Raw genomic sequence first — 230,686 nt, forward strand, 5'->3', positions numbered from 1 at the left:
GCATGCCAATGCCGGACTGCCTGGCCTGCGGACCCGCACGCCGCCCGGATAATCCAAGGCCTTGAATCAGAACAACGGCAACGTCGTGCCTGCAGGTATGGCATCGGGCTTGTCGACGGCACGAGCCCAGCTGCTGGCACCGTAAGGAGCAGCGGGTTGTCGCGGTTTATAGCCGGGCTTGCGCTGGACTTCGCGGTGGGCATGTTCGGCCAGCACCTTGAACTGACGCTCACGCAGCCGGTAGAGCTCGTGGGCGTCATCGGAGACCGCGTCATCGCCTCCGGCGTGTTTGTGCGTGACCACGTCTTCTTCGAGGCCGATTTCCGGGATCTTCGAGAAGGGGATGCGCATCGGCGCGGCATCGTGTGACAGTGCCTGTTGCATCGCGCCAAAGTACAGGGTGTTGTTGCCGTAGCGTTGGTTGATCGAGTCCAGCGTCGTGCTGACGGCCTTGGCGCGTCCGCGTGAGTCGATGAGTTCGTGACTGACGCTGCCGACCGGCTCGAGGCCGGTCAGGGTCACGGCCACCGACAGCGGCGGGTGACGGCGCGGCTGCCAGCGGCCACGCCGCATCGCCCGCTCCAGGGCAGCAAGCTGCTCGCCCAACAGGTCGAGCAGGGTCGGGGTGTCGTCCAGCGGCGCGAACGCCAGGTCGCGCTCGAAGCGTTTCTCCAGGCCGACGAAGCGGATACGCAGCGACAAACCGGCGGCGAGAAACTGCTCGTGCCGCAAGCGCATCGCGGCTTTGGCCAGCAGCTTGAACAGTACCGCGCGGGCGCCTTCGAAACTGCGCAACTCCGGACCGAGCACGTGCGAGTGGCCGATCGAACTGCGCCGTGTGGCGCGGACCGGCACGTCGAGCCCACGCAGCTGCAGCCAGTAGCGCTCGCCTTCGATGCTGCCCCAGGCGGTGTGCAACTGCTGTCGCGACGCGGCGCACAGCTGCTGCACAGTGTGGAGGCCGGCAGCCCGCAGGCGTTGCTCCATCGATGGCCCGATGCCGCAGAAATCGCGCAACTCCAGGCTGTGCAGCTTGTGCGGCAGGTCGCTCAACTCGATCACGGTGAGGCCGTCGGGCTTGAGCATGTCCGATGCGGTCTTGGCCAGGAATTTATTCGGCGCGATGCCGATCGAGCAGCGGATGGCCGGGCTGAGTTCGGCGAGCTTCTGCTTGATCCGGTGCGCGATGGCTTCGGCATTGCTGCGCTCGCGTTCGCGGCCGATCAGCCAGCACGGCACCTCATCGATCGATTCGGGGTGGCCATGGGGGATGCAGTCCTCGATCGCGGCCATCAGGCGATGGTGCATCGCGACGTAACGCGCGGGACGGGCCTCGCGCACGATCAGCTCGGGACACAGCTTACGAGCTTCCCACACCGGCGTGCCGGTCTTCACCCCGAAGGCCTTGGCCTCGTAGCTGGCGGCGATGCAGCAGGTGCTGTCGGCCATCACCGGCGCCACCGCGACCGGACGGTCACGCAGCCGTTCGTCGTCGTGCTGCTCGACCGATGCGAAGTAGGAATTGAAATCGACGAACAGGCAGCGCAGGGTCATCGGCAGGAACGGCGCTCGGGCGAACAGTATCGCGCCCACGGGTCGCAGATGGTGCGAAATATCGGGTTCTTCACGGGTAACCGGGGCGACTTTGGCGTCGGTGCGCCCCAGGGCGCTGCCACCGTCATCAGCGACGGGCTGGCGGCCAGCATCTCCTCCAGCGGGCGAGGCGTCAGAAATCGGAGTGCGGTTATTTCCCGGTCTCGAACACGCCGCTGCCGACCAGTTGCCGGACGATCATCGCCATCGCCTTCTGGCCCTTGACCGAGTTGCCGGCGGCATCCAGCGGCGGGGCATAGGTCGCGATCGCGAACTTGCCCGGCACCACGGCAACGATGCCGCCGCCCACGCCCGACTTCGCCGGCAGGCCGACGTTGAAGCTCCACGTGCCGGTGGTTTCGTACAGACCGGTGGTCAGCATCAGCGACAGGGTCTTTTCGGCGCTGTCGGCGCTGACGACCTTCTTGCCGGTGGCCGGATTGGTGCCGCCGTTGGCCAGGGTGGCGCCCATGGTGGCCAGGTCGCGCACGTCCAGTTCGACCGAGCACTGGCGCGTGTACAGGTCCAGCGCCACCTGCGGATCGCTCTCGATCACGCCGTAGCCTTTGAGCAGGCGCGAGATCGCGCGGTTGTGTTCGTAGTTGCTCGACTCGGACTTGTAGACCGTCTCGTTGACGCCGAGGTGGCGGCCGGCGTAGGCGTCGAGAATGCCGTTGATGACGTTCCAGCGCTGCTTCGGCTCATCGGCTGGCGCGATCCAGCTGGTGGTGGCGATCGCGCCGGCATTGACCAGCGGGTTCATCGCCGGGGTGGTGGCGGCATGGTCCTCGATGGCGATGATCGAGTTGAAGGGCAGGCCGGTCTGGTTGGTGCCGATCTTCTGCGCGACCCAGTCCGCGCCCTTGTGCTCGATCAGCCACGAGGCGGTGAACGGCTTGGACACCGACTCGATCGCGAAGCGGGCGTCGGTGTCGCCGACCGAGTACACCTTGCCGTCGACCGTCATCACCGCGATCGCGAACAACTGCGGCGGCACCTGCGCCAGCACCGGGATGTAGTCGGCGTTCTTGCCGCCGGTGTCGCCCTTGACCGCGGCATAGGCCGCGTCGACCGCGGCCTTGATTGCGGCCTGGTCCACCGCAGGCGCGCTGGGGCGCGCATGGACGATGCCCGGCGACAGCCAGGGCAGGACCGTCACCGCGCAAAGCAGGCCGATGGATTGCACAAAGCGTCGGCGTCGGCGTCGGGGCTGAGGGCCTGGGACAGTCATGGATGCTTTTCCTCGAATCGGTATGTAAGGGGGCGTGCCGGCGGCGTTGCGCGTCAGGGCTGGCCCGGGAACAAGTACTTGAAGGACACCTGCAGGCGGGTGTCGTCGCCGGTCGCGCCGTCGTTGTCGGTGCGCTGGCCCCACAGGAACTCGCCGCCGACCATCGTGTTGGCGCTCGGGTAATGCAACAGGTTGATCGAGGCGTACTCGCCCTTCTTGAATGCACCGGCGTCCTGGTTGTTGCTGTTGTCGACCTGGGTGAAGCTGTAGCCGATCGACGAGCTCCAGCGTTCGTTCCACCAGCGGTCGTAGTAGACCAGCCCGGCCCACAGCGGCATCGCCGTGGCCCTGGGGATCTCGCCGGGACGGGTGTCGCTGGGGACCAGGTCGTTGCCGCCGTCGTTCATGTAGCTGGCGATGCCTTCGCCGCCGACCGCGGAGAGGACCAGGCGGTCCTTCTGGTCAAACTTGAGGTGGCCGCTCAGCGCCAGGCCCCAGCCGGTGTCCTCGCCGTTGGGGCGGTTGCCGGGGGTGTCGGCGGTTTCGAAGGCGACCCGGCGCACGATGCCGGAGGCCTGGAAGTGGCCCCAATCGCGGCTCATGCGGAATTGCGCGGACAGGTCCGGCAATTCGTCGCGGCCCTCGGCCTGCGCGCCAAACTCGGGGAACTGGCGGCCGAAGCGGCCGGTGTCGATGTCCGAGCTGGCATCCTCGATCGCGATGGCGAAGCTGTTGGCGCCGGCCAGCGGCGTCCAGCGGACCTGCGGGTTGCGCAGGAACACCTGGCCGGCGGGGCCCCAGTAGTCGATGGTGTTGGGAAACACGTCGACGTCCATGAACAAGGTGTTGGTCTGGCCGGCGAGCCATTGGCCGTACTGGCCGTAGGCCTGGCGCAGGCGTGGCGTGACCTTGCCCTGGTCGTCGCCGACGCCGAACAGGTCGGCTTCGAGCTTGAGGTGGAAGTCACCGCTGCCGCCCTCCAGGCCGACCCGGCTCTGACGGATGCTGCCGATGAACTTGCCGTCGCCGCCGTACTGGCCGTCGCGGGTGGGAATGCGCGTGGCGCGCAGGGTGTCCTCCCAGTCGGGGTCGACCCGGCCGAAGTCCTGGATCGCGTCGAACTGGACGAAGCCGTACAACTTCAGCGGGCTGTCGGCGTGGGGCTGCGGTGCGGGCGGTGGTGGCACAGCCGGAGCCTGCGCGGTCGGCGCCGCGATCAGGGCTGGCGCAGGCGATCCCTGCGGCTCTGCGGGGGGCGGGGCGATGGACATGACCGAAGGAGGCGTGCCCTCGACCGCACGCAGGCGTGCTTCCAGCGCCTGCACGGTGCTGCCCAGTGCCTGCACCGTGTGATTGAGCCGGTCGATTTCGGCCTGCATCTGCGCGGGAGTGCGGGACTCCTGAGCCGCAACCGCGCTGGTGCACAGAAGCAGCAATAATCCTGCCCCAGCCAGCAGCGGCCGGCCTCCTGTGTTTCGATGCATGTACCGCTCCTTGTCCCCTGCTGCGACAACGCGCAAGGGGAGGATCGTACTGCCTTCGAACGTGCAGGTTGCGTCAATGGCACTCCCGGTCGAGCGGGGTGCTCGCGGCAGATGATTGCGTTACAGCACGATCGGCGGTTCGCCACCGACGATCACCACATCGGCCGGGCGGCGTGCGAACAGGCCGACGCTGACCACGCCCGGGATCTGGTTGATCGCCGATTCCAGCGCCACCGGATCGGTGATGGCCAGGCCGTGGATGTCGAGGAGCGCATTGCCGTTGTCGGTGACCACGCCGTTGCCGCTGGCGTCCTGCCGCCACACCGGCTGGGCGCGGGTCATGGCGAGGATCTCGCGCGCGATCAGACTGCGCGCCATCGGGATCACCTCGACCGGCAGCGGGAATTTGCCGAGCACATCGACACGCTTGGCCGGATCGACGATGCAGACGAACTTGGCGCTGGCCTCGGCAATGATCTTCTCACGCGTCAGCGCCGCGCCGCCGCCCTTGATCAGGCGCTTGTGCGGGTCGCATTCGTCGGCGCCGTCGACATACAGCGACAACGGGCCGGTGGCGTTGAGGTCGAGCACCTCGATGCCGTGCGCGCGCAGGCGCTGCGTGCTCTGCTCGGAGCTCGATACCGCGCCCTTGATGCGGTGCTGGATACGGGCAAGCGCGTCGATGAAGTAAGCGACGGTCGAGCCGGTGCCGACGCCAACGATCATGCCGTCTTCCACGTAGTCGATGGCTTTTTCGCCGGCCAGGCGCTTGGCTTCGCTCATGTCGTTTGCATCCGGGTCATTCCAGGGAGAGGAGGTATTTCCATTGCGCGGCGGCGACCGGAAAGACCGAGAGGCGATTGCCGCGACGGATCAGCGCGAATTCCTCGCCGAGCTTGTCGGCGTGCTGCTTGATCTCGTCGAGTGAAATCGTGCGGGCGAGCTTGCGTTCGAACGCGATGTCGACCAGCTGCCAGCGCGGTTCCTCGCGCGTGCTCTTGGGGTCGTAGTAGTCCGATTTCGGATTGAACTGGGTCTCGTCCGGGTAGGCCTTGCTGGCCACCGTGGCGGTGCCGACGATGCCGGGCACGGCGCAGTTGGAGTGGTAGAACAGCACGCCATCGCCGACCTGCATGCCGTCGCGCATGAAGTTGCGTGCCTGGTAGTTGCGCACCCCGTTCCATGGCTCGGTGCCGACGCGCTTCAGATCATCGATCGAGAATGCGTCGGGTTCGGACTTCATCAGCCAGTAGCGGCGGCGTGCGGTCATGCGGGATTCGCGTCGATGGGATTCGCGGTGATGGAAGCGGGGCGGCAGTCGTGGGTGGTCGATTCGGTGCAGACCGCGTCGAGTGCGACGTCCCAGTCGGCACGATCAAGTGCGTCGATGCGCTGCACGTCGAACGCGGCGCCAACCAGCCACGGCGGGGCGGGTTGGCGGTGGCGGAAGGCGAAGCTGCGGTCGTACCAGCCACCTCCCATGCCGAGCCGGTGACCATTGCCGTCGAAACCGACCAGCGGCGTGACCACCAGGGTCATCTGCTCGGGGTCGAGCAGCGAACTGGGGGCGATATCGGGTTCGGGGATGCCGTGCTGGTTGCTGACCAGGCCGTCGCCAGGACGCCAGGGCGCAAAGCGCAGGCGCTGGTCGTGGTGCAACACCGGCAGGCAGTACACGCACTCGCGCGGCAGTTTCAGCTGCCAGGCGTGCAGTGCGATCTCGCCATCCATTGCCCAGTAGCCGGCGACGTAGCCCGACGCCGGCGCGAATGGCAGCGCCAGCAGGTGCGCGGCGAGGCGGTCGGCGGCGGCGATGCGCTCGCTGGCGGGCAGGGCGCGGCGGCGGGCGCGAAGTTCGCGGCGAAGCGCCACGCGATCAACCGTCATGCGACGCGGATTCCTTGGTTGAAAGTGGCAGGGGCGCCATAGAAGAACGGGCGCGAACACGCGCCCGTCCGGGAATGAAGTAGTCCTCCGCCGATGGCGATGCGTGCGAAACGACCTTGAACCCGGGGTTCAAGTGGGAACGCTTGGAGGCCTTCGGGCTTCCCGCTACAAGGCGGACCTGCACGCCGGGCTTCCGTCGCATCCCCGTGGTCGCAATTAAGGGGCAAGGCGTATGTTTGCGCACGCCGTCGCACACAGCAGAGGACGTGGTGGAAGTATAGCCTGCGGGTTGCCGCTGGCGTACCCGCTCGTCGGCGGCCGATGCGGTTGCGATTCAGCGGTATGCGCGAATCGTGGCGCGAAGCGTTGCGGACTCAGCGCGCCGGCGTGTCGAACAGGTCGTCGAGTCGGCGGTGCAGGTCGCCGAGGGTGCGCGCGAGCTCGCGGTCGCGGCCTTCGCTCTCGCTGCGCAGCAGCTGCAATTCGTGGGCGAGATTGAGCGCCGCCAGCACGGCGACGCGGTCGAGCGCGGCCATGCGGTTGTTGCCGCGGATCTCGCGCATCTTGTTGTCGAGCAGGCGCGCGGCAGCGAGCAGGCTGTCGCGCTCGTCGGGCTCGCAGCCCACGGTGTATTCGCGGTCGAGCAGGCGGATGCTGACCGGTTCGCTCGAAGTGCTCATCGTGACGGGTTCACCGGGGCGTGCTCATGCAAAGGTGGGCTCACGTGTGCTGCTCCAGCGACTTCAGTCGCGCGATCATCGCCTCGACGCGGGTGCGCGCCTGTTCGTTCTTGGCCAGCAGGGCCGAGCGTTCGCCGATCAGTTGTTCCTGTTGCTGGCGCAGGCTGCGGTTCTCCTCGCCAAGGCGGCGCGTGCGTTCGGCCAGCGCCTCGACGCGGGCGGTCAGCGACTGCAGTTGGGCGAGGAGTTCGGCGCGGTCCATGTCGGCACGATAGGCAGCGCCCCACACCGGGTCAAGGCGTGGTGTCCAGCGGCGCGCCGGCGATGACCGGGTGCGGTGTCCAGGCGCGGATGAAAGCCAGGCAGTGCGCCGCTTCCAGCGGCCGCGCCAGCCAGTAGCCCTGGATCTCGTCGCAGCCGTGGCCGCGCAGGAACTGCATCTGTGCCTGCGTCTCCACGCCTTCGGCGATCACGTTCAGGCCGAGCGAGTGCGCCATCGCGATCACCGTGGTGGTGATCGCCTCGTCGTCGGCGTCGCGGGTGAGGTCGCCGATGAACTCCTTGTCGATCTTGAGGGTGTTGATCGGTAGGCGCTTGAGGTAGGCCAGCGAGGAATAGCCGGTGCCGAAGTCGTCGATGGCCAGGCCGACGCCGAGCGCGCGCAGCGCGTGCAGGGTCGCCGAGGTCTGCCCGGCGTTGGCCATGATCACGCTTTCGGTCAGTTCCAGCTGCAGCATTTCCGGCGGCACGCCGCTCTCGACCAGGGCGCGAGCGACCTGCTTGGGCAGGTTGCCGCGCAGCAACTGCAGCGAGGACACGTTGACGGCCATGCTGAGCTGGTCGAGGCCGTTGAGGCGCCAGCGCTTGAGCACGCCGCAGGCCTCGCGCAGCGCCCATTCGCCGATGTCGAGGATCATCCCGCTTTCTTCGGCCAGCGGGATGAACTGCGCCGGCGATATCTCGCCGAGCTCGGGGCTGTGCCAGCGCAGCAGCGCCTCGACGCCGGTGATGCGCGACTGCGACAGCGACAGCTTGGGCTGGAACACCAGGCGCAGCTCGTTGCGGTCGAGCACCGTGCGCAGCGCCGCGGAGATCGTCGCGCGGCCGCGGATCTCCAGGTCCATCGCTTCGGTGTAGCGCATGAAGGTACGCCGGCCGGCGGCCTTGGCCTGGTACATCGCAGTGTCGGCGTGCTTGAGCAGGTCGGTCGGCACCAGCGCGTGGTCCGGGTACAGGCTGATGCCGATCGAGGGCGAGATCACCACGTCGTGGCGCTGCTCGAAGTCGAGTGGGGTCTCGAACGCGACCAGCACGTCGCGCGCGACCTGCTCGGCCTGCTCGACGCCGTCGAGGTTCTCCAGCACCACGGTGAACTCGTCGCCGCCGAGGCGGGCGACGGTGTGCTGGGTACCGACCGCCTGCTGCAGGCGGTTGGCGGCGGCGCGCAGGATGCGGTCGCCGGCGGCGTGGCCGAGCGAGTCGTTGATGTCCTTGAAGCGGTCCAGGTCGAGGAACAGCATCGCGATCCGGCTGCCCTGGCGCCGCGCCCGCACGATCGCGCGCGACAGCCGCTCCGACAGCAGGGCGCGGTTGGGCAGGCCGGTCAGGGTGTCGTAGTTGGCCAGGTAGCGCAGCTCCTGCTCGGCGCGCTTCTGGTCGGTGATGTCGCCCAGCACGGCAACGTAGTGGCCGCGCTGGCCGTAGGCGTCGAGCACCGCGCTGCACTGGAACCAGCACAGGAACTCGTCGCCGTCCTTGCGTTGCTGCCAGATCTCGCCGGACCAGCGGCCGTTGCGCTGCAGTTCGGTGCGCACGTGCTGGTAGAACGCCGCGTCGTGCTGGTCGCTGTCGAGCAGGTTGGTCGGGCGGCCGATCACCTCGTCGTCGCTGTAGCCGGTCATGCGGGTGAAGGCCGGGTTGACCGAGACGAAGGCGAAGTCGCGGTCGAACACCGTGACCGCCTCGATCATGCTGCTGAGCACCTCGCTGGCGATCAGGCGGTCGCGCTCGGCGCTGCGGTTGGCGCTGATGTCGCGGGCGGTGCCGGCCACGCGCAGGGCGCGACCGTCGGCGCCGCGCTCGACCACGCGGCCGCGGGCGCGGATCCAGGTCCAGTGGCCGCCGTGGTCGCGGACGCGGTGTTCGGACAGGAACAGCGGGCTGTCGCCGCGCAGGTGCCGGCGCAGCAGGTCGAGCATGCGCGGCCGGTCTTCATGGTGGATCTCGAGGTCGGCCTCCATCAGGGTCTGCACGCCGACGTCCGGGGCCCGGCCGTTCTGGTCCTCGACCTGCATCCGGTGCAGCACGCGGCGGCCCAGGTCGTAGTCCCAGAACTGCTCGCCGGACGCCCACAGGGCCAGCTTCAGGCGCTCCTCGCGTTCGCGGATCTGGGCGAAGTAGCCGCGTTCGCGCTGGCGGCTGAGGCGCCGGCGCCGGACCAGCACGAGGGCCAGCACCAGCACGGCCAGGGCGGCGGCGGCGACAACCAGCGGGTGCCGCCACCAGGGCGGCGCCACGTGCACCGGGAGCTGCAGCGCCTGCGCGAGCCACAGGCCGTCGCGGTTGGTGGCCTGGGCGCGGAAGGTGTAGTTGCCGGGCGGCAGGCGCGTGTAGGCGATGTCCTGCTGCGTGCCGTTGTCGATCCAGCCCTTGTCGAAGCCGTCCATGCGGTAGCGGTAGCGGATGCCGGCGGCCGGGGCGAAGTCGAGCGCGCCGATGCGCAGGCGCAGCAGGCCGGCCGCAGCAGGCACTTGCAGCCCGCTCGGCTGCCACAGCGCGCCCGGGTCGGCCTGGCCGTCGGCACCGATCCAGGCGCCGAGCAGGCGCACCGGCGGGGTATTGGCGGAGTCGACGATGCGCGTCGGATCGAACAGGTTGAGGCCGCGGATGCCACCGAAGGCCAGCCGGCCGTCGCCGAGGGCGGCCACCGAGGCGCCGTTGAACTCCAGGTCCTGCAGGCCGTCGGCGAGGCCGTAGCTGCGCGCCTGGTCGGTGCGGGTGTCGAAGCTGACGATGCCGGCCTGGGTGCCAAGCCAGAGCCGGCCCGCGGGCGCCTCGGCGATCGAGAACACCACCGGCACCTGGCGTCCGTTCAGCGTCTGCGCCAGCGGGTGGACGAAGCGGATGCCGCCGTCGCGGTGCTCGACCACGCGGCTGAGACCGGCGTGGGTGCCGACCCAGAGCGTGCCGTCGGCCGCCAGGTGCAGGGCGCGCACGCGGTTGCCGGGCAGGCTGTCGGCAGCGTTGCTGTCGTGGCGGAAGTGGCGCAGCTGGCCGCTGGCCGGATCGAGCAGGTCGAGACCGTCGCCGGTGCCGAACCAGACGTGGCCGTGGCGGTCCTCGGCGATGGCGTGGACGACCGGGTAGCTGAGCCCGCCGGCTTCGCCCTTGGTGTAGGCGTAATGCGTCAACTCGCCGTTGTCGGGGCGGTAGCGGAACGCACCTTGGCCGTGGCTGCCCAGCCACAACGCGCCGCTGCGGTCCTGCGCGAGCGAGCGCAGGCCGACGGCGTCGAGGCCGGGGATGGCCACGGGTTCGACGCGCCGGTGCTGCGGATCGAACCGCAGCAGGCCGTGGCTGCTGGCCAGCCACAGGCGGTCACCGTCGGCGCGGGCGAAAGCGGTGATCTGGCGCGGTCGCGGCGTCGGCGGCAGGGTCGCGGTGAGGTCGTCGAAGCGATCCTGCGACGGCTCGTAGCGCAGCAGGCGCGCGTTGTCGGTGCCCAGCCACAGCGCACCGTCCCCGCCCTGGATCACGGTACGGATGCTGTCGTCGGCGGAGGGATTGTTGGCGCCCGGGCCGTACGGGTCGAAGACGTAGCGGAAGCGGCTGCCGCGCGGGTCGGTCACGGCCACACCGCGGAACTGGCCTCCGACCCAGAGCAGGCCGCCCTGGTCGACCAGCAGGCTGTTGACCGAGTCGTCGGGCAGGCCGGCCTCGATGCCGGGCTCCTCGTTGACCGCCTGGACCGCACCGGTTGCCGGATCGAGGCGGCGCAGGCCGTGGCCGTAGGCCGAGAACCACAGGCGGCCGTCCGCCGCTTCGGCGATGGCGCGCACCTCCCGGCCCTCGCCGGGCTTGGCTGCGTCGTTCGGCCAGACCCGGGTCAGCTCGCGGTGGTTGCTGTGCAGGCGGTACAGGCCGTCGCGCCGACCGAGCCAGAGCTGGCCGTTGCGGTCCTCGACCAGCGAGAGCACCGGTTCGGCCGGGCCGACCGGTTCGAGCTCGTCGCGCGGGCCGATCCGGAACAGGCCGGTCGGTCCCGCATACCAGGCTGTGCCGTCGCGGCTGGCCAGCAGGGCCTGCCGGGGCGCGGCACCGGCGGGCTGCCTGTCGAACGGCAGCTGCATGTCGCTGCGACCGCTGGCCGGATCGAGCCGCTCCAGCCCGGCCACGGTGCCGACCCAGAGCCGGCCGCGGTGCGGCAGCAACGCCATCACCTGGCGGTGCGGGTGGTCGCTGGCGGAAGCGGAGAAGCGCTGGATGCGGCCGTTGCGCAGGTCCAGCCGGACCAGGTACTCCGAGTAGGTGCCGACCCACAGCGCCTGCTCGCCCTCCAGCGCGAGCGCGGTGATGTTGCTGTCGGGCAGGCTGGCCGGATCGCGCGGGTCGTGGCGGTACGGCAGGTAACGCTGGCCGTCGTAGCGGTGCAGGCCGCCCTGGGTACCGACCCACACGAAGCCCTGCCGGTCCTGCGCCAGCGCCGTCACCGTGTTCTGGGTGAGGCCGCGCTCGCTGCCCAGCCGCGAGAAGTAGAAGTCGCGCGTCGCCGCCTGGGCCTGCAGTGTCAGGCCCAGCAATAACGCGAGCGCCGGGGCAAACAGCCTGGCGAGGGGAGCGGCGGTGAGGAAGTGCGAGGGCACGACACCGGGGCATTGGCCGGAGCAGCGTGCAGTGTAGGCAAGCGTTTGCATCGGCAACAAGCGCGCCATGCATTGCTAAACTGCAGGCACTCCCCCGTAGTGATGCCCGTGTCCGCGATCGAACTGCCTGATTTGCCCGCGATCGAAGCGCAGAGCCGCCACCTGGCGCTCGCCGCTTCGCCCTTCGAATTGCACGGCGGCCTGTGTGGCTGGCTTGCCGGCGGCGGTGCCCCGGTGCGCGAATGGCCGGCCAAGGTGCTGGCCGACGACGCGCTGGCGGCGCCGGCCGAAGGCAGCGCGCTCGACGAGCTGCGTGTGGCCAGTGCCGCACAGCTGGCCGACCGCAGTTTTGATTTCGCCTTGCTGCTGCCCAATGCCGATGCGCCCCTGGTCGAGCGCAGTGGCGCGTTGTTCGAATGGTGCCGCGGCTTCCTCGGCGGATTCGGCCTCGCCGCCGGCGCCAAGCCGCCGTTGTCGGACGAGGGCAGCGAGGCTTTGGTCGACCTGGCCAAGCTGGCCGCCGCGCAGGCGCAGGACGAGGGCGACGAAGACGACGAGGCGGCGCTGGTCGAGATCGAGGAGTTCGTCCGCGTCGCGGTGCTGCTGCTGCACGGCGATTGCGTGCTGGCCGCGCAGCACCGGCAACGGCTGAACTGACGCATCAGTTCGTCATTCCCGCGTAGGCGGGGTCGTTTGGGCCGCCGCATGGCGGCACCATCCAAGGACGTTGGTGTCTGCCAACACCACGAGGCCAAAAGCTAGAGTCCATAGATTTCCGCCTGCGCGGGAATGACGAGCGAAAGCCGATGATCAAACCTCTCACCATCCCCGCCAAAGCCTATGCGCGCCGTCGCCGGCAGTTGATGCGCATGGCCGGCAACGACGCGATCCTGGTGCTGCCGGCCGCACTCGAGCGCATCCGCAGCCGCGACACGCACTACCCGTACCGGCAGGATTCCGACCTGCTGTACCTGACCGGCTTCCCCGAGCCGGAGGCGGTGCTGGTGCTGGTGCCCGGCCGCAAGCATGGCGAGGTGCTGCTGTTCTGCCGCGAACGCGATCGCGAACGCGAGGGCTGGGACGGCCCGCGTTTCGGTCCCGAAGGCGCGGTGGAGGCGTTCGGTCTCGACGATGCCTATCCGATCAGCGACCTCGACGACATCCTGCCCGGCCTGCTCGAAGGCCGCTCGCGCGTCTACTACCACTTCGGCCGCGACCAGGAGTTCGACCTCAAGCTGATCGGCTGGCTCAACCGCGTGCGCGCGATGGTGCGCCAGGGCGCGCAGCCGCCACACGAGTTTCTCGAGCTCGGCCACCTGCTCGACGAGTTGCGCCTGTTCAAGGACCGCGACGAACTCAAACTGATGCAACGCGCCTCCGACATCAGCGTGCTTGCCCATGAGGCGGCGATGCGTGCCGCGCGCCCGGGCGTGCGCGAGTACGAATTGCAGGCCGAACTGGAGCGCGTGTTCCGCATGCACGATGCAGAACCGGCCTACAGCAGCATCGTCGGCACCGGCAGCAACGCCTGCGTGCTGCACTACCGCGCCAACAGCGCGCAGAGCCAGGACGGCGAGCTGGTGCTGATCGACGCCGGTGCCGAGTACCGCGGCTATGCCAGCGACATCACCCGCACGTTTCCGGTCAACGGCCGTTTCAGCAAGGCGCAGCGTGCGCTGCACGACCTGGTCGGCGCCGCCCAGGCCGCCGCGCTGGCGCAGGCGCGGCCGGGCGTACCGTACGAGGCCGGTCATGTCGCCGCGATCGAAACCCTGACCGAAGGCCTGCTCAAGCTCGGCCTGCTCAAGGGCAAGCTGGAGAAAAACCTCGCCGACGGCAGCTACAAGCGCTTCTACCGGCACAAGACCGGGCACTGGCTCGGCCTCGACGTGCACGACGTCGGCGAATACCGCATCGACGGTGAATCGCGTCTGCTCGAACCGGGCATGGTGTTCACCATCGAGCCGGGCCTGTATGTATCACCTGATGACACCACGGTCGAAGCGAAGTGGCGCGGCATCGGCATCCGCACCGAGGACGACGTGCTGGTCACCAAGGGCGGTGGTCAGGTGCTGACCGGCAAGCTGGCACGCAGTGCCGACGAGATCGAGGTGCTGATGGCGGCGCGTTGATGCGTTGCTGAGCGGCCGATGGGTTCGCTGCGCCCGACCCATCCTACGGGTTGTACGACATCATCAACGACGACTACTGCTCGTGATGACAGCGATCACCGGGTCAACAGTGATCGCTGTTCGGCGAAACGTCAGAAGTGATCTCCTGCCATGATCTTTTGACGGTCCTGATGGTTGCCGGTTGATGGCTTCAGGCGGCGGCTGCAAAGCCTTCGCGCGTCAGGTTGATCGGCGCCGCCTCGGTGCAGGCCACGTCGTCCTCGATGCGGATGCCGCCGAACGGCTTGAACGCATCGACGCGCGCCCAGTCTACGCTGTCGGCGTAGCCGTTCTTCTTGACCTCGTCGAGCAGCATGTCGATGAAGTACAGGCCCGGCTCGATGGTCACGACCATGCCCGGTTCCAGCACGCGGGTCAGGCGCAGGTACGGGTGGCCGTCGGGCTTGGCGATGGTGCCGCCGGCGTCGGAGGCGGCGAAACCGGCGACGTCGTGCACCTGCAGGCCGATGCCGTGACCGATGCCGTGTGGGAAGAACGCGCTGCTGACGCCGGTGGCGAGCGCGGCCTCCGGCGACACCTTGATCACGCCGAAGTCCTTGAGGATGCCGGCCAGTGCCAGGTGCGCGTCGAGGTGGATCTGCTTGTAATCGGTGCTGGCGCGGACCTGGTCGCACATCGTCTGCTGCGCGGCGTCGACCGCGTCGACCATCGCCTGGAACTCGCTGCCGGCATCGAATGCGTAGGTGCGGGTGATGTCGGACGCGTAGCCGTGGTGGCTGGCACCGGCGTCGATCAGGAAGCTGTGCAGGTGCTTGGGCGGAACGCGGTCGCGGTCGGTGTAGTGCAGCACCGCGCCGTGCTCGTTGAGGGCGATGATGTTGCTGTAGGGCAGGTCGTTGGCGTCCTGGCCGGCGGCCTGGCAGTAGACCAGGTGGATGCCGAACTCGCTGGCGCCGGCGCGGAATGCGCGTTCCGCGGCGCGGTGCGCGCGGACGCCGATCCGGGTGGCCTCGCGCATCATCGCGATCTCGTACGGTGTCTTGTAGCCGCGGTGGTACTCGAGGTAGTTGACCACCGCCGGCGGATTGTTGGGTGCGTAGTCCTTCAATGCGCTCTGGACTTCGCCGAGGACCGCGCTGCGTGCGACGCCGGGCAGGTGTTGCAGGGCTTCTTCGGGCTGGCGGATCACGACGATGTCGAAATGCTCGACCCAGTAGCCACTCGGCGCCGAGGGCACCACGTGCCAGTAGTCGAACGGTTGCAGGAAGATCAGCTTCGGCTTCTGCCCCGGCGTGATGACCAGCCAGCTGCCCGGTGTGCGCGTCAGCGGCAGCCAGGCCTTGAACTGCGGGTTCACTGCGTACGGGTAATCGCGGTCGTCGAACGCCTGGTAGTGCAGCGTGCCGCTGGGCACGACCAGGTGGTCAAAGCCACCGCGCGCCAGCGCGTCGGCGGTGCGGCGTTGCAGTTCGGCGAGGTGTTGCGGGTACAACTGGGCGGCGTTGGACATGGCGGGCGGCAAAAGGGACGGGTTCCCGCGCATTTTGCCGCATTGCCCCGGCGGGTTGTTTGCGCAGCCGGTCGCCGCGCTCAGGCGTAGCTGCCGCCGGGCGAGTCCAGCCACTGCCGCAGCTGCAGCAGCTCGCTCTCGAGCATGGTGATGAAACGGAAGCCGGTCCAGGTCTGGCCGGGCACGCTGGTCTTGTCCTGCCACAGCAGGTGCGCGCCGACCTCGATCGGCGAGACCCGGTGCGGGGCGTCGAGCAGGCTGAAACGCAGCTGGTACAGCGCATCGTCGGCCAGCGGCGCGCTGGCGATCAGCAGCATGCCGGTTTCGGACAGGTTGCTGAGATGGCCGATCACGGCGTCGGTCATGGTGTCGACGACCTGCACGGTGTCGACGATGCGGCGTCGGCGGGTGCGGCGGAACTCCTCGATCATGTCTCGTCCTCGCGCGGTCCGGTGGCGCCGCCGACCAGGCTGCGCAGGGTGTTGAGTGCGGCGTTCCAGGCGCGATCGACCAGGCGGCCCTTCTCGCTGGTGACCACGCGCGCCTGGCCGTGGGCCATCATCCGCGCCAGGCTGTCCAGTGTCTGCTCGCCGACGCGTTGGCCGCGCTGGTTGACGAACAGGGCGTTGTCGGTGACCGGGCTGAACCACGACAGCCGCCGCCGCACCACGTCGCCCTGCTGGTTGATGACGAATTCGAACCAGGTGCCGAACGGCAGCGTGCGCACGTGCTGCCAGTACGACTGCTCCTGCCCGTTGCGCGGCGGCAGGTCGGTGCGCGCCGTGCTGCCACCTTCGCCGAGGCGGGCGCGTGCCTTGAGCTTCAGCGCCAGTTCGGTGCGCGAGGCCGCATCGTCGTTGGCCGCGGCGACGCCGGAGGTGAGCTGGCGCGAGATCGCGCTGGCCTCGTCGCCGTGGTAGCCGACCTGGGCCAGCGCCTGCTCGATGTCGTCGCCGAGCCCGCCCGGCGCCGGCTCGCGGGTGCCAAGGACGTTGGCGGCGACGATCTGCCGCGTCGCCTCCAGTTGCCGGCGCCACTCTTCCGAACCCTCGCCGTGGCGCAGCAGGGTCAGGGTCAGCACGTCGGACCAGGCCTGGTTGAGCAGGGTGTGGACGAACTTCGGCAGCTTGTGCTCGTGCAGCACCCCCGAGATCGCCGCGCTGGTCTGCTGCTTGGCCAGGGTGAGCTTCTCCTTGCCGCGCGCCGCTTCGACGTGGCGGCGTTCGGCGACTTCGGCCTTGCGGGCCATCAGCCGCAGGTGTTCCTGCAGGTTCTGGTTGGCGGCCTCGAACACGGCGTTGTCGTCGTCGTAGTGCTCGACGACGTGGTCGACCGCGCGCCGCAGCTGCTCGTTGAGCTGCGGGTCGGCCTCGTCCTTGGGCAGCCAGTGGGCGCCGGCTTCGGCGACGGCGTTCAGCAGTTGCCGCGCCGGATGCTCGTTGCGGACGAAGAAGGCGCGATCGCGCAGTGCCAATCGCAGCAGCGGCACCTGCAGGCGGCTGAGCAGGCCGGCGGTGCCCGGATCGCCGCGCAGCTCGCGGGCGATCTCGCCATAGAACAGCTCGAGCAACTCGAAGGTATCGCTGTCGTCGCGCGACAGCGCGGTGGCCACGCCGCGTTGCTGGCGGGCCTGCGCCAGCAGGGCCTGGCGCACGTCGGTGAGGTTGCGGGGGGCGGCGGCGCCGTGCGCTGGCGCGGACTGCAGGGCGGCGAGGGCGGTGACCACGTCGCCGGTGGCCATGGGCTGTCGGACCGGGCCCGGCGTCGCGTCCGGTCGCAGCTTGTCGACCAGCTCGCGGCGTCCGGACAGCAATTGCTGCAGCACGGTGAAGGTGCCGTTCTCGTCGATGCCGGCGGCTGCAGCGTCGGGCTCGGGTTGTCCCGGCCAGGCGGTGAGCGGGCCGTGGGTGGCTGGACCCGCCATCTCGTGGCCGTGGCGCGGCGGCGATGCCTCGTGCGACGACTGCGCCGTCGGGCGTGCCCGGATCGGCACGAACGACAGGCTCGGCAGCACGTTCTCGCGCGCGAGCAGGGCGTTCATCGTCTCGACCAGTTGCGCATAGCCGGCCATGACGTGCTGGTCGTAGACGCGATACAGGTGCAGGCGCGCCTCCTGGCCAATCTGCAGCGACTGCGCGGCCTCGGCGAGGATCGCGCCGAGCCGGTGCGGCCCGACCGGCAGACGTTCGGCGTCGAACGCCGGCGCGCCGGACAGCACGCCGAAGCGCTGGCCGAGCAGCAGCAACGGCAGGCCGGCGCGGGCCTCGTGTTTACCGGCGATGCTGCGCAGTGCGTTGGCTTCATCGGCCTCGTGGTGATCGACCAGGCGCAGGTCGCGGAACGCGGGCAGCAAGGCGATCTCATCGATCAATGGCGCCGGCTCGCGGATCGCGGTGAGCGCGCTTTCCAGCGCGGCCAGGTAACGCGGCACGAGATCGGCGCGGTTGAGCCGGGCCGTGCGCAGGGTTTCCAGATGGCCCGATTGCTGGGTCGGGTTGCGGGCCTGGTCGGCGAGGCGGAACAGCTGCTGCTCGAACTCGCCCAGCATGTGCTCGAGCTGGCGTGCCATCTCGTCGGAGACCAGGGCGTAGAGGTGCTCCAGCACGCGCCGCACGCGCCGCGGCAGCGCCGCCGACGCGAGCGTAGGACGAGAGAGCGAACTGCCGAGGGGTTCGAACGTGGCGGACATGCGGGGTTCACCGTGTCGAGCGGGACGATCAGACCATGTCCCTTCGGCACTCCGCTAGCCCCTGTCGCTCCAGCGGCCGATTGGGAGCGACCGATTGATCCAACGGCGCGGGGGGGCGGCCGCGGCCAGCGACGCGGAGCGCCAGGCCGGGCACGGGGTCGCGCGTTGTCGGGGCAGTGCCTACTCGGGGAGGAACAACGCGACGACGTCGTTGGTGAAGCGGCGGCCGAGCTCGGTCGGGCGCACGCGGTCACCGTCACGTTCGAGCCAGCCCTGCGCGATGGCTGCCTGCAACTGTGCGGTGATCGCGCTGCGGTCCAGGCCGGTGCGCGCCTCGAACTCGCCCAGGCCGAAACCGTCGACCAGGCGCAGCAGGTTGAGCATGTACTCGAACGGGCGTCGTGCCGGTTCGATGCGGTCGTCGCCACCGATCGCGGCCGCGCTGCCGGCCTGGGCCAGGTAGGCGGTCGGGTGCTTGTTCTTCCAGCGCCGCAGCACGGTCTGTTCGGCGCCCAGGGTGATCTTGCCGTGCGCGCCGGCGCCGATGCCGAGGTAGTCGCCGTAGCGCCAGTAGTTGAGGTTGTGCGCGCACTGGCGGCCGGGCCGGGCGTAGGCGCTGACCTCATACTGGGCGTAGCCGGCGTCGGCGAGTAGGGCCTGGCAGTGCTCCTGCATGTCCCAGCTGCCGTCGTCGTCGGGGATGCCCTGCGGCGGCCGCGCCGCGAACACGGTGTTCGGTTCCAGCGTGAGCTGGTAGTGCGAGACGTGCGCCGGCTGCAGCGCGAACGCGCGTTCCAGATCGCGCTGCGCCATCGCCAGGGTCTGTTGTGGCAGCGCATACATCAGGTCGAGGTTGACGTTGTCGAAGCCGGCGTCCTGCGCCAGCTTGACCGCGGCTTCGGCCTCGGCGCTGTCGTGGATGCGGCCCAGGCGCTGCAGGCAGCCGTCGTCGAAGCTCTGGATGCCGAAGCTGAGCCGGTTCACGCCGGCGCTGCGGTACAGCTCGAAGCGGCCGTACTCGGCGGTGCCGGGGTTGGTCTCCAGGGTGATCTCGGCACCCGGCGCGAAGCGCAGCCGGGCGCTGGCGCCCTGCAGGAAGCGGTCGATGAACTCCGGCGGAAACAGGCTCGGCGTGCCACCGCCGAAGAACACCGTGTGCACGGTACGGCCCCACACCAGCGGCAGGTCGTGGTCGAGGTCGGCCAGCAAGGCGTCGACGTAGGCGTCGAACGGCAACGCGCCGCGGCCTTCGTGCGAGTTGAAGTCGCAGTACGGGCATTTGCGCACGCACCAGGGCAGGTGGACGTACAGCGACAACGGTGGGCACAGCAACGCGCCTTCGAACCGCCCTATCGGCGGTTCGTGCGTTGCTGTGCGCCCGGCCATGGATGGCCGGGCAGGGTGTTCCGGAGACGACATAGGCAGCGCCAAGGATGGCAGATTGGACGTTAAGCGAAGCGATCCAGGCCAGCCAATTGCTCGCGCAGCGCCGCCAGGGCGCGGCCGCGGTGGCTGATGCGGTTCTTCAGCGCGGGGGCGAGTTCGGCCGCCGACAGGCCGTGTTCGGGGTCGAAGAACACCGGGTCGTAGCCGAAGCCGCCGTCGCCACGCCGCGCGTCCAGGATCCGCCCCGGCCACACGCCCTCGGCGATGACCGGTTGCGGGTCATCGGCGTGGCGCAGCAGCACGATCACCGCGTAGAAGTGTGCGTTGCGCTGCGCCGCCGGCACGTCGTGCAAGGCGGACAGCAACTTGTCGATATTGGCGTTGGCGTTGCCGTGCTCGCCGGCATAGCGCGCCGAGTACAGACCGGGCGCGCCGCCGAGCGCGTCGACGCAGATGCCGGAGTCGTCGGCGAGTGCCGGCAGGCCGGTGAGGCGTGCGGCATGGCGCGCTTTCAGCAGCGCGTTCTCGACGAAGGTGAGGCCGGTCTCGTCGGCATCGCCGACGCCGATCTCGCCCTGGGTGACGAACTCGATGCCGCTGCCGTCGAGCAGTTCACGGAATTCAGCGAGCTTGCCGCGGTTGCTGCTGGCGATCACCCACTTCATGCCTTCAACTCCAGCAGGTCCCAGCGATTGCCGTACAGGTCCTCGAACACCGCCACGATGCCGTAGGGCTCCTCGCGCGGTTCCTCCACGAACTGGACGCCGCGTGCACGCATCGCCGCATGGTCGCGGTGGAAATCGTCGGTGTGCAGGAAGAAGCCGACGCGGCCGCCGGTCTGGTCGCCGATGCGCGCGCGCTGCGCGTCGTTGGCGGCCCGCGCCAGCAGCAGTGCCGTCCCGTGCCCGCCCGCCGGCGCCACGCGCACCCAGCGCTTGCCGGCGCCGCGGTCGCTGTCTTCCAGCAGTTCGAAGCCGAGCGCGCGGGTGTAGTAGGCGATGGCCTCGTCATAGTCCGCCACGACGAGAGTGAAACCGGCGATGGACTGCGTCATGTGTGCTTTCGCGATCGCGGCTCAGCGCGCCAGTGCTTCGCGCTGCTTGGCGATCAGCTCGGCGATGCCGGCTTCGGCCAACCCGGTCAGCGCATCGAGCTCGTCGCGGCGGAAGGCGTGGCCCTCGGCCGTGCCCTGCAGTTCGATGAAACCGCCGCCGTCGTTCATCACCACGTTCATGTCGGTGTCGCAGTCGCTGTCCTCGGCGTAGTCGAGGTCGAGCACCGGCACGCCGCGGTAGATGCCGACCGACACCGCGGCGACCGCGCCGAAGATCGGGTCGCGGCTGATCTCCTTGCGCGCCTGCAGCCAGCGCACCGCATCGACCAGGGCGACGTAGGCGCCGGTGATCGCGGCGGTGCGGGTGCCGCCGTCGGCCTGCAGCACGTCGCAGTCGAGGGTGATGGTGCGCTCGCCGAGCAGCTTGCGGTCGACGCAGGCGCGCAGGGCGCGGCCGATCAGGCGCTGGATCTCGAGCGTGCGCCCGCCCTGCTTGCCGCGCGCGGCCTCGCGGTCGTTACGGGTGTTGGTCGAGCGCGGCAGCATGCCGTACTCGGCGGTGACCCAGCCCTCGCCCTTGCCGCGCAGGAACGCCGGCACCTTGTTGTCGACGCTGGCGGTGCACAGCACGCGGGTGTCGCCGAAGCTGACCAGCACCGAGCCCTCGGCGTGGCGGGTGTAGCCGCGCTCGATGCGGACCTCGCGCAGTTGCTCGGGGGTTCGGCCGCTGGGGCGTGAGATCGCGGGGGTGCCGGCGGCTGCCATCGGGAATTACCGTGAAATGGGCGCGCGAGTTTACCATTCGCCCCTTGCCGCCTCGGCTGCCTTATCGGAATGTCCACATGATCCGCAGCATGACCGCCTTCGCCGGCGGCGAAAGCGCCACGCCCTGGGGCTCGCTCGGCTGCGAGCTGCGCTCGGTCAATCACCGTTTCCTCGAGCTGGGCGTGCGCCTGCCCGACGAGCTGCGCGCGCTGGAGCCGGCGCTGCGCGAGCGCGTCGCCGCCCGCATCGCCCGCGGCAAGCTCGACCTGACCCTGCGCCTGCGTGCGCCGGAAGGCGAGGGTGGCCTGCAACTCAACGCGGCCCGGCTGCGCGAACTGAGCGAACTCGCGCTCGATCTCGACGCGCGCTTCCCGCGGCTGCGCACCGAGCTGACCGAGCTGCTGCAGTTCCCCGGCGTGCTGCAGACGCAGTCGACCGATCCGGCAGCGTTGCAGGCGGCGGCACTGGAGCTGCTCGACCGCGTGCTCGACGAGTTCGTCCGGGCGCGCGAGCGCGAGGGCGCCAAGCTGGCCGCGGTGATCACCGAGCGTGTCGACGGCATCGCCGCCATCGCCGGCGAGGTGCGTACGCTGATGCCGGTCATCCGCGCCGGTCAGCGCAGCAAGCTGGAAGGGCGTCTGGCCGACCTGGCTCAGCCGGTCGATCCGGGCCGGCTCGAGCAGGAACTGGTGCTGTGGCTGCAGAAGCTCGACGTCGACGAGGAGCTCGACCGCCTCGACGCCCATGTCAGCGAGGCGCGGCGCGTGCTCAAGCTGAAGGAAGCGGTCGGCCGCCGCCTCGATTTCCTGCTGCAGGAGTTCAACCGCGAGGCCAACACGCTCGGCTCCAAGTCGGTCGACGCGCGCAGCTCGGCCGCCGCCGTGGAGCTCAAGGTCCTGATCGACCAGGTCCGCGAACAGATCCAGAACATTGAATAACCCGGCCAGCCCATGACCATGCGCGGAACCCTCTTCATCGTCGCTGCGCCGTCGGGTGCCGGCAAATCCAGCATCGTCAACGCAGTACTCGCGCGCGATCCCAACATCTGCCTGTCGATCTCGTTCACCTCGCGCCAGCCGCGGCCGGGCGAGCGCCATGCCGAGCACTACCACTTCGTCAGTGCCGAAGAGTTTGAACGCATGGTCGCGGCCGGTGATTTCTTCGAATCCGCGCGCGTGCACGGCGACTGGAAGGGCACGGCGCGGCAGTCGGTCGAGCCGCAACTCGCGGCCGGCAAGGACGTGCTGCTCGAGATCGACTGGCAGGGCGCGCGCCAGGTCCGGGCCAAGGTACCCAACGCGGTCAGCGTGTTCATCCTGCCGCCGTCGCGGCCGGCGCTGGAGCAGCGCATGCGCAGCCGTGGCCAGGACAGCGATGAGGTCATCGCCCAGCGCCTGGCCGCCGCACGCGAGGAGATGTCGCATTACGGCGAGTTCGACTACGTGATCGTCAACGAGCACTTCCCGGTGGCGGTCAGCGAGATGTGCGCGATCTTCACCGCCAGCCGCGTGCGCCGCGAGCAGCAGGTGGCGCGCCATTCGCGGCTGATTACCGCGTTGTTGGCCGATGATTGAATGCCGCGGATTTGCGTAACTGGCTGATTCATAAGGTGGGCGGCGGGCCCAAGGTTGCTTTGGCCGGGTGCGGCCCGCTACAATCCACGCCCCCTCAAAGCCTGCATGGACGGCCGCCCGGCCGCCAGGAGCCCCATGGCCCGCATTACCGTTGAAGATTGCCTGGAAGTGGTCGACAACCGCTTCGAACTCGTCATGTTGGCCGCCAAGCGCGCCCGCCAGCTCGCCAATGGCGTCGAGCCGCAGCTGGACAACAGCGAGGCCAACGACAAGCCGACCGTGCTGGCCCTGCGCGAGATCGCCGCGCGCCAGATCAACCCGGACTACATCGACGCCGTCGAGAAGGCCGAGCGCGAGCGCAAGGAGCGCGAGGCGCTGGAATGGGCCGCCGCGGAAGTGGTCGCCGACGACGACCTGTCCAAGGGCGACGACTGATCGCATCCGGCCCCGGGCCGTACTCGCGATAGAGCGGCTCCGCCACGGCGGGGCCGTTTTCGTTTCTGCGCCGGGCTTTTCTTGCGCTTGTTCAGCGCCATATAGGCCCTGGAACTCCTTGCATTGCGCCGCGCGCCGCCGCGCGCGTAGATTCCCCCTATGACCCCCGCCGAATCCGCGCTCAGCACCTATCCCGCGCCCGCCTATGACGATGCGGACCTGCCGGATTATGTGCGCGAGCTGGAGCAGGCCGCCGATTACCTGCCGCCACCCCAGCACCAGCTGTTGCGTCGCGCCTGGGCGATCGGCGCCGCCGCCCATGCCGGGCAGACCCGCAAGTCCGGCGAGCCTTACATCACCCATCCGGTGGCGGTGGCCAAGGTGCTGGCCGAGCAGGGCCTGGACGTCGAGACGCTGATCGCGGCGATCCTGCACGACACCATCGAGGACACCCCGCTCACCCGCGACGGCCTGGCCAGCGAGTTCGGCGAGACCGTGGCCGAGCTGGTCGACGGGGTCACCAAGCTCGACAAGCTGCAGTTCCGCGATCGCCAGGAAGCGGCGGCGGAGAGCTTCCGCAAGATGCTGCTGGCGATGTCGCGCGACCTGCGCGTGATCCTGATCAAGCTCGCCGACCGCCTGCACAACATGCGCACCCTCGGCGCGCAGAGCATGGAAGCGCGCGAGCGCATCGCCCGCGAGACCCTGGAAATCTACGCCCCGATCGCGCAGCGCCTGGGCATGAACCTGATCAAGGCCGAGTTGCAGGATCTGGGTTTCCGCGCGCTGCACCCGTGGCGGCACGCGGTGATCGAAAAGCGCATCCGCACCCAGCCGGTGGTGCGGCGCGAGTCGCTGGTGCAGATCGAGGCGCACCTGGCGCAGCGCCTGGCCAAGGAGAAGCTGGCGCACCGGCTGGTCAGCCGGGTCAAGTCGCCGTGGAGCATCTACACCAAGATGCGCGCCGAGCACAAAAGCTTTGCCCAGGTGATGGACGTGTTCGGCTTCCGCGTCGTCGTGCGCACGGTGCCGGACTGCTACCACGCGCTCGGCGTGGTCCACGCCGCCTACAAGCCGCTGGATTCGCGCTTCCGCGACTTCATCGCCATTCCCAAGGCCAACGGCTACCAGTCGCTGCACACGGTGCTGTTCGGCCCCTACGGTTCGCCGATCGAGGTGCAGATCCGCACCGAGGAGATGGACCTGATCGCCGAGCGCGGCATCGCCGCGCACTGGTCGTACAAGCACGGCGGCGAGGGCCCCAACAGCGCGCAGACCCGCGCCCACAGCTGGATCGCCAACCTGGTCGAGTCGCAACGCGCGACCGGCTCGTCGCTGGAGTTCCTCGAGAACGTCAAGGTCGACCTGTTCCCGGACGAGGTCTACCTGTTCACGCCCAAGGGCGACATCCTGTCATTGCCGCGCAATTCCACCGCGCTCGATTTCGCCTACGCCGTGCACACCGGCGTCGGCAACCAGGCCGTGGCCGCGCGCGTCGACGGCAAGCTGGTGCCGTTGCGCACCAAGCTGGCCAGCGGCCAGCGCGTGGAGATCATCACCGCCAAGTCGTCGACGCCGAAGCCGCAGTGGCTGGAGTTCGTGGTGTCGGGCAAGGCGCGCACCTCGATCCGCCAGCAGCTCAAGCAGCTCGAGCACGAGGACGCGGTGCAGCTTGGCCATCGCATGCTCGACCGCGCGCTGGAAGCGCTCGGCATCTCGCTCGACCGGGTGCCGCCGGTGCGGCTGGAAGCCTACCTGGGCGAGCACCGCTACCCGCGCCTGGAAGCCTTGCTGGCCGACATCGCGCTCGGCAACCGCATGCCGCAGCAGGTGGCGCTGGCACTGGCGCGCGAGGCGCCGGGCAAGCCGCAGCAGCGGCGCGCCACCGATCACCTGGTGCTGTCGCAGGAGAAGATCCTGATCACCGGCGCCGAGCGCGGCGTGATCAGCTTCGCCAACTGCTGCCTGCCGCTGCCGGGCGACGAGATCATGGGCTACCACACCACCGGCAAGGGCATCGTGGTGCACCGGCTGGACTGCCCGAACGTCGCCGATTACCGCAAGTCGCCGGACCGCTGGGTGCCGATCGGCTGGGACCGCCAGGTGTCCGGTGATTTCGCCGCGGCGCTGCGCATCGAGGTCGACAACCGGCCCGGTTCGCTGGCGCAGGTCGCCGCCGCGATTGCCGAGGCCGAGTCCAACATCGATCGCGTCGAGTACCTCGACCGCGACGCCAGCATCGCGGTGATGCGTTTCGCGATCGAGGTCAGCGACCGTCGTCACCTCGCCGACGTGATGCGACGCGTGCGCAGGCTCGCCGTCGTGCTCGGCGTGCAGCGGATGTGAGGGGCCGGGAATCGGCAACAGAACAGGCAATCGTAGGAGCAAGGCGTTGTTGCCTTTACGATTCTCCACTCCCGATTCCCCATTTACGGATTCAAGCATGTCCCGTCATGTCATCCACACCGACAAAGCCCCGGCCGCGATCGGCCCGTACTCGCAGGCCGTGCGGGCCGGCGACACCGTCTACCTGTCCGGCCAGATCCCGCTCGACCCGGGCACCGGCCTGCTGGTCGAGGGCGACATCGGTGCGCAGGCGCGGCGCGCCTTCGACAACCTCAAGGCGGTGTGCGAGGCCGGCGGCGGCTCGCTCGACGACATCGTTCGTCTCGGCCTGTACCTGACCGACCTGGGCGACTTCGCCGCGGTCAATGCGGTGATGGGCGAGTACTTCCAGGCGCCGTACCCGGCGCGCTCGACCATCGAAGTGGCTGGCCTGCCGCGCGGGGCCGGGTTCGAGGTCGATGCGGTGATGGTGCTGGGGTGATTGCGGGCTGTGCCTGAAGGTAACTCTGCTTTTGCTCGTCATCCCCGCCTTCGCGGGGATGACGGCAATTATTCAGACCTTCCCTAAGGGGTGAAAGCCGCGTTCGTTTTTAGCCGTGCGGCCGCATCGCGCGCGGTGCGACTCCGGTCCAGCGCTTGAATGCGCGGCGGAACTCGCGCGCGTCGCGGAAGCCGACCGCCGCCCCGACGCGGGCGATGCTCAGGCGCTGGTCGCTCAGCAAGGCACGCGCCGACTCGCTGCGCACGCGGTCGTGGATATCGGAGAAGCTGGTCTGCGCGGCCTGCAGCTGGCGGCGCAGGGTGCGCTCGGTGAGGTGCAGCTCGGCGGCAATGTCGACCAGGCGCGGGTTGTCGGCCAGGCGCAGGCGCAGCAGGCGCTCGACCACGGCCACGATCTCGCTTTTCGGCTGCCCGGCCGGCATCTGCTCGTCGCACAGGGCCAGGATCTGCTGCGCGCTGGCGGCGTTGTAGGCCGGCATCGTCGCCTGCAGCCACGCACGGTCGATCACGACCCGGTTGCGGGCCTGGCCGAAGCGCACCTCGCAATCGAACACCGCGGCGTAGTCGGCGGCGTAGTCCGGCGCCGGGTAGGCCAGCTCGGCCCAGCGTGGGCGGAAGCCAGGCCCAAGCAGGCCCCGGCACAGCATCAGCGAGCTGGCGAACAGTTCCTCACACAGGAACGGTTCGATTTCCGGGTCGGCGCTGCGCATGCGTGCAATGACGCCGACCCCGTCGGCGGCGTCCTCGTCGAGGGCCAACTCCATCATCGCCCCGGTGATCGGGGCATAGCGCACGCCGATGCGCAGCGCCTCGACGAAGCCCGGCGCGGTCATCATCGCCAGGCCGAGCAGGCCGAAGTGACCGATGTTCTGGCGCTCGCCCAGCACCAGGCCGTGGCCGCAGCCGGGCAGGCCGCGCAGCGCGCGGCGGATGATCTGGCCGGCCTGGCGGTAGGACAGGTAGGTCGGAGTTTCGCCGTCGAATTGCGCCGGCCCCAGGCGCAGGCCGGCGAACCAGCCGTCGCAGGGCGCGCTCAGTTCAGCGGCCCGCGCCACCAGTCCGGCGACGATCCCGCTTTTGATGTTGGCGATGGAAAAACGCGGGTCGTCGCTGTCAATGCCCTGCATACGCTGCCGTAGCTTGTCCGGTTTGCCCCCCAGAGTATGCCGGCTTTGCCCTCCACCGGAGTCATCGCGCCGTCACAGACTGGCGGCAGGGGTCGAGGGGTGCAGCACGGGCGCGCAAGGCGCGGCCGGCGGCACCGCTTGGCGGGGGAGGCGCGACCTTGCGCCGGCCAGAACAGGACGGAGTCGGATGAAGCGGATCATTCTCGGTGTGGCAATCACGGTGGCCGTGTCGGCGTGCCAGCAGCAGAGCAGTGCGCCGGCCCCGGCCGCGGATGGCAACTACCAGAAGGTACTGATCGAGCGCCTGCTCGACGCCAAGCCCGGCGACGTGATCGAGATCCCGGCCGGGCGCTTCGCCTTTGACCGCAGTCTCACCCTGCGCGTGGACGGCGTGACCATCCGCGGCGCCGGCATGGACAAGACCGTGCTCAGCTTCAAGGGGCAGAAAGCCGGTGCCGAAGGGCTGCTGGTCAACGCCGGCAACTTCACCCTCGAGAACCTCGCCATCGAGGACAGCAAGGGCGATGGCCTCAAGGTCAACGAGGGCGACAACATCACCATCCGCGGCGTGCGCGTGGAATGGACCGGCGGACCCAAGACGACCAACGGCGCCTACGGCATCTACCCGGTGCAGACCACCAACGTGCTGATCGAGGACTCGGTGGCGATCGGCGCCTCCGACGCCGGCATCTACGTCGGTCAGTCGAAGAACGTGGTGGTGCGTCGCAACCGCGCCGAACGCAACGTCGCCGGCATCGAGATCGAGAACACCGTCAGCGCCGACGTCTACGACAACATCGCCACCGACAACACCGGCGGCATCCTCGTGTTCAACATGCCCAACCTGCCGCAGCCGGGCCACAGCACCCGCATCTACCGCAACAAGGTGGTCGCCAACAACACCGACAACTTCGCCGCCAAGGGCGCGGCGGTGGCGAGCGTCCCGGCCGGTTCGGGAGTGGTGATCAACTCCAACGACAAGGTCGAGATCTTCGACAACGACATCGCCGACAACCAGACCGCCAATGTCATCGTGTCCAGCTACTGGTCGACCGGTTACATGAACAAGTACGGCGTGGCCAAGAGCTACGACCCGTACCCGGAGGAGATCTATATCCACGGCAACCGCTTCAGCGGCGGTGGCGACTCGCCCGACGGGCTAGATTTCAAGGCATTGAAGGTGGCGATGTTCGGCCTCAACGGCCGCCTGCCCGATGTGCTGTGGGACGGCTACGTCAATGCCAAGCGAGCCGGCGGCCCGCAGGTCTGCATCGACAACGGCGCGGCCACCACGCTCAACGCCGACGGCCCGAACAAGTACAAGAGCCCGAGCCTGGTCACCGACGCGGTGCGCTGCCAACTGCAGCCGCTGCCGGTGGTGAGCCTGCCTGGCGACAGCGCGGCGACCGCCGTGAAGGCGGCACCGGCGGCATGAAGTACGGGTATGTGATGGCGGCCGTGCTGGCCGCGTTGTCGATGGTGGGGTGCAAGCGTTCGGCCGAGCCGGTGAGCTTCCATGCGCAGGGCCAGCCGGCGAAGTTGAGCGACTGGCACGTGTTCAATGTCGAGGATGGCCACCTGCGCTGGAACGACGGCGTCGAGCCGTACGCGCTCAACACCGCGCTGTTCAGCGATTACGCGCACAAGCTGCGCACGATCTGGATGCCGCCGGGGACGAAAGCGACCTACCAGGCAGAGGCGGCGCTCGACTTCCCGGTCGGCACCATCATCAGCAAGACCTTCTACTACCCGCGCGCCAGTGGTGGCGCCGGCGCGGTGCTGCGCGTGGCCGAGCGCGTCGGCGAAAGCCGCGATGGCCTCGACCTGAAGGACGTCCGCCTGATCGAAACGCGCCTGCTGGTGCGCCGCGAGAGCGGTTGGGTCGCGCTGCCGTACGTGTGGAACGCGCAGCAGACCGAGGCCGAACTGGCGCGCGCCGGCGACACGGTGTCGCTGGAGATGCACCTGCCCGAGGGTGGCGAGCCGCAGCGCTTCACCTACCTGGTGCCGGACGAGAACCAGTGCGCCGGCTGCCATGCGACCAACAACACCACGCGTGAATTGCAGCCGATCGGGCCGAAGGCGCGTCACCTCAATCGCGATGATCCTTGGCATCCGGGTGAAGGGCATGCCGGCGAAAACCAGCTCGCGCGGATGGCCCGGCTCGGCCGCCTCGAAGGCCTGCCGGCCGCCGACATACCGCGCAACGCACGTTTCGACGACGCCCGCGCCAAGCTCGAAGACCGCGCCCGCGCCTACCTCGACGTCAACTGCGGCCACTGCCACAACCCGAAGGGGCCGGCCGACACCTCCGGCCTGTGGCTCGATGCCGCCACCGACGAGCCGCGCCGGCTCGGCCTGTGCAAGCCGCCGGTCGCGGCCGGGCAGGGCACCGGTGATCACCTGTTCGACATCGTGCCGGGCCAGCCCGATGCCTCGATCCTGGTCTACCGCATGGACAGCCTCGATCCGGGCGCGATGATGCCCGAGCTCGGCCGCAGCACCGTGCACGAAGAAGGCGTGGCCGTGATCCGCGACTGGATCAAGGCCTGGCTGGGCAGTTGCAGCAGCGAGGGCGAGCCGAGCGAAAGCGCGCCCGCCGAAAATGCGCAAGTAGCGATGAAGTGAGAGCAGTGCATCCGCACCGGTGACATCGTCGGTGCTCAACAACAAGAACAAGTCATTGGGAGAGGGGAGTTTCCGAATGTCACCACGTAAAAACAGGCTCGCTATCTGTCTTGCTCAGGCCCTGTCAGGTTGCCTGGTCCTCACCGCTGCCACAGCGCAGGCTCGCGCCCAGGAGGTGGCCACCGCAGCCCCGGCCGCGAGTGCCGCCGTCGACGCCAAGCAGCTCGACACCATCACCGTTACCGCACAGAGCCGTGAGCAGGAACTTCAGGACGTTCCGATCGCGCTGCAGGTGGTGACCGAGGAACTGATCGACGACGTCGCAGCCGAGGACTTGAGTGACATCGACAACTTCGTGCCGGGCCTGGTGATCCACAGCCAGCAGCCGACCCAGCCCAGCTTCCAGTTGCGCGGCATCCAGACCGACGACTTCGGCATCGGCACCGATCCGGCCGTGGGCGTCTACGTCGACGGCGTCTATGCCGGGCGCGGCGGCGGCGTGCTGCTGCCGTTCACCGACGTGCAGCGCATCGAGGTGCTGAAGGGGCCGCAGGGCACCCTGTTCGGCCGCAACACCGCCGCCGGCGCCATCTCCATCGTCACCAACCGCCCCGGCAACGAGACCGAGGCGCGCGGCAAGCTGCGTTTGGGCAACTACGGCAAGCAGTATTTCGAGGGCATGGCCAACGTGCCGGTGAGCGACCGCGCCGCGTTCCGCATCAACGGCGTGTTCAACCACAGCGACGGCTGGATCAAGGACGCCGTCACCGGCGAGGATCTCAACCCCGAGAACAACTGGGCCACGCGCCTGGGGTTCCGCACCGAACTGGGCGAGAACACCAGTGCCTGGATCAGCTGGGACCACGAAAGCCTCGACCAGAAGGGCCAGGCCACCACCGGCATTGTGCCGTTGCCGCCCGCGCCGGGCCTGCCGCCGTTTCCGGTGGACGAGACCGCGTACCTCGATCCGCGCGAAGTCCCGACCGCGGTCGATGCCGTGGGCAACGCGGAAACGCGCACCTTCGACGGCGTCACCCTGATCGTCGACCACGCCACCACGTGGGGCAACCTCACCTCCACCACCGCCTGGCACAAGTACGACTCGCTCAACCGCGTCGAGGAGGATGGCACCAACCGCTCCTACCTCTACATCGACACCGCAAACACCGAGCACAACGAGAACTTCTACCAGGAGTTCAAGTTCAGTGGCAGCACTGACCGACTCGACTGGGTGGCCGGCGCCAGCTACTTCCAGGAGGACGCCGACCAGACCAGCGAGGTCAACTTGCTGACCGATTCGGTGGACACGATGCTGGGCAACACCGGCCTGGGGCCCCCGGGCGGACTGTTCGGCCCGATCAGCGACCTCGCCAACCAGTTCGGCATCCCGGTCAACCTGCACGATCTGCCGTGGAACGAGAAGTTCGTCAACACCCTCGACACCAAGGCCTACGCCGCGTTCGGCGACGTGATCTGGCACGCCAACGACAAGCTCAACCTCACCTTCGGCCTGCGCTACACCCGCGACGAGAAGGACTTCACCTGGTTCAACGACCACCGCAGCGCGCCGGCGCTGGACGCGCAGCTCGACATGCTCGACGCGGTCGGCTTCTTCGATGCGATCGGCATGAGCAAGGACATGTTCATCTTCGACGTCGCCTTCATCGATGTGCCGGCGATGCTGAACAAGGGCGTGCTCAACCGCGACAAGAAGTCGTGGGACGACTGGAGCCCGCGCTTCGTCGCCGACTACCACTTCAACGACCACACCATGGGCTACGCCTCGCTGGCCAAGGGTTACAAGGCCGGCGGTTTCAACGCCCTGCAGATCGACAGCGAGTTCGACAACGAGGATGTCTGGAACTTCGAGACGGGCCTCAAGCAGACCCTGGCGGACTATCGTCTGCAGTACGGCGTGTCCGCGTACTACTACGCCTACGACAACCGCCAGTCGATCCGGCTGGACACGACGCCGGACATCCCGCGCTATGTGGTCGACACCTCGGACCTGGAAGCCTGGGGTGTGGATTTCGACACGCGCTGGCAAGCCACGGACGGACTCGGCCTGACCTTCAACGCCGCCTACATCGACTCGACCTACAAGGACTACGTCACGCCCGAGGGGATCGACGTCAGCGGCCAGGCCACCGGCATCCCGTACTGGTCGGCCGCGGTTGGCATCGACTACCGCTGGTACCTGGACAACGCCGGCGACGTGCGCTTCGCGCTGTGGCATTCCTACCGCGGCAAGACCCGCTGCAGTGACGAATCGCAGTCGCAGGGCACTTGCGGCGTCAGCCCGGCGCTGGACCTGGGCGAGGAACGCAACCTCACCGACGCGCGCATCGCCTGGAACGCGCCCGGCGGAAACTGGAGCGTGGCCGTGTACGGCAAGAACCTGCTCGACAACCAGTACGTCAGCGGCCTGGGCACCTACGGCAAGACCGTGCTCGGCACCGTCGGCGCGCGCGTGACCGAGCCGCGCACCTACGGGCTGGAGCTCGGCGTCAAGTACTGACGCGGCATTCGGAAAGCCCTGACCCCGGCGCCACCGCGCCGGGGTTTTGGTTTGCGCGCGATCCCGGCATGCTGTGCCGATGCCGACGCGCAAGGACGGGGCCACCGTCGAACTCCCATCGCCGCCGATCAGCGCCCTGCGCGGGGTCGGCCCGCGCGTGGCCGAGAAGCTGGCAGCGCGCGGCCTGCTGACGCTGCAGGACCTGTGGCTGCAGCTGCCGCGGCAGTACGAGGACCGCACCGCGCTGACGCCGATCCGACTGCTGCAGCCGGGCGTGGCGGCACAGGTCGAGGGCACCGTCGAGGCGGTCGAGCGCGGCTTCCGCTACCGGCCGATGCTGCGCGTGGCGATCAGCGACGGCTCGCACGCGACGCTGGTGCTGCGCTTCTTCCACTTCCGCGCGGCGCAGGTCGCGCAGTTCCAGGTCGGCGCGCGCGTGCTCTGCTACGGCACGCCCAAGCCGGGCCAGCACGGGCTGGAGATAGTTCACCCCAGTTATCGCCTGTTGGCTGACGCTGACGCCGCCGCACTGGGCGATTCGCTCGACCCGGTTTACCCGACCATCGAAGGCATCGGCCCGGTGTCGCTGCGTCGCCTGATCGGACAGGCGCTGGACCGTTTGCCCGACGAAGCGGCGCTGGAGCTGTTGCCGCGCGAACTGCGTGACGGGCTCCAGTTGCCGTCATTGCGCGAAGCGCTGCTGACCGTGCATCGGCCCGCGCAGGACGCCGACGTCGCCGCGCTGCTGGCCGGCCGTCATCCGGCGCAGCGGCGGCTGGCGCTGGAGGAACTGCTGGCGCACCACCTCAGCCTGCGCCGACAGCGGCTGGCGCAGCAGGCGCATGCGGCGCCGGCGCTGAAAAAAGCCGCGCTGGCGCAGCGCCTGCGCAAGGCGTTGCCGTTCGCGCTGACCGGCGCGCAGCAGCGCGTGTTCGAGCGGATCCGCGTTGACCTGGCCAACCCGCATCCGATGCTGCGGCTGGTGCAGGGCGATGTCGGCTCCGGCAAGACCGTGGTCGCGGCGATGACGGCGATGCTCGCGGTCGAGGCCGGCAAGCAGGCGGCGCTGATGGCGCCGACCGAGCTGCTCGCCGAGCAGCACCTCACCAACCTGCGCGGCTGGCTGGAACCACTCGGCGTGCGCGTGGCCTGGCTGGCCGGCAAGGTCACCGGCAAGGCGCGCGCGAAGGTGCTGGAGGAGGTCGCGTCCGGCGAAGCGCAAATGGTGGTCGGCACGCATGCGCTGATGCAGGAAGGCGTCGCCTTCCGCGACCTGGCGCTGGCGATCGTCGACGAGCAGCACCGCTTCGGCGTGCACCAGCGTCTGGCGCTGCGCGACAAGGGCACCGGCAGCGTCGGCAACGGCGATGCGATCGTCCCGCACCAGTTGGTGATGACCGCCACGCCCATTCCGCGCACGCTGGCCATGGCCGCCTACGCCGACCTCGATGTGTCGGCGATCGACGAACTGCCGCCGGGGCGCACGCCGGTGCAGACGGTGGCATTGAGTGCCGAGCGCCGCCCGGAGCTGGTCGAGCGCATCCGCAAGGCCTGCGCCGAAGGCCGTCAGGCGTACTGGGTGTGCACGCTGATCGACGACAGCGACGAGGTCATCGCCCAGGCCGCGCAATCGACCTTCGAGGACTTGTCCAAGCGCCTGCCGGAACTGCGCGTCGGCCTGGTGCACGGACGCATGAAGGCGGCGGAGAAGCAGGCGACGATGCGCGCGTTCAAAGGTGGCGACATCGACCTGCTGGTGGCGACCACGGTGATCGAGGTCGGCGTCGACGTGCCCAACGCCTCGCTGATGATCGTCGAGAACGCCGAGCGCCTGGGCCTGGCGCAGCTGCACCAGTTGCGTGGGCGCGTCGGCCGCGGCAGTGCCGCATCGAGCTGCGTGCTGTTGTACCAGTCGCCGTTGTCGCAGATGGCGCGGCAGCGGCTGGAGACGATGCGCGAGACCAACGACGGCTTCGTCATCGCCGAGAAGGACCTGCAACTGCGCGGCCCCGGCGAACTGCTCGGCACCCGCCAGACCGGCCTGGCCAGCTTCCGCGTCGCCGACCTCGCCCGCGATGCCGACCTGCTGCCGCAGGTGCAACGCATCGGCGAGCAACTGCTGGCGCAGTCGCCACAGCTGGCCGATCGCATCGTCGCGCGCTGGGTCGGCAGCGCGGTGCGGTTCGCCGGCGCTTGAGTGGATCGCTCGCGGCGGTGTGTTTGGTCGATAATTGCAGGTTCCACGCTGCTGCGTCGCTGTCCATGCATGCCGTTCGTGATGGCCGGACGCAGTGCATGACCGGTTCGCCCAGGCCCAGCCCGTTGTCGGGGTCGGGCGGGATGCGCAGCCCGCCGCCGCTCCGTCGAGACTTGCCGTGACCGAAGTGATTGCCGATTCGCCCGCCTCCACCATCGGCCTGTGTCCGGCGCAGCCATTCATCGCCGCCGACGTCGGCGGCACGCACGCGCGTCTGGGGTTGGTGCAGGTGAGCGGCGATGGCAAGGTCGCGGTGCTGGACTACCGTCGCTACGCTTGCGCCGAGCATCCGAGTCTGGCGGCGATCCTGCGCGACTTCGCCACGAGCGTGCAGGCGCCGGCCCGGCACGCGGTGGTAGCGATCGCCGGTCGGCTCGAAGACGATACGCTGATCAACGCCAACCTGCCGTGGCCGGTGTCGCTAGAGCGCACCCGGGTCGAGGCCGGCATCGACCACGTTGGGCTGCTCAATGATTTCGAGGCGGTGGCCTGTGCGATGGGCTACATCGACGCGGCCACGATGACCCGCATCTGCGGTCCCGAGCGCGCCGGCGACGGCCCGGCGCTGGTGCTGGGGCCGGGCACCGGTTTCGGCGCCGCGCTGTGCCTGCCCGATGCCGCGCGTCCTGGCGCGGCCCGGCGCGTGCTCGCCAGCGAGGCGGGCCATGCCGCGCTCGCCGCCGGCAACGCCCGCGAACTGGCGCTGCTCGGCCAACTGCTGCAGCGCTGGCCGCACGTCGACAACGAGCGCGTGCTGTCCGGGCCGGGCCTGCTCAATACCTACACGGCACTGTGCGAGCTCGCCAGCGTCGCTGCGCGCCTGCCCACGCCGGAGGCAATCACCGCTGCGGCGCAGGACGGCAGCGATGCACAGGCGATCGAGACACTGTCGTTGTTCTGCGCGATGCTCGGCAGCCTTGCCGGTGATCTCGCCGTGACCTTCGGTGCCGACGCGGTGTACCTGGCTGGCGGCATCCCGGCGCAGATCAAGCCGTTCCTGCTTGCCAGTGAGTTCGCCGCGCGCTTCCGCAACAAGGGCGTGCTCGGCGAAGTGTTGGCGCGGGTGCCGGTGCGGTTGGTAGAACACGGCCAGCTTGGCCTCGTCGGGGCGGCGGCATGGTACTTCGAGCGACACGCGCAGCGCTGAGCGTCACGCGTCCATGGATGCCGGTGCATGCGGCACCGGTCTTGTGTGTTTTCCTTTCACGGATACCTCCTCATGACCAGCCGCCGCCATTTCCTGCAGACCTCGCTGCTCGCCGCCGGTGCACTGGCCTTGCCGCGCGGCGGTAGCGCCGCGACTGCCAGCGGTGCGCGCGTGGTGTCGACCTGGGACTTCGGCGTCGGCGCCAACGCCGCGGCCTGGCAGGTGCTCGGCGCCGGCGGCAGCGCGCTCGACGCGGTCGAGGCCGGCGCGCGCTGGGCCGAGGCCGACCTGTGCAATCCCACGGTCGGCCGCTGCGGCAATCCCGACCGCGACGGCGTGCTGACGCTCGACGCCAGCATCATGGACGGCGACGGTCGCTGCGGTGCGGTCGCGGCGCTGGAGGACATCGACCATCCGGTGTCGGTCGCGCGCGCGGTGATGGAGAAGACCCCGCACGTGATGCTGGTCGGGCAGGGCGCGCAGCAGTTCGCGGTGTCGCAGGGCTTCGAGAAGAAACCGTTGTTGACCGAGGGTGCGAAGCAGGCCTGGCGCGAGTGGCTCAAGACCGCGCAGTACCAGCCGCAGATCAACGCCGAGCGCGAGCAGCGCTTCAAGGATCGGCGCCCTGGCGACAAGAGCAATCACGACACGCTCGGCATCCTTGCCCTCGACGCCAGCGGCAAGCTGGCCGGCGCCTGCACCACCAGCGGCATGGCGTGGAAGCTGCACGGCCGCGTCGGCGACAGCCCGATCATCGGGGCGGGCCTCTACGTCGACAACGAAGTCGGTGCGGCCACCGCCTCGGGCGTGGGCGAGGAGATGGTGCGCAACGCCGCGAGCTTCCTCGTGGTCGAACTGATGCGCCAGGGCCGCTCGCCGATGGAGGCCTGCCGCGAGGCGATCGAGCGCGTGGTGCGAAAACGCCCGGAGGCAAGCAAGCGCCTGCAGGTGTGCTTCCTTGCGCTCAACAAGCACGGCGAGGCCGGTGCGTTCGCGCTGCACAAGGGCTTTGTCTACGCGCTGCGCGACGACGGTTCCGGGCCACACGACCGCCTGCACGACTCCGCGTCGGTCTACACGACGGAACAGACGTGAGCGCGCTACGGCTGGAGATCGCCGCCAACTCGCTGGCCTCGGCGTTGGCGGCGCAAGCAGGTGGCGCCGACCGGGTCGAGCTGTGCGAGAACCTGGGTGAGGGCGGTTGCACGCCATCCTGCGGCACGCTGGCGCTCGCACGTGAACGCCTGCGTGTCCCGCTGTACGTATTGATCCGGCCACGCGCCGGGGATTTCCTGTACGACGCGCTTGAGCGCGAGGTGATGCTGCGTGACATCGAGCACTGCGTGCGGCTCGGGGCCGATGGCGTGGTGATCGGAGCGCTCGATGCCGACGGAGATGTCGACGTTGCCGTTTGCCGCGAGCTGGTCGCCGCGGCTGGGCCGCTGGGTGTCACCTTCCACCGCGCCTTCGATGCCGCGCGCGATCAGACGCGGGCATTGGAGGCGATCATTGCCCTGGGCTGCGAACGCGTGCTGACCTCGGGCGGAAGTGCGAATGCACTTGATGGCAGGCAGGCGATCGCGGGGCTGGTGCAGCAGGCGCGCGGACGGCTGGGCATCATGGCCGGCGTGGGCATCGACGCCGACCATCTGCGCGAGTTGGCGACCCGCACCGGCGCGCAGGAATTCCATGCCTCGGCCAAGGCGTTACGGGCGTCGGCCATGCGCCATCGCAACGAGCGCCTGGTCGGGCTCGATCCGGACTGGGTGCAGACTGACCTCGACCGCGTGCGCGCGCTGACGGCGGCACTGCACTGCTGAATCAGGAGGTGGGCAGTGTGTGCATCGGCGTGGTAACGATGAGCGTCACCTCGCGCGCAACTCGCGCATAATCGGGCGATGACGAAAATCCCCTTGTTGATTGATACCGACCCGGGCGTTGACGACGCCTTGGCCCTGTTGATGGCATTCAACGATCCACGTCACGAGGTCGTCGGCCTGACCATCGCCGCCGGCAATGTCGGCTTGAACCACACCGTCGCCAACGCGCTGAAGTTGTGCGAGGTGGCCGGCGTCGACGTGCCGGTGTTCGCCGGCTGTGCCGGCCCGCTGCTGCATCCGGCGCCCGACGCCGGCTACGTGCACGGCCGCGACGGTTTCGGCGATGTCGGTTACGAGCCGGCCGCGCGTCGCGCCGAGGCCGAGCACGCCGCGCAGGCGATCATCCGCCTTTCGCACGAGCACGCCGGTCGCTTGTTGCTGGTCGCGCTCGGGCCGCTCACCAATATCGCGCTGGCGCTCAAGCTCGACCCGAGCCTGCCCGAGCGCGTCGCCCGCTTCGTCGTCATGGGCGGCGCGGTGACCGGCCACGGCAACATCACGCCAGCGGCCGAGTTCAACATCTACTTCGACCCCGAGGCCGCGCACATCGTGTTCGAGGCCTTCCCGCGGATCGAGCTGGCCGACTGGGAGGCCACCATCGCCCACGGCCTGCTGCACGATCGCGTGGTCGACTGGCTGCAGGCCGACAGTAATCGCGCCCGCTTCTACGAGTGCATCTCGAAGAAAACCCGCGAGTGGTCGGCTGACCGCCGTGGCGACCACTGGCACTCGGCCGATGGCCTGGCCATGGCGTTCGTACTGGAGCCGGACGGCGCGCAGGAGATCGTGGAGCGGTCGCTCGCGATCCAGCTCGAAGGCCCGCACAGCCGCGGTGCCACCGTGGTCGACTGGCAGCGCCAACTGGGCCTGCCTGATCGGGTCGCAATCCTGCTGCGTTACGACCAGGCCCGGTTCGAGGGCCTGGTCCGGGCGGCCCTTGCCGCCGGGTGAATCACCGGCGCAGCGGCCAGTTGAAATCCGATGCTCTGCGGGCTTGCTTCGGGGTGGGGTGGGCCGCTATACTGCCGCGCTTTCCCCGTATGAATTGGTGAGTGCCATGAAGGCAGGCATCCATCCCGAGTACCGCGCGGTCGTCTTCCAGGACGTCACCACGGACTTCCAGATCCTGACCCGCTCCACCCTTTCCAGCAAGGAAACGGTGAAGTTCGAAGGCGCCGAATACCCGCTGATCAAGGTGGATATCTCGTCGGCTTCGCACCCGTTCTACACGGGCAAGCACAAGATCATGGATACCAGCGGTCGAGTGGACAAGTTCCGCAAGCGCTACGCGCAGAAGTAATCGCGTTGCCATGAGTTCCGCACGACGGCTGCCGCAAGGCGGCCGTCGTCGTTTCGGGTGTTCGCGGCCGACCCTGGCTGGTCACACGGGTACAACGCACCGGTGCGGTGCTGCCGGTGCCCGCGACCAAAGTCCGAGCTTGGGCTCCAGGGCCGTTGTGCGATAATTCAGCATCGCGGCGTGTCCGCGACCCCCGTCCCCACCTCATGCCGCGACTCCCAGCGGCGTGCAGACTTGAGGAGTGCTTCGTGTCCGATTCCACCCGCTCTGGTTTCGACCAGGTCACCCTGACCGCCGGCGACAAAACCGTCACCCTGCCGGTCCAGCACCCGGTGCTCGGCGCCCCGTGCATCGATATCGCCAAGCTGCCGAAGGAAACCGGCGCTTTCACCTACGACCCGGGCTTCACCGCCACCGCCAGTTGCAAGTCGGCCATCACCTACATCGACGGCGATGCCGGTGTGCTGCTGTACCGCGGTTACCCGATCGAGCAGCTGGCTGAGAAGTCCAACTTCCTCGAAGTGGCCTACCTGCTGATGCATGGCGAGCTGCCGGGCAAGGCGCAGTTCTCCGCGTTCGAGCACGAGGTCACGCATCACACGATGATGCACGAGGCCTTCCGCACCTTCCTGTACGGCTTCCGCCACGACGCCCATCCGATGGCGATGCTGACCGGCATGCTCGGTTCGCTGGCGAGCTTCTACCACAATGATCTCGACCTCGAAGATCCGGAGCAGCGCCGCCTGGCCGCGATCCGCCTGATCGCCAAGGTGCCGACGATCGCCGCCGCCTGCCACCGCTATTCTATCGGCTGGCCGATCCGCTACCCGCGCAATAATCTCGACTACACCACGCGCTTCCTGCACATGATGAAGGAAGTGCCGAGCGAGCCGCTGGAGCTCAATCCGGTCGCCGCCAAGGCGATGGACCTGTTGTTCATCCTGCACGCCGATCACGAGCAGAACGCTTCGACCTCGACGGTGCGTCTGGTCGGCTCGACCGGCGCCAACCCCTACGTCAGTGTCGCCGCCGGCGTCGCCGCGCTTTGGGGGCCCGCGCACGGCGGCGCCAACGAGGCCGTGCTCAAGATGCTCGAGGAGATCGGTCGCCCCGAAAACGTCGGTGCCGCCGTCGCCAAGGCCAAGGACAAGGAGTCGGGTTTCCGCCTGATGGGTTTCGGCCACCGCGTCTACAAGAACTACGACCCGCGCGCGGCGCTGGTGCGCAAGATGACCCACGAAGTGCTGGGTCAACTGGGCGTCAACGATCCATTGCTGGACGTTGCGATGAAGCTGGAAGAAGCGGCCCTGAAGGACGACTACTTCGTCCAGCGCAAGCTCTACCCGAACGTCGATTTCTATTCCGGCATCATCTACAAGGCGCTGGGCATCCCGGTGGAGATGTTCACTGTGATGTTCGCCATCGCCCGCACCGCCGGCTGGGTCTCGCACTGGCTGGAGCAGCAGGAGGATCCGGAGAACAAGATCGGCCGCCCGCGGCAGATCTACACCGGCTCGGCCGCGCGCGACTACGTCGGGATCGGCCAGCGCTAAGGCGCACGCTCCGACACCAGCGCCGACGCAACGAAGAAAGCCACGGCCTTGCCCGTGGCTTTCTTCGTTTCCGATGATGTCTTCGTATGATGGGCGCTATTTTCTTGCTATTACCCCGGCTGGCGGTCAGGCGATGCAGCAAGCTGCGCTGCCCATCGATGCCGCTGTGGTCGCAGCAAGTTTTGGAGCCTCAGCCGCTGGACGAATTGCACCCCACGGGCTTGAAGGCATCAGGCTTGTCGATTATCGGCGCGAGGTCGTGGGCTTCGGCAACGTGTTCGCTCACGAGCCTGCGGGGCTGACCGTCGTCCGTTTCTCTGAGGATAAGATCACCGTGCAGCTAAGGGCAAAAAGATCCTCATGCTCTGCACGATTCGCATCCTGAAAGCGCAGGGTGTATTTCCCCGGTGCATCGAACACTTTGACTTGGGTGACTGACTCACCATCGATCTTCATCCCCCTGAGGGTGGACGTGTCCAGCTTCAGCGTATCCCGTCGATACTCGTCGCCCAGGACGTCGATACCCCGTGGCGGGTATCGCAGATAAATGAACTGGTCCCGGGGAGTCTGTACTCCGACATAGGTCGGATGCCGCGTGGATCCGAAATCGATGACGATGTTGCCTTCGGACTCGTGGCAGGAAATGCCGTGATTCCGTAATGGGCTGTCGGCTCCCATCAGGAAGGGCACGCCGAGTAACAGGGCTAGGACGCATGATCGAATCATCACGTTCTCCAACCGCTTCGGTGAAGTTGTCTGCCCCTCATGGGGCTGGCATGGAACTCCCGCTGGCCGACTCATAGCCGGCGATTTCCTCGTCGGTCAGCAGTTGTCGCAGCTGCGTCGCCGAGGCGCGCTTCATCGGTTTTTCGTCTGTGCTCGACAGCGGCGCCTGGCGCAGCACGTCGAGCGGCAGCACGGTGACATCGAAAGTCAGCTCTTCGGCGCCGAACAGCCAGACCGGGAAATCCTCGCTGCGCTCGCGGTCCAGGCGCAGCCGGCGGCTGCGCGCCTCGGCGGGAATGCCGTGCTGCTCCAGGAACCGCGGTGCCGCATCGGGATCATCACTGTGCAGATGCAGGCTGACCGGGCTGCGCGTGTCGGCGGTGCCGTCGAGCACCGGGCCGATCAGGCGCGGCTCGAAATCCCTGAAGAATTCGAGTGCGCGCAAGGCCGCTTCGCGGCGTTGCCGCAATGCCACCACGTTGTCGCGCTGGAACAGGCGCTGGTATTCGCGCAAGGCGTCCTCGATCTCGCGATTGCGTGGCAGCGAGGCGTCGTCAAAGATGCCCAGGCGTTCGGCGGCCTTGAGCTTGGCCTGGTGGTAGTCACGGATGCCGCTTTCGGCCATCAGCCGCGCCGCTTCGTGGGCGAGGCGATGGCGACGTTCGCGGGTGCGGGTCTGCGCGTGCTGGTGGGCGTGCTGTCGGGCGTGGTGCATGGCGACCTCCGCGGCTGGCACACGACGGCGAGGGCGCTCGCCGCGGCCGGCCCGAGGGTCGACAGGGGCCAACCTAGCATGTTCCGGTTAAATGCCGGCTTGCGCGAGCGGGCGTAACGGCCACCTGGCCCCGGGCGCGACGGCTTCCGGGGCCGATGCGCGCGCTAGAAGATGTCGAACGCTTCTTCCGCCGGTACCGACTCGTCCGGGCCGTAATCGACGTAGGTCTGCATGCGGTCGAGGTCCTCGGCCTTGACCCATTCGGCCACGCCGCCGCTGCCTTCCGGCAGCAGGCTGCCGTTGGCCGCGACCGACACCTTGATCATGCCCTCGGGCGGGTCGTTCGCGGCGAGCGGTTGGTCCTTGAGTGCGACGCGCATGTAGTCGATCCAGATCGGCAGCGCCGCCTTGCCGCCGTATTCGCGGTAGCCCAGCGACTTGTAGTTGTCGCGGCCGACCCAGACCGTGGTCGCGTACGGGCCGCCGACACCGGAGAACCAGGCGTCGCGGTGGTCGTTGGTGGAGCCGGTCTTGCCGCCGATGTCCTCGCGTTCCAGCACCTTGGCCGCGGTGCCGGTGCCGCGCTGCACGACGTCGCGCAGCATCGACACGATCTGGTAGGCGATGCGCCCGTCGATCGCGCGCGGCGCCAGAACCAGGTTGCTGGTGTCGACCGGCTTGGCTTCCGGCTCGGGCTTGGCTTCGGGTTTGGCGGTTGCCGCCTGCGCCGACGGTGCCGGCCCCAGGTCGAAGCCGTCGACCACGGTCGAGGTGCGCACGGCCTGGCCGCTGCCGTTGCTGCTGACGCCGCACTGTGGGCAGGCGGTGGCCGGCTTTTCCTTGAACACGACGGCGCCTTCGCGGTCCTTGACCTCGTCGATGAACCACGGCGTGATGCGGAAGCCGCCGTTGGCGAAGGTGGCGAAGCCGCGCGCGACCGACAGCGGCGTCAGCGAAGCGGTGCCGAGCGACATCGACAGATTCGGCGGCAATTGCTCGATGTCGAAGCCGAAGTGGCTGATGTACTTGCGTGCATAGTCGACGCCGATGGCGTCGAGCAGGCGTACCGAGACCAGGTTGCGTGACTGCACCATCGCCTCGCGCAGGCGCATCGGCCCGGCAAAGTTGCCGCTGTCGTTCTGCGGCCGCCACAGGTGGCCGCGACGGTCCTTGAACACCACCGGGGCGTCGAGCACGATCGAGGCGGGGTTGTAGCCGCGTTCGAACGACGCTGCGTACACGAACGGCTTGAAACTCGAGCCGGGCTGGCGTCGCGCCTGGGTGGCGCGGTTGAATTTGGCGCCGGCAAAGCTGTAGCCGCCGGACAGCGCGCGCAGCGCGCCATTGGACGGCTCCAGCGAGACCAGCGCGGCCTGGGCCTGCGGCAACTGGTCGAGCTTGTAGCTGACCGTGGTCGCCACAGCCGTCGAGCCAGTCTTGGCGGCTGCTTCAATGCGCCGCACGCGCACCAGGTCGCCGCGCTTGAGCAGGCTGCCCGGACTGCGGCCGCCCCAGCCCTGGCTGGCGCCGAGCGCAATCTCGCTGCCGTCGGCGAGCACCAGGCGCACCTGGCTCGCCTCGTTGCCGAGCACGATCGCCGGCAGCAGTTCGGCTTGCGCCGGAATGCTGCGCAGGCGCTGGCGCGCGGTGATGGCGTCTTCGTCGGCGACGAGGTCGAAATGCTGCTCGACACCGTGCCAGCCGTGGCGGCGGTCGTAGACCGACAGGCCATCGCGGATCGCCTGGTCGGCGGCGGCCTGCAGCACCGGGTCGATGGTGGTGGTGACGTGGTAGCCCTTGGTCAGCGCCTCAGCGCCATAACGGGCCACCATTTCCTGGCGCACCATCTCGGCGACGTAGGGCGCGGACACCTCGACCGGGCGCTCATGCGGCGCGGCGTGCATCGGCACGGCCTGGGCCTGCGTGGCTTCGGCGCGGGTGATGTAGCGCAGCTCGGCCATGCGGTCGAGGATGTAATCGCGACGTTGCTTGGCGCGCTCGGGGTTGCTGAGCGGGTTGCCACTGGACGGGAACTTGGGGATGCCGGCGAGCGAGGCCATCTCGTCCAGGCTCAGCTCGTTCATCTTCTTGCCGTAGTAGAACTCGGCCGCGGCACCGACGCCGTAGGCGCGATTGCCGAAGAAACTCTTGTTGAGGTACAGCTCGAAAATCTCGTCCTTGCTCAGCTCCTTCTCCATGCGCATCGCCAGCAGCATCTCGGCGAGCTTGCGGGTGTAGCTGTATTCGGAGCTCAGGAAGAACTGACGCGCGACCTGCTGGGTGATGGTCGAGCCACCGGGCACGCGCTTGTCGTCGGTGGTGGCCAGCAGCCAGACCGCGCGCGCGATGCCCTTGTAGTCGACGCCATGGTGTTTGTAGAAGCGCGAGTCCTCGATGGAGATGAAGGCCTGCTTGAGGCGCTCGGGCACCTCCTGGATGGCGACGGGGTAGCGGCGCGTTTCGCCGAACAATGCCATCAGGCGGCCGTCGCGCGCATACACGTACATCGGCTCCTGCATCTCGACGGTGCGCAGCGTCTCGACGTCGGGAAGTTTCGGTGCAACCAGGTAGTACAGGGCGCCGAGCGCGATCGCGCCCAGCAGGGCCAGGCCGGCAAACGCGAACAGCGCCCAGCGCAGCAAGCGACGTAAACGGGGCATCAAAGCGGGATTCCTGAAAGAGGCGATGATTGCGGGTGCCAAGAGTGAGGAGTATAGAGGAGGCGGGGAAAGGGACTGGATCGGACGGGGGTGCCCGGGCGGATCGGCCACAGCCGGCCGTAACGGGGTGGAAAGTGACGCAGTAAGGCAAACGCGTACGAAGTGGTTGCCAGTCTGTGCAAAGTTCGTTATTTAAAGCGGGGCCACACGAAGCGCACGTAAGCGCCTGTGGCATGGGGAGAAAACCGTGGGGATTGTCACAAAAAGCCAGCCGGCTCTCGTCGGCGTGGATATCAGTTCGACTGCCGTCAAGTTGCTGCAGCTCTCACGGGCCGGCAACCGCTACCGCGTCGAACACTATGCGGTCGAACCGTTGCCGCCCAACGCCGTGGTCGAGAAGAACATCGTCGAGGTCGAGGCGGTGGGCGAGGCGATCAAGCGTGCGTTGGCGCGCTCGGGCACCCGCGCCAAGCACGCCGCGGCAGCAGTCGCCGGCTCCTCGGTGATCACAAAGGTGATCCCGATGCCGGGCGACCTCGATGACGACGAGCTCGAGTCGCAGGTCGAACTCGAGGCGGTCAATTACGTGCCGTACCCGATCGAGGAAGTCAGCCACGACTTCGAGGTGCTCGGGCCGATGCCGGGCAGCCCGGACATGCTGCAAGTGCTGCTGGCTGCCTCGCGCTCGGAGAACGTCGAAGTTCGCGCCTCGGCGCTGGAGCTCGGCGGGCTGACCCCGAGGGTGATGGACGTCGAGGCATTCGCGATCGAGAACGCCTTCGCCTTGGTTGCTGACCATCTCGGTGGCCCCCGTGACGGCCTGATCGCGCTGATCGACTCGGGCGCGACCATGACCACGCTCAACGTATTGCGCAGCGGCCGCAGCCTGTACTCGCGCGAGCAGGTGTTCGGCGGCAAGCAGCTCACCGATGAGGTGATGCGCCGCTATGGCCTGAGCTACGAGGAAGCCGGCCTGGCCAAGCGCCAGGGTGGCCTGCCCGAGAGTTACGAGGCCGAAGTGCTGGAGCCGTTCAAGGAGGCGATGGTGCAACAGGTCAGTCGCCTGCTGCAGTTCTTCTATGCCGGCAGCGAGTTCAACCGCGTCGACCAGATCGTGCTGGCCGGCGGCTGTGCCTCGATCGCCGGCATTGCCGCGATGGTCGAAGAGCAGCTCGGCGTACCGACCACGATCGCCAACCCGCTCGCCCACATGACGCTGGGGCCGCGCGTGCAGGCGCATGCGCTGGCCCAGGACGCGCCGGCCTTGATGATCGCCTGCGGCCTCGCCCTGAGGAGCTTCGACTGATGGCACGCATCAACCTCCTCCCGTGGCGCGCCGAGCGCCGCAAGCAACGGCAGAAGCAGTTCGCGACGATGCTTGGTCTGTCGGCGTTGGCCGCAGTACTCGTGTCGTTTTTGATCATCAGCTACTACAACGGCCAGATCGACGGCCAGAACGAGCGCAACACCTACCTGCGTGACCAGATCACCCAGGTCGACAAGGCGATCAAGGAGATCGAGGAGCTCGACAAGAAGAAGGCCAAGCTGCTCGCGCGCAAGGAAGTCATCGAGCAACTGCAGGCCAACCGCTCGCAGATGGTGCATCTGTTCGACTCGCTGGTGCGCACCATCCCCGATGGCGCGGTGCTGACCTCGATCAAGCAGGACAGCGAGACCCTCACCCTGGAAGGCCGTGCCCAGTCCAACGCCCGCGTCAGTACCTACATGCGCAACCTCGAAGGCTCGGGCTGGATGACCAATCCTGACCTGTCGATCATCGAAGCCAAGGGTGGCGACAAGGGCCTGCCGTACGAATTCAAGCTGCAGGTCAAGCTGGCCAATCCGAACGCGCCCAAGGACGAGGACGGCGACGGCGTTCCCGACGCACCGGTACCGACCACCACGGCCGAGGCCGCGCCCGCGGCAGACGGTAGTGCGCCGGCGGCCACGGCGCCTGCCACTCCCGGCGCTGCGCCCGCGCAACCGGCAACCCCAGCGACGGCCGTGCCGGCCAAGGCGCCTGCCGCGCCGAGCACCGCCCCGGCCACAGGAGCGGCGTCATGAGCCAGAAGAAGCTCAAGCTCAATGAGCTCGATTTCAACAACATCGGCGCCTGGCCGCAGCAGGCCAAGATCGGCTTCTGCGTGATCATCGGTGCGGTCATCGTAGGCTTGGCCTGGTACCTGTTCGTCAGCGACAAGCGCGTTGAGCTGGAAGGCCTGGAGCGCCAGGAGGCAGACCTGCGCAGCGAGTTCGAGACCAAGCAGGGCCGTGCCTCCAATCTCGAGCCGCTCAAGCAGCAGCTTGCGCAGATGGAACAGCAGCTGCAGCAGATGCTGCGCCAGCTGCCGAGCAAGACCGAAATGCCCGACCTGATCGTCGACATCTCGCAGACCGCGCTCGCCACCGGCATCACCAACGAACTGTTCCAGCCGGGTGCGGAGCAGCCGAAGGAGTTCTACGCCGAGAAGCCGATCGCACTGCGCATGGTGGGTACCTATCACCAGTTCGGTGGCTTTGTCAGCGGGGTGGCCTCATTGCCGCGCGTGGTGATCATGACCATGCACGACATCTCGCTGAAGCCCCGCGGCAAGGACAAGAACGGCGTGATTACGCCAAACAGCGCGCTCGAACTCGCCGGCACGGTCAAGACCTACCGCTACCTCGACGAAGAAGAAGTCGCCAAGCAGGAGCAGGCCAGCAAGGCCGCGGCCGGCAAGAAGGGAGGGGCCTGATATGCGTGCAATCTCCATCCGCAATGGCGCCTTGCCTTTCCGCTCACTGTTGACGTTGTCGCTGATGTTGGCCCTTGCTGGCTGCTCGCGTGGTGTCACCAGCACGCCGGGCGAGGCGCCCAACCTCGAGAAGTGGATCGCCGAGGTCAAGGCGCGACCGGCGCCGCCGCTGGACCCGCTGCCGGTGATGCAGCAGTTCGAGACCTTCGAGTACGCCGCGCACGCGCTGCGCGAACCGTTCAGCACCGCCTTCACCGACGAAGGCGGCAGCGGCGGTCCGCGCCCGGATTCGGTGCGGCGCAAGCAGACGCTGGAACAGTTCCCGCTCGACAGCCTCGACATGGTCGGTACGCTCGGCCAGGGCGGTGGGGTGGTGGCGCTGGTGATGGCACCCGACAAGGTGACCTATCGGGTGCAATCCGGTGTGTACATGGGGCAGAGCGACGGTCGCGTGACCGCCGTGTTCGAGGACCGCATCGAGTTGGTGGAACTGGTGCCGGACGGCGCGGGCGGTTGGCTGGAACGTCCAGCCACGGTCGCGTTGGAAGATCAATAGGGATTGGGGGATAGCACGATGACCGTTTTCAACACACGTACGCGGCCGGCCCGGCGCCCCTTGCTCCTGCGCACCGGGACGATCGGACTGATGGTGGGCACGATCGCCGCCTTCAGCGCCGTGCACGCGGCCGCACCGACCGCCGCGGCTGCACCAACCGCAGTCGCACCGGCGGCCAGCCCGGACCCGGGCAAGCAGCTGCCGGGAGCGATCTCGGTGTCCAACATCGACTTCAAACGCGGTACCGACGGCTCCGGCCGCCTGACACTCAAGTTCAGCGGCGATGGTGCCGCGCCGGACCTGCGCAACCAGGGCTCGAGCGTCATCATCAACGTCGGCAACGCGCAACTGCCCGAGTCGTTGCAGAAGCCGCTCAACGTGGTCGATTTCGCCACGCCGGTGCAGCGCATCGACGCACGGGCCAGCGGCACCGGCACTCAGCTGGTGCTGAACACCAACGGTGCCTTCGAGTCGATGGCCTACCAGACCGGTCGCGACTACATCGTCGAGATCCTGCCGCGCGCAGCGGCCCCGACCGGCCGTGCCGTCGGCGCACCTACGGCGGCCAAGTCGGCTTCGGCCAGCGGCGGTCGTTACAACGGTCGTCCGGTAACGTTCAACTTCCAGGACATCCCGGTGCGTACCGTCCTGCAGCTGATCGCCGAGGAGTCCGGGCTCAACATCGTTGCCGCGGACACCGTGTCAGGCAACGTCACCTTGCGCCTGATCAACGTGCCCTGGGACCAGGCGCTGGACATTGCCCTGCAGGCCAAGGGCCTGGACAAGCGCCGCAGCGGCAACGTGGTCTGGGTGGCGCCGCAGGCGGAGATCGCCAAGTACGAGCAGGACAAGGAGGACGCGCGCATCGCGCTGGACAACCGTGTCGATACTGTCACCGAGTACGTGCAGATCAACTACCACAATGCCGCACAGATCTTCAAAGCGCTGACCGAGGCGAAGGGGATCGGCGGTGGCTCGGGCGGCGGACAAGGCAGTTCCAGCAACGACGGTGGCTTCCTGTCTCCGCGCGGCCGCCTGGTCGCCGACGAGCGCACCAACACGCTGATGATCAGTGACATCCCGAAAAAGATCGCGCAGATGAAGGAGCTGATCCACGTGATCGACCGTCCGGTCGACCAGGTGCTGATCGAGGCGCGCGTGGTCGTCGCCTCCGATACCTTCGCTCGCGAACTGGGCGCCCGCTTCGGTATCGCCGGGACCAAGGATGGCAAGTACTACTTCAACAACAACATCGAGAACAACGACAAGACCCGCGACTCCGTGGTCGAGGCGGGCGCCTCCGGTGACAATCCGACCCTGTTCAAGGGGGCGATGAGCAACCTGGCCGTGCTCAATCCGGCCGGTTCAGTGGCGCTGCAGATCCTCAATGCCGGCTATGCACTGGACGTCGAGTTGTCGGCGATGCAGAAGGAAGGGCGTGGCGAGGTGATCTCCAACCCGCGCGTCGTCACCAGCAACCAGCGCGAGGCGGTGATCAGTCAGGGCCAGGAGGTCGGCTACGTGACCATCGCCCCGCAGTCCGGTGGCGGTGATGTGCCGATCCCGAACGTGCAGTTCAAGGACGTGCTGTTGCAGCTGAAGGTCACCCCGACCATCACCAGCGACAACCGCGTCTTCCTCAACATGCACGTCAAGAAGGACGAGGTATTGGAGTACGTCCGGACCGACATCGGCGCGGTGCCGCTGATCAGCAAGCGCGAGGTCAACACCGCGGTACTGGTCGATGACGGTCAGACGGTGGTGATCGGTGGCGTGTACGAGTTCGCCGACCGCAACGACGTCAGCAAGGTGCCGTTCCTGGGTGATGTGCCGTTCCTGGGGGCGCTGTTCAAGAAGAAGGGGCGCAACAAGAACAAGGCCGAGTTGCTGATCATGGTCACGCCGAAAGTCATGCGTGTCGCGCAACGCGGTTGAATAGGAATGCAAATTTCAACAGGAGGTTGATATGTTTGCCAAGAAAATAGCCGTGGGTCTTGGACTGTCGATTTGTTTGGTTGGTCCTGCGCTCGCGCAAGAGGGATGGAACTTCACTGAAGAGCAGGTCAATGAGGCCGCGTTAACGGGCAGCGTCAATATCTGCTGGAATCAAAGTGTGCCTGCAGGTTATGTCATTGTTGGGCATACGGTGACAACCGCATGTAACGGCACTAACTATCCTGGATCCCCGAATACAAAGGTTGTGAAGGAGCCGGCTCCTTCAGGTGAGATTGTCTGTGGTTTTCCTCTGCCCGCAGGCTATGTAATTACGATGGACAAGTTGACCTCCAGTGCGTGTGCTTCATTGCCTGGCGGACATAACGTGATGAGTGTAAAGTTGGCTGGGAGTAGGGAGTTTATTTGCTCGAACTCTCCGATCCCATCTGGGTACCAATACGACACTAATTCCTCTCCTTCCGGGGTTTGCCGTATTGGTTTCGCCTTCAACATCTGGCGATGAGTTGGACGATGCAAGCTATTTAAACAAAGGGGGCTTCGGCCCCCTTTTGTTTGCTCGAATGTGAACAAATTGCGGGTCTGTAGGTCGTAGCGATCAAAGTTCGGTCAAACTGGTTTCGTTTCCAGCGAGACACACTATGGACCGCAGCGACGACCTGCCCCGTCTGCACGATGCCTTTCGCGCCCTGCGCGAGGCGCTTTCTGCCGAGATCGTCGGCCAGTCGGCGCTGATCGAGCGGCTGCTGATCGCCCTGCTCGCCGACGGCCACCTGCTGGTCGAGGGCGCGCCGGGGCTAGCCAAGACCAGCGCGATCCGCGCGCTGGCGGCGCGGCTGGAGGCCGATTTCGCCCGCGTCCAGTTCACCCCCGACCTGCTGCCGGCCGATCTCACCGGCACTGAAGTGTGGCGGCCGCAGGACGGCCGTTTCGAGTTCCAGCCCGGGCCGATCTTCCACCCGATCCTGCTCGCCGACGAGATCAACCGCGCGCCGGCCAAGGTGCAGTCGGCGCTGTTGGAGGCGATGGGCGAGCGCCAGGTCACGGTCGGACGGGCGACCTACGCGCTGCCGCCGCTGTTCCTGGTGATGGCGACGCAGAATCCGATCGAGCAGGAGGGTACGTTTCCGCTGCCCGAGGCGCAGCTCGACCGCTTCCTGATGTACGTGCGCATCGGCTACCCCGAGGCTGCCGCCGAGGCCGAGATCCTGCGCCTGGCACGTGATCGCGCCCGCGAGACGCTGCACACCGTGGCGGTGCCGGTCACGCGGATGCCGATGGCCGACGTGTTCGCGGCGCGCGCGGCGGTGCTCGACCTGCACGTCGCGCCGGTGGTGGAACGCTACGTGATCGAACTGGTCCTGGCCTCGCGCGATGCCAGCCGCTACGACGCTGCGCTGGCCCGGCGCATCGCCTGGGGCGCGAGCCCGCGTGGCTCGATCGCACTGGAGCGTTGCGCGCGCGCGCATGCCTGGCTGGCCGGCCGCGATTTCGTCACGCCCGACGACGTACGCGCGATCGCCCCGGACGTGCTGCGGCACCGCATCCTGCCCAGTTACGAAGCCACGGCCGAAGGCTGGGACGGCGATCGCCTGGTCGGCGAGCTGTTGCAGCGGGTGCCGCTGCCCTGACGCCCATGCGCGTGCAAGATCCACCACTCGAATCGACAGCGATCGGCAACGGGGTGACGCCCACTCTGGCCGAGCTGATCGCCCTGCGCGCGGCGGTGGCTGGACGCCGCTCCGCACGGCTGGGCCGCCACGGCGTCAGCGGCCATGCCCTGTCGCCGTTGCGTGGCCGCGGCATGGAGTACGCCGAGTCGCGCGAGTACTCGATCGGCGACGACGCACGCCACATCGACTGGCGCCTGACCGCGCGCACCGGCCGCGCCCATACCAAACTGTTCCAGGCCGAGCGCGAGCGCCTGAGCCTGATCGTCGCCGACACCGCGCCGTCGCTGTACTTCGGCACGCGCGTGCGCTTCAAGTCGGTGCAGGCCGCGCGTGTCGGTGCGGTTGCGGCATGGGCGGCCGTGCGCGATGGCGACCGCATCGCCGCGCTGCGCGGCAGCCTGCGCGAGGCGCCGATTGCACCGGCGGCCGGGTCACGTGGAGCCTTGCGCGTGCTCGATGCGCTGGTGCGCTGGTACACGCAGGCGCCGGCCGAGGATGCCGGGCTCGCGGTCGCGCTCGACCACGCCGAGCGCTTGCTGCGCCCTGGCTCGCGGCTGGTGCTGTTGGCCGATCCACACAGCCTGGCCGCGATTCCCGAGCGGCGCTGGCCGGCGCTGGCGCAGCACCATGAAGTGATCGTGCTGCTGCTGACCGATCCGCTCGAAAGCGCTCCGCCGAAGGCGATGCTGCCGTTCCGCGGTGATAGCGGGCGCGTCGAACTCGATCTCGCTGTCGCCGCACAACGGCAACGCTGGCGCAACGAATTCAGCGCGCCGGTCGAAGCGGCGTTGGCGCGGCTGCCGGCGCGTGGCGTGCGCGTGCAGGCCTTGTCGACCGACGCGGCCAGCGAATCGTGGTTGCCCCTGCTCGGCCGCAACCGGCCGTTGGTGGCGTGATGGATGCGGCCACGCTTGCCCTGCGCGACATCCACCAGCCTCCGGCCCCGTCCTGGTGGCCGCCGGCCCCGGGATGGTGGTTGCTGGCGGCCGTGGTGCTCGTGGTGATTGCCGTGCTGTGGTTCTGGCGTGCACGGCGACAACGCAAGCGCCGCGCCATTGCGGCGCTGTTCGATCAAACGCTGGCTGCGGCCGACACGCCGGCCGCACAGGTCGCGGCAATGTCGGAGCTGTTGCGGCGCGCGGCGCGGCGCCGCGACGCGCAGGCCGACCGCCTGCACGGCGACGCTTGGCTGGCCTTCCTCGATCACGATGACAAGCCGGGATCGCCGGCATTCGCGCAGGGGGCGGGGCGGTTGTTGCTCGACGGCGGCTTCCGGCGCGAGGTCGATGCCGCGCAGGTCGAGGCGTTGCGCGTGCTGGCGCGGGCACGCTTCCTGCAATGGATGGGGGCGACGTGATCGACGTGCTGCTCGCCCCGTTCATCGCGTTGCGCGACCTGTTCGCATGGCCGTGGTGGCTGCTGGCCTTGCCACTGCCGTGGCTGGCGCGCTGGCTGCTGCCGGCGGCGCGCAACCCAGCGGCGGCGTTGAAGGTGCCGTTCGGCGAACGCCTGGTGGCGGTCGCGCGCAGCGGCGGTCGCCGCGCACTCGGCGGCGGCGCCGGGTGGCTGGCCTGGTTGGCCTGGGTCCTGTTGTGCGTGGCGGCGGCGCGACCACAGCAACTGGGCGAGGCCGTGCAGCCGCCGCAGGCCGGGCGCGACCTGATGCTCGCGCTCGACCTGTCGGGCAGCATGCGCGAACCCGACATGGACCTGGGCGGTCGTCCGGTCGATCGCTTGACCGCGGCCAAGGCGGTGATCGCCGATTTCCTCGACCGCCGCGGCGGCGATCGCGTTGGCCTGATCGTGTTCGGCCGTCGTGCCTACGCGCTGACCCCGCTGACCCACGACCTGGCGTCGGTGCGCGAGCAGTTGAACGACAGCGTGATCGGTCTGGCCGGGCAGGAGACCGCGATCGGCGACGCCATCGCGCTCGCGGTCAAGCGCCTGCGTGCGCAGCCGGTCGGGCAGCGGGTGCTGGTGTTGCTGACCGACGGCGTCAACACCGCCGGTGCGCTGGAGCCGGCCAAGGCCGCCGAGCTCGCCCGCGATGACGGCGTGCGCGTGCATGCCATCGCGTTCGGCGGTGACGGTTCGTTGTCGCTGTTCGGCCTGCAGCTGCCGATGCCGGGCGCCGGCGACGAGATCGACGAGGCCACGCTGCGCGCGATCGCGCAGCAGACCGGCGGCCGTTTCTTCCGCGCCCGCGACACCGCGCAACTGGTCGGCATCTACGGTGAGATCGATCGCCTGGAGCCGATCGAGCGCCCCGGCCAGGCGGTGCGTCCGCGCATCGAGCGCTATGTCTGGCCACTGGCGGCGGCGTTCGCCTGCGCGTTGCTCGCGTTTGCGTGGCCGCGCCGGAGGTGGGCATGAGCTTCAGCGCATTGATCGACAGCCTGGCCGCGCTGCACCTGCTGCGACCGCACTGGCTGTGGGCGTTGCTGGCCTTGCCGGTGCTGGTCGGGTGGTCGCGCGCGCAGCGGCGCCGCGCCAGTGTCTGGCGCGAGACGGTCGACGCGCACCTGCTGCCGCACCTGCTCGACACGCAGGCCGATGCGCGCACGCGCTGGGCCGGTGGGCTGGGCCTGCTCGGTTACGTCCTGGCGGTGCTGGCGCTGGCCGGCCCGAGCTGGCGTCAGATCGAGCAGCCGCTGTGGCAAAGCCGCACGCCGCTGGTGATCGCGCTGGACCTGTCGAGTGCGGCGCTGGCCGCCGACCTGCCGCCGTCGCGGTTGGCGCAGGCGCGCGCCAAGATCGCCACCTTGCTGCGCGAACGCGCCGACGGCCAGGTTGGCCTGGTCGCGTACGCGGGTGAAGCGTTCACCGTGGCGCCACTGACCGACGATGCCGGCAACGTCGCGTTGTATCTGGATGCCTTGAGCCCGGACGTGATGCCGGTGGATGGCCAGCGCATTGATCGCGCGATCGCGTGGTCGGCGCGGCTGTTGCGTCAGGCCGGGTTCGACCGCGGCGACATCCTGCTGTTGAGCGACCATGCCGATGCGGCCGCACGCGAGGCCGCGGGTCACGCCGCCAGCGAGGGCTACCGCGTATCGGTGCTTGGGCTGGGCAGCGCCGCCGGCGCAGCGTACCGACGTGGCGACGGCAGCTTCGTCACCGCACGGCTGGATCCGTCGTCCCTGCGTGGTCTCGCCCGTGCCGGCGGTGGTCGTTACGCCGCACTGGGCGTGGGTGATGACGACCTGCGCGCGCTCGGGGTGATGGAGGCCTCGACGCAAGGCGCGGCGCAGGTGCAGGGCGAGGAAGGACGCACCTGGCAGGACGAAGGCTATTGGCTGTTGCCGCCGCTGATGCTGCTGGCGCTGTTGGCGTTCCGTCGTCGCGGCATCACCGCCGCGCTGCTGCTGTGCGCGGTGCTGCCCATGGCGCCGGTGCAGGCGGCCGACTGGTGGCGGCGTGCCGACCAGACGGCGCATGCCCGGTTGCAACAGGGCACGCAGGCGTACCGGCAAGGCGATTACGCGCGTGCGGCGCAGCTTTACCAGGGCAGCGACAACGCCGACGGCCACTACAACCGCGGCAACGCGCTGGCCAAGGCCGGGCAGTACCCGCAGGCGATCGCCGCTTACGACCAGGCCTTGAAACGGCAGCCGGGCATGGCCGACGCCGCGGCCAACAAGCAGGCGGTGGAAGCGGCGATGAAACGCCAACCGCCATCCGGCGGGCAGGGACAGCCCAAGCCCCAGTCTTCAGCGGGCGGGAAGGGCAGCGGCCAAGGCGGTGGCCAGTCCAATGCCAGTAGCGGACAGGGTCAGCCGCCGTCTTCACCGCAAGCAACGCCCCCGCAACCGCCGCAATCGCAGCCACCATCCGACGCCCGGCCGGCCGACGCCCAGGCCCAGCAGGCTGCCGACGCGGCGCAGCGCGAGCGCATGCAGCGTGCGTTGCAGCAGGGTCAGCCGGCCGCTCCAGGCAAGAACAACGCATCGCCGGCGGCCGAAACCCCGGCGCAACGCGAGCGTCGCCTGGCCAACGAGGCCTGGCTCAAGCGTGTACCCGACGATCCGGGCGGATTGCTGCGCGAGAAATTCCGCATCGAGCACGAGCGTCGCCAGTTGCAAGGACCATGGGACCAATGACCGGGAGAACGAGCGCGATGTCTGGCCTGCTGCTGCGCGTGTGCGCAGGACTGCTGTTGACGGTAGCCAGCTTGGGCGCATCGGCGCAGACCCGCGCCTGGCTCGATCGCGATCGCATCGCGGCCGGCGAAACCGTCACCCTCAACATCGAGACCACCTCGGCCGCTTCCGCCACGCCGGACTACACGCCGCTGCAGGCCGAATTCACGCTCAGCGGCCACACCAGTCGCCGCGAGTTCGAGTTGGTCAACGGCCGCAGCCTCACGCGCACCTTGTTCGCGGTGGCGTTGAAGCCGCGCCGCGACGGCGTGCTGACGGTGCCTGCGCTCGCGGTCGGCAACACCAGCACCCAGCCGCTGCCGCTGGTGGTGACACCGGGCAGCGCCAGCGCGCCGGCCCGGGCCGGCGCCGACGTGTTCATCGAGAGCGAGGCCGATGATCCCTCGCCGTACGTGCAGCAGGCGGTGGGCTGGGTGGTGCGCCTGTACTCGGCGGTGCCGCTGGTGTCGGGGCAACTCGACCAGCCGGCGCCGCAGGGCGCGTCGCTGCAGCGTGTCGGCGACGACGCCCAGTACACGCGCGAGCTCGGTGGCCGCCGCTACAGCGTGATCGAGCGCCGCTACCAGCTGGTGCCCGAGCGCAGCGGCGCCTTGCCGGTGCCCGCGGCCTCGTTTGAAGGCCGCGGTGCGGCCGGTTTCTTCGATGATTTCTTCGGCAGCCGTGGCGATGCCCTGCAGGCGCAGGCGCCGCCGCGCGTGCTGCAGGTGCGGCCGGCGCCGGCCAACGCGCCGCAGCCGTGGTTGCCGCTGCAGGACCTGCAACTGCGCTACCAGTCGACGCCACAGGAGTTGCGCACCGGCAACGCGGCGACCCTGACCATCGAGGCGGTGGCCGATGGCGCCACCGCCGCGCAGATGCCCGAGCTGCAACTGCCCGCGATCGACGGCGTGCAGGTGTTCGCCGATCCGGTCCAGGTCGACGAGCGCTTCGTCGACGGCCGGCCGCGGGTGAAGCTGACGCGCAAGTTCTCGCTGGTGCCCGCGCGCAGCGGCGCGGTGCGCCTGAGCGGTGTGCGTCTGGGCTGGTGGGACGTGCGCGCGGGCACGGCGCGCACGGCGAGCCTGCCGCCGTTGGCGTGGACCGTAGCCACGGGCAGCACCACCGCCGGCACGACCGCGCCGTCGTCGGCGATCGTGGCCAGCGGCCGCACGCCCGCGCTGCCGACCGCCGCGCTGCCGGCGCTGCAGGGCGCCGACCGCGGCTGGGTGCTGGCGACGCTGCTGTTCGCGGCCTTGTGGTTGTTCACCCTGGTCTGGGGCCTGCACCGCGGCGGAGCGGCGGGCGAACCGCCGGCGACAGCCACCGTCAAGCCCACTGGAAAGCACGGCCAGGCCGAGTCGAAACGCGCATCGTTGAAACGCGCGCTCGACCGTGGCGATCTCGGCGAGGTCGCCGAGGCGTTGTGCGCGATGGCGCAGCCGCCGGCGCGCGACATCGACGCGTTGCTCGTGCGCCTCGACGATGCGCGTCAGCGCGAGGCCGTCGAGGCCCTGCAACGCGCGCGCTGGGGGAGCGGCGACGGCGTGGTCGCCCGCGCGCTGCTGCGCAAGGCCTTTGCCTCCGGGCCGCAGTGGCGCGAAGCCGTCGCCACGTCGGTGTCACCGCTGCCGCCGCTGTATCCCCCGGGCTGAGCGGGGTCGGGAAGCGGTCCGGTCCGGCAAAAAAGCCGGTTTTGCTAAGCTCGCGCGGTTTACTGCGGAGTACAGCGATGACCGAAACGAGTACTGGCGCCGGCAAAGGCGCCGGCAAGGCCAAGTTGCCGCTGCACTGGAAGATGGCGATCGGCTTCGTTGCCGGCCTGCTGTTGGGTCTGGCCGCGCACTACGGCGCCGGCGCCCACGCCGGCTGGGTGCAGTGGTTCACGACTTACGTCACCCAGCCCGCGGGCACGCTGTTCCTGCGCCTGATCTTCATGCTGGTGATCCCGCTGCTGTTCTCGGCGCTGGTGATCGGCGTGGCCGAGATGGGCGATGTGCGCTCGCTCGGCCGCATCGGCTGGAAGACCCTGGGCTACACCGTGGTCGTGTCCGGGATAGCGGTCGTGCTCGGCCTGGTGCTGGTGAACTGGCTCAAACCCGGCGCCGGCATCGACCCCGCAGTGGCACAGCAGATGCTCAGCGAGGGCTCCGAGCGTGCCAGTGCCATCGTCAGCAGTACCCAGACCCAGCCCAAGGGCCTGGACATGCTGCTGTCGATCGTGCCCGACAACGTGGTCAAGGCCGCCGCCGACAACACCATCCTGGCGGTGATGTTCTTCGCGCTGATGCTCGGCATCGGCCTGGTGCTGACCCGCAGCAAGGCCACCGAGGTCCTGCAGCGCGGCATCGAAGGCCTGTTCGAGGTGTCGATGACGCTGATCGGGCTGGTCATCCGCCTGGCGCCGTACGCGGTGTTCTGCTTCATGTTCAACCTGGCCGCGCTGTTTGGCTGGGGCCTGCTCAAGAGCCTGGGCGCCTATGTCGGCGTGGTCGTGCTGGCGCTGGCGCTGCACATGTTCGTGGTCTATTCGCTGACGCTGAAGTTCGTCGGCGGCTATTCGCCGGCGAAGTTCTTCAAGGGCGTGCAGGAGGCGATGGTGATGGCGTTCTCGACCGCCTCGTCCAACGCGACCCTGCCGACCGCGCTGCGCGTGGCCGACGAGAAGCTTGGCCTGCCCAACCGCGTGTCGCGCTTCGTGCTGACCGTTGGCGCCACCGCCAACCAGAACGGCACGGCGCTGTTCGAGGGCGTGACCGTGCTGTTCCTGGCCCAGTTCTTCGGCGTCGAGCTGACCCTGGTGCAGCAGGTCACGGTGATGTTCGTCTGCATCCTCGGCGGCATTGGCACCGCCGGCGTGCCGGCCGGCTCGCTGCCGGTGGTGGCGCTGATCTGCGGCATGGTCGGGGTGCCACCGGAAGGCATCGGCCTGATCCTCGGCGTCGACCGTTTCCTCGACATGTGCCGGACCACGCTCAACGTCACCGGCGACCTGATGCTGGCGACGGTGGTCTCGCGCGGCGAAAGCGACCCGCCGGCCGAGCGCCTGGCCGACTGAGCACTGCCCGGAAAGCTTGCTGTAGCAGTCTTTTCGGCCGTCAGACAGGTTCCGGGGCGACAGCGCCGCCCCCGGATGGGACAATGGCGCGCCCGCTCGGCCCGGCTTCTCCGTTGGCCCCGCCGCTCGCGCGCCTTCCGCCGCCCTCCAGAAGACCCGCCCCGACGCCATGACGACGCCCAGCCGCCGCGACCTTGCCAACGCCATCCGTTTCCTCGCCATCGACGCGGTGCAGGCCGCCAACTCCGGCCATCCGGGCATGCCGATGGGCATGGCCGACATCGCCGAGGTGCTCTGGAACGACTACCTCAACCACAATCCGAACAACCCGAACTGGTTCAACCGCGACCGCTTCGTGTTGTCCAACGGCCACGGCTCGATGCTGCAGTACGCGCTGCTGCACCTGTCCGGCTACGACCTGTCGATCGACGAGCTGAAGAAGTTCCGCCAGTTCGATTCCAAGACCCCGGGCCACCCCGAGAACTTCATGACGCCGGGCGTGGAGACCACCACCGGCCCGCTCGGCCAGGGCTTCGCCAATGCCGTCGGCATGGCGCTGGCCGAAAAGCTGCTGGCCCAGCGCTTCAACAAGCCCGAGCTGCAGATCGTCGACAACCGCACCTGGGTATTCATGGGCGACGGCTGCCTGATGGAAGGCATCTCGCACGAGGCCGCCTCGCTGGCCGGCACCTGGGGCCTGCACAAGCTGGTCGCGTTCTGGGACGACAACAAGATCTCGATCGACGGCAACACCGACGGCTGGTTCACCGACGACACCCCGGCGCGTTTCGAGGCCTACGGCTGGAACGTGGTGCGCGGCGTCAACGGCCACGACGCCGACGAGATCAAGACCGCGATCGAGACCGCGCTGCAGTCCGACAAGCCGACCCTGATCTGCTGCCGCACCACGATTGGTTTCGGCTCGCCCGCCAAGGCCGGCAAGGAGTCCTCGCACGGCGCGCCGCTGGGCAAGGACGAAGTCGTCGCCACGCGCGCCGCGCTGGGCTGGGAACACGGCGCGTTCGAGATCCCGGAAGCGATCTACGACGGCTGGCGTTCGCGCAGCACCGGCCTGGTGCGCGAGGAGCAGTGGAACCGCCTGTTCGACGCCTACGCCGCGCAGTACCCGGAGCTGGCCGCCGAGCTGACCCGCCGTTCCCACGGTGAGCTGCCGGAAGGTTTCGTGGCCGCCGCCGATGCCTACATCGCCAAGCTCCAGGCCGAAGGTCCGGTCGTGGCTTCGCGCAAGGCCTCGCAGATGGCGATCGAAGCGTTCGCGCCGCTGCTGCCGGAACTGGTTGGTGGCTCGGCCGACCTGGCCCATTCCAACCTGACCCTGTGGAAGGGCAGCAAGTCGGTCGCGACCGACGACCCGGATGCCAACTACATCCATTACGGCGTGCGCGAGTTCGCGATGACCGCGATCAGTAATGGTCTTGGCCTGCACGAGTGCTTCATCCCGTACGACGCGACGTTCCTCGTGTTCAGCGACTACGCGCGCAACGCCGTGCGCATGAGCGCGCTGATGGGCGCGCACGCGATCCACGTCTACACGCATGACTCGATTGGCCTGGGCGAAGACGGCCCGACCCACCAGCCGATCGAGCACGTTGCATCCTTGCGTTACATCCCGCACAACGACGTCTGGCGCCCGTGCGATGCGGTCGAGTCGGCGGTGTGCTGGAAGGCCGCGATCGTGCGCAACGACGGCCCGAGCTGCCTGATCTTCTCGCGCCAGAACCTCGCCCACCAGGCGCGCGACGAGGCGCAGGTCGCCAACATCGCGCGCGGCGGTTATGTGCTCAAGGATTCGGTCGGCGCACCGGAACTGATCCTGATCGCGACCGGTTCCGAAGTCGATCTGGCGATCAAGGCCGCCGCGCAGCTCGGCGACAAGGTGCGCGTGGTGTCGATGCCGTCGACCGACGTGTTCGACCGCCAGGACGCGCAGTACCGCGAGTCGGTGCTGCCCAACGCCTGCCGCAAGCGCGTGGCGATCGAGGCCGGCGTGTCCGACTTCTGGCGCAAGTACGTCGGCCTCGACGGCGCGGTGATCGGCATCGACAGCTTCGGCGCCTCGGCCCCGATCGAGGCGCTGATGCCGAACTTCGGTTTCACCGTCGAGCACGTGGTCGCGGCGGCGAAGTCGCTGGGCTGATCCGCTCGCGCCGGATCGAATGGAAAACGGCGCCTCCGGGCGCCGTTTTCGTTTGTCAGCTTCGGGGGTAGAACCGTAACTCGGGTAAGCGCAGCGCATCCGGGAGCATTCGTGAAGAGCCCCGGATGCGCTGCGCTTACCCTGGCTACTTGTTCCTGGTTGGACTGAAACCCCTCTCCCTGGCGCTCCGCGCCTGTCCTCTCAGCCTTGCACACCCTTCGGGCGCCACAAGGGGAGAGGGCTTCAATCCCTGGGTTTTGCGGCACCTGATCCAACCCTCTCCCCTCGTGGGAGAGGGTGGCCCGAAGGGCCGGGAGAGGGGGCCGCGAAGCGGCAAGGAATTCAGCCCGCCGTTTCGCGCAACCCCAGCGCCAGTAAGCGTGCTTCCAGCCGCTCACCGAAGCCGCGCGGCGCCGTCAGCTGCATCCGCGCCAATGCTTCGCGGTCATCACTGGCGCCAGTACCCAACGCCCGCAGTACCGTGCCCAGCTTGCCGCCGCGCGTCGCAGTATTGGTCTTCAACCAGCCCAGCGCCTTGGCCAGGCGCTGCTCGGCCGGCGTGAAATCGCTGCCCAGCGGATAGTCGGGCAGCACGCCATCGCGACGTAGTGGCGCCAACGCTGCGCGCAAGCGTTCCGTCGTGTTGCTGCTTGCATCCGAAGGCAGGGCGAAATCCTGGCGCAGCTTGCCGTTGCGCTTCGCGGTTTCGATCAATCCGGCCTGGAAGCGCGCATCGGCGATCGCGGCCATCGCCGCGATGCAGTCCTCGTCGGTGCGGCCACGCACGTCGGCAATTCCATATTCGCTGATATAGAGGTCGCGCAGGTGGCGCGGAATGGTGGTGTGGCCGTAGTTCCAGACCACGTTGGAGTTGGTGTGGCCGTGCGCGTCGCGGCTCGCACGCAGCATCAGCACCGAACGTGCATCCGGCAATGCGTGCGCCATCGCCACGAAGTTGTACTGGCCGCCGACGCCCGACACCACGCGGCCGTCGTCGAGCCCGTCCGACACCGCCGCGCCCAGCGCGGTCGCCATCATGCAGCTGTTGAAGAAACGCGCGTCGCGACGCTGCAGGCGTTCCAGCGATTCCTGGCCGCCGTAGAGTTCGTTGACCTCGCTGACGCGTTTCATGCCGATGCCACGGCGGTCGGCGTCGTTGAGATTCCGCAACCAGTCGTAGAACTCCGGCGACCCCAGGTAGAACGCACCGTGCAGGAACTCGCCGTCGCGTTCGAGCACGGCGCGATCCTCGTCACTGGCGTTGTCATAGGCGATGCGCTGCATCAGCGCGGCATCGTCGACCACCTTGCGTTTGATCACGCCGACTTCGACCAGGCGTTTGAAGCCCTCGTTGAGCATCTCGCTGCAGCCATACAGGCCCTGCGCGAACGGCATCAGGTCGCGTGGGTCGGTGTGGAGCGGATCGACCAGCGCGGGGTCGAGCGATGCCAGCACGTGCCGGTACGCGGCGTTGTCGGTATGGCGCAGCGCCAGCGCATGACACAGCGCATCGGCCAATGCGCCGATACCGATCTGCAGCGTGCCGCCGTCGCACACCAGCGTGCTGGCGTGGAAGCCGATCGCGTAGTCGGCGTCCGACACCGGCTGCCGCGGCAGCCCGAACAACTTCGGGTACGGCCCCGGCGGCGTGACCACCGCATCGAAGTACGCCGCATCGACCGCGGCCGTGCCGCCGAGCCACGGCAGTTCGGGGTCGACCTCGGCGATCAGCAACGGCCGCGGCAGGCCGCGCGCGGCGAGTGCATCGACCGCGTCCAAGGTGAGGTCGGTGTTGCACGACAACGACAATTGCGTGCCATCGGCCGATCGCGCGACCTTCTGCACGATCGCATTGAGCCCGCGATCGGCCAGTGCGCGCGCGACGTGGGTGTAGTTGAGGCTGGCGTAGCGCTGCTGCGCCTGCGGCGCATTGAGCATCGCGCCTGACTGCAGGTAGAACTCCTCGACCTCGACATGCGCCGGCAGCGCATTGCGCTTGAGCGCCTGCACATAGGCCAGGCGCGGGAAGTCGTCACCGAAGTGGCGCTGCAGGAACGGGCCGAGGAAACGCGCCTCCAACCCCTTGCCCGCACCCGGCGGGTCCAGCGACAAGGCGGTGTACAGGTGCAGGCGCCGCGACGGGTCCGGCGCCATCCGTGCGTACAGCGCATTCAACAACCGGTGCGGCTTGCCCAGCCCGAGCGGCGCGCCCAGGTGCAGCGGGCCGTCGATGCGGGCCAGCAGGAACTCGACGGCGGCGTCGAGCGAATCGAAATGGGCGGGGGCAGGGCGGGGCGTCATGGCGCCAAGCCTAACGCTCGGGCATTGGGGTGGGGTGATGGCCTGGTCAAATGCCAGGTTCCAACTAATCGGGCTGTGGGATCTGCGTGCTGCTTGGCTGGCTAACGCCGGAGTCAAGCCGTGCCGCGAAGCGGCTTGGGCTTGTTTGAATTGTCAGGTGCCAATGTGTCCGGGTGGCCCGATTCCATCGAGGCCGCAAAACCGGAGACCAATTCGAGCACCTGATCTTGCTGCTCGCGATGGGGCACGTGACCACACTCCCGAAGGATCGCCAACTGGGAGGCGCCCTGCACACCACTCACGATGCGGTTGGGGAACTCAACAGAGCCGTACTCGTCAAGGTCCCCGTGGATCGCCAGGACGGGACATCTTATGTGGCCCAGATATGGGTCGAGGCTCCAGGAGGCGAATGCTGGTGAGAGCCAGGTTTGCGTCCAGGCATCCAGCACCCACTGCGCCTTGTCCCCATGCCACTTCATCAGCCTGTTGAGTTGCTCAGGGCGCCCAAACTGCTCCTTGGCCGCAAGAATGCCTGTCAACGTACGCGGCTCCACGAATGCCTGGGCCGATTCCGAGGCCACCCACTGGCAGCCGGATACCTGCGTGGCTGCAATCACCAGCGCCATCGCCCCGCCAACGCTATGGCCGAACAGCGAGAATTTGGCGAGGCCCAGTGCGCTGATGATTGCGGGAAAGTAGATTCGTGCTTCCTCGGCGATAAAGTCCGTCGAGGGCAGCCCCTGGCGCGCGGATGACCGACCAAAGCCCAGCCTGTCATATGCAATGACAGGTCGACTCAGACGCTGAGCCAGGGTGCCGGGGAAGTCACGCCAGAGCTCGACGCTGCCAAGTGAGTCGTGCAGAAGAACTACGGGTGAGTTATCAGACTTGTCGGCGGTCCACTTTCGGACAAATACGCTGCCACCCGGTACATCAACAAAAACGTCTTCGATTCTCACGTCGCTCATCGATAGCTGGTTGGCGCCTAAGCCGAGCCGCGGCGGCTTCCGGTTGAATGACTTGTCAGGCCGCGACCAGAAGATGCTGGGCGCTCGCACCGTCAGCGGACGGCCCGCAGAGTGGACCGTCCGCTGCAACCGCTGGTTAGACCGCGTACACAAGGGCCATCGTGTGCATCAGTTCACTGCCCTCGCTTGTACACAGTCTTCCCTTCCTTGATGGTCTCCAGCACAACGATCTTGTTGATGCTCGTCGGGTCAATCGTGAGGGGGTTATCGGAGAGGATTACCATGTCGGCCAGCTTGCCAGGCTCGAATGAGCCCTTGGCCGCCTGTTCACCGAACTGTTCGGCGCCCCAGAGGGTGATCATCTTCATCGCCTCGTAAGGGGTGACGCGCTCGTCGGGACCGATGACTGTCCCGGAGCGTGACGTGCGATTCACGGTTGCCCACACGACCTGCATCAGGTTGGGAAGCGCAACCGGCGCATCAGTGTGACTGGTCGCGTGCAGGCCAGTGTTCAGGATCGAGCGCATGGGCGAGATTCTGGCGGCCTGTTCCGGGCCGACGATCTGCTTGTACCAGTCGCCCCAGTAGAAGGTGTGCATCGGGAACATCGACGGAAAAATGCCGAGTGGCTTGAGCGCCTGCACCTGGTCCGGCCGGATGAACTGGCCGTGGATGAGGATCACCTGGCCCGGCTTCACACCATGTTTGGTGACCACGGGCTTCAGCGCCTCGAACAGCTGGTCGATGGCGGCATCACCATTGGTGTGGACCTTGACCGGCCAACCCTTGGTGTAGGCCTCGTCGAGATAGGCCTCGACCTGACTGGTGTCAGGAATGGCCGGGTATCCCTTGTAGCCGGGTTTCTGGCCATCGGGCGGGATCAGGTAGGCGACGGTGCGCCAAGCCGTGCGGCCTTGGGGCGAGCCGTCGAGCGTGATCTTGAGGCCGGCGAGGCGGTAGCGGTTTTTGTAGGTCGTGGAGAAGCCGCGGTCGATCTCGGCGCGGTTGGTGTAGTCCATCCAGCCGGTGAAGTCGATGTCGACGAGCCCGCGTTCGGCGGCACTCACCATGTCGGTATGCATGGCGCCGAACATGCGGCCCTCGTTGGCGGTGGTATAGCCGTAGCTCTTGGCCATCTCCAACCCGCGCTTCAGAAAAACGTCCTTTCCAGCCTGGGTGGTCGGCGTGAGGAACTTCACCACGTAAGGCATGGCGGCGAGTTCCTCAAGCACCCCATTCGGGGTCTTGCCGTCAGCCTCGCGACGGATGACGCCACCCTCCGGGTTGGGCGTGTCGGCGCCGTAACCGATCATCTTCAAGCCCGGCGTGTTGACCGCCGCGAAATGACCCGAGATATGCGTCGCCATCACGGGAACGGTGCTCGAGACCTTGTCGAGATCTTCGCGGGTCGGGTGCCGGCCGAGCAATGCATCGTCGTAGCCGACGCCGAAGATCCAGCCTGTCAACTCAACGTCTGGCCCGACGGAGAAGGTTTTCAGCCTTGCCACGAGATCGTCCATGGTGTTGACCGTGCCGTCCGGAGGGGCAAGCAGATTTGCGCCGACGGCTTGGGTACCGAACTGCTGGGCGTGAGCATGGCCATCGATAAATCCGGGCATCAGCGCCTTGCCGGCGAGGTCCACGGCCTTCGTCGTCGCCCCCTTATGTGTCTTCTCAATGTCTGCCTTCGCGCCTGCGGCCAGGATCTTCCCGTCCTTGACCGCCAAGGCCTCGGCGTTGGGCTGAGCATCGTTCATGGTGACTATGGGGCCGCCGGCATAGATGACATCGGCCACCACTGTCGGGCCGGACGGTTTGCATCCCGACACGGGCAGCGCAAGGGTGAGAACCACAAATATCGATCTTACGAAGTACATCTGATGGTCTCCTGGATTGGCTCGGCACGGCCTATCGCCTGAATTAAGCCGAGCCGCGAAGCGGCTTCGGCTGAATGAATTGTTAGGCCGCACCAACCACCCCTCATGACTGCGGGTCGAACCCGAAGACGCGCAACTCCTGGTCGCAGCTGCAGGCCTTTGCGATGCGTGCGGCCCATGCGACGGCATCCTCACGCGAGGGTAATTCGAGCACGGTGAAGCCGCCGTTGAGCGGGGGCGCCCACGGGTAGCCGCCCTCAGTAACAGTGCCGTCGGCCGAGACGAGCACAGGCAACACGTCTTCGTCGATACCGCCACCGAAGACGTAGACGCCTGCGGCTTTAGCCTCCTCGATCACGGCATGCGAGTCGCGGACCACCGCCTCCCACTCGTCGTCGAGCACGACCATCGCCGCGCTGGGGAAGGAGATCAGGTACTTGGCCATGGCGCCCCTTCTTTTTTTGGGAATGATGGCGATCGTGAAGCGTGTGTGCGGCCGAACGCCTGAATTAAGCAGACCCGCGTAGCGGGTTCGGCTTGAAAGAATTGTCAAGCAGCAAGCGGTGATCCATCAACTGCATGAGATTTTTACCGTGCTCTGTCCTGCTGGTGGCAAGGTAGAAGATGCGGCGGCCAAGTAAAACTGCCTTGAACCTTTTGTAAGTGTTGAGGTCGTGGGGGCTTGAGCCGAAACGTCTCCGTAACTCCACCGTTCTTTGGGATGGCGCGTAACAAGTAGAAGGCGACGACACCGTCAGGGCCTGCCTCGTACTCTTTGCACTCAAGAAAGTGGGTAGCGGTTACATCAATCATCTGCTGCCTAGCGCCATCTAGACCCCAAATCGGGGCGGCAACGGATCGTCAGCCAATGGCGGCAGGGGCGTCAATCCGATCAGTCGCGTGTTTGTCCGGCCGTATCCGGACCAAGGGGCGGCGAGCGGACATTCGGGTCTGCAATCTGCAACACTTCCCCCGCTCCGGTCGCCGACGTTGTCGGGATCGCAGGTCACGCCACACGGATGCGGCGGAGCGTCACTGTCTGTTTGCGGCGGCCCCTTCGGGCATGCCCGAAACGGACTCTCACACCACATAAGGAAATGCACACGTGAGCCAGAACCTGATTTCGCTGGATATATCCGCCGAAGACCTCGGGGCCATCGACCAGGCCTTGTCCGTCATCGAAACCCGCTTTGCCGGGTTGTTGGCGCTGGAGGCGGACGAGCGCCGCGCGCTGGTCAAGATGGGCGACAAGTCCGAGGCCTTCTGCCGCCAGACGCTGATGGCGCTGGTGCAGAACCCGCAGGTGGTGCCGCCGAGCCTGGACGTCTCGGAGGCCACCGACGACTTGCGCGCGATCGATGCACTGCGACCGCGCCTGGCCCGCCTGGAGCGTCTGGTCGAACGCGTCAACGACACCGCGATTGCCTTGGGCAGCGACGTGATGATGGCGGCGCTGGAAGGCTACGCCCTGCTCAAGGTGTCCGGCCGCGGCCAGGGCCTGGAAGGCCTGCGCTCGAACCTGGGGCAACGCTTCAGCGGCGGCCCGCATCGCCCGGCGCCGGCGCCGCAGGACTGATCGCGCCGCTCGCTTGCCGGAAAAAGCCCCGTTCGCGGGGCTTTTTTCTGGGCGGCCGGGGCTATTTTGCCCGCCGCCGCAGTGCCGCCACTGCGTGCACGGCGCTTTGAGGGTCGGCGCCGGCGTCGCGAGCCCCGAGGATGGACAAATTTTCACCATCGACGGGGCTTTCAGTCCCGTCATCGCAGTTCCCCAGCTCCGCGCACGCGGCTTTTTGCCGCGTCATCGGAGTCCGGTGGGTCGGCGACGGCGAATTTTTCCCTGGCAACGGCGAAGTTTCCTCCGCAGCCGCAGTCTCGAGCTCACGTAGGGCGGGTTTTCAACCCGCCGCCCGACGCGTCGACTCCCTGCGGCGGGTTGAAAACCCGCCCTACGCAAACAGCAGCTTGCCCGCCGCGATCAGCAGCACCACGCCAAGAGCCCGGCGCAGGCCTTTCACCGGCAGCCACTTCAAGCCCAGTTGGGTGCCGATCAGGGCGCCGACGGCGACCGCGCCCAGCCACAGCGGCAGTGCGGTCGGCAGGGTGCCGGTGGCGTGCAGCAGGCCGGCCAGGCCGGTCAGCGAGTTGATCCAGACGAACGCGACCGAGGTGCCGCTGGCTTCGCGCGTCGGCATCCAGTGGGCGAACAGCAGCAGCGGGGTCAGGAAGATCGCGCCGCCGGTGCCGGTCAGGCCGGAGAGCACACCAATGGCCGCACCGATCAGCAGCCCCGGCAGCCACGGCACGCGCCGGCCGGCGGCTTCGGCGTCCTCGCGCTCGCCGCGCGCGGCGTGGCGGAACACGCCGATCGCGGCCACCAGCAGCACCAGGCCGAGCAGCAGCGAATAGCTTTCCTTCGGCAACTTGATCTGCGCGGCAAAGAACGCCGCCGGCGCCGAGGCCAGCACGAATGGCAGCACGTTGCGCCAGCGCACGTAGCCGTTGCGCCAGAAGCGAAACAGGCCGATGCCGCCGACCAGCAGGTTCAGCGCGAGTGCGGTCGGGCGCATCTGTTCCGGGGCGAAATTCAGCAGCGCCATCGCGGCGATGTAACCGCTGGCGCCGGCATGGCCGACCGACGAATACAGCGTGGCGACCGCGAGGAACAGCAGTGCCAGCAGCAGTTCGGTTTCGTTCAAATGCGGCTCGTCACAAGGCGGGCGAGCTGCGAGCCTGCCAGCAGGGCGATGACGAACACAACCGGCTCGACACTGCCGTGGGCGAGATTGGCCAGCGCCGGGCCCGGGCAATAGCCGGCGATGCCCCAGCCGATGCCGAACGCGGCGCTGCCGCCAAGCAGGCGCGCATCGATGCGCGGCGACGGTGCCGGCGGCAAGGCCTGGCCGTCCAGCGTGCGGCCGCGCCGGCGCAGCCAAGCATAACCCGGCAGCGTCACTGCGAGTGCGCCGCCCATCACCAGCGCCAGCGAGGGGTCCCAGCGCCCGGCCAGGTCGAGGAAGTTCAGCACCTTGTCGGGGTTGGTCATGCCCGACACCGCCAAGCCCAGGCCGAACAGTGCGCCGGCAATCAATGCATACGCGAGGCGCTTCATGCCTGCACTCCAAGCACGTGGCGCAGCACGTACACGGTCACGAAGCCGGCGCCCATGAACATCAGCACCGCCACCAGCGAGCGCTTCGACAGCCGCGCCAGGCCGCAGATGCCGTGGCCGCTGGTGCAGCCGTTGCCCAGGCGCGTGCCGAAACCGACCAGCAGGCCGGCCGCGATCAGCCACGGCAGCGGGAAGCCGGTGCGGGGCGCGGCATGGGTGAAGGCGAACCAGATGCCTGCGGCGGCGACCAACCCGAGCAGGAACGCCAGGCGCCAGCCGCGCTCGCTGCGTTGCTCGAGCGCGCTGTTGAGGATGCCGCTGATGCCGGCGATGCGGCCCAATGACCACAGCAGCAACGTGGCGGCCAGGCCGATCAGGGCACCGCCGATCAGCGCGGAGAGCGGAGTGAATTCGGTGGGCATGTCAGGGGCGTTCCAGTGGAAGTCTGTCGAGGGGGATTTTCAGGTAACGCACGCCGTTGTCCTCGGGCTCGGGCAGGGCGCCGGCGCGGATGTTGGTCTGCACCGCCGGCAGGATCAGTGCCGGCATCGCCAGCGTGGCATCGCGCGCTTCGCGCATCGCCACGAACGCGTCTTCGCCCGTGCCCTTGCCGACGTGGATGTTGTCGCGTTTCTGCGCCCCGATCGAGGTCTCGCAGGCGACCTCGCGTTCACTGCCGTCGGGAAGCTTGGCGCCGTAGTCGTGGCAGACAAACACGCGGGTGTCGTCGGGCAAGGTATCGAACAGGCGGTGGATCGAGCGGTACAGCGTGCGTGCATCGCCACCGGGGAAATCGCAGCGGGCCGTACCGCCGTCGGGCATGAACAACGAGTCGCCGGTGAACAGCGCATCGCCGATCAGATAGGCGTTGCTGTCGCTGGTGTGGCCGGGCACCGCGATCACGCGCGCCTCAAGCCGGCCGATACGGAAGCGCTCGCCGTCGGCGAAGAGGTGATCGAACTGCGAACCGTCGACCGGGAAATGCTCGCCGAGGTTGAAGATCGGCTGGAACGTCTTCTGCACGGCGCGGATGCCTTCGCCGATCGCCAGCCGCGCCTGCGGCCAGTGCGACTTGAGCCAGAGGCCGGCGCTGAGGTGGTCGGCGTGGGCGTGGGTTTCCAGGATCCACTGCACCTGCAGGCCATGCCCGCGCACGAAATCGACCAGCCGCTGTGCGGAGTGTGTCGAGGTGCGGCCGGCCTTGGCGTCGAAATCCAGCACCGGATCGATCACCGCGGCCGTGTTGCTCGCCGGATCCTGCACCACGTAGGACCAGGTGTTGCTGTCGGCGTGGAAGAAGGGGTTGACCTCGGGATGCACACGGGCCTCCTGGGCTGGGGCTCCCGGGCATTGTGTCATTGCCAACGGTCCTGTCGAATAATGCCGGTCCGGCCATTGGCGGAAAGACAGCATGAACCCCACATCTTTCCGATCCCTCGCATCGCTGCCGCGCCTGGCTGCGGTGGCCGCGTGGGCCGTGATCCTGGCCGGCCCCGCCAGCATTCCCGCCATGGCCCAGACGGCAACGCCTTCGATGAACCTGCGCGACACCCTCCCGAACCTGCGCCAGCCACGCGCGGCCTTGCTCACCGCCGGCCAACCGCCCGCCAGAGCCTGGAAGGCACTGGCTGCGGACGGTGTTACCACCGTCATCAACCTGCGCCCCACTGACGAGATGGGCGGACGCGACGAAGCCGCCGAAGTCGCGGCCGCCGGCCTGCGCTACCACGCGCTGCCGGTGGCCGGTGCGGGTGATATCACGACCGACAATGCGCGCGGGCTGTGGACGCTGATCGCGCAAGCGCAAGCGCACGGCAAGGTGCTGGTGCATTGCGCCTCGGGCAATCGCGTTGGCGCGTTGCTGGCGATCGCCGCCGCCGGGGAGGGCGGCGTGAGCGCGGAGCAGGCGTTGCAGTTTGGCCGGGCTGCCGGTCTTGCCGGCCTGGAGCCGTTGGTGCGCGAACAGCTGGCGCTGCCGCCTGCGCCGTAGCCCGGCCGCGTAATCGATCGTTGCGATCAGCCGCCGAGCGCGGCGTTCAGCGTGGCAGCCAGCTGCGCGCCGCCGCGGCGCAGTTGGACTTCGGCCACCGGTCGCCAGGTTTGCAGGTAGTCCGGTCCGATCACCGCTTTGGCCGGATACAGGCCGGGGCGGATCGCGATCTGGCACGACGCCTCGGCCCATTCGGCCGACGCCGGCGGCAATGCCTCGCGTGCCATCGGCACGGCCAGCGGCAGCGCGCGCAGGCGCTGCAGCCAGACGGCTTCATCCAGCCCGGCAGCGTTGAGCATGCCGCTGTCCCACAGCGAATGCAGGTTCGAGCCCTTGCCGTTCAAATTGACCTGCACGTCGTTGCCGCCCTTGTCGCTGGCGTAGCCGGCGTGCAGCGGCTGGTGCACGTCGCCGACAAAATGCACGACGAATTTCAACGCCTGCAGTCGTGCCGTCCGCGGCTGGTCGCGGTCGGCGAGGATCGCGGTCTGGGTGCGGATCGCCTCGACGACGCAGTCGCCGCCATTCGGGCAATGCCGCGCCTGCACGTAGACGCAATCGTCCTCGGCGATGTTGACGTAGTGCCACTTGCTGCTGCGCTTGCCCAGGTCGGGGTCGTGCTCGCGCAGCTCGTCGGCCCAGCTGGCGATACCGGGCAGGGTGGGGTCGCTTTCCCCGGCCAGCAGCGCATCGATGGCGCGCCGGGTCTGCGGGGTCAGCTCGTCCCAGGCCAGGGCGGCGACCAGACGGTGGCCGAGGCGGCCCCAAGCCAGGGCATTGCCGGGGACGAGCGCGAGTGCGAGCAACAAGGTGAGAAGCGCGCGGGCGGGGATCGCGTGCGCGCGGGGCGTGATGGGACGGGTCATGCCGATCACTTTAGCCGACACGACCCGCGCCCGGGATGACCGGCTATGGCCGGATCATCGCGCCGATCCAGTCAGAACTCATGACGTAGCTGCGCCGCACACCAGCGGCTCGATGGCGACGGTGCCCGGCCGCCTTGGTCATGGTCAATTCACGCCAGTGCCCGCCTCAGGAGCGGGTCACGCCCGCCTGTTAGAATAGGCTTCCCCTGAAGGGGATCTTACGTGTCGATCATCCGTCCATCCGCCGCGCCGGGCGCGGCCGCAGGAGCTTGCTAGTTATGACCATCAAGGTGGGTATCAACGGCTTCGGCCGCATCGGGCGCAACGTGCTGCGTTCGGCCGTGCAGAACTTTGGCAACGACATCGAGATCGTCGCCATCAACGACCTGCTGGAGCCGGATTACCTGGCCTACATGCTGAGCTACGACTCCGTGCATGGCCGCTTCAAGGGCGATGTGTCGGTCGAAGGCAACACCCTGGTCGTCAACGGCAAGAAGATCCGTCTGACCCAGGAGCGCGACCCGGCCAACCTCAAGTGGGACGAAGTCGGCGCCGACGTCGTCATCGAATCCACCGGTCTGTTCCTCGACAAGGCTACCGCGCAGAAGCACCTCGATGCCGGCGCCAAGAAGGTGATCCTGTCGGCACCGTCGAAGGACGACACGCCGATGTTCGTCTACGGCGTCAATGACAAGACCTACAAGGGCGAGGCGATCATCTCCAACGCCTCGTGCACGACCAACTGCCTGGCGCCGTTGGCCAAGGTGCTCAACGACAAGTGGGGCATCAAGCGCGGCCTGATGACCACCGTGCACGCCGCCACCGCGACCCAGAAGACCGTCGATGGCCCGAGCAACAAGGACTGGCGCGGCGGCCGCGGCATCCTCGAGAACATCATTCCGTCCAGCACCGGCGCGGCCAAGGCCGTCGGCGTGGTGATCCCGGAGCTCAACAAGAAGCTCACCGGCATGTCGTTCCGCGTGCCGACCTCGGACGTGTCGGTGGTCGACCTGACCGTCGAACTGGTCAAGGACGCCACCTACGCCGAGATCTGCGCCGAGATGAAGGCGCAGTCGGAAGGCGCGCTGAAGGGCATCCTCGGCTACACCGAGGACAAGGTGGTCGCCACCGATTTCCGCGGCGATACCCGCACCTCGATCTTCGACGCCGACGCCGGCATCGCGCTGGACGGCACCTTCGTCAAGCTGGTCAGCTGGTACGACAACGAGTGGGGCTACTCCAACAAGTGCCTGGAGATGGTCAAGGTTGTTGCCGGCAAGTAAGCGGCACGTCGCCATCGTTCAAGACAAGGCCGGCGTTCGCCGGCCTTGTTTTTTTGTCTCGCCGGCCACAGCTATCACCCGTCATGAGCGAAACCCCGCCCCTCACCGAGCAGGACCTGGCAACGCTGGTCGACCGCTTCTACGCGCAGGTCCGCATGCACCCGCAGCTCGGTCCGGTGTTCAATGCCGCCATCGACGACTGGCCAGAGCACCAACGCATGCTGACCGCGTTCTGGTCATCGGTGGCGCTGGGAACGAAAAGCTACCGCGGCAATCCGATGTCGGCGCATCGCCCGCACCCGATCCGCGCCGAGCATTTCGACCATTGGCTGGCGCTATGGCGCAGCACCGCGAAGGAAGTGCTGGCACCGGAGCACGCGGAACTCGTCGGCGGCTACGCCGAGAAGATCGGCTACAGCCTGCGCTACGGCCTGGGCCTGCTGCCGCGCGAAGGTTCGCGTGCCCTGGATTTACCGGTCGTTGCCGCTCCGCCGGAGCGCTAGCACTTTCCGTCCTCATGCGGCGTGTCCTGCCGGCACGTGCAGTGAGGGGGCCTGCTTTCCGCAACGCGACGACGCAATAACAGCAGATCCCTCGCTGCGCTCGGGATGGCATTGAATTCAGGGTATGTGTGCTGCTGCGGGCCGGACGCCAGTGCGCGAAAGCCGGGGATTGATCAGAATGCCGCGTCGAAGGCCACCTCGCCCTGCACGCCGACCTGGTAGGCCGAGACGCGACGCTCGAAGAAGTTGGTCACTTCCTGCACGTCCTGCAGGTCCATGAACGCGAACGGGTTGCTCGCACCGAAGTGGCGGGGCATGCCCAGCTGGCTCAGGCGCTGGTCGGCGCAATACTGCAGGTACTGGCGCATGTCCTTGGGCGACAGCCCGGCGACGCCGCCGGACAGCACGTCCTGGGCGAACTGCATCTCGCACTCGACCGCTTCCTCCAGCATCAGCACGACCTGGCGTTGCAACTCGTCGTCAAACAGTTCCGGCTGCTCGCTGCGCGCGGTCTTGATGACCTCGAAGGCGAAGGCCATGTGGCAGCTCTCGTCGCGGAACACCCAGTTGGTGCCCGCGGCCAGCCCGTGCAGCAGCCCGCGCGAGCGCAGGTAGTAGACGTAGGCGAAGGCGGCGAAGAAGAACAGGCCCTCGATGCAGCAGGCGAAGCAGATCAGGTTGAGCAGGAACTGCCGGCGCTGCGCGGCGGTCTCGATGCGCTGCAGGTTCTGGATCGAGTCGATCCACTTGAAGCAGAACTCGGCCTTGGCGCGGATCGAGGGAATGTTCTGCACCGCGTCGAAGGCCTTGGCGCGCGCGACCGGGTCGGGCAGGTAGGTGTCCAGCAATGTGAGGTAGAACTGCACGTGCAGCGCTTCCTCGTACAGCTGCCGCGACAGGTACATGCGCGCTTCGGGCGCGTTGATGTGCTGGTAGAGGTTCAGCACCAGGTTGTTGGCGACGATGGAGTCACCGGTGGCGAAAAACGCGACCAGGCGTTCGATCAGGTGGCGCTCGGCCGGGCCGAGCTTGTGCTTGAGGTCGTTGACGTCGAGCGAGAAGTCAACCTCCTCGACCGTCCAGGTGTTGCGGATCGCGTCGCGGTACATCTCGTAGAACTGCGGGTAGCGCATCGGCCGCAGGGTCAGGTCGAAGCCGGGGTCGAGCAGGCGGGTGTCGGTGGCCATGGGAATCCTTTGCGTGGAAACCCTCTGCCCTTGTGGGAGAGGGTGGCGCGAAGCGCCGGGAGAGGGGGACGCTGTTGTTCTTCCTGGGGGGAGGGCGCGTCCCCTCTCCCTGGCGCCGTTGGCGCCTGTCCCTCTCCCACAAGGGGAGAGGGAGGTGGGACTACTACTACTGGCAGGCCTCGCAGCTTTCCGGGTTCTCCAGCGAGCACGCCATCGCTTCGACTGCGCTGTACTCCGGCTTGGCTGCTTCCACAACGCCGCTGACCGTGGCCTTGGCGATCTTCGTCGCCGGGCGCGAGCGCAGGTAGTAAGTGGTCTTGAGCCCCTTCTTCCACGCGTACATGTACATCGACGACAACTGGCCGATGTTCGGGCTTTCGATGAACAGGTTCAGCGACTGGCTCTGGTCGATGAACGCACCGCGCTCGGCGGCCATGTCGATCAGCGAGCGCATCGGCAGTTCCCACGCGGTGCGATAGACCTGACGCAGCGATTCGGGGATCTGCTCGATGCCCTGGATCGATCCTTCGGCCATCTTGATGCGGTCACGCAGTTCCGGTGTCCACAGGCCCAACGCCTTCAGCTCTTCGGCCAGGTAGCGGTTGACGACGAGGAAGTCGCCCGACAGCGTCTCGCGCTTGAACAGGTTCGACACCTGCGGCTCGATGCACTCGTAGCAGCCGGCGATCGAGGCAATCGTCGCGGTCGGCGCGATCGCGATCAGCAGCGAGTTGCGCAGGCCGTGCTTGGCGATGCGTGCACGCAGGCCGTCCCAACGCTCCGGGTTGCTCGGCATCACGCCCCAGGCCTCGAACTGCAGCTCGCCCTGCGCCGCGCGCGTGTCGGCGAAGCCGGGGTGCTTGCCGCGCTCCAGTGCCAGTTCATTGGAGGCCGACAGCGCGTGGAAATAGATGGCTTCGGCAATCTGCTTCGACAGCGCCCGCGCCGGTTCCGAGTCGAACGGCATCCGCAGCTTGAAGAACACGTCCTGCAGGCCCATCACGCCGAGGCCGACCGGGCGCCACTTCAGATTGGCGCGGCGCGCGGTCTCGATCGGGTAGAAATTCAGATCGATCACGCGATCGAGCTGGCGCATGGCCAGGCGCACGGTCTGCGCCAGCTTGTCGAAGTCGAAGCGACCATCCTCGCCGTGCACCGGGCCCTCGGCGAAAAGTTCGACGTGGTGCGACAGGTTGATCGAGCCGAGGTTGCACACTGCGGTCTCGTCCTGCGAGGTGACTTCCAGGATCTCGGTACACAGGTTCGACAGGTGCACGACATTGCCGGAGAGCAACGTCTGGTTGCAGGCGCGGTTGGACTTGTCCTTGAAGTTCATCCAGCCGTTGCCGGTCTGCGCCAGCGTGCGCATCATCCGCGCGTACAGCTCGCGCGCCTTGACCTGCTTGGTCGCCAGGCCGGCGAGTTCGGCGGCGTGGTAGGCATCGTCGAAGGCCTCGCCCCACAAGTCGGTCAGTTGCGGCACCCTGGCTGGGTCGAACAGCGACCAGTTACCATCGGCCTCGACCCGGCGCATGAATTCGTCGGGGATCCAGTTGGCGAGGTTGAGGTTGTGCGTGCGCCGTGCCTCGTCACCGGTGTTGTCGCGCAGTTCGAGGAACTCCTCGACGTCGGTGTGCCACGGCTCCAGGTACACACAGGCCGCGCCCTTGCGCTTGCCACCCTGGTTGACCGCGGCGACCGAGGCGTCGAGCGTCTTCAGCCACGGCACGATGCCGTTGGACAGGCCGTTGGTGGAACGGATCAGCGAACCGCGCGAACGGATGCGCGAGTACGACAGGCCGATGCCGCCGCTGAACTTGGAGAGCTTGGCCACGTCCATGTAGCGCTTGTAGATGCTTTCCAGCGAGTCTTCCGGCGAGTCGAGCAGGAAGCAGCTCGACAGCTGTTCGTGGGTGGTGCCGGAGTTGAACAGCGTCGGTGAGGACGGGATGTAGTCCAACTGCGCCATGCGCCGGTACAGCGCGAGTGCATCGCCGATGTCCCCGCTCAGCGCGCAGGCGATGCGCAGGAAGAACTGCTGCGGCGTCTCGATCACCGTGCGCGCGGTCGGGTGGCGCAGCAGGTAACGGTCGTACAGCGTGCGCAGGCCGAAGTAGTCGAAGCGCGCGTTGAGCGAGTGGTCGATGGCGTCGTTGAGCTTGCGCGCGTTGGCCTGCACGAAAGTCAGCAGGCACTCGTTGATCAGGCCCAGCTCATGGCCGCGCTGCACCGACTGCGAGAACGCATGGATCTCGATGCCGGCGACTTCCTTCTCGATCACGCCGGCCAGCAGGCGTGCGGCCAGGCGGCCGTACTCGGGTTCCTCGGCGGTCAGCAGCGCGGCGGTGCGGATCGACAGTTCGTCGAGCTCGCGCGTGGTCGCGCCGTCGTACAGGCCGGAAATCGTGCGCGTGGCCACGCGCATCGGGTCGACCGCGAACAGGCCTTCGCCGTTGCGCGTCACCGCGCGCACGATCTTGTTGAGGTCGACCGGTTCGCGGCGGCCGCTGCGCTTGGTCACCGTCATGGTGAGGTTGGCGGCGGGCGGGGTCAGGGCGAAGCCCGGTTCGGCATCGGTGGGTGCACGGTTCGGCGCGGCGGCGGTCGCGGTCGCCGCGTGAGGCGCTTCGGTCAGGGTGGTCATGGCAAGGCTCCAGTGCGTGGCGCACGGCTCGTCGTCCTTTCCCTCGAGGGACGACGCACGAAGACGCGGACGCACCATCGGACGCACCGCGAATGCGGCGCCGACGGCACGGCCACGCCCCCGCGGGCGCGGAGTCAGGAGGATGGAGTGCGGGTGTCGCTCAGCCCGAGACGGGCGAACGCGATGCCGGGCATCGCGGAGCGACACCGACCGTCTTCCCTCCGAAGACTCCCTGGCCGGTCACCGCGCGGTGTGCATCGCGCGGCTGTCGGCAGGTCTTCGGACTTATGGACACGGGATCGGGCTTTGACCCTACAAACCTTCCCACCTACTGGCCGTCGCTTCCCAGGGGCGATGCCCCCAGTGCCATGACGGCGGTCGTTTCCACTTACCGCTGCGGGGCAGTGCCGGCCTTGGACGCTGATGTCCGCACCGGGCTTCCCTTTTCAGCCGACCGCAAAGTCGGCACCGACGGCCACAACATAGTGGGGTCATCATGATCCGTCAACGCAAAATCTTGTGAAGACGCGGCAGGCCTTGCTGCACCGGCGATTTGCCGCGCGGCGTCGCGGACGGGACAATACGCGCCCTTGCGCCGGCCTCTGCGGCCGCGCCAACGCCGTCTCGTCCGGCCTCGAACCACGGAAGCGCCCATGTCCATCCTCCGCATGACCGACCTCGACCTGCGCGGCAAGCGCGTGCTGATCCGCGAAGACCTCAATGTGCCGATCAACGAGAACGGCCGCATCACCTCCGAGCAGCGCATCACCGCGGCGTTGCCGACGATGAAGCTGGCGCTGGCGAAGGGCGCGGCGGTGATGGTGACCTCGCACCTGGGCCGGCCGAAGGAAGGCGTGTGGAGCCAGGCCGATTCGCTGGCGCCGGTGGCCCAGCGCCTGTCCGAGCTGCTCGGCATCGACGTGCCGCTGGTCAAGGATTGGGTCGACGGCGTCGATGTGGCGCCCGGTCAGCTGGTCCTGCTCGAGAACTGCCGCATGAACGTCGGCGAAGGCAAGGACGACGAGGCTTTGTCGAAGAAGTACGCCGCGTTGTGCGACGTGTTCGTGATGGACGCGTTCGGCACCGCGCACCGCGCCCAGGCCTCGACCCACGGTGCGATCAAGCACGCCACGGTCGCCGCCGGCGGCCCGCTGCTGATGGCCGAACTCGACGCGCTGGCCAAGGCGCTCGACAACCCGGCGCGACCGCTGCTGGCGATCGTCGCCGGCTCCAAGGTCAGCACCAAACTGGAACTGCTGGCGTCGCTGGTCGGCAAGGTCGACCAGCTGATCGTCGGAGGCGGCATCGCCAACACCTTCATTGCTGCGATGGGGCATGGCGTCGGCAAATCGCTGGTCGAAACCGACCTGATCGGCACCGCCAAGAAGATCATGGCCGACGCCAAGGCGCGCGGCGCCGACATTCCGCTGCCGGTCGACGTCGTCGTCGCCCCGGCCTTCGCAAGCGACGCGCTGGCGACGATCAAGCCGGTCGACCAGGTTGGTGCCGACGACATGATCCTCGACATCGGGCCGGAGACCGCCACGCGCTACGCGCTGATGATCAAGGATGCCGGCACCGTGGTCTGGAACGGCCCGGTCGGCGTGTTCGAGTTCGAGGCCTTCGGTCGTGGCACCGAGACGGTGGCGCATGCGATCGCCGAGTCGCGCGCGTTCTCGATCGCCGGTGGCGGCGACACGCTGGCCGCCGTGGACAAGTACGGCATTGCCGACGACGTGTCCTACATCTCCACCGGCGGCGGCGCGTTCCTCGAATTCCTCGAAGGCAAGGAGCTGCCGGCGGTCGCCGCGCTCAAGCAACGCGCCTGAAGCCGCTCCTACGCCCGAAGGAAAGTCCCCTTGGGGGACAGAAGCGAAGGAGACGTTCTTGAAGCCCACCCTGTTCTTCGATCTCGACGGCACCCTGATCGACTCCGCCGTCGGCATCACCCGTTGCGTCGCACATGCGCTGACGCAGATGGCGCACCCGGTGCCGCCGCAGGACGAACTGCGGCGCTGGATCGGCCCGTCGCTTCGAACCAGCTTCGCACCGCTGCTGCACGATCCGGCTCGGGTCGAGCAGGCGGTGCTGCATTACCGCGACCGTTTCGAGAGCCACGGCTGGGCCGAGCACCAGTTGTATGCGGGCATTGGCGAGGCGATCGAGGCACTGCACGCCGCCGGCCATCGCCTGGCCGTGGTGACCGCCAAGAATGAGCCACATGCGCGCAAGATCGCCGCGCACCTGCCGTTCGGCCATCGCTTCGAGGACGTGATTGGCGCGACCGAGGACGGTCGCATCAGCGACAAGGACCAGCTGATCGGCGAGGCCCTGCGTCGTCTCGACCTGGCGCCGGACGCGTGCTGGATGATCGGCGACCGCCGCATGGACATCGAGGGCGCACGCCACCACGGCCTGCGCAACATCGGCGTGCTGTGGGGCTTTGGCGGCGAAGCCGAGTTGCGCGCGGCCGGTGCCGATCATCTGGCGGACTCGCCGGCGCAATTGCCGGGCCTGATCGCGGCCTGACGACGGCCGGTGGCTGATGCCGCCGGGGCTGTGAGCGTCATCATGGATTGCCGACAAGGCTGGGCGTAGCGTCCGCGGGCGGCCATGAGGCCGCGTCAGATCCGGGAGGCTGCATCATGCGTCGCACAAAGATCGTGCTCATCGCGATTGCCCTGACCCTGCTGTCGGGCATCGCCCTGGCCCAAAGCGGTGGCGGTTGTCTGGCCGGCTATTACGAGTACCGCAGCGACGACGGCCAGGTGATCGGCGCGTCGTCGGTCGGCTGCGCTGAAAACTGGAGTTGGGGCCTGCGCTCCGACAACTACGTGTTCCATGCCGGTTGTTCGGTTGCCAGTTGACCCCCAAGAGGAAACGGCGGCGGCACGGGCGGACTCGCGGCCTGCGCCGCCGCTGCCGGTCACGCGCAGCGGCGCTCATCATGCCGGCCGTCAATGGCGCCGCGTGACCCTTCGGTAGCGCATGGTTGCGGGATCGGAACGCACGACATGAAATCGTGCAGAACCCATCGCGCGCAATGGTCGAGGAGCACGGTGGCTGTGCTAGCGTGCAGCGGTCTACAGAAACCTGTCTGCCATGCCCGCCAACCCACGTCGCACCAAGATCCTCGCCACCCTCGGCCCGGCCACCGATCCGCCGGGTGTTCTCGACGCCCTGCTCATTGCCGGCGTCGATGTGGTCCGCCTCAATTTCTCGCACGGTGACCCGTCGTCGCAGGTCGCCCGTGCCACGGCCGTGCGCGAAGCCGCAGCGCGCGTGGGGGTCGAGGTCGGCATCCTCGCTGACCTGCCGGGCCCGAAGATCCGCATCGAGCGTTTCGCCGAAGGCCGTGTGCTGCTCAAGGCCGGTGACCGCTTCGACCTGGTCGCCAGCGTCGATGCGCCGCCAGGCAACCTGCGCGAGGTCGGCGTCAGCTACCTCGGCCTGCCCAATGACGTGCGTCCCGGTGACGTGCTGCTGCTCGACGACGGCCTGCTGCAGTTGCGCGTCGGCGCGGTCGAGGGCGAACGCATCATCACCACCGTGCTCAACGACGGCGCGTTGTCGGACCGCAAGGGGCTCAACAAACAAGGCGGCGGCCTGTCGCTGGGCGCGCTGACCGAGCGCGACAAGGAACTGATCGGCGTCGCCGCCGAACTCGGTGCCGACTTCATCGCCGTGAGTTTCTGCCGCAACGCCGCCGACATGGACGAGGCCCGCCGCGTCGCCCGCGCCGCCGGCAGTGACGCCGCGCTGGTGTCGAAGATCGAGCGTGCCGAAGCGATCGAGAACCTGGCCGAGATAGTGGAAGCCAGTGACGTGGTGATGGTCGCGCGCGGCGACCTCGGCGTGGAGATCGGCGACGCCGAGCTGCCGGGCCTGCAGAAGAAGATCATCCGCGAGTCGCTGGCACGCAACCGCGTGGTGATCACCGCCACGCAGATGCTGCAGTCGATGGTCGACAGCCCGATCCCGACCCGCGCCGAAGTGCTCGACGTCGCCAACGCGGTGATCGACGGTACCGATGCGGTGATGCTGTCGCAGGAATCCGCCGCCGGCCGCTACCCGGTCAAGGCGGTCGAGGCGATGGCGCGCATCTGCCTGGGGGCCGAACGCCAGTTCGAGATGGACACCGACTTCGAGGCGGCACCGCGCAACCTCGAGCGTGCCGACCAGGCCATTGCGATGGCGGCGATGTTCCTGTCCGAGCACATCGGCGTGCGCGCGATCGTGGCGATGACCGAATCCGGCGGCACCGCGCGCTTCCTGTCGCGGCACCGCTCGCCGGTGCCGATCTTCGGCCTGTCGCGCCACGACGGCGCGCGCCGGCGCATGGCGATGATGCGCGACGTCATCCCGCACGCATTCGACAGCCGTGGCCTGAGCGCCCGCGACGCGGCGCGTGACGCGATCAAGCAACTGTTCGGCCAGGACCAGCTCAGTGCCGGGGACCGGGTGATCTTCACCAGTGGCGACACCATGCAGCAGCACGGCGCGACCAACACGCTGCGCTTGCTGCAGGTAGGCCCGGAAGGCTGCGCCGAGGGTTTGGGCGAGCTGTAAGCGGACAGCCGGGCAACTGGTATTGGATTCCGGGGTGCCTGCTACGCAAGTGATTGATTTGTGGTTGCCAACAGCAGGCAAGGGTGGGAGTCAGCGGCTATAATCGCGGGCTTCCCACCGCTTCCCGCAGGACGTCCATGAGCATCGAACAGCTTGCCGAAACCGCCCAGGCCATGGTCGCCGCGGGCAAGGGCATCATCGCCATCGATGAGTCCAACAACACCATTGCCAAGCGCTTTGCCGGTGTCGGCATCGAGAACAGCGAAGAGAACCGCCGCGCCTACCGCGAGTTGCTGCTGAGCACGCCGAAGCTGAGCGAGCACATCTCCGGCGCGATCCTCTACGACGAAACCATCCGCCAGGCCACCAAGACCGGCGTGCCGTTCGCCAAGCTGATGGCCGACAACGGCATGATCCCGGGCATCAAGGTCGACAAGGGCACCTTCCCGCTGGCCGGCTGCCCGGGTGAGGTGGTGACCGAAGGCCTCGACGGCCTGCGCGCGCGCCTGGAGGAGTACTACAAGCTCGGTGCCCGCTTCGCCAAGTGGCGCGCGGTCATCAACATCGGCGACGACATCCCGTCGGGCACCTGCATCGAGGCCAACAGCCACGCGCTGGCGCGCTACGCCGCGCTGTGCCAGGAGCAGGGCCTGGTGCCGATGGTGGAGCCCGAGGTGATCATGGACGGCAGCCACGACATCGACACCTGCTTCGAAGTCACCGAAGTCGTGCTGCGTTCGCTGTTCGGCTCGCTGTACGAGCACAACGTGGTGCTCGAGGGCACCATCCTGAAGGCCTCGATGGTGCTGCCGGGCACGACCAGCGGCGAGAAGGCGCCGGTCGAGGAAGTCGCTGCCGCCACGCTGCAGGTGCTGAAGTCGACCGTACCGGCGACGCTGCCGGGCATCGTGTTCCTGTCGGGCGGCCAGTCCGACGAGGACGCCACCGCGCACCTCAATGCCATGAACCTGATGGGCCCGAACCCGTGGCCGCTGTCGTTCTCGTACGGCCGCGCCATGCAGTCGGCCGCGCTCAAGCTGTGGTCGCAGGACCTGGTCGGCAATCTCGCCAAGGCCCAGCAGACCGTGTTCGAACGCGCCCGCGCCAATGGCCTGGCCGCGCTGGGGCAGTGGCAGTCGGCGGCGTAAGTCTGCGCTGCAGGGTTTGAAGAAAAACGCCGGCCTCGTGCCGGCGTTTTTCGTTTGGGTTGCGCGTGCATCGTGATTGATGGCTGCGGGCAGTGGGAACGCTCACACGGCCATGACATCCACCTTGTGAGGGCGGGGTAAGCTCGGCCCGCAGATTCTGGTTCCACCGGGCGTGAGTGCTGGGGAGGGGCAGAGGTATGTCGTCGTCACCATCGGATGCCGGACGCAAGCGCAGGGAGCGCAATGTCTTCCTGCTGCTCGCCGTGGTGCTGTTCCCGGTGCTGGCGGTCGGCACGGTCGCGGCCTTCGGGTTCGCGGTGTGGATCTGGCAGATGTTCAGCGGCCCCCCGACCGGCGGCTAGACGCCATGTCCGCCACGGTCACACCGGACCTCGTTCGTCGCGCCCTGTTGCGCGGCCGGGTACGCGCGGACCCGATCCATCGGCCGCCCTGGGCCTTGGCTGAAGTTGAATTTCTCGATGCCTGCACCGGCTGCCGTGCGTGCATCGAGCGTTGCCCTGAGCAGGTGCTCGTGCGCGGCGCCGGCGGCTACCCCGAATTCGACCCCAAGCGCGGTGAATGCACCTTCTGCGGCGAATGTGCGGATGCCTGCACGGCGCGCGCGCTGGATCGTGCTGTCGGGCAGCCGCCGTGGCACTGGATGGCCAGCGTCGGCGCGGATTGTCTGGCGCGCAACGGCGTGGTCTGTGTCAGTTGCCGTGACCACTGCCCGGAGCAGGCGATCGGCTTTCGCCCGGTCGTGGGCGTGGCCACTCCGCAGATCGACAACGCGCGTTGCACCGGCTGCGGTGCCTGCGTGGGCGTGTGTCCAACGGCGGCGATCGAGCTGCGCGACGCCGCCGCATGCGAGGCCGGGCCATGACCGATGAAGTGCACATCTCCAGCTTGCTGGTGCAGCACAGGCACGAAGCCGGCATCGCGCTGGCGGCATTGATTGCCGCCCATCCCGAGCTGGACCTCGCGGTGCAGGCGCCGTGCCAGTGCGTGGTGCTGTGCGAAACCGACGACCAGTACGCACTGATGCAGCGCATCGATGCCCTGCAGGCGGTGCCGGGCGTGCTCAGCGTGTCGCTGGTCTACCACCACGCCGAACCGCGCGTGGATCTGGACGAACCGATGCTGGACGAACCCATGCCAGGCGAGCCCATGCCACACGATCTTGCGACTTCAGGAGCAGGCACATGACGATCACGCGGCGGGAATTCATCCGCAATACCGCCGTCGCGACGGCGGCCACCGCAGCGGGCCTGACCTTGCCGAGCGACGCGGCCAACGTCCTGCTCGAAGGCGACCTGACCCAGTTGAAGTGGGACAAGGCACCGTGCCGTTTCTGCGGCACCGGTTGCGGCGTCAATGTGGCGGTCAAGGGCGGGCAGGTGGTGGCCACGCACGGCGACGTGCACGCCGAGGTCAACCGTGGCCTGAACTGCATCAAGGGCTATTTCCTCTCCAAGATCCTGTACGGTGCCGATCGCCTGACCCAGCCGCTGCTGCGCAAGAAGAACGGCGCCTACGCCAAGGACGGCGAGTTCACGCCGGTGTCCTGGGACGAGGCTTTCGACGTGATGGCCGCGCAGTTCAAGCGCGTGCTGAAGGAGAAGGGGCCGGGCGCGGTCGGCATGTTCGGCTCCGGCCAGTGGACGGTCTGGGAGGGCTACGCCGCCAACAAGCTGTTCAAGGCCGGCTTCCGCAGCAACAACCTCGACCCGAACGCGCGCCACTGCATGGCCTCGGCGGCGATGGGCTTCATGCGCACCTTTGGAATGGACGAACCGATGGGCTGCTACGACGACATCGAGGCGGCCGATGCGTTCGTGTTGTGGGGTTCGAACATGGCCGAGATGCACCCGATCCTGTGGACCCGGGTGACCGACCGCCGGTTGTCGCATCCGCACGTCAAGGTGGCGGTGCTGTCCACCTTCGAGCACCGCAGCTTCGAACTGGCCGACATCCCGATCGTGTTCACGCCGCAGTCCGACCTGGTGATGCTGAACTACATCGCCAACCACATCATCCAGACCGGTCGCGTCAACAAGGGTTTCATCGACAAGCACACCACGTTCAAGCGCGGCAACGACGACATCGGTTACGGCCTGCGTCCGGACAACCCGCTCGAACTCAAGGCCAAGCACGCCAAGGACCCGAACGGCGGAGAGGCAATTGACTTCGAGCAGTTCGCCGCGTTCGTCGCGCCGTACACGCTGGACAAGGCGGTGGAGATGACCGGCGTCGAGCGCGGCTGGCTGCAGCAGCTGGCCGAGCTGTACGCCGACCCCAAGGTCAAGGTGATGTCGTTCTGGACCATGGGTTTCAACCAGCACACGCGCGGGGTGTGGGCCAATAACATGGTCTACAACCTGCACCTGCTGACCGGCAAGATTTCCACGCCCGGCAACAGCCCGTTCTCGCTGACCGGGCAACCGTCCGCCTGCGGCACCGCGCGCGAGGTCGGAACCTTCAGCCATCGCCTGCCGGCCGACATGGTGGTGACCAATCCCGAGCATCGCAAACACAGCGAGGAGATCTGGAAGATCCCGCACGGGACCATCCACGACCAGCCCGGCTACCACGCGGTCGAGCAGAACCGCGCGCTCAAGGACGGCAAGCTCAACGCTTACTGGGTGCAGGTCAACAACAACATGCAGGCCGCGGCGAACCTGATGCAGGAGACGTACCCGGGTTATCGCAACCCGGCCAACTTCATCGTCGTCTCCGATGCCTACCCGACCGTGACCGCGCAGGCCGCAGACCTGATCCTGCCGGCGGCGATGTGGGTGGAGAAGGAAGGCGCCTACGGCAACGCCGAACGGCGCACCCAGTTCTGGCACCAGCTGGTCAAGGCGCCGGGCGAGGCGCGCTCGGACCTGTGGCAGCTGATGGAGTTCTCCAAGCGTTTCACCACCGACGAGTGCTGGACCGCGCAGACGCTGGCGGCCAACCCGCAGTTCAAGGGCAAGACCTTGTTCGAGGTGCTGTTCAAGAACGGCAAGGTCGACCGCTTCCCGGTGACCGAGATCGAGAAGGGTTACGCCAACGACGAGTCCGCGGCGTTCGGCTTCTACGTGCAGAAGGGCCTGTTCGAGGAGTACGCCGAGTTCGGTCGCGGTCACGGCCACGATCTGGCGCCGTTCGATACCTACCACCGCGAGCGCGGCCTGCGCTGGCCGGTGGTGAAAGGCAAGGAAACGCTGTGGCGTTACCGCGAAGGCACCGACCCCTATGTCAAGCCGGGCAGCGGTTTCCAGTTCTACGGCAACCCCGATGGCCGCGCGGTGATCTGGGCCTTGCCGTACGAGCCGCCGCCGGAAATGCCGGATGCCGATTTCGACCTGTGGCTGGTCACCGGTCGCGTGCTCGAGCACTGGCATTCGGGCTCGATGACGATGCGCGTGCCGGAGCTGTACCGGGCCGTCCCGACCGCGGTGGTGTTCATGCATCCCGACGATGCCAAGAAACGTGGTTTCAAGCGCGGCGATGAGGTCCGCGTGGTGTCGCGCCGCGGCGAAATGCGTTCTCGGATCGAGACCCGTAGTCGCAACCGGATGCCGCCCGGTGTGGTGTTCGTGCCGTGGTTCGATGCCGGGCAGTTGATCAACAAGGTCACGCTGGATGCGACCGATCCGATTTCCAAGCAGACCGACTACAAGAAGTGCGCGGTCAAGGTGCTGGCGGGCTAAGAGAGGGAGAACGACATGCAGATCAACAGCCGCGTCCTCATCCTCGCCCTGGCATCGCTGGCGGCGGTGCTGCTGATCGCCGTCATCGTGTTGTTGCTGCGTCCCCGGCCTGAAGCGTCGGCACCGGCCGCATCGGCGCCGGTGGCGCGCGACCTGCACGATGCGATGCATGTCGGCGGGCAGGTCGATGCCTTGCGCCGTGGCGTGCCGATCGACATGGAGGCCTCGCCGCTGCCGATGGCCCGGGTCGAGAATTTCGACGTCAAGCGCGACCGGGCCTACCCGATGCAGCCGCCAACCATCCCGCACACCATCGACGGTTACCAGGTCGACAAGCACGCCAACCGTTGCATGCTCTGCCATGCGCGCGCCAATGCCGCTTCCTTCCAGGCGCCGCCGGTGAGCGTGACCCACTACATGGACCGCGACGACCAGTTCCTGGCGTCGATCTCTGCGCGCCGCTATTTCTGCAACCAGTGCCACGTCGTCCAGACCGACGCCAAGCCACTGGTGGCCAACACCTTCAAGGACGTGGACGCGATGCTGTCCAGCGAGAAGGTGAACTGAGATGTGGCGCCGGACCAAGCTGTTGCTCGCCGAGTTCTGGCAGACCCTGCGCCGGCCCAGCGTGCACTACAGCCTGGGGTTCCTCACGCTGGGCGGATTCATCGCCGGCGTGGTCTTCTGGGGCGGCTTCAACACCGCGCTGGAGCTGACCAACACCGAAAAGTTCTGCACCGGTTGCCACGAGATGCGCGACAACGTGTTCGCGGAACTGAAGACCACGATCCACTACAGCAACCGTTCCGGCGTCCGCGCGACCTGTCCGGACTGCCACGTACCGCATGACTGGACCGACAAGATCGCGCGCAAGATGCAGGCCTCCAAGGAAGTCTGGGGCAAGCTGTTCGGCACCATCGACACGCGCGAGAAGTTCCTCAACCACCGCCTGGTGCTGGCCCAGCACGAATGGGCACGGCTCAAGGCCAACGACTCGCTGGAGTGTCGCAATTGCCACGACTACGACTCGATGGACCTGACCCGGCAATCGCCGCGCTCGGCGCAGATCCACCAGCGCTGGCTGGGCAGCCGCGAAAAGACCTGCATCGATTGCCACAAGGGCGTGGCCCATCACTTGCCCGACATGGCCGGGGTGCCGCAGGGGTGAGTGACGCTCAGCGCCATCGGGCCAGGCCCCCGATGGCCGGTGATGAAGGTCCAGCGACTTCAACCGGCCGAAATCAACGGTACTGGGGCTTGGCTACCATCGGGGTGAGGTGGTTCTCGCGGAAGCGACGAACAAACACAATTGTTCTGGGCATCATCTGAGAAGGTTCATTCGAACTCGTAGCGCACCCCCACCGTGAAGTACCGCCCGATCGCACCGCTGGAATGCAGCGGGTTGTAGTTCACCGCGCCGTAGGTCAGCGGGTCCAGGGGCGCGATCTTGTCGGTGAGGTTCTGCACCGAACCGAACAGCTGCAGCGACTCGGTCACGTTCCATTGGCCCGACAGGTCGATCGTGTAGAACGACGGCAGTTTGCAACCGCGCGGTGCATCGGAACCGTCGGCGAAGGAGTTCGCGCAGGGCGATGGGTTGCCGTTCTCGTCTTTCTCCTCGGTGATGTTATCGAGGCTGCTGATGTAGTTCACGATCGCGCTCACGCTCCACACGTCCATGTCCCAGGTGGCGCCGAAGTTGATCCGGTCCTCGGGGGTGCCGATGCAGTTGCTCACGTCGCAGTTGCCGTGGGTGCCGGCGTACTGGTGGGTGAAGGCGTCGGTGCGCTCGTAGGAGTTGATGTGACTCCACTGCAGGTCGAAGAGCAGGTCGCCGAAGCGCTCCATCTCCACGCGCTGGCGGATGTCGAGGTCGATGCCGCGCACCCGGGTCTGCGCCGAGTTGATGTAGTCGACTTCCACGGCCAGCAGCGTGCCGCTGTCGGGGACGCCGGGCAGGTTGTTGTCGTCGCGCACGACGCTACCGGCGGCGATGGCTTCCTCGGTGCTGCCCGGATTGATCTCGTTGCTGCGCTTGATCTCCCAGGCGTCGAGGGTCACCGAAGTGGTCGATGTCGGTTCCAGCACGAGCCCGAGGGTGTAGCTCTTCGATTCCTCCGGCAACAGGTCCGGGTTGGGTGAGGTGATGATCGCCACCGGCGTGTTGCAGTCGGAGGGCACGGCACCGGGTGCCGGTGTGCCGCCGGGGCAACGCACCGGATCCTGCGCGGTGGAGAATCCCGCGGCGCCGCCATCACCCGATTCGGCCGGATTCGGCGCACGGAAGCCCTCGGCGTAGGTGCCGCGCAGCGAAATCCACGGCGCCGGCGTCCACTTGATGCCGGCCTTGGGCGTGGTCGAGGTCTCGCCGTCCTTGTAGCTGTCGACGCGGAACGCCGCCGACAATTCGAGCGTCTCGGCGACCGGTGCCAGCAGTTCGGCATAGGCCACGGCGACTTCTTCCTTGCCGCTGTAGGCGGAAAACCCCAGGCCGATGATGTCGCCGACATCGGTGAAGGTCTGCGGCGTCAGCTCGACTTCCTGACGGCGGTACTCGGCCCCCAGGGCCAGGCCCAGCGCGCCACCGGGCAGGTCCATCAGCGAGCGCGAGGCCCGCGCGTCGAGTACGTCCAGCTGGGTGCTGGCGTTGGCGTGGATCGTCGGCGAGATGAACGCGTACAAGGCCGCGGAATTGAGGCCGGCGTCGCCACCGATGCGCCAGTAACCGACCGGGCTGTTGGGGTCGGTGAGGGCGGTGCGGACCGCGCTGTAGCGCAGGAAGCCGGTGCGGGTGTTGACCAGGTCAGTCTCCGAGTGCAGGTAGCCGACGTCGTAGTCCCAGGCCTCGCCGCTGCCCTTGATGCCGATCAAAAAGCGCGAGAACTGGTTGTCGTTGAAGGTGACGCGCGGGCCGACGTCGAAGGCCGCGTAGCGCAGCCGCGCATCGACGCCGAGCGGGTTGTCGGGGTGGCTCGCGCCGAGCACGGTGGCGCCGGGGCCGCTGCTGGCGTTGACCGGGCCGCCGGGGAAGCCCCAGGTGCCAGACACGCCCGAGGGCGTGTTGCGGAACTCGCTCTTCTTCTTCGAGTAGCCGAACTCGGTGTACAGCTCGGCCCGGTCGGACAGGGCGAAGCTGCCGCGCGCGAAGAAGTTCACGTACTCTTCGCTCGGGGTCAGGCTGCGGAAGCGGTGCGTCTCCCACAGGCAGCCGCCGCCCGGGTCGGGCGGGCTGATGGTGGAGAACTGCGCGCAGCCGGGCAGCGACTGGAACAGCGCCGTGGCCGGGTCGCGGAGGTTGCCGACCGGGCTGCCGGCATTGGCCGCGACGGTGCCGCCGCCGGTGATGGCGCCCTGCAGCGGGAAGAACTGGCCGCTGGCGATGCCGTAGCCGTACGGGCGCAGGTCGCCGTTGCCGATCCACTTGCGGTTGCGGCGCTGGGTGAGCTGGATCGCGTCGGTCTTGCTGGCCTCGAGGCTGGTGAAGAAGTTGTAACCGTCCTCCACCAGATCGCCGACGCCGGCGGTGATCGAGGCCTTCTTGGCATCGCCATCGCTGTCGCCGGACAGGCCGTACGAACCCTTGAGCACGACGCCGGTGAAATCCCGGCGCAGGATGATGTTGACCACGCCGGCGATCGCATCGGAGCCGTAGATGGCCGAGGCGCCGTCCTTCAACACCTCGACGCGCTCGACCGCTTCCATCGGGATCGTGCTCAGGTCGGTGAACACCTTCTGGCCGTCGTCGGCCAGGCCGAACGGCGCCATGCGACGACCGTTCAACAGCACCAGCGTCGACCCGGCGCCGAGGCCGCGCAGCGAGATGCCGGTGCCGCCGCCGGCAAAGCCGTTGCCGAAGGTCTTGGGCAGCGAGCCGGCGCCGTCGGAGGTGAGGGTCTGCAGGTAATCGGCGACGGTGGCCTTGCCGGTGCGGTCGATGTCCCGGCGTGTGATCACCTGTACCGGCGACGCGGTCTCGGTGTCGGTGCGGCGGATGTTGGTGCCGGTGACCTCGATGCGATCGAGCGTGGTTGGTGCGTCCTGGGTCGCGGCAGCGTCCTGGGCGAGGACGGTGGGCGCGGCACTGGTGACCAGGGCGGCGAGCAATGCGCGTCGGATGGCGCGGCTCAACGTGGCGTGCGTCATGGCAACTACCTACGGTTCGGGCCTCACGGGCCGACGATTGGAAGTTACAAGGGCGTTAACCGCACCGATGTGCGGGGATTGAGAAAACGATCAGCGGTGATCTGCAGGCCTGTAATCAGCGCTCGTCGCACTGCGGAAACTCGCGGACATCGATCGTCCTGCACTTACGCAAGTTCGTGCTACGCCAGCCCGGCCAGCCATGCGTCGTCGGAGCCCTCGTCGACGCCTTCGAACAGGAAGGTGCTCAGGTAGCGCTCGCCGGTGTCGGGCAGCATCGCCAGGATCACCGCACCGTCGTCGGCGTCCTTGGCGACCTCGAGCGCGGCGGCAACGGTGGCGCCGGCGGAAATGCCGACGAAGAGGCCTTCTTCGGCGGCCAGACGGCGCGCGGTGTCGCGGGCGGTGACGTCGTCGATCGGCACGATCGCGTCGGCGACCTGGCGGTTGAGCACCTCGGGCACGAAGTCCGGGGTCCAGCCCTGGATCTTGTGCGGCTGCCACTCCTTGCCCGACAGCAGCGCGGCACCGGCCGGCTCGCAGGTGGTGATGCGCACGTCCGGGCGCGCGACCTTGAGCACCTCACCGACGCCGGTCAGGGTACCGCCGGTGCCCCAGCCGGTAACGAAATGGTCCAGACGCCGGCCGGCGAAGTCGCGCAGGATCTCCGCCGCCGTGGTCTGGCGGTGGTAGGCCGGGTTGGCAGGATTGGCGAACTGGCGGGCAAGGAACCAGCCGTGCTTCTCAGCGAGTTCTGCGGCCTTGCGCACCATGCCGCTGCCACGTTCGGCGGCGGGTGTCAGGATCACCTTGGCGCCGTAGGCGCGCATCAGCTTGCGCCGCTCGATCGAGAACGTCTCGGTCATGGTCGCCACGAACTTGTAGCCGCGCGCGGCGCAGACCATCGCCAGGGCCACGCCGGTGTTGCCCGAGGTCGCCTCGATCACGGTGTCGCCGGGCTTGAGCAGGCCCTTTTCCTCGGCGTCGAGGATGATCGCGATCGCCAGGCGGTCCTTGACCGAGCCACCGGGGTTGAACGATTCGACCTTGGTATACAACGTGACCCGGGCCGGAGCGAGTCGCTGCAGGCGCACGATCGGAGTGGAACCGATCGTGTCGAGGATGCTGTCGTGGATCATGGGGCGACTCCTTGCGGGGCGGGAAGTCGGTAATACGGCGCCCCGCTGCCGGTGCGGCCATGGCGCCGATGCGGCGGGGCCGGGCATCGCGCGTTCAGGATGCTGGCGTCGACGCGGCTGTCGGCGCAGAGTGCCACAGCCGTGACCGTTGTCCAGTTGCGCCGTGCCCGTCGCGTCACGCGGCTGTGCGCATTGTGCTGTCAACCAATGGCCCAGGCGGGCGTTTACCTGCGACCGCTAGAATCGTCCCGATTTTCAAACTGCTCTGGCTTCAAGCCGTTCCGGCTTCGAGCCACTCGCTTCCCACGTTCAGAGAGACGCATGCGACCCACCATTGGACTCCGCGCGAGTTGCGCCCTGTTTTTTGTCATCGCCCTGGCCGCCTGCGGCCGCGACGGTGCGGCGCAGCAGAACGGCGGCGAGCGGCCGGTGCCGGTCACCACCGCGCAGGTGCGGGTGCAGCCGTGGAGCGACACCGTGCTGGCGCTCGGCAACGTCAAGGCGCGCGAGTCGGTGACGGTCACCGCCAAGGTCAGCGAGACCGTTGAGCAGGTGCATTTCAACAGTGGCGACGTGGTCAAGTCCGGCGCGCCGCTGATCACCTTGAGCGGTCGCCAGCAGCAGGCCGCCCTGAGCCAGTCCGAGGCCGCCGCCAAGGAGGCCGAGGCGCTGTACCAGCGCCAGAGCGAATTGGCCGCGCAACAGCTGGTGGCGCGTTCGGCGCTGGACACCCAGCGCGCGCTGCGCGATGCCACCCGCGCCCGCGTCGCGCAGATGCGCGCCGATCTCGGCGACCGCGTGATCCGCGCGCCGTTTGCCGGCGTGCTCGGCATCCGCCAGGTCAGCCCGGGCTCGCTGGTCACGCCGGGCACGGCGATCGCCACGCTCGACGACACCGAGCGCGTCTACGTCGACTTCCCGGTGCCGGAGGCGATGCTCGCCAGCCTGGCCACCGGTCAGCAGGTCAGCGGCACCAGCGCGGCCTACCCGGGTCGCACGTTCGAAGGCGCGGTCAGCACCATCGATGCGCGCGTCGACGAGGCCACGCGCGCGGTCACCGTGCGCGGCGACTTCGCCAATGGTGACCGCGCGCTGCGCCCGGGCATGCTGCTGCAGATGACGCTGTCGCGGCCACAGCGGCAGGCGCTGCTGGTGCCGGAAATCTCGATCGTGCAGGTCGGCACCGACTCTTACGTGTTCCGGGTCAAGCCCGACGGCAGTGTCGAGCGCGCCGACGTCAAGGTCGGCACGCGCCGTGACGGCCTGGCCGAGGTCACCGAAGGCCTGAACGCCGGCGACCGCATCGTCGTCGATGGCACCGGCAAGCTGCGGGTCGGCAGCAAGATCGTCGAAGGCGGGGCCAAGCCCGGTGACGCCCCGCCTGCAGCAGCCAAGCCCGACCAAGCCCGAGGCTGAGCGCCATGAACATTTCCGACCTGTCGATCCGCCGTCCGGTGTTCGCCACCGTGATGAGCCTGCTGTTGATCGTGCTCGGCGTGATGGCGTTCTCGCGCCTGACCCTGCGCGAATTGCCGGCGATCGACCCGCCGGTGGTGTCGGTCGACGTGACCTATCCGGGCGCGTCGGCGGCGGTGGTCGAGACCCGCGTCACCCAGATCCTCGAGGACGCCCTGGCCGGCATCGAGGGCATCGAGACGATCGAGTCGCGCAGCGTCAACGGCCGCGCCTCGATCAGCATCGAGTTCAGCCTGTCGCGCGAGATCGAAGCCGCCGCCAACGACGTGCGCGACTCGGTCAGCCGCGTGCTCGACCGCATGCCCGAGGAGGCCGACCCGCCCGAGATCGAGAAGGTCGAGAGCGATTCCGACCCGATCCTGTGGCTCAACATGAACTCCAAGCAGATGGACACGCTGCAGCTGTCCGACTACGCGGAGCGTTACGTCGTTGACCGGCTGTCGTCGGTCGACGGCGTGGCCCAGGTGCGCATCGGCGGCCAGCAGCGTTATGCCATGCGCGTGTGGCTCGACCGCGACGCGCTGGCTGCGCGTGGCATTACCGTCAACGATATCGAGGCCGCGTTGCGCGCGGAGAACGTCGAACTGCCGGCCGGTCGCATCGAATCCGACGCGCGTGATTTCACGCTGCGCGTGGCGCGCGGTTATCTGAAGCCCGAAGACTTCGCCCAGATCCCGTTAGCCAAGGGCAGCGACGGCTATGTCGTGCGGCTGGGCGATGTCAGCAAGATCGAGCTCGGCACATCCGAGCGCCGTGCCTACTACCGCAGCAACGGCGAACCCAACATCGGCCTGGGCATCGTCAAGACCTCCACCGCCAACAGCCTCGACGTGACCCGCGCGATCCGCGAGGAAGCCGACCGCATCCGCCCGTCGCTGCCGCAGGGCACCGACATCTTCGTCGCGTTCGACACCACGGTGTTCATCGAGTCGGCGGTGGAGCGCGTCTACCACACGCTGGCCGAGGCGATCGTGCTGGTGTTGATCGTGATCTGGCTGTTCCTCGGCAGTTTCCGCGCCGCGCTGATCCCGGCGGTGACGGTGCCGGTGTGCCTGATCGCCGCGTTCATCCCGCTGTACCTGTTCGGCTTCTCGATCAACCTGCTCACCTTGCTGGCGCTGGTGCTGTGCATCGGCCTGGTCGTCGACGACGCCATCGTCGTGCTCGAGAACATCCAGCGCCGCACCGACTTGGGCGAGCCGAAGCTGGTCGCCGCCGCGCGCGGCACCAAGCAGGTCGCGTTCGCGGTGATCGCGACCACCGCGGTGCTGGTCGCGGTATTCCTGCCGGTCGGCTTCATGGAAGGCAACACCGGCCGCCTGTTCCGCGAGTTGTCGGTGGCGCTGGCCGGTGCGGTGGCCATCTCGGCCTTCGTCGCGCTGACGCTGACGCCGATGATGTCGTCCAAGCTGGTGCGCCCGCACAACGAAGAGAAATCCAACCCGATCAACCGTTGGGTCAATGCGCGCCTGGACGGCCTGGGCGGGCGCTATCGGCGCTTCCTCGACCGCAGTGTCGACCGGCCGTGGTTGTTCGGCCTGCTGATGCTGGCCGCGATCGCGTTGAGCTTCGTGCTGTTCAAGGTGGTGCCATCGGAGCTGGCACCGCCGGAGGACCGCGGCTCGTTCCAGGTGTCCATTCTGGGGCCGGAGGGCGCCGGCTTCGACTACACCGTCAAGCAGGTGCAGCAGGTCGAGAAGATCATCGCCAGCCACACCGGCCCGGATCAGGTCATCCAGCGCTACAACCCGCGCGTGCCCGGCGGCTTTGGCGCCAGCGAGGAAATGCACACCGGTCGCGTTGCCGTGTTCCTGCAGGACTGGCGCGAGCGCGATGTCAGCACCGCCGACGTCGCCGAAGGACTGCGTGCGGAACTGGGCCAACTGACCGGCGTGCGCGCGATGCCGCAGGTCAGCGGCGGCCTGGTGCGCACCCGCGGCCAGCCGATCCAGATCGTGCTCGGCGGCCCCGAGTACACCGAGCTGGCGCAGTGGCGCGACAAATTGCTGGCGCGCATGGAGCAGAACCCGGGCTTCTTCTCGGCCGATTCCGACTACAAGGAAACCCGGCCGCAGATGCGCGTGGAGATCGACCGCCAGCGTGCCGCCGACCTCGGCGTCAGTGTCACCGACATCGGTCACGCGCTGGAAACCATGATGGGCAGTCGCCGCGTCACCACCTTCGTGCAGAACGGCGAGGAGTACGACGTCATCGTCCAGGCCGACCGCGCCCTGCGCGCGTCGCCGGCCGATCTGGCCGCGATCCAGGTGCGCGCGCGCGACGGTGCGTTGATCCCGTTGTCGAACCTGGTGACACTGCGCGAGCTGGCCGAGCCGGGCAGCCTCAACCGCTTCAACCGCCTTCGCGCGATCACCATCAGCGCCGGCCTGACACCGGGTTACCGCTTGGGCGATGCGATCGAGTGGCTGCAGCAGGCGGTGCAGGAAGAATTGCCCGAGCACGCCCAGGTCGACTGGAAGGGCGAGTCGCGCGAGTACCAGAAGGCCGGCGGCGCGGTGCTGCTGACCTTCACCCTGGCGTTGTTGATCGTCTACCTGGTGCTGGCGGCGCAGTTCGAGAGTTTCATCCACCCGTTCGTGATCATGCTGACGGTGCCGCTGGGCGTGCTCGGCGCATTGATCGGCCTGGCCCTGACCGGCGGCACGCTCAACCTGTTCTCGCAGATCGGCATCGTCATGCTGGTCGGCCTGGCGGCCAAGAACGGCATCCTGATCGTCGAGTTCGCCAATCAGCTGCGCGACGAAGGCCGCAGCATCCACCAGGCGATCGTCGAGTCCTCGGCAGTGCGCCTGCGCCCCATCCTGATGACATCGATCGCGACCGTGGTCGGCGCGCTGCCGCTGGTGCTGGCCGGCGGGCCCGGGTCGGCCAGCCGCGCCACGATCGGCATCGTGGTGATCTTTGGCGTGTCGTTCTCGACGCTGCTGTCGTTGTTCATCGTGCCGGCGTTCTATGTGCTGCTGGCCAAGTACACGCGCTCGCCGGAGGCGGTCGGCCAGGAACTGGAGAAGCTGGAGGCGGAGACGCCGCAGGTGGACGGGCACGCTTGAGTTTTTAACGCCCTCTCCCTTATGAGAGAGGGCCGGGGTGGGCATTGCCGCGGTCCGGTCACCCTCACCGTCATTCCCGCGAAGGCGGGCTCTGCTTTACCTCGGCGGTAGCCGAGCATCCAAGGACGTTGTTGTGGCCGTTGCTGTGGTGGCAAGCAACTGCAACCGCTTCCGTCCGCTTCCGCGGCCGGGTCACTTTTCTTTGCTGGCCCAAAGAAAAGTAACCAAAAGAAACGGCCTTCCTCGACAGGGCAAACCTAAGGATTCACTGCTGCGGGGATTTTCCGACTCGCCATCCTGGCTCGGTCGGAAAACGGCGTGCATCCATGCACGCCGCCCTTCGGGTCTAGCGAGATGGCGGGTTGTCGAACTCAAAAGCTCAAAAGCCAGCCCATCCCCCTTCGCCCGGAGTCGAAGGGCGGACGAGCCCGCGCCCCTTCCAAAATATCCGCTCCAGCTCGCAGCGGTTACCCTATCGCCCATGTCAGTAGCGCCACTTACCCGCGATTTTCAGGACGTCCGCCTGCACGGCGATGGCTTCGCGCTGCGGCCGTGGCGGCGTGATGACCTGGCCAGCCTGCTCGTGCACGCCAACGATGCAAAGATCGTGCGCGGGCTCAGCGACCGTTTCCCGCACCCCTACACCCGCGAGGACGGTGAGCGTTTTCTCGCCGGCGAGGTGGTGAACCTGGACGATCCCGTGTTCGCCATCGAGATCGACGGGCGCGCCTGCGGTGGCATCGCGGCCCATCCGGAGCGTGGCGAACGGCGGCATACCGCCCTGCTGGGCTACTGGCTGGGCCAGACCCATTGGGGACGCGGGATGATGACGCGCGTCGTCGCGCGGTACGCGCCGTGGGTGATGCAGGCGCTGGCGCTGTATCGGTTGCAGGCGACGGTGCTCGACAACAACCCGGCCTCGGCGCGGGTGTTGCAGAACAACGGCTTCGAAGAAGAGGGCGCGCAGCGTTGCGCCGTGGTCAAGTTCGGTGAACTGCACGATCTGCGTGTGTTCGCCAAGGTACGAAGGAGTTTGGACGATGCACCGTGACCCACCGGGTAATCCACCCCGCCGACCGCGATCGCCCGGTGCCAGTCCCTGGGGGCAGGCACCGTCGCGTGAGCGCGAAGCACGTCCGATCGAGCGTGCGCCACGCCCGCGCCCGTTGCAGGAACACCTGGATGACGGGCAGCCCGAGCAGGGCGGCGCGGCAGCAGCGCGCGAGCGCCGCAGCGTCGAGCTGCGCCTGTACGGCCTCAACGCGGTGCGTGCGGTGTTTGCGCACCGCCCGCAGGCGATCCGCAAGCTCTATCTCAGCGAGGACCGCATCCCGGCGCTGCAACCGCTGCTGAAATGGTGCGTCGCCAACCGCGTCGGTTATCGCGTGGTCGACGAGGTCGACCTGCACAAGCTTGCCGCCAGTACCCACCACGAAGGCGTGGTCGCCGACGTGCTGCGCGCAGAACCCGAATCGTTGTCCACCTGGCTGCGCGATCTGCCGGCCGGCCCGCAGTGCGCGCTCTGGCTCGACGGTGTCGGCAACCCGCACAACCTCGGCGCCATCCTGCGCTCGGCCGCGCATTTCGGCGTCAATGCCGTGCTGCTGCCGAAGCAATCGACGCTGGCGCTGTCGGGCGCGGCCGCGCGCGTCGCCGAGGGCGGCGCCGAGGTCGTGCCGATGGTGCGCCTGGGCCGTACCGACAACGCCATCGCGCAGTTGCGCAGCGCCGGCTTCACCCTCGCCGCAACGGTGGTGCAGGGCGGCAGCGACCTGTTCGCCACGCCGTTGCCGCAGCGCGTGATCTACGTGCTTGGTGCCGAGAGCGAGGGCATGGACCGCGATCTGGCCGCCGCCTGCGACCTGAGCCTGTCGATTCCAGGCACCGGTGCGGTTGAAAGCCTCAACGTCGCGGCGGCCACCGCGGTGCTGCTGGCTGCCTGGCGCAGCAAGCGCGTAAATGCCTGACTTGCGCGAGCGGGTCCGTGTGTGTTCTGGGCTTGCGCCGTGAAAAACGCCTGGATCGGCGTTATCAACAACCTGCCAGCGCATCAGGACGACGGGTCAGCGGCAAGCGCGCGCAGGCAGGGCGGCCGTTGACACTGCCTGCACGAGAGCCAGAGATACTCTGCTCAGTCCGCAGGGGGCAGGAGCAACACATGCAGCGAAATGGGGGTCTCGCCCGAAAGGGCGCGTTGGTGCTGCAGATCCGTTGGAAGCAGCGGCCTTGCGCTGCAACAGTCACCACATCGAAAGCCCGGTCGACCTGCTCTGCGCGATGGCAGCGTGTTTGTGGCTGACTCGCGGCTGCTCAAGGGCTGCTGCGTGATCATATGCACCACCGCTGGACGCTGCGGGCAACTCCGTCAAGGGGCAGAAGGCGATCGCGATGATCGTCCAGCAACTGGCGGCAGCGGCGTCTTCGAAACGGGTAAATAACCGCGTTCCGGTTTCACGGACGCCAGTGCCGGCCTGAGCATGCAGGCCGGCCTCAACGGAGGATCGACATGGCCCTGCACAAGGTCGGCAAGCGCAACGACACCATTACGGCACCCGCGGTCTATGCCACCGAATTGGCTGAGCGCACCTTGCCCAAGTTCCGGTTGCCCGAGCAGGGCTCGCCGCCGGCGGCTGCACTCGCCCTTGTCCGCGACGAGTTGATCTTCGACGGAAACTCGCGCCAGAACCTGGCGACCTTCTGCACCACGCGCGTCTCGCCGGAAGTGCAGCAGCTGATGTCCGATTGTGTCGACAAGAACATGATCGACAAGGACGAGTACCCGCAGACCGCGGAAATCGAATCACGCTGCGTGCACATCGTGGCCGATCTTTGGAATGCCCCGGACGCGGGTCAAGCGATGGGCTGCTCCACGACCGGATCGAGCGAGGCGGCGATGCTGGGCGGCCTCGCGCTGAAATGGCAGTGGCGCAAGCGCCGCCTGGCCGAGGGAAAACCGGCTGACCGCCCCAACCTGGTGTGCGGGCCGGTGCAGATCTGCTGGCACAAGTTTGCCCGCTATTTTGACGTGGAACTGCGCCAGATCCCGCTGCTGGAAGGCGCCACCGGCATGTTGCCGGAACAGGTCCGCGAACACTGCGACGAGAACACCATCGGCGTGGTGCCGACTCTGGGGGTGACCTTCACCGGCAACTACGAGCCGGTCAAGGAGATCGCCGCCGTACTGGATACGCTGCAAGCGCAGACCGGGCTGGATATCCCGATTCACGTCGATGCGGCCAGTGGCGGTTTCATCGCCCCGTTCCTGCAGCCCGAACTGGAATGGGATTTTCGCCTGCCGAGGGTGAAGTCCATCAACAGCTCCGGCCACAAGTATGGACTGGCCCCGCTGGGCGTTGGCTGGGTCGCCTGGCGTGACGCCGAGGACTTGCCGCCCGAGCTGATCTTCCGGGTGGACTATCTTGGTGGCGACATGCCCACTTTCGCGCTGAATTTCTCGCGCCCCGGCGGCGAAATCATCGCGCAATACTACAACTTCATCCGCTATGGGCGCGATGGCTATCGCCGCATCCAGCAGGCCTGCGTCGATACCGCGCGGTATCTGGCCGAGGAGATCGGCAAGCTCGGGCCGTTCGAGATCCTCTACGACGGCAATGGCGGGCTGCCCGCCGTCGCCTACACCCTGAAAGACCCGTTGGGCGCCGGCTTTTCGTTGTACGACCTGTCCGACCGTATCCGCATGCGTGGTTGGCAGATCGCCTCCTATCCGCTGCCGGCAAACCGGCAGGACACGGTCGTGCAACGCATCATGATCCGAAGCGGCGTAAGCCGTGACATGGCCGCGCAGCTGCTCGACGACCTGCGCCGCGCCATCGACTACCTGCGCAGCCACCCGGCCGCGCAGGACCACGAACATCGCGCCAGCTTCCATCACTGACATGGTCCATACCTTCTTCCAGTTTCTCGCCGACCAGGGCTTCATCACCCTGTTCTTCGTGCTCGGCTTGGGCAACCTGATCGGACGGCTCAAGATCGGCTTCTTCTCGCTCGGCTCCACCGCCGGCTCGATGCTGGTGGCGTTGCTGGTGGGCATCCTCGCCTTCGAGCTGGCGGGGGTGAAGTTCGCGATTCCCGACCTGCTCACCACCTTCTTCCTGGCGCTGTTTACCTATGCCATCGGCTTGCGGGTCGGCCCGCAGTTCGTCGACGGCATGCGCAGGGAAGGTTTGCAGTTGTCCATCCTGGTGATGGTCAGCTGCACCGTGGCTTTCATCATGGCCTTCGGCGGCAGCAAGCTGCTGAGTCTGGCGCCCGGTTATGCCCCGGGCATCCTGGCCGGCAGCAACACCGTCAGCGCGGTGCTGGGCGTGGCTACGGCGGCGGTCGACCAGGGCCTGTACCAGCCCAGCGGCGGCGTCACCGCCGAACAGGTCAAGGCCAACATCGCCGCCGGCTATTCGCTGAGCTACCTGCTGTCGATGCTCGGCATCGTGATGCTGGTGCGCAACCTGCCGGGCATGTTCGGCCACGACCCGGTGCAGGCGGCGAAGAAGGCGGAACAGGAATTCGGCACCCACGGCCATGCCCTGCCCGGCACCGCCGGCGCCTTCGAGCACGGCATGCAGCCGGTGGACGTGCGCGTGTACCGGTTGGACAACGCCGACTTCATCGGCCAGCCGGCCACCGCGGTCGGCCAGCACCTGGGCACGCCGGTACTGCGGGTGACCCGCGACAACGCGGCGCTCGCGCTGGATGCGACCACCACGTTGCGCAAGGGCGACCTGCTGACCGTCGGCGGCCGCATCGGCCAGCTGCTGCACGACCCGGCCGGGCTCGGCCCGGAGGTCGACGACAACGCCGCACGCACCTTCGAGGTGGAGCAGGCGGAGATCATCCTCAGCGGCAAGAACGTCACCGGCAAGACGCTGCAGCAACTGTTGCAGGATCCATCGTTGTACGGCGTGCGCGTGCGGGCCGTGTTCCGCGCCGGCCATGAGCTGCCGGCCAAGCTCGACATGCCGCTGCGTCGGCACGACCTGATCCGCGTCATCGGTCCGGCCGCGGCGGTGAAACGCGCCGCCGCTTTGGGCCACGCGGTGCGCCCGACCAACGTCACCGACGTGATCACCCTGGCCTTTGGCATCGCCAGCGGCTACCTGGTCGGCCTGGCCACGGTCAAGATCGCTGGCATCCCGGTCGGCCTGGGTGCGATGGGCGGCGTGGTGGTGGCCGGCATGCTGGTTTCGATCATGCGCTCGATGAATCCATCGATGGGAGGGCCGATGCCGGAAGGCGCCCGCGCCCTGCTGGAAAGCATCGGCGTGGACCTGTTCGTCTGCGGCCTTGGCCTGAACGTCGCCCCGGCGCTGATCGATGCGGTCTCGCACGGCTGGGACACCGCGTTCGTGCTGCTGCTTGGTCTGGGCGTCGCCATCGTGCCGACCTTCGTCACCTACGTGGTCGGCCTGTACGTGCTGAGGATGGACCCGATCATCCTGGCAGGCGCGGTGGCCGGCGCCCGCAACAGCACCACGGCGATGCGCGCCATCTCCGATCGTGCCCACAGCGACATCCCCTCGTACGGTTATCCGGTCACCTATGCGCTGAGTACCGTGGTGCTGCTGGTCTACGGTTATCTGGCGATGGTGATGTCGTGACCTGGGAGCCCTCGGCATGCGCCGCGCAATGCAGCGCGACGCATGTCCGGGGCGTTGATGGCTGGCAGCTGACCTTGCACCATCAGACGCCAGTGAGTCAGCCCACCATGGCGCCTCGTTACCTCAAACTCCATTGAGCAGAACCGGCATGCCCCAACACATCGGCATCGTGGCCTGCTCCGCCGAAGGCGCCGCGCTTTGTTATCGGACCATCTGTGCCGAGGGCGCGCAGCAGCTTGGTCCGCACGCCCATCCGGAGGTTTCGCTGCACTCGCATTCGCTGGCCGACTACGTGGCCTGCCTGGAGCGTGGCGACTGGGCTGGGGTGGGCGAGTTGATGCTCTCGTCTGCAGAAAAGCTGGCGAAAACCGGTGCCGATTTCCTGATCTGTCCCGACAACACCATCCACACGGCGCTGGCCTGCATCGAGGCGCGGTCGCCACTGCCCTGGCTGCACATCGCCGAGGTCGTGGCCGAGCAGGCCGCCGAGCGTGGATTCCGGCGCCTGGGCCTGACCGGCACCCGCTGGCTGGTCGACAGCGCGGTCTATCCCGAGAAGCTGGCGGCACGAGGGCTGCAGCACCTGCGCCCGACTGCCGGCGAACGCGACGAGATCAGCCGCATCATCATGGACGAGCTGGTCTACGGCAGCTTCAAATCCGAGGCCGTGGCCTACTTCCAGCAGGTCATGGCGCGGATGCAGGCCGAGGGCTGTGATGCGGTCGTGCTCGGTTGCACCGAGATCCCGTTGATCATGGACGACAGCAACTCGCCACTGCCGACGCTCGATTCCACGCGCCTGCTGGCACGGGCCGCGCTGCGGCGCGCGGTGCAGGGCACGGCGTAGTTCGCTAGGTGCGGATCCGTGCCGAGACGTTGGCGGCGTCGCGGCCTTCGATGAACACGCCAACGCGCTCGTCGATGCGCTTGAGCACGAGATGGGCGCGGCGCTCGCCGACGACGACATTGCGCACCACGACCTCGTCGATGCCGTGGGGCAGCAGCGGCCGTTCGATCACCACCTCGCCGCGCAGGCCGTCGATGGTGATGCCCAGGCAAGCCTGCAGCAGCATGAACGCCGAGCCCGCGGCCCAGGCCTGTGGCAGACAGGCCACCGGGTAGGCCACCGGGGCGCCGCCGTAGGCGCGGGCGAAGCCGCAGAACAACTCGGGCAGGCGCATGTCGAAATGCACCGCGGTCTCGAACGCACTGCGCAGCAGCGTCGACGCCCCGGCGCGTCCGCCGTAACGGGCGATGCCGGCCGCGCACAGCGCGGTGTCGTGCGGCCAGACCGAACCGTTGTGGTAGGACATCGGGTTGTAGCGCGCCTCGCCCAGCGCCAGGGTGCGCACGCCCCAGCCGGTGAAGAACGGCGGGCTCAGCAGTTGCGCAGTCACCTGCGCGGCGCGTTCGGCACTGGGCAGGCCGGTGTACAGCAGGTGGCCCGGGTTGCTGCCGCGCACCGCACACAGCGCGCCGGAGCCATCGAGGGCGATGCCGTAGTAGCCGTGCTCGGGCATCCAGTAGTGGCGTTCGACCTGGCTGCGAAGGGTGTCGGCGCGCGCGTGCCAGTGCAGCATCGCGGTGTCGTCGCCGCGGCCGGCGGCCAGCTCCGCCATGGCGCGCAATGCGGCGAACACATAGCCCTGCACCTCGATCAGGGCGATTGGCCCCTCCGGTGAGCGGCCGTCGGCATGGAACACCGAATCGGAGCTGTCCTTCCAGCCCTGGTTGGCCAGTCCCGTGGATTCGCCGCGGGCGTAGTCGAGAAAACCGTACGGGTTGGCATCGCAGACGCGCTCGATCCACGTGGTCGCCGCCAACAGAGCCGGCCACAGCGTATCGATGAAGGCGAGATCACCGGTGCGTTGCGCGTAGGCGCCTGCGAGCATCACGAACAACGGCGTCGTATCGACGCCACCGTAATAGCGGCCGAACGGCAGTTCACGCAACACCGCCATCTCGCCCTTGCGGGTCTCGTGGAGGATCTTGCCGGGTGCGGCGTCCATGAACGACGACTCTTCCTGCGCCTGGTGGCGGGCCAGGAAACTCAGCACGCCATGCGCCAAGCCCGGGTCCAGCCACAGGGTCTGCAGCGCGGTGATCACCGCATCACGGCCGAACGGCGTCGAAAACCAGGGGATGCCGGCGTACGGGTAGGGGCCGGTGTCGAGCTCGCTGGTCAGCAGGGCCAGGTCGGCGCGCGACCGCTCCATCCAGGCATTGAACAGCGGGATCTCGCTGCGCACCTGCGCGCTGCGCCGCTGCCGGATGCGCATGCGCACGCGCGCCTGCGCGGCCGCCATGCGGAAACGGGCCTGCGATGGCAGGTCGTCGACCGGGGCACCGGCTTCGAGGTAGAGCACCTTGCGTGCGCCCACCGGCAACACCAGCTCGAACGCCAGTGTGCCCGCGCGGGTGTGCAGGGGCGCCTGCGAAAACGCGACCGCGGCCGTGCGCAATGCTCCGTCGAGGCCGCGATAGCCGAAGCGCAGGCCGTATTCCTGGGATTCGGGTGGCAACAGTTCGCCGCGCGCCGCGCGCGTGCTGCCACGCACCTCGAACATGTCGCGGAAATCGGCGGACGCCTCGAACTGCAACGGCAGGTGCACCTCATGAGTGCCGTAGTTGACGAAGGCCAGGCGCTCGTACATGCGCTCATCGCAGAGGAAGCGCGTGCGCTTGATGTGGACCAGGCCATGCAACGTGGTCTGCCCGCCCAGTGGTGGCAGCTGGCGGTTGGTGAGATGGGCGACGAAGAAGACGTTGTCGCGGGTCACCATCGAGCTGAGCAGGGCCGGCGCCGAGTCACCCATCTGCAGCTTGAAGCGCGACAGCAGGCGGGTGTCGTTGTGGAACTGGCCGTCGCTGTTGCCTTCGATGTCGCCGTAGCCATTGGCGATCAGGAAGCTGTCGCCGTCCTTCAGCACGAAGTTCGAAAACAGGGCGGCGGTCGCGGCCGGGTCCATAGCCAGCTCAGGCCGTCAGTCGCAGGCCGGAGCCTCCCTGTCGCAACAGCTGCCAGTAAATATCGACGTAGTCGCGCGCCATCGCGGCGGAGGAGAAGCGGCGTTCGAAGGTGGTGCGGATGCGACGGCGATCGAGCTTCCGCACGGTGTCGATGGCCTGCACCGCCTGCTTCTCCGACGTCACGATGCGGCCGGTGATGCCGTCATCCAGTACTTCCGGTACCGAGCCGCAGTTCCAGGCGATCACCGGCGTGCCGCAGGCCATGGCCTCGATCATCACCAGGCCGAACGGTTCCGGCCAGTCGATCGGGAACAGCAGCGCCAAGGCATTGCCGAGAAAGTCGCCCTTGTCGGCATCGGTGATTTCACCGATGTACTCGATCGACGGGTCGTCCAGCAGCGGCACGATCTGCTGCTGGAAATAGGCGCGGTCGACGGCGTCGACCTTGGCTGCGACCTTCAGCGGCAACCCGGCGCGCTGTGCGATCGCGATGGCGCGGTCGAGGCGCTTTTCCGGCGAAATCCGGCCAAGGAACGCGAGGTAACCGCCCTGCGGCGCAGGCGTGAACGGGTACAGTCCAACCGGCAGCCCGTGGTAGACCGTGCCGAGCCAGTTGGCGAATGGCAACGGTTGGCGTTGGTGGTCGGAGATCGAGGCCAGCGGGAACTGCGGCCAACGACGGTAGGCGTCGGGCAGGTCCTTGAGGTCGAGGCGGCCGTGCAGGGTGGTGAGGGTACGGTGGGCCCGACCCTCGAAGAACGGGTAGTGGATCAGGTCGACATGGAAATGCAGGATGTCGAACTCCGCCGCGCGCCGCCGCACTTCGTCGAGCAGTACCAGATGCGCGGCCAGGTCGGACTTCAATGGTGCCGGGTCGAGGCGGATCGCCTGGTCGCGCATCGGTACCAGGCGTGCCTGGGTATGGGTGTCGGCGGAGGCGAACAGGCTCACTTCGTGACCGGCCTCGACCAGGGCGTCGCACAGGTGCGCCACGACCCGTTCGGTGCCGCCATAGAACACGGGTGGCACCGCTTCGTACAGCGGAGAGATTTGCGCGATTCGCATGGGCTTGGACCACGCCCGAGCGGACTACCAGCGTCCGGCCGTAGTGGGCGCGATGGGCGGACGTTACGACCCGGCCCGTGTAGGCCGCGTATGTGTGCTGCGCCGATTCATCGCGGATCGAAACGGACAGGCAACACGCACGGCGCGCAGTTGCGATCCCTCGCGCGCAGGAGCGCTGTTCAGCGGCGAGTGCTTGAACGAGGCGATGCCGGATGAATGCGAGCCGGTGCAGCGCCCGCGTCAGTCCGGGGCCTTGGCCGGTACAAAAGGTGACACCGGATCGCTGGCCGGGAAGGTTTCTTCCAGCGCCTCGTCCTGATTGTCGCTCTCGTGCTGTTTGCGGTCTTCGCGCTCGCGTTCGGTTTCCTTGGGGGCCGGTTTGTCGGTGCGCTCGATCGAGGGATCTTTACGGTCTTGCTTGGTCATGGTGACTCCCAACACGCAGGTCGGTCGTCCTTGATCGTGTGTGACTGTGGCAAACGTGCCGCACGTTGAACATTACGCACGGTGCGCTAAGAATCTGTGAGGTCGGTGGTGGCGTGGATTCACGGATGCAGGCTCCGTGGCGACGTAAGGTCGATGCACACACAATGCGCCGCAGCGGGCAGCACGCATCGAAGGACAGTCCCAGATACGCCGCCTCAACGGGCTTGAGCGCTCCGGTGCGAGGTGGCACGATCGCGTGGATGACCAGCCGACCCACCGCAGCACAGCACCTGCGCGACCTCGCGCGGCTGCGTCGCGTCCGCGACCGGATCGACCGGGAATACGCGCAGCCGCTCGACGTCGAGGCGCTGGCCCGGGACGCGCACATGTCGGCCGGGCACCTCAGCCGCCAGTTCCGGCTCGCCTACGGCGAGTCGCCGTACGCTTATCTGATGACACGGCGCATCGAGCGCGCGATGGCGCTGTTGCGTTGTGGCGACTTCAGTGTCACCGAGGTCTGCTTCGCGGTCGGCTGCTCGTCGCTGGGCACCTTCAGCACTCGCTTCACCGAGCTGGTCGGTGTGTCGCCCAGCGTGTACCGGCGCGAGGCGGCGCTAGCGACCGAGGGGATGCCGTCGTGCGTGGCGAAACAAGTGACCCGACCGATCAGGAATCGAGAAGCGCCGGCCCCCGAGCTGGATCTAGCATGACGGCCCGACCCACACCGAGCTGACCACCATGGACATCGCCATTCACTCCAGCTTTCTTCCGCACAACGACCCGGATGCAGCGCTGGCCTTCTACCGCGACACCCTCGGCTTCGAGGTCCGCAAGGACGTCGGCTACCAGGGGATGCGCTGGATCACGGTCGGTCCCGTCGGCCAGCCCGGCACGTCCATTGTCCTGCATCCACCCGCCGCCAGCCCCGGCCTCACCGATGACGAGCGCCGCACCATTGCCGAGATGATGGCCAAGGGCACCTACGCCATGATCATCCTGGCCACCGCCGACCTCGACGGCGTTTTCGCGAAGCTGCAGGCCAGCGACGCCGAGGTCATCCAGGAGCCGACCGAGCAGCCGTACGGAGTTCGCGATTGCGCCTTCCGCGATCCCGCCGGCAATCACATCCGCATCAACGAGCTGCGCTGAGCCGTCCGGCGAACGAGCTGCGCTGAGCCGTCCGGCGATTGCCACCCACGCCTACAACTGCTGAACATCCCCACCCGGCAGGTCGCCGGGGCCATTGAAGTTGCTGGTCTTCACAGGAGACTCCAATGAATTGGAACAAGTGGATCCGGCAGTTCCATCGCTGGGTGGCCGTCGTCTTTACGCTGACCGTCATCATCACTTTCATCGCCTTGGCGCAGGAGAAGCCTGTCGTCTGGGTGTCGTACGTGCCGCTGTTTCCGCTCGCCTTGCTGCTGTTGACCGGCCTGTACTTGTTTGTGCTGCCGTATGTCAGCAAGTGGCGCGGTGGGCGACGCACGGCTGACGATAAATGACATTGCTCGAAACGGGTCAGATCGAGCCAGAGGGCCTCGCCCAACCAATGGAAACACGATGAGCAAGGCCACGAAGAAGGGCGCGTTGTCGCCTGCGCCGCACGCCGCCGACCGCCACGACCTGATCCGCGTGCACGGCGCGCGCGTCAACAACCTCAAGGACGTCAGCATCGAGATCCCGAAGCGCCGGTTGACGGTGTTCACCGGCGTCTCCGGTTCGGGCAAGAGCTCGCTGGTGTTCGGCACCATCGCCGCCGAGTCGCAGCGGCTGATCAACGAGACCTACAGCGCCTTCGTGCAGGGTTTCATGCCGACGCTGGCGCGCCCCGAGGTCGACGTGCTCGATGGACTGACCACCGCGATCCTCGTCGACCAGGAGCGCCTCGGCGCCAACCCGCGTTCCACGGTCGGCACCGTCACCGACGCCAACGCGATGTTGCGCATCCTGTTCAGCCGGCTCGGCAAGCCGCATGTCGGCCCGCCCAGCGCGTTCGCGTTCAACGTGCCGTCGGTCCGGGCGGCCGGCGCCATCACCGTCGAGCGCGGCAACAAGACCATCACCAAGAAGGAGACCTTCAACCGTCTCGGCGGCATGTGCCCGCGCTGCGAGGGCATGGGCAACGTCAACGACATCGTCCTGACCCAGTTGTACGACGACAGCAAGTCGCTCAACGAGGGTGCGCTCACCATCCCCGGCTACAGCATGGACGGCTGGTACGGCCGCATCTTCCGCGGCTGCGGTTTCTTCGACCCGGACAAGCCGATCCGCAAGTACTCGAAGAAGGAACTGCACGACCTGCTCCACAAGGAGCCGACGAAGATCAAGGTCGACGGCATCAACCTGACCTACGCGGGCCTGATCCCGCAGATCCAGAAGTCGTTCCTGTCCAAGGACATCGATGCGTTGCAGCCGCACATCCGCGCGTTCGTGGAGCGGGCGATGACGTTCCGTACCTGTCCCGACTGCGCCGGCACACGTCTCGCCGAACCGGCGCGGTCCTCCAGGATCAAGGGGATCAACATCGCCGATGCCTGCGCGATGCAGATCAGCGATCTCGCCGGATGGGTCCGTGGCCTCAACGAGAAGTCGGTCGCGCCACTGCTCGCCGCACTGCTGCAGACCCTCGATTCGTTCGTGGAGATCGGGCTGGGTTACCTGTCGCTCGACCGGCCGTCGGGCACCTTGTCGGGCGGTGAAGCGCAGCGCACCAGGATGATCCGCCACCTCGGCTCCTCGCTCACCGATGTCACCTATGTCTTCGACGAACCCACCATCGGCCTGCACCCGCATGACGTGCAGCGGATGAACGACCTGCTGCTGCAATTGCGCGACAAGGGCAACACGGTGCTCGTAGTCGAGCACGAGCCGGAGACGATCGCGATCGCCGACCACGTCGTTGATATCGGCCCCGGCGCAGGTTCCGTGGGCGGCACGATCTGCTACGAAGGCAGCGTCGATGGACTGCGGGCCAGCAAGACCATCACCGGCCGTCATCTCGACGACCGCACCGCCTTGAAGCAAACACTGCGCGCACCGACCGGCCAGCTTTCGATCCGCGGCGCGAAGACGCACAACCTGCAGGGCGTCGACGTCGACATCCCTCTCGGCGTGCTCTGCGTGATCACCGGTGTGGCGGGCTCGGGCAAGAGCTCGCTGGTGCAAGGGTCGATCCCCGCCACGGCAGGCGTGGTGTCGGTCGACCAGGGCGCGATCCGCGGCTCACGACGCAGCAACCCGGCGACGTACACGGATCTGCTCGAACCGATCCGCAAGGCGTTCGCCAAGGCCAACAACGTGAAGCCGGCGCTGTTCAGCGCCAACTCCGAGGGCGCCTGCCCCACCTGCAACGGCGCCGGCGTCATCTACACCGACCTGGCGACGATGGCCGGCGTCGCCACCCCCTGCGAGGACTGCGAGGGCAAGCGCTTCCAGCCGGCGGTGCTGAAATACAAACTCGGCGGGCGCGACATCAGCGAGGTACTGGCGATGTCGGTGGCCGAGGCCGGGACGTTCTTCGGCGCCGGCAAAGCGCACACGCCGGCCGCGCACGCCATCCTCGTACGGCTCGCCGACGTCGGTCTCGGTTACCTCAGCCTCGGCCAGCCGCTCACCACGCTGTCCGGCGGCGAGCGGCAGCGGCTCAAGCTGGCGACGCACATGGCCGAAAAGGGCGGCGTCTACGTGCTCGACGAGCCGACCACCGGCCTGCATCTGGCCGATGTCGAGCAGCTGCTCGGCTTGCTCGACCGGCTGGTCGACGCCGGCAAGTCGGTCATCGTCATCGAGCACCACCAGGCGGTCATGGCGCGCGCCGACTGGCTCATCGACCTCGGCCCCGGTGCCGGCCACGATGGCGGCCGGATTGTCTTCGAGGGCACGCCCGCTGACCTCGTCAAGGCCCGCACCACGCTTACCGGAAAGCACCTCGCGGCCTACGTCGATGACCCACCGCGGCGCTCGCGGACCCGCTGAGTGGACAGGCTGGGGCCGTTCGCGCCGAGACGGTGCGGCCCCGTGATCGGATCTGCCGCGATGTCGCCGTCATCGTCATGACGCCGCGACATCGCAGAGGGTGTCACTCGCTTTTGGGTGCGCTGCCGAAATCGCCTTCGGCCGAAGCGGCCAGGTACGCGAACACCGCATAGGCTGCGACATTCTGCGCCAGCGCCTTCGGATCGATCTTGTCGAAAGTGTCGTCCGGGGTGTGGTGCAGGTCGAAATAGTCGCTGCCGTCCTGCGCCAGGCGCGCCCAGGCCAGGCCCTTTTCCGCGAACGGGCTGATGTCCGGCCCGGGGCCGCCGGTGCCTGGCACGTGCTCGATGCCCAGCGGCGCCAGTGCCTGCGCGATCTGCGCGTCGGCGGCCTTGGCATGGTCCGGCGCCGAGCTGGAATAGGCGTAGATGCGACCGGCGCCGAAATCGCTCTCGGCGGCCAGCTGATGCTTGCCCAGGTCGGGGGCGTGCTTGGCCGCATAGGCCTTGCCGCCGTGCAGGCCCTGTTCCTCGTTGGCGAAGGCGACCACGCGGATGCTGCGCGCCGGGCGCTGCTTGAGGTTGCCGATCAGCTTGCCGGCGGCCATGGTCAGGCCGACGCCGGCACCGTCGTCGATCGCGCCAGTGCCCAGGTCCCAGGAGTCGAGGTGGCCGCCGATCAGCACGACCTCATTTGGCTTCTTGCTGCCGGTGATCTCGCCAATGACATTCTGCGAGGTGTACTGGCCGTCCCAACCGCAATCCAGCGCGACCCGGACCTTGGCCGGGCCGAGTGCGAGCAGGCGCGCGAGCTGGTCGGCGTCGGGCACCGCCAGCGCCGCCGACGGGATCGGCGTCAGGCCTTCGTCGAAGCGGGTGATGCCGGTGTGCGGGTTGCGGTGCGAGTCGGTGCCGGCCGAGCGCATCAGGTAACCGGCGGCGCCGGCGCGGATCGCTGCCGACGGGCCGCGGCTGCGCACCTTGCCACTCGGGCCGTAGCCGCTGCCGTCGCGGGCGCGTTCCATCTTGTAGTCGACGAAGGCGATCTTGCCGGCCAGCGAACCGGCCGCTGCAGCCTCCAGTGCGGCCAGGTCGGCGAAGCGCACGACCTCGCCCTCGACCGTGCCGGCCGGGCTGCCGCCGAGCGCGGTCAGGTGCAGCGGCTGCGCGTGCGCGCCGAGCACCTGTGCGCTTTCGCTGCGGCGCTCCCACTTCGGGAAGGTGACCGGCTCGGTCCAGACCTTGTCGAAGCCCAGTTCCTTGAACTTGGCCACCGCCCAGGCGACCGCGCGCGCGTCGCCTTCGCTGCCGGCCAGGCGCGGGCCGACCTGCGTGGTCAGCGATTCGGTGATGCGGTAGCCCAGGTCGCTGGCCAGTGCGGTCTCGCGCAGCTGGGCGGCGGTGGTCATGGCTTGGTCGGGAATGCGCGTCTCGCGCTGGGCGGCACCGACATCGCCGCTGAACACCGCGGCGGACAGACAGGAGGCGATGGCCACCGGCAGCATTGCGCGCATTACCCGGACTCCCCGACTCGAACAAGACGAAGCCGCCAGCGTAACAACTCGCCGCGATGCGGTGAGGTGCCTGTAGTCACGCGGCGGTGTGCCGCGGTTGGCGGAAAGCCAAGAGAGGACACCTTCCTGCCGCGGAAACCCGTCACCGTTCGCCCTGAGCGTAGACCGTCAAGCCGAAGTTGAAGGGTGAATGGGCGGCAGAACCAACAGGCGCGCTCGTCCTTCGACTTCGGCGCTGCGCGCCTACGCTCAGGCGGAACGGTGCGCGGAGTGAAGCGACGTTTACGCGGGCTTCTTCAGCGAATCGCGGATCTCGCGCAGCAGCAGCACGTCTTCCGGCGTGGCCGGGGCAGGGGCCGGCGTGCGCACCTTGTTGTAGGCCTTGAGGACCACGAAGATCACCAGCGCGATCAGCAGGAAATCGATCGCGGTCTGGATGAACAGGCCGTACTTGAGCGCGACCTCGGCGGCGACTTCCTTGCCGGCCGCGTCGAGCTGGGCCGGGCGCAGCACGTACTTCCAGTCGCTGACGCTGACGCCGCCGCTGATGAAGCCGACCACCGGCATGACGATGCCGTCGACGAGGGCGGTGACGATCTTGCCAAACGCGGCGCCGATCACCACGCCGACCGCGAGGTCGACGACGTTGCCGCGCGATATGAATTCCTTGAACTCGCTGATCATGCCCATGGCTGCTCTCTCTCCGTGTGTTGGCAAGGGCGGCGGTGCCGCCGCAACTATAGCGCCGCGTCCGCGACGCCGGCTTGTTCGACGATCCGGCCCGACAGCTCGCTCACGCCTTCGAGCACGGCATCGAAGCGATCATCCGGCCACAGCGGGCCGACGCCGGCCGGCGTGCCCATGAACACCAGGTCGCCGGCGCGCAGCGCGTAGAGTTTCGACAGCTCGTGCAGGATTTCCGGCACGCTCCAGACCAGATCGGCGAGCGAGCCGCGCTGGCGCGTTTCGCCGTTGACCTGCAGGCTCAGCATGCGGGCGCCGAGTTCGCCGACGTCAGCGACCGGCACGATCGCGCTGATCGGTGCGGAGTGATCGAACGCCTTGCCGGTGTCCCAAGGCAAACCTTTGGCCTTGGCCGCACCCTGCAAGTCGCGACGGGTCAGGTCGAGACCGACCGCGTAGCCGAATACCAGCGCCATCGCGTCGACCGGATCGAGCTCGCCCGCCGGGGCGTCGCGGCCGAGCGCGACCACCAGCTCGACCTCGTGATGCAGCTCGCGGGTGCCGCGCGGGTAGGGCACGGCCTCGTCGAGCACGATCGCGTCGGTTGGCTTGAGGAAGAACACCGGAGTGCCGCGGTCGGCGGCGCAGGTTGGCACCGTCGCGCCCATCTCGCGTGCGTGATCGGCGAAGTTGCGGCCGACGCAGTAGATGCGGTGGACAGGAAAAAATCGATTGGCGCCAGGACCACCACCGCGAACAGGAACCCGGGTTGGCGGCAGCGCCGCGATCACGTCGGTCATGCGCGGTTTACAGGGGGTGCGTGTGCGAGCGTTGCCGGTCGAGCACGGACTGGTCGACGACGCGGTACTCGCCATCGACGACGCGCGGATCGCGGGCGACGGGGCGGCCGCGCTGCTTCAACAGCTTGTAGGCCACGCCGGCGACGATCATCGCCGCGCCAAGCACCACGCTGAACATCACCAGCACCACCAGCACCCCCAGTCCCACCAGGCCGAGCGCGAAGCGCAGCAGCGGGTGCCGCGGCTTGCGCGGTTCGAAGGCTTGGCGGAGGCGGGCGTGGTCGAAGCGGAAGCTCTGGGCGAACATTTCGTACGTCGTGACACAATGCGGCAATACGCCGGGCAGGCGAGTATCGGTGCAGGCATGAACGAGGGTGTGAGAACTTCGTTAAACAATGCGCAAGAGGGGGCCGCTGCGGCGGTGCCGTTGCTGGCGCTGGAACGCTTGCCCGACGGTGCTTTCGCCGAAGTTGAAGCGGTGATCGACGGCGATGCTGAATCGCTGCTGCTCTACCGTGACGGCGATCACGTGCGCGCGTGGCTCAACATCTGCCCGCATGCGGGCCGGCGCCTGGACTGGGCGCCGGGGCAGTTCCTCAAGAGCAAGGACGGGCTGCTGGTGTGCGCGGCACACGGCGCCAGTTTTGAGCTGCGCGGCGGCGAGTGCGTCGCCGGGCCGTGCCGCGGCGAGGCGCTGCGCGCGGTCGAGGTGACGGTGCGTGACGGCGCGGTGTGGTTGGCCTGAGGGTTCAACGGCTTGCGGCCACCGACGCGGGCGATTCCGCAGTCCTGGGAGGAGGCGGCTGACGTGTGAATCAAACGGCGCTGCGGAGCGGCTACGGCTTGAATGAATTGTTAGGTGCCTTGCTGCAGGCGCCGATACATGACATGCGCATCAACAAGGCCATGTTGCCGGTGGCGGAACGCCTTAGGAAGCGTGCCCACGATAGCAAAGCCGAGCTTCTCGTAGAGCCTGACGGCCGGCAGGTTTGTACTCACAACATAATTGAACTGCATGGCGAGAAAACCTTCGCTTTGGGCCTGTGCGATGCTGTGATTGACCAAAGCGCGGCCAATGCCTTTGCCTTGAGCGGATGGAGCGACAAGGTAAGTTGCACTGGCTACATGAGACCCAAGGTCTGGGTAGTTGGGCCCCACCTTGTACATGCCGATTACGTCACCGCCGACTGCGGCAACATACGACGTATGCGGCCCGAACCAATGGGTACGGAATGTGTCGCGGTCTAGAGAGCCAGCGAAGGGCAACGTATCGCCAGTGGAAATGACCGCCTGAAAAATGTCCCACATGGCGGGAAGTTCCGCCTGAGTCGCTCTTGTGATCTGCACGCGAAACTCCGGAAAGACACCTAACAATACGGTGACGGAAAAGCGGGCTGCCCTGCGGGTTCCCTGTCGCGGCGATCAGAACAACAGATTGACCATCAGCACGATCACCAGCGTGTAGACCAGCGACAACGGCCCGCCGATCCGCCACAGCTCCTTGCCGCTGTAGCCGGCCGGTCCGGTGATCATCGAGATCACCGGGTTGGATGCGGTCATGAAGTTGTTGGACGCCGACAGCGCGACGATCAGCGCGAATGCGGTCGGGTTGCCGCCGACGGCCAGCGCCATGTTGATCGCCAGCGGCACCACGACGATGGTGGCTCCGACGTGGCTGATCACCAGCGAGAACACCGTGGTCAACACACCCAGCGCCACCTCCAGCAGCCACACCGGCGTGCCGGTGGGCAAGCGCTCGATGGTGTGGCCGGCGACCCAGGCCGCCGCGCCGCTGGAGTCCATCGCCCAGCCCAGCGGGATCAGGCAGGCCATCAGGAACACGGTCTTCCAGTTGATCGCCGCGTAGGCCTCGTCGATGTTGAGCACACCGGCGACCAGCATGCCGGCCACGCCGGTCATCAGCGCGATCGACACCGGCAGGCGCGAGGACAGCGCCAGCAACATCGCCACGGCGAAGATCGCCATGGCGATCTTGAACTTGTGCGGGCGCTGCTCGCCCTTGGGGTAGTCGGTGACCACCACCAGGTCCTTGCTCGCCGCAGCCTGCGCCAAGTCGGTCCAGATACTGTGGAACACCAGCATGTCGCCGGCGCGCAGCGCCACGTCGCGCACGTTCTCGCGCAGCACGGTCTTGTCGCGGTTGATCGCCAGCAGGCTCAGGCCCATCTGCTTGCGCAGCTGCAGGTCGCGGCCGTTCTTGCCGATGAACTTCGAGGTTGCCGGCACCACCGCCTCGGAGATGCCGGCGCGGCTCGGGTTGAACAGGTCGCCGAAGTTGCGCAGGCGCGCGCTCATGCGCAGGAAGTGGTTCTGGGCGAAGTCGCTGACCTGCTGGCGCGGGCCCATCGCGCCGAGCACGCTGCCGACCCAGATGCGGGTATCGGCCGGCGGCGCCAGCCGCGACTCGCTGTCGCTCTTGAGGGCGAGCAGCAGCGGCGCGTTGTGCAGCGCCTCGGCCTCGCCCAGCGACATGCCGACCAGCGGGCTGTCGGCGCTGACGGTGAGCTCGTAGACGTCGCCGTCGATGCCGTAGGCCTTGGCGAAGTAGCTCTGCGTGCGCGCCGGCGTCGCGCCCTTGCTGTCGTCGTCGCGCAGGCGCTTGTCGCCGAAGAAATGGAAGTAGGCCAGCGACGCGCCGAGCAGGGCCAGGCCGATCGGCAGCGGCGCGAACATCTTCAGCGGCTCAATGGTGGCCGCGCCCGAGGGCAGGTTGCTGTTGGCGGCGAGCAACAGGTCGTTGAGCAGGATCAGCGGCGAATTGCCGACCATGGTCAGGCCGCCGCCCATCACGATCGCGGCGGCGATCGGCAGCAGCAGGCGCGGCAGGGTCAGGCCGGTGCGCGAGGACAGGCGCGCGGCGACGGGCATGTACAGCGCCATCACCGACGGGTTTTGCATGATCGAGGAGTTGAGGCCGGCGACCGCGCTGGTCAGCAGCAGCAATCGTTGCTCGACGCCGTGCGCGCGGCGCAGCAACCAGCCGGCGAGGCGGTTGAGGGCGCCGGTGCGGTCGAGGCCGGCGCCGAGGATCATGGTCGCGATGATGCTGATCACCGCGTTGCCGGAGAAGCCGTTGAACAGCTCCTCGGGCTCGACCAGGCCCGACAGGCCCAGCAGCACCAGCACGACGAGGGCGACGACGTCGGCGCGGATGCGCTCGAACAGGAACATCACCATCGTGAAGCCCACCAGCCCGAGCACGAGCTTCATGTCGGTGGTGAGCGTCAGCGCGGTGTCCATCAGGGCCGTGATTCGTGATTCGGGATTGGGTATTCGCGAAAGCAGGCTCGTGCGCCTGTGCGGGAGCGGGCCTGGATCGGCCTAGGATGACGAGCGGTCTTCAGTCTCGAATCCCGAATCACGAATCACGAATCCCGGCTTTTGTCATAGAGGAGGTCCCACACGCCGTGGCCGAGTTTCTGGCCGCGGGTCTCGAAGTGGGTCTGCGGTCGCCAGTCCGGTCGCGGCACCGCGCCACGCGGGCCGGCGCGGTTGACGAGGCCGGGGGTTGCGTCGAGTACATTCCACATCTGCTCGGCATAGTCCTGCCAATCGGTGGCGAGGTGCAAGCGGCCGTCGCCGGCAAGCTTGCCGACGAGCAACTGGGCGAACTCCGGCTGCACCAGGCGGCGCTTGTTGTGGCGCTTCTTGTGCCAGGGGTCGGGGAAGTAGATGCGGACCTCGTCGAGCGAGCCGTCGGCGATTTCGTTGCGCAGCACTTCCACCGCGTCATGGTGGTAGACGCGGACGTGGTCGCTGCCGTCTTCGGCCAGTGCATTGAGCAGGCGGCCGACGCCGGGCGCGTGTACCTCGATGCCGATCAGGTCGCGTGCATGGTCGTGTTGGGCGGCGAAGCGCAGGGCCTCGCCGTTGCCGAAGCCGATCTCGAGCACGCGTTTGGCGCTGCGGCCAAAGGCGGCGGCGAAGTCGCGCGGGGTACCCGTGTAGTCGAGGCCGAAGCGCGGCCATTGCGTGTCGAACGCGCGCTGCTGCGCCTCGGTGAAGCGGCCCTGACGCAGCACGAAGCTGCGCACCTGGCGGCGGCCTGCCTCGATGGTGAAAGGCTTGGGCGGGGTCTTGGCGCCGTCGCTCGAGAACGGATCAGTCATTAACCGATCAATCCATCGACCGGCGAAGACGCACTGGCAAAGCGCTTGCGCGGAATCCGCCCGGCCTTGAACGCGGCGCGGCCGGCCTCGACCGCGAGCTTCATCGCGTGCGCCATCAGCACCGGATCCTTGGCCCCGGCAATGGCGGTGTTCATCAGCACGCCGTCGCAGCCCAGCTCCATCGCGATGGCGGCATCGGAGGCGGTGCCGACGCCGGCGTCGACGATGATCGGCACGCGCGCGTTCTCGACGATCTCGAGCAGGTTGTACTTGTTCTGCACGCCCAGGCCCGAACCGATCGGTGCGGCCAGCGGCATGACGGCCACGCAGCCGAGCTCCTCCAGGCGCTTGGCCAGGATCGGGTCGTCGGAGGTGTAGACCATCACGTCGAAGCCGTCCTTCACCAGCGTCTCGGCCGCGACCAGGGTCTGCACCACGTCGGGGTACAGGGTCTTCTGGTCGCCGAGCACTTCCAGCTTGACCAGGTTGTGGCCATCGAGCAGCTCGCGCGCGAGGCGGCAGGTGCGCACCGCGTCGTCGGCGGTATAGCAACCGGCGGTGTTGGGCAGGATCGTGTAGCGGTCGGGCGGCAGCACGTCGAGCAGATTCGGCTCGCCCGGGTTCTGGCCGATGTTGCTGCGGCGGATCGCGACGGTAACGATCTGCGCGCCGGCGGCCTGCGTGGCCAGGCGGGTCTGTTCGAGGTCGGTGAACTTGCCGGTGCCGGTGAGCAGGCGCGAGGCGTAGGGCTTGCCGGCGATGACGAGGGGGTCGAGGTGGGTCGGTGCGGTCATCCGGTTAGTTTACCAGCGGGCGATGCCTGCCCTTGCGCATTCGAGGACGTGCCGATGCCGTCCATGGTGTCGCGTTGCGGGCTTCGGACAGCCCTGTCCGGCCCATCCATGGCCGGGCGTTCGGCCCGTGCGCGAGGCAGTGCCTCGCAGGCGTACGGCCTCACCCGCCGCCGAGGGCGTGCACGATCTCGATGTGGTCGCCGTCGGCCAGGGCCTGCTCGCCGTGGCGGCTGCGCGGCACGATCGCGCCGTTGACCTCGACCGCGACGCGGCGTTCGCCCAGGCCCTCGGCCTGCAGCAGTTGCTGCACGGTGGTGTGCGCCGCGACCGCGCGCGGCTCGCCGTTCAAGAGGATGTCCATGCGCCATTGTCCCCTTGCGGACCGGGACTGGCCAGCGTGGGCACGGATTTTGCCGCGCTGCGGCTTGTACGCGGCGGCGGCGCGTGGTTCGATGCCGGCCATCCGCGGGCGTATGCCGCCCGGACGGATCACTTCCATTCAAAGACACTCCAGGGACTTCCATGATGAAACCCGTCCGCACCGTGCTGGCCGCCGCTCTGGCGTTGGCGACCGCACCGGCGTTTGCGCAGACCTACTCGCAGACCGTCTTCTTTGGCGACAGCCTGACCGACTCGGGCTATTTCCGGCCGGCGCTGGTGGCCGTCAACCCTTCGGCAGCGATCCTGGGCCGCTTCACCACCAACCCGGGCCTGGTCTGGTCCGAGCACGTGGCCAACTACTACGGAACCGACGCATCCAGCATCAGTCAGGGCGGCAGCAACTACGCCATCGGTGGTGCCAGGGTGGCGACGGACCGTGCCGGGCCGACTCCAGCGCTGCCGACGTTGTCACTGAAGTCCCAGATCGCCGCCCATCTGGCCGCCAACGGCGGTCGGGCTGATGCCAATGCGCTGTACACGACCTGGGGCGGCGCCAACGACCTCTTCGCGGCCGCGGAGGCGGCCCGGCTCGGGGCCACGCCGCAGCAGGTGCAGGCCATCGTCGGCGCGGCTGTGGCTGCGCAGGTCAGCAATGTCGCCACGCTCGAGGCGGCCGGTGCGCGTTACGTGCTGGTGGCCAACATTCCCGACCTGGGCATCACGCCGCAGTTCGGCGCGAACGCACTCGTCTCGGCGCAGGCCACGGCGCTGGCGACCGGCTACAACGACGCACTTTTCGGCGGCCTGGCGTCGGCGGGTTTGCGGGTGATTCCGCTCGATACCTTCCACCTGCTGCGCGAGATCGTCGCCAACCCGGCGCCGTACGGCATCACCAACACCACCGGCACGGCCTGCCTGATCGAGAGTTCGCTGACCTGCAACCCGGCCACCTACGCCACGCCCAGCGCGCCGGATACCTACGCCTTCGCCGACGGCGTGCACCCCTCGACGAAGGCGCACGCGATCCTTGGTGACTACGCGATCTCGGTGCTGGAAGCGCCGCGCCAGCTGTCGGTGCTGCCGCATTCGGCAGCGACCACCGGCCGCGCTCGCGCCGACCGCGTGGCGGCGCAGGTCGGCGTCCGCCCCGGGGCCGAAGGCGAAGGCATGCGCTGGTGGGCCGACGTGCGCGGTGACTCGCAGCGTTACGGCCACGGCGACAATTACGACGGCATCGTCCCGGCGCTGAGCGCCGGTGTGGACTGGGCCCGCGGCAACCTGGTGTTCGGCGGCTTCGGCGGTTACGGCCAGGGCAAGATCGACTGGGGCAACAGCGGCGGCAATTTCGACCAGACCGATGCCAGCCTGGGCGGCTACCTGGGCTGGAACAGCGGTGCGGCCTGGGTCAACGGTCAGGTCAGCTACACCTGGCTCAGCTACGACGTGGAACGCCAGGTCAAGCTCGGTCCGACCGCGCGCGTGCACAGCGGCTCGCCGGACGGCAGCAACATCACCGCGGCGGTGCAGGGCGGCTGGAACTTCCAGCACGGCGCGCTGACCCACGGCCCGGTGCTGTCGCTGGTCTCGCAGACCATTGATATCGACGGCTACGCCGAGAACAGCACCGAGGCGACCGCACTGGCGTTCTCGGACCAGAAGTTCGACTCGCTGATCGGCAGCGCCGGCTGGCAGGTCGACTACGCCATCAACGAGCACCTCAAGCCCTACGCGCGCCTCACCTACGACCGCGAGTTCGAGGAAACCGACGAGGAGGTCTTCGCCCAGCTGCGCTCGATGCCGGGCACGGCGCCGTACGCGGTGCCGGGCCAGGAGTTCGACCGCAACTACGGCACGCTGACTTTCGGTGCGCGCACGCAGCTGTTCGGCCTGCAGGCCAATCTCGGCACCAGCCTGACCGTGGGCCAGAAGGGCGGCAACGACACGACGGTGTTTGTCAGCGTCGGCAGCGGCTTCTGAGCCGGGCGCGCGACGCCGCTGTGGCGGCGTCGCGTTGCCAAGCCGCAGGCGCGGAGCATAGACTTTGCGGCATGCGGGTGTAGTTCAATGGTAGAACTGCAGCTTCCCAAGCTGCTAGCGTGGGTTCGATTCCCATCACCCGCTCCATACTTACAACGGCGGTCGCCCCTTGCGACCGCCGTTTTTGGTTCATGCGCATCCCAGTGCGCGTCGGTGCGCACTCGGTTTCGGAGACACGATGGCAGGCAGGATCGTGCTCGGTTGGCGGGAGTGGGTGGCCTTGCCCGGCCTCGGGATTGGCGCGGTACGGGCCAAGATCGACAGCGGTGCGCGCAGTTCGGCGTTGCACGTCGACGCGCATTGGCGGTTCAGCGAGGGGGGCGCGCCCTGGGTGGGCTTCCGCCTCAGCCCGGACCTGGTCGGCGGTGAGGTGATCGAGTCGGTCGCACCGATCCACGACGAGCGCAACGTCACCGACTCCGGCGGCCGCCGCACCCGGCGTGTGTTCCTGCGCACGCCGTTGTGCCTGGCCGGGATCGAACGCGAAATTGAAATAAATCTGTCGGATCGTCGTGGCATGCGTTTCCCGATGCTGCTGGGGCGCACCGCGATGGCCCGTGTGTTCACGGTCGATCCGGCACGCTCCTTCCTCCACGGCAGGCATGCGCCCGTCGTGCCTCCCACTTTCAGCCTGACCCCCGGCCGGCCACCCCAATGAAGCTCGCGATCCTCTCGCGCAACACCAAGTTGTATTCGACCCGGCGCCTGGTCGAGGCCGCGCGCGAGCAGGGCCACAGCGTGCGCGTGCTCGACCCGCTGCGTTGCTACATGCGCATCGCCAGTGACGGCTTCGGCATGCACTACAAGGGGCGGCCGATCTCGGGTTACCAGGCGGTGATCCCGCGCGTTGGTGCCTCGGTCACGCGCTACGGCTCGGCGGTGCTGCGCCAGTTCGAGCTGATGGACAGCTTCACCCCGAATTCGTCCGACGCGATCCTGCGCGCGCGCGACAAGCTGCGCTGCCACCAGTTGCTCGCCGCCGAGGGCATCGGCCTGCCGACCACGGTGTTCGGCGACAACCCCGACGACACGATGGACCTGCTGTCGATGCTCGGGCCGCCGCCGCACGTGATCAAGCTCAACGAGGGCACCCAGGGCACTGGCGTGATGCTGACCGAGAAGCCGTCGGCCTCGCGCGGCGTGATCGAGGCGCTGCGCGGGCTGTACGCCAACTTCCTGGTGCAGGAGTTCATCGAGGAGGCGCATGGCGCCGACGTGCGCTGCTTCGTGGTCGGCGGGCGCGTGATCGCGGCGATGAAGCGGCAGGCGCCGAAGGGCGACTTCCGCTCCAACCTGCACCGCGGTGGCTCCGCCAAGGGCGTGCGCGCCAGCGCCGCCGAGCAGGACGTGGCGATCCGTGCCGCGCGCGTGCTGGGACTGGGCGTGGCCGGTGTCGACCTGATCCGATCCAAGCGTGGCCCGCTCGTGCTCGAGGTCAATGCTTCACCTGGATTGGAAGGCATCGAGGAGGCCAGTGGCGTCGACGTGGCTACCGAGATCATCCAGTACGTGGCCGGCCGGCTGAAGCGTCGCACGGCGAAGCGAGTGGCGACTTCACGGTAATTTGCCGACATTCGGCGGTAAATGCCGATATTTTGCGATTTTATTCAAGTGATGGCTTTGTCGGTCGGCCGATTAACATCTATTTAACGCCAACTTTTAACAGCGGTTTAATCGGTTTCGGCGTAGCCTGTCCGGGCCGCAGCACTGCCGCTCTGCCAAGTCAGCGATCTGGTCGATGCAGGTTACGGTAATCGGGGCAATACCCTTTTGGCCCAGGCGCGGCGGCCCCGCGCTTGGGCCTTTGTTTGCCAGCGTGGTTCGTGTGCGGGCAGTGAGCAGTGCACGGCGAGCGCTCTGGCAGAATCGTTAAGCTTGCGATTCAAGCTTGCAATCGATCCTGCACCGGGTCGATTGCCAACTCTTGGAACCTCGCCGGCGACCACAGGTCGAAGGCCATCAATCAGGAAGGTCCAATGCGCATCCTCGTCATCGAAGACAACCAGGACATTGCCGCCAATCTTGGCGACTTTCTCGAAGACCGCGGCCACACCGTGGACTTCGCCGCCGACGGCATCACCGGGCTGCACCTGGCCGTGGTCCACGACTTCGACGCGATCGTGCTCGATCTCAACCTGCCCGGACTCGACGGCCTGGAGGTCTGCCGCAAGCTGCGCAACGAGGCGCGCAAGCAGACCCCGGTGCTGATGCTGACTGCGCGTGACAGCCTCGACAACAAGCTGGCCGGCTTCGACTCCGGTGCCGACGACTACCTGATCAAGCCGTTCGCGCTGCAGGAGGTCGAGGTCCGGCTGAATGCACTGTCGCGGCGCGGTCGCGGCGTGCAGACCCGGGTGCTCAATACCGCCGACCTCGAATACAACCTCGACACGCTGGAAGTGCGCCGCCAGGGCAAGCTGCTGCAGCTCAACCCGACCGCGCTGAAGATCCTGCAGGCGCTGATGGAGGCCTCGCCGGCGGTGGTCACGCGCCAGGAGCTGGAAACGCGGGTGTGGGGCGAGGAGTTGCCGGACTCGGACAGCCTGCGCGTGCACATCCACGGCCTGCGCGCCGTGGTCGACAAGCCCTTCGAGGTGCCGCTGATCCAGACCCGGCACGGCATCGGTTACCGCATCGCGGCCCCGGACAACGGATAAGCCTGCGTGGCGGCGACCGAGGAGCCCGCGCCACGACGGCGCAAGATGCGCTACCGGCGGCAGCTGCGCAGCCGCATCATCCTCGCCTTCGTCCTGCTCGGCTTCGGCCTGACCGCGCTGTTCGCGTGGGCGACCAACTGGACCCGCAACCGCGTGGAGAACCAGCTGGTCGAGGACGTGATGAACCGCAACATCACCGAGGCCGCGCGGCAGTACGAGCAGAACCCGGACAACCCGCAGTTCGCGGTCGACCAGATACGCGCCTACGTCTATACCGCCGACAAGTTCGACTCGGTGCAGGTCAACTGGCCGGAGTGGTACGGGCTGCGCGACGGCATCTACGGCATGACCGGGGTCGGCGAGAACGGCGAGCCGTTCGCCTACAAGCTGGCGGTGCGCAAGACACCGACGGCGTGGTTTTTCCTGGCTTACGACATGTCGCAGGCCACGCGCGGCGAGCAGCAGTTCAACCGCGCGATCTACGCATCGGTGTTCCTGTTCACGCTGCTGTCGCTGGTGGTCGGCTGGTGGGCCGCCTCGCGCGTGATGAGCCCGGTGTCGGAGCTGGCCAACCGGCTCAAGCAGTCCGGGCGCAGTTCCGAGCCGGAAAACCTGGCCTCGCACTTCCCCGACGACGAGGTCGGCCAGCTGGCCGAGGCGCTGGACGACTACGCCGAGCGCCTGACCGACGTGGTCCAGCGCGACCGCGAATTCAACGCCGACGTCAGCCACGAGCTGCGCACGCCGCTGGCGGTGATCAAGGGCGCCTCCGAACTGCTGCTGTCGCGCCCGGACCTTGACGACAAGACCCGCAACCGCCTGCTGCGCATCCAGCGCGCCGAGCAGCAGTGCACCGACCTGATCAGCGCGCTGCTGCTGCTGTCGCGCAACGAGCGCGGGCACGGCGCCACCGACATCGGCAAGGCCGCCGAACAACTGCTCGACGCACACCGCGCCCAGCTCGGCGGCAAGCCGCTGGAGCTGCGCATCGAGGGCGAGCGCGGCCTGGTCGTCGATGCGCCGGAGGCGGCCGTGGCGGTGGCCCTGGGCAACCTGATCGGCAACGCGGTCAAGTACACCACCCAGGGCGAGGTGATCGTGCGGTTGGGGCCGAAGGCGGTGGAGGTGATCGACTCCGGTCCGGGGCTTAGCGCCGAGGACGCCGCCAAGCTATTCCAGCGCGGTTATCGCGGCACCCACGCCGGCCATTCGCAGGGCGGCGGCATCGGCCTGTCGATCGTGCGCCGCCTGTGCGACCTCTACGGCTGGGAGGTGTCGGTGCGGCCCGGCGAGCCGCACGGCGTCATCGCGACGCTGGCCTTCGATGCCACCTCGTTGCGCACCACCTGAGGTGCGGCGGCGCAGGCGTGAAGCCGCGCGCGGTGAGCGCGGCTTCAACGCAAAGCCGCGAAGCCCGGATCGACCGGGCCCCGCTTCAACTCACAGCGGCTCAAGCCAGCCGTACTTGTCCTGGGTGCTGCCGTTGAACAGGCCGAAGAACAGCTCCTGCACCTGTCGCGTCACCGGGCCGACCTTGCCGGTGCCGACCTGACGGCCGTCGACCGAGCGGATCGGGGTGATCTCGGCGGCGGTGCCGCACATGAACAACTCGTCGCACAGGTACAGGTACTCGCGCGGCAGGTCGCGCTCGATCACCTCGATGCCGACATCGCGGGCGAGGGTGATGATGGTGTTGCGGGTGATGCCGTTGAGCAGCGCCGCGCTGACCGGCGTGGTGTGCAGCGCGCCGTCGAACACCAGGAACAGGTTCTCGCCGGCACCTTCCGACAGCAGGCCGGTCGAGGCCAGGGCGATGCCCTCGCCGAAACCGAGGCGGCGCGCCTCACGCGCGACCAGCTGGCCCGACAGGTAATTGCCGCCGGCCTTGGCGCCGGCCGGCAGGGTGTTGGGGGCGAAGCGCTGCCAGCTCGACACACAGGCATCGATGCCCTGTTCAAGCACGCTGGCTCCCAGGTACTGGCCCATCTTCCAGGTCGCCACGGCCATGTCGGTCGGGGTGTCGGCCGACAGGCCGAAACCGCCCAGGCCGCGGTAGGCGACCGGACGCAGGTAATCGGTGGTGTTGTCGTTGGCCTTGAGCACGTCGCGGCAAGCGGCGTTGATCTGCTCCAGCGAGTACGGCATCGCCATGTCGTAGATCTTGGCCGAGGCGAACAGGCGGGTGTTGTGGTCGGTCAGGCGGAAGATCGCCGGGCCGCTCGGCGTCTGGTAGCTGCGGATACCCTCGAACACCGACGAGCCGTAGTGCAGCGCATGCGACATCACGTGCGTGGTGGCGTCGGCCCAGCGCTTGATCGCGCCGTTGTGCCAGATCCATTCGGGGTATTGCATCGCCAGCTTCCATCAGGGGGAAGCCGCTATTGTGCCCTGCGCCGTCGCTCCGTCCCAAGCTGCGGCAGTCAGCCCTTGATCCACCAGCAGCCGAAATGCTTCTGCAGGCCGAATACCGTGCGCGATGGCGTGCTGCCGTTGGCCAGGGTCTGTTCGACCCGCAACGCCACCGGCGATTGCCGGACGCTGGCCTGCGGGTAGTAGTCGCCGTCGATTGCCGGCGCATCGACACCCGCGTCCCCGGCCGCTGCTGCTGCCACATCGGGCAGGACCGGCACGATGTCGACCAGGGGCCGCTGCACCAGGGCGTCGAGCCGCGTCAGCACCGCATAGGCACCGCTGCCCGACATCCCGGTCCAGTGGTAGACGCCGGCCAGCCGGTTCGCGTCGCGCGCGTCGATCGCGCTGGTCATCTCGAACATCAGGTCCTGCAGGTTGCGCGCACAGCCGCCACGCGCGGCGCGTGCGCCAGCGACCGCGGGCGCGCGCGACAACTGCTCGACGCCGCCGATGTCGGTGCATTGGCGATCGGTGAAGACCTCGTTGCCGTCCGCACCGGTACAACGGTGGACTTGGGCGTACCCCGGCGGCGCTCCGGCCAGGGCGAGCGACAGGACGAGGAGGCCGCGGAGTGCATGACGTTGCATCCGCCCAGACTAGCGATGGCCTTGCGGCGTGGACAGTGCGCCGATCGCAGTACGGGAGCGGCCGGTTCAGGGCCTGCGTTCAGAAGCGCACGAAATAGCAGCCGGCGTAACGCGCAACGGTCAGGTCGACCACCTGGTCCTGGAACCGCAGCTGCACGATGCCGGCGTCGTCGCTGGTCGCAGTGGCCGTGGGCGCGAAGGACAGCCCGCTGCTGGCGATGGTGGCCGCGAAATACTGGGCATCGAGCAGCGGGCGACGCGTGAGTTGCTGCAGCCGCTGCAGGATCTGCTGGCCTTGCCGGTGCGGCAGTCCCGCCCAGTGGTAGCTCTCGGCGATGCGGTTGACGTCGCCCAGGGCAAACGCAGCTTGCAGGTCCAGTGACAGCTGGCGGGCGTTGCGGGCACAGCCGCTGGCGGGCGAGCGGCGGCCGATGCCGGCGTTGGCCAGCGTCGGCGTCGTGACCCCTGCAGTGGAGTACATTCCGGCCTGCTCGCGCGCCAAACGGTTGAGCAGGTCGGCCGGCAACGGCAGCGGCTGGGCGCCGTAGGACGCGCAGGCGCGGTCGGTGTAGATGCGGCTGCCGTCGCGTGCCTGGCAGCGCTGGAGGCCGCCGGCGGCAGGGGCCGGTGCGCTGGCCAGGGCCACGATCAACCAGACCAGTGCCGCAAGAAAATGCGGCCGCGTATTCATGACCAGGCGGGCCGGGCGGGGACCTCGATCCTGCTCGCCGCGACGTCAACGGCGTGTGTGCCGACCTCGTCGGCGTCCGGGCTCAGGCCAGGCGCGCGATCACGCTCAGCGTCGGCTTGGACAGGTTCAAGGTGTAGAAATGCAGGCCCGGCGCGCCGCCCTCGACCAGGCGCCGGCACATCGTCGCGACCAGGTCGGCGGCGAACTCGCGGATCGCCTCGACATCGTCGCCGTAGGCCTGCATGCGCTTGCCGATCCAGCGCGGGATTTCGGCGCCGCAGGCATCGGAAAACCGCTTGAGCTGGCTGAAGTTGGAGATCGGCATGATGCCCGGCACGATCGGCACGTCGATGCCGAGCCGGCGCGCGTCATCGACGAAGCGGAAGTAGGCGTCGGCGTTGTAGAAGTACTGGGTGATCGCGCCGTCGGCGCCGGCATCGACCTTGGCCTTGAAGTGGCGCAGGTCGGCGAGCGCGTCCTCCGACTGCGGGTGGCATTCGGGGTAGCAGCCGACTTCGATGTGGAAGAAGCCGTCGTGTTCGCGGCGGATGAATTCGACCAGGTCGGTGGCGTAGCGGAATTCACCGGCGTGGCCCATGCCCGAGGGCAGGTCGCCGCGCAACGCGACGATGCGCCGGCAGCCCATGGCCTTGTAGCGTTCGATCAGCTCGCCCAGTTCGGCGCGGGTGCCGCCGACGCAGGACAGGTGCGGGGCCGCGTCGAGACCGTGCGTCTGGTGCAGGCGCTCGACCGTTTCGGGCGTGTAGCTCAGCGTCGAGCCGCCGGCACCGAAGGTGCACGACACGTACTCCGGGTTCCGGGTCTTGAGCTTGGCCGCGGTCTTGTCGAGCTGCGCGCGCTGCTCGTCGGTCTTGGGCGGGTAGAACTCGAAGCTGATCTTGGTCATGGCGGGTCCGGGCGCGGAATGTCGGCAGTATATCGCTCCATCGCGATGGCTGTGTAATTGAATGCGTGGCAGAGGGCCGGTCGCAGGCGCGAGCGTTTGGCCTTGTCGGTCGACCAAACGGAAACGGGCGCCGAAGCGCCCGTTTCCTTGAATCGTCAACTACCGCCGATGCCGATCAGTAGCGGTAATGCTCCGGCTTGTAAGGACCATCGACCGACACGCCCAGGTAGGCGGCCTGCTCGCTGGTGAGCGTGGTCAGCTTCACGCCGATCTTCTCCAGGTGCAGGCGCGCGACTTCCTCGTCGAGCTTCTTCGGCAGGATGTAGACCTTGGCTTCGTACGCGTCCTTGTTCGCCCACAGGTCGATCTGCGCCAGCGTCTGATTGGAGAACGAGTTCGACATCACGAAGCTCGGGTGGCCGGTGGCGCAGCCCAGGTTGACCAGGCGGCCTTCGGCCAGCAGGAAGATCGCGCGGCCGTCGGCGAAGGTGTACTTGTCCACCTGCGGCTTGATGTTGAGCTTGGTCACGCCGGCGAACGCGTTCAGCGCATCGACCTGGATCTCGTTGTCGAAGTGGCCGATGTTGCAGACGATCGCCTGGTCCTTCATCTGGCTCAGGTGGGCGATGGTCAGCACGTCCTTGTTGCCGGTGGTGGTGACGTAGATGTCGCCGCGGCCCAGGGTGCTCTCGACGGTGTTGACCTCGAAGCCTTCCATCGACGCCTGCAGCGCGTTGATCGGGTCGATCTCGGTCACGACTACGCGCGCGCCATAAGCACGCAGGCTGTGGGCGCAGCCCTTGCCGACGTCGCCGTAACCGCAGACCACGGCGACCTTGCCGGCCAGCATCACGTCCATCGCGCGCTTGAGGCCGTCGGCCAGCGACTCGCGGCAGCCGTACAGGTTGTCGAACTTGGACTTGGTGACCGAGTCGTTGACGTTGATCGCGGGTACCAATAGGTTGCCTTGCTCGACCATCTGGTACAGGCGGTGCACGCCGGTGGTGGTCTCCTCGGAGACGCCCTTCCAGTCGCGCACGACGGTGTGCCAGAAGCCCGGGCGTTCGACAGCAACGCGCTTGAGCAGGTTCTTGATCACCTGCTCCTCGTGCGAGGACGCGGCTTCGTCGACCCACTTGCTGCCGTTCTCGAGCTCGTAGCCCTTGTGGATCAGCAGGGTGACGTCGCCACCGTCATCGACCACCAGCTGCGGGCCGAGGTGCTTGTCGGCGCCGCTGCCCGGGAAGGTCAACGCGTCGAGCGTGCAGTCCCAATACTCTTCCAGCGACTCGCCCTTCCACGCGAACACCGGCGTGCCGGTCTTGGCGATCGCGGCGGCGGCGTGGTCCTGGGTCGAGAAGATGTTGCACGACGCCCAGCGCACGTCGGCGCCGATGTCCTTCAGGGTCTCGATCAGCACCGCGGTCTGGATGGTCATGTGCAGCGAGCCGGTCACGCGCACGCCGGCGAGCGGCTTGGCGGCGGCGTACTTCTTGCGGATCGACATCAGGCCCGGCATCTCGTGCTCGGCGATGTCGAGTTCCTTGCGGCCGAAGTCGGCCAGCGAAATGTCAGCGACCTTGTAGTCACCCTCGGTCGAGAAGGTTTTTGCGACAGCGTTCATTGGATAGCTCCGAAGTTTGAAAAGTCCGGCCGGTCAGGCGGGGCTCCCGCGGGTGTTCGCGGACATCGGGCGCGGTTGGAACGGTAGGGTAGGCCGAGCCTGGCCGTGCTCTGTGTCACGGTCGCAGCGCCCCTCGGCGAACGGACAGGATTGTACCGGTTGTCGGCGCGCCGGGCGGCTATGTTCGCCGCTCGGGGCGGCCGGTTCAGGCTTCGCTCTGCGGTCGCGAGGGGGGGCGCAGCCCTTTCCCGCGCTCCGAAGGAAGTTCCCTTTGGGGACAGGCGAGCCAAGGACGGCATGCGGCGCGGACGGACCTCACCAATCCGTCGGCTTGTAGTCCTTCAGGAACTGCCCCCACACGTGCTCGCCGGTGTTGAGGCCGGCGATGATCGGGTCGACGATGCGAGCAGCGCCGTCGATGATGTCGAGCGGCGGGTGGAAGCGTTCCTCCAGCGTCTTGCGGGTGGCCAGCTCGATCGGATCCTCGTCGGTTACCCAGCCGGTGTCGACGGAGTTCATGTGGATGCCGTCGCCGTGGTAATCGGCCGCGGCGGTGCGCGTCATCATGTTGAGCGCGGCCTTGGCCATGTTGGTGTGCGGGTGGCGGGTGGTCTTGAAGTTACGGTAGAACTGGCCTTCGACCGCGGACACGTTGACGATGTGCTTGTCACGGTCGGGCGTGCGCAGCATCAGCGGCTTCAGGCGCGCGTTGATGATGAACGGCGCGATCGCGTTGACCAGCTGGGTTTCCAGCAATTCCACCGACGGCACTTCGTGCATCAGCAGGCGCCACGAGTTGCGCCCGCGCAGGTCGACCTGCTGCAGGTCCTGGTCGAGCCGGCCTTCGGGGAACAGGTGCTTCTGCCCGAGCAGTTCCTCGGCCAGCAGCGGCACCTGCGACAGCTCGGCGGCGTGGGTCAGTCCGGCCGCTTCGCCGACTGCTTCCGCGCCGGCGCCGCGGCCGATCGCGACCTGCATCGCCGTCGCGTTCGCTTCGGGCAGCAGGTCGTAGCTGCGCAGGCCTTCGTAGCTGCCGAGCAGCTTGCGTACGGCCTCGGGCGTGTCCTTCAGCGCCGCGGTTTCACCGGCCATCATGTGCGCGTAGAACTCCGGCGGGCGGCGCACGGTCTGGCAGGCGTTGTTGATGATGAAGTCCAGACGCGGCAGCCGCGCGCTCAGTTCGCGGCAGAACGCCTCGACGCTGGGGGTGTGGCGCAGGTCGAGGCCGAACACCTCGAGTCGATCGCCCCATTGCTCGAAATCAGGTTCCTGCGCGTAACGTGCGGCGGAATCGCGCGCGAAGCGCGTGGTGACGATCAGGCGGGCTCCAGCGCGCAGCAGCTTGAGGCCGGCCTGGTAGCCGATCTTGACGCGGCCGCCGGTCAGCAGCGCGACGCGGCCACGCAGGTCGGCCAGCTCGGTGCGCTTGGCGAAGTTGAACTGCGCGCAGGCCGGGCACATCTGGTCGTAGAAGTGGTGGATCAGCGTGTACTTCTGCTTGCAGACGTAGCAATGCCGCAGTTCAAGCGATTCGCGCAGTTCCGGCGTTTCGCCGCTAGGGTCGTGCGCCTCGAAGCCGAGCAGCCGGCCGTCTTGCGGCACGAAGTAGTTCGGCGTGGTGAACACCGGGCGCCGGCGCAGCGCGCGGATGCCGGTCTGGTCGAGCATGGCGTCGGCGCGGCGGATGTTCTCGGCGTTGCGCTCGCGCTCGAGCGCCTTGAGTTTCTGCCGGCGCATGCCGGGCTCGGGGTGGTAGACCTGGGCCACGGCCTGGTGCAGGCGCTTGCGATCGTCCGCGGGCATGGCGTCGAGCAGGGTGCGGTCGGCGGCGATCGACTCCAGCAGTTCCAGGGCGGCGCGCAGGCGATCGGGCAGTGTGGGGTCGGCGGCGTCCATGGGCGAAGGTGCGGCGGGCGTGGCGATGGTCAAAAGAGCGTAATCCGTATCGAGTTTGCAGGTGCGGCTTCAGCCGCGTTTCTTGGATCGACGATCGACCGGTTTTTCCGGTCGCGGCTAAAGCCGCTCCTACAGAAGCAGAGCGCCTGGCTGGAAAAGGAAACGGGCCGCGAGGCGGCCCGTTTTTCACCTTGTCATCCTGAGCGAAGCGAAGGATCTGCTGTCTGGCAGTGAAGCAGATTCCTCACTCCGCCCCGAAGGAAGTCCCCTTGGGGGACGTTCGGAATGACAAGTGTGGCCTTACTTCTTGAGCCCCGCCGCCTTGCGCAGGTCATCGGCGCGGTCGGTCTGCTCCCACGAGAACGCGGTCGCGGTGTGCTTCTTGCCGGCGCCGTCGACGTAGGACACCTGCTTGGGCTTGCGGCCGAAGTGGCCGTAGGCGGCGGTGTCCTGGTAGATCGGGTGGATCAGGTCGAGCATCTTGACGATGCCGTACGGGCGCAGGTCGAAGTGCTTGCGGATCAGCTTCTCGATCTTGTCGTCGCTGATCTTGCCGGTGCCGAAAGTGGTCACCGAGATCGAGGTCGGCTCGGCCACGCCGATCGCGTACGACACCTGCACTTCGCACTTGTCAGCAAGACCCGCCGCGACGATGTTCTTGGCGACGTAACGCGCGGCGTAGGCGGCCGAACGGTCGACCTTGGACGGGTCCTTGCCCGAGAACGCGCCGCCACCATGGCGGGCCATGCCGCCGTAAGTGTCGACGATGATCTTGCGGCCGGTCAGGCCGCAGTCGCCGACCGGGCCGCCGATCACGAAGATGCCGGTCGGGTTGATGTGGATCTTGTTCTTCGGCAGCGACTCCAGCCACTTCTTCGGCAGCACCGGGCGCAGGACGTGCTCGTACACGCCTTCGACCAGGTCCTTGTGCTTGATGCCCGGGTCATGCTGGGTGGACAGCACGACGGCGTCGAGGCCGACGACGTTGTGGCCCGAGTCATAGCGCAGGGTGACCTGCGACTTGGCGTCCGGGCGCAGCCACGGCAGCTTGGAGTTCTTCTGCTTGCGGATCTTGGCCTGCTGCTCGACCAGGCGGTGCGCGTAGTAGATCGGCGCCGGCATGAATTCCGGGGCCTCGTTGCAGGCGTAGCCGAACATCAGGCCCTGGTCGCCCGCGCCCTGTTCTTCCGGCTTCTTCTGCTTCTTGGCGGTGCCGTCGACGCCGGCGGCGATGTCCGGCGACTGCTTGCCCAGCATGTTGATGATGGCGCAGGTATGGCCGTCGAAGCCGACGTCGGAATTGTTGTAGCCGATCTCGTTGATGACGCGACGCGCCAGCGACTCGATGTCCACCCAGGCGCTGGTGGTGACTTCGCCTGCGACGATCGCCGCACCGGTCTTGACCATGGTCTCGCAGGCCACGCGCGCGCGCGGATCCTGGGCGAGGATCGCGTCCAGCACCGCATCGGAAATCTGGTCGGCGATCTTGTCCGGATGGCCTTCGGAAACGGATTCGGAGGTGAACAGGTAGCTGGACATCGAGGTCAATATCCCTTGATTCGGATGAAAGGATGGCCGCGCATGATACAGGCTCGACCGGGTTGGCGCATTGTGGGGTATTCATATGTTGTTTGTGGGTTAAGGGCGCCCCCTCTCCGGACGCGCTGCGCGCGTCGACCTCTCCCACAAGAGGAGAGGCAAGGGCATGGCAGGCGCTGGATTTCCCTCTCCCCTTGTGGGAGCAGGGCGGGCCGGCCGCGCAGCGGCCAGGGAGCGGGGGGCGGCTGTCACTGCGCTGACCCGAAACCGCCACGTGGTTGTCGCGCGCGCGGCGCAGGCTGCGCCGCGAGACGCCCCGTCGGGGCGACCCGCGACGCCCGATGCAGCCCTTCGAACGCCGCCTGCAAGAACGCTTCCCGCACTGGTTCCGCGGTCGCCGTGCGGGCCTGGCCCGGCCACTGCTGCGCACGCTCGGGCGCTGGTCGCGCTTCGATGCGATCGATGCCTTCCTGAGCACCAATGGCCACCTGCGCGACTTCGCCTTCGTCGGCGCGGCGCTGGATTACCTGCAGGCGCGCTACGTGGCCGATCCGCTCGAACGCCAGCGCATCCCGGTCAGCGGCCGGCTGCTGATCGTCGCCAACCACCCATCCGGGGCACTCGACGCCTTGGCCCTGCTGGACCTGGTCGGCAGTGTGCGCGGCGACGTCAAGATCATCGCCAACGACCTGCTGTCGGCGCTGGAGCCGCTGTCGGGCCTGTTGCTGCCGGTGCGCATCCTCGGTGGCCGGCCGAGCGCGCAGAGCCTGCAGGCGGTCGAGTCGGCTCTGCAGGCCGAGCAGTGCGTGATCGTGTTTCCGGCCGGCGAGGTCGCGCGGCTCGGCCTGCGCGGCGTCACCGATGGGCGTTGGCGCCGCGGCTTCCTGCGCTTTGCACGCAGCACCGGTGCGCCGGTGTTGCCGGTGCGGATCGAGGCGCGCAATTCGGCGCTGTTCTACGGTGCCTCGGTGCTGTTCAAGCCGGCCGGAACCGCCCTTCTGGCGCGTGAGATGTTCGCGCGCCGCGCGCGCCGGGTGGCGTTGCGCATCGGCCGACCGCTGCAGTTGCCGGCCGGGGGCGACCCGGACCGGTTGCTGCGCGAGGTCCGCCGCGAGCTGCACGCGATCGGCACACGCCACGAGCGTCCGGCGCAGCAGGGACCGGAGCCGCTGGTCGACGCGGTCGATCCCGCCACCGTGCGCAGCGGGGTCGAGGCGATGGCACTGCTCGGCCAGACGCTCGACGGCAAGCAGATCCGTGTCGGTCGCCTCGCGGCCGGCTCACCGCTGTTGCGCGAGATCGGCCGTCTGCGCGAGCTGACCTTCCGCGCGGTCGGCGAGGGCACGGGCCAGCGTCTGGATGTCGATATCTACGACAGCTGGTACGAGCACATCGTGCTGTGGGACGCCACCGCGACGCGGATTGCCGGCGCCTACCGCGTGGCCCGCGGCGCGACGGTGCTGGCCGAACGGGGCCTGGCCGGGCTCTACACCGCCTCGTTGTTCCGTTACGCCGATGATGCGATCGCACGGATCGCGCAAGGCATGGAGCTGGGCCGCAGCTTCGTCGCCCCGGACTACTGGGGCAGCCGCAGCATCGACTACCTGTGGCAGGGCATCGGCGCCTACCTCGCGCGCCACCGTAACGTGCGCTACCTGTTCGGGCCGGTGTCGATCAGCGCGGCGCTGCCGGAGCAGGCGCGCGAGCAGATCGTCGCCTACTACTCGCAGTTTTACGGAAGCCGTTGCAATGACAGCGACGAGGCGCGTGCGGTGTCGAGGCAGCCGTTCGTGTACCGCGCCGCGCCGCCACAGTTCGACGCGCTCGACGCGGCCACCGCGTTCCGGGTGCTCAAGGCCAACCTCGATGCCCTCGGCGCGACCCTGCCAATGCTCTACAAGCAGTACACCGACCTGTGCGAACCCGGCGGCGCACGCTTCCTGGCCTTCGGCATCGACCCGGCCTTCAGCGATGCGGTCGATGGCCTGATCGAGGTCGACCTGCAGCAACTGCGGCCGAAGAAGCGCGAACGCTACCTCGGCGCCACCGCGACGGCGGCCACGGAGGCGGGCGGATGACGACCGCGCCGACACCGTTGCCGCCACGCCGGCGCGCGGTGTTCGTGTCCGATGTCCATCTGGGTTCCAGGCACTGCCACGCTGCCGAATTTGCCGACTTCCTCACCGGCCTGCGATGCGATCGTCTGTACCTGGTCGGTGACATCGTCGACCTGTGGTGGATGGCACAGCGGCGCGCGACCTGGGGCTCGGCCCAGCACCGCGTGGTCGAGGCTCTGCACGCGCTGCGTCGCAATGGCACCGAGTTGATCTATGTACCGGGCAATCACGACCGCCCGATCCGCCGTTTCTGTGGCCTCGCCCTGCCGCGCATGTCGATCCGGCGCCGCGCGATCCATGTCGCCGCCGACGGCCGCCGACTGCTGGTCACCCACGGCGACGACTACGACGGCATCACCCACTTCGGCGGCCTGCAGGAGCGCTTCGGCGACTGGCTGTATTACCGCCTGCTCACCGGCAACCAGTGGCTCAACCGCGCGCGCCGACGCATGGGCCATCGCTACTGGTCGCTGTCGGAGTTCCTCAAACGCCGCAGCGGCGCGGCCGAGCGCTACATCGCCCGCTTCGTCCAGGCCGGCTTCGACGATGCGCGGCGACGTGGCCTCGACGGCATCGTCTGCGGCCACATCCACCGTGCCGCACTGTTCGAGCGCGACGGCTGCGTCTACGCCAACGACGGCGACTGGGTGGAAAGCCTGACGGCACTGGTCGAGGACCCGGACGGCACATTGCGCCTGCTGTCGCACACCGGCGAGACGCTGGCGTTGTTGCCGGCGCGGCCGCAAGTCTCCCGGCCACCACAGCTCGGCTGGCCACGAGCGGCTTGACCGGCACCAGGCTTGACGTTTCGAATTCGCAGTCGCGGTGAGGCGAGCATGCGCCGACGAGACGGTGCTGGCTCAAGTCCGGGTTAGCCGTGCGCATCACGTTCGGAGCGTGTCCAAGCACCCGATAGCCGCTGAAGTCCAGACTGGGCTTCGGTAGCATCGCCGCATGGATTCATTGACCCAGATCGTCCTCGGCGCCGCCGTGGCTGCTGCTATTGCACCCCCGCAGCATCGGCGGGCGGCGCTGCTCGCCGGCGCCGTCCTGGGCACCTTGCCCGACCTCGACGTGCTGCCGGTGAACCTGCTCACCGACGATCCGGTGCAGCGCATGACCTGGCATCGCAGCGTCAGCCATTCGCTGCTGGTGCTGCCGTTCGTCGCCTGGGCCATCTGGGCCTGGTGTCGCAGCCGCGGTGGGCGCGTCGCACAGGCGCCGCTGCGCTGGTTCTGGGCGATGCAGCTGGCGCTGCTTACCCACCCGGTGCTTGATGCCTTCACCGTTTACGGCACGCAGCTGTTCTGGCCGCTGCCGCTGAAGCCGGCGATGTGGTCGAGCGTGTTCATCATCGACCCGCTGTACACCGTGTGGTTGCTGTTGGCGTGCGCGGTCGCCTGGCTGGCGCGCGCAGGCCGGCTTGCACAGCCGGCCCTGCTGGCCGGGCTGGCGTTGAGCTCGCTCTATCTGGGCGGTTCGTTGCTCGCCAAGGCCCAGGTCGAACGCGAGGCCGAGCGCGCGCTGGCCCAGCTCAACCTCGCTGATGCGCCGCGCTTCTCGGTGCCGATGCCGTTCAACACACTGTTGTGGCGCGTGGTCGCGATGACCCCGGAAGGGTTCGTCGAAGGCGAGCGTTCGCTGGTGGCCGATCACGGGCCGATGCAGTTCCGCGAGCACGCATCCGATGTGCGTGCCCTGGCGCAGATCTACGACTATCCCAGCGTGCAGCGGCTGCAGTGGTTCAACCGTGGCTTCATGAAGGCCGAGCAGCGCGGCGACCAACTGGTACTGTCGGACCTGCGCATGGGCGCGGAGCCGGACTACACGTTCCGCTTCGCGGTGGCCGCGCGCGACGGCAACGGCTGGCGCGAGATGCCGCCGCAGCAATTGCACTGGCCGTGGCAGGCGGGTCGTCGCCTCGGCGCGATGTGGCAACGCATCTGGCACGCGCCGCCGGGGAGCCGCGAGGTGTCCCATGACAGCATGGCCGGTAAGAACGTGGCCACCTCGTCGGTGGTCACCGGCACGGCGACGAGCCAGCGTCCGTAACGGCTAAGCAAGCAGTGGCCCTCGCATCAGGTTGCCGACGGGGCGCACCGAGGCCATCGGCACGCCGCTGTTGGCCCCGCTGGACGATGACGGGGTCTTGCGGGGTACGCGATATGCCCACCGTGCACGCCGGCTCAGAGGACGTCGGCTCTGTCGCGCTTGATCTGTACCACCCAGGTCCGGCCCTGCACGTCGCGGATCGCGACTTCCTCACCATCCAACAGACGCCGGTAGTTGTCCTTGCCGACGGCGGCAACGAACTTCTTCAACGATCGATCATAGGTGTAGGTGTATTCGGCGAAGGCGGTGCGGTTGCCGAGGATCATCTGGACCTTGCGTTCGCTCAAGCCGGTGATCTGCGCGAGGTCGCCTACCGGATCCTCTGCTGCCCAGACCGGTGCCGCTGCGGCCATCGCGAGCGCGATGCATGCAATCTTGGCTTTCATCCTGGCCTCCTGATCGGAATCGATCCGTCCGCGGCGTTGCGGTGGAGCACCGCAAGGGGAACGCCCCGGCGTGTATCAGAGTGGAATACTGCCGACGCAGATTACACCTGCCATAGGAGGCGATGACTTCCGACCTGTACCGTTTGTCGCATTCGCAATCGACGCATAAGGTCTTCCGGATTCATGCGCATCGGGAGCGCTTTGGCACCCTCGGCACTCGGAAAATCGCATGCCACGTCGGTGCCGGGTGTTCAGTACACCGTGGCGCGTGCCTGCACGAACGCGTAGAAGAAAACCGCGTCGGGATCGTTCTGGACCTGGTGCATTTCACGACGCATGCCATCCACCACGTCCGCGGTGACCTTGCCGGTGGCGAGCAACTGGTCGGCGGCCGACAGCAGCAGCTCCTCCCAGAACGCGATCATCGTCTTGCGTCGCGCCGGTTCGCGGTTGTCGAAGTAGAACGTCTTGACCTGGGTGGTGACGTCGCGGAAACCACCGGCCAGCAGCAGGTTGCCGAGCTTGGCGCCGACGAAGGGATCGCCGCCACTGTCGTACTGGAAATCGTTGAACGCCATCCAGTAGCGCCAGACGTTGGGCGAGTACGGATCGAGCAGGAACGAGGAGTTCATCACCTCGGTGATGTAGACCGGCGCGCCCGGTGCAAGCACACGCCGCACTTCGTTGAGCACGCGCGCGGGCGAGGGCACGTGCTCGAGCACCCAGCACAGGAACGCCGCATCGAAGCTGCGCGGCTCGAACGGCAGCTCGGTGGCGTCGGCTTGCTGCAGCGAATAGCGGCCTTCAAGCCACGGCATGCTCTCCAGGTTGGCGCGCGCCGCGCCCAACTGCGCTTCGTTGAGGTCCACACAGGTCGTGTGCAGGTCAGGAAAGCGACGCAGCAGGATCTCGGTCTGCGCGCCCACGCCGCTGCCGACTTCGAGCAGACGCCTGGCGCCGCTGTAGTCGATGTCGTGGAAGATCGTCGATTCGGCAAGGCGCGCCTGTTTCATCAGCCGGACCTGTTCGGTGGCGGAAAAGCCGTGCAGGTAGGGGAACTCGGTGGCGCTGGAGGATTCGCTCATGATGGCCTCCGCACGGGACTGGAATGACCGGGGCGATCAGGCTGCGACCGCGAGCTCCGGCTTCACTCCGGCGATCAGTGCATCGAAGTAATCGCGGGTCAGGCGGCGTTGTGCCTCTGCCGTCTCCGCGCGGTTCACCACATTCCGGAACGCCGTGTTCTCTGGACGATCCTTGGCATACCAGCCCAGGTGCTTGCGCGCGATGCGCACGCCCGAAGGTTCACCGTAGAACGCGTGCAGGTGTTGCAGATGGCCCAGCAACACGTCGCGTACTTCAGACAGCGACGGCTCGGCCAGCATCTCGCCGGTGGCGAGGTAATGGGCGACTTCGCGGAAAATCCACGGCCGCCCCTGCGCGGCGCGGCCGATCAGCACGGCGTCGCAGCCGGTGTGGGCCAGCACCTGCCGGGCCTTCTCGGGCGAGTCGATGTCGCCATTGGCGAACACCGGAATCGACAGCGCGGCCTTCACCTGCGCGATGGTGTCGTACTCGGCCACGCCGGTGTACTGCTGGTCGCGGGTGCGGCCGTGCACGGCCAGCGCGGCGATGCCCGCCTGTTCGGCGATGCGGGCGATGGTCAGGGCATTACGCTGGTCGGCGGCCCAGCCGGTGCGGATCTTCAATGTGACCGGCACGTCCACGGCCTTGACCACGGCGTCGAGGATGCGGGCGACCAGTTCTGGCTCGCGCATCAGCGCCGAGCCGGCCCAGGCGTTGCACACCTTCTTGGCGGGGCAGCCCATGTTGATGTCGATGATCTGCGCGCCATGATCAACGTTGTAGCGTGCGGCCTGCGCCATCACCTCCGGCACGGTGCCGGCGATCTGCACGCTGATCGGCGCCGGTTCGCCGTCGTGGTCCATGCGGTGGCGCGACTTGGCAGTGCTCCAGAAGCGCGGGTCGGACGTGGTCATCTCCGACACGCACAGGCCGGCGCCCATGCGCTTGCACAGCACCCGAAAGGGTTTATCCGTGACGCCCGCCATGGGCGCCAGGATCAGCGGGACGTCGATGGCGTGGGGGCCGATGCGCATGCGGCCATTGTACCGGGCGTCCGTGAGGGCACGCCCGGGGCCCGGAAAGGCGTCAGGCGGTCGTGTCGTCGATGGCGGCGCCGGGGGCGTTCTTCGTCACCGAGTCGATGCCGTTTTCGCGACCGCTTTCGTCGCTGTACATCTGGCTGGTGCCGACGACCTGGCCGTTGGTCGCGGTGAGGTTGAAGTAGAGCTTGCCGTTGCTGGCGGTCTTGCGGTCGTAGCGGGCGGCGTCCTGGCTGTTCTTGCGGACCGACTCGATGCCGTTGCTGCACGAGGCCTTGGCCGCATAACCCTCGCTGGTCAGGATCACCTGGCCATTGCCGGCCTTGAGAACGAACTGGAATTCGCCGTTGCCGCGCTTGCTGATCTCGAACTGGGCCGCCATGGTCTGTACTCCTCGCCGGTAGAGCGCGCAGGGTAGTCAGGCGCCCGTGAGGGCGGCATCAACCCTTGCGGCGGCGTCGGCGCCAGAACAGGAAGCCGGTGGCCAGCAGGAACGCTGGCAGCAGGCCGACCAACGCGGTGACCCACTTCATGACGCTGCCGCCGACCGCGCCGATGTGCAGCGGATAGATCGCGTCGCTCATGCGCGCGCCGAGCCGATTGGCGGTGGCGTCGTAGACCTGCAGGCGTTGCGCGCCGGAGCGGTCGAGGTGGATCGTGCTGCGACCGACCGGATGCCACTCGCCCGATGCCTGTGAGCGGAAGGCGAGGGCGCCATCGCCGGCTTTTGGCACCGAGACGCGATGCAGTTCGGCGCCGGGCAGGGCGTCGCGGGCGTGCGCCAGTGCCTGCGTCCAGTCGACCAGGCCGTCGCCCTTCACCTCGGGTGCGGTGGGTTTCTCGCCACCGAAGGCACCCATGAACACCGCGCCGAAGCCCTTGGAATAGATCATGCCCGTGCCGGTGAACGTCGCCAGCACCAGCAAGGGCAACAGCATCACGCCGCTGCTGCGGTGCCAGGTCAGCCAGCGCCGTACCGGTGGTCCGGTGAATACTTTCAACTGCGCCAGCATGCGGCCGCGCTTGGGCCACCACAGGTACAGGCCGATCAGAACCAGCGCGAGCGACACCCAACCGACCACGCCCAGCACTTCCTTGCCGGTCTCGCCGCCGAGCAGCTCGACGTGCCACTCGTGCAGCCACAACAACGCATCGTCGTGGTGGCTCCGGCGCAACAGCAGCGCCCCGTCCTCGGGAGCGAAATAGGCGCGGCTGCCGTCCTGGAAATAGCCCTGCCAGACCGGCAGCTCGGCCCGCGGCAGGTCGAGCGAGCGCAGCCCGTGCGGTTGCCACTGCTTGATCACCGCGGCGAGCACACGACCGTCGGCGACCGGCGCGTGCTGCGCCAGCTGCGGGTGCTGCCAGCGCAGCAGATCGGTGTGGAACACCAGCACCGTGCCGGCCAGCGACACCAGCGCGAACAGCGTGCCAACGCTCAGGCCGACCCACAGGTGCAGCCACGACAGCGTCGCGCGCAGGCGCCGCCGCAGTGCGGCGGTGCCGGCGCCCGGTGCGATCGTGACGGTGGCCACGGCTACGCCCGTCGCCTCAGAAGCGGTGCGACCAGCCGACCGTCAGCACGCGGCCGCGACCGGCGGTGTAGGTGTCGGCGCGCGGCGTGGTCTGCGAGTAGTAGCTGATGTACTGCTCGCCGAACAGGTTCTCGATGCCGACGTTGAGCGCGCCCAGCGGCAGCTGGAAGCGCGCCTGCAGGTCGACCGTGGCGTAGCCCTCGAACTCGGCCGGCAGGGTCTGGCCGCGGTAATCGAAGTCGCGGCCGAACGCCTGGTTCGCCTGTAGGCGGGTCGAGATCGTCGGCGTCCAGGTCTGGTTCCAGAATGCGGTCAGGCGGTCGGGGCTGATGTTGACGCCCGGCAGGTCGCTGTCGACGCGGTCGTCGCCGTTGCTGTCGTAGCGGCCCTCGGTGGCGGCGTAGGCCAGGCCGACGCGGGTCGTGTCGGTGAGCTGGTAGGCGACATTGCCTTCGAAGCCCTTGATCTGCGTGCGTTCGCGCACGACGTTGTAGGTCTGCGTGGCGTTGTCGAACGCCAGGCGCGAACCAAGGTCGGCATCGGACCGGTACACGGCCAGGTGCAGCAGCCAGCGACCGTTGTCGTAATCCAGGCCGATCTCCTGGTTGTCGGCGATCACCGGCTGCAGGTCGACCAGGTTGTCGACGCTCTGGCCGGACTTGTTGATCGCGCGCAGCACGCGGCCGATGTCGGCGACGGTGTAGCCCTCCGAGTACGAGGCGTACAGCTTCAAGGCGTCGGTCGCTTCCCAGACCAAGCCGAGGTTCGGCAGCGTCTCGCTGGTCGTCGGCGAGCCGCCCTGCACGAACTGGCTGCCGCCGGCGTTGGCGGGGATGGTGGTGTAGTCGTCGACCTCGAGCTTGCCGTGCTCGTAGCGCAGGCCGCCGCTGAGCATGACCGAGTCGCTGATCCACCATTCGGCCTGCACGAACGGCGACCACGACTGGTAGCTCGTCTCCGGCACCCAGTTCAGGTCGGCGCGGACCAGCTCCTGCGAGGTGGTGTCGCGGGCGAGGTCGAGGCCGAGCGTGGCGCGCAGGCGCAGGCCGAACAGGTCGCCGCGCGACCAGCTGAACTTGCCGCCGAGCTTCTCCGACACGTTCTGCGACTGGTCGAACCAGTCCGGATCGCGGCCGTCGCCCCAGAAGTCGCCCCAGTAGCTGCCGCCGTACAGCGCCTTGAAGTCGACCCAGTACAGCTGCGCCTGCAGGTAGCCGCCGGCCAGCGACTTGTCGGTGTAGTCCAGGCTCAGCGACGAGGAGCGGTTGCGCGCGCCGTCGCCCTCGCTGCCGCCCGGTGCCGAGGTGGCGGGTTGGCCGGTCACGGGGTTGCCGTTGACCGCGTGATAGTCGTTGTCGCCCTGCAGCTCGTAGTAGTTGGCGGTGAGTTGCAGGCGGCGCGAATCGTCGATGTTCCAGCCGCCCTTGGCGAACACGTTGTAGCTCTGCGCGTCCATCAGGTCGCCCTGCACGTCGTTGACCGCGATCGAGTTGCCGTCGCCGTCGTAGTACAGGCCTTCCTTCGCGTAGGACGCGCCGCCGACGAAGTCGAATGCGTCGCGGCGCGTGCCGTACAGGTACGAGGCGCGGTAGCCGGTGCTGTCGCTCTCGTGCGGCAGTGCGGTGCTGCCGGCCACCGACACGTCCTGGAAGCTCGCGCCATCCTGGCGCGGTGCGTGCTTGGTGATGATGTTGATGATGCCACCCGACGCGCCCAGGCCCTGCAGCGCATTGGCGCCGTGGATGACCTCGATGCGCTCGATCATCGCCGGATCGATGGTGTGGCCGTCGCGGCCGCCGTCGCGCAGCGGCGTCGACTGCGGCACGCCGTCCACCAGATACAGCGGCTTGCGCCCGCGCAGGGTCTCGCCACTGTTGGTCAGCTTCTGCCGCGACGGCGCGAACGACGGGATCAGGTTGGCCAGCACCTGCGAGATGTCCTGGGTCAGCGCCAGCTGCTGCTGCAGCTGCGCCTGGTCGATCACGGTGATCGTGTTCGCCAGCGCGGCTTCGGAGTCGGGAATGCGGCTGGTGCTGGCCGAAACGGTGACACGGTCGAGGTCGGTGGTTTCGTCGGCGTGGACGAGGGGCGCAGCAAGGGCCAGCAGCAGGGCGCTGGCGAGGATCTGGCGAGGGGGCATTGCGGGGCCTGACAACGGCAAGGGGGCGCCATGTTAATGCGAACCATTATCGTTTAAAAGGGGCGGCGGCCCGAAAGGACTCGGCCGCGCTGGGAGCGCAGCGCTCACACGGGGTCAAACCGTGCGGAATCGAGCCTCTACCTCGGCGTCGCGCGGCATGGCCACGGCGGCACCGGCGCGTTCGGTCGACAGCGCCGCGTAGCGATTGGCGTAATGCACGTGGTCGGCGAACGCGGCGTCGGCATGACGCGCCAGCGAGGCAGCGAGGGCACCGTTGAAGGCGTCGCCGGCGCCGGTGGTGTCGACCGGCTGCACCGCGGCGGCGGCGATGCGGTAATGGGTACGGGCGTCCTGGCGCAGCCGCCCTTCGCCATGCGACACGAAGCAGCCCGCGGCACCGAGCGTGATCACCACCGTGCCGTGCGGCAGCAGGCGGCGGCACAGCGCGTGCAGGCGGGCGTCGTCCTGCCGGACCAGGACCTCGGCGGCGATGCGCTCGCCGGTGTGGCGTTCGAACTGCGCACAGAACTCGGTTTCGTTCGGCGTGACCACATCGGCCAGCACCCACAGCGAAGCAGGCGCCACCGCGTCGGCCGGGGCCGGGTTGAGGATCGTGATCACGCCGGCGTCGCGGGCCCGACCGAACGCGGTCTCGACCGCTTCGACCGGCGATTCGAGTTGAGCCAGCACCACCTGGGCCGCGGCAATCGGCGCCTGTTGCTGGCGGACGTGTGCCGCCGACAACTCGGCATTGGCACCGGGGCCGATCACGATGGAATTGCGGCCGTCGTGATCGACGTAGATGCCGGCGGTGCCGGTGGGCGCTTCGCTGGCGAAATCGCGCAGGTCGATGCCGTCGGCGCTGGCCAGCGCACGCGCCAGTTGACCGCCGAGGTCGTCGCCAAGCGCGCAGACGAAACTGGTCGCAGCGCCAGCGCGCGCCGCCGCGGTGGCCTGGTTGAAGCCCTTGCCACCGGGACCGGTGTGATAATGGCCGCTGAGTGTCTCGCCCGGCCGCGGCAGTGCCGCCACCGTCCAGACGTGGTCGACGTTGAACGAGCCGACGACGACCACGCGTGCGTCCGCAGCGCCCACGTTACGAACCAAAATAGGTCAGCACACCAGCAATCGTCGCGGTCATGAAGGTCGCGATCGAACCGCCGAGTACCGCGCGCAGGCCGAAGCGGGCCAGGTCGTGGCGACGCTCCGGCGCGAGTCCGCCGATGCCGCCGATCTGGATCGCGATCGAGCTGAAGTTGGCGAAGCCGCACAGCGCGTAGGTCGCGATCAGGCGGCCCTGGTCGGTCATGGTCACACCAGCGACCTTGCCGTTGACGATGTCGGCCAGGTGCGCGTATGCAACGAACTCGTTGAGCACGATCTTCTCGCCGATCAATCCGCCCAGCGTGGTCGCGTCCACCCACGGCGTGCCGATCACCCAGGCGATCGGCGCCAGCAGGTAGCCCAGCAGCGTCGACAGGTCGGTCGGCTTGCCGAGTGCGCCGGCCAAGCCAGTGATGTCACCGATCCACACCAGCGGCCAGTTGATCAGCGCGATCAGGGCGATGAAGGCCAGCAGCATCGCGCCGATGTTGAGCGCCAGACGCAGGCCGTCGCCGGCGCCGGCCGCGGCGGCGTCGATGATGTTGGCGGTGGTCTTCTCGACTTCCATCTTGACCGAGCCGCGGGTCAGCGGCTCGCCGGTCTCGGGCACCAGGATCTTGGCGATCACCAGCGTCGCCGGCGCGGCCATGATCGAGGCGGCCAGCAGGTGCTTGGCGTAGAACGCCTGCTGCTCCGGGTCGCCGCCGCCGAGCATGCCGACATAGGCCGCCAGCACGCCGCCGGCGATGTGGGCCATGCCACCGATCATCATCGTGATCAGCTCCGACTCGGTCATCTTGGCAATGTACGGGCGCACCGTCAGCGGTGCCTCGGTCTGGCCGATGAAAACGCTGGCGCAGACACTGGTGGTCTCGGCGCCGGACACGCGCATGACCTTGGTGATGACCCAGGCCATGCCGCGCACGATCGCCTGCATCACGCCCAGGTGGTACAGCACGCCCATCAGCGCGGCGAAGAAGATGATGGTCGGCAGCACCTGGAAGGCGAAGATGAAGCCGAACCGGGAGGTGTCCATCAGGCTGCCGAAGATGAACTCCGAGCCCTTGCCGACAAAGCTGAGCACCTTGACGAAACCGTGGCCGATCGCGTCGAACACGTCCTTGCCGCCCGGTACCAGCAGCACCAGCGCGGCGAAGGCGATCTGCAGGGACACGCCGGTGACGACCAGCTTCCAGTCGACCCGGCCCTTGTTGTTGGAAAACAGCCACGCAATGCCGACCAGCACCGCCAGACCAAACAGGCCAAAGGCCACCCGGGCAATTGCTTCCACTCAGTTCTCCCCATGCAACCGGCGGCCGGCAGCGAAGTCGTTGTTGTTCGATTGATGACGGCTCGGGGCCGTTTCGTGCCTGCGGCGCAGCCTAGTTTACGCGGCAGCGCAGCGACAAGCCGCATTGCCGCAGGCCCGATCAGCTGTCGCGGGCGATCACCCGGTTGCGGCCCTGCAGCTTGGCTTGCTGCAGGCGGTTGTCGGCCCGGCGCAGCAGTCGCGACAGGTCGGCGCCTTCCTGCGGGAAACCGGCCAGGCCGGCGCTGAAGCTCAGCGGCATCGCGTCGGCGCCGCGTTCAGCTTCGAACGGCCGCTCGCCGAGGGCGCGGCGGATGGCATCAACCCGTTCCCAGGCGGTGCCGATCGGCTTGCGCAGCACCAGCACGAACTCCTGCCCGCCGATGCGCGCCAGCCATTCACCCGGCTCGGACAGCTCGCGCAGCACCGCCACCACGTGCCGCAGCGCGCGGTCGCCGGCATGGTGGCCGTGGGAATCGTTGATTCGCTTGAAGTGGTCGACGTCGATCAGGGCCAGGGTCAGGCTGTCACCGTCCTGGCGCACGCTCTCGAACAGGCGCGGGATGCGGTGCAGCAGCCAGGTCCGGTTGGGCAGGCGGGTCAGGCCGTCGGTGCCGGACATCTCGATCAGGCGCTGCATCCGGTACACCACCATCGCCGTGATCAGGGTGATCATCACCAGCAGCAGCACGCGCTGGCCCTGGCTGCCGGCGGTGACCGCGCCGTAATCGCTCGACAGCAGTTGCTCCGGCGACGACGCCAGCGCGAACACGACCAGCGCCAGGGCGCCGTACTGCACGATCGCCAGTGCGCCGGCAAACAGGGTGATGCGGCCGTCGCTGCGCAGGGCGGTCAGCAGGATCGCGAGCACGTAGCCGCACCAGACGATCAGGCTGTTCAGCCCGGCCGGCAGGTGGTTCATGGCCAGGGCGATCAGCACCAGCGTGGTCGCGCTGACGTCGAAGGCGGCACTGGCGAAGGGCAGCCAGCGGAACTGCCGTCGCTGCCGCGCCAGCGCCAGCCACAACTGCGCGAAGACGTTGACGAACAGGGCACCGCCGAGCCCGATCATGGTTTCCTTGACGCTGCCGCCGCCGAGCGCGTTGGCCAGCGGCAGCAGCAACAGCATCGCCGCGAGCACGGCGCGCAATCGCGCCACCAGCAGCTCACCGCCGGCGCCGACCTCGAGCATGATTTCGTCGGGCCGCGACAACAATGCGATGGCGATGTCGCGCAGCCTTCCACCGGTGGCGTGCATTCCTTATTCCCCACTGACGCCCGCGACGAGGATAGCGCGGGCGCCGACGCGGGGTCAGCCCAGGCCGTACCAGGCCGCCCACAGGGCCAGGGCCAGGAACACCGCGGCGGCGACGTAGCGGGCGGTCTTGAGCGGCAGGCGGTCGGCGAAGCGACTGCCCAGCAGGACCACCGGCACGTTCGCCAGCAGCATGCCGAGCGTGGTGCCGACGACCACTTCCCACAGCGGGTGGTACTTCGCCGCCAGCAGCACGGTCGCGATCTGGGTCTTGTCGCCAATCTCGGCGACGAAGAAGGCGATCGTGGTGGCGATGAACGCGCCGCGCGCGGGCAGGCTTTCGCCGTCGTCGATCTGGTCGGGTTTCAACGTCCACAGCGCCACCGCGAAGAAGCTGGCGGCGACGATCCAGCGCAGCACCTGCGGCTGCAGCCACTGCGCCACCAGCGCACCGAGCCAGGCGGCGAGGGCGTGGTTGAGCAGGGTCGCGACCAGGATGCCGGCGATGATCGGCCACGGCTTGCGGAACCGGGCGGCGAGCAGCAGGGCCAGCAACTGGGTTTTGTCGCCGATTTCGGCGAGCGCGACCGTGCCGGTCGAGAGGGCCGCGGTCACCAGGGGCAGGGGGTCCATCACAACTCCGGGACCGGGCATTCGCGTGGGACGCGAAGGCAAACGCCACGCGGCCCGGTCCGGGTTGCGCGCAACGCCTGCCTTCGGTCTTGCCCGTGGTCGCTGGCCGCGCGTGGCGCTGGCTGGCTGCCGCTCCTGCGCCATGGCCGGTGGGCCAAGTGTGTTGACGCAGGTCCCCGCGGATCGATCGGATCGACGGCGGGTGGGCTACTCCCCGGAGGAGGAAGTGCGCGCATTGTACCCGGCCGGCGCGTGCAGGGCACGGCTAAACTGAACGCGACCGCATCTGGGAGCACCGTCATGCAATACCGCCGCCTCGGCTCGTCCGGCCTGCAACTTTCGGCCCTGTCGTTCGGTGCCTGGCTCACCTTCGGCGCGCAGATCGGCCGCTCGACCGCGCGCGAGCTGATCGCCACGGCCTGGGACCACGGCATCAACTTCTTCGACAACGCCGAAACCTACGCCAACGGCGAGGCCGAAAAGGTCATGGGCGACGTGATCGCCGACCTGCGCCTGCCGCGTGACGGCTTCTGCGTGTCGAGCAAGGTGTTCTTCGGCGCCGTGTCCGATCCGCGACCGACCCAGAAAGGACTGTCGCGCAAGCACGTCGCCGACGCCTGCCACGCCGCACTCAAGCGGCTGCGCGTGGAGTACCTCGACCTGTATTACTGCCACCGTCCCGATCCGGACACGCCGGTCGAGGAGACCGTGCGGGCGATGGACGCACTGATCCGCCAGGGCAAGGTGCTGTACTGGGGCACCTCGGAATGGCCGGCCGCGCAGATTCGTGAAGCGCACAAGATCGCCCGCGCCCAGCACCTGTACGCCCCGACGATGGAACAGCCGCAGTACAACCTGCTGCACCGCGAGCGGGTCGAGCTGGAATACGCGCCGCTGTACGCCGAACTCGGCCTGGGCACCACGACCTGGTCGCCGCTGGCTTCGGGCCTGCTGACCGGACGCTACAACGACGGGGTGCAGGAGGACGGGCGTTTCGGCGCGCTCGGGCCGCACCTGACGCGCACGATCGTGGGCACCGAAAGTGAGCGTCGCCTCGAACGGGCGCGGCGCTTCACCGCGGTGGCCGAACATCTCGGCGTCGCGCCGGCACCGTTGGCGATCGCCTGGTGCCTGCGCAATCCGCACGTGTCGAGCGTGATCCTCGGCGCCAGCCGGCCCGGGCAACTGCTGCAGAACCTGCAGGCCCTGGAGCTGGCCGACCGCCTCGGCGAACCCGAATGGCAGCGGGTCGAGGCGGCGTTCCGCTGACGGCCCGGGCGGGGCTTTGCATGGCCTGTTGACGAAAGAATGAGAATCATTATCATTCGTGGCGAACCCCGAGCGAGCCACGACCATGTCACTGCGTCCTCAGCTTTTACAGCTCAAGCCCCGTTCCGATCATTCCGCGCTTCCCCTCACCGTCGTGACCGCGGCAGCGGCCGTGCCCGGCACCCTGGTCGAAAGCAATGCGCTGCTGCGCGGCGGCCGTGAAGTCCTGATCCGCCACGGTGGCGATGTCTACCGGCTGCGCCACACCCGCAACGACAAGCTGATCCTTACCAAGTGATCCGAACCCCATAGTCCCCCACGGCCGTGCCGACTGCCCAGGACGGGTGACGGCAAGGCTTCCGGCCTGTCGTCCGGCAGGCCGCTTTTCTTCATCACCCCTCTCTCCCAGGCTGCAAGCCCGCCGTCGATTCGGCTGCCAGCTCGCCTCGGCATCAACCCGAGTTCGCGCATGCAACCTGTTCCGAGCCCCTTGGCTCTCGCCTTCTTGCTGGCTTTGCCAGCCCACGTCCTTGCCGCCGATGCGGCGGATACCTCAGCCGCCGAGCGCGGCGCCTTCGCAGCCAATGCAGCGCTCGCCTCGGCCGCCGGCGGGGTCAGCGAGTTCGACCGCATCGTGGTCACCGCGACCCGCACCGAACGCGCCCTGGACGATGTGCCGGCGGTCGTCACCGCGATCGACCGCGAGCAGATGGACCGCGAGTTCGTGCGCAATCTCAAGGACCTGTTCCGCTACGAGCCGGGCATCACCGTGACGTCGAGCTTCGGTCGCTTCGGCCTGGGCGACATCCGCATCCGCGGGCTCGGCGGCAATCGCGTGCGTATCGAAACTGACGGCATCGCTGTGCCGGACGCCTTCAACATCGGCAGTTTCTCCAACGCCAACCGCAACTTCGTTGATCTCGACACGCTCAAGCGCGTGGAAGTCGTGCGCGGCCCGAGCAGTGCGTTGTACGGCTCCGATGCGATGGGCGGCGTCGTCTCGTTTGTCACCAAGGACCCGTCCGATTATTTGAAACAAGATGGTCTGGACGCGGGCAAGGACGCCTACTTTGGTTTCAAGCTCGGCTATCAGGGCGAGAACAACGGCCTGTTCGGCAATGCCACCGCGGCGTTCGGCGGTGAGCGCTGGTCGGGCCTGGTCGCCGTCGCCCACCACCAGGGGCAGGAGCTGGAGAACATGGGCGAGAACCGCAGCGAGAACAGCGCGCGGACCGTGCCCAACCCGCAGGACAGCGACGGCCGCAGCCTGCTGACCAAGCTGGTGTTCGCGCCCAGCGCCAACCAGCGTTTCAAGCTGACGGTGGAAGGCAACGAGGACCAGGGCGACACCGACGTGCTGAGCTCGCGCGGCACCGCGACGTCGATGCCAGGCATGCCGGCGGTGCGCACGCGGTCGCTGCTCGGTGACGACAAGCAGACGCGGGCGCGGGTGTCGTTCGCGCACGAGGTCGACGCCATCGACAGCGCCATGGTCGACTCGCTGCAGTGGCAGATCTACCGCCAGGACAGCGAGACGACGCAACGCACCACCGAGGACCGTGTCACCGTGATGAACGGACGCGAGGTCAGTCCGACCCTGCGTGAGCGCGAGTTCAACTTCGACCAGCGCCTGGTCGGCCTCGACGCGGTGCTGCACAAGGACGTCGCGACCGGTTCGGTCGAGCACGCGCTGACTTACGGCCTGGAGTTGACCCGTACCGACTTCAAGCAGAAACGCGACGGCCGCGCCACCAACCTCACCACCGGCACGGTGAGCAGCACGATCTCGCCCGACGTGTTCCCGGTGCGCGACTTCCCGGTCAGCACGACCACGCTGGCGGCGCTGTACCTGCAGGACGAGATCTCCTTCGCCGGCGGTGAATTCCGCCTGATCCCGGCGGTGCGCGTGGATCACTACCAACTGGACCCCAAGGTCGACGCGATCTTCGCCACCGACAACTCCGGCATGGCAGTCAGCGACCTGACCGAGACCAGCGTCTCGCCGAAGCTCGGCGCGGTGTGGCACTTCAGCGGCGACTGGTCGCTGTTTGGCGGGTACCAGCACGGCTTCCGCGCGCCGCCGTACAACGACGTCAACCTGGGTTTCACCAACCTGCAGTTCGGCTACACGGCCACCCCCAATCCCGACCTCAAGCCGGAAACCAGCGACGGCGTTGAACTCGGTCTGCGCTACTCCAACGAAGCCGTCTACGCTGAAGTCTCCGGCTACTACAACCGTTACGACGATTTCATCGAGTCCAGCCGCTTCGTCGGCAACAACGCACAGGGGCTGATGGTGTTCCAGTCGCAGAACATTGCCGAGGCCGAGATCTACGGTGTCGAGGCACGCGCCGGCGTCGATCTGTCGGCGTGGTCCGATGCGCTGGCCGGTTGGTCGCTGCGCGGCTCGGCGGCCTGGTCGAAGGGCGAGGACCGAACCACCGGCACGCCGCTGGCTTCGATCGACCCGCTGCGTGCCACCTTGGGCGTTGCCTACGACCGCGACAGCTGGGGCGTGGAACTGGTCGGGCGTTTCGCCGGCCGCCGCGATGAGGTGCCGCAGGCCAACCAGTTCCAGACACCGGGCTACGGCGTATTCGATCTGCTGGCGCACTGGAGCTTCGCGCCGGGCGCCGAGTTCAACGCCGGCGTGTTCAACCTCGGCGACCGCAAGTACTGGGACGCCGGCGACGTGCCGACCGGCGTGCTCGCCAGCAGCACCGTGCTTGACCGCTACACCAGCTCCGGCCGCAACGCCGGCGTGAGCCTGGCGGTGAGCTGGTGAAGCGATGCAATCCGTTGTCCCTGTCCGTTCGTCGCCAAGCTGTTTGTCACGACACCTCCACCTCACCCTGACCCCGAGCCAGCCATGACCATGTGCCCGCTGATCTGTTCCCTGACCCTTGCTGTTTCCTTCGCGGCCACGTCCGCCGCGGCCGCGCCGGCCAGCGCCGACACCGCGCGCGACCGCGCCTCGATCCTGGCGATGCAGGGCGAGTACCTGGTCGATTTCGCCTTCGACGAAACCGTGCTGCTGCAGCCGGGCTACGAGCGCCACCCGGCGATGCGCAGCGGCGGCAACGAGACCGTGATCGTGGTGCAGGACACCCCGACCAAACTCGTGTTGCAGCACATCCTGGTCGACGAGAAGAGTGGTCACGTCACCAAGCATTGGCGCCAGGACTGGACGTACGAAGCGTCGCAGCGCTTCGAGTTCAGCGCCGACCAGACCTGGCAGGTGCGCGCGATCCCGGCCGAGCAGACCCGCGGCGCGTGGACCCAGTGCGTGTTCGAGGTCAGCGACGCGCCGCGTTACTGCGGCACCGGCCGCTGGGATTACGGCAACGGCATCGCCACCTGGACCAGCGACCTGAGCTGGCGTCCGCTGCCGCGCCGCGAGTACACCAAGCGCAGCGACTACAACGCGGTCTCGGCGATCAACCGCCACACCCTCACGCCGGGCGGCTGGACCCACGAACAGTTCAACACCAAGGTGCTGCGCAAGCCCGACGGCAGCCAGGTCGAACTGGCGCGTGAGTTCGGTTTCAACGATTACCAGAAGACCGGCGACATCGACTTCAAGCCGGCCTACACCTACTGGAACGCGACCAAGGACTACTGGGCCAAGGTGCGCGCGCGCTGGGATGCGTTCCTGGTCAAGCCGCCGGGCGTGCACCTGAAGACCAAGATCGACGGCATGGCGATGATCATTCCGTTGTTCGAGCAGGCCGGCGAGCTGGAGAAGGGCAAGAAAGTTGCTGATACCCGCATCGATGAGGTCTTCGCCAAGTGGGTCGAGCCAGCCCCGACGGACTCGGTGGCGGCGAACAGCGGGCGCTGAAACCGGCGAGCAAGCGCAGAGGTGGTCGAATGACAGGCGGGAGGAGACGAGTGTCTCCTCCCGTTTGTGTTTTCAGAGAACGAGCGCGACTTGGGGCGGCGGCGCGACAGGCGGTGTGGGTGGCGTGGGCGGTGCCGGGAGGCTGGGCGGAGCAACAGGTGCCGCGGGAGGTGCCGTCGGCGCCGGCGGCACCAATGGAGCTGGTGGAGCAGGCGGCACCGGCGGCAGCCGCAGCGGCATCGCCTTGGGCACGCTCACCTGCGCAGTGGCCGGCTTGCGGTCACGCAGGTAGGCCACGTTGGCCTTGCTGCCGGCGGGCTTGCCGCGCAGCGCGGCCATGGCTTCGCGCGGCGAGGCCACGGCCTTGCCGTCGATGCTGTGGATCACATCGCCTGTTTGCAGTCCGACCAGTTCCGGGCCGGCGCTGAGCACCAGCACGCCACGGTCGGTGCCGAAATAGCGACCCAACTGCGCATCGACGCTGGCCAGGTTGAGGCCGTTCCAGCGGAACGCCTCGGTCAGCAGCGGCAGCCGCCTGCGGCAGTCGTCGCCCTTGCAGCTGTCCTCGGGGCCGAACCAGACGATCTCGCGTTGCACTTCCGGTGCGATGCCCGGCGCGGTCTCGAGCACGAACGCGTGCGCATCGGCCCCGCCCGCATTACGGGCGTCGTGTCGGATCGCTTTGCGCCGGGTCTGCGCTGAACCCGGTTGGTCGGACACATCGACGGTGATGCTGTCCGCTTCGATGTCGATGCGGCCGTCGACGTGCTCCTGTGCGCTGATGGCGCCGCCGAAGGTGACGCCGACCGGTGCATCGCGCATGACCACGATGCGCTCGCCCAGCTGTGGCATGACCTTGATCAAGGTCGGCTTGCCGTCGCGCTCATATCCCAGCGTTACCGGTTGCGATGCTTCGATGTCGCCGAGCAGGGTGCGGGCGCTGACGGCGCGGGCGAGACCGTCCTGGCCGGCGATGGCCTTGCCCTCGATGCTGACGATGCGATCACCACTGCGCAGGCCAGCGTTGGCGGCGCCGCTGTTGGGCGTCACCGCGGCGATGTGCACGCCGCGCTGCGCGTCCGGCGACAGCACCACGCCCAGTACCGGTTTGCGTACCGCGCGTCGTTCGATGACCACCGCAGGGGTGGGGCGTCCGAGTTTGCGTGACAGCTCGGAGACGCGCTGCGAGGCGCGGTCGAGATCGGCACGGGCGCTGGCCAGTGCCTTTTCATCGGCATCGGTGGCCTGGGCGTAAGTGCCGCCCGCCAACGTCAGGGCCAGTGCGAGTCCTGTGGCGTAGACAGAGGGACTGGAGGGAAGCTTCATACATACCTCGATGGGATGAGCGGTCGGCAACGCGGGACGCGGTGGGGATCAGTCGACGTGGACCAGGGCGGCGTCGTACGACTCGCCTTGCACGGCCAACCAGCGCTGGGTGGCCTCGACCCCGGCGAGGTCCTGCAACGCCTGCACGCGCTGCTGCCACAGCGCGCTACGTTGTGAAGGGATCAGGTCGTTCTGCGATAGCGCCGCGTCGATCAGGCCGATCCGCTGGTCCAGCTCGGTGGCCATGACCGTGGTCGTGGCATTGCCGACGCGCTCGTCTCGGGCCAGGGCGACCAGCGCTTCCAACTGCGCCGACTCGGCCTGCAGCTGCAATAACGCATCAGGAGTGCCGCTGTCGGTGCGGTCGGCATCGCCGGTGGCCAACCGCGTGCCGCGTTCGCTCGCCAGCACCTTGGGCTCGGGGGCCTGCGGTTGCGGCTTGCGGGGCTGCGGGCGCCGCTGCGGTTTGGTCTTTGCGACGCGGGTCGGGGGCGCGACCTCATGGGCCTGCACCTCGCCAACCTGCCCGGCCGCGCGTGCGGCGGTGTTGCGGTCATCGGTGCGAATGGCGACGGCTGCCGCTGGAGGTGCGTCGGTGTTGTATCGCGGCGTGTCGGGTTGTGGCGCAGGAGCCGTCACAGCCACCGCCGCCGATGACGGTACCTCGCGCGTGTCGCGATCGTCGCGCAGGGCGATCGGGAGCAAGGCCGCGAGCGCCAGCGCCGCAGCAGCCGCCACCGACCAGCCAAGCCGGCGTGACCGCCGTGTGCGGCGGGCGGTCACGGCCGTTGCCCCGGCCTGCGATGGCAACGTCGCCGACAGGCGGGTCCAACTGTCTGCCGGCGGTGTTTCCAAGGGCAGGGCGGCGAAGGCCGACGACCAATCGGCCGGCGCGTCGTGCGGGGTGTTCTGGGTGGGGTGATCGGCGTCAGGCATGGGCCGTCTCCTGGTGCATTCCGGTTGGTTCGAGCAGCTCGCGCAGGCGACGACCACCGCGCGCGAGCTGCGACTTGGAGAAGCTCGGCGTGCGCTGCATCAACGCCGCGATCTCCTCGTGGGTGTAGCCCTCGGCGTGGTACAGCCACAGCACGCTGCGGGTGGCCGCGGGCAGTTGCGCCAGCGCGCGTGTCAACGCCGAGGCATCGGCCGCCGCCGGCGGCAACGGCGCGTGGTCGACGGCGACGATGTCCTCGTCGAGTGCCAGCTCGTGCTGGTGCTTGCGCTGACTGCGCAGCCGCATCAGCGCCTCGTTGACCGCGATCTGCCGCAACCAACCCCAGAACGGACTGCCACCCTGGCCGTTGCCACCCTTGAAGTCGCCGACCTTGCTGAGCACCTTGAGCATGGTGTCCTGCAGCACTTCGGCGGCCTCCTCGCGATCGCCGCTGATGCGTAACGCCAGCGTGAACACCGGCCGCTCGAACCAGCGGTACAACTGCTCGAACGCCGCGCTCTCGCCGGCCCGTACCCGGGCGAGCAGGGCATCGGGCACGTCGATCGCGAATCCCGTCCGCAACAGGACTGGTGTCGGCGGCGAATGCTCGGTGGCGGGGCTCGAGGTCGGTGGCATCTTGATCTCTAGATGCGGCGGCGGCTGAAACCGTCGCAGCGCCGCTTCGGCCTATACTCGGTCCATCTACAGGGAGGGGAAACCATGGGATCGATTCTGGCCGTCGTGTTGCTGGTCGCGGGCGTGATCGTCCTGTTCAAGACCGTGCGGATGGTGCCGCAGGGCTATGAATGGACCGTCGAGCGCTTCGGCAAATACACCCATACGATGGACCCGGGGCTGCACTTCCTGATCCCGATCGTCTACGGCGTCGGCCGCAAGATCAACATGATGGAGCAGGTGATGGACGTCCCCAGCCAGGACGTGATCACCAAGGACAACGCCGTGGTCAAGGTCGACGGCGTGGTCTATTTCCAGGTGCTCGATGCCGCCAAGGCCGCCTACGAGGTGGCGACGCTGGAGATCGCCATCCTCAACCTGGTGATGACCAACATCCGCACCGCGATCGGCTCGATGGATCTGGACGAGTCGCTGTCCAAGCGCGACGAGATCAACACCAAGGTGCTGGTGGCGGTTGACGCGGCAACCCATCCGTGGGGGCTCAAGGTCAACCGCATCGAACTGAAGGACATCCAGCCGCCGCGCGACCTGGTCGACTCGATGGCCCGGCAGATGAAGGCCGAGCGCGAGAAGCGCGCCAACATCCTCGAAGCCGAAGGTTTCCGCCAGGCGGCGATCCTCAAGGCCGAGGGCGAGAAGCAGTCGGTGATCCTCGAGGCCGAGGGCAATAAAGAAGCGGCCTTCCGCGAGGCCGAGGCGCGCGAGCGCCTGGCCCAGGCCGAGGCCAAGGCGACCGAGATGGTGTCCACCGCGATCGCGCAGGGCAACGTGCAGGCGATCAATTATTTCGTCGCGCAGAAGTACATCGAAGCGTTCAAGGCGTTGGCCGAGGCCCCCAACCAGAAGTTCGTGATGATGCCGATGGAGTCGGCGGGCGTGATCGGCTCACTGGGCGGCATCGCCGAATTGGCCAAGGAGGCGATGGATCGCCAGCCGGGCAAGGCCGCCGTCACGCCGCCGCGCGTCGGAGGCTGAGCCATGCACTGGGGCATGAATTGGGAGACGGTGACCTGGGCGGCGGTGGCCTTGCTGCTGTTCGCGGCCGAGGCGCTGGCACCGGGGGCGTTCATGCTGTGGCTCGGCTTTGCCGCGACGGCGGTGTTCGTGCTGGTGCTGCTGCTGCCGGGCGTGCCGGTGCTGGCGCAGGTGGCGGTGTTCGTGGTGCTCAGCTTCGTGTCGATCCAGATCTACCGGACCTGGTTCCGTGGCCGTGAGCGCGGCAGCGACCGTCCCGCGCTGAACCGACGTGCGCAAGCACTGGTCGGCCGGGTGGTGCCGCTGGAAGGGGCGATCGTCGCCGGCCGCGGCCGCGTGCAGATCGCCGATGCGTATTGGGAAGTGACCGGTCCGGAACTGCCCGCCGGTACCGCGGTGCGTATCGTCGGCACCGACGGCATGAGTCTGCAGGTCGAACCGGCGAGTTGAGGAGCACCGCCATGCGCGCATCCGTATTGCTCTGGTTGCTGTGCATGGCGGGCCCGGTGTCGGCGGCCGATCCGGGCCTGGTCGGCCGCATGGTGCCGCCCTATCCAGAGGGGTTGAAGTCCAACACCGGCAGCTGCGTAGGTTCCGAGAGCGGGGAGAAGGAGGTCTGCGCACGCAGCATCGCCACCCTTGACGACGCGCAGGACCGCAGCCTGCAGCTGTTCGCCGCGGAACTGGTCGACCGTGTCGGCGAGGAACCGCGCTGGCGCATCACCGACGCGGTGCCGTACCCGGCCCTGCGGCCGCATGAGCAGGTCGCCATTGCCACCTGCCAGCGCGACGGCGTGGCCGACGCCGGCGTGGTCGCGATCGTCGACCCCGCCGCCGCCGGTGCGGCCGCGCAGGACATGCTGCCGGCGCTGCGCTGGGCGTTGCGGCTGGATCGCAAGACCGGCAAGTTCATGCCGGTCGCGCCGGCCAGCGTGCGCTGCTACAACGAAGGCCACGGCGAATAAGTCATCTCCGTGCGCCGGCACAGGTGCCGTGCGGCCAGCGCCGCCGACCGCATCGGCAAGGACGGTTCTGGGATAATCACCGGCTTCCTCTCGTACAGGCCCGGCCCATGACCCAGAAGACCATCCTCAACGATGCCCATCGCGCGCTCGGCGCCAAGATGGTCGACTTCGGCGGCTGGGACATGCCGATCCACTACGGCTCGCAGATCGACGAGCACCACCAGGTGCGCCGCGACGCCGGCATGTTCGACGTCAGCCACATGACCGTGGTCGACCTGCGCGGTGCGCGGGTGCGCGACTTCCTGCGCAAGCTCGTCGCCAACTCGGTCGACAAGCTGCAAAAGCCGGGCAAGGCGCTGTACACCTGCATGCTCAACCCGCAGGGCGGCGTCATTGATGATCTGATCATCTATTTCCGTGATGAGGACTTCTTCCGCCTGGTGGTCAATGCCGCCACGCGCGAGAAGGACCTGGCGTGGATCAACGAGCAGGCCCGCGCCTTCGACGTGGCTGTCACCGAGCGCCCGGACTTCGGCATGATCGCGGTGCAGGGCCCGAACGCGCGCGACAAGGTGCTGGGTCTGCTGCGCGAAGACGACCGCGGCGCCATCGCCAAGCTGGGCAAGTTTGCTGCCGCGCAGGCGAAGACCGACTCCGGCATCGGCGTGTTCGTCGCCCGCACCGGCTACACCGGCGAGGACGGTTTCGAGATCGTCGTGCCCGAAGACCAGACCGTCGCTTTCTGGGCGGCGCTGCTCGCCGCCGGCGTGAAGCCGGCCGGCCTTGGCGCGCGCGACACCCTGCGCCTGGAGGCCGGCATGAACCTCTACGGCCAGGACATGGACGACAGCGTCTCGCCGTACGAAGCGGCACTGGCCTGGACCGTGGCGCTCGACGCAGGTGCCGATTCAACGCCGCGTGACTTCATCGGCCGCGAAGTGCTCGAAGCGCAGAAGGCGGCCGGCGCCCCACGCCAGATGATCGCCCTGGTGATGGACGAGAAGGGCGTGCTGCGCCACGGCCAGAAGGTGCTCACCACCTTCGGCGAGGGCGAAATCCTGTCGGGCACGTTCTCGCCGACGTTGGGCAAGGCGATCGCGTTCGCGCGCGTGCCGGCCGGTGACATTCCGCTGGGTGCAGGCGGCAACGTCCGCGTCGACATCCGTGGCAAGGAAGTGCCGGTGCGCGTGGTCAAGTTCCCGTTCGTGCGTGATGGGGTCAGCCTTGTGCCTGCGGAGTGACTCCATGTCACTCCGCACAAGGCTGGCCGCCCGGAACAGGATGTGTAGGGCCGGGTTTCTTGGCGAGGCATGGATGCCGAGCCTGGAAACACCGCAGGACGGCGTGCTCGGCTGAGCGCCATGGCGGTCGTCGACTACTACTTCAGCCTGCTCTCGCCCTACGCCTACCTGGGCCATGCGGCGGTGCTCGACGTGGCGCGCGAGACCGGCGCCACGCTGGCGTACAGGCCGGTGCGGATCTTCGAGTTGTTCGACGCCAACGGCGGCCTGCCGCTGGGCCAGCGTGCGCCGGCACGGCAGCGCTACCGTCTGGTCGAGCTGCAACGCTGGCGCGAACAGCGCGGCGTGCCGCTGAACCTCAAGCCGAAGTTCTTCCCGGTCGACATCGCCTTGGCCGACCGCTGCGCGATCGCGCTGGTTGAGGCCGGCGCCGATCCGGCCGCCTACATGGGCGCGACGTTTCGCGCGCTGTGGGCGCACGACCGTGACCTTGCCGATGCGCAGGTGATCGCGCGCCTGCTCGATGCCTGCGGCTTCGACGCCGCAGCGGTGATGGCGCAGGCCGCTACGCCCGGCATCGACGCGATCTACACGCGCAACACCCAGGCCGCGATCGCGGCGGACCTGCCGGGTTTGCCCGGCTACGTGCTCGACGACGAACCGTTCTGGGGCCAGGACCGCGTCGACGCCCTGCGTACGGCGCTGCTCAGCGGCCGTCCGCCGTACCGCCGCGTGCTCGATCGGGATTGAGCCGCACCCTGTCGCATCCCGCGCCGGCGCCGGTAAACTAGGCGCCGTCCCTGCCGCCCCCGCAAAGTTCGAGGCCTGCCATGAGTGAAATCCCCGGCGATCTGAAATTCCTGAAATCCCACGAGTGGGTCCGCGTCGATGGCGACGGCAAGGCCACGGTCGGTATCTCCGACCATGCGCAAGGCCTGCTCGGCGACCTGGTCTATGTCGAATTGCCGAACGTTGGCGACCGCGTCGAGGCCGGTACCGCCTGCGCCGTGGTCGAGTCGGTCAAGGCTGCCTCCGACGTCTATGCACCGATCTCGGGCAAGGTCGTCGCCGTGAACGCCGCGTTGTCGGACAAGCCGGAAACGATCAACGAGGACGCCTACGGCGAGGGCTGGATCTTCACCGTCGAGCTCGAGGAGCCGGAACAGCTCAACGAGCTGCTGGCCCCCGACGACTACGCCGAGCTGCTCGAAGAAGACGACCACTGAGTCTTCGCGCCTCCGTTCGTAGTCCGCCACCGGCCGCCTTGTGCGGCCGGTCGCTTTTTGGGGGCTGGCTTCTGACCGTGCCTGAGGCGGCTGCGTCGAGCGAATCGGGCGGCGGCACCGCGCGACTCGCATGGGTTGTCGGCATGACGATGTCGACGCAAGGTGAGTGTTCCGACCCGCGTGTCGACGCCACTGGCGCCGGAATGCCAGGACAACGGCACGCGCCTCGGCGTGCTTCGCCGAACACGCATCGCTCGCCCAAGAGGGATGAGGCACTGCACGAATGGATCGTGTTGGTGTCCATGCGCGGCAAAAAAAGTTCGCGCACTTTTGCGCAAATCGGCTTGTGCGGCGCGAAATCGGCATGCCATTTTGCGGTTGCCGAATTCGCCGTTGCGGCACCTGGTCGGATGCTTCGACGAGCAACCAGGGCAACTCCGCGGGGACTGCGCTCCATCTGTTCTGTCGATATTCCTGTTGAAGAAAGTACTTAAAAAAAGGGATTTTTAAATTTCGCGATGCTGCTGTTGTCGTTCTTGCACGACTACGGAGGTGTGGTGAGCCGGGGTTGTGGACGGCGATGCCGTTGCCGAGCCGCGGGCACCGGCTGAAAAAAAAATCGCGGAGTTGTTGACAGCCTGAAAAAGCGTGATTAGGTTTCGCCCAGCAGACGTTTCCTGCGGAAGCGAGTGAGTACAAATCAAGCGACAACTCGTGGCACAAAACGGACCTCCGCCCGGACAGTCAAAACGGTGGACGCAGGATTCGTTTCCTCCGCGAAAACGCAAATCGCCAAACCATCGACGTCTCCATCCCTCCAACCCGGTCCGCTTTCGGCAGGCTGGGTTTTTGTTTGCCCGCTGCAAACGGTGGGTACCCAATCCGTTCCGTCGCGCCTGGCGCGGCGGCGGCTGCACGCGGGTCCGACTCCCGCGGCCCTGGTTCAACTGGGCTTTAAAACCTGCAAGACCACTGATCGATCGCTGATCAACCACTGACGAGGAGCCATCTCATGGCCATGAAGAAAGCTGCGAAGAAGAAACCCGCCGCCAAGAAGGCGACCAAGAAGGTAGCCAAGAAGAAGACGGCAGCGAAGAAGGTTGCCAAGAAGGCAGTGAAGAAGGCAGTGAAGAAGGCCGCCAAGAAGGCCGTGAAGAAGGTCGCCAAGAAGGCGACGAAGAAGAAGACTGCCAAGAAGGCTGCCAAGAAAGTAGCCAAGCGTCCGGCCAAGAAGACCGCCAAGAAGGCGGCCAAGAAGACCGCTAAGAAGGCGGCCAAGAAGACTGCCAAGAAGGCGGCCAAGAAGGTAGCCAAGCGTCCGGCCAAGAAGGCGGCGAAGAAGGTTGCCAAGAAGGCTGGCGCCAAGAAGACCGTGAAGAAGGCCGCGAAGAAGGCCGCCAAGAAGCCGGCCGCGAAGAAGGCCGCCAAAAAGCGAGCCGCCAAGAAGCCGGCCGTGACCGCGATGCCGGCGACCCCGGCACCGATGATCTAAGAAAGCCCCGAGTACCGTAATCCAGCTCTCTCCCCGCAGCCCAGGCGGGGGGAGAGTTTTTTTATGTGCGGCACGGTCGCGCACCGCCGAGAGCAACGGCAGGTGCAGGCGCCGGAGGCGACCGGCATGCGCGTGATCCAATTGCTGAATGGTCGGCACGGCAGCCATGCGATGGCACGCGGGCTTGGGCCGAGCGCAATCGGCAGGGCGAGGCCGGCTTCGCCAAGGGCCTGGACAGCTCACCCATGTTGGGCGCCACACCAACCACGTGTCGCCACCGTACGCGCTAACGAAACAGGCCGCGGTGTTGCCGCGGCCTGCTGGATGCTTTGCGTTTTCGCCGGATCAGTACGGCGATGCGCTGGCGGCGGAGGCGTTGCTGCCCGGCGGGTCGGTGCCGGGTCGCGACTGCGCGGCATCGACATACAGTGTCGGGTCGTCGAACTCGACGTCGAGCCAGCGCTGCGCCGGCAGGCCGATGGCGCGATCGAGAATCGTCGGCAGCAGGCCGGACGGCAGCGCGCTTTCGCTGTTCCAGAGCAGGGCGATGCCCAGGTCGCGATCGGGCAGCATCGCGATCAGTCCGCGATAGCCCTGCACGGCGCCGCCGTGGAAGACCAGGCGGTGGCCGGCGTAATCGTAAGCGCGCCACCCCAAGGCGTAGCCGGCGGAAGAGACGCGCTCACGGCGCCAGGCCGAGCCACGCCGTTCACTGGGGGTGTCGACCAGCGGTTGATGCAGCGTTGCCAGCAGCGGCGCCGGCAACACGTCGGGGCGGTGGCCGGTCTGCGCGATCAACCACTGCGCCATGTCGCTGGCGCTGGCGTTGACGCCGGCGGCCGGCGGCAACTGGTAGTAGGTTGCCTTGGGCATCAACGAGGCCCAACCGCCGCGCGCACGCACGTGCGGGCGCGCCCAGCGCGGGCTGGCCTGGATGCCTTCGAGCCCCAGGCTGGCGTCGTTCATGCCGAGCGGTTTGAACAGGCGACGCTGCACTTCCTGGCTGTAGAAGTCGCCGGTCGCGGCGAACACGATGTCGCCGATCAGGCTGAAGGCGATGTTCTGGTAGCCGTAGCAGGTGCCCGGCTGGCAACGCAGCGGTGCGTAGGCGAGCTTCTGCGTCAGCGTGCGGTAGTCGACGTGATGCTCGAGGTCGCGGTCGTAGGTGTTGTGGATCAGGCCGACGCGGTGGCTGAGCAGGTCGGCGACGGTGATCTGGCGCGCGGCATACGGATCGGCGAGCTGGAAGTTCGGCAGGTAGTCGGTGAGGCGGCTGTCCCAGCGCAGGGTGCCGTCGTTGACCAGCAGCCCGGCCATGGTGCCGGCGAAACCTTTCGACAGCGACGCCAGCCGGAACACCGTGTGCGAGTCGACCGGCTGTGCGGCGCTGACGTCGGTGATGCCGAAACCGCGTGCGCTGAGCACGCGGCCGTTGTGCACGATCGCCATTGCCAGCCCCGGCACGCGCTGGTCGGCGACCAACTGCTGTGCCATCGCCTCGAATTGCCGCACGTCGAAATCGGCGGCGAGCGGTGGTGTGTTGCGGATCGTGGTGGGGCGTGCAACCGCGGTGGCCGTGTGGACGCCCAAGGGCGTTGCCGTGTGGCTGGTCGCCGTTTGCGGGGTCTCCCAGCGCAACGTGGTTTGCGCGGTCGAGCCGAGGGTTAGAGTGAGCAGGAACGCGAGGGTCCCCAGGCGCCAGGTATTACGTGACCGCCCGTTCGCGTTGACTTTCATCGCTCACAGCGCCTGCATGTTGCTGAAGATGTGTCGGATTCTAGCGCCGATCTCAGGTTTTTGAGCACAAAGCACGTTCAGCTTTCTGATTTTGTTGGGTTTGTGATCATCTTTGCGCTTGGCTCTGACGATCTACCTGTTCAGCTTTGAAAGCACCGTGTCGATAGCGAGTTAAGCACGGTGGTTCGGTACGAGGTCACCGCTTGTCGGAACAATGCGATATCGGCGAGTTGGCACATCCGGCGTATCAGATGCGCCCGCTGATCAGGTCGGCAGCGCGTTCGGCAATCATCATCGTCGGCGCGTTGGTATTGCCGCCGATCAGGTTGGGCATGACCGATGCGTCGACCACGCGCAGGCCCTCGACGCCACGCACGCGCAGCTGCGGATCGACCACCGAGGCTTCGTCGCCGCCCATGCGGCAGGTGCCGATCGGGTGGTAGATGGTTTCGGCCTTGGCGCGAATGAATTCGACCAGTCCGGCATCGTCGAGGTCGTTGCGGGCCGGGAAGATCGGCGCGCCGCGGTAGGCATCGAAGGCCGGCTGCGCGAGCAGCTCACGCGAGAGTTTGGCGCACTCGACCATCATCTTCAGGTCGAAGCCCTCGGCATCGCTGAGGTAGTTGGCCTCGATGCGGATCTTGTCGCCGGCACGGCCGCTGGCGAGGACGAGGCGGCCGCGGCTGCGCGGGCGCAGCAGGCAGGCATGCACGGTGTAGCCGTCGCCGGCGAGGCGATGGCGGCCGTGGTCGTCGAGCATCGCCGGGACGAAGTGCAACTGGATGTCGGCACGTTCGTCGGGGGCGAAACGCGAGCGCACGAACGCACCGGCCTCGGCGATGTTGCTGCTGCCGGCGCCGCGGTGGCCGCGCAGGTAGTAGTCGAAGGCGACCTTGGCGTCACTGAGGCGGTCGTAGGTGATGCGCTGGGTGGCGTGCTGCAGCGTGCAGATGTCGAGGTGGTCCTGCAGGTTTTCGCCGACCTGCGATGCGTCGGTTACGACCTCGATGCCGTGCCGGCGCAACTGCGCGGCCGGGCCGATGCCGGACAGCATCAGCAGCTGCGGCGAGTTCAATGCGCCGCCGCTGAGCAGCACCTCGCGCGCGGCGGGCTGGTGGTAGGACTTGCCGTGTGAGTTGAAGACCACGCCGTTGGCGCGGCGGGCGCCGGCCGGGCCGTCGAAGGTGATGCGGTTGACGTGGGCGCCGGTGACGATGGTGAGGTTGTGGCGCTCGCGTACCGGGTCGAGGTAGGCCACGGCGCTGGAGCAGCGCGCTCCGTTTTTCTGGGTGACCTGGTACAGGCCGAAGCCCTGCTGCTGCGCACCGTTGAAGTCGCGGTTGTGCGCATGGCCGGCCTGGGTGCCGGCCTGGATGAAGGCGTGCGACAGCGGGTTGCTGTAGCGCAGGTCGGCCACGTACAGCGGCCCCTGGTTGCCGTGCAGGGCGTCACCGCCGCGCTCGTTGCGTTCGTTGCGCTTGAAGTACGGCAACACGCTGGCCCAGTCCCAGCCGACGGCGCCCTGCGCGGCCCAGCCGTCGTAGTCACTGGGCACGCCGCGGGTGTAGCACATCGCGTTGATCGAACTGGAGCCACCCAGCACCTTGCCGCGCGGCCACCACAGCGTGCGGCCGTTGAGTTGTGGCTCCGGCGCGGTGACGTAATCCCAGTTGACCCGCTTCGCGGTGACCAGTTTGGCCAATCCGGCGGGCATGTGGATGAAGGGGTTGCGATCGCGCGGGCCCGCTTCGAGCAGCAGCACCTTGACGCTGGGGTCTTCGGACAGGCGATTGGCAAGCACGCAGCCGGCCGAGCCGGCCCCGATGATGATGTAGTCGTACACGTCTGTTTTGCGCCCTGACCCGTCCGGAACGTTGCTGCCTGCGGCCGGCCGACCGTAAGCGCCGCCATTAGAGCAAATGCTCCCGTCAGTGCCATTGCGGCTTTACCGCGGTGGCGACGGCAGGCACGATCGGCTACCGTGCCGGCACCCGTATCGGAGCAGGTCGAATGACCGCGAGCCACGACGAAAGCACGCCGGCGGGACGTGTCCACGGCGGCGAGTGGAACGCGGTCATCCTGTCGTTTACCTACTTCTTTTGCATCCTGGCGGCGTATTACGTGATCCGGCCGGTGCGCGAGCAGCTCTTGGCCGCGGTCGGTTCGACCCAGCTGCCCTGGTTCTATGCCGCCACCTTCGTCGCCACCCTGGCCTTGACGCCGGTGTTTGCCGGCCTGGTGGCCCGCTATCCGCGCCGGGTCGTGGTGCCGGTGGTATACGGCTTCTTCATCGCCTGCCTGTTGGCCTTCATCCCTTTGTTCACCCACCAGGGCCTGCTGAGCCCGCGTGCGCTGGGCACGGTGTTCTTCGTCTGGGTGAGCGTGTTCAACCTGTTCGTGGTGTCGGTGTTCTGGAGCTTCATGGCCGACATCTGGAACGAGGATCAATCCCGGCGGCTGTTCCCGATCATCGCCGTGGCCGGCACCGCCGGGGCGGTGACCGGTCCGATCTTGACGCGCAGCCTGGTCGACGTGATCGGCGTGGCGCCATTGCTGGTGGTGTCGGCATCGCTGCTGGGCATTGCCGTGGCCTGCATCGTGCTGCTGGGGCGCTGGGCGCGTGTCCACGGCGCACGACGGCACGATGCCGGGCACGAGGCAGCCGTCGGTGGCGGCATGCTCGACGGGCTCAAGCAGATCTTCGGCAACCCGTTCATGCGTGGCATGGCGGTGCTGTTATTGCTTGCGGACGGGATCGGCACCGTCAACTACGCGCTGGTGGCCGATTACTCCGGCGCCACGTTCACCGATGCGGTCTCGCGCACGCGCTTCGCCGCTAATGTCGACCTGGCCGCCAATACGTTGACGGCGATCACCCAGATCACGCTCACGCGCTGGTTGCTGCCACGCAAAGGCCCCGGCGCCGTGATCCTGGTCTGGGCGACGGTGAGCATTGCCGTGCTCGCGGTGGTGGTTTTTTCCGCCGACCCGCACGCGCCGCTGATCGGTTCGATGCCGTCGGTGGCGATTGCCCTGATCGTCAGCCGCGGGCTGGCGTACGGCATGGCCGAACCGGCACGCCACAGCCTGTTCACCCGCGTGCCGCGCAGCGTGCGCTACAAGGGCCAGAACGCCGTGGACACGGCGGTGTGGCGCTTCGGCGATACCGCCATCGCCGTGGCCATGAACGGGCTGCGTTCGCTCGGCGTGGTGACGGCGGGCTTCGCCGGGCTGAGTGCGTTGGCGGCGCTGGCCGCGGCGGGCATCGGCTGGCGGCTTGCGCGCAGGGTCGACAGTGATGGGCTGGTGACCAAGACTCCGGGCGCGGCATCGTGAGATGTCGCGTCCTCGTTTTGCAGGGCGCTATGGAGTGCGGTATCGCGAACACCAGGTGCCGGACCACCGCCACCTCCTGTACGTGCGGCGCTGCTGGTCGTCGTAGCGGTCCTGTTCGCCTGAGCTGTCGATTCCCGGTGCCCGGGATCGACAAGCCGGTATGCGACCAAGAGGTCATTGCCGTGGAGGCGTCATGAACTACCTGTGCCTGGTCCACTTCGAGAAGGGGCGAATGGACACGTTGTCCGGATCCGAGCTCGATGCGCTGGTCGAAGAATCGCAGGCCTTCGACGAACAACTGCGCCAGGCCGGGGTACTGGTTGCGGCGGATCCGCTGCTGCCGCCGGAGTCGGCAACCATCGTGCGGGTGCGAAACGGCCGGCTGTCGATCACCGACGGCCCGTTCGTCGAGACGCAGGAGCAACTGGGCGGCTTCCTGCTGTTGGACGTGCGCGACCTCAACGATGCCCTGCAGATCGCCGCCAAGGTCCCGGTGGCGCGTTACGGCACGATCGAGGTCCGGACGATCGGCCTGGCCCGCTCGGCCTGAGACTGTCGATCCAGCCCGCCTCACGACGACCAGGCAAGCAAACCAACGCCACCAGGAGGACGCCATGAAATACCTGTGCCTGTTCTACGACGACGAAAGCCTGTTCGACGCCATGCCCAAGGGCGAGTTCGACTCGGTGCTGGGGGAGTACTTCGCGGTCGACGACGACCTGCGGCGCGCCGGCCGGATGCTGGGCGGGGAAGCGCTGCAGCCGGCCCGTTCGGCCACGCTGTTGCGCGTACGCGACGGGCGGACGTCGCTTACCGATGGTCCCTATATGGAAACCAAGGAGCAACTCGGGGGCTTCATGCTGATCGACGCCAAGGATCTTGATGAAGCCGTGGCCGTCATGTCGCGGATCCCCTCGGCCCGGCTGGGCTGCATCGAGGTGCGGCCGGTGCTGGAGTTCGAGAGGCCCTGAACGGCAATGCTCGACACCGCCGACGCCGACGCGATCCGCGCACAGGTCGAAACGCTGTACCGCAGTCAGTCGCGTCGCGTGCTGGCCACGCTGATCCGTCTGCTGGGCGATTTCGATCTGGCCGAAGAAGCGCTGCACGATGCCTTTCGCGCCGCCATCGAACAATGGCCACGCGAAGGCGTTCCCGCGCAGCCGCGGGCCTGGCTGGTCTCGGCCGGGCGCTTCCGTGCCATCGACGGCCTGCGCCGCCGCGCGCGTTTTGACGCATCGCTGACCGCCATCGCCGAGCAGCTCTACACAGGCGCCGATTCCAACGATGAGGAACTGGAAGACGATCGGTTGCGCCTGATCTTCACCTGCTGCCATCCGGCCTTGCCGCCCGATGCGCAGGTGGCGTTGACGCTGCGCGAGGTGTGCGACCTGACCACCGAAGAAATCGCGCGCGCCTTCCTGGTTACGCCGCCGACGGTCGCCCAGCGCATCGTCCGCGCCAAGGCCAAGATCCGCGACGCGAAGATTCCATACCGGGTGCCCGCGCGCGTCGAACTGCCGCAGCGCCTGGATTCGGTGCTGCAGGTGGTCTACCTGGTGTTCAACGAGGGCTATGCGGCTTCCAGCGGCGACTCGGTGACCCGTCACGACCTGTCGATGGAGTCCATCCGGATCGGGCGCCTGCTGGCGGAGCTGTTGCCCGATCCGGAGGTGCTGGGGCTGCTTGCCCTGATGCTGTTGCACGACTCGCGCCGTCACGCGCGCGTCAGCGAGGAAGGCGAACTGGTCTTGCTTGACGACCAGGACCGGCGTCTGTGGGATCGCAAGCGCATCGACGAGGGCGTCGCGCTGGTGCGGCGTGTGCTGGCCTCGCGCCGTTTCGGGCCCTACAGCCTGCAGGCGGCCATTGCCGCCGTGCATGCCGAAGCGGCCACGCCGGCCGACACCGACTGGGCACAGATCGTGGCCCTCTACGACCTGCTGCTGCGCGCCGATCCTTCGCCGGTGGTTGAGCTCAACCGTGCCGCGGCTGTGGCGATGCGCGACGGTCCGCAGGCCGGTCTTGCGCTCATCGACGCCATCCTCGCGCGCGACGAGTTGCAGCAGTACGCGCTGGCGCATTCGGCGCGGGCTGAGTTGTGCCGGCGGCTGGGTCGCTTCGAGGCGGCGCGTGCCGGCTACGAACGGGCGTTGGCGTTGACCCGGCAGGAGCCACAACGCCGCTTTATCGAGCGGCGCCTGCGCGAACTGTCGGTCCGGCCACATGGTGTCTGAACGGTCATTCCGGGCGCAGCGAGGGGTTTTCCCGGCAATGCGACAGCCATTGCGGCCTCCGCATCGTGCTCCCAGCCTATCGCTTCGGTGACACCCACATCGCGATGCGCGCACGGAACACCGTGTCGCCCGCTGCGTCGGTGACGGCGACGCTGACCGGCAGGTCGTAGCCGTTGGCGGCCTCGACCACCGCGATGTCCGGCGTGGCGACGCCGTGCAGCGTACCGACGGCCTTCTTCAGGTATTCCACGGTCATGCCCTTGGGAATCCAGCGCATGCTCGCGGGGATCGTCGCGTCGGTCATGATGCCGGCGCTGAGTTCGGCCAGGTTGCACAGTGCGATCGCATGCACCGTGCCGATGTGGTTGTGGACGCGACGGCGGTCGTGGATGCGGACCTCGCAGCGACCGGGCGCCAGCGACACAACGAGTGGCGCGATCGTGGCGAAGTACGGCGCCTTGAAGCACACCGCGCGTGAGAACAGCCAGTGGCCGGCGGGCCAGCGGGTCAGTCGGCGATACAGGGACAGTACGGAAACCGACATCGGCGCAACTCCCGGACGACAGGCTGGAAACGACGACGGCGGGTCTGGCCCGCCGTCGTGGTGATCCCTTCGGTGCGACCTCAGGCCGCGGCGCGATCGGCACCGGCGTCATGCCGGTAGCCGGCCGAGCGCAGCTCCTGCGCGTCGAAGTCGTCAACGCTGATCGCGTCGATGGTCATCACGCGCAGCTCTTCCAGCTGCTTGCGCTCGTCGGCGGTGATCCAGCCCTCGCGCACGCCCTCGTCCAGCTGCGAAGCGAAATCGTGCGCCTCGATGTCGCTGTTCTTGAGCGCCTTGAGGAACTTGCGCTCCACCGGCTCGGCCAGGATGGCCTTGGGCAGATAGCTGTTGATGCGGCCGGCCGGGTTGTTCTCACACGGCGTGGTGAACACGCCGACGGCAAGGCGGTCACGCGCCTCGTTGGGCGACATCAGCAAGGAAGCGACCTTGTGGCCAAGGCGGTCGCTGGGGTACTGCGCGCGGCGACCGAGCGGGAACACCAGCGCCCACAGCAGCCAGCCGACCGGGCGAAATGGGAAGTTGCGCAGCGCACCAGACAGCGCCTTCTCGATCTTGAAGGTGGCGTTGTGGATCGACCACGCCAGCAGCGGCTGGTCGGCGGCCGGGCGGCCCTCGTCCTCGTAACGCTTGAGCAGGGCGCTGGCGATGTACAGGTTGCTGAGCACGTCGCCCAGGCGCCCCGACAGCGACTCCTTGAATTTCAGCTTGCCGCCGAGCAGCAGCATCGAGGTGTCCGCGCACAGTGCCAGCGCCGCCGAATAGCGGTTGAGCTTGCGGTAGTAGCGGCGCGTGTAGGCGTCGCCCGGCGCGGCGCCGAGCTTGGCCGAGCTCAGGCCGAACCAAAGAGCGCGGACAGCATTCGAGATGGCGAAACCGATGTGGCCGAACAGGTTCTTGTCGAACTCGCGCAGGCGCTCGTCCGGATCGGGCAGCGTCGTCGCCTTCATTTCCTTGAGCACCCACGGATGGCACAGGATCGCGCCCTGGCCGAAGATCATCAGCGAGCGCGTCATGATGTTGGCGCCCTCGACCGTGATCATGATCGGCGCGGCCTGCCAGTTGCGGCCGGCGAAGTTGCGCGGGCCGAGGATGATGCCCTTGCCGCCGAGGATGTCCATCACGTCGGTGGCGACTTCGCGGCCCATCTCGGTGCAGTGGTACTTGGAGATGGTCGACGGCACCGCCGGCAGTTCTCCGCGCGCGACCGCCGCGGCCGAAGCCTCGGCCAGCGCACTGATGGTGTAGGCGTTGCCGCCGATGCGGGCCAGCGCCTCCTCGACACCCTCGAAGCGGCCGATCGACAGGCCGAACTGCTTGCGGATGCGGGCATAAGCGCCGGTGGCGATCGCCCCCATCTTGGAGCCGCCGCTGGCGGTGGAGGGCAGGGTGATCGAGCGGCCGATCGACAGGCACTCCACCAGCATCTGCCAGCCCTTGCCGGCGTAGGCTTCGCCGCCGATCAGTTGGCTCAGCGGGATGAACACGTCCTTGCCGCGGATCGGGCCGTTCTGGAACGGGCTGTTGAGCGGCATCGCGCGGCGGCCGATCTCGACGCCGGCGGTGTCACGCGGCAGCAGCGCCAGGGTGATGCCGATGTCCTGCTTGTCGCCGATCAGGCCGTCCGGGTCGTACATGCGGAAGGCCAGGCCGATCAGCGAGGCGACCGGGGCGAGGGTGATGTAACGCTTGTCGAAGGTCAGCTTGACGCCGACCACGCGCGCGCCGTTCCACTCGCCGGTGGTGACGATGCCGAAGTCGGGGATCGAGGTGGCATCGGAGCCGGCCCACGGACCGGTCAGGCCGAAGCAGGGCACCTCACGGCCGTCGGCCAGGCGCGGCAGGTAGTGGTCCTTCTGTTCCTGGGTGCCGTAGTGCATCAGCAGCTCGGCCGGACCGAGCGAGTTCGGTACGCCGACGGTGGAGCTGACCACCGAGGAGATCGACGCCAGTTTCTGGATCACCTTGTGGTTGCCCAGTGCGGTGAAGCCCAGACCGCCGTACTCCTTCGGCACGATCATGCCGAAGAACTTGTTCTTCTTGATGAAGTCCCACAGCGCCGGCGACAGGTCGGCGTCGACGTGGGTGATCTGCCAGTCGTTGATCATCTTGCACAGCTCTTCGACCGGGCCGTCGAGGAAGGCCTGCTCGTCGGCGCGCAGCGTCGGCTTGGGCTGGTGGTGCAGCACGTCCCAGTCGGGCTTGCCGGAGAACAGCTGGCCTTCCCAGCCGACCGTGCCGGCTTCCAGTGCGACGCGCTCGGTTTCAGACAGCGGCGGCAGGATCTTGGTGTAGAAGCCCAGCAGCGGCTTGGTGATGAACGGCAGACGGATCTGCGGCAGCAGCAGCGGCACCGCGATCAGCGCGGTGACCACGCCGGCGGCGACGGTGGCCGCGCCGCTGGCGCCGAGCAGCCAGCAGGCGACCAGCACGGTCGCGGTCAACGCCGCCCAGACCGGCAGGCGCAGCCGGTGGTAGGCGGCGATCGCGCCGATCAGCAGGAAGGCAATAAACGGAATCGCGATACTCATGACGACGCTCCAGCGGCGATGCGGCGATGACGACAGGCTAATGGAGAAGGTGTGATGTCAGGCGTGTGGTGGCCGGGCCATTCAAACGACTGCATCAAGCATCCAACATACGCACGAGTATGGTAAGCTGTTCCGGCGCTGTCAACCACGTTCAGCCAGCCCCGATGATCGCGCATACTGTTCCCGCCGGTGGCGTATGGTTAAACTTGTCGCCCATGAGCCAGAGTGCGCAAACCAAGCCCTCCCGTACCGGTCCAGAGCGGACCGGCCGTCTCAGTGCGGACGATTGGGCGCAGGCCGCGCTCGACCTGATCGCCGAGCAGGGCGTGGCCGCGGTGGCAGTCGAGCCGCTGGCGCGCCGCCTCGGCGTGACCAAGGGCAGCTTCTATTGGCACTTCCCATCGCGCGACGCACTGCTGGTCGCCGCGCTGGAGCGCTGGGAGAAGGTCGAACAGGAGACCGTGTTTGGCCAGCTCGAACCGATCTCCGACCCGCGCGAACGCCTGCGTGCTCTGTTCAACCTGGTCGCGCACGAGTTCAAGTCGCACGTCATCTATTCCGAGCTGCTCAAGGCGCTCGACCACCCCGCCGTGCAGCCGGTGATCGGCCGCGTCTCCGAACGCCGCATGGATTACCTGACCGCGTCGTTCCGCCAAGCCGGCTTGAACCGCACCGACGCCCAGCACCGCGCCCGTCTGCTCTACGCCGCTTACGTCGGCTTCCTGCAGCTCAACCTGCAGCTGCACCAGGCGCGCATGCAACACGACGAATTCGAGGCCTATGTCGAGCACATGATGGCCACGCTGATCCCGTCTTCCTGATTTTCTTTTGCTTACAGCCGGCCCGGGCTGGAGGATGTTTGCCGTGAATGCCATTTCCCACGATGTCTCGAAGCACGAGGTCTCGAAACCTGCCATCGCGCCGGGGAGCCAAGGTAGCCAGCTGGCCGCGTTGAATGCGTGGGTTGCCGAAGTCGCCGCGCTGACCAGACCTGATGCGATCCACTGGTGCGACGGCAGCGACGCCGAGAACGCCGCGCTGATCGCGCAGATGCAGGCCGACGGCACCCTGATCCAGCTCAACGAGCAGAGCCACCCGAACAGCTACCTGCACCGCTCGCATCCGGACGATGTTGCCCGTGTCGAGCACCTGACCTTCGTCTGCACCGCGCACAAGGACGATGCCGGTCCGAACAACCACTGGATGGCCCCGCTTGATGCGCACGCCAAGATGGACGCGCTGTTCGACGGCTGCATGCAGGGTCGCACGATGTACGTGATCCCGTACTGCATGGGCCCGATCGACTCGCCGCTGTCGCGCTGCGGCGTGGAGATCACCGACAGCCCGTACGTGGTCGCCAACATGCGCATCATGACCCGCATGGGCGCGCCGGCGCTGGCACGGATCGAGCGTGAAGGTTCGTTTGTGAAAGGCCTGCACTCGATCGGCGAGCTCGACCCCGAGCGCCGTTTCATCATGCATTTCCCCGAGGAACTGACGATCCAGTCGTTCGGCTCCGGCTACGGCGGCAACGCCCTGCTCGGCAAGAAGTGCCACGCCCTGCGCATCGCCTCGCACCAGGCGCGCAGCGAAGGCTGGCTGGCCGAGCACATGCTGATCCTGGGCATCGAGAACCCGCAGGGCGAGACCCATTACGTCGCGGCCGCATTTCCGTCGGCCTGCGGCAAGACCAACCTGGCGATGCTGATCCCGCCGGAGGGCTACCGCAACGCCGGCTGGAAGGTGTGGACCATCGGCGACGACATCTGCTGGATGCGCCCGGGCAGCGACGGCCGCTTGTACGCGATCAACCCGGAGGCCGGCTTCTTCGGCGTCGCCCCGGGCACCTCGGCCAAGTCCAACCCGAACGCGCTGGCCTCGATCCAGCACGACACCATCTTCACCAACGTCGGTGTCACCGCCGACAACCAGCCGTGGTGGGAAGGCCTCGACGACGGCCAGACCGCGGTCACCGACTGGCGCGGCAACCCGTTCGACGCCGCCAAGGGCCCGGCCGCGCACCCGAACTCGCGCTTCACCGTCTCGGCCAAGCAGTGCCCGAGCTACTCGGCCAAGGCCGAGGACGCGCAGGGCGTGCCGATCTCGGCGATCGTGTTCGGCGGCCGCCGCGCCTCGCTGGTGCCGCTGGTGTTCGAGGCGCGCGACTGGACCCACGGCGTGCTGGTCGGCGCCGCGATGGGCTCGGAAACCACCGCCGCCGCCACCGGCGCGGTCGGCGTGATGCGCCGCGACCCGATGGCGATGAAGCCGTTCTGTGGCTACAACTTCGCCGACTACTTCAGCCACTGGCTGTCGTTCGACCACGATGACGCCAAGCTGCCGAAGGCGGATCTTCCGAAGATTTTCCACGTCAACTGGTTCCGCAAGGGCGACGATGGCAAATTCCTGTGGCCGGGCTTCGGCGACAACCTGCGCGTGCTGGAGTGGATGATCGGCCGCGTCAAGGGCGAGGCCGCCGCGGTCGAAACCCCGATCGGCCACCTGCCGGCCGAGGGCGACCTCAACCTCGACGGTGTCACGCTGAACGAGGAAGGCCGCGCCAAGCTGTTCGGCTTCGACCACGCCGGCTGGCAGGCCGAGTTCGCCAGCATCGGCGACTACCTCGACGAGTACGGCCCGCGCATGCCGCAGGCGCTCAAGGACGAACAGCAGCGCATCGCCGCGTCGCTGGCCTGACCGGCCAACTGGCGTGCCACCCCTCCGGCACGCCTTAAACCCGTAGGCACGGCGGCGCATCGTAATGACTATGCTGACCGCCGTGACCGACTACCTGCCCGATACCGCTGCCGCGGCTGACGACACGTTGGACGAGCGTGCCACGGTCGGCGCGGCGGCGCGTGGCGAGGTGGCCGCGTTCGAGGCCCTGTACCGGCGCCACGCCGGTCGTGTGCACGGCGTGATTGCCCGCTTGGTGGGCGGGCACGGCGCACGCGCCGAGGACTTGACCCAGGAAGCCTTCGTGCGGGCCTGGCAGGCGCTACCGGCGTTCCGGTTCGAGTCGGCGTTCTCGACCTGGCTGCACCGGTTGGCGGTCAATACCGCGTTGATGGAACTGCGCAGCCGCCGCAGCCGCCCACAGGACGACGGCGATGAGGACGTGTTCGAGCTGATCGGCAGCGCCGATTCGGCCGGGCACACCACGGCCCTGTCCATGGACCTGGAGCGCGCCGTCGCCAGCCTGCCGCCGCGTGCCCGCGCGGTGCTGGTGCTGTACGACGTCGAAGGCTGGAAGCATGAGGAGATCGCCGCTGAACTGGGCATGGCGGTCGGCAGTTCCAAGGCACAGTTGCACCGCGCGCGCGGCCTGTTGCGAGCGCGGCTAGGAGGAGCGATATGAACACCCACGACATCCATCCCGATGGCCCCGATCAGGCGCTGCCCGCTGCGCTGCGCTGGCAGCTGCGCGCGCTGCGTGGCGATGTCGCGCCGTCGCAGGACCTGTGGCCGGCGATCGCCGCACGCCTGCCGTCGCAGCCGGTGCCCGTACGCCGTTCGCGGCCCTGGCGGGTGCCGGCCGCGTTGGCGGCGACGCTGGTGCTTGCGCTCGGCGTTGCCGGCGTGTGGCGCGGGGCCGGTGGCGATGTCGACAGCGCCCGTCCGGTGACCCTGGTGCAACGCGAGGCGGATGGCATGCAGCGCCACTACCAGGCCGCGATCCAGGAGATGGCCCCGACGCAGACACCGGCGGTGTTGCAGCCGGCCTTCGACGAACTCGACCGCAATGCCACGCTGATCCTCGATGCGCTGGCCCACGACCCCAACTCGCGCCTGTTGCTGGAGCAACTGCGCCGCACCTATGCCCGACGACTCGCGCTGACCCAGCGCATTGCCTACACCTGATTTTTCGGAGGACCTCCATGACCCGCGTCCACATCCACGGTCTCACCCTCGGCTTGGCCCTGCTGGCCGTTCCGGCGGCATTCGCCGGCACGCCGATCAACCAGACCCATCCACTGGACCCGCGCGGCCATGTCGAGATCGACAACCTCAAGGGCAGCATCGACGTGCGTGCCTGGGACCGCCCGGAGGTGAAGATCGAAGGCGTCCTCGGCAACGGCGTCGAGAAGCTGGAGATCGAAGGCGATCAGCAGCGCCTCACCATCCGGGTCAAGTACCCGAACCGGGGCGGCAGCATGGGCCTGTTCGGCGGCAGTGACAAAAGCGAGCCGACCGAATTGCGCCTGATGGTGCCGCTGCGCGCGGACCTGGAGATCGATTCGGTCTCGGCCGATGTCAACGTGCTCGGTGTCGCCTCCAATGAGCTGTCGATCGACAGCGTCAGCGGCGATGTCATCGTCGCCGCCGCGCCGCAGGAGGCCAGTGTCGACAGTGTCAGCGGCGACCTGCAGCTCACCCTCAACAGCCGCCGGGTCAGCGCCGAGTCGGTGAGCGGCGACCTCAACCTGCGTGGCCGCCTCGATGGCGAGGTCGATGTCGAGACCGTGTCGGGGCGCATCGATGTGGCGGTGCTCGAAAGCCGCCTGCACAAGCTGACCGGCTCGTCTGTCTCCGGCGACATCAGCATCACCACCGCCCTGACCAACAATGGCCGAATCTCGCTGGAGACAGTCAGCGGCGACCTGCACCTGGCCCTGCCGCGCGACCTGTCCGCCAACGTGCGCGGCGAGAGCTTCAGCGGCGACCTCACAGCCCCCGACGCCCAGGTCATCCGCCCCAAGCACGGCCCGGGCTCGAGCTTCGAGCACCGCTACGGCAACGGCGACGGCGACATCACGATCGAGACGTTCTCGGGCGACGCGACGCTGCAGTTGGATTGAGTCGTCTGGTACTGGGTAACCGCGCTCCGCGCTTGGTCAGGGTGTGAGGTCAATGACGCTGTGTGTGCTCAAGTCCGCGCAGCTCCTCCTCGGTCATGTGCAGCTCGACCACCGAAAAAAGCAAAGGAGCTGTCGTAGATAAGGCCGGGTTTAAGCTGATGGAATGGGCCTGAGCCGCTGCAAATTAAGCCTAAAGCTGCAATCCAAGCTGGTCGAGTTCTTCGTGCTCGAAGTAACCGCGCGTTCGGCGGCCAGTGCTGGGGCTTCAGCCCAACACCACTGCGCTCTACTACCGCAAGCTGCGCCAGCGGATTGCCGACCAATTGGCCTTGGTGGAGCACGGCGATGACCTGGCTGTCGGTAAAGCGGGACTGCTTCATGGAACCTCCTCGGGAAAGACTACGAGAAAATTCCACCTATGGCGTCAGCTAACTGGCGGGGGGATTACCGTCGTGTTCGGCCTGCTCAAGCGTGGCGGCAAGGTCTACGCCAAGGTGGTGGACAACGCCAGGACTGCCACGCTGATGCCTGTAATCCAGCGGAAAATCGCCCCGGACAGCGTGGTCTACACCGACAGCTTCGGCAGCTACGACGCTCTGGACGTCAGTCAGTTCCACCACGTGCGCATCAACCATTCCAGAGAATTCGCCTGTGGCCGAAACCACATCAATGGCATCGAGAACTTCTGGAACCAGGCCAAGCGCATACTGCGCAAATACAACGGCGCTCCAAGCAGAGCTTCCCGTTGTTCCTCAAGGAATGCGAGTTCCGCTTCAACTACGGAACCCACAAACAACAACTCAAAACGCTGAAGGAGTGGGCTGGAATCTAGACTTATCTACTACAGCCCCAAAGCAAAAAAAGAGGCGGGCCGTAGCCCGCCTCTCAAATGACACGGATTGCTGAGTCTTAGAACTTCATCGACACGCCCAGCGTGTAGAACCGGCCCAGCACGTCGTAGACCTGCGGGAAGGTATTGCCGCTGTTCTGGCTGGTCGAGCCGATGGTATTGCCGACGATCGGCGGATCCTTGTCGGCGATGTTGTTGACGGTGAGCGTGAACTTGGCATTGAACGGCGCCTTCCAGCCGAACGACAGATCGAAGTAGTTGTACGCATCGATCTGGCGGTACGGAGCGAAGAAGTTGCCGGCACCAGGTTCCACTTCCATCGAGCTCATGTAGCGCCAGTTGAGGCCGATATCGAAGTCGTTGATCGACCAGACGGTGCGCTGGTTAAACCGGTTTTTGAAGGTCAGGTTGCCGCAGGCGACGCTGTAGAAGCCTGCGCACTCGTGTTCCGTGGACACGTCCGTAGCCTTGAACTTGCTGCTGCGCACGTGGGTGCCATCGAATGCCAGGTCCAGGCGACCCCAGCTGCCCATCTCGAAGCCGTAACGCAAGCCGAGGTCGAAGCCATCCGTCGACAGGGTGCCGAGGTTCTTCGAGCGTTCGTCCGGACCGATGGATTCGACACCGTTGAACGAACCGTTCAGCGGATTGCGTCCCATGTTGGCGCAGAAGAAGTTGTTGATGCTCAGGCCGGGGTTCTTGGCGGCGTCGTAGCAGTTCTCGAAGAAGTCATCGGTTGTGAAGCCGGTGATCGTGTCCTCCATCTCGATCTTCCAGTAATCGAGGGTAACCGCGAACTCGTTGCCACCAAAGGAGGGCGTCCATACCAGGCCGATGGTCTGGGTGTCCGCTTCCTCGGGCTTGAGGGTCAGGTCTCCGCCGAACAGCGCGTTGATCTGGCCGGCCGAGGGCTCCTGAAGGCCATCATCGGTATCGTCTCCGGGGGTGCCGCCGATGAGGAAGCCGGGTACGCCTTGCTGGACGCAGAGGTTCTCGAGGGTGCCGGCAACATTGTTGTTGGCGGGGTTGAGGCCGTCATCCGCACAAGGATCGTCCGCGCGGTTGTCCAGTCCCGTGGTCGCTGGGAAGAACAGCTCGTTGATGTTCGGTGCGCGGGTCGCGTGCTGGAACATGCCGCGGAAACGCAAGCTTTCGATCGGCGCCCAGTCCAGACCCGCCTTCCAGGTGCCGTAATCCTGTGAGGACGCGTTGCCCACCGCGAACTTCGAGTAACGGTAACCACCTTCGAAGTTCAGGGCGTAGGCGCCCGGCAGGTCGCTGAGGATCGGCACCAGGAACTCGGTGTAGGCTTCCTTCAGGGTGAAGGAACCGTCCAGGTCAGGCGAAGCGCCGCCGGCACCCAGTACGTCACCGGCCACACTGGCCGAGTCCGAGCGGTTGAATGCGTTGGCGTCACGGTGTTCGACACCGAACACCAGGCCGATCGGGTAGTCGGCCCAGGGGCTCTTGAAGCCGTCGCCGAGGTCACCGGAGACTGAGGCCGAGAACACATCCTGGCGCACGCCTTGCAGCAAGATAGCGCCCTGGTTGATGAAGTCGACCATTGCGGGCGTGATCGAACCTTCAGGCCCGAACAGGTTCAACGGCACGCAGTCCTGTGCGGTGTTCAGGCACTCGGTCGTGCTGATCGCACGCAGGGCCTGCTGCACTTTGGCGTTCGAACCCCAGTTGGTACGCGTCTGCACCTGGTCGGATTCACCGTGCGACCAGTAGGTGTCGTAACGCCAGTGGTCGCTCAGGTCGCCGCGCAGACCGACGGTGAACTGATAGGTCTTGTTGTGGAAGTCATTGAGGCGGGTGCCCAGTTCGGTCATACGGCGACCAATGGCCAGATTGACTTCCTCGGTGCTGCCCGCGGCGCAGTTGGTGATGAGTGGAGCTTGCGCCTGTGCTTGAGCCTGTGCTTCCGCAGGATCCATGCCACCATCAATCAGACTCTGGAGTATCGAGGCCTGCAAGCCTGCCCGGTCGCCACAGAGCTGCGCGCGGGCAGCGTCGGTAAGGTACGGGTTGCCGATCGGCACGCCATAGGTGTTGAGGAACGTACCGCTGGCCGCTAGTTGGGACTCCACGTCCGAGCGGGTGTACAGCAACTGGGCGTAAGCCTCTGCCTTGTCGGTGATCTCGTAGCGACCCAGCGCCGTGGCCTGGTAGCGGTCCAGCCCGGTCTGGTAGTAGTTGGGTGGATTGAAGTTGAACGATGCCAGAGGACCACCGAACGTGCCGTCTGGGAGCGGTGTGCCGCCCACCTCGAACTCGCCGAAGACATTGGCGGGAACCGCAGTACCCGAGCCTTGCGGGTTGCCACTGGTCGAGGAGCGTGAGAACACGCCGTACGGACGCTCGCCCTGGGTCAGAGGATCCTGTTCGGAATGGCCGATGCTCAGCACGACATTGCCGCGGCCGTCGTCAAAGCCTGCACCCACGGTGACGTCAGTACGGCGCTTGGCGGCGTCGTTGTTGCTCGACTGGCCATAGAACGAGTCGACCTGAAGGCCTTCAAAGTCGCGACGCAGGATGAAGTTGGCGACACCGGAAATGGCGTCGGCACCGTACACCGCCGACGCACCGCCGGTGACCAGGTCGACGCTCTGCAGCAGCGCCACCGGGATCACGTTGGTATCGACGATGCCGTTGAGGTCGAACGGCACGATGCGACGACCGTCGACCAACACCAGCGTGCGGTTCGGACCCAGGCCGCGCAGATCGAGGGTCGCGGCGCCGGCGGTGCCGTTGTTCATGCCCGAGCCCATGGCCGGGACGGCGCTGGGTTGCTGCTTCAGGAAGTCCTCGGCCGAGACCGGCTGAGCGCGGTCGATGTCCTGACGTTCGACGGTCATGACCGGACTGGTGGTGGTCAAGCCTGGGATGGCGATGCGGCTGCCGGTGACCTGGATGCGGTCAAGGGTGGTGGCTTCATCGGTGGCTTGTGCGGCGGGTGCCGGTGTTTCCTGTGCTGCCGGGGCCGGCGTTTCCTGCGCGAACGCAAGGCCGGTACCGGCCACGGTGGTTGCGCTCACGCACAACGCGAACACGATCGCGTCGCGGAGCTTGGTGGTCTTCAAGGTCATCTCTCTCTCTCCAAGTCAGTCTTGGGTGTTCCCCAATGGAACCAGGCCGGTGGCGTCAATTTAGGCGCCAAATTCGGCAAGGTCAGGGCGATAGTAGCCCTGTGCCGGGAAGAATTAAAGTGTTGTTAATACGCACGCTGACGCCCTCTGCGAAACGGGTTCGCAAAGGGCGGCTGGCGGAAGAGAGACGGCCACAAAAGGCCGATGAAACAAGAGTTTAGAGGTCTTGTTCGTAGCGGACGTAAGGCACGGTGCCCTCGTCCTTGTCGCTGCTGCTGGGCGAGAAGGGGTTCTTGCCGCGGGTGACGAGGTTTTCGGCGCCGACGGTCAGCTGGCCGCTCCAGGGGGTGCGCCAGGTCAGGCCGACGCCGAGGCCTTCCCACTGGCCCGGCTCGCCTGGGGTGTCGACCACGCGGCCTATGATATTTGCGCCGAAATTGCCGAAGTCGGCCCCCAGGGTGATGCTCTTGCTGCTCCAGCGGTCGGCCAGGGCCGGAACTTCGCTGGCCGGGATCAGGCGCGCGCGCGCCCACGTGCCGCCGATGGAAACGGTGGCTTCGCGGCCGATGTTCTTCTGACCGTAGACCGTGAGGGTGTTCTGGTCGACCTTGCTGGGCTTGTTGTTCGGGCTCAGCCAGGCGGGCAGGGTGTCACGGCCGGTGCCGACGGCCAGGCCGATCTTACTGCCGCCGCGGGTCAGGCTGGCGCCGGCGATGGCCTGGCGACTGCCTTGGTCGTCGTCCTGGTCGAGCGCGGCCAGCATGCAGTGATCGGCGAGGTTGCCGATCGTCCCGGCCAGGCCGGTCTTGCGGTCGCAGACCAGGCCGAGGGTGTCGCCGGCATCGAGGCCGAAGGCGGCATCCAGCGAATTGCTGCCGACACGCCAGCGTGCGCCGGCGACCGGGACATTGCTCGGCTGCAGCTGCAGCAGGTATTCGAGCTTGCCGTTGCTCTGGTTCCAGACCGGCAGATAGGTGGTGTCACCGCGGCTCCCCGTCGATTGCGCATGCACGCCCGGGGCCACGCCAAGGGCGAGCATCAGGGCAAGCGGCAGTCGTAGCAGGCGCGAGTGCATGGTGACGATACGACCGGGCGATGCCGGCGGAGTTCCCCTATCCGTGAGGTCGCGACTATAGAGCGTTTATGTTTATTTAACAATTGAGGCGGTGGCGCCAGGCCTCTACTGCAAGCGCTCCGGGGCGGCCATTTCGGCCGCTGCCGTGGTGAACAAACTAGCGACTTCCTCCGCCCCGAATCGATAACTGTGTCCGCAAAACTCGCAACGGACCTTGGCCTCGCCACCGGCCGCAGCCACCGCCGCTTCCGCCTCGGCCGGTCCGAGCGACACCAGCATGGCCTGGACCCGTTCGCGCGAGCACGAGCAGGCGAACCGCAGCGGTTTGCCCCCCAGTACCTGCACGCCGTCCTCGTGGAACAGCCGGACCAGCAGGTCGTCCGAACTGCACTGCAACAGTTCGCGTGTGTTCAGCGTGTCAAAAAGCGCCCCGGCCCGGGCCCATCCGTCCTCGTCGCCATGATCGCCCGGAAGCTTCTGCAGCATCAGTCCCGCGGCCTGCCGTTCGTCGGCGGCCAGCAGCAACCGGGTCGGGAGCTGCTCGGACTGACGGAAGTAGTCCTCGAAGGCGCCCGAGAGCGAGTCGGATTCGAGCGCGACCAGCCCCTGGTAGCGCACTGGATCGCGGCCGTCGACGGACGGGTTCTCGATCGTGATCGCCAGCACCGCGTCCGGGCCGAGCGCGCGCAGGTCGCGCGAGACCGTGCCCTCGTCCGCCAGTTGGGCGATGCCGCGCAGGGTGCCGGCGGCGGTGCATTCGGCGAACAGGGTGCGCAGGGCACCGTCGCCGCGCAATTGCACCGACAGGCGTCCGTTGACCTTGGCATGGCCTGTGAACAGTGCCGCGGCCGCGGCGGCCTCGCCGAGCAGCTCGGCGGCGGCCGGCGGGTATTCGCTGCGCTCGCGGATCTGCTGCCAGGTATCGTGCAGGTGCACGCGCACGCCGCGCACGCCGGCGCCTTCGATCAGGAAACGGGTCAGGGTGTCGGAATCGTTCGTCATAGTTCACCCAGATCGGCATCGTTGCGGTAGAAATCAAGCATGCCCTGGACCAACTGGGTGACCAGTTCACGTTCCAGCGGGCTCAGCATGGGGTGCCAGACGTCGAAGATCAGCACCACGCGCAACGCATCGCTGCGGTTCCAGGCCTCGTGCTCGAAGGTGTCGTCGAAGATCAGCAGCTTGCCGGGCTCCCAACCGCGGGTTTCGTCGCCGACCCGCAACGCGCAGTGCTCGGGAACGATCAGCGGCAGGTGGACGGTGAGGCGCGTGTTGGTGGCGCCATGGTGGGGCGGGATATGCGTGCGCGGCTTCAATGCCGAGAAGAACGCCACCGGCGCGCGGTCGGGAATCATGACCTGCGGTGCCGCGGCCAGCATCGCTTCGGTCTTCGGGCACTGCCGGCAATGGGCATCGATGCGGTGGCCGTGCTTCCAGAGGAAGTACGCGCCCCAGTCGAGGTTGTGGTCGAGCGCGGCGAACTGGTTGGCCGGTTCGCCGGCATTCGTCTGCACATAGGGTTCGAAGCCGGGGGCGTCCTGCGTCAGTACGCCACGGAGCTCGTGCAGCGTGTCGGCGAAGGCTTCCTCGATCCGCGGCACCCAGTCGAACTCGTCGCGTTCGAAAAACGGGATCGCCGGGAGGCCCGGGTACGCCAAGGTCTGCGGCCGCGGCCAGACCGCCGAGCGGCGGCCCTCCAGCATCGCCAGGCAGTGGTCGAAGCGGCGGCGCTCGCTGGTGTCGGCCTGCGTGCGCAGATCGTCGACGCGCCCGCGCAGGTGGTCGCCGAGCTGGCTGCGGTCGGCCCTCACCGCCGCCAGGGCGCGGGTCATCAGGTCCTGGACCTCCGGCAGCTTGGCGTGGGCGTCGGGAATGGTCGACAGCGCACCGGCCCAGGCCATCGCCGCCGCGCGCTTTCGGCCCAGTGAGTCGAGCACTTCGCCTTTCTCGAAGCGGGCACCCCAGGCCATGGGATCGGTGGCGATGGCGCGGTCGAGTGCCGCGATCGCCTGTTCGGCATGGCCACGCAGCTTCAGCACTCGTGCCAGCGTGGCGTGGATGATGGAAGCATTCGGCGCGGCGGCGGCGGCACGCTGCAGGTAACTTTCGGCATCGGGCAGGTTGCCGCCCGACAGGGCCGCCCAGCCCAGTTGATAGAGCGCTTCGGGATGATGCGGCGCGATATCGAGTACCTGCTGCCAGCCCGCATTGGTCGCACTGCCGGATTGCGCCGTGCGGGCGCGTGCGACCAGGGCGTCGAGGGAGGGGCTGTGCTCGGGGTGGTCGCTTGGCATAACGCGGGCTAGCCATCAGCATGTAGGGACTGGAATTGCGCTCGGGGCGCTCACGAAGTATGACCGATAGGGCGATTCAACCGCCAAGCACGGGCGCGAAAAGGCGGGGCGGCCGCTGGTTCCGCTGGTTGCTGGCATTGCCACTGCTGTTCCTGGCGGCGACGGTGCTGCAGGTGGCGGCATTGCGCTTTTTCGACCCGCCCTTCAGTGCCTTCATGGTGTCGCGGCAACTGGAGGCCTGGGGCGACGGCGACTGGCGCTTTCGCATCGCCTACGACTGGCGCGACCTCGACGAGATGTCGGCTAACGTGCCGGTGGCGCTGGTGGCATCCGAGGACCAGAACTTCGCCGAGCATTTCGGCTTCGACCTCAAGGCCATCGAGAAGGCGCGCAAGAACAACGCCCGTGGCCGCAAGGTGCGCGGCGGCAGCACCATCAGCCAGCAGACGGCGAAGAACCTGTTCCTGTGGAGCGGCCGCAGCTGGGTGCGCAAGGGCATCGAGGCCTGGTACACGGTACTGATCGAGGCGCTGTGGCCGAAGCACCGGATCATCGAGGTCTACGCCAACATCGCCGAGTTCGGCGACGGCGTGTACGGCGCGCAGGCGGCCGCGCGCACCTACTTCCACAAGGACGCCGACCGCCTCACGCCGGCGCAAGCCGCGCGCATGGCGGCGGTGCTGCCGAGCCCGCGCCGCTACAGCATCGCCCGGCCTGGTCCCTACGTGCAGCGCCGCGCCAATGCGATCCAGCGACAGATGCGGTACATCGGCGGCAGCGGCTACCTCAAGCAGATCGATTGAACGCGGACGGGGTAATCCGGCTGGATGAACCGCTACTATTCCGCCATGGATCGGGATCGCCTTACTGTTGTCGTCGCCGCCTATAACGAGGCCGACAGCCTGCCGCTGCTGCAGCCGCGCATTGCCGCGGTGCTCGATGGCATGGCCGTCGGGCAGGGCGTGGACAGTCAGGTGCTCTACATCGACGACGGCAGCAGCGACGCGACCTGGGCCGTGCTGCAGGAACTGGCCGCGGCCGACCGGTGCATCGCATTGCTGCGGCTGTCGCGCAATTTCGGCAAGGAACTGGCGTTGACGGCGGGACTGGACCGGATCGAAGCCGGCGCCGCGCTGATCCTGGATGCCGATGGTCAAGACCCGCCGGAGCTGATTCCGCAGTTCGTCGCCAAATGGCGCGAAGGCTACGACGACGTCCACGGCACGCGCTTGGAACGCGAGGGCGAGGGCTGGCTCAAGCGCACCACCGCGCACGCGTTCTACCGGGTGATCGGGCGCTTGTCGAAGACGCCGATTCCGGCCGACACCGGCGATTTCCGCCTGCTCTCGCCGCGTGCGCTGGCGGGGCTGCAACAGCTGCGCGAGCGGCATCGCTTCATGAAGGGCCTGTTCGGCTGGGTCGGCTACAACCGCGTCGCGGTGCCGTACCACCGTGAGCCGCGCGCGGCCGGCCGCAGCAAGTTCAATTTCTGGCGGCTGTGGAACCTGGCGCTGGAAGGCATCACCAGCTTCACGACCGCGCCGCTGCGGCTGGCGACCTACCTGGGCCTGCTGACCGCGCTGGTGGCCTTCGGCTACGGGCTGTGGGTGATCGTCAAGGCGCTGATCTGGAGCGACCCGGTCGCCGGCTGGCCGACGATGATGGCGGTGATCCTGTTCCTCGGTGGCGTGCAGCTGATCGCCCTGGGCGTGATCGGCGAGTACCTGGGCCGGCTCTATGACGAGTCCAAGCAGCGCCCGCTGTACCTTGTCGACAGTTGGCAACCGGCGGCTGGAGTATCCTCGACCCGGACCCCAGCAGAAGGAGACGGCCATGCGCACCGTACGGCAACTGCTCGAAGCGAAAGCGCCTGAGGTCTTTGCGATCGGCCCGGACGTGCCGGTGATCGATGCGATCCGGTTGATGGCCGAGAAACGGATCGGCGCGGTACTGGTGATCGAGGGCGGACGTCTGATCGGCATCCTGTCCGAGCGCGATTACGCCCGCAAGATCGTGCTGCAGGGGCGCTCCTCAGCCGATACGCCGGTGCGCACGATCATGACCGCGGACGTGATCAGCGTCGGTCTCGACGACAGCGCCGACCAGTGCATGCAGATCGTCACCAACCAGCGCATCCGCCATCTGCCGGTACTGGACAAGGGGCAGGTGCTGGGCGTGGTCTCGATCGGCGACCTGGTCAAAGCGGTGATCGAGGACCAGCAACTGGAACTGGATCAGTTGCAGCAGTACATCCGCCACGCATAGGCGCAGGCTCAGGCCGGCGGAAGCACCTGCGCCATCACCGCAACGTAATGGCAGACGCTGCCGGCGACCACGAACAGGTGCCAGATCGCGTGCGAGTAGGGTAGCGATGGTCGGTGGTAGAACACCGTGCCCAGCGTGTAGAACAGGCCGCCGGCGAACAACCAGCCGACGGTCCAGCCATCCAGTGCGCCCAGCAGCGGCTTGATCGCGACGATCACCAGCCAGCCCATGGCGATGTAGATCGCGGTCGAGAGCAGCTTGAAGCGGCCGGTGAAGAACAGCTTGAACACGATGCCGGCGAAGGCGAGCAGCCAGATCGCCGCGAACAACCCCCAGCCCCACGGCCCACGCAGGCCGATCAGGGTGAAGGGGGTGTAGGTGCCGGCAATCAGCAGATAAATCGCGCAGTGGTCGAACACCTTCAGCCGTGCCTTGGCGATCGGATGCTGGATGGCGTGGTACAGCGTCGAGGCCAGGTAAAGCAGCAGCAGGCAGATGCCGAACACGATCGCCCCGGCCAGCTGCCAGCCGTCGCCGTACAACGCCGCCAGGGTGATCAGCACCGCGCCGCCGGCCAGCGCCGCGGTCGCGCCGACGCCGTGCGTGAGTGCGTTGACCAGTTCCTCGCGCACCGACGCCGCCGGTTGCAACTGGAGGGGGGCGGAGCCTGCGCCGTGTTCGCCGCTGGAGCGTGCCGTGTTCATCGTCGCAGCATCCTAGCGCAAGCTGGAGCAAATGCGCTGCATCGGCGCTGGCTTGTCCGCAAGGTGACGGCTGACACGCTTCGATGACTGCATCGTCTGCGCCGGAGTGAATCAGCGTTGCGTGCGCAACTCAGCCTAAGTGACGCATGGCGAACCACGCCAGCAGCCCCAGCTGCAAGGTCACGATGCACCAGAAGGCCTTGCGGAAGCCGCGCTTGACGGTCTTGTGCCGGAATACGCGCATCGCCACGAACGCGCCCGGCGAGCCGCCGCACAGCGCCAGGCCCAGCAGTACGCGTTCGGGCACGCGCCGGCGTCTGCCGCCGGCGATCGCCTTGTCGTAGCCGTAGACCGCCGCCGTGGCGGCATTGAGCAGCAACAGACAGATCAGCCAGGCCGGCACGCTCAGTCGACAGCCACCGCGTGGGCGTGCTCGCGGGTGGCGAGGAACTGCACGCCCGGTGCGCGTTCCTGCGCGAGCTGCAGGTTGACGCGGGTCGGGGCCAGGTAGACCAGCTGGCCGGCGGCATCGAGCGAGAGATTCATCGCGTTCTTGTCACGGAACTCCTCGAGCTTCTTGCCATCGTTGCAGCGGATCCAGCGTGCAGTGGCGACGGCAACCTGCTCGAAGCTGGCATCGACGCCGTACTCGTCCTTGAGGCGATAGGCGACCACGTCGAACTGCAACACGCCGACCGCGCCGAGGATCAGGTCGTTGCTCATCAGCGGGCGGAAGAACTGCGTGGCGCCTTCTTCCGACAGCTGCGCCAGGCCCTTCTGCAGCTGCTTGAGCTTGAGCGGGTCGCGCAGGCGCGCGCGGCGGAACAGCTCGGGGGCGAAGTTGGGGATGCCGGTGAACGACAACGCCTCGCCCTCGGTGAAGCTGTCACCGATCGAGATCGTGCCGTGGTTGTGGATGCCGATCACGTCGCCGGAATAGGCGCTCTCGGCGATCTCACGATCACTAGCCATGAAGGTAAGCGCGTTGGCGAGCTTCACTTCCTTGCCTGTGCGGGAGTGGAAGGCCTTCATCCCGGCGCTGAACTTGCCCGAGCAGATGCGCATGAACGCGACACGGTCGCGGTGCTGCGGATCCATGTTGGCCTGGATCTTGAAGACGAAGCCGGTGAGCTTGGTTTCCGTCGGTGCCACCTCGCGCGTGGTCGTCGCGCGCGGCCTTGGCGACGGGGCGTGCTCGACGAAGAAATCGAGCAACAGCTGCACGCCGAAGTTGTTCACTGCCGAGCCGAACGATACCGGTGTCTGCTGGCCGGCCAGGTACTTGGCCTTGTCGAACGGATGCGAGGCGCCCTGCACCAGTTCCAGTTCGTCGCGCACCTCGCGCAATGCCTCGGCGCCGATGCGGGCCTCCAGCGCCGGATCGTCGATCGAGGCGAAGATGGTCGAATCCTGGCGGGTGAAATTGCGGCCCGGCTCGAACAGGTGCACCTCGCCGGTGACCAGGTGCACGACACCCTTCAAACGCGAGCCCATGCCGATTGGCCAGGTGATCGGCGCGCACTGGATGCCCAGCACGCTTTCGACCTCGTCCAGCAGGTCGATGGGATTCTTGCCCTCGCGATCGAGCTTGTTGATGAAGGTCATGATCGGCGTGTCGCGCAGGCGGCACACCTCCATCAGCTTGATCGTGCGCTCCTCGACGCCCTTGGCGACGTCGATCACCATCAGTGCCGAGTCGACCGCGGTGAGCACACGGTAGGTGTCCTCGCCGAAGTCGGCGTGGCCGGGGGTGTCGAGCAGGTTGACGATGCGGTCCTCGTACGGGAACTGCATCACCGAGCTGGTCACCGAGATGCCGCGCTCCTTTTCCAGCGCCATCCAGTCGGACGTCGCATGGCGCGCGGCCTTGCGGCCCTTGACCGAGCCGGCCATCTGGATGGCGCCGCCGAACAGCAGCAGCTTTTCGGTCAGCGTGGTCTTGCCGGCGTCGGGGTGCGAGATGATCGCGAACGTGCGGCGGCGGGCGGCTTCGAGGGAAACGTCGGACATGGACGGCGGGCGCGCGGGCGGGTCTTGCGACTGACGCGCAATCATGGAAACGGGAAGGGGCGTGATTATACGGGTTGCGGACGCCGTCCCGGGCCAGGTGGCCCGGAGCGGCTGTCAAGGCCCGGCACCGATCCGCAGCGGCCCCGCCGGGCCGCTCATCTTGAACGGGATCGACTCCAGCCGCATGCCGCGGTTGACCTGCACCGCGAAGTGCAGGTGCGGCCCGGTGGTGAAGCCGGTGTTGCCGGACAGGCCGATCTGCTGGCCGGCGCGCACGCGCTGGCCCAGGCGCACCAGCGCGCCGTCGGCCTTGAGGTGCGCGTACAAGGTCATGCTGCCGTCGTCGTGCAGGATGCGCACGAAGTTGGCGCGACCGCCGTATTTCTCGAGGTTGAGCCCGGCCTTGTCGAAGTCCGACTCGACCTGCATCACCACGCCGTCGCGCGCGGCCAGCACCGGTGTGCCGATCTGCGCGGCGAAGTCGACCGCGTAGCGGTTCTGTGAGTCGCTGTGGCTGAACTGGCCGCCGTAACCCTGGTCGATGCGGAAGCTGCGCTGCTGCAATGGCAGCAGGTAGTCGACATTGCGCGGGCGCGCGCTGGGGTCGCCGGGCAGGCTGTCCATGTGCAGCTCGAAGTCGCCGCCACGACCGGGGTCTTCGGTGCTGAGCACGGCGACCAGGGTGCTGCCGCGCGGCGCCACGGTGGTGCGCGCCGGCAGCCGCGGTTCGCCCGTGATGTTGTTGGCGCGACTGAAATCGAGCTGGACCTCGATCGGCCCGGACAGGCGGTTGTCGGCCCAGGCCAGGTAGCGGTCGCCGTCGTTTTCGATGCGCAGCTGCGCGATCGCGCTGGGCTCGCTGTACACCGGGATGACCTTGATCTCCGACGGCGGTGCAGCGTCGGGGACGTGATCGCCGTAGTGGGTGATACCGCTGCGGTCGGTCCAGCGGTAGACCTTGGCGGCGCCGGCCGTGAACGCGGTGGCCACCAGGGCCACCGCGCACGAGACCAGCAGCGCGATGCGGAGCCTGTCTGCCATCGGCTTAACCGGCGCAGCCCGGGGCCAGGCCGAGCACGCGCGCGACTTCGGCCAGGTCGAACGCGGTCACCGCTTTGTCGTCATGCACGGCAAACAGCGCGCCGTCCGGGAACTGCGCGGTGGTGGCGGCATGCAACGCAACGCCGTCGGTGTGCGCGGTGAACTCGCCCTGGAAGCTGCCGCGGGGCTGCAGCGTGGTGCGATCGAACAGATGGAAGATCGTCAGCGGCGCCAGCTGGTCGACAGCGACCCAGTAGCCGCCGCCATTGGCGCAGGTCCATAACGCTACGCCTTCGGCTTCGGCGCCGAAGCTGTCCTGCGGCAGGCTGCGGCCGGTGTGCTTGCCGCTGAAGGTGTATTCGCGCAGGGTCGATTCGTGGCGGCGACCTTGGTCGGAAGTGCTTTCGTCGGCAATCAGCAGGCGGTCGTTGCTGGCGTCGCCGGCAATCGATTCGACCATGCGCAGCGCCGAGGCCTCGCCGGTGTCGCCGAATGAACCCGCGTAGTGCGCACGCAGGTGGCCTTGCTGGTCGAACTGCACGCGGTAGCGGCGCACGCGCTGGTCGAGTTCGTGCAACGGCGGCACCTGGTCGAACTGCTTGCCGTACATGAAGCTGTCGGTGACATACAGCTCCAGTTCGCCCGGCTCGGTTTCGGTCAGCCATACGCCGTAGGGGCTGCGCAGTTCGGCCTCGCCGAAGCTGCCGAGCGCGGTGAAGTCCGGCAGGGCGAACACCTGCACGCGGTGGTTGTCGCGCTCGACCACGAACAGGTGGTCGCCGTACACCGCCAGGCCGTTGGGGCGATTGAACTGGCCCGGGGCGCTGCCTTCGCCACCGACTTCACGCAGGCGCTCGCCGCTGTCGGCGTCGAACACCACCAGCTTGTGGCTCGATTTGGCGCTGGCGATCAGCCAGGTGTGGCCGTCCTCGGTCGGCCAGGTGGTGAGCGAGTCGAGCTCGTCCTGCGGGCTTTCCTTCGAGACGTAGCGTTCGACCACGGTCTTCACCGCGGGGCCGGCGGCAGGCGAGGGGGTTGGGATTTGGGTGGGGCCGGGCGGGGAGGTGGCACAGGCGGTCAGCAGTACCGCCAGGGCGGGGGCAAGGAGTCGTTTGTCCATGGAGGCGGAGTGTATTCGGGCCCTGCGGCCTTTGTGAGGTCGCGGTGCGGTCTAAATAATAAATCGCTATATGCGGATGAAGCGATTGACACGCGCCGCGTGGCGCTGGCAGACTGCGGCCATCCATCGAGACCGGCTGAGGGACAGGCCCTTTGAAGCCGGGGCAACCCAGCGCAGCGCAAGCGGCGCGAAGGTGCCAATTCCTGCGGCAGGCGTGCTCCCCAGAGGAGCAGCCGGGTCGGAAGATGGTTGCAATCTGCGCCCCGGCGCGGATGCGACTCGCAGGCTCGATGGCCCCGTCACTTCGGATGTCCGCCATGAGCTTCGCCCACACCCCCGCCGTCGAGTTCGCCGTGTTCGATCGCGGCGATGCCCTCGCCACGCCGTCCGCGCTCGCCTCCCACCCTGACGCAGCCAGCATTCGCGGTGCCAGTGCGCGCGGCGAGTTCACGTTCGACCTCGAGCTGCGCCACGCCGGTCGCCAGCGCATCACGCTGCGCTACGAGACCCAGGGCGATCCGGCGTTGCCGGCGGTGTTCGTCGCCGGCGGCATTTCCGCGCACCGGCACCTGTGCGCGAACGATGCCTCCACGCAGGCGGGTTGGTGGGAGTCGCAGGTCGGGTCCGGTCGTGCGCTCGACCCGGCGCGCCATCACCTGATTGCCTTCGACTGGATCGGCGCCGACGGCACGCTCGATGCGCCGCTCGATCCGTCCGACCAGGCCGATGCGATCGTGGCATTGCTCGATGCGCTGCGCATCCCGCGGCTGGCGGCCTTCGTCGGTTGCTCGTACGGGGCGATGGTCGGCCTGCAGTTCGCGGCGCGCTACCCCGCGCGCGTGGGCGAGCTGGTCGCGATCAGCGGCACCCATCGCGCGCACCCCTATGCCAGCGCCTGGCGCGCGCTGCAGCGTCGCGCGGTCGCGCTCGGTGCGTTGCAGTGCGACGAGACCCACGGCCTGGCGTTGGCGCGGCAGCTGGCGATCCTGAGCTACCGCACGCCGGAAGAATTCGCCGCCCGCTTCGGCGCCGCCCAGGTCAGCGACGGCCGCGTGCGCGTGGCCGCCGAGGACTACCTCGACCATTGCGGTGCGCAGTACGTCGCACGCACGCCGACCACGGCCTACCTGCGCCTGTCGGAGTCGATCGACCTGCAGCAGCTCGACCCCAGCGTCATCCGCGTGCCGGTGACCGTGGTCGCCGTGGCCGAGGACCGGCTGGTGCCGGTGTCCGATGCCTACGACCTGGTCGAGCGCCTGCGCGGCGAGACGCGCCTGCGCGTGCTGCGCTCGCTGTACGGCCACGACGCCTTCCTCAAGGAGGAGGCCGAGGTCGCCACCGTCCTGCGCGAGGCGCTGACCGACTGTACGCAGGTGGCGGCATGAGCACCGACAACGGAGTGACCGACGTGAGCAAGCCTTTGAACAACCCCGCTACCCGCAACACCTGCACCGCCGCGGTGCGCGCCGGCATCGACCGCGACACCGCCTACGGCGCGGTCACGCCGCCGATCGTGCTGTCGTCCAACTTCAGCTTCGCCGGCTTCAACGACAAGCGCACCTACGACTACACCCGCAGTGGCAACCCGACCCGCGACCTGCTCGGCGAGGCGCTGGCCGAACTGGAAGGCGGTGCCGGCGGGGTGATCACCGCCACCGGCATGGCCGCGATCACGCTGGTGCTGCACGCCTTCCTCAAGCCCGGCGACCGCATCGTCGTGCCGCACGATGGCTACGGTGGCAGCTGGCGGCTGTTCAACGCGCTCGCCGCCAAGGGCGCGTTCGAGCTGATCACCGCCGACCTCACCGATCCGCGCTCGCTGACCGAAGCCCTGCTGACCAAGCCGGCGGTGGTCTGGATCGAGACCCCGTCCAACCCGCTGCTGCGCGTCACCGACCTGCGTTTCGTGATCGAGGCCGCGCACGCGCAGGGCGCGTTGGCGGTGGTCGACAACACCTTCCTGTCGCCGGCCCTGCAGCAGCCGATCGCGTTCGGTGCCGATCTGGTGGTGCACTCGACCACCAAGTACATCAATGGCCACAGCGACGTGGTCGGCGGCGCGGTGGTCGCGCGCAGCGCCGAACACCATCAGCAGCTGACGTGGTGGGCGAACGCGCTTGGTCTGACCGGCTCGCCGTTCGACAGCTTCCTGACGCTGCGCGGCCTGCGCACGCTCGATGCGCGCCTGCGCGTGCACCAGGAGAACACGCTGGCATTGGCAGCCTTGCTCGATGCGCATCCGGCGGTACGCACGGTGCATTACCCCGGGCTGGAGTCGCACCCGGGCCACGCGCTGGCGGCGCGTCAGCAACGCGGTTTCGGCGCCATGCTCAGCGTGGAGATCGACGGCGGCGAAGACGCGGTGCGCGCCTTCCTCGACGGCCTGCAGTGCTTCACCTTGGCCGAGTCGCTCGGTGGTGTCGAAAGCCTGGTCGCGCACCCGGCAACGATGACGCACGCGGCGATGTCGGCCGAAGCGCGCGCCGCTGCCGGGATCGGCGACGGCCTGCTGCGCCTGTCGGTGGGCATCGAGCACGTCGATGATCTGGTCGCCGATATCGCCGCCGCGCTGGAACGCGCGCAGGCCGTGGTCGACCACGCCAAACGCGCGTCGAAATGAGCGCGCTGGCCGCGGCGGTCGAACCTGCGCGCAGCGCCGCGGCGGCGGTGGTGCCGGCGCGGATCGCGCTGCTTGGCACCGGCACCGTCGGCAGCGCAGTGCTGACGCGGTTGTCTGCCTGGAGTGGTTTGCCGCTCGGCAAGCGCCTGTCGCTGGTGCATGTGGCCAATTCGCGCCAGGCCGCGAGCGACCGCTCCGGGCTGGCGCCTGACGAGGCCGGCCAGCGCCTGATGCTGGCGCCGCAGTCCAGTTCGCTCGATGCGATCGAGGCCGCGTTGCGCGGTGTCGGCCCGCGCATCGTCATCGACGCCACCGCCAGCGAGGCCGTGGCCGAGCGCCACGCGCACTGGCTCGCGCAGGGCATCCACGTCGTTACCGCCTGCAAGATCGGGCAGGGCACGTCGTTGTCGCGCTGGCGCTCGATTCGCGTTGCCGCCGCGGCCGGCGATACCGGTTACGGCGACAGCGCCACGGTCGGTGCCGGTCTGCCGTTGCTGCGGTCCTTGCGCGAGCTGCAGGCCGGCGGCGACCGCATCCACGCCATTGCCGGCGTGCTGTCGGGCTCGCTGGCCTGGCTGTTCAATCATTACGACGGCATGCGGCCGTTCTCGGCGCTGGTGCGGCAGGCGCGCGATGCCGGCTACACCGAGCCGGACCCGCGCGACGACCTGTCCGGCGAGGACGTGCGGCGCAAGCTGCTGATCCTGGCGCGCGCGGCTGGCGTCGAACTCGAGGCGGCCGATGTCGACGTGACCTCGCTGGTGCCGGCGGAGCTGGCGATCCTGTCCCGCGACGGCGTCGATGCCGCGCTGCCCGCGCTCGACGCGCCGCTGCGCGAGCGCTACGCCGCTGCCTACAAGCGTGGCGAGCGGTTGCGTTTCATCGCGCGCCTGCAGGACGGCCGCGCGCGCGTCGGCCTGGAGTCGCTGCCGGCCGATCACCCACTCGCCGGCGGTGCCGGCACCGACAACCGCGTCGCGATCTGGTCCGACCGCTACCGTGAGCAGCCGCTGCTGATCCAGGGTCCGGGTGCCGGCGCCGAGGTCACCGCCGCCGGTCTGCTCGACGATGTGCTGCGCATCGCCGGCCGCCGTTAACCCTGGTGGTCGAGACGTAGATCGAAAGTCGAAGCGCCATGCTGGCGCATTCATGTTTGTTGATGGCGCAGTCGCCTCCTCGTGCCGGCAGCGTTGGCCTGTCGATACCACCTGACCCGGCAAGTTGTCGGGTCGGGTCGGTCCAGTAAGATCGGATTTCCGGGGGTCGTGACAGGGGGCAAGGGTGAGCGTTGCGATGAGTCCGTCGGCTGATGCCGACCACGTGCTGCGCATTGCGCTGCTCGAGGACGATGCCGTCCTGCGCGAGCGCATCCTGCTGCCAGGGCTGGCCAGTTACGGATTCGCTGCGACCGGCATGGAGACTGCAGCAAGTCTGCACCGTCATCTGGCCGCGGCGCGGTTTGACATCGTCGTACTCGATGTCGGTTTGCCCGATGCCGATGGTTTCAGCGTGGCGCGCGAGATCCGCGTCGGTTTTCCGGACATCGGTATCGTCATGCTCACCGGGCGTGGCGACACGATCGACCGCGTGCGTGGCCTGAGCCAGGGTGCCGATGCCTACCTGGCCAAGCCGGTCGAGATCGACCTGCTGGCGGCCACCTTGCACAGCCTCGCGCGCCGCATGCGCGGCGTGACCGTGGCCCACGCGCCGAAGCATTGGCGCCTTGACAGCAACGGCTGGTGCCTGTTGTCGCCGTCCGGGTGCAGCGTGGCCCTGACCAAGACCGAGCGGCGCGTGGTCGAGGCTTTGATCGAACGCGCCGGGCAGCTGGTCGGCCGTAATGCCCTGATCGCGGCGTTGACCAGCAACGTCTACGAGTTCGATCCGCATCGGCTGGATTCACTGCTCTACCGCCTGCGCCGCAAGGTCGCCGATGCGTGCGGCGAGTCGCTGCCGTTGACGGCTGTCCACGGCGAAGGTTACGTGCTCAACGACGCGCACTGACCGGCGCGCGAAGCGCCGCGGCGCTCAGCCGGTGGTGACAGGCCCGGTCGTCGACGCCTGCGCCAATGGCAGGTGGATGCGGAACACGCTGCCCAGGCCGGGCGTGCTCTCCACCGCGATATCGCCGCCGACGACTTTCACCAGGTCGTGGACCACCGACAGGCCCAGGCCGGTGCCGCCCTTGGCGGTCTTGGTGCTGAAGAACGGTTCGAAGATGCGCAGCCGGACGGTTTCGTCCATGCCCTGGCCGTTGTCGGCCAGGGCGATCTCGACGAGGTCGTTGCCGATAGGTGACAACGACACCTCGAAGATTCCTGTTTCGGGCATGGCGTCGCGCGCATTGGCGGCGATGTTGAGGATCATCAGCTCGAACTCGCTGCGGTCCAGGCGCACCGGCAACGGGCGGGCATCGCCCGCCAGCTTGATCTGCACGCCAGGCGGGAACAGCTGGCGCAGCATCGAGCGCATCTCGACGAAGGCCTGTACCGCGTCGAAGGTTTCGATCTTGAGGGCATCGTTACGGCTGAAGCTCAGCAGCTTGCGCGTGATGGTCATGCCGCGTCCGGCGGCTTCCTCCACGCCCTGCAATGCCTCGTCGAGCGCAGCGAGCTTTTCGGCGTGACTGTCCATGTCCTGCACGCGGTGGCGATGTGCCGAGAAGCCGAGGATCACGGCGAGGATGTTGCTGAAATCGTGGGAAATACCACTGGCTAGTCGGCCACTGGCTTCGAGCTTCTGTGCCTGGATCAACTGCGATTGGGTGCGTTCGCGCTCGGCCATCTCATGCTGCAGTTCGCGGCCACGCGCATTGGACTCATCCAGACTTTCGCGCAATGCGGTGATGGTGCGATCCAGCACCAGCGTGACCAGCAGGTAGCCGAACAGCACCGAGAACAGGTGGCTGTACGCCACCGCTACGGGTTTCCCGGCCGCCATCAACCGGTATGCGTCGACCGCGAAGCCGCTCGCGGCCACCGCCAGCAACGCGATGAAGATCACCCACAGCGCACGCCGGCCGAGCACCAGGCCGCCGATGATCAGCATCAGGAACTGGTCGATCTGGTTCATCGCCAGCGCCTGGAAACCCATCAGCAGGTGGTTCACTCCCTGCATGGTCAACAGCGCGCACAGGTACAACATCACGGCGGCGCGGAAACGGCCGCGGCGGATCATCGCCACGCAGACCAGGGCCAGTGCCGCCATGCCCATGGCCAGCAGCATCAAGGTGCGGCCGCCGGTCGGGTCGCCGCCGGTGGCAAGGAAGTAGGTCCAGCTGGCGGGGATCGACAGGCCCAGCAACAGGAACAGCGACTGCAGGATGGGGGCGTTGCGGCGATCGACGGGGTCGGCAATGGGTGCGTTGCGCAGCCAGCGCAGGAAGGCGGTCCACATCATTCGATGGCTCGATTGAGCTGCCGTGCCGGCACGTCCTGCACGGTATCGGCACGGAATCGTGACGCAGGACGCATTGCGACAGATATGGACGGCAAAGGTCGAATCTTGACGGTGAGTGTTAGGTGAGTATTCGGTGAGATCGCGAGCGTGACAACCCCGGCGGTCGCGCCTTAGGTTCCGTTTGTCCTGCCGCAACGAAATATTCCTGCAACACGTCGTCCGGCAGACGGCGCCGCCCAAACGGGGGCGGCTCTCACAAACACCTGCATCCGATGCAGCGGCAACGGTCGTTTTCGATCGTTTTGGGCCGACGGGCGTCGTTTGCTCTCGAAAAACCGGAACAGGGCGGAGGGGTAGCGATGAACAAGATTTTCAGCCGGGTGTGGAGCCAGGCCAAGCAGGCGATGGTGGTGACCTCGGAACTGGCCTCGACCGGCGGCAAGAAGGAAGGTCGTCGGCGCCTGGCAGACGCGACGCTGGGCGCAACGGTGCTGGCGTTCGGCTTTGCGGCGCTGGCCCCTCCCGTGCAGGCGCAGCAGCTGGTGATCGAGCGCGACGGCAATGCCTGCTTTGTCCGCGCGACGGCTGAAGGTGCGACCCGGCAGATCGATTGCGCCGTGTTCGACCAGGCCAGTGCCGGTACCGACAGCGTCGGCGCGCGCGATGCCGGCCCCATGGCCGTGGCCGGCAACGGCTACTTCCAGGCCGACGGCGCCGGCGACGGCAGCGACGACGCCTCGGTGTCGGGCGCGGGCGCGATCGCCATCGGCAGCGGCGCCAAGACGCAAGCCTGGAACAGCGCCGAGCTGGGCGAGTCGTTCGAGGCCGAGGGCGCGATCGCGGTGGGCAAGAACGCCGTCGCCGAGGGGTATCAATCGATGGCCATGGGCAAGAACGCCCACGGCTGGGCGAATGCCAGCACCGCCATCGGCGGTGACGCCAACGCGTTCGGCATCGGCAGCACGGCCGTGGGCCAGAACAGCCTCGGCTATGGCCATTCCAGCGTGGCAGTGGGCCAGTCGGCGATGAGCCTCGGTTTCGGCAATACCGCCGTCGGCGCTTCGGCCGATGCGACTGCCGACCAGGCAGCCACCGCAATCGGCGCGATCAGCGAGGCCCGCGGCAACGGCTCGACCGCCGTCGGCGGCATGGCGATCGCGGCCGGTGACGGCAGCCTGGCCGCAGGCTTCGACGCCCAGGCCGGCGGCTACGAGTCGGTCGCGATCGGCGGCCGTGCGCGCGTCGGCCTGGGTGATTCCGGTGTCGGCATCGGCGCCAATGCCGTGGCCCTTGGCCAAGGGGCCGTGGGCATCGGCAAGAACAGCCTGGCCAACGGCGCCAATGCCGTGGCCACCGGCCGCAATGCGGCGGCCAACAGCGAAGGCGCCATCGCGATCGGTGGCAGCGACTGGACCGACCTCGACGGCGACGGCATGCCCGATGTCGGTGAGGCAACCCTGGCCGAAGGCGTGAATGCGATCGCTGTCGGCGGCCTGGCCGGTGCCAGCGGCGACAACGCGCAGGCCATCGGCTACAGCGCGCAGGCGCTGGCGGCCAACGCCACGGCCAATGGTGCGATGAGCATGGCCGGCGGCGAAAACAGCACCGCGACCGGTGCCAACAGCGTCGCCAACGGCATCGACAGCAGCGCCTACGGTGCGCAGAGCGATGCGGAAGGCGATTACTCGACGGCGATCGGCAGCAGCAGCCTGGCGCTGGGCGAGGGTTCGCAAGCGGTCGGTGCCGGCGCCAACGCGCTGGGCAGCTTCAGCACGGCGAGCGGTTACGGCAGCATCGCCGGCGACGTGGGCAGCACCTCGTACGGCTACAACGCTTCCTCCTCCGACGATTACGCGACCGCGCTGGGCTCCTTCGCCCGGGCCACCGGCGTGCAGTCGGTGGCGGTAGGCCATCAGTCCGTCGCCGGTCTACTCGGCACCGCGACGGGCGGTTACGCCAATGCCGCCGGCGTCGGCTCGTCGGCCTACGGCTACGGCACCACCACCCAGGGCGACCACACGGTCGCCGTCGGCGGCGCCGCGGATCCGGTCCTGCTGATGACCGGCGGCGGGTTCCCGAGCGGCTCCCTGGTTGGCACTGCGGCACGCGGCATGGGCGCCAACGCCTTCGGTTCGGCGGCCCTCGCGCAAGGCATCCAGGCTACGGCGGTCGGCTCCGGCAGCAACTCGGTCGGGCGCATGAGCACGGCGGTGGGTTCGATCAGCAACGCCGTGGCCGATTACGCGACGGCGGTCGGCGTGCGCAGCATCGTCGACGGCATGTACGGCGTCGGCCTGGGTTACGCCAGCGACGTGTCGGCGATGCACGGCATCGCGGTGGGGACCGGCGCCAACGTCCAGGGCCTGGGCGGCATCGCGATGGGCGTGAGCTCAGCGGTGCTTGGCCGTGCCAGCACCGCGATCGGCGCTGGTGCCCGCGCGGAGGGCGAGCACGCCATCGCCAACGGCACCAATGCGGTCGCCAAGAGCGACGGCGCCATCGCCATCGGCGGCACCGACGGCACCGCGAAGACCACGGCCGAAGGCACCGACGCGATCGCGCTCGGCAGCCAGGCCAACGCGGACGGCGACAACGCACAGGCGCTCGGTGCGCAGGCACAGGCGCTGGCGGCCAACGCCACCGCGGTCGGCGCGATGAGCCTGGCCGCCGGCGAGAACAGCACCGCGACCGGTGCCAACAGCGTCGCCAACGGCATCGACAGCAGCGCCTACGGCTACCAGGCCAATGCCGTCGGTGATTACTCGCAGGCCATCGGCGGCAGCAGCTTGGCCCTGGGCGAGGGCTCGCAGGCGGTCGGCACCGGCGCCAACGCGATTGGCAACTACAGCAGCGCCAGCGGCTACGGCAGCGTGGCCCGGGGCAACAACAGCGTCGCCAACGGCGCGCAGGCCCAGGCATTGGGCTTGAACAGCATCGCGACCGGTTACAACAGCACGTCCAGCGGCGCCAACAGCGTCGCTATGGGAAAGACCAGCACCAGCAGCGGCGCCAACAGCGTCGCAGTCGGCGCCGACAGCACGTCCAAGGGCGCCTTCAGCGCGTCGCTGGGCATGTTGGCGACCGCCAACGGTGCCTACTCCACCGCGCTGGGCGGCCTGAGCCTCGCCGACGGCTGGCAGAGCAGCGCGCTGGGCAATGGCTCGTGGGCCAAGGGCATGTATTCCACCGCCGTGGGTTCGGCCAGCACGGCGGACATGATGGCCACCGCGGTGGGCACCTTCAGCCAAGCCAGCTTCGCCTCCACCGCGATCGGCCTCCGCTCGGTGGCCGGCTTCATCACCCTCGATGCCGACGGCAACCCGGTCGCGGCCGGCGCCGGCACGGCGCTGGGCAACAGCGCCGTCGCGCTGGGCCATAACGGCACGGCGCTGGGCATGAACACCCTGGCCGGCCGCGACGCCAACAGCACCACCAATGCCGACAACACCACCGCGGTGGGCACCGAAGCCTGGGCGACCGAGGACGGCGCCAGCGTGCTGGGCTACAACAGCTACGCGCAGGCGGTGAACTCGACGGTGCTTGGCTCCAACACATGGGTCACCAAGGAAGCGACCAACTCCGTCGCGCTGGGGTCCGGCACGCTCGCCGATCGCGCCAACACGGTGTCGGTGGGCGCGTCGGCCGACTGGACCGATGCGGCCGGCGTGGTGCATGCGGCCATCGATCGCCAGATCACCAACGTCGCCGCCGGCACCGAGGCGACGGACGCGGTCAACAAGGCGCAACTCGACGAACTGGCCGACAGCGTCGGCGATGCCAACGACTACTTCGCGGCCAGTGGGGCGGGCGACGGTAGCGACCTCGCTGTCGCATCGGGCGACCACGCCATCGCCATCGGGGCAGACGCCACTGCCGCAGGTGCCGAGAGCATCGCCAACGGCCATGGCGCCAGCGCCAGCGGTGCATCGTCCACTGCCGTGGGCGGCGGTTATGTCGACTGGATGGGTCAGACGGTGTCGACCGAAGCCAGTGGCAACAACAGCGCCGCCTTCGGTGCCGGGGCACGTTCGCTCGGGGCGGATTCGGTCGCCCTCGGCGCCGGCTCGACCGCGAATGGCCGGAACTCGCTGGCGACGGGCATGCGCAGCGTCGCCCAGGGCGACTACAGCACCGCGACGGGCAGCTTTGCCACCGCGCTGGGCCGCGGCTCGCTGGCCAGCGGCTACAACTCGCGGACCGACGGTGCTTCGGCCATGGCGATGGGCGAATCGTCGCGTGCCTTCGGCGACGCCAGCGTCGCGGTCGGTGGCGTGCTGGTCGGCGACGGTATCCCGCAGGGCACCCGCGCCAGTGGCTTCGCCACCAGCGCATTCGGTGCCGCGGCACAGGCCACCGCGATAGGTGCCACCGCAATCGGTGCGCGCGCCTCGGTCCGCGGCGAGTTCAGTACCGCGATCGGTACGCTGAGCAGTGCCTCGGCCGATGACAGCGTCGCGCTGGGTGCAGGCTCGATCGCCGACCGCGATGGAACGGTGTCGGTCGGCGCGGTCGACGCGGAACGCCAGATCACCAACGTCGCCGCCGGCACCGAGGCGACGGACGCGGTCAACAAGGCGCAGCTCGACGAAGTCGCCGACTACGTGTCGGTCAATGGCCTCGGCGACGGCAGCGATACCGCAGTGGCCATTGGCGACAACGCGAGTGCGGTGGGTCCGAACGCAGTGGCGGGTGGCATCGAAAGCAGCGCCTCCGGCTACCAGAGCTATGCCGCAGGCGACTACTCGACCGCGATCGGCAGCAGCAGCCTGGCACTGGGCGAGGGCTCGCAGGCGGTCGGCACCGGTGCCAACGCGATCGGCAATCGCGCCAATGCCAGCGGCTACGGCGCGGTCGCCAACGGCAACGATTCCATCGCGATGGGCAGCAACAGCTTCGCCAAGGGCAACAACTCCACTGCCATCGGCAACGGCGCCAACGTGCAGCACAACAATGGGCTGGCGATCGGCTACAACGCCACTGTGCAGGGCGTGGGCAGCGTTGCGGTTGGCAACCTGGCGGTGACCAACGGCCCGCTGTCGGCGAGCTTCGGCATGTTCGCCCTGGCCAACGGGCGCGAGGCCACCGCCATCGGTTCGGCCGCGGGCGCCGAGGGCTGGGCCGCGACCGCGGTCGGCTCGAGCGCCTGGGCCGGCGACGCGTTCGCCTCGGCGTTCGGCACCTACAGCCAGGCCGAGGCGTTCGGCACCGCGCTGGGCATCCGCACCATCGCCGGCATCGGCGGCACGGCGGTCGGCGCCGACGCCAGGACCGGTAAAGACGGCACCGCGGTCGGCGGCAACGCCCGCGCGGGCGGGGCCACCAGCCTGGCGCTCGGCAACAACGCGCTGGCCGGCATCGATGCCAACAGCACCAGCAACGGCGACCACACCACCGCCGTCGGCGGCGAGGCGTGGGCGACCGAAGACGGCGCCAGCGTGCTGGGTTACAACAGCTATGCGCAGGCGGTGAACTCGACTGTGCTCGGTTCCAACGCGTGGACGACGAAGGAAGCGACCAACAGCGTGTCGCTCGGCGCCGGTTCGCTGGCCGATCGCGCCAACACCGTGTCGGTGGGTGCGGCGCAGGAATGGACCGACGCCGCCGGCGTGGTGCATGCAGCCAACGACCGCCAGATCGCCAACGTCGCTGCCGGCACCGAAGCCACCGACGCGGTCAACAAGGGTCAGCTGGACGAACTGGCCGACAACGTCAGCGATGCCAGCCATTACCTTGCCGTCAACGGCGCCGGCGACGGCAGCGACGATGCCATCGCCACCGGCGAGCTCGCGACCGCGGTCGGCAGCAGCAGTCTGGCGCAGGGTGACAGGTCCTCTGCGTTCGGTAGCGGTGCGAAAGCACTGGGAACCGATGCCATCGCGATCGGCAACGCGCAGGCAGTCGAGGGCTCGGTTGCCATCGGCAACATGGCGGCGGCCGACGGCATCTATTCCGTCGCCAATGGCTACTACGCCCATGTCTATGAGGGCGTGATCGGCGGCGTTGCCGTCGGAGCCGCGACATTCGTAGGCGGCAACCTGGGCACGGCGGTCGGCTTCTCGGCGGTGGCCAACACTGCGGAGGGTGCTACCGCGATCGGCGCGTTCGCCACGGCCAAGGCGGACAACGCCACGTCCGTGGGCGCGTACTCGACCAATTACCGCGAGAACACGTTCTCGGTGGGTTCGGACGACAACCAGCGCCAGATCACCAACGTCGCCGCGGGCACCGAAGCCACCGATGCGGTGAACAAGTACCAACTCGATGACGCCGTGCGTTACACCCAGGTCGATGGTGCCGGCTACGGTGACGACGACGCGAGTGCTTCGGGCGAGCATGCCATCGCCATCGGCGCCAGCAGTGTGGCTTCCGGTGTCGAGAGCAGCGCGCTGGGCTTCCAGAGCAGTGCCGTCGGCGATCATTCGCAGGCGATTGGTGGCAGCAGCCTGGCGCTGGGCCTGGGTTCGTCAGCGCTGGGCACCGGTGCCAATGCGCTCGGCGACTACAGCATCGCCAATGGCTACGGCAGCGTGGCCAACGCCGAGTCCGGCACGGCCATCGGCGGTGCTTCTGTCTCGTGGGACGGTCAGTTGACCAGCACCGTGGCGCAGGGCGAAGGCAGCACCGCGGTGGGCGCGGGGGCGCAGGCCATCCACGACCGAGCGGTGGCGATCGGCTCGATGAGCGTGGCCGCCGGCATCAATGCCACCGCAGTGGGCCCGGCGGCCACCACGGCCGGCGCCTACGCCACCGCGATCGGCTTCGGCGCGAAAGCCGACAACATCGCGGCCACCGCGATGGGTGCCGGCGCCTACGCCAACGGCCTGGCAGCCACGGCCGTCGGCAACGGTTCCTATGCCGTGCGCGAGTCCTCGGCGTTCGGTAGGGGCGCGCGGGCGAGTTCGGGCAATGCCGTCGCGATGGGCACGGGCGCCAACGCCAGCGGTGCCGCGAGCATCGCGATCGGCGGCCAGGCGTCGTTCTTCAGGTCGTCGACGACCGCGTCGGGCTTCCACAGCACCGCGGTGGGTTCGAGCGCGTTTGCGACCCAGACCGACACGGTCGCGGTGGGCGTCAACAGCGAGGCGACCGCCGAGCAGGGCACGACCGTGGGCGTGGAGAGCGCGGCCACAGGCGTGGCATCGACCGCATTGGGCTACAACACCTACGCCAAGGCTGATGGCACGCTGGCCCTGGGCAGCAATGCCTGGGCGCACAATGTCAACAGCACCGCGATCGGCCTGCAGAGTTCGGCGCAGGCGGATAACAGCGTGGCGCTGGGTGCGCAATCGTTGGCCGACCGTAGCAACAGCGTGTCGGTGGGCGCGGCGCAAGCCTGGACCGATGCCTACGGCAACGTGCATGCGGCGAACACCCGCCAGATCACCAACGTCGCCGCGGGCACGGAAGCGACGGACGCGGTGAACAAGGCCCAGCTCGACGCGGTGGCCGGCAACGCCAGCGATGCCAGCCACTACTTCAAGGCCAGCGGCAAGGAAGACGGTAGCGACGACGCACAGATCAACGGCCAGGGTGCAATCGCAGCCGGTGCCAATGCGGTCGCTGGCGCCAACGGCGCCACGGCGGTCGGTGCCAACAGCCAGGCCGGCAAGATCAGCGCCTCGGCCTACGGCAGCAATGCCAAGGCCGCCGAGACCAACGCCACCGCGCTGGGCGCCAACACGCAGGCGCTGGCCTCGACCTCGACCGCGGTCGGCTCCAATGCCCAGGCCCGTGCCACGGCGGCGACGGCGCTCGGCTTCGACGCCCGCGTCAACGACGGCGCGGTGGACGGCACCGCCGTCGGCGCGCGCAGCAAGGTCAGCGCCAGCAACGCCGTGGCATTGGGTGCGGGCTCGATCGCCGATCGCGCCAGCACCGTGTCGGTCGGTGCGGCCGGCAAGGAGCGCCAGATCGCCAACGTCGCCGCCGGTAGCGCCAACACCGATGCGGTCAACGTCGGCCAGTTGAATGCGGCCGTCGGTGAAGTCGGCGAAGAGTTGGCCACTGCGGTGAAGTACGACGACGAAGAGAAGTCATCGATCACCCTGGCGGGTGAGGACGGCACGGTGATCGGCAACGTCGCCGACGGTGCTCTGACCGCGGACAGTACCGTTGCGGTTAATGGCCGCCAGCTGTTCCAGGTCGGCGATGCCACCGCGCAGATGCTCGGCGGCGGTGCGTCGATGGGACCGAACGGGATGGTCGGCCCGGTGTACGGCATCCAGGGCGGCAGCTACTACAACGTCGGCGACGCGCTGGGTGCGCTCGACGGTGCGGTGGACAGCCTCAACAGCCGTGTCGGCCAGCTCGAGCAGAAGCCGGGCAATGGCAACGGTAATAGCAACGGCAACGGCAACGGCAACGGCGGAAAGGGCAAGGGCCTGGCGGTCGATGCCACGGCCGTCGCCGTGGACAGCGGCACGGTGGTCGGCAGCGACACCGCGATCGAAGCGGTGGCCACCGACGCGGTTGCAGTCGCTGCCGAGGCCAATGTCACGGCCACGTCCGATGCCGCGATGGGTGAGGGCGCTTCGGCGACGGCGGAAGGCGCGGTCGCAGTGGATCAGGGCTCGCTGGCCAGCGAGGCCAACACCGTGCCGGCGGGTGCTGCTGGCAACCAGCGTCGCGCCGCCAGCGTCGCTGCCGGCGTCAATGCAGCCGATGCCGCCAACGTCGGTCAGGCACAGGCGGTCGATGCCGAGACGCTGGCCTCGGCCAACGCCTACACCGACACCACCGCGACGCAGACGCTGACCCGCGCCAACAGCTACACCGACAGCCGCTACCAGGCACTGAGCGATGAGTTCAGCGGCCTGCGCGACGAACTGGGCTACCGCCTCGGCCAGCAGGACGAGCGCATGGACCGTCAGGGTGCGATGAGCGCGGCAATGATGAACATGTCGATCAACGCCGCCAACAGCCGCAGCCCGCGCGGCCGCGTCGCGGTCGGTGCCGGTTGGCAGAACGGCGAGAGCGCGTTGTCGGTGGGCTACTCCAAGTCGATCGGTGAGCGTGCCTCGATCAGCATCGGCGGTGCCTTCAGCAGCGACGACAAGTCCGCCGGTGTCGGCTTCGGTGTCGATCTGTGACGCATGGATGCATCGTCGATTGCGATGCGTGCCGATCCTTCTGTCGTGCGCAGGTGTCTGTCACCTGCGCACGTTCGGAACGGTGAAGTGGCGGTCGGCAGCGATCCAGCAGGACAAGCCCAACTACTGCAATACCAACGTCGTTAACAGCGAAGGCGCCGGGGTGCTCGCTCCCCCGAAGCACCCCGGCGCCTTCGCCCACTTTGTATTCCCTGGGAGAGAGAAATGAAAAAAAGCACCCGTATCCTCAGCACCGGCGCATTGGCCACGGCCGTGATCGCCGCCTTGTCCGCCTTCGCGTCGGGCTACACCACCAGCCCGATCGTCTCGTCGACGGCCAGCGTGGGCGCGGCGACCGGTTCCTCTGCCGCCCAAGGCACGTCGCCCGGCACCAAGGTCATGCTTGCCAGCACGCCGCAGCAGACCAACTTCAACCGCTTCATTGTCAAGTACAAGGACGGCGCCGTCGCACAGCGCAGCCAGTCGGCCGCGCTGAGTGCATTGAATGCCGCCGCCACCCGCGCCGGCGTCGCCGGCATGAAGGCCGGTGCCAACGGCGTCAGCACGGCATTGACCCTGCAGCATGTGCGCAAGCTGGCGATCGGTGCCGACGTGATCCGTTTGTCGCGCGGCCTGAACCAGACCGAGGCCGACGCACTGCTGGCGCAGCTGCGCAGCGACCCGGCCGTGCAGTACGCGCAGCCGGACTACATCAAGTACCGCTCCGACTTCATCCCCAACGACAACCGTTTCGACCTGCAATGGCACTACACCAATGCGGCCAGCGGCATCCGCGCGCCGAAGGCGTGGGATACCTCGACCGGTGAAGGCGTGGTGGTGGCGGTGCTGGACACCGGCTACGTCGACCACAGCGACCTCGACGCCAACATCGTCCCCGGCTACGACTTCATCGCCGCGTACGGCCAGGACGCCAACAACCCCGACATCGCCGGCGACGGTGACGGCCGTGATGCTGATGCGCACGACACCGGCGACTGGACCGACGCCTCCATGCCGTGGTGCGGCCGCAACAGCAGCAGCTCGTTCCATGGCACCCACGTCGCCGGCACGGTTGCGGCGGTCACCAACAACGGGATCGGCGTGGCCGGCGTGGCCTTCAATGCCAAGGTGCAGCCGGTGCGCGTACTCGGCCATTGCGGTGGCTTTACCTCGGACATCGCCGACGCGATCACCTGGGCTTCCGGTGGTACCGTCGCGGGCGCGCCGGACAACAGCGCCAATCACGCCGAAGTGCTGAACCTGAGCCTGGGTGGCTCCGGTTCCTGCGGCAACGACACGGTGACCCAGGCTGCCGTCGACGGCGCCATCAGCCGCGGCGTGACCGTGGTCGTGGCCGCCGGCAACTCCAACGCCGATGCGGCCAACTTCTCGCCGGCCAGCTGCAAGGGCGTGATCACGGTCGGTGCCAACGGCGTCGACGGTGCCAAGTCGTGGTTCTCCAACTACGGCCCGACCGTCAGCGTCACCGCCCCAGGCGGCAACGCCACCAGCGGCGATGCACCGGACAATGCGTGGATCTGGTCGCTGGGCAACCGCGGCACCAAGGCGCCGATCGCCGGACCCGAGGGCGAGGCGCTGATCGGCAACATCGGCACCTCGATGGCCAGCCCGCACGTGGCCGGTATCGTCGCCTTGATGCAGAGCGCCGCCGTGGCTGCGGGCAACCCGGCGCTGACCCCGGCGCAGGTGCGCACCATCCTGCGCCAGACCGCCAAGCCGTTCACCGTGCTGCCGCCGTCGAGCACGCCGATGGGCGCGGGCATCGTCGATGCCGCCGCCGCCGTCGCGGCCGCCAGCCAGCCGGTGCCGACGGATGAGCCGTCGGTGCTGCTGGTCAACCGCCAGGCCATCAGCGGCCAGACCGGCGCCGCCGGCGACAGCCTGCTGTACATGATCAACGTGCCGGCCGGCACCAGGAGCCTGAACCTGCGCAGCTACGGCGGCACCGGTGACGTGTCGCTGTATGTGTCCCACGAAGTGATTCCGACCACGGTGCTGTACGGCCGCAAGTCGGCCAAGACCGGCAACGCCGAGGCGGTGGTCATCACCAACCCGGCGCAGGGCACCTGGTACCTGCGCGTGGCCGGCGAGAAGGCGTTCGCCAATGTCTCGGTGATGGGCCTGTACTGATCGTTTGATCGACCGGTACGTCGGCAAGCAGAAGGGAGGCGGGGAAACCCGCCTCCTTTTTTGGTGACGCGGTTCCGGTTGGCGGCTGCGGGTGATGAAGAGGCTCGGGTAGAGTGCAAGCGCAAGCCAGCACTGTTCCTCCCCCGTCCGTGCAGGAAGTCGACGCAATGGCCTTTCCGCTTGATGACACCCCCCGTATCACCCTGCTCGAGGACGACGCCGAGCTGCGCGAGGACATCCTCCTGCCGGGACTGACCCACTACGGATTCCACGCCGTCGGCGTGGGGACGGCATCGGCGCTGTACGAAACCCTGCAGACGAATGCCCCCGACATCGTGGTGCTGGACGTCGGCCTGCCCGATGCGGACGGCTTCAGCGTGGCGCAAGCGGTGCGCGCCCTGTTGCCGCGCATCGGCATCATCATGCTCACCGGTCATGGCGAGACCTCCGACCAGGTGCGCGGCCTGAGCCACGGCGCCGATGCCTACCTGGTCAAGCCGGCGCAGGTCGAGTTGCTGGCCGCGACGGTACACAGCCTGCTGCGCAGGTTGCGCGGTCGTGCCGCGCCGGTGCCGACCAAACGCTGGCATTTCGATGCCAAGGACTGGTGCCTGATTTCGCCGATGGGGCGCACGGTGGCGCTGAGCAAGACCGAGCAGCGGGTGATGAGTTGCCTGGCGTCATCGTTGGGCCAGCTGGTGACGCGCGAGCAACTGGTCGCGGCGGTGGCCGACAACGTGCACGACTACGACCCGCACCGGATCGAATCCCTGATCCACCGCCTGCGCCGGAAAGTCGCCAGCCAGTGCGGCGAGTCGCTGCCGCTCACCGCCGTCCACGGCAAGGGCTACGTGCTGGACGACGAGCGTCGGCCGGCCGATTGAAACCTGCGCACTGCGCGCCCCGTGGCGCGATCAAGTGTCACCGGGTGGTGCCATCAATGGCAGGCGGACACGGAATGCGGTGCCTTGCCCCACGGTGCTGCGCACCTGGATATCGCCACCGGCGACGTGTACCAGGTCGCGGATGACCGAGAGCCCGAGTCCCGTTCCTTCCATCGCCGACTTGGTGCTGAAGAACGGCTCGAAGATGCGCTGCTGCACGTCTTCGTCCATGCCGTGACCGGTGTCCGACAGCGTGATTTCGACGGCTTCGTCGGTAGCCGCGCCGAGCTGGATATGGAAGCGTCCACCCTCGGGCATGGCATCGCGCGCGTTGGCGGCGATGTTGAGGATCAGCATCTCGAATTCGCTGCGATCGATCCGGACATGGAGCGGATCGGCTCCAACCAGCACTTCGACACGCACTGATCGTGGAAACAGCTGCCGCAGCATCGGTTGCAGCTCAGTGAGAACCTGTCCGGCATTGAAAACCTGCGGGTTGGCCAGGTCGTGGCGACTGAAGGAAAGCAGTTTGCGGGTGATGGCGGCGCCACGTGTCGCGGCCACTTCGACGCCGTTGAGCGCCTTCGCGAACGCGGCATCGCGCGCGTCGTGGTTCTCGATGTCCGGAATGTCATGGCGTTGCCCGGCATAACCGAGGATCACATCGAGGATGTTGTTGAAATCATGCGATATGCCGCTGGCGAGGCGACCGCTGGCTTCCAGCTTCTGGGCGTGGATCAGCTGTGCCTGCGCGCGTTCGCGCTCGGCCATCTCGTGCTGCAGTTCGCGGCCGCGTGCATTGGATTCGAACAGGCTTTCGCGCAGCGCCGCTACTGAACGGTCGAGAACGATGGTGATGAGCGCATAACTGATCACCACTGCCGGCAGATTGACCAGGGCAACGCCCACCGGCACGCCGCTATCGAGCGCACGGTTCACGTTGACAGCGAATCCGGTCGCGAACACTGCCATCAGCAGGCCGAATGTGATCCACAACGCGCGTCGCCCCAGCACCAGTCCACTGATGACCAGGGTCAGCATCGTGGGCGCCGGATCGATCAGCTGTGACAGCACGCCGACCCTGAAAAACACGATCTCCAGTGAGATCAGCTGCAGCGCGAGGAACAGCATGATCGCCGGCTTGAACCGGCCATGCCGGATCAGGGCGATGCTGACCAGGGCCAGTGCGGCGACCAGCATGTCCATCGCGAAGATGAACATCCTGGCCTCGTTGATTTCGCCGCCGCTGGCGAGGCGCCAGGCCCAGTTCGCCGGCAACAGCACGCCATAGCACAGCAACAGGAGCTGCATGACCGGCGCGTTGCGGCGATCGATCCCATCGGCGATCGGGGCGTTGTGCAGCCAACGGACGGCGCTGTTCCAGACGTTCAAAGGCACCTCGATGCTGGGCGCCTGGTGTCAGGCGATCACGTCGAAAGTGTTCGCCCGGCCGGCTGGGTCGGCCCGGCCGGAGGTGAGCACATGGTGAGTATTGAATGAGCGAGACGTGCGTGACAACACGCGTCACCCCCGCTTAGTTTCGCTTGCGCCAGCTGACGTCGCGTTTCAGATAGTGACCCGGTACGGCGGCCAGGCATCTGCCCAGGGTGGGGGAGGTGCCGAACAAATCAACTGCATCCGATGCAGCGGCAACGGTCGTTTTCGATCGTTTTGGGCCGACGGGCGTCGTTTGCTCTCGAACAATCGAATCAGGGCGGAGGGGTGTGGATGAACAAGATTTTCAGCTGGGTGTGGAGCAAGGCGCTGCAGCAGATGGTGGTCGCCTCGGAGCTGGCATCGGCGGGCGGCAAGCAGGGCGGCCGACGCCGCCTCGACATGGCGTTCGGCGTGGCCACCCTGACGATGTGCTTCGCGCTAGCCCCTCCACCTGCCGTGGGCGCCGAGACCGCTGAAGCGCTCGCGACGCCGGTCCAGGCAACCTGCGCGGTTGACCCGGCCGGCACCGAGTCGGGCCAGGCGAGCCCGGCCGATTGCGACGCCGCTGCCGCGACCACCGCCGCCACGCCGCTGCCCGACGACGCCCCCTACATCCAGATCACCCCGCCCGAAGACCTGCCGTGGACGCCGGAAATCGAAGGCCCGGTCGATGCCATGGCCAGTGGTAACAACGCCATGGCGATCGGTTCCGGTGCCAAGTCGGTGGGCGACAACGGCGTCGCGGTCGGCAACAGCAGCTGGGCGGAAATGAACTCGGCCACCGCCGTCGGCACCGAGAGCATCGCCTACGGCGTCGGTTCCAGTGCGTTCGGCCAGGGTGCGATGGCATTCGGTGATGCCAGCGTTGCGCTGGGCCAGAGCGCAGGTGCGTTCGGCTTCGGCAACACCGCGGTCGGCGCCTCGGCGGAAGCCTCGGCCGAGCAGGCCGCGACCGCGATCGGCGCGCTCAGCAGTGCCGCGGCCATGGGCTCGACCGCGATCGGCGGCATGGCCGAGGCCTATGGCGAGGGCAGCCTGGTCGGCGGCTTCGGCAGCGGCGCCAACGGCGAGGCCGGCGTGGCGCTGGGTGCGCGCTCGCGCGCGGTGATGGGTGACTTCGGTGTCGCCGTCGGTGGTTACAGCCATGCTGTCGGCCAGGGTGCCGTCGGCGTGGGCAGCAACAGCCTGGCCTATGGCCAGCACGCCGTGGCCACCGGCTACAACGCCGCTGCGACCGGCGATGGCACGGTCGCGGTCGGTGGCAGCGAGTGGACCGATCTCGACGGCGACGGCGCGCCGGATGTGGGCGAGGCCACCTTCGCCGAAGGCGCGGGCGCGATCGCGGTCGGCAGCCTGGCCGGGGCGAGTGGCAACGGCGCCCAGGCCGTCGGCAGCAACGCCCAGGCGCTGGCCAACAACGCCACCGCCAGCGGCGCGATGAGTGTGGCCGCGGGCGAGTCCAGCACCGCGACCGGCGCCAACAGTGTGGCCAATGGCCTCGAAAGCAGCGCTTACGGCGCCAACAGCTACGCCGATGCCGACCATTCCACGGCGGTCGGCAGCGGCAGCCTGGCCTTGGGTGCGGGTGCTTCCGCGCTGGGCGCGGGCACCAACGCGCTGGGTGAACGGTCCACGGCCGCCGGTTACGGCAGCGTCGCCAGTGGCAAGTCGAGCGTCGCCATCGGTGACGCGGTGCAGGCCAACGGCGCCTCCAGCCTAGCCCTGGGCAACAGTGCCAAAGCCGGATCGGACAATTCGATCGCCCAGGGCGGGCTGAGCCAGGTTGGCACGGGATCCAGCGGTGCCATCGCGATAGGCACCCTGGCTGGGGTGGGCAACAACGCCTTGAACTCGGTCGCGATCGGCGCCTTGGCTAGTGTCGACTCCGGCGCGCAGAACGCCATAGCCATGGGCACCTGGACCACGGTGGCCAACGATTTCAGCGTCGGCATTGGCAGCATCTTTGCCGGCTGGGTCGACAACGGCATCGTCATCCGCAATTCGTTCGTGGGCGGCGCCGCGGCGGTCGGTCTGGGCGCCGGCGTCTGGGCGAAAGGTGAGCGCAGTGTCGCGCTGGGTGCGCTGAGCACGGCCGAGGCCGCCAATTCTGTCGCGCTAGGCTTCAACTCATTGGCTGATCGCGAGAACACCGTGTCGGTGGGTCGCGCCGGGGCGGAACGCCAGATCACCAATGTCGCCGCCGGCACGCAAGCCACCGACGCGGTCAACAAGGACCAGCTCGACGACGCCACGCGTTACGTCAAAGCCAACGGTGCTGGCGATGGCAGTGACGATGCCGTGGCCGCGGGCGAATACGCCACCGCCACCGGCGCCAACGCCGTCGCCAACGGTGTCGAGAGCAGCGCTTACGGCGCCAACAGCTACGCCGATGCTGACCATTCGACGGCGATGGGCAGCGGCAGTCTGGCGCTGGGTGAAGGTGCGTCGGCGATCGGCAGTGGCGCCAACGCGCTTGGCACCGAGAGTGTCGCCAGCGGCTACGGAAGCGTGGCTTCGGGCGAGTGGTCGGTGGCGCAAGGCAGCAACAGCCAGGCGCTGGGCGAGGCCTCGATCGCGATGGGCGCGCAAAGCACCGCCAGCGGCGTCGACAGCATCGGCATTGGTGCTGGCAGCAATGCAGCGGGCGACCTCAGTACCGCCACCGGCACGTTGAGCCATGCCGGTGATTTCGGTGCCACCGCGTTTGGTCACAGTGCCTGGGCGGCCGGTCCGCTCTCGCTCGCGCTGGGCGCCGGCTCCACCTCGCTGGGCGAGGGCGGTGTCGCGATTGGCACCGGCAGCTACGTCGGCACCGCTGCCTTCCAGGGCATTGCCATTGGCGGTGGCGTGTCCGCCTACGGCAAGCTTTCGATCGCAATGGGTACCCAATGGACCACTGCGGGCGCCGACAGCTCGATCGCGATCGGCGGCACCAAGGCCTGCACCGGCTTCATGTGCATCGAGGAGAACACCGCGGCCTGGGGCATCAACAGCGTCGCGCTGGGGGCGGGGTCGCAGGCTCAGGCGGACGGTGCCACTGCACTGGGCAGCGGTTCCGGAGCAGGTGGGATCGATTCGATCGCGGTCGGCATGGACGCGAAGGCGTGGAACAACAACTCCACCGCCATCGGCGCCCGCACATTTGCGATGGGCGACAACTCGGTTGCGCTCGGCGCCGATTCGGTCACCTCGCGTGCCAACACGGTGACGGTGGGCAGCGAGTGGACCGGCATGAACCGCCAGATCACCGGCGTGGCGGAGGGCACCGAGGCCAACGACGCGGTGAACAAGGGGCAGCTGGATGAGCTGGCCGACAGCGTCGGCGATGCCAGCCACTACTTCGCCGCCGATGGCGCAGAAGATGGCAGCGATGAAGCCGTGGCGACAGGCGAGCATGCCACAGCGGCGGGTGCCAACAGTGTCGCCAAAGGCGTCGAAAGCAGCGCGGTCGGTTACCAGAGCAATGCCGAAGGCGATTACTCCACGGCGATGGGCAGCGGCAGCCTGGCGGCAGGCACGGGCAGCTCGGCGGTCGGGGCTGGCGCCAATGCGGTGGGCGATTACAGCGTCGCCAACGGTTACGGCAGCGTTGCCAGCGGTCAAGGTTCCCTGGCGCAGGGAGAAAGCAGCCAGGCGATCGGCGAGGCCGCGATTTCGATCGGTGCACAAAGTGTCGTCAGTGGTTTCAACGGTGTCGGCATCGGTGCGGGTGCTCAGGCGGGCGATCTCGGCACCGCGACCGGTGGATTGAGCAACGCCGGCGGTTTCGGTTCCAGTGCCTATGGTTTCAATGCACAGGCATTGGGAGATCTTTCGATGGCGCTGGGTACCGACTCGCGCGCGGACGGCGCGGCGTCCATTGCCATCGGCCTGCAGACCAATCCGTGGGGGGCCGGCGGCGAGCGCAGTGTCGCGATCGGTGGCATGACCACGGCCTCGGGTTTCGGCAGCGTGGCGATGGGGCCGCTCAGCCATGCCGACGGCGCCAGTTCGGTGGCGATCGGCAGCACGGTGCATTGCGAGGGCATCTGCTTCGAGCAGAACACCGGTGCCTGGGGCGCCAACAGCGTCGCCGTCGGTGCCGGCGCCAGTGCGCAGACCGACCTCAGCCTCGCGCTGGGTGCCCGCTCGGGCGTTTACAGCGAAAACTCGGTGGCACTGGGTGCGGACTCGGTGGCGGCGCGCGACAACAGCGTCGCGGTCGGCAATGAATTCACCGGCGCCACCCGCCAGATCACCGGCGTCGCCGCCGGCACCGAAGCCACCGACGCGGTCAACAAGGGCCAGCTTGACGAACTGGCCGACAGCGTCGGCGATGCCAATCACTACTTCGCCGCCAACGGCGCCGGTGACGGCAGCGACGACGCGATCGCCTCGGGCGAGCACGCCACCGCGGCCGGCGCCAACAGCGTCGCCAGCGGTGTCGAGAGCAGCGTGATCGGCTACCAAAGCAATGCGGTCGGCGATTACTCGCAGGCGATCGGTAGCGGCAGCCTGGCGCTGGGCGAGGGATCCTCGGCGATCGGTACCGGTGCCAATGCCATCGGCGACTACAGCAGCGCCAGTGGCTACGGCGCGGCCGCCACCGGCGGGCAGTCGATCGCGATCGGTAGCAACAGCGCCAGCGCTGGCGCCGACTCCATCGCCATCGGTCACGACAGCCGCACCCAGCACGGCGGCGGCATCGCGATCGGTGCCGGCAGTCTGTCGCAAGGCCTCGGTGCCACTGCCATGGGCCTGCAGGCGCAGGCTTCCGGCCTGGCGGCCACGGCGGTCGGCTTCGGTGCCTGGGCCATCGGCCGTGAAGCCACCGCGTACGGCACCTTTGCCTACGCCGAAGGCTGGCAGTCGACCGCCCTCGGCGTCCGATCCACCGCCGGCTTCTTCTCCACCGCCATCGGCAGTCTCAGCCAGGCCGCCGAGGTCGCCACCGCGGTGGGTCAAGGCACCATTGCCGACATCGCCGGCGCCGGCTTCGGCGTGCAGGCACGGGCCGGCATGTTCGGTGTCGCACTGGGCAACAACGCCGGCACCGGCGAAGGCGGCGTGGCTGTCGGTTTCAACGCGCTGGCCGGGCAGGACGGCAACAGCACGACCGAGGCGAAGTACGCCACCGCCATCGGCAACGAGGCCTGGGCCACCGAGGACGGCGCCAGCGTGGTTGGTTACAACAGCTACGCGCAGGCGGTGAACTCGACCGTGCTCGGCTCCAACGCGTGGACGACGAAGGAGGCGACCAACTCCGTGGTGCTGGGCGCAGGTTCGCTGGCCGATCGTGCCAATACGGTGTCGGTGGGTGCGGCGCAGGACTGGACCGACGCCGCCGGTGTGGTGCACGCCGCTATCGATCGCCAGATCACCAACGTCGCGGCCGGTACCGAGGCGACGGACGCGGTGAACAAGGCCCAGCTCGACGCGGTGGCCGGTAACGCCAGCGATGCCAGCCACTACTTCAAGGCCAGCGGCAAGGAGGACGGCAGCGACGACGCGCAGATCAGCGGCCAGGGTGCGCTAGCCGCCGGTGCCAATGCGGTCGCTGGCGCCAACGGTGCCACGGCGGTCGGTGCCAACAGCCAGGCCGGCAAGATCAGCGCCTCGGCCTACGGCAGCAATGCCAAGGCCGCCGAGACCAACGCCACCGCGCTGGGCGCCAACACGCAGGCGCTGGCCTCGACCTCGACCGCGGTCGGCTCCAATGCCCAGGCCCGTGCCACGGCGGCGACGGCGCTCGGCTTCGACGCCCGCGTCAACGACGGCGCGGTGGACGGCACCGCCGTCGGCGCGCGCAGCAAGGTCAGCGCCAGCAACGCCGTGGCATTGGGTGCGGGCTCGATCGCCGATCGCGCCAGCACCGTGTCGGTCGGTGCGGCCGGCAAGGAGCGCCAGATCGCCAACGTCGCCGCCGGTAGCGCCAACACCGATGCGGTCAACGTCGGCCAGTTGAATGCGGCCGTCGGTGAAGTCGGCGAAGAGTTGGCCACTGCGGTGAAGTACGACGACGAAGAGAAGTCATCGATCACCCTGGCGGGTGAGGACGGCACGGTGATCGGCAACGTCGCCGACGGTGCGCTGACCGCGGACAGTACCGATGCGGTTAATGGCCGCCAGCTGTTCCAGGTCGGCGATGCCACCGCGCAGATGCTCGGCGGCGGTGCGTCGATGGGACCGAACGGGATGGTCGGCCCGGTGTACGGCATCCAGGGCGGCAGCTACTACAACGTCGGCGACGCGCTGGGTGCGCTCGACGGTGCGGTGGACAGCCTCAACAGCCGTGTCGGCCAGCTCGAGCAGAAGCCGGGCAATGGCAACGGTAATAGCAACGGCAACGGCAACGGCAACGGCGGAAAGGGCAAGGGCCTGGCGGTCGATGCCACGGCCGTCGCCGTGGACAGCGGCACGGTGGTCGGCAGCGACACCGCGATCGAAGCGGTGGCCACCGACGCGGTTGCAGTCGCTGCCGAGGCCAATGTCACGGCCACGTCCGATGCCGCGATGGGTGAGGGCGCTTCGGCGACGGCGGAAGGCGCGGTCGCAGTGGATCAGGGCTCGCTGGCCAGCGAGGCCAACACCGTGCCGGCGGGTGCTGCTGGCAACCAGCGTCGCGCCGCCAGCGTCGCTGCCGGCGTCAATGCAGCCGATGCCGCCAACGTCGGTCAGGCACAGGCGGTCGATGCCGAGACGCTGGCCTCGGCCAACGCCTACACCGACACCACCGCGACGCAGACGCTGACCCGCGCCAACAGCTACACCGACAGCCGCTACCAGGCACTGAGCGATGAGTTCAGCGGCCTGCGCGACGAACTGGGCTACCGCCTCGGCCAGCAGGACGAGCGCATGGACCGTCAGGGTGCGATGAGCGCGGCAATGATGAACATGTCGATCAACGCCGCCAACAGCCGCAGCCCGCGCGGCCGCGTCGCGGTCGGTGCCGGTTGGCAGAACGGCGAGAGCGCGTTGTCGGTGGGCTACTCCAAGTCGATCGGTGAGCGTGCCTCGATCAGCATCGGCGGTGCCTTCAGCAGCGACGACAAGTCCGCCGGTGTCGGCTTCGGTGTCGATCTGTAACCCCGGCACGGCCGTCGTGCCGCGGTGTCGTCGCGATCCGTCGTGTGCAGGTACTCCGCCTGCACGCGACGTGGGACCGATCTGCCGACGGCAGCGGCGGCGCAGGCCACCACCCCGCAACAACCACCCGTGTTGAAAAGCGAAGGGCGGCGGGACTGGTTCCCCCGAAGCGGCACCGTCGTCCTTCGCCCAACTTTGTATTTCCTTGGGAGAGAGAAATGAAAAAGAGCACTCGCATCGTCTGCACCAGCACGCTGGCCACGGCCGTCGTCGCGGCCCTGTCGGCCTTCGCCTCGGGTTACTTCACCGACACCACGCCGTGGCCGAGTTCGGGCCTGAGCGCCGTCACCGGTTCCGCGGCGCCGTTCGCAGTGGGTAACAAGGTCCTGCTCGGCAGCAAGCCGGCGCAGGCCCGCTTCGACCGCTTCATCGTCAAGTACCACGACGGCGCCGTCGCGCAGCGCAGCACCGCCGCGCTGATCAACACCGTCAACGCCGCGGCCACACGCGCCGGCGTCGCCGGCATGAAGACCACGGCCAATGGCACCAGCACCGTGCTGGGGCTGCAGCACATGCGCAAGCTGGCGACCGGCGCCGACCTGATTCGCCTGTCGCGCCAGCTTGACCAGGCTGAGACCAATGCACTGCTCGAGCAACTGCGCGCCGACCCGGCGGTCAAATACGCGCAGCCGGACTTCATCAAGCAGCGCGCCGACTTCACCCCCAACGATCCGCGCCTCGACCTGCAGTGGCACTACACCCACCCGAGCGCCGGCATCAGCGCACCGGCCGCGTGGGACACCACCGCCGGTGAAGGCGCAGTAGTAGCGGTGCTCGACACCGGCTACCTCGACCACGCCGACCTCAACGCCAACATCGTCGCCGGCTATGACTTCATCATTGATACCGAAGTCGCCGGTGACGGCGACGGCCGCGATGCCGATGCGCACGACACCGGCGACTGGGTGGGTGGTGGTCGCAGCTCGTTTCACGGCACCCACGTCGCCGGCACCGTCGGTGCGGTGACCAACAACGGCCTTGCCCTGGCCGGCGTCGCGTTCGGCGCCAAGGTGCAGCCGGTGCGCGTGCTCGGCCACGGTGGCGGTTACACCTCCGACATTGCCGACGCGATCACGTGGGCCTCGGGCGGCAGCGTCGACGGCGTGCCGGACAACACCACGCCGGCCGAAGTGCTGAATCTGAGCCTCGGCGGTAGCGGTTCGTGCAGCCAGGACTCGGTCACCCAGGAAGCCATCGACGGCGCGGTCAGCCGCGGCGTGACCGTGGTGGTCGCCGCCGGCAACGACAACGACGATGCCGCGTTCCATTCGCCGGCCAGCTGCAAGGGCGTGATCACGGTCGGCGCCAGTGGCATCGACGGTGCGCGTTCGTACTTCTCCAACTACGGTGCCAGCGTCAGCGTGACCGCTCCAGGCGGCAATGCCACCAGCGGTTCCGATCCCAACGACCGCTGGATCTGGTCGCTCGGCAACAGCGGCACCACCACCCCGGTGGCCAGCCCGGACGGCGACCGCATGGTCGGCATGATCGGCACCTCGATGGCCAGCCCGCACGTGGCCGGCGTGGTCGCGCTGATGCAGTCCGCCGCGGTCGCCGCCGGCCGGCCAGCGCTGACCCCGGCGCAGGTCAAGACGATCCTGCGCAATACGGCCAAGCCGTTCACGGTGGCGCCACCGGTGAGCAAGCCGCAGGGCCCCGGCATCGTCAACGCCGCCGCGGCGGTGGAAGCGGCCACGCAGGACATCCCGGTCGATCAGGGTGAGCTGCTGAGCAACCGCGTGGCATTGGCCGGCCAGACCGGCGCCGCCGGTGACGCCAAGCTGTACAAGATTGTCGTGCCGGCCGGCAAGACCAGCCTCAACCTGCGCACCTACGGCGGCACTGGCAACGTCTCGATCTACGTCGGCTACGAGCGCATGCCGTCGGCGACCAGCTTCGACCGCAAGTCGGCCAAGCCGGGCAACAGCGAGGCGGTGGTGATCACCAACCCGGTTGCGGGCACGTACTACCTGAGCGTGGTCGGCGAGACCGCCTTCGCCAACGTCTCGGTGATGGGGCTGTACTGAGCTTGCTTGCAATCAGCGTTGCGAAAAGGAGGCGGGGCAACCCGCCTCCTTTTTTTGTGGACGAATCAACGCGTCAACGCCAGGTCGGCGATCAGCGCCGCATTGAATCGCTGCGGCGCCTCGACTTGCGGCGAGTGTCCGAGATCATCGAAGGCCACCAGCTTGGCATCGGGGATGGTTTGTGCGGCACGCCGGCCGAGAATGGGGTAGTCGCCCAAACGCTGGCGCAGCTCGGGCGATGCGCGATCACGGCCGATCGCGGTGCGGTCGCGCTGGCCGATGAACAAGGTGGTCGGCACGCGCAGCTGCGGAAACTCGTGCACGACCGGCTGGGTGAACACCATGTCCGACGTCAGTGCCTGATTCCAGGCCACGCGTTCGCGGCCCGGGCCGGCGTACAGGCCGGCGAGCATCCGTACCCAGCGGTCGTATTCGGGCTTCCAGTCGCCACCGTAATAGACCTCACGCTGGTAGCGCTTGATCGACTCGAAGCTCGTCTTCAGTTCGTTGGTGTAGTTGGCATCGACGCTGGCCCAGGGCACGCCCAGAGCCTTCCAGTCCTCCAGCCCGATCGGATTGACCAGCGCCAGCCGCTCCACCTGCTGCGGGTACATCAGTGCGTAGCGCGCAGCGAGCATGCCGCCCATCGAATGGCCGACCAGACTGGCACGCTCGATGCCCAGCGATTGCAGCAACCCACGCGTGTTGGCGGCGAGCTGTTGCAGGCTGTACTGGTAATGCGCCGGCTTGCTCGACTTGCAGAAGCCGATCTGGTCCGGTGCGATCACGCGGTAGCCGGCCTCGGCGAGCGCCGCGATCGTCGTCTCCCAGGTGGCCGCGCAGAAGTTCTTGCCGTGCAGCAACACCACGGTGCGGCCGTTGGGCCGCCGCGCGGCGACGTCCAGGTAGGCCATCTGCAGCGCATCGCCTTGCGAGGTCAGCGCGAACCGCTGTACCGGGTGCGGGTAGTCGAAACCCTCCAGCTCCATCCCGTAGGCGGAGTCGGATGCGGCATCGCCGGTGGGCGGCGCCGAGCCGGCCAGTAACGGCCAGGCGAACAGGCCCGCGGTCAGGCTGGCCAGGATCAAACGACGCATCGGCGCCTCCGTGCAGTGGGGAGAGTCCCACCATACCCATCAGCGAGGCGTAGCGTGCGAGGCCGTCACGATCCGGCCGTATCGGCAAGGAACGGCGTCGATGGAGAGACGGCGCCCATCAGACGCCAATAAAAAGGCGCCGATCCACGCGGGACCGGCGCCGGGGTAAACGCGCCTGTTTACTTCAGGGCGTTGCTGATGGCGTTGACCAGGGTGCCGGTGGAATCGTCACCGCTGAACTCCCAGAAGAACGCGCCGCCCAGGTTCTGAGCTTTCACGTAGCTCATCTTCTCGGTGACCATCTCGGGCGTGTCGTAGCTCCAGAAGGTGTTGCCGTCGTACTTCCAGGTGGCGCGGGCGTTGGTGTCGGTGTGGATGGTGCCGGGCTTGTTCTTCAGGACCTTGTAGTCCTCGTTGCCCGCTTCGTACGTGGCCGGTGCGGGGCTGCCGCTCTGGTAGAGGCCGTTGTTGACGTTGGCCACGTTGGTCCAGCCACGACCGTAGAAGCCGATGCCCAGGTTGAGTTTGGACGCCGGCACGCCACGGCTCAGGAACGCCTCCAGCGCATCATTTGTGTTGTAGAGCTTCTGGTCGCCCGTGGACGGATCGTTGGGCGAGTCGAACAGCGCCGAGTGATGGTTGGTCTGCGGGTCCCACGTACCGTGGAAGTCGTAGGTCATCACGTTGATGTAATCCAGGTACTGCGCATACGCGGCTGGATCGGTGACGCGGATCTTGTCGATGCCGGCGCCGGAGGCGATGGTCAGCAGCAGGCCGGGACGCACTGCATCGAGCTGGCGGCGGAACTCGGCCATCAACGCGGTGAAGTTGGCGTTGTCCTCCGGTTTGCCACAGGTCAGGCCGCAGGCGACGGGGTACTCCCAGTCGATGTCGATGCCATCGAACACGCCCACCGCTGCGCCTGGGCCACCGGCGTTGTCGGTGATCGGCAGGTTGCCGCGGATGTAGGCGTCGATGCACGAGCTGACGAAGGCGACGCGGTTCTCCGGGCGTGCGGCGGCGGAGAAATTGCGCGACCAGGTCCAGCCGCCGAGCGAGATCAACACCTTCAGGCCCGGATGCTTGGCCTTGAGCTGCTTGAGCTGGTTCCAGTTGCCGCGCAGCGGCTGGTCCCAGGTGTCGGCCGCGCCACTGACGCTTTCGCCGGCGCCGAACGACTTGCTGTAATCGGCGAAAGCATCGCCGCCGACGCCGGTGTTCGGGTCGGAAGCCTGCGTCACGCCCACTTCGCAGCGGTTGTTGCGGACGTTGCCGAAGGCGTAGTTGATGTGGGTGAGTTTGGATGCCGAGCCGCTGGTGTCGATGTTCTTGACCCGGTAGTTGCGGCCGTAGATGCCCCACTGGGTGAAGTAACCGATCACGCGCTTGTTGCCACCACCGCCACCAGACTGCGTGGTCGCGCTGACCGCACCGCTTTGTGCCGAGGCATTGGCGGGGCTGGCGTTGTCACGCGCGCGTACCGTGTAGGAGTAGGTCGTGCTCGCGGCGAGGCTATTGTTGGTGTAGCTGGTGCCGGTTGGCGAGGCGATCAGGCTGCCGTTGCGGTACACGTCGTAGCCGGCCACGCCGGTGCCGCCGGTGTTGTCGGTGGAGGCGTTCCAGCTCAGCGCGATGCTGCTGGACGACAGTGCGGTGGCTGCCAGCCCGGACGGCACACTGGGCGGCGTGGTATCGGTCGGAGGCGTGCCGTTGACGGTGATGCTGACCGTGGCCGACGTCGTCGCGGCGCCCTGGTTGTCGGTGGCGATGGCCTTGAAGATGTGGCTGCCGGCGGTGGCGTTGCTCCAGGTCGCCGCGTACGGCGCACTGGTATCGACGCCGAGCGAGGCGCTGCCGCGGAAGAATTCGACCTGGGCGATGCTGCCGTCGGCGTCGCTGGCATTGGCGGTGACGGCGATGCTGCTGCCGGCGCTATAGCTGCCGCCGTTGGTCGGCGAGGTCAGGGCAACGGTCGGCGCTTGGTTGGTGGCGCCGTTGACGGTGACGGTGACCGTGGCTGACGTCGTCGCGGCGCCCTGGTTGTCGGTGGCGACGGCCTTGAAGGTCTGGCTGCCGGCGGTGGCGTTGTTCCAGGTCACGCTGTACGGCGCACTGGTGTCGACGCCGAGCGAGGCGGTGCCGTGGAAGAACTCGACCTGGGCGATGTTGCCGTCGGCGTCGCTGGCGTTGGCGCTGACGGCGATGTTGCTGCCGGCACTGAAGCTGGCGCCGTTGCTGGGCGCGGTCACGGCCACGGTCGGTGACTGGTTGCCGCCGCCGGTGCCGCAGGCACCCAGGTCGGTGTACCAGCCGCAGCTCGGGCAGTGCGTGGGCGGCGCGTTCCAGATCTGGATCTGCGCCTGGTACAGGCGATTCTGGTAGACGAGCTTGTCGCCGGGGTTGTAGATCGTGGACGCACTCCACGCCGGCACTGCGGCGCACGACGCGCTCTGCGCGTGGGCCAGTTGCAGCGACGAGGCCGCCAGCAGGCACGACAGCCATAGCGTCGACCTGGCCCTTCTTGTGATCAGCCTTTGCATCAGTCTTCCCTCCCGTTGTGATTCACATCACGTGTGCCGTTCCGCCTGTTGGCGGCCGGTTCCTTTCCCCTGATTCGATGCTGGTACCTGAGGCGGTTCGGTCCGGTGCGCCATCGCTGTGGTTGGCGGTCTGCGGCGCGGTACCGTGCGGCTGTAGATCGCGCCCCGCTTCCTGTCGAAGGAAGCTTCGTTCGTACAGTTGCGGTCTTCGCCACCTGTTACGTGTCCTGTATTGACAACGTTGTCAGTCAGTGGCGAGTAAATTTGCGCCAGCAGTCACAAATCGGAGGCGGCATCACGCCGATCGTCGGCAACGCAACGGCCTTCACAGCCGTTGAATGCCCCGATCACGCTTGCGCAGTGACGGACTGCAGGCGGTGTGTCCGATAGGACAGGGCGAGACAGTGGAGGTCACCGCCGAGCCGTTTTGCACGGCGAAAGCGGGAAGCAAGGCGGCCGTGCGAGGCCGCTGCCCTCAATGCGACTGCTTGCTGTCGCGCAGTTTGCGCACCGTGGAGGCGTCCACCGCGGCCGTCTGCCCGCCATAGCGTTGGCGCAGCCAGCTGCTCAGGGCGACGACCTCGGCATCGTCCAGGTCGGCGGCAAAGCCGGGCATGTCCTGCATCCGCGCCAGGCCGGGGAAGTCGTGCTCGGGCAGGCCGTCGAGGATGGCGACGATCAGGTTGTGCGGGTCGGCATCGCGCACGCTGCTGTTCTCGCGCAGGCTCACTGCCACGTTCGGCACGCCTTCGCCGTCGCGGCCGTGACAGCCGGCACACAGGGCGAGGTAGTGGCGCTGGCCCGGGCTGTCCGCGGCGACGCCGGTCGGCATGGCGACGGACTTGGGTGCGGCGGGCTGATCACCGAGCAGGTAGGTGGTCATCGCGCTCAGGTCGGCGGCGTTGAGCCGGCTGGTCGACAGGTTCACCACCATCAGCATCTCGTCGGACGCCACCGCGCGTGCACTGATGCCGGTGCCCAGGTAGCTGTGCAGCATCGCCGCGTCCCAGCCGCGCGCGGCCAGGCCCGGTGGGCTGATGTCGGGCGTGGCGTAGCGGCCGAGTTGCTTGTTGCCGGCCAATGGCCGATCGCGATCGACCTGGCCGAGGGCGCCGCGCGGGCTGTGGCATTCGCCGCAGTGGCCGAGCGTTTCGACCAGGTAGCGCCCGCGCTGCCAGGCCGGCGAGGCGCCCTGCGAGGCGGACCGGGCTTCGGCGCCGGCGAAGAGCAGGTTCCAGCCGTGCAGGACGGTGCGGATGTTGGCGGGGAAGGCGACGCTGTTTTTCTTGTTGTCCTGGCGCACCGCCGGCTGGTTCATCAGGTAGGCGTAGATCGCATCGCTGTCTGCGCGTGCGATGTGCTTGTAGGACACGTACGGCATCGCCGGGTACAGCTGATGGCCGTCGCGTGCTTCGCCTTTCGTCAGCGCGTGGAAGAAGTCGTCGGCGGTGTAGCGGCCGATGCCGGTATCCGGGTCGGGCGTGACGTTGGTGCCGTGGATGGTGCCGAACTGGGTCGGCATCGGCACGCCGCCGGCGTACGGCGCACCACCCGTGGCGGTGTGGCAGGCGGCGCAGTCGGCCGCGGCGGCGAGGTAACGGCCGCGTTCGAGTTGTTCGGGGGTGGCCTGGACCTGCTGCACCGGGCCGCGGTTCGACCACCAGCGCGAGATCCAGCCGATCAGCAACAGCACCAGCGCGAGTACCAGCACGATCAGCACCAGCCAGGCGAGCACCCGCTTCCAGTGGCCGCGGCCTGTCTTGAAGCGGCTCATCGCGCGCCCTCCTTGACCAGCCCCGGTGTCTTCAGCACCAGCTCCTTCACCGCCTGGTAGTAGCGAACGTAGCCGGTGCAGCGGCACAGGTGCGGATTGAGCGCCTGCGTGATCGTTGCCTCGACATCGTCTTTCGCGACCGGCGTCTTGGTCAGAGTTTCAAGCAGCACCGTCGCCGCATTGACGAAACCGGGCGTGCAGTAGCCGCACTGGAAGCTGAAGTGGTCGAGGAACGCCTGCTGCACCGGCGACAGTTCGACCAGTTGCCCGCTCTCGTCACGTTTGGCGTGGCCTTCGACGGTGCGGATGCGCTTGCCGTCGAAGTAGTGCGCGCCGGTGATGCAGCTACGCACTTCGCGCGGGCCACGCTCGTCGTCGACGATCACGGTGCAGGCCCGGCACACGCCCTGGCCACAGCCGAAACGCGTGCCAGTCAGGCCCAGGTACTCGTAGAGCACATCGACCAGCATCATGTCCTCGGGCACGTCCAGTGGACCGTGCGCCCGGCCGTTGATCTGCAGCGTCAGCGGCCGCGTTCTGCTCGGCGATGCGCTCATGCCGCTTGCTCCTCGGCGCGGTTCTTGGGCTCGACGCGGCCGGTGGCCAGCGCGGCAAGCACCTTCTCCGGTGTCACCGGCAATTCGCGGAAACGCAGGCCGGTGGCGTGGGCGATGCCGTTCACGATCGCCGGCACCACCGCGATCATCACCACCTCGGCCATGCCCTTGGGTGGATCGGTGTCGGACAGCGCCGGCAGCACCTCGCCGGTCTGCGCCCACACCGCGACATCGCGTGCGCGCGGCAGGGTGTAGCGGTTGAAGTTCCAGGTGCCGTCGCCGGGTCCGTCCTCGTACAGCGGCAGGTACTCGTGCAGCGCGTGGCCGATGCCCATCGCCAGACCGCCCTGCAACTGCCCGGACACCAGCTCGGGCACGATCGGGTTGCCGCACTCGAGCACCGAGTGGTGGTTGAGCAGTTCGACCTGGCCGTTGGCGGTGTCGACCGCGACCTCGGCGATCGTGCCGATCGCGCTGTAGTAGACGACGCCGGCGTTGTTGCGTTGGGTCGGCGGGTAATCCACGCGGGTGCGCTCGATCATGCGATAGCCGTTGGCGGTCGGCATGCCTTTGCCGGTGGTGTTGCCATCGCCCCAGCGCAGGGCGATGCCGTCCAGTGGCAGGCGCGCGTCATCGCCGTCGAGCGGGAAATCGGCCTCGGCCCATTGCCAGCGGTTGAAGGTGTGCACGATCGCGCCGGTGGCCAGACCGAGTTCGAAGGCCTTGGCGACGAGCTGTTCGAGCGGCAGCGCACTCAAGCCACCGGCGGTGAGCTTGCCGTCGACCCAGCGTGCTTCCTCGCGACGCACCGACAACGGCGCCAGCTGACCGCCGCCGAAGCCCTGGCTCCAGATCGCGAGTGCCGCCGGCCACAGGCCCTGGGTGAACAACAGCCGCGCCGCCTCGCGCGTGGCGTGGGAGAAGAAATACGCCGAGTTGCTGGCGCTACTCGGGCTCACCACGTTCGGTGTCCAGCGCGGGTTGCCGACATTGCGGTCCTGTTCGGCCTGCTGCATCAGCCACGGGTCGCCGGTGGCGATCATCGGCAGCTCCGGCCAGTCGCTCTCGCCCGTACGCACCTCGTCGGCCGGGCGGCCCAGCCACGGGATGCAGGCCGCGGCCTGGCTGGTGGCCATGCCGGTGCCCATTTCCACGCCGATATGGCGCAGCAGCAACTGGCCGTCCTTCGACAGGGATACTTCGGCGAACGCGGCCTCGGCGCCGGTGCCGAAGTCCTTCTGCACGCAGCCGAAGCCGACGCCGTAGCGCTTGCCGGGATGCGCGGTCTCGTACGCGTTCTTGCGCTGGTCGCGATCGCGCCACAGCGGGTGCGCCCGGCATTTCGCGAGCACCTCGTCGGCGCGCTGCACGCCGCCGGGGATCGCGCCTTGGGTGTTCTTCATGCCCGAGGTGAACACGTTGCGCTGGCGCAGCTCGATCGGGTCGATCTGCAGTTCGGCGGCGACCTCGTCGACCAGCATCTCGGTCGCGCCCATGCTCTGCAGGGTGCCGTAGCCGCGCGCCGAACCGGCATCGAGCGCGCGCGAGGCAACCACGGTGCTCGCCAAATCACTGCGCGGAAAGTAGTAGATCGACTGCGCCGCGGTCGCCGCGACCAGGCACACCGACGGCGAGAAATTCTGGCGGCCGCCGCCGTCGCCGACCATGTCGCCCTGGAACACCTCGAACTTGCCGCTCTTGCGGTCGACGGCGATGCGGTAGTGGATGCGGAAACTGTGGCGCTTGAGGCTGGCCTGGAACTGCTCGTAACGGTCGTTGGCCAGCCGCACCGGGCGGCCGTCGCCGTAGAGGCCGGCCATCAGCGCGTAGAACGGGAACGGGTTGTGGTCCTTGGAGCCGTAACCGACCGTGTAGCACGGGTGCAGCACCAGCCGCTTCACGCCGAGCTTGCTGGCAGCGAGCATCTTCGCACCGGCCTCGGCGACTTCCTGCGGCGACTGCGTGGCCGAGACCAGGTGCAGCGTGGCGGTGGCGGCGTCGAACCAGGCGTTCCCGTTGTCGGGTTCGAGCGCAGCGGTGTCGATCGATTGCGAGAAGTACTCGCGCTGCAGCACCAGTTGGCCGTCGCCGGGTGCGTCCAGCGCCGCGGCGATCTCGCCCGCGTACGCCGCGCCTTGCGCGTCGAGTCCACCTCGCGGATTGGCCTGCGGCCATTGCGGCCGCTTCTTGCTGTAGCTCAGCGGGTACAGCGGTGTGTCCTTGAGGCTGGAATAGACGTCGTCGTCGAACGCGGTAGCACCGCCGACGCGGACGTAACGGAACGCGGCCCAGGGGTCGCGTTCGAGCAGGCCGGTCTGGCCGCCCCAGCGGATCAGGTCGTCACGGAACTTGAGCGCGGTCTTGGCGCTGCGGAAACGGGCGAAGTCGTGCCACACCAGCAGCGCGACCGCGTGGCCGAGGTAGGCCGGCGTCTTGCCTTCCGGCAGCAGCATGTCTTCGCCATAGAACGGCGGGAACTGCACAGCGTCGCGCTGCAGGTCGGCGGCGGTGACGATGCGGTCGGGCTGGAGTCCGTCGCCGAGGATCGACAAGTCAAAACCGGCGTAGGCCTGGTCCGCCTTGGTCGTCCGCAACAGCATCGCGTGCGATTGTTGTTGCGGCCAACCGGGCAGGTCGCGGGCGCGCATGTCGAAACTGAAAAGCTTCTCGCCGGTGACCTTGGCGGTGGCGTCGGTGCGGTAGCGGATCTTGCCGGTTTTCGCGTCCCACGGCAGTGGACGCAGGCGTTCTTTCTCGAACAAGGCGGCCAGCGCGGCGTTGCCGGGCGTGGCGATGTACACCGAAATGCCCGCGACCACGCTGCATTTGAGGAAGTCGCGACGACTCAAGCGGGCTGGCATGGGCAAGCGCTCCGGCGGGCCTGAACGGATAGTACCCACAGTCCCGGTAGCGCATGTCTGCGGCGCGTGATCGCCCGTGCCGGTAGGGCCGAAGCGGCCGCGCCGCAGGCGGAGAGCGGACTTCATCGTCAATGCCAGAAACGGGAAGCGTCGCGTCCCGTGCGCAGCGCCAGGCACGCGCCGCTGCCGCCCAGCGGGGCTCAGCGACGCGGTCGCACCCTCAGCACTCGATGACGTTGACCGCCAGGCCGCCGCGCGAGGTTTCCTTGTACTTGTCCTGCATGTCGCGGCCGGTGTCGCGCATGGTCTTGATGACCTTGTCGAGGCTGACCTTGTGCTTGCCGTCGCCGCGCATCGCCATGCGGCTGGCGTTGATCGCCTTGACCGAGCCCATCGCGTTGCGCTCGATGCACGGGATCTGCACCAGGCCGCCGATCGGATCGCAGGTCAGGCCGAGGTTGTGCTCCATGCCGATCTCGGCGGCGTTCTCGATCTGACTGACCGAACCACCGATCGCGGCGGTCAGGCCGGCTGCTGCCATCGAACAGGCCACACCGACCTCGCCCTGGCAGCCGACTTCGGCGCCGGAGATCGAGGCGTTTTCCTTGTAGAGGATGCCGACTGCGGCCGCGGTCAGCAGGAAATTGCGCACACCCTGCGCGCTGGCGCCGGGGCAGAAGCGGTCGTAGTAGTGCAGCACCGAGGGAATGATGCCGGCCGCGCCATTGGTCGGCGCGGTGACGACGCGACCGCCGGCGGCGTTCTCCTCGTTGACCGCCAACGCGTACAGGTTGACCCAGTCGAGCGTGGTCAACGGATCACGCATCGCCGCCTCGGGTTTGGTGGACAGTTCGGCATACAGCGCCGGTGCGCGCCGCGACACGTGCAGGCCGCCGGGCAGCGTGCCCTTCTCGCGGATGCCGCGGTTGACGCAGGCCTGCATCGCCGTCCAGATCTCGTCGAGGCCGCTGTCGATCTCCTCGCGCGTGCGCCAGACCTGCTCGTTGGCGTACATCAGCTCGGCGATGCTCAGGCCGCTGGCCTTGCACTGCGCGATCAGTTCGTCGCCGGAATGGAACGGGTAGGGCAGTTGCGTCTCGTCGGCGACGATGCGGTCTTCGGCCGCTTCGTCCTGGTTGACCACGAAGCCACCGCCGACCGAGTAATAGTCACGCGTGGCGATCACGTGGCCGTCGGCGTCGAAGGCGGTGA

General features: G+C 67.8%; 185 protein-coding genes, 1 tRNA gene, 1 other RNA gene, 1 pseudogene and 3 riboswitches (1 of these 191 cut by a window edge). Of the genes and pseudogenes, 101 read left to right on the forward strand and 87 right to left on the reverse strand.

The genetic code is table 11. The features are described 5' to 3' along the window. Positions 1 to 66: 66 nt before the first annotated feature. From ACFOLC_RS07185 to ACFOLC_RS07230, 10 genes are all read right to left on the reverse strand, one after another. A complete protein-coding gene (locus tag ACFOLC_RS07185) occupies positions 67 to 1,593 on the reverse strand; it encodes a DNA polymerase Y family protein (RefSeq protein ID WP_386758573.1) in 1,527 nt (508 codons plus the stop codon). 151 nt (positions 1,594 to 1,744) lie between these two features. Beyond that, complete coding sequence (glsA, locus tag ACFOLC_RS07190) at positions 1,745 to 2,752, reverse strand: glutaminase A (protein WP_386758574.1); 1,008 nt, start codon at positions 2,750 to 2,752, stop codon at positions 1,745 to 1,747. 125 nt (positions 2,753 to 2,877) lie between these two features. Next, the gene (locus tag ACFOLC_RS07195; RefSeq protein WP_386758575.1) at positions 2,878 to 4,203 is read right to left on the reverse strand and encodes a DcaP family trimeric outer membrane transporter; all 1,326 of its coding nucleotides are present in this window, start codon (positions 4,201 to 4,203) and stop codon (positions 2,878 to 2,880) included. Positions 4,204 to 4,428: 225 nt separating this feature from the next. Then, the gene (gene rpiA, locus ACFOLC_RS07200) at positions 4,429 to 5,091 is read right to left on the reverse strand and encodes a ribose-5-phosphate isomerase RpiA (RefSeq protein ID WP_386758576.1); all 663 of its coding nucleotides are present in this window, start codon (positions 5,089 to 5,091) and stop codon (positions 4,429 to 4,431) included. Between the two features lie 16 nt (positions 5,092 to 5,107). Beyond that, complete coding sequence (locus ACFOLC_RS07205) at positions 5,108 to 5,578, reverse strand: EVE domain-containing protein (protein WP_386758577.1); 471 nt, start codon at positions 5,576 to 5,578, stop codon at positions 5,108 to 5,110. Continuing rightward, positions 5,575 to 6,195 (reverse strand): 5-formyltetrahydrofolate cyclo-ligase, encoded by a 621-nt coding sequence (locus tag ACFOLC_RS07210; RefSeq protein ID WP_386758578.1) that lies wholly within the window; start codon positions 6,193 to 6,195, stop codon positions 5,575 to 5,577. The genes ACFOLC_RS07205 and ACFOLC_RS07210 overlap by 4 nt, the downstream gene beginning before the upstream one ends. 80 nt (positions 6,196 to 6,275) lie before the next feature. Beyond that, positions 6,276 to 6,462: non-coding RNA, 6S RNA (gene ssrS / locus ACFOLC_RS07215), on the reverse strand. Positions 6,463 to 6,569: 107 nt separating this feature from the next. Next, positions 6,570 to 6,875, reverse strand: a complete 306-nt coding sequence (locus tag ACFOLC_RS07220) for a cell division protein ZapA (RefSeq protein WP_386758579.1) — start codon at positions 6,873 to 6,875, stop codon at positions 6,570 to 6,572. A gap of 40 nt (positions 6,876 to 6,915) precedes the next feature. Continuing rightward, entirely contained in the window at positions 6,916 to 7,137 is a 222-nt protein-coding gene (locus ACFOLC_RS07225) for a TIGR02449 family protein (protein ID WP_386758580.1), read from the reverse strand. 31 nt (positions 7,138 to 7,168) lie between these two features. After that, positions 7,169 to 11,737, reverse strand: a complete 4,569-nt coding sequence (locus tag ACFOLC_RS07230) for an EAL domain-containing protein (RefSeq protein ID WP_386758581.1) — start codon at positions 11,735 to 11,737, stop codon at positions 7,169 to 7,171. Between the two features lie 117 nt (positions 11,738 to 11,854). On the opposite strand from ACFOLC_RS07230, the gene ACFOLC_RS07235 reads away from it, so the two are divergent. Together ACFOLC_RS07235 and ACFOLC_RS07240 are read left to right on the forward strand one after the other, a co-directional pair. Then, entirely contained in the window at positions 11,855 to 12,394 is a 540-nt protein-coding gene (locus tag ACFOLC_RS07235; protein WP_386759014.1) for a UPF0149 family protein, read from the forward strand. Between the two features lie 152 nt (positions 12,395 to 12,546). Then, positions 12,547 to 13,869, forward strand: a complete 1,323-nt coding sequence (locus ACFOLC_RS07240; RefSeq protein WP_386759015.1) for an aminopeptidase P N-terminal domain-containing protein — start codon at positions 12,547 to 12,549, stop codon at positions 13,867 to 13,869. A gap of 190 nt (positions 13,870 to 14,059) precedes the next feature. Here the strand turns inward: ACFOLC_RS07240 and pepQ are convergent, their stop codons facing one another. The 7 genes from pepQ to rph all read right to left on the reverse strand — a co-directional run bounded on the left by pepQ (position 14,060) and on the right by rph (position 21,273). Continuing rightward, positions 14,060 to 15,379, reverse strand: a complete 1,320-nt coding sequence (gene pepQ / locus ACFOLC_RS07245; RefSeq protein ID WP_386758582.1) for a Xaa-Pro dipeptidase — start codon at positions 15,377 to 15,379, stop codon at positions 14,060 to 14,062. Positions 15,380 to 15,459: 80 nt separating this feature from the next. After that, positions 15,460 to 15,810, reverse strand: a complete 351-nt coding sequence (locus ACFOLC_RS07250) for a PilZ domain-containing protein (protein ID WP_386758583.1) — start codon at positions 15,808 to 15,810, stop codon at positions 15,460 to 15,462. Further along, complete coding sequence (locus ACFOLC_RS07255; protein WP_386758584.1) at positions 15,807 to 18,068, reverse strand: DUF1631 domain-containing protein; 2,262 nt, start codon at positions 18,066 to 18,068, stop codon at positions 15,807 to 15,809. Before ACFOLC_RS07255 ends, ACFOLC_RS07250 begins: the two co-directional genes overlap by 4 nt. Before the next feature lie 180 nt (positions 18,069 to 18,248). Next, on the reverse strand, positions 18,249 to 19,454 hold the full coding sequence (gene hemW, locus ACFOLC_RS07260) for a radical SAM family heme chaperone HemW (RefSeq protein ID WP_386758585.1): 1,206 nt from the start codon (positions 19,452 to 19,454) through the stop codon (positions 18,249 to 18,251). Between the two features lie 62 nt (positions 19,455 to 19,516). Further along, positions 19,517 to 20,119: an RdgB/HAM1 family non-canonical purine NTP pyrophosphatase gene (rdgB, locus tag ACFOLC_RS07265; RefSeq protein ID WP_386758586.1), complete on the reverse strand. Its 603-nt coding sequence runs from the start codon at positions 20,117 to 20,119 to the stop codon at positions 19,517 to 19,519. Beyond that, positions 20,116 to 20,508: a VOC family protein gene (locus ACFOLC_RS07270; RefSeq protein ID WP_386758587.1), complete on the reverse strand. Its 393-nt coding sequence runs from the start codon at positions 20,506 to 20,508 to the stop codon at positions 20,116 to 20,118. The genes rdgB and ACFOLC_RS07270 overlap by 4 nt, the downstream gene beginning before the upstream one ends. Before the next feature lie 21 nt (positions 20,509 to 20,529). Then, positions 20,530 to 21,273 carry a ribonuclease PH gene (gene rph, locus ACFOLC_RS07275; RefSeq protein ID WP_386758588.1) on the reverse strand — a complete coding sequence of 248 codons (744 nt, stop codon included), beginning with the start codon at positions 21,271 to 21,273 and terminating at the stop codon, positions 20,530 to 20,532. Positions 21,274 to 21,350: 77 nt separating this feature from the next. Here rph and ACFOLC_RS07280 point away from each other — a divergent pair, with 77 nt between their 5' ends. From ACFOLC_RS07280 to ACFOLC_RS07300, 5 genes are all read left to right on the forward strand, one after another. Next, positions 21,351 to 22,211: a YicC/YloC family endoribonuclease gene (locus tag ACFOLC_RS07280; protein WP_386758589.1), complete on the forward strand. Its 861-nt coding sequence runs from the start codon at positions 21,351 to 21,353 to the stop codon at positions 22,209 to 22,211. 18 nt (positions 22,212 to 22,229) lie between these two features. Further along, a complete protein-coding gene (gmk, locus tag ACFOLC_RS07285; RefSeq protein ID WP_386758590.1) occupies positions 22,230 to 22,847 on the forward strand; it encodes a guanylate kinase in 618 nt (205 codons plus the stop codon). Positions 22,848 to 22,982: 135 nt separating this feature from the next. Beyond that, complete coding sequence (rpoZ, locus tag ACFOLC_RS07290) at positions 22,983 to 23,282, forward strand: DNA-directed RNA polymerase subunit omega (protein WP_386758591.1); 300 nt, start codon at positions 22,983 to 22,985, stop codon at positions 23,280 to 23,282. A 159-nt stretch (positions 23,283 to 23,441) separates the two neighbouring features. Further along, positions 23,442 to 25,628, forward strand: a complete 2,187-nt coding sequence (locus ACFOLC_RS07295; RefSeq protein WP_386758592.1) for a RelA/SpoT family protein — start codon at positions 23,442 to 23,444, stop codon at positions 25,626 to 25,628. Positions 25,629 to 25,725: 97 nt separating this feature from the next. Further along, positions 25,726 to 26,109, forward strand: a complete 384-nt coding sequence (locus tag ACFOLC_RS07300) for a RidA family protein (RefSeq protein ID WP_386758593.1) — start codon at positions 25,726 to 25,728, stop codon at positions 26,107 to 26,109. Between the two features lie 109 nt (positions 26,110 to 26,218). Here the strand turns inward: ACFOLC_RS07300 and ACFOLC_RS07305 are convergent, their stop codons facing one another. Beyond that, entirely contained in the window at positions 26,219 to 27,256 is a 1,038-nt protein-coding gene (locus ACFOLC_RS07305) for an AraC family transcriptional regulator (RefSeq protein WP_386758594.1), read from the reverse strand. Positions 27,257 to 27,443: 187 nt separating this feature from the next. Here ACFOLC_RS07305 and ACFOLC_RS07310 point away from each other — a divergent pair, with 187 nt between their 5' ends. The 10 genes from ACFOLC_RS07310 to ACFOLC_RS07355 all read left to right on the forward strand — a co-directional run bounded on the left by ACFOLC_RS07310 (position 27,444) and on the right by ACFOLC_RS07355 (position 40,539). After that, positions 27,444 to 28,691 (forward strand): parallel beta-helix domain-containing protein, encoded by a 1,248-nt coding sequence (locus ACFOLC_RS07310; RefSeq protein ID WP_386758595.1) that lies wholly within the window; start codon positions 27,444 to 27,446, stop codon positions 28,689 to 28,691. After that, positions 28,688 to 29,884, forward strand: coding sequence for an SO2930 family diheme c-type cytochrome (locus tag ACFOLC_RS07315; RefSeq protein ID WP_386758596.1), 1,197 nt, complete (start codon positions 28,688 to 28,690; stop codon positions 29,882 to 29,884). The genes ACFOLC_RS07310 and ACFOLC_RS07315 overlap by 4 nt, the downstream gene beginning before the upstream one ends. Before the next feature lie 175 nt (positions 29,885 to 30,059). Continuing rightward, positions 30,060 to 32,402, forward strand: a complete 2,343-nt coding sequence (locus ACFOLC_RS07320) for a TonB-dependent receptor (RefSeq protein ID WP_386758597.1) — start codon at positions 30,060 to 30,062, stop codon at positions 32,400 to 32,402. 79 nt (positions 32,403 to 32,481) lie between these two features. After that, complete coding sequence (recG, locus tag ACFOLC_RS07325) at positions 32,482 to 34,599, forward strand: ATP-dependent DNA helicase RecG (RefSeq protein ID WP_386758598.1); 2,118 nt, start codon at positions 32,482 to 32,484, stop codon at positions 34,597 to 34,599. A gap of 187 nt (positions 34,600 to 34,786) precedes the next feature. Then, positions 34,787 to 35,806, forward strand: coding sequence for a glucokinase (locus ACFOLC_RS07330; protein WP_386759016.1), 1,020 nt, complete (start codon positions 34,787 to 34,789; stop codon positions 35,804 to 35,806). A gap of 72 nt (positions 35,807 to 35,878) precedes the next feature. After that, positions 35,879 to 36,901 carry a N(4)-(beta-N-acetylglucosaminyl)-L-asparaginase gene (locus tag ACFOLC_RS07335; RefSeq protein WP_386758599.1) on the forward strand — a complete coding sequence of 341 codons (1,023 nt, stop codon included), beginning with the start codon at positions 35,879 to 35,881 and terminating at the stop codon, positions 36,899 to 36,901. Then, positions 36,898 to 37,626 carry a copper homeostasis protein CutC gene (locus tag ACFOLC_RS07340; RefSeq protein ID WP_386758600.1) on the forward strand — a complete coding sequence of 243 codons (729 nt, stop codon included), beginning with the start codon at positions 36,898 to 36,900 and terminating at the stop codon, positions 37,624 to 37,626. Before ACFOLC_RS07335 ends, ACFOLC_RS07340 begins: the two co-directional genes overlap by 4 nt. A 78-nt stretch (positions 37,627 to 37,704) precedes the next feature. Next, entirely contained in the window at positions 37,705 to 38,637 is a 933-nt protein-coding gene (locus ACFOLC_RS07345; RefSeq protein WP_386758601.1) for a nucleoside hydrolase, read from the forward strand. Positions 38,638 to 38,743: 106 nt separating this feature from the next. Beyond that, the gene (locus tag ACFOLC_RS07350) at positions 38,744 to 38,986 is read left to right on the forward strand and encodes a type B 50S ribosomal protein L31 (protein WP_386758602.1); all 243 of its coding nucleotides are present in this window, start codon (positions 38,744 to 38,746) and stop codon (positions 38,984 to 38,986) included. A gap of 248 nt (positions 38,987 to 39,234) precedes the next feature. After that, positions 39,235 to 40,539, forward strand: a complete 1,305-nt coding sequence (locus ACFOLC_RS07355; protein WP_386758603.1) for a citrate synthase — start codon at positions 39,235 to 39,237, stop codon at positions 40,537 to 40,539. A gap of 282 nt (positions 40,540 to 40,821) precedes the next feature. Here ACFOLC_RS07355 and ACFOLC_RS07360 read toward each other — a convergent pair whose 3' ends face one another. The 3 genes from ACFOLC_RS07360 to ACFOLC_RS07370 form a co-directional block, all read right to left on the reverse strand. Then, the gene (locus tag ACFOLC_RS07360; RefSeq protein ID WP_386758604.1) at positions 40,822 to 41,265 is read right to left on the reverse strand and encodes a hypothetical protein; all 444 of its coding nucleotides are present in this window, start codon (positions 41,263 to 41,265) and stop codon (positions 40,822 to 40,824) included. A 37-nt stretch (positions 41,266 to 41,302) separates the two neighbouring features. Beyond that, the gene (locus ACFOLC_RS07365) at positions 41,303 to 41,980 is read right to left on the reverse strand and encodes a hypothetical protein (RefSeq protein ID WP_386758605.1); all 678 of its coding nucleotides are present in this window, start codon (positions 41,978 to 41,980) and stop codon (positions 41,303 to 41,305) included. A gap of 164 nt (positions 41,981 to 42,144) precedes the next feature. Beyond that, a complete protein-coding gene (locus ACFOLC_RS07370; RefSeq protein ID WP_386758606.1) occupies positions 42,145 to 44,640 on the reverse strand; it encodes a penicillin-binding protein 1A in 2,496 nt (831 codons plus the stop codon). 247 nt (positions 44,641 to 44,887) lie between these two features. Between ACFOLC_RS07370 and ACFOLC_RS07375 the strand changes: the two genes are divergently transcribed. The 14 genes from ACFOLC_RS07375 to tkt all read left to right on the forward strand — a co-directional run bounded on the left by ACFOLC_RS07375 (position 44,888) and on the right by tkt (position 60,909). Then, the gene (locus ACFOLC_RS07375) at positions 44,888 to 45,946 is read left to right on the forward strand and encodes a pilus assembly protein PilM (protein WP_386758607.1); all 1,059 of its coding nucleotides are present in this window, start codon (positions 44,888 to 44,890) and stop codon (positions 45,944 to 45,946) included. Beyond that, positions 45,946 to 46,704, forward strand: a complete 759-nt coding sequence (locus tag ACFOLC_RS07380) for a PilN domain-containing protein (RefSeq protein WP_386758608.1) — start codon at positions 45,946 to 45,948, stop codon at positions 46,702 to 46,704. Before ACFOLC_RS07375 ends, ACFOLC_RS07380 begins: the two co-directional genes overlap by 1 nt. Then, a complete protein-coding gene (gene pilO / locus ACFOLC_RS07385) occupies positions 46,701 to 47,375 on the forward strand; it encodes a type IV pilus inner membrane component PilO (protein WP_386758609.1) in 675 nt (224 codons plus the stop codon). Before ACFOLC_RS07380 ends, pilO begins: the two co-directional genes overlap by 4 nt. A 64-nt stretch (positions 47,376 to 47,439) precedes the next feature. Further along, positions 47,440 to 47,931 carry a pilus assembly protein PilP gene (locus tag ACFOLC_RS07390; protein WP_386759017.1) on the forward strand — a complete coding sequence of 164 codons (492 nt, stop codon included), beginning with the start codon at positions 47,440 to 47,442 and terminating at the stop codon, positions 47,929 to 47,931. 18 nt (positions 47,932 to 47,949) lie between these two features. After that, entirely contained in the window at positions 47,950 to 49,866 is a 1,917-nt protein-coding gene (locus ACFOLC_RS07395; RefSeq protein ID WP_386758610.1) for a type IV pilus secretin PilQ, read from the forward strand. Between the two features lie 31 nt (positions 49,867 to 49,897). After that, complete coding sequence (locus tag ACFOLC_RS07400) at positions 49,898 to 50,389, forward strand: hypothetical protein (RefSeq protein ID WP_386758611.1); 492 nt, start codon at positions 49,898 to 49,900, stop codon at positions 50,387 to 50,389. A gap of 136 nt (positions 50,390 to 50,525) precedes the next feature. Beyond that, complete coding sequence (locus ACFOLC_RS07405) at positions 50,526 to 51,515, forward strand: AAA family ATPase (RefSeq protein ID WP_386758612.1); 990 nt, start codon at positions 50,526 to 50,528, stop codon at positions 51,513 to 51,515. Positions 51,516 to 51,520: 5 nt separating this feature from the next. Next, entirely contained in the window at positions 51,521 to 52,453 is a 933-nt protein-coding gene (locus tag ACFOLC_RS07410) for a DUF58 domain-containing protein (RefSeq protein WP_386758613.1), read from the forward strand. After that, positions 52,453 to 52,914: a DUF4381 family protein gene (locus ACFOLC_RS07415; RefSeq protein WP_386758614.1), complete on the forward strand. Its 462-nt coding sequence runs from the start codon at positions 52,453 to 52,455 to the stop codon at positions 52,912 to 52,914. Before ACFOLC_RS07410 ends, ACFOLC_RS07415 begins: the two co-directional genes overlap by 1 nt. After that, positions 52,896 to 53,930, forward strand: coding sequence for a vWA domain-containing protein (locus ACFOLC_RS07420; RefSeq protein ID WP_386758615.1), 1,035 nt, complete (start codon positions 52,896 to 52,898; stop codon positions 53,928 to 53,930). The genes ACFOLC_RS07415 and ACFOLC_RS07420 overlap by 19 nt, the downstream gene beginning before the upstream one ends. After that, on the forward strand, positions 53,927 to 55,657 hold the full coding sequence (locus ACFOLC_RS07425; protein ID WP_386758616.1) for a tetratricopeptide repeat protein: 1,731 nt from the start codon (positions 53,927 to 53,929) through the stop codon (positions 55,655 to 55,657). The genes ACFOLC_RS07420 and ACFOLC_RS07425 overlap by 4 nt, the downstream gene beginning before the upstream one ends. A gap of 17 nt (positions 55,658 to 55,674) precedes the next feature. Beyond that, positions 55,675 to 57,348 (forward strand): BatD family protein, encoded by a 1,674-nt coding sequence (locus ACFOLC_RS07430; protein WP_386758617.1) that lies wholly within the window; start codon positions 55,675 to 55,677, stop codon positions 57,346 to 57,348. 77 nt (positions 57,349 to 57,425) lie between these two features. Further along, on the forward strand, positions 57,426 to 58,751 hold the full coding sequence (locus ACFOLC_RS07435) for a dicarboxylate/amino acid:cation symporter (protein ID WP_386758618.1): 1,326 nt from the start codon (positions 57,426 to 57,428) through the stop codon (positions 58,749 to 58,751). A gap of 169 nt (positions 58,752 to 58,920) precedes the next feature. After that, entirely contained in the window at positions 58,921 to 60,909 is a 1,989-nt protein-coding gene (gene tkt / locus ACFOLC_RS07440; protein ID WP_386758619.1) for a transketolase, read from the forward strand. A gap of 342 nt (positions 60,910 to 61,251) precedes the next feature. Here tkt and ACFOLC_RS07445 read toward each other — a convergent pair whose 3' ends face one another. The 4 genes from ACFOLC_RS07445 to ACFOLC_RS07460 all read right to left on the reverse strand — a co-directional run bounded on the left by ACFOLC_RS07445 (position 61,252) and on the right by ACFOLC_RS07460 (position 66,500). Next, positions 61,252 to 63,210 carry an acetyl-CoA hydrolase/transferase C-terminal domain-containing protein gene (locus ACFOLC_RS07445; protein ID WP_386758620.1) on the reverse strand — a complete coding sequence of 653 codons (1,959 nt, stop codon included), beginning with the start codon at positions 63,208 to 63,210 and terminating at the stop codon, positions 61,252 to 61,254. 113 nt (positions 63,211 to 63,323) lie between these two features. Further along, positions 63,324 to 64,178: an alpha/beta fold hydrolase gene (locus ACFOLC_RS07450; protein WP_386758621.1), complete on the reverse strand. Its 855-nt coding sequence runs from the start codon at positions 64,176 to 64,178 to the stop codon at positions 63,324 to 63,326. A gap of 173 nt (positions 64,179 to 64,351) precedes the next feature. Further along, on the reverse strand, positions 64,352 to 66,055 hold the full coding sequence (locus ACFOLC_RS07455; RefSeq protein WP_386758622.1) for an amidohydrolase: 1,704 nt from the start codon (positions 66,053 to 66,055) through the stop codon (positions 64,352 to 64,354). Positions 66,056 to 66,158: 103 nt separating this feature from the next. Further along, positions 66,159 to 66,500, reverse strand: a complete 342-nt coding sequence (locus ACFOLC_RS07460) for a YciI family protein (protein ID WP_386758623.1) — start codon at positions 66,498 to 66,500, stop codon at positions 66,159 to 66,161. 660 nt (positions 66,501 to 67,160) lie between these two features. Here ACFOLC_RS07460 and ACFOLC_RS07465 point away from each other — a divergent pair. After that, positions 67,161 to 67,631, forward strand: coding sequence for a hypothetical protein (locus ACFOLC_RS07465; RefSeq protein ID WP_386758624.1), 471 nt, complete (start codon positions 67,161 to 67,163; stop codon positions 67,629 to 67,631). A gap of 370 nt (positions 67,632 to 68,001) precedes the next feature. Here ACFOLC_RS07465 and ACFOLC_RS07470 read toward each other — a convergent pair whose 3' ends face one another. Genes ACFOLC_RS07470 through ACFOLC_RS07485 form a run of 4 tightly spaced genes read right to left on the reverse strand, consistent with a single transcriptional unit; the run spans position 68,002 to position 70,523 of the window. Beyond that, positions 68,002 to 68,751 carry a sulfite exporter TauE/SafE family protein gene (locus tag ACFOLC_RS07470; protein ID WP_386758625.1) on the reverse strand — a complete coding sequence of 250 codons (750 nt, stop codon included), beginning with the start codon at positions 68,749 to 68,751 and terminating at the stop codon, positions 68,002 to 68,004. After that, on the reverse strand, positions 68,748 to 69,164 hold the full coding sequence (locus tag ACFOLC_RS07475; RefSeq protein WP_386758626.1) for a DUF6691 family protein: 417 nt from the start codon (positions 69,162 to 69,164) through the stop codon (positions 68,748 to 68,750). Before ACFOLC_RS07475 ends, ACFOLC_RS07470 begins: the two co-directional genes overlap by 4 nt. Continuing rightward, positions 69,161 to 69,586 carry a YeeE/YedE family protein gene (locus ACFOLC_RS07480; protein WP_386758627.1) on the reverse strand — a complete coding sequence of 142 codons (426 nt, stop codon included), beginning with the start codon at positions 69,584 to 69,586 and terminating at the stop codon, positions 69,161 to 69,163. The genes ACFOLC_RS07475 and ACFOLC_RS07480 overlap by 4 nt, the downstream gene beginning before the upstream one ends. 1 nt (position 69,587) lies before the next feature. Next, a complete protein-coding gene (locus tag ACFOLC_RS07485; RefSeq protein ID WP_386758628.1) occupies positions 69,588 to 70,523 on the reverse strand; it encodes an MBL fold metallo-hydrolase in 936 nt (311 codons plus the stop codon). Between the two features lie 52 nt (positions 70,524 to 70,575). Between ACFOLC_RS07485 and ACFOLC_RS07490 the strand changes: the two genes are divergently transcribed. Further along, on the forward strand, positions 70,576 to 71,154 hold the full coding sequence (locus tag ACFOLC_RS07490; protein ID WP_386758629.1) for a beta-lactamase hydrolase domain-containing protein: 579 nt from the start codon (positions 70,576 to 70,578) through the stop codon (positions 71,152 to 71,154). A gap of 26 nt (positions 71,155 to 71,180) precedes the next feature. Here the strand turns inward: ACFOLC_RS07490 and ACFOLC_RS07495 are convergent, their stop codons facing one another. Beyond that, positions 71,181 to 72,020: a S1/P1 nuclease gene (locus ACFOLC_RS07495; RefSeq protein WP_386758630.1), complete on the reverse strand. Its 840-nt coding sequence runs from the start codon at positions 72,018 to 72,020 to the stop codon at positions 71,181 to 71,183. A 278-nt stretch (positions 72,021 to 72,298) separates the two neighbouring features. On the opposite strand from ACFOLC_RS07495, the gene gap reads away from it, so the two are divergent. Together gap and ACFOLC_RS07505 are read left to right on the forward strand one after the other, a co-directional pair. Continuing rightward, positions 72,299 to 73,303, forward strand: coding sequence for a type I glyceraldehyde-3-phosphate dehydrogenase (gap, locus tag ACFOLC_RS07500; protein ID WP_386758631.1), 1,005 nt, complete (start codon positions 72,299 to 72,301; stop codon positions 73,301 to 73,303). An 83-nt stretch (positions 73,304 to 73,386) separates the two neighbouring features. Continuing rightward, a complete protein-coding gene (locus tag ACFOLC_RS07505) occupies positions 73,387 to 73,806 on the forward strand; it encodes a group III truncated hemoglobin (protein ID WP_386758632.1) in 420 nt (139 codons plus the stop codon). A gap of 173 nt (positions 73,807 to 73,979) precedes the next feature. On the opposite strand, the gene ACFOLC_RS07510 is transcribed toward ACFOLC_RS07505, so the two are convergent. Next, on the reverse strand, positions 73,980 to 74,993 hold the full coding sequence (locus ACFOLC_RS07510) for a ribonucleotide-diphosphate reductase subunit beta (RefSeq protein ID WP_386758633.1): 1,014 nt from the start codon (positions 74,991 to 74,993) through the stop codon (positions 73,980 to 73,982). Positions 74,994 to 75,159: 166 nt separating this feature from the next. Continuing rightward, positions 75,160 to 77,520 (reverse strand): ribonucleoside-diphosphate reductase subunit alpha, encoded by a 2,361-nt coding sequence (locus ACFOLC_RS07515; protein WP_386759018.1) that lies wholly within the window; start codon positions 77,518 to 77,520, stop codon positions 75,160 to 75,162. Between the two features lie 370 nt (positions 77,521 to 77,890). Then, positions 77,891 to 78,125, reverse strand: a riboswitch (cobalamin riboswitch). A 165-nt stretch (positions 78,126 to 78,290) separates the two neighbouring features. Here ACFOLC_RS07515 and ACFOLC_RS07520 point away from each other — a divergent pair. The 11 genes from ACFOLC_RS07520 (at position 78,291) to ACFOLC_RS07570 (ending at position 88,220) form a co-directional block, all read left to right on the forward strand. Further along, the gene (locus ACFOLC_RS07520) at positions 78,291 to 79,466 is read left to right on the forward strand and encodes a phosphoglycerate kinase (RefSeq protein WP_386758634.1); all 1,176 of its coding nucleotides are present in this window, start codon (positions 78,291 to 78,293) and stop codon (positions 79,464 to 79,466) included. A 58-nt stretch (positions 79,467 to 79,524) separates the two neighbouring features. Further along, positions 79,525 to 80,166: an HAD hydrolase-like protein gene (locus ACFOLC_RS07525; protein WP_386758635.1), complete on the forward strand. Its 642-nt coding sequence runs from the start codon at positions 79,525 to 79,527 to the stop codon at positions 80,164 to 80,166. Between the two features lie 116 nt (positions 80,167 to 80,282). Next, positions 80,283 to 80,504 (forward strand): hypothetical protein, encoded by a 222-nt coding sequence (locus ACFOLC_RS07530; RefSeq protein ID WP_386758636.1) that lies wholly within the window; start codon positions 80,283 to 80,285, stop codon positions 80,502 to 80,504. Positions 80,505 to 80,739: 235 nt separating this feature from the next. Next, positions 80,740 to 82,206: a pyruvate kinase gene (pyk, locus tag ACFOLC_RS07535; protein WP_386758637.1), complete on the forward strand. Its 1,467-nt coding sequence runs from the start codon at positions 80,740 to 80,742 to the stop codon at positions 82,204 to 82,206. Positions 82,207 to 82,343: 137 nt separating this feature from the next. Beyond that, positions 82,344 to 83,354, forward strand: coding sequence for a class I fructose-bisphosphate aldolase (locus ACFOLC_RS07540; RefSeq protein ID WP_386758638.1), 1,011 nt, complete (start codon positions 82,344 to 82,346; stop codon positions 83,352 to 83,354). A 197-nt stretch (positions 83,355 to 83,551) separates the two neighbouring features. Beyond that, positions 83,552 to 83,716, forward strand: coding sequence for a periplasmic nitrate reductase, NapE protein (napE, locus tag ACFOLC_RS07545; protein ID WP_386758639.1), 165 nt, complete (start codon positions 83,552 to 83,554; stop codon positions 83,714 to 83,716). Positions 83,717 to 83,721: 5 nt separating this feature from the next. Further along, positions 83,722 to 84,237, forward strand: coding sequence for a ferredoxin-type protein NapF (napF, locus tag ACFOLC_RS07550; protein ID WP_386758640.1), 516 nt, complete (start codon positions 83,722 to 83,724; stop codon positions 84,235 to 84,237). Continuing rightward, on the forward strand, positions 84,234 to 84,560 hold the full coding sequence (locus ACFOLC_RS07555) for a chaperone NapD (RefSeq protein ID WP_386758641.1): 327 nt from the start codon (positions 84,234 to 84,236) through the stop codon (positions 84,558 to 84,560). The genes napF and ACFOLC_RS07555 overlap by 4 nt, the downstream gene beginning before the upstream one ends. Then, positions 84,557 to 87,052: a periplasmic nitrate reductase subunit alpha gene (gene napA, locus ACFOLC_RS07560; RefSeq protein ID WP_386758642.1), complete on the forward strand. Its 2,496-nt coding sequence runs from the start codon at positions 84,557 to 84,559 to the stop codon at positions 87,050 to 87,052. Before ACFOLC_RS07555 ends, napA begins: the two co-directional genes overlap by 4 nt. A 15-nt stretch (positions 87,053 to 87,067) precedes the next feature. After that, a complete protein-coding gene (locus tag ACFOLC_RS07565) occupies positions 87,068 to 87,619 on the forward strand; it encodes a nitrate reductase cytochrome c-type subunit (protein ID WP_386758643.1) in 552 nt (183 codons plus the stop codon). A gap of 1 nt (position 87,620) precedes the next feature. Continuing rightward, complete coding sequence (locus ACFOLC_RS07570; protein WP_386758644.1) at positions 87,621 to 88,220, forward strand: cytochrome c3 family protein; 600 nt, start codon at positions 87,621 to 87,623, stop codon at positions 88,218 to 88,220. A 167-nt stretch (positions 88,221 to 88,387) separates the two neighbouring features. Here the strand turns inward: ACFOLC_RS07570 and ACFOLC_RS07575 are convergent, their stop codons facing one another. Both ACFOLC_RS07575 and cysK read right to left on the reverse strand, forming a co-directional pair. Continuing rightward, positions 88,388 to 91,195 carry a TonB-dependent receptor gene (locus ACFOLC_RS07575; RefSeq protein ID WP_386758645.1) on the reverse strand — a complete coding sequence of 936 codons (2,808 nt, stop codon included), beginning with the start codon at positions 91,193 to 91,195 and terminating at the stop codon, positions 88,388 to 88,390. 179 nt (positions 91,196 to 91,374) lie between these two features. Further along, entirely contained in the window at positions 91,375 to 92,331 is a 957-nt protein-coding gene (gene cysK / locus ACFOLC_RS07580; RefSeq protein ID WP_386758646.1) for a cysteine synthase A, read from the reverse strand. A 321-nt stretch (positions 92,332 to 92,652) separates the two neighbouring features. Here cysK and ACFOLC_RS07585 point away from each other — a divergent pair, with 321 nt between their 5' ends. The 7 genes from ACFOLC_RS07585 to ACFOLC_RS07615 all read left to right on the forward strand — a co-directional run bounded on the left by ACFOLC_RS07585 (position 92,653) and on the right by ACFOLC_RS07615 (position 103,340). Beyond that, entirely contained in the window at positions 92,653 to 93,747 is a 1,095-nt protein-coding gene (locus ACFOLC_RS07585; protein WP_386758647.1) for an efflux RND transporter periplasmic adaptor subunit, read from the forward strand. Positions 93,748 to 93,752: 5 nt separating this feature from the next. Then, positions 93,753 to 96,878: an efflux RND transporter permease subunit gene (locus tag ACFOLC_RS07590; protein ID WP_386758648.1), complete on the forward strand. Its 3,126-nt coding sequence runs from the start codon at positions 93,753 to 93,755 to the stop codon at positions 96,876 to 96,878. Positions 96,879 to 97,359: 481 nt separating this feature from the next. Next, the gene (locus ACFOLC_RS07595) at positions 97,360 to 97,929 is read left to right on the forward strand and encodes a GNAT family N-acetyltransferase (protein WP_386758649.1); all 570 of its coding nucleotides are present in this window, start codon (positions 97,360 to 97,362) and stop codon (positions 97,927 to 97,929) included. After that, entirely contained in the window at positions 97,919 to 98,845 is a 927-nt protein-coding gene (locus ACFOLC_RS07600) for a TrmH family RNA methyltransferase (protein WP_386758650.1), read from the forward strand. Before ACFOLC_RS07595 ends, ACFOLC_RS07600 begins: the two co-directional genes overlap by 11 nt. 539 nt (positions 98,846 to 99,384) lie before the next feature. Next, the gene (locus ACFOLC_RS07605) at positions 99,385 to 100,773 is read left to right on the forward strand and encodes a glutamate decarboxylase (RefSeq protein ID WP_386758651.1); all 1,389 of its coding nucleotides are present in this window, start codon (positions 99,385 to 99,387) and stop codon (positions 100,771 to 100,773) included. 1 nt (position 100,774) lies between these two features. Then, positions 100,775 to 102,493, forward strand: coding sequence for an aspartate:alanine exchanger family transporter (locus tag ACFOLC_RS07610; RefSeq protein ID WP_386758652.1), 1,719 nt, complete (start codon positions 100,775 to 100,777; stop codon positions 102,491 to 102,493). A 148-nt stretch (positions 102,494 to 102,641) separates the two neighbouring features. Beyond that, positions 102,642 to 103,340, forward strand: a complete 699-nt coding sequence (locus tag ACFOLC_RS07615; protein ID WP_386758653.1) for an aspartate/glutamate racemase family protein — start codon at positions 102,642 to 102,644, stop codon at positions 103,338 to 103,340. A 4-nt stretch (positions 103,341 to 103,344) separates the two neighbouring features. On the opposite strand, the gene ACFOLC_RS07620 is transcribed toward ACFOLC_RS07615, so the two are convergent. The 3 genes from ACFOLC_RS07620 to ACFOLC_RS07630 form a co-directional block, all read right to left on the reverse strand. Beyond that, positions 103,345 to 105,462, reverse strand: coding sequence for an amylo-alpha-1,6-glucosidase (locus tag ACFOLC_RS07620; protein ID WP_386758654.1), 2,118 nt, complete (start codon positions 105,460 to 105,462; stop codon positions 103,345 to 103,347). Positions 105,463 to 105,469: 7 nt separating this feature from the next. Further along, complete coding sequence (locus tag ACFOLC_RS07625) at positions 105,470 to 106,528, reverse strand: glycosyltransferase family 4 protein (protein ID WP_386758655.1); 1,059 nt, start codon at positions 106,526 to 106,528, stop codon at positions 105,470 to 105,472. 240 nt (positions 106,529 to 106,768) lie between these two features. After that, positions 106,769 to 106,954, reverse strand: coding sequence for a hypothetical protein (locus tag ACFOLC_RS07630; RefSeq protein WP_386758656.1), 186 nt, complete (start codon positions 106,952 to 106,954; stop codon positions 106,769 to 106,771). A gap of 260 nt (positions 106,955 to 107,214) precedes the next feature. Between ACFOLC_RS07630 and ACFOLC_RS07635 the strand changes: the two genes are divergently transcribed. The 4 genes from ACFOLC_RS07635 to ACFOLC_RS07650 all read left to right on the forward strand — a co-directional run bounded on the left by ACFOLC_RS07635 (position 107,215) and on the right by ACFOLC_RS07650 (position 110,929). Then, on the forward strand, positions 107,215 to 107,664 hold the full coding sequence (locus tag ACFOLC_RS07635) for a helix-turn-helix transcriptional regulator (RefSeq protein WP_386758657.1): 450 nt from the start codon (positions 107,215 to 107,217) through the stop codon (positions 107,662 to 107,664). Between the two features lie 28 nt (positions 107,665 to 107,692). Next, positions 107,693 to 108,103, forward strand: a complete 411-nt coding sequence (locus ACFOLC_RS07640; protein ID WP_386758658.1) for a VOC family protein — start codon at positions 107,693 to 107,695, stop codon at positions 108,101 to 108,103. Between the two features lie 125 nt (positions 108,104 to 108,228). Continuing rightward, the gene (locus ACFOLC_RS07645; RefSeq protein ID WP_386758659.1) at positions 108,229 to 108,456 is read left to right on the forward strand and encodes a hypothetical protein; all 228 of its coding nucleotides are present in this window, start codon (positions 108,229 to 108,231) and stop codon (positions 108,454 to 108,456) included. 58 nt (positions 108,457 to 108,514) lie between these two features. Continuing rightward, positions 108,515 to 110,929 (forward strand): ATP-binding cassette domain-containing protein, encoded by a 2,415-nt coding sequence (locus ACFOLC_RS07650; protein WP_386758660.1) that lies wholly within the window; start codon positions 108,515 to 108,517, stop codon positions 110,927 to 110,929. A gap of 103 nt (positions 110,930 to 111,032) precedes the next feature. On the opposite strand, the gene ACFOLC_RS07655 is transcribed toward ACFOLC_RS07650, so the two are convergent. From ACFOLC_RS07655 to ACFOLC_RS07670, 4 genes are all read right to left on the reverse strand, one after another. Then, positions 111,033 to 112,433 (reverse strand): M28 family peptidase, encoded by a 1,401-nt coding sequence (locus ACFOLC_RS07655; RefSeq protein WP_386759019.1) that lies wholly within the window; start codon positions 112,431 to 112,433, stop codon positions 111,033 to 111,035. 291 nt (positions 112,434 to 112,724) lie between these two features. Beyond that, the gene (mscL, locus tag ACFOLC_RS07660; protein WP_386758661.1) at positions 112,725 to 113,132 is read right to left on the reverse strand and encodes a large-conductance mechanosensitive channel protein MscL; all 408 of its coding nucleotides are present in this window, start codon (positions 113,130 to 113,132) and stop codon (positions 112,725 to 112,727) included. A gap of 47 nt (positions 113,133 to 113,179) precedes the next feature. Then, complete coding sequence (locus tag ACFOLC_RS07665) at positions 113,180 to 113,926, reverse strand: fumarylacetoacetate hydrolase family protein (protein WP_386758662.1); 747 nt, start codon at positions 113,924 to 113,926, stop codon at positions 113,180 to 113,182. Between the two features lie 7 nt (positions 113,927 to 113,933). Continuing rightward, complete coding sequence (locus tag ACFOLC_RS07670; RefSeq protein WP_386758663.1) at positions 113,934 to 114,233, reverse strand: hypothetical protein; 300 nt, start codon at positions 114,231 to 114,233, stop codon at positions 113,934 to 113,936. 57 nt (positions 114,234 to 114,290) lie between these two features. Between ACFOLC_RS07670 and ACFOLC_RS07675 the strand changes: the two genes are divergently transcribed. Continuing rightward, positions 114,291 to 114,671, forward strand: a complete 381-nt coding sequence (locus ACFOLC_RS07675) for a Rieske (2Fe-2S) protein (protein WP_386759020.1) — start codon at positions 114,291 to 114,293, stop codon at positions 114,669 to 114,671. Positions 114,672 to 114,781: 110 nt separating this feature from the next. On the opposite strand, the gene ACFOLC_RS07680 is transcribed toward ACFOLC_RS07675, so the two are convergent. The 5 genes from ACFOLC_RS07680 to thiS all read right to left on the reverse strand — a co-directional run bounded on the left by ACFOLC_RS07680 (position 114,782) and on the right by thiS (position 119,211). Further along, complete coding sequence (locus ACFOLC_RS07680) at positions 114,782 to 115,273, reverse strand: GNAT family N-acetyltransferase (protein ID WP_386758664.1); 492 nt, start codon at positions 115,271 to 115,273, stop codon at positions 114,782 to 114,784. Positions 115,274 to 115,348: 75 nt separating this feature from the next. Then, entirely contained in the window at positions 115,349 to 117,187 is a 1,839-nt protein-coding gene (locus ACFOLC_RS07685; protein ID WP_386758665.1) for an SLC13 family permease, read from the reverse strand. Positions 117,188 to 117,312: 125 nt separating this feature from the next. Further along, the gene (trmB, locus tag ACFOLC_RS07690; RefSeq protein ID WP_386758666.1) at positions 117,313 to 118,056 is read right to left on the reverse strand and encodes a tRNA (guanosine(46)-N7)-methyltransferase TrmB; all 744 of its coding nucleotides are present in this window, start codon (positions 118,054 to 118,056) and stop codon (positions 117,313 to 117,315) included. Beyond that, positions 118,056 to 118,850, reverse strand: coding sequence for a thiazole synthase (locus tag ACFOLC_RS07695; protein WP_386758667.1), 795 nt, complete (start codon positions 118,848 to 118,850; stop codon positions 118,056 to 118,058). Before ACFOLC_RS07695 ends, trmB begins: the two co-directional genes overlap by 1 nt. Positions 118,851 to 119,010: 160 nt before the next feature. Next, on the reverse strand, positions 119,011 to 119,211 hold the full coding sequence (thiS, locus tag ACFOLC_RS07700) for a sulfur carrier protein ThiS (protein WP_386758668.1): 201 nt from the start codon (positions 119,209 to 119,211) through the stop codon (positions 119,011 to 119,013). Positions 119,212 to 119,396: 185 nt separating this feature from the next. Here thiS and ACFOLC_RS07705 point away from each other — a divergent pair, with 185 nt between their 5' ends. The 6 genes from ACFOLC_RS07705 (at position 119,397) to ACFOLC_RS07730 (ending at position 125,275) form a co-directional block, all read left to right on the forward strand. Then, a complete protein-coding gene (locus ACFOLC_RS07705) occupies positions 119,397 to 121,208 on the forward strand; it encodes an autotransporter domain-containing protein (protein ID WP_386759021.1) in 1,812 nt (603 codons plus the stop codon). 73 nt (positions 121,209 to 121,281) lie between these two features. Then, positions 121,282 to 121,355 (forward strand) — tRNA-Gly (locus ACFOLC_RS07710). A gap of 91 nt (positions 121,356 to 121,446) precedes the next feature. Further along, entirely contained in the window at positions 121,447 to 121,926 is a 480-nt protein-coding gene (locus ACFOLC_RS07715; RefSeq protein ID WP_386758669.1) for an ATP-dependent zinc protease family protein, read from the forward strand. Next, positions 121,923 to 122,831, forward strand: coding sequence for a 30S ribosomal protein S6--L-glutamate ligase (rimK, locus tag ACFOLC_RS07720; protein WP_386758670.1), 909 nt, complete (start codon positions 121,923 to 121,925; stop codon positions 122,829 to 122,831). Before ACFOLC_RS07715 ends, rimK begins: the two co-directional genes overlap by 4 nt. Before the next feature lie 413 nt (positions 122,832 to 123,244). Then, entirely contained in the window at positions 123,245 to 123,925 is a 681-nt protein-coding gene (locus tag ACFOLC_RS07725) for a response regulator transcription factor (protein ID WP_386758671.1), read from the forward strand. Between the two features lie 45 nt (positions 123,926 to 123,970). After that, positions 123,971 to 125,275: a sensor histidine kinase gene (locus tag ACFOLC_RS07730; protein WP_386759022.1), complete on the forward strand. Its 1,305-nt coding sequence runs from the start codon at positions 123,971 to 123,973 to the stop codon at positions 125,273 to 125,275. A gap of 90 nt (positions 125,276 to 125,365) precedes the next feature. On the opposite strand, the gene ACFOLC_RS07735 is transcribed toward ACFOLC_RS07730, so the two are convergent. The 7 genes from ACFOLC_RS07735 to metK form a co-directional block, all read right to left on the reverse strand. Beyond that, a complete protein-coding gene (locus tag ACFOLC_RS07735; protein WP_386759023.1) occupies positions 125,366 to 126,283 on the reverse strand; it encodes a branched-chain amino acid transaminase in 918 nt (305 codons plus the stop codon). Between the two features lie 62 nt (positions 126,284 to 126,345). Further along, entirely contained in the window at positions 126,346 to 126,924 is a 579-nt protein-coding gene (locus ACFOLC_RS07740) for a hypothetical protein (protein WP_386758672.1), read from the reverse strand. Between the two features lie 79 nt (positions 126,925 to 127,003). Further along, on the reverse strand, positions 127,004 to 127,615 hold the full coding sequence (locus ACFOLC_RS07745) for a hypothetical protein (RefSeq protein ID WP_386758673.1): 612 nt from the start codon (positions 127,613 to 127,615) through the stop codon (positions 127,004 to 127,006). An 82-nt stretch (positions 127,616 to 127,697) separates the two neighbouring features. After that, positions 127,698 to 128,522 (reverse strand): methylenetetrahydrofolate reductase [NAD(P)H], encoded by an 825-nt coding sequence (metF, locus tag ACFOLC_RS07750; RefSeq protein ID WP_386758674.1) that lies wholly within the window; start codon positions 128,520 to 128,522, stop codon positions 127,698 to 127,700. Between the two features lie 175 nt (positions 128,523 to 128,697). Beyond that, the gene (gene ahcY / locus ACFOLC_RS07755; RefSeq protein WP_386758675.1) at positions 128,698 to 130,146 is read right to left on the reverse strand and encodes an adenosylhomocysteinase; all 1,449 of its coding nucleotides are present in this window, start codon (positions 130,144 to 130,146) and stop codon (positions 128,698 to 128,700) included. Positions 130,147 to 130,206: 60 nt separating this feature from the next. After that, positions 130,207 to 130,287, reverse strand: a riboswitch (S-adenosyl-L-homocysteine riboswitch). Positions 130,288 to 130,461: 174 nt separating this feature from the next. Next, complete coding sequence (locus ACFOLC_RS07760) at positions 130,462 to 132,069, reverse strand: SDR family NAD(P)-dependent oxidoreductase (protein ID WP_386759024.1); 1,608 nt, start codon at positions 132,067 to 132,069, stop codon at positions 130,462 to 130,464. A gap of 273 nt (positions 132,070 to 132,342) precedes the next feature. Continuing rightward, complete coding sequence (gene metK / locus ACFOLC_RS07765; protein ID WP_386758676.1) at positions 132,343 to 133,581, reverse strand: methionine adenosyltransferase; 1,239 nt, start codon at positions 133,579 to 133,581, stop codon at positions 132,343 to 132,345. Positions 133,582 to 133,922: 341 nt separating this feature from the next. On the opposite strand from metK, the gene ACFOLC_RS07770 reads away from it, so the two are divergent. The 3 genes from ACFOLC_RS07770 (at position 133,923) to ACFOLC_RS07780 (ending at position 137,750) form a co-directional block, all read left to right on the forward strand. Beyond that, on the forward strand, positions 133,923 to 135,659 hold the full coding sequence (locus ACFOLC_RS07770) for a lysophospholipid acyltransferase family protein (RefSeq protein WP_386758677.1): 1,737 nt from the start codon (positions 133,923 to 133,925) through the stop codon (positions 135,657 to 135,659). Next, positions 135,656 to 136,486, forward strand: coding sequence for a UDP-2,3-diacylglucosamine diphosphatase (locus ACFOLC_RS07775; RefSeq protein WP_386758678.1), 831 nt, complete (start codon positions 135,656 to 135,658; stop codon positions 136,484 to 136,486). The genes ACFOLC_RS07770 and ACFOLC_RS07775 overlap by 4 nt, the downstream gene beginning before the upstream one ends. Positions 136,487 to 136,652: 166 nt before the next feature. Then, positions 136,653 to 137,750 (forward strand): metal-dependent hydrolase, encoded by a 1,098-nt coding sequence (locus ACFOLC_RS07780; RefSeq protein ID WP_386758679.1) that lies wholly within the window; start codon positions 136,653 to 136,655, stop codon positions 137,748 to 137,750. Positions 137,751 to 137,884: 134 nt separating this feature from the next. Here the strand turns inward: ACFOLC_RS07780 and ACFOLC_RS07785 are convergent, their stop codons facing one another. The 10 genes from ACFOLC_RS07785 to ACFOLC_RS07830 form a co-directional block, all read right to left on the reverse strand. Further along, the gene (locus tag ACFOLC_RS07785; RefSeq protein ID WP_386758680.1) at positions 137,885 to 138,196 is read right to left on the reverse strand and encodes a hypothetical protein; all 312 of its coding nucleotides are present in this window, start codon (positions 138,194 to 138,196) and stop codon (positions 137,885 to 137,887) included. A 251-nt stretch (positions 138,197 to 138,447) separates the two neighbouring features. Next, complete coding sequence (locus tag ACFOLC_RS07790; RefSeq protein ID WP_386758681.1) at positions 138,448 to 139,281, reverse strand: class I SAM-dependent methyltransferase; 834 nt, start codon at positions 139,279 to 139,281, stop codon at positions 138,448 to 138,450. Positions 139,282 to 139,317: 36 nt separating this feature from the next. Further along, on the reverse strand, positions 139,318 to 140,316 hold the full coding sequence (dusB, locus tag ACFOLC_RS07795; protein WP_386758682.1) for a tRNA dihydrouridine synthase DusB: 999 nt from the start codon (positions 140,314 to 140,316) through the stop codon (positions 139,318 to 139,320). 52 nt (positions 140,317 to 140,368) lie between these two features. Next, the gene (locus ACFOLC_RS07800; RefSeq protein ID WP_386758683.1) at positions 140,369 to 140,704 is read right to left on the reverse strand and encodes a YegP family protein; all 336 of its coding nucleotides are present in this window, start codon (positions 140,702 to 140,704) and stop codon (positions 140,369 to 140,371) included. A 58-nt stretch (positions 140,705 to 140,762) separates the two neighbouring features. Next, positions 140,763 to 141,854, reverse strand: a complete 1,092-nt coding sequence (locus ACFOLC_RS07805; RefSeq protein ID WP_386758684.1) for a PepSY-associated TM helix domain-containing protein — start codon at positions 141,852 to 141,854, stop codon at positions 140,763 to 140,765. A 16-nt stretch (positions 141,855 to 141,870) separates the two neighbouring features. Next, positions 141,871 to 143,994 (reverse strand): TonB-dependent receptor, encoded by a 2,124-nt coding sequence (locus ACFOLC_RS07810; protein ID WP_386758685.1) that lies wholly within the window; start codon positions 143,992 to 143,994, stop codon positions 141,871 to 141,873. A gap of 114 nt (positions 143,995 to 144,108) precedes the next feature. Then, positions 144,109 to 145,089 carry a ribokinase gene (locus ACFOLC_RS07815; RefSeq protein ID WP_386758686.1) on the reverse strand — a complete coding sequence of 327 codons (981 nt, stop codon included), beginning with the start codon at positions 145,087 to 145,089 and terminating at the stop codon, positions 144,109 to 144,111. Position 145,090: 1 nt separating this feature from the next. After that, complete coding sequence (locus ACFOLC_RS07820) at positions 145,091 to 146,389, reverse strand: NupC/NupG family nucleoside CNT transporter (protein ID WP_386758687.1); 1,299 nt, start codon at positions 146,387 to 146,389, stop codon at positions 145,091 to 145,093. Between the two features lie 139 nt (positions 146,390 to 146,528). Next, positions 146,529 to 147,665 (reverse strand): GGDEF domain-containing protein, encoded by a 1,137-nt coding sequence (locus ACFOLC_RS07825; RefSeq protein WP_386758688.1) that lies wholly within the window; start codon positions 147,663 to 147,665, stop codon positions 146,529 to 146,531. A gap of 54 nt (positions 147,666 to 147,719) precedes the next feature. Continuing rightward, positions 147,720 to 148,295 carry a TMEM165/GDT1 family protein gene (locus tag ACFOLC_RS07830; RefSeq protein WP_386758689.1) on the reverse strand — a complete coding sequence of 192 codons (576 nt, stop codon included), beginning with the start codon at positions 148,293 to 148,295 and terminating at the stop codon, positions 147,720 to 147,722. Between the two features lie 300 nt (positions 148,296 to 148,595). Between ACFOLC_RS07830 and ACFOLC_RS07835 the strand changes: the two genes are divergently transcribed. The 4 genes from ACFOLC_RS07835 (at position 148,596) to ACFOLC_RS07850 (ending at position 153,405) form a co-directional block, all read left to right on the forward strand. Beyond that, on the forward strand, positions 148,596 to 149,564 hold the full coding sequence (locus tag ACFOLC_RS07835; protein WP_386758690.1) for an aldo/keto reductase: 969 nt from the start codon (positions 148,596 to 148,598) through the stop codon (positions 149,562 to 149,564). 85 nt (positions 149,565 to 149,649) lie between these two features. After that, positions 149,650 to 149,862, forward strand: coding sequence for a hemin uptake protein HemP (gene hemP / locus ACFOLC_RS07840; protein ID WP_386758691.1), 213 nt, complete (start codon positions 149,650 to 149,652; stop codon positions 149,860 to 149,862). A 171-nt stretch (positions 149,863 to 150,033) separates the two neighbouring features. Further along, positions 150,034 to 152,349, forward strand: coding sequence for a TonB-dependent hemoglobin/transferrin/lactoferrin family receptor (locus ACFOLC_RS07845; RefSeq protein ID WP_386758692.1), 2,316 nt, complete (start codon positions 150,034 to 150,036; stop codon positions 152,347 to 152,349). 90 nt (positions 152,350 to 152,439) lie between these two features. Beyond that, positions 152,440 to 153,405 (forward strand): DUF6607 family protein, encoded by a 966-nt coding sequence (locus ACFOLC_RS07850; RefSeq protein ID WP_386759025.1) that lies wholly within the window; start codon positions 152,440 to 152,442, stop codon positions 153,403 to 153,405. Between the two features lie 72 nt (positions 153,406 to 153,477). Here ACFOLC_RS07850 and ACFOLC_RS07855 read toward each other — a convergent pair whose 3' ends face one another. The 3 genes from ACFOLC_RS07855 to ACFOLC_RS07865 are packed head-to-tail and all read right to left on the reverse strand — an operon-like array spanning position 153,478 to position 156,301. Next, entirely contained in the window at positions 153,478 to 154,731 is a 1,254-nt protein-coding gene (locus ACFOLC_RS07855) for a PDZ domain-containing protein (RefSeq protein WP_386758693.1), read from the reverse strand. 48 nt (positions 154,732 to 154,779) lie between these two features. Continuing rightward, positions 154,780 to 155,667, reverse strand: a complete 888-nt coding sequence (locus tag ACFOLC_RS07860) for a hypothetical protein (RefSeq protein ID WP_386758694.1) — start codon at positions 155,665 to 155,667, stop codon at positions 154,780 to 154,782. After that, entirely contained in the window at positions 155,660 to 156,301 is a 642-nt protein-coding gene (locus ACFOLC_RS07865; protein WP_386758695.1) for an RNA polymerase sigma factor, read from the reverse strand. Before ACFOLC_RS07865 ends, ACFOLC_RS07860 begins: the two co-directional genes overlap by 8 nt. 84 nt (positions 156,302 to 156,385) lie before the next feature. On the opposite strand from ACFOLC_RS07865, the gene ACFOLC_RS07870 reads away from it, so the two are divergent. The 7 genes from ACFOLC_RS07870 (at position 156,386) to ACFOLC_RS07900 (ending at position 162,260) form a co-directional block, all read left to right on the forward strand. Further along, on the forward strand, positions 156,386 to 157,336 hold the full coding sequence (locus ACFOLC_RS07870; RefSeq protein WP_386758696.1) for an SPFH domain-containing protein: 951 nt from the start codon (positions 156,386 to 156,388) through the stop codon (positions 157,334 to 157,336). Between the two features lie 15 nt (positions 157,337 to 157,351). Further along, positions 157,352 to 157,786, forward strand: a complete 435-nt coding sequence (locus ACFOLC_RS07875; RefSeq protein WP_386758697.1) for an NfeD family protein — start codon at positions 157,352 to 157,354, stop codon at positions 157,784 to 157,786. 11 nt (positions 157,787 to 157,797) lie between these two features. After that, a complete protein-coding gene (locus tag ACFOLC_RS07880; RefSeq protein ID WP_386758698.1) occupies positions 157,798 to 158,301 on the forward strand; it encodes a hypothetical protein in 504 nt (167 codons plus the stop codon). A 107-nt stretch (positions 158,302 to 158,408) separates the two neighbouring features. Continuing rightward, on the forward strand, positions 158,409 to 159,542 hold the full coding sequence (gene gcvT, locus ACFOLC_RS07885; protein WP_386758699.1) for a glycine cleavage system aminomethyltransferase GcvT: 1,134 nt from the start codon (positions 158,409 to 158,411) through the stop codon (positions 159,540 to 159,542). Between the two features lie 120 nt (positions 159,543 to 159,662). Further along, a complete protein-coding gene (locus tag ACFOLC_RS07890; RefSeq protein ID WP_386758700.1) occupies positions 159,663 to 160,292 on the forward strand; it encodes a 2-hydroxychromene-2-carboxylate isomerase in 630 nt (209 codons plus the stop codon). An 80-nt stretch (positions 160,293 to 160,372) separates the two neighbouring features. Further along, positions 160,373 to 160,768: a glycine cleavage system protein GcvH gene (gcvH, locus tag ACFOLC_RS07895; protein WP_386758701.1), complete on the forward strand. Its 396-nt coding sequence runs from the start codon at positions 160,373 to 160,375 to the stop codon at positions 160,766 to 160,768. Positions 160,769 to 161,780: 1,012 nt separating this feature from the next. Further along, on the forward strand, positions 161,781 to 162,260 hold the full coding sequence (locus ACFOLC_RS07900; RefSeq protein ID WP_386759044.1) for a hypothetical protein: 480 nt from the start codon (positions 161,781 to 161,783) through the stop codon (positions 162,258 to 162,260). Between the two features lie 345 nt (positions 162,261 to 162,605). On the opposite strand, the gene ACFOLC_RS07905 is transcribed toward ACFOLC_RS07900, so the two are convergent. Continuing rightward, the gene (locus ACFOLC_RS07905; RefSeq protein ID WP_386758702.1) at positions 162,606 to 163,997 is read right to left on the reverse strand and encodes a serine hydrolase domain-containing protein; all 1,392 of its coding nucleotides are present in this window, start codon (positions 163,995 to 163,997) and stop codon (positions 162,606 to 162,608) included. Between the two features lie 247 nt (positions 163,998 to 164,244). Beyond that, the gene (locus ACFOLC_RS07910; protein ID WP_386758703.1) at positions 164,245 to 165,840 is read right to left on the reverse strand and encodes a GMC family oxidoreductase; all 1,596 of its coding nucleotides are present in this window, start codon (positions 165,838 to 165,840) and stop codon (positions 164,245 to 164,247) included. 167 nt (positions 165,841 to 166,007) lie between these two features. On the opposite strand from ACFOLC_RS07910, the gene ACFOLC_RS07915 reads away from it, so the two are divergent. The 4 genes from ACFOLC_RS07915 to ACFOLC_RS07930 all read left to right on the forward strand — a co-directional run bounded on the left by ACFOLC_RS07915 (position 166,008) and on the right by ACFOLC_RS07930 (position 169,570). Beyond that, positions 166,008 to 167,333, forward strand: coding sequence for an NTP/NDP exchange transporter (locus ACFOLC_RS07915; protein ID WP_386758704.1), 1,326 nt, complete (start codon positions 166,008 to 166,010; stop codon positions 167,331 to 167,333). A 193-nt stretch (positions 167,334 to 167,526) separates the two neighbouring features. Further along, a complete protein-coding gene (locus tag ACFOLC_RS07920; protein WP_386758705.1) occupies positions 167,527 to 167,883 on the forward strand; it encodes a YciI family protein in 357 nt (118 codons plus the stop codon). Positions 167,884 to 167,947: 64 nt separating this feature from the next. Then, the gene (locus ACFOLC_RS07925; protein ID WP_386758706.1) at positions 167,948 to 168,304 is read left to right on the forward strand and encodes a YciI family protein; all 357 of its coding nucleotides are present in this window, start codon (positions 167,948 to 167,950) and stop codon (positions 168,302 to 168,304) included. A gap of 6 nt (positions 168,305 to 168,310) precedes the next feature. Further along, a complete protein-coding gene (locus tag ACFOLC_RS07930; RefSeq protein WP_386758707.1) occupies positions 168,311 to 169,570 on the forward strand; it encodes an RNA polymerase sigma factor in 1,260 nt (419 codons plus the stop codon). A gap of 76 nt (positions 169,571 to 169,646) precedes the next feature. On the opposite strand, the gene ACFOLC_RS07935 is transcribed toward ACFOLC_RS07930, so the two are convergent. Both ACFOLC_RS07935 and ACFOLC_RS07940 read right to left on the reverse strand, forming a co-directional pair. Further along, entirely contained in the window at positions 169,647 to 170,114 is a 468-nt protein-coding gene (locus ACFOLC_RS07935) for a hotdog fold domain-containing protein (protein WP_386758708.1), read from the reverse strand. An 80-nt stretch (positions 170,115 to 170,194) separates the two neighbouring features. Next, positions 170,195 to 172,663 (reverse strand): acyl-CoA dehydrogenase, encoded by a 2,469-nt coding sequence (locus ACFOLC_RS07940; RefSeq protein ID WP_386758709.1) that lies wholly within the window; start codon positions 172,661 to 172,663, stop codon positions 170,195 to 170,197. A gap of 215 nt (positions 172,664 to 172,878) precedes the next feature. On the opposite strand from ACFOLC_RS07940, the gene ACFOLC_RS07945 reads away from it, so the two are divergent. The 6 genes and pseudogenes from ACFOLC_RS07945 (at position 172,879) to ACFOLC_RS07970 (ending at position 178,294) form a co-directional block, all read left to right on the forward strand. Beyond that, entirely contained in the window at positions 172,879 to 173,484 is a 606-nt protein-coding gene (locus ACFOLC_RS07945) for a TetR/AcrR family transcriptional regulator (RefSeq protein WP_386758710.1), read from the forward strand. A gap of 94 nt (positions 173,485 to 173,578) precedes the next feature. After that, positions 173,579 to 175,360, forward strand: a complete 1,782-nt coding sequence (locus ACFOLC_RS07950; RefSeq protein ID WP_386759026.1) for a phosphoenolpyruvate carboxykinase (GTP) — start codon at positions 173,579 to 173,581, stop codon at positions 175,358 to 175,360. Positions 175,361 to 175,424: 64 nt separating this feature from the next. Next, positions 175,425 to 176,021 (forward strand): RNA polymerase sigma factor, encoded by a 597-nt coding sequence (locus tag ACFOLC_RS07955; RefSeq protein WP_386758711.1) that lies wholly within the window; start codon positions 175,425 to 175,427, stop codon positions 176,019 to 176,021. After that, on the forward strand, positions 176,018 to 176,524 hold the full coding sequence (locus tag ACFOLC_RS07960; protein WP_386758712.1) for a hypothetical protein: 507 nt from the start codon (positions 176,018 to 176,020) through the stop codon (positions 176,522 to 176,524). The genes ACFOLC_RS07955 and ACFOLC_RS07960 overlap by 4 nt, the downstream gene beginning before the upstream one ends. A gap of 17 nt (positions 176,525 to 176,541) precedes the next feature. After that, positions 176,542 to 177,462, forward strand: a complete 921-nt coding sequence (locus ACFOLC_RS07965) for a DUF4097 family beta strand repeat-containing protein (RefSeq protein ID WP_386758713.1) — start codon at positions 176,542 to 176,544, stop codon at positions 177,460 to 177,462. A gap of 163 nt (positions 177,463 to 177,625) precedes the next feature. Then, positions 177,626 to 178,294 (forward strand): annotated as a pseudogene (locus tag ACFOLC_RS07970) (IS1595 family transposase). A 77-nt stretch (positions 178,295 to 178,371) separates the two neighbouring features. Here the strand turns inward: ACFOLC_RS07970 and ACFOLC_RS07975 are convergent. The 4 genes from ACFOLC_RS07975 to ACFOLC_RS07990 all read right to left on the reverse strand — a co-directional run bounded on the left by ACFOLC_RS07975 (position 178,372) and on the right by ACFOLC_RS07990 (position 184,773). Then, positions 178,372 to 181,404, reverse strand: a complete 3,033-nt coding sequence (locus tag ACFOLC_RS07975) for a TonB-dependent receptor domain-containing protein (protein ID WP_386758714.1) — start codon at positions 181,402 to 181,404, stop codon at positions 178,372 to 178,374. A 217-nt stretch (positions 181,405 to 181,621) separates the two neighbouring features. Further along, the gene (locus tag ACFOLC_RS07980) at positions 181,622 to 182,443 is read right to left on the reverse strand and encodes an XOO1806 family protein (protein ID WP_386759027.1); all 822 of its coding nucleotides are present in this window, start codon (positions 182,441 to 182,443) and stop codon (positions 181,622 to 181,624) included. A gap of 141 nt (positions 182,444 to 182,584) precedes the next feature. Beyond that, on the reverse strand, positions 182,585 to 183,481 hold the full coding sequence (hslO, locus tag ACFOLC_RS07985) for an Hsp33 family molecular chaperone HslO (protein ID WP_386758715.1): 897 nt from the start codon (positions 183,479 to 183,481) through the stop codon (positions 182,585 to 182,587). Next, a complete protein-coding gene (locus ACFOLC_RS07990; protein ID WP_386758716.1) occupies positions 183,478 to 184,773 on the reverse strand; it encodes an aspartyl/asparaginyl beta-hydroxylase domain-containing protein in 1,296 nt (431 codons plus the stop codon). Before ACFOLC_RS07990 ends, hslO begins: the two co-directional genes overlap by 4 nt. A 59-nt stretch (positions 184,774 to 184,832) precedes the next feature. Here ACFOLC_RS07990 and mtgA point away from each other — a divergent pair, with 59 nt between their 5' ends. From mtgA to ACFOLC_RS08005, 3 genes are read left to right on the forward strand one after another with little or no spacing between them, the layout of a single operon-like run. Then, the gene (mtgA, locus tag ACFOLC_RS07995) at positions 184,833 to 185,576 is read left to right on the forward strand and encodes a monofunctional biosynthetic peptidoglycan transglycosylase (RefSeq protein ID WP_386758717.1); all 744 of its coding nucleotides are present in this window, start codon (positions 184,833 to 184,835) and stop codon (positions 185,574 to 185,576) included. Between the two features lie 45 nt (positions 185,577 to 185,621). Further along, on the forward strand, positions 185,622 to 186,647 hold the full coding sequence (locus ACFOLC_RS08000) for a glycosyltransferase family 2 protein (protein WP_386759028.1): 1,026 nt from the start codon (positions 185,622 to 185,624) through the stop codon (positions 186,645 to 186,647). Further along, the gene (locus tag ACFOLC_RS08005; protein ID WP_386758718.1) at positions 186,607 to 187,038 is read left to right on the forward strand and encodes a CBS domain-containing protein; all 432 of its coding nucleotides are present in this window, start codon (positions 186,607 to 186,609) and stop codon (positions 187,036 to 187,038) included. The genes ACFOLC_RS08000 and ACFOLC_RS08005 overlap by 41 nt, the downstream gene beginning before the upstream one ends. A gap of 8 nt (positions 187,039 to 187,046) precedes the next feature. Here the strand turns inward: ACFOLC_RS08005 and trhA are convergent, their stop codons facing one another. The 5 genes from trhA to ACFOLC_RS08030 all read right to left on the reverse strand — a co-directional run bounded on the left by trhA (position 187,047) and on the right by ACFOLC_RS08030 (position 191,802). Further along, the gene (trhA, locus tag ACFOLC_RS08010; protein WP_386758719.1) at positions 187,047 to 187,742 is read right to left on the reverse strand and encodes a PAQR family membrane homeostasis protein TrhA; all 696 of its coding nucleotides are present in this window, start codon (positions 187,740 to 187,742) and stop codon (positions 187,047 to 187,049) included. 130 nt (positions 187,743 to 187,872) lie between these two features. Then, complete coding sequence (locus ACFOLC_RS08015) at positions 187,873 to 188,145, reverse strand: DUF1294 domain-containing protein (protein ID WP_386758720.1); 273 nt, start codon at positions 188,143 to 188,145, stop codon at positions 187,873 to 187,875. 2 nt (positions 188,146 to 188,147) lie between these two features. Then, positions 188,148 to 189,752 carry a peptide chain release factor 3 gene (locus ACFOLC_RS08020; RefSeq protein WP_386758721.1) on the reverse strand — a complete coding sequence of 535 codons (1,605 nt, stop codon included), beginning with the start codon at positions 189,750 to 189,752 and terminating at the stop codon, positions 188,148 to 188,150. A 114-nt stretch (positions 189,753 to 189,866) separates the two neighbouring features. After that, positions 189,867 to 190,793 (reverse strand): peptidoglycan DD-metalloendopeptidase family protein, encoded by a 927-nt coding sequence (locus ACFOLC_RS08025; protein WP_386758722.1) that lies wholly within the window; start codon positions 190,791 to 190,793, stop codon positions 189,867 to 189,869. Between the two features lie 4 nt (positions 190,794 to 190,797). Then, the gene (locus ACFOLC_RS08030; protein WP_386758723.1) at positions 190,798 to 191,802 is read right to left on the reverse strand and encodes a phytase; all 1,005 of its coding nucleotides are present in this window, start codon (positions 191,800 to 191,802) and stop codon (positions 190,798 to 190,800) included. Between the two features lie 231 nt (positions 191,803 to 192,033). Further along, a riboswitch (SAM riboswitch) is annotated at positions 192,034 to 192,165 on the forward strand. 65 nt (positions 192,166 to 192,230) lie between these two features. Here ACFOLC_RS08030 and metX point away from each other — a divergent pair. From metX to ACFOLC_RS08050, 4 genes are all read left to right on the forward strand, one after another. Then, positions 192,231 to 193,298, forward strand: coding sequence for a homoserine O-succinyltransferase MetX (gene metX / locus ACFOLC_RS08035; protein WP_386758724.1), 1,068 nt, complete (start codon positions 192,231 to 192,233; stop codon positions 193,296 to 193,298). Continuing rightward, positions 193,295 to 194,533, forward strand: a complete 1,239-nt coding sequence (locus ACFOLC_RS08040; protein WP_386758725.1) for an O-succinylhomoserine (thiol)-lyase — start codon at positions 193,295 to 193,297, stop codon at positions 194,531 to 194,533. Before metX ends, ACFOLC_RS08040 begins: the two co-directional genes overlap by 4 nt. Then, positions 194,530 to 195,630 carry a homoserine dehydrogenase gene (locus tag ACFOLC_RS08045; RefSeq protein ID WP_386758726.1) on the forward strand — a complete coding sequence of 367 codons (1,101 nt, stop codon included), beginning with the start codon at positions 194,530 to 194,532 and terminating at the stop codon, positions 195,628 to 195,630. The genes ACFOLC_RS08040 and ACFOLC_RS08045 overlap by 4 nt, the downstream gene beginning before the upstream one ends. A 196-nt stretch (positions 195,631 to 195,826) precedes the next feature. Beyond that, positions 195,827 to 196,537 carry a response regulator transcription factor gene (locus ACFOLC_RS08050; protein ID WP_386758727.1) on the forward strand — a complete coding sequence of 237 codons (711 nt, stop codon included), beginning with the start codon at positions 195,827 to 195,829 and terminating at the stop codon, positions 196,535 to 196,537. A 24-nt stretch (positions 196,538 to 196,561) separates the two neighbouring features. Here the strand turns inward: ACFOLC_RS08050 and ACFOLC_RS08055 are convergent, their stop codons facing one another. Beyond that, positions 196,562 to 197,932, reverse strand: a complete 1,371-nt coding sequence (locus ACFOLC_RS08055) for a sensor histidine kinase (protein ID WP_386758728.1) — start codon at positions 197,930 to 197,932, stop codon at positions 196,562 to 196,564. A gap of 359 nt (positions 197,933 to 198,291) precedes the next feature. Here ACFOLC_RS08055 and ACFOLC_RS08060 point away from each other — a divergent pair, with 359 nt between their 5' ends. The 3 genes from ACFOLC_RS08060 to ACFOLC_RS08070 all read left to right on the forward strand — a co-directional run bounded on the left by ACFOLC_RS08060 (position 198,292) and on the right by ACFOLC_RS08070 (position 210,056). Continuing rightward, positions 198,292 to 207,021 carry an ESPR-type extended signal peptide-containing protein gene (locus tag ACFOLC_RS08060; protein WP_386758729.1) on the forward strand — a complete coding sequence of 2,910 codons (8,730 nt, stop codon included), beginning with the start codon at positions 198,292 to 198,294 and terminating at the stop codon, positions 207,019 to 207,021. 225 nt (positions 207,022 to 207,246) lie between these two features. Then, positions 207,247 to 209,172: a S8 family peptidase gene (locus tag ACFOLC_RS08065; RefSeq protein WP_386758730.1), complete on the forward strand. Its 1,926-nt coding sequence runs from the start codon at positions 207,247 to 207,249 to the stop codon at positions 209,170 to 209,172. 167 nt (positions 209,173 to 209,339) lie between these two features. Then, positions 209,340 to 210,056, forward strand: coding sequence for a response regulator transcription factor (locus ACFOLC_RS08070; protein ID WP_386758731.1), 717 nt, complete (start codon positions 209,340 to 209,342; stop codon positions 210,054 to 210,056). A 30-nt stretch (positions 210,057 to 210,086) separates the two neighbouring features. Here ACFOLC_RS08070 and ACFOLC_RS08075 read toward each other — a convergent pair whose 3' ends face one another. After that, complete coding sequence (locus ACFOLC_RS08075; RefSeq protein WP_386758732.1) at positions 210,087 to 211,367, reverse strand: sensor histidine kinase; 1,281 nt, start codon at positions 211,365 to 211,367, stop codon at positions 210,087 to 210,089. On the opposite strand from ACFOLC_RS08075, the gene ACFOLC_RS08080 reads away from it, so the two are divergent. From ACFOLC_RS08080 to ACFOLC_RS08090, 3 genes are all read left to right on the forward strand, one after another. Further along, positions 211,366 to 211,545: a hypothetical protein gene (locus tag ACFOLC_RS08080; protein ID WP_386758733.1), complete on the forward strand. Its 180-nt coding sequence runs from the start codon at positions 211,366 to 211,368 to the stop codon at positions 211,543 to 211,545. The genes ACFOLC_RS08075 and ACFOLC_RS08080 overlap by 2 nt on opposite strands. Positions 211,546 to 211,784: 239 nt before the next feature. Next, a complete protein-coding gene (locus ACFOLC_RS08085; RefSeq protein WP_386758734.1) occupies positions 211,785 to 218,558 on the forward strand; it encodes an ESPR-type extended signal peptide-containing protein in 6,774 nt (2,257 codons plus the stop codon). Positions 218,559 to 218,776: 218 nt separating this feature from the next. Continuing rightward, the gene (locus ACFOLC_RS08090) at positions 218,777 to 220,645 is read left to right on the forward strand and encodes a S8 family peptidase (RefSeq protein ID WP_386758735.1); all 1,869 of its coding nucleotides are present in this window, start codon (positions 218,777 to 218,779) and stop codon (positions 220,643 to 220,645) included. 65 nt (positions 220,646 to 220,710) lie between these two features. Here ACFOLC_RS08090 and ACFOLC_RS08095 read toward each other — a convergent pair whose 3' ends face one another. The 6 genes from ACFOLC_RS08095 to ACFOLC_RS08120 form a co-directional block, all read right to left on the reverse strand. Then, positions 220,711 to 221,742 (reverse strand): alpha/beta fold hydrolase, encoded by a 1,032-nt coding sequence (locus ACFOLC_RS08095; RefSeq protein WP_386758736.1) that lies wholly within the window; start codon positions 221,740 to 221,742, stop codon positions 220,711 to 220,713. 179 nt (positions 221,743 to 221,921) lie between these two features. Continuing rightward, positions 221,922 to 224,282, reverse strand: coding sequence for a glycosyl hydrolase family 18 protein (locus tag ACFOLC_RS08100; RefSeq protein ID WP_386758737.1), 2,361 nt, complete (start codon positions 224,280 to 224,282; stop codon positions 221,922 to 221,924). A gap of 475 nt (positions 224,283 to 224,757) precedes the next feature. After that, a complete protein-coding gene (locus tag ACFOLC_RS08105; RefSeq protein ID WP_386758738.1) occupies positions 224,758 to 226,056 on the reverse strand; it encodes a c-type cytochrome in 1,299 nt (432 codons plus the stop codon). After that, complete coding sequence (locus ACFOLC_RS08110; protein WP_386758739.1) at positions 226,053 to 226,613, reverse strand: (2Fe-2S)-binding protein; 561 nt, start codon at positions 226,611 to 226,613, stop codon at positions 226,053 to 226,055. Before ACFOLC_RS08110 ends, ACFOLC_RS08105 begins: the two co-directional genes overlap by 4 nt. Beyond that, positions 226,610 to 229,474, reverse strand: coding sequence for a xanthine dehydrogenase family protein molybdopterin-binding subunit (locus tag ACFOLC_RS08115; protein ID WP_386758740.1), 2,865 nt, complete (start codon positions 229,472 to 229,474; stop codon positions 226,610 to 226,612). Before ACFOLC_RS08115 ends, ACFOLC_RS08110 begins: the two co-directional genes overlap by 4 nt. A gap of 220 nt (positions 229,475 to 229,694) precedes the next feature. After that, a protein-coding gene (locus ACFOLC_RS08120) for an L-serine ammonia-lyase (RefSeq protein ID WP_386758741.1) crosses the window boundary here: on the reverse strand, positions 229,695 to 230,686 show its 3' portion. 406 nt of this gene lie beyond the right edge of the window; the window shows 992 of its 1,398 coding nt (coding positions 407-1,398); its start codon lies off the right edge, out of view — the gene reads right to left on this strand; its stop codon occupies positions 229,695 to 229,697.

Source organism: Lysobacter cavernae (assembly GCF_042648505.1).
Taxonomy (GTDB): Bacteria; Pseudomonadota; Gammaproteobacteria; order Xanthomonadales; family Xanthomonadaceae; genus Lysobacter_L; species Lysobacter_L cavernae.

Coding starts and splice junctions, on each gene's coding strand:
- ACFOLC_RS07195 (WP_386758575.1), bottom strand. CDS start 4,203: ATGCAGGCCGAAATCGACCGGCTCAATCACACGGTGCAGGCACTGGGC.
- rpiA (WP_386758576.1), bottom strand. CDS start 5,091: ATGAGCGAAGCCAAGCGCCTGGCCGGCGAAAAAGCCATCGACTACGTG.
- ACFOLC_RS07205 (WP_386758577.1), bottom strand. CDS start 5,578: ATGACCGCACGCCGCCGCTACTGGCTGATGAAGTCCGAACCCGACGCA.
- ACFOLC_RS07210 (WP_386758578.1), bottom strand. CDS start 6,195: ATGACGGTTGATCGCGTGGCGCTTCGCCGCGAACTTCGCGCCCGCCGC.
- ACFOLC_RS07220 (WP_386758579.1), bottom strand. CDS start 6,875: ATGAGCACTTCGAGCGAACCGGTCAGCATCCGCCTGCTCGACCGCGAA.
- ACFOLC_RS07225 (WP_386758580.1), bottom strand. CDS start 7,137: ATGGACCGCGCCGAACTCCTCGCCCAACTGCAGTCGCTGACCGCCCGC.
- pepQ (WP_386758582.1), bottom strand. CDS start 15,379: ATGTCCAACGCCGCCCAGTTGTACCCGCAACACCTCGCCGAACTGCAA.
- ACFOLC_RS07250 (WP_386758583.1), bottom strand. CDS start 15,810: ATGATCGAGGAGTTCCGCCGCACCCGCCGACGCCGCATCGTCGACACC.
- ACFOLC_RS07255 (WP_386758584.1), bottom strand. CDS start 18,068: ATGTCCGCCACGTTCGAACCCCTCGGCAGTTCGCTCTCTCGTCCTACG.
- hemW (WP_386758585.1), bottom strand. CDS start 19,454: ATGGCCGGGCGCACAGCAACGCACGAACCGCCGATAGGGCGGTTCGAA.
- rdgB (WP_386758586.1), bottom strand. CDS start 20,119: ATGAAGTGGGTGATCGCCAGCAGCAACCGCGGCAAGCTCGCTGAATTC.
- ACFOLC_RS07270 (WP_386758587.1), bottom strand. CDS start 20,508: ATGACGCAGTCCATCGCCGGTTTCACTCTCGTCGTGGCGGACTATGAC.
- rph (WP_386758588.1), bottom strand. CDS start 21,273: ATGGCAGCCGCCGGCACCCCCGCGATCTCACGCCCCAGCGGCCGAACC.
- ACFOLC_RS07280 (WP_386758589.1), top strand. CDS start 21,351: ATGATCCGCAGCATGACCGCCTTCGCCGGCGGCGAAAGCGCCACGCCC.
- gmk (WP_386758590.1), top strand. CDS start 22,230: ATGCGCGGAACCCTCTTCATCGTCGCTGCGCCGTCGGGTGCCGGCAAA.
- rpoZ (WP_386758591.1), top strand. CDS start 22,983: ATGGCCCGCATTACCGTTGAAGATTGCCTGGAAGTGGTCGACAACCGC.
- ACFOLC_RS07295 (WP_386758592.1), top strand. CDS start 23,442: ATGACCCCCGCCGAATCCGCGCTCAGCACCTATCCCGCGCCCGCCTAT.
- ACFOLC_RS07300 (WP_386758593.1), top strand. CDS start 25,726: ATGTCCCGTCATGTCATCCACACCGACAAAGCCCCGGCCGCGATCGGC.
- ACFOLC_RS07305 (WP_386758594.1), bottom strand. CDS start 27,256: ATGCAGGGCATTGACAGCGACGACCCGCGTTTTTCCATCGCCAACATC.
- ACFOLC_RS07310 (WP_386758595.1), top strand. CDS start 27,444: ATGAAGCGGATCATTCTCGGTGTGGCAATCACGGTGGCCGTGTCGGCG.
- ACFOLC_RS07315 (WP_386758596.1), top strand. CDS start 28,688: ATGAAGTACGGGTATGTGATGGCGGCCGTGCTGGCCGCGTTGTCGATG.
- recG (WP_386758598.1), top strand. CDS start 32,482: ATGCCGACGCGCAAGGACGGGGCCACCGTCGAACTCCCATCGCCGCCG.
- ACFOLC_RS07335 (WP_386758599.1), top strand. CDS start 35,879: ATGACCAGCCGCCGCCATTTCCTGCAGACCTCGCTGCTCGCCGCCGGT.
- ACFOLC_RS07345 (WP_386758601.1), top strand. CDS start 37,705: ATGACGAAAATCCCCTTGTTGATTGATACCGACCCGGGCGTTGACGAC.
- ACFOLC_RS07350 (WP_386758602.1), top strand. CDS start 38,744: ATGAAGGCAGGCATCCATCCCGAGTACCGCGCGGTCGTCTTCCAGGAC.
- ACFOLC_RS07360 (WP_386758604.1), bottom strand. CDS start 41,265: ATGATTCGATCATGCGTCCTAGCCCTGTTACTCGGCGTGCCCTTCCTG.
- ACFOLC_RS07365 (WP_386758605.1), bottom strand. CDS start 41,980: ATGCACCACGCCCGACAGCACGCCCACCAGCACGCGCAGACCCGCACC.
- ACFOLC_RS07370 (WP_386758606.1), bottom strand. CDS start 44,640: ATGCCCCGTTTACGTCGCTTGCTGCGCTGGGCGCTGTTCGCGTTTGCC.
- ACFOLC_RS07380 (WP_386758608.1), top strand. CDS start 45,946: ATGGCACGCATCAACCTCCTCCCGTGGCGCGCCGAGCGCCGCAAGCAA.
- pilO (WP_386758609.1), top strand. CDS start 46,701: ATGAGCCAGAAGAAGCTCAAGCTCAATGAGCTCGATTTCAACAACATC.
- ACFOLC_RS07390 (WP_386759017.1), top strand. CDS start 47,440: ATGTTGGCCCTTGCTGGCTGCTCGCGTGGTGTCACCAGCACGCCGGGC.
- ACFOLC_RS07395 (WP_386758610.1), top strand. CDS start 47,950: ATGACCGTTTTCAACACACGTACGCGGCCGGCCCGGCGCCCCTTGCTC.
- ACFOLC_RS07400 (WP_386758611.1), top strand. CDS start 49,898: ATGTTTGCCAAGAAAATAGCCGTGGGTCTTGGACTGTCGATTTGTTTG.
- ACFOLC_RS07405 (WP_386758612.1), top strand. CDS start 50,526: ATGGACCGCAGCGACGACCTGCCCCGTCTGCACGATGCCTTTCGCGCC.
- ACFOLC_RS07410 (WP_386758613.1), top strand. CDS start 51,521: ATGCGCGTGCAAGATCCACCACTCGAATCGACAGCGATCGGCAACGGG.
- ACFOLC_RS07415 (WP_386758614.1), top strand. CDS start 52,453: ATGGATGCGGCCACGCTTGCCCTGCGCGACATCCACCAGCCTCCGGCC.
- ACFOLC_RS07420 (WP_386758615.1), top strand. CDS start 52,896: ATGGATGGGGGCGACGTGATCGACGTGCTGCTCGCCCCGTTCATCGCG.
- ACFOLC_RS07425 (WP_386758616.1), top strand. CDS start 53,927: ATGAGCTTCAGCGCATTGATCGACAGCCTGGCCGCGCTGCACCTGCTG.
- ACFOLC_RS07430 (WP_386758617.1), top strand. CDS start 55,675: ATGTCTGGCCTGCTGCTGCGCGTGTGCGCAGGACTGCTGTTGACGGTA.
- ACFOLC_RS07435 (WP_386758618.1), top strand. CDS start 57,426: ATGACCGAAACGAGTACTGGCGCCGGCAAAGGCGCCGGCAAGGCCAAG.
- tkt (WP_386758619.1), top strand. CDS start 58,921: ATGACGACGCCCAGCCGCCGCGACCTTGCCAACGCCATCCGTTTCCTC.
- ACFOLC_RS07445 (WP_386758620.1), bottom strand. CDS start 63,210: ATGACGCCCCGCCCTGCCCCCGCCCATTTCGATTCGCTCGACGCCGCC.
- ACFOLC_RS07450 (WP_386758621.1), bottom strand. CDS start 64,178: ATGAGCGACGTGAGAATCGAAGACGTTTTTGTTGATGTACCGGGTGGC.
- ACFOLC_RS07455 (WP_386758622.1), bottom strand. CDS start 66,055: ATGTACTTCGTAAGATCGATATTTGTGGTTCTCACCCTTGCGCTGCCC.
- ACFOLC_RS07460 (WP_386758623.1), bottom strand. CDS start 66,500: ATGGCCAAGTACCTGATCTCCTTCCCCAGCGCGGCGATGGTCGTGCTC.
- ACFOLC_RS07475 (WP_386758626.1), bottom strand. CDS start 69,164: ATGAAGCGCCTCGCGTATGCATTGATTGCCGGCGCACTGTTCGGCCTG.
- ACFOLC_RS07480 (WP_386758627.1), bottom strand. CDS start 69,586: ATGCCCACCGAATTCACTCCGCTCTCCGCGCTGATCGGCGGTGCCCTG.
- ACFOLC_RS07485 (WP_386758628.1), bottom strand. CDS start 70,523: ATGACACAATGCCCGGGAGCCCCAGCCCAGGAGGCCCGTGTGCATCCC.
- ACFOLC_RS07490 (WP_386758629.1), top strand. CDS start 70,576: ATGAACCCCACATCTTTCCGATCCCTCGCATCGCTGCCGCGCCTGGCT.
- ACFOLC_RS07495 (WP_386758630.1), bottom strand. CDS start 72,020: ATGACCCGTCCCATCACGCCCCGCGCGCACGCGATCCCCGCCCGCGCG.
- gap (WP_386758631.1), top strand. CDS start 72,299: ATGACCATCAAGGTGGGTATCAACGGCTTCGGCCGCATCGGGCGCAAC.
- ACFOLC_RS07505 (WP_386758632.1), top strand. CDS start 73,387: ATGAGCGAAACCCCGCCCCTCACCGAGCAGGACCTGGCAACGCTGGTC.
- ACFOLC_RS07510 (WP_386758633.1), bottom strand. CDS start 74,993: ATGGCCACCGACACCCGCCTGCTCGACCCCGGCTTCGACCTGACCCTG.
- ACFOLC_RS07515 (WP_386759018.1), bottom strand. CDS start 77,520: ATGACGGTGACCAAGCGCAGCGGCCGCCGCGAACCGGTCGACCTCAAC.
- ACFOLC_RS07520 (WP_386758634.1), top strand. CDS start 78,291: ATGTCCATCCTCCGCATGACCGACCTCGACCTGCGCGGCAAGCGCGTG.
- ACFOLC_RS07530 (WP_386758636.1), top strand. CDS start 80,283: ATGCGTCGCACAAAGATCGTGCTCATCGCGATTGCCCTGACCCTGCTG.
- pyk (WP_386758637.1), top strand. CDS start 80,740: ATGCCCGCCAACCCACGTCGCACCAAGATCCTCGCCACCCTCGGCCCG.
- ACFOLC_RS07540 (WP_386758638.1), top strand. CDS start 82,344: ATGAGCATCGAACAGCTTGCCGAAACCGCCCAGGCCATGGTCGCCGCG.
- napE (WP_386758639.1), top strand. CDS start 83,552: ATGTCGTCGTCACCATCGGATGCCGGACGCAAGCGCAGGGAGCGCAAT.
- napF (WP_386758640.1), top strand. CDS start 83,722: ATGTCCGCCACGGTCACACCGGACCTCGTTCGTCGCGCCCTGTTGCGC.
- ACFOLC_RS07555 (WP_386758641.1), top strand. CDS start 84,234: ATGACCGATGAAGTGCACATCTCCAGCTTGCTGGTGCAGCACAGGCAC.
- napA (WP_386758642.1), top strand. CDS start 84,557: ATGACGATCACGCGGCGGGAATTCATCCGCAATACCGCCGTCGCGACG.
- ACFOLC_RS07565 (WP_386758643.1), top strand. CDS start 87,068: ATGCAGATCAACAGCCGCGTCCTCATCCTCGCCCTGGCATCGCTGGCG.
- ACFOLC_RS07570 (WP_386758644.1), top strand. CDS start 87,621: ATGTGGCGCCGGACCAAGCTGTTGCTCGCCGAGTTCTGGCAGACCCTG.
- ACFOLC_RS07575 (WP_386758645.1), bottom strand. CDS start 91,195: ATGACGCACGCCACGTTGAGCCGCGCCATCCGACGCGCATTGCTCGCC.
- cysK (WP_386758646.1), bottom strand. CDS start 92,331: ATGATCCACGACAGCATCCTCGACACGATCGGTTCCACTCCGATCGTG.
- ACFOLC_RS07585 (WP_386758647.1), top strand. CDS start 92,653: ATGCGACCCACCATTGGACTCCGCGCGAGTTGCGCCCTGTTTTTTGTC.
- ACFOLC_RS07590 (WP_386758648.1), top strand. CDS start 93,753: ATGAACATTTCCGACCTGTCGATCCGCCGTCCGGTGTTCGCCACCGTG.
- ACFOLC_RS07595 (WP_386758649.1), top strand. CDS start 97,360: ATGTCAGTAGCGCCACTTACCCGCGATTTTCAGGACGTCCGCCTGCAC.
- ACFOLC_RS07600 (WP_386758650.1), top strand. CDS start 97,919: ATGCACCGTGACCCACCGGGTAATCCACCCCGCCGACCGCGATCGCCC.
- ACFOLC_RS07605 (WP_386758651.1), top strand. CDS start 99,385: ATGGCCCTGCACAAGGTCGGCAAGCGCAACGACACCATTACGGCACCC.
- ACFOLC_RS07610 (WP_386758652.1), top strand. CDS start 100,775: ATGGTCCATACCTTCTTCCAGTTTCTCGCCGACCAGGGCTTCATCACC.
- ACFOLC_RS07615 (WP_386758653.1), top strand. CDS start 102,642: ATGCCCCAACACATCGGCATCGTGGCCTGCTCCGCCGAAGGCGCCGCG.
- ACFOLC_RS07620 (WP_386758654.1), bottom strand. CDS start 105,462: ATGGACCCGGCCGCGACCGCCGCCCTGTTTTCGAACTTCGTGCTGAAG.
- ACFOLC_RS07625 (WP_386758655.1), bottom strand. CDS start 106,528: ATGCGAATCGCGCAAATCTCTCCGCTGTACGAAGCGGTGCCACCCGTG.
- ACFOLC_RS07630 (WP_386758656.1), bottom strand. CDS start 106,954: ATGACCAAGCAAGACCGTAAAGATCCCTCGATCGAGCGCACCGACAAA.
- ACFOLC_RS07635 (WP_386758657.1), top strand. CDS start 107,215: ATGACCAGCCGACCCACCGCAGCACAGCACCTGCGCGACCTCGCGCGG.
- ACFOLC_RS07640 (WP_386758658.1), top strand. CDS start 107,693: ATGGACATCGCCATTCACTCCAGCTTTCTTCCGCACAACGACCCGGAT.
- ACFOLC_RS07645 (WP_386758659.1), top strand. CDS start 108,229: ATGAATTGGAACAAGTGGATCCGGCAGTTCCATCGCTGGGTGGCCGTC.
- ACFOLC_RS07650 (WP_386758660.1), top strand. CDS start 108,515: ATGAGCAAGGCCACGAAGAAGGGCGCGTTGTCGCCTGCGCCGCACGCC.
- ACFOLC_RS07655 (WP_386759019.1), bottom strand. CDS start 112,433: ATGCTGCCGGTGGCCATCGCCTCCTGTCTGTCCGCCGCGGTGTTCAGC.
- mscL (WP_386758661.1), bottom strand. CDS start 113,132: ATGGGCATGATCAGCGAGTTCAAGGAATTCATATCGCGCGGCAACGTC.
- ACFOLC_RS07665 (WP_386758662.1), bottom strand. CDS start 113,926: ATGACCGACGTGATCGCGGCGCTGCCGCCAACCCGGGTTCCTGTTCGC.
- ACFOLC_RS07670 (WP_386758663.1), bottom strand. CDS start 114,233: ATGTTCGCCCAGAGCTTCCGCTTCGACCACGCCCGCCTCCGCCAAGCC.
- ACFOLC_RS07675 (WP_386759020.1), top strand. CDS start 114,291: ATGAACGAGGGTGTGAGAACTTCGTTAAACAATGCGCAAGAGGGGGCC.
- ACFOLC_RS07685 (WP_386758665.1), bottom strand. CDS start 117,187: ATGGACACCGCGCTGACGCTCACCACCGACATGAAGCTCGTGCTCGGG.
- trmB (WP_386758666.1), bottom strand. CDS start 118,056: ATGACTGATCCGTTCTCGAGCGACGGCGCCAAGACCCCGCCCAAGCCT.
- ACFOLC_RS07695 (WP_386758667.1), bottom strand. CDS start 118,850: ATGACCGCACCGACCCACCTCGACCCCCTCGTCATCGCCGGCAAGCCC.
- thiS (WP_386758668.1), bottom strand. CDS start 119,211: ATGGACATCCTCTTGAACGGCGAGCCGCGCGCGGTCGCGGCGCACACC.
- ACFOLC_RS07715 (WP_386758669.1), top strand. CDS start 121,447: ATGGCAGGCAGGATCGTGCTCGGTTGGCGGGAGTGGGTGGCCTTGCCC.
- rimK (WP_386758670.1), top strand. CDS start 121,923: ATGAAGCTCGCGATCCTCTCGCGCAACACCAAGTTGTATTCGACCCGG.
- ACFOLC_RS07725 (WP_386758671.1), top strand. CDS start 123,245: ATGCGCATCCTCGTCATCGAAGACAACCAGGACATTGCCGCCAATCTT.
- ACFOLC_RS07730 (WP_386759022.1), top strand. CDS start 123,971: ATGCGCTACCGGCGGCAGCTGCGCAGCCGCATCATCCTCGCCTTCGTC.
- ACFOLC_RS07740 (WP_386758672.1), bottom strand. CDS start 126,924: ATGCAACGTCATGCACTCCGCGGCCTCCTCGTCCTGTCGCTCGCCCTG.
- ACFOLC_RS07745 (WP_386758673.1), bottom strand. CDS start 127,615: ATGAATACGCGGCCGCATTTTCTTGCGGCACTGGTCTGGTTGATCGTG.
- metF (WP_386758674.1), bottom strand. CDS start 128,522: ATGACCAAGATCAGCTTCGAGTTCTACCCGCCCAAGACCGACGAGCAG.
- ahcY (WP_386758675.1), bottom strand. CDS start 130,146: ATGAACGCTGTCGCAAAAACCTTCTCGACCGAGGGTGACTACAAGGTC.
- metK (WP_386758676.1), bottom strand. CDS start 133,581: ATGTCCAGCTACCTGTTCACCTCCGAATCCGTTTCCGAAGGCCATCCG.
- ACFOLC_RS07770 (WP_386758677.1), top strand. CDS start 133,923: ATGCAGCCCTTCGAACGCCGCCTGCAAGAACGCTTCCCGCACTGGTTC.
- ACFOLC_RS07775 (WP_386758678.1), top strand. CDS start 135,656: ATGACGACCGCGCCGACACCGTTGCCGCCACGCCGGCGCGCGGTGTTC.
- ACFOLC_RS07780 (WP_386758679.1), top strand. CDS start 136,653: ATGGATTCATTGACCCAGATCGTCCTCGGCGCCGCCGTGGCTGCTGCT.
- ACFOLC_RS07785 (WP_386758680.1), bottom strand. CDS start 138,196: ATGAAAGCCAAGATTGCATGCATCGCGCTCGCGATGGCCGCAGCGGCA.
- ACFOLC_RS07790 (WP_386758681.1), bottom strand. CDS start 139,281: ATGAGCGAATCCTCCAGCGCCACCGAGTTCCCCTACCTGCACGGCTTT.
- dusB (WP_386758682.1), bottom strand. CDS start 140,316: ATGCGCATCGGCCCCCACGCCATCGACGTCCCGCTGATCCTGGCGCCC.
- ACFOLC_RS07800 (WP_386758683.1), bottom strand. CDS start 140,704: ATGGCGGCCCAGTTCGAGATCAGCAAGCGCGGCAACGGCGAATTCCAG.
- ACFOLC_RS07810 (WP_386758685.1), bottom strand. CDS start 143,994: ATGCCCCCTCGCCAGATCCTCGCCAGCGCCCTGCTGCTGGCCCTTGCT.
- ACFOLC_RS07825 (WP_386758688.1), bottom strand. CDS start 147,665: ATGCACGCCACCGGTGGAAGGCTGCGCGACATCGCCATCGCATTGTTG.
- ACFOLC_RS07830 (WP_386758689.1), bottom strand. CDS start 148,295: ATGGACCCCCTGCCCCTGGTGACCGCGGCCCTCTCGACCGGCACGGTC.
- ACFOLC_RS07835 (WP_386758690.1), top strand. CDS start 148,596: ATGCAATACCGCCGCCTCGGCTCGTCCGGCCTGCAACTTTCGGCCCTG.
- hemP (WP_386758691.1), top strand. CDS start 149,650: ATGTCACTGCGTCCTCAGCTTTTACAGCTCAAGCCCCGTTCCGATCAT.
- ACFOLC_RS07845 (WP_386758692.1), top strand. CDS start 150,034: ATGCAACCTGTTCCGAGCCCCTTGGCTCTCGCCTTCTTGCTGGCTTTG.
- ACFOLC_RS07850 (WP_386759025.1), top strand. CDS start 152,440: ATGTGCCCGCTGATCTGTTCCCTGACCCTTGCTGTTTCCTTCGCGGCC.
- ACFOLC_RS07855 (WP_386758693.1), bottom strand. CDS start 154,731: ATGAAGCTTCCCTCCAGTCCCTCTGTCTACGCCACAGGACTCGCACTG.
- ACFOLC_RS07860 (WP_386758694.1), bottom strand. CDS start 155,667: ATGCCTGACGCCGATCACCCCACCCAGAACACCCCGCACGACGCGCCG.
- ACFOLC_RS07865 (WP_386758695.1), bottom strand. CDS start 156,301: ATGCCACCGACCTCGAGCCCCGCCACCGAGCATTCGCCGCCGACACCA.
- ACFOLC_RS07870 (WP_386758696.1), top strand. CDS start 156,386: ATGGGATCGATTCTGGCCGTCGTGTTGCTGGTCGCGGGCGTGATCGTC.
- ACFOLC_RS07875 (WP_386758697.1), top strand. CDS start 157,352: ATGAATTGGGAGACGGTGACCTGGGCGGCGGTGGCCTTGCTGCTGTTC.
- ACFOLC_RS07880 (WP_386758698.1), top strand. CDS start 157,798: ATGCGCGCATCCGTATTGCTCTGGTTGCTGTGCATGGCGGGCCCGGTG.
- gcvT (WP_386758699.1), top strand. CDS start 158,409: ATGACCCAGAAGACCATCCTCAACGATGCCCATCGCGCGCTCGGCGCC.
- ACFOLC_RS07890 (WP_386758700.1), top strand. CDS start 159,663: ATGGCGGTCGTCGACTACTACTTCAGCCTGCTCTCGCCCTACGCCTAC.
- gcvH (WP_386758701.1), top strand. CDS start 160,373: ATGAGTGAAATCCCCGGCGATCTGAAATTCCTGAAATCCCACGAGTGG.
- ACFOLC_RS07900 (WP_386759044.1), top strand. CDS start 161,781: ATGGCCATGAAGAAAGCTGCGAAGAAGAAACCCGCCGCCAAGAAGGCG.
- ACFOLC_RS07905 (WP_386758702.1), bottom strand. CDS start 163,997: ATGAAAGTCAACGCGAACGGGCGGTCACGTAATACCTGGCGCCTGGGG.
- ACFOLC_RS07915 (WP_386758704.1), top strand. CDS start 166,008: ATGACCGCGAGCCACGACGAAAGCACGCCGGCGGGACGTGTCCACGGC.
- ACFOLC_RS07920 (WP_386758705.1), top strand. CDS start 167,527: ATGAACTACCTGTGCCTGGTCCACTTCGAGAAGGGGCGAATGGACACG.
- ACFOLC_RS07925 (WP_386758706.1), top strand. CDS start 167,948: ATGAAATACCTGTGCCTGTTCTACGACGACGAAAGCCTGTTCGACGCC.
- ACFOLC_RS07930 (WP_386758707.1), top strand. CDS start 168,311: ATGCTCGACACCGCCGACGCCGACGCGATCCGCGCACAGGTCGAAACG.
- ACFOLC_RS07935 (WP_386758708.1), bottom strand. CDS start 170,114: ATGTCGGTTTCCGTACTGTCCCTGTATCGCCGACTGACCCGCTGGCCC.
- ACFOLC_RS07940 (WP_386758709.1), bottom strand. CDS start 172,663: ATGAGTATCGCGATTCCGTTTATTGCCTTCCTGCTGATCGGCGCGATC.
- ACFOLC_RS07945 (WP_386758710.1), top strand. CDS start 172,879: ATGAGCCAGAGTGCGCAAACCAAGCCCTCCCGTACCGGTCCAGAGCGG.
- ACFOLC_RS07955 (WP_386758711.1), top strand. CDS start 175,425: ATGACTATGCTGACCGCCGTGACCGACTACCTGCCCGATACCGCTGCC.
- ACFOLC_RS07960 (WP_386758712.1), top strand. CDS start 176,018: ATGAACACCCACGACATCCATCCCGATGGCCCCGATCAGGCGCTGCCC.
- ACFOLC_RS07965 (WP_386758713.1), top strand. CDS start 176,542: ATGACCCGCGTCCACATCCACGGTCTCACCCTCGGCTTGGCCCTGCTG.
- ACFOLC_RS07975 (WP_386758714.1), bottom strand. CDS start 181,404: ATGACCTTGAAGACCACCAAGCTCCGCGACGCGATCGTGTTCGCGTTG.
- ACFOLC_RS07980 (WP_386759027.1), bottom strand. CDS start 182,443: ATGCTCGCCCTTGGCGTGGCCCCGGGCGTGCATGCGCAATCGACGGGG.
- hslO (WP_386758715.1), bottom strand. CDS start 183,481: ATGACGAACGATTCCGACACCCTGACCCGTTTCCTGATCGAAGGCGCC.
- ACFOLC_RS07990 (WP_386758716.1), bottom strand. CDS start 184,773: ATGCCAAGCGACCACCCCGAGCACAGCCCCTCCCTCGACGCCCTGGTC.
- mtgA (WP_386758717.1), top strand. CDS start 184,833: ATGACCGATAGGGCGATTCAACCGCCAAGCACGGGCGCGAAAAGGCGG.
- ACFOLC_RS08000 (WP_386759028.1), top strand. CDS start 185,622: ATGGATCGGGATCGCCTTACTGTTGTCGTCGCCGCCTATAACGAGGCC.
- ACFOLC_RS08005 (WP_386758718.1), top strand. CDS start 186,607: ATGCGCACCGTACGGCAACTGCTCGAAGCGAAAGCGCCTGAGGTCTTT.
- trhA (WP_386758719.1), bottom strand. CDS start 187,742: ATGAACACGGCACGCTCCAGCGGCGAACACGGCGCAGGCTCCGCCCCC.
- ACFOLC_RS08020 (WP_386758721.1), bottom strand. CDS start 189,752: ATGTCCGACGTTTCCCTCGAAGCCGCCCGCCGCCGCACGTTCGCGATC.
- ACFOLC_RS08025 (WP_386758722.1), bottom strand. CDS start 190,793: ATGGCAGACAGGCTCCGCATCGCGCTGCTGGTCTCGTGCGCGGTGGCC.
- metX (WP_386758724.1), top strand. CDS start 192,231: ATGAGCTTCGCCCACACCCCCGCCGTCGAGTTCGCCGTGTTCGATCGC.
- ACFOLC_RS08040 (WP_386758725.1), top strand. CDS start 193,295: ATGAGCACCGACAACGGAGTGACCGACGTGAGCAAGCCTTTGAACAAC.
- ACFOLC_RS08045 (WP_386758726.1), top strand. CDS start 194,530: ATGAGCGCGCTGGCCGCGGCGGTCGAACCTGCGCGCAGCGCCGCGGCG.
- ACFOLC_RS08050 (WP_386758727.1), top strand. CDS start 195,827: ATGAGTCCGTCGGCTGATGCCGACCACGTGCTGCGCATTGCGCTGCTC.
- ACFOLC_RS08055 (WP_386758728.1), bottom strand. CDS start 197,932: ATGATGTGGACCGCCTTCCTGCGCTGGCTGCGCAACGCACCCATTGCC.
- ACFOLC_RS08060 (WP_386758729.1), top strand. CDS start 198,292: ATGAACAAGATTTTCAGCCGGGTGTGGAGCCAGGCCAAGCAGGCGATG.
- ACFOLC_RS08065 (WP_386758730.1), top strand. CDS start 207,247: ATGAAAAAAAGCACCCGTATCCTCAGCACCGGCGCATTGGCCACGGCC.
- ACFOLC_RS08070 (WP_386758731.1), top strand. CDS start 209,340: ATGGCCTTTCCGCTTGATGACACCCCCCGTATCACCCTGCTCGAGGAC.
- ACFOLC_RS08080 (WP_386758733.1), top strand. CDS start 211,366: ATGACCGGCGCGTTGCGGCGATCGATCCCATCGGCGATCGGGGCGTTG.
- ACFOLC_RS08075 (WP_386758732.1), bottom strand. CDS start 211,367: ATGCAGCTCCTGTTGCTGTGCTATGGCGTGCTGTTGCCGGCGAACTGG.
- ACFOLC_RS08085 (WP_386758734.1), top strand. CDS start 211,785: ATGAACAAGATTTTCAGCTGGGTGTGGAGCAAGGCGCTGCAGCAGATG.
- ACFOLC_RS08090 (WP_386758735.1), top strand. CDS start 218,777: ATGAAAAAGAGCACTCGCATCGTCTGCACCAGCACGCTGGCCACGGCC.
- ACFOLC_RS08095 (WP_386758736.1), bottom strand. CDS start 221,742: ATGCGTCGTTTGATCCTGGCCAGCCTGACCGCGGGCCTGTTCGCCTGG.
- ACFOLC_RS08100 (WP_386758737.1), bottom strand. CDS start 224,282: ATGCAAAGGCTGATCACAAGAAGGGCCAGGTCGACGCTATGGCTGTCG.
- ACFOLC_RS08105 (WP_386758738.1), bottom strand. CDS start 226,056: ATGAGCCGCTTCAAGACAGGCCGCGGCCACTGGAAGCGGGTGCTCGCC.
- ACFOLC_RS08110 (WP_386758739.1), bottom strand. CDS start 226,613: ATGAGCGCATCGCCGAGCAGAACGCGGCCGCTGACGCTGCAGATCAAC.
- ACFOLC_RS08115 (WP_386758740.1), bottom strand. CDS start 229,474: ATGCCAGCCCGCTTGAGTCGTCGCGACTTCCTCAAATGCAGCGTGGTC.